Raw genomic sequence first — 175,628 nt, 5'->3', positions numbered from 1 at the left:
TTGGGGCCGGGGGGGGGGGGGGGGGGCGGGGGCCGGGGGCGGGGGGGGGGGGGCGGCCCCGGGGGGCCCGGGGCGGGGGCCCCCGGGGGGGGGGGGGGGGGGGGCCCCACGACGCGCGGGCGACGGAGGGCCTGTGCCGACGGGTCGACGTGAGCGGGAGGGTGTCAGCCGGACACGACGCGGCCGCTGACCTCTCCCAGCCCGACCCGGGACCCGTCCGGTCCCGGAGCCCACGCCGAGAGGGTCACCACGTCGCCGTCCTCCAGGAACGCGCGCTTGCCGTCGGGGAGTTCCAGAGGCTCGCGGCCGTTCCAGGTCAGCTCCAGCAGGGAGCCCCGCTGACGCTCGTCCGGTCCGCTCACCGTGCCCGAGCCGTACAGGTCGCCGGTGCGCAGCGAGGCGCCGTTCACCGTCATATGGGCGAGCTGCTGGGCGGCGGTCCAGTACATGGTCGAGAAGGGCGGTTCCGACACCACATGACCGTTGATCGCGACGGAGATGCGCAGGTCGTAGCCGCCGGGCTCGATACCGGGGGCCGAGTCGTCCAGGTAGGGCAGCAGCGGGTGGGTGCGTTCCGGCGGTGTCACGCGCGCGTGCTCCAGCGCCTCCAGGGGGGTGATCCACGCCGACACCGAGGTGGCGAAGGACTTGCCGAGGAAGGGGCCGAGAGGGACGTACTCCCAGGCCTGGATGTCGCGCGCGGACCAGTCGTTCAGCAGGCACAGCCCGAAGACGTGCTCCCGGAAGCCGTCGAGCGGGACCGGGCCGCCCAGCCGCGAGGGCACGCCCACGACGAAGCCGACCTCCGCCTCGATGTCCAGCCGGACCGACGGGCCGAAGACGGGGGCGGGATCACCGGGGCCCTTGCGCTGCCCGGACGGCCGCCGTACGTCCGTGCCCGAGACGACGACCGTGCCGGACCGGCCGTGATAGCCGATCGGCAGGTGCTTCCAGTTGGGGGTGAGGGAGTCCTCCGCCTCCGGGCGGAAGATCTGGCCGACGTTCCTGGCGTGGTTCTCCGAGGCGTAGAAGTCGACGTAGTCGGCGACCTCGAAGGGCAGGTGGAGGGTGACCGACGACAAGGGGTGGAAGAGCGGTTCGACCTTCGGCCGGTGTGCCGGCTCCGTCACCCACTCGGTCAGCGCCTGCCGCACCTGCGACCAGACCGTGGGCCCGGCCGCCAGCAGGGGGTTGAGGGTGGGCCGCACAAGCAGGGAGCCGTGCGGTGAGCCGAGGGCGGCGGCCGCGGCGCCCGCGTCGAGAACGTGGTCCCCGAGCCGGACACCGACCCTCCGCTCCGTGCTGCCGGAGGGCGAGAACACGCCATAGGGAAGGTTGTGCGGGCCGAAGGGGTCGCCCTCGGGGACGTCGAAGGGGGGCATGGGGTGCTGCCTCGCTCTCATCCAGGCCATGCATGGCTCTGCGTTCCATGTGGTCGGGCCACACGTTACGGCCGGGATGCGTGTCTTGGGCAGTGCCCTCGGGCGTCACCTCGGGGAGCGGCCGAAAGTCATCGGAGGATGATCGGATGACGGCTCCGGCGCACGACCGCGTGAGGTGCCGCCGGGTGAGGCCGCGGAAGCCGGTCCGCCGCCCACCGCACCCCTTCCGAGCGGCGCTCTCCCGGGGCTGGACGGCACGTAAGTGCGCGCGATCACGGGTGAGTCGGCGAGGCGCGGTGTCCGTATTCTCTGATCATGGCACCCACCCCCGCGTACGCACTGATCGCCACCGACCTGGACGGGACGCTGTTGCGTGGCGACGACACGGTCTCCGACCGGTCGCTCGCCGCGCTCGCGCGGGTGGCGCGGGCGGGCGCCCGGCACCTGGTGGTCACGGGCTGGCCGGCCCCGCGGGTTCGGTCCCTGCTGGCGGGCCTCGGCCGCGCCGACCTCGCGGTGTGCGGACAGGGTGCCCAGCTCTACGACGCCGCGTCCGGCCGGCTGGTCTGGTCGGTCCGGCTGGACCGGGAACTGGCCGAGGCCGCGCTCGGCAAGATCGAGGCGGAGGTGGGGCAGGTCCACGCGGCCGTCGACCAGGACGGCGTGGACGGTCTCACGCTCGTCGAGCCCGGGTATCTGATGCCGCGCCCGACCCTGCCCGCGGTCCGGGTCGCCCGGCGCGACGACCTGTGGCGCGCGCCCATCAGCAAGGTGCTGCTGCGCCACGCCACCCTGACCGACGACGAGTTGGCGGCCGTCGCGCGGGCGGCGGTGGGCTCGCTGGCCACCGTCACCATGTCGGGGCCGGGGACCGTGGAGCTCCAGCCGCACGGGGTGACCAAGGCGACCGGTCTCGCGCTGGCCGCCGAACGGCTCGGGGTCGAGCCGGAACAGGCCCTCGCCTTCGGGGACATGCCCAATGACATCCCGATGTTCGACTGGGCGGCCCACGGGGTCGCCATGGCCAACGCGCATCCCGAACTCAAGGCGGTGGCCGATGAGATCACCCGGTCGAACGAGGACGACGGCATCGCCGTCGTCCTCGAAAAGATCTTCCCGACCGGCTGACCGGCTGACCGGTGACCGGCTGACCGGCACCTTCCCTACGTCGGTGCCGGTGCGCCGTCCCTCGGTGCGTGCCGCGTCAGTACGCGCCGAACACGTTGTCGATCGACCCGTAGCGCGCGGCCGCGTAGTTGCAGGCGGCGGTGATGTTCGCGACCGGGTCGTAGATGTTGAACGAGGTTCCGGCCACGTGGTACGCGTTGAAGGTCGGGTCGATGACCTGGAGCAGACCCTTGGACGGGATGCCCTTGGCCGCGTTGGAGTCCCACAGGTTGATGGCCGCCGGGTTGCCGGACGACTCCCGGATGATGTTGCGGTAGATGCCGTTGTAGGTACCCGGGATGTGCTTCTGGGCCATGATCGCGAGCGACTCGCGGATCCAGCCGTCGAGGTTGTTCGGGTAACCGGCGGGCGTGGTGGACGCGGTCTTGGCCGCCGGGGTGGCCGCGGAGGCGCTGGCCGCGCCGATCAGCGGAAGGGCGAGCACGGCGGCGCCGGTGCCGAGGACGGCGAGCTTGCGGACGAGGCGGTTGGAGCGAACGCGGCGGGGCTGAGCGGCAGCAGGCATGGGGAAGTTCCTCTCCGGCGCCTGCGAGGTGAGCTGTCGGGTTCGGGCGGGGAGGTGCCCGGTCGCGCTCCGGTAGAGCGCGACTTAACCCCTAGCCGTTCCGGTGCGACATGTGCCGTCCGGTCCGGCGACTTACCTGGTTCCCCCGCTCCTGCCCTGCGAATGAGTTCGTCGATGGGTATGCGGGTGGCGGCAGGATTAGGCGTCCACCCGATGGCCGGGAACGTATGCGAGAGCACATGTCGGGAACAAGCACCGGATTCATACAACGCACTATTTGACCTTGATCGGGGCCGTATGAGGTACTTGATCCTTTGCGGTTGCCAACCCTCAACTCGCCGATGGCAAACGGGAAAAGGTGTCTCCGGGCGGGTGGGGTGACGCCGGGGGCCACGTGACCCAACTCACGAAATAGCAAAACCCTGCAAATCAGACATGAGGGATTAGGGCGATTCGCTCCGAAAATTGGACAGTGGGGGGATCCGTGACGCGCCGTCGGTCGTTCTCGTCATGACCGGGGGCGCGCGGATGGGATCGGGCGGCGCGGGAAGAGGGGAGAGGAGGGGGGAGGGGGAGGAATGGATCGCGCGGGCGGATCCGGCCGTGGTCGCGCACCCCTCCGGGGGGTCCCGGCGGACGGCCGGCGGGGACGCCGCGCCGCTCCGCTCACCCCCAGGTCGCGACAAACCCCGCCGAGTCATGTTAAGTCGAGAGGTATCCGCCCTTACTATCCGATCAAAACCATACCGGTCATGATCCGATACGGCCCGGGCTGGACCGGTGGGCGCTATCGGTGATCGAAACAGGACCGGATACGCTGACTTGAGTGATGGCAGCGACCTATCGACAAACCGTGTAATCGCCAGCAGACACCAGCAGACAGGAGACCCCTCGTGACCGTCGTCGGGCCGTTCGGGCTGAGCGTGCGGGACCAGGCTCTGGAAGCCGATGTCCAGGTGGGATTGGCGGCTGTCGAGGAGGGGCTGCTCGAGGCCACGAAGAGCGAGGTCCCCTTCATCACGGAGGCCGCCCAGCACCTGGTGCGGGCCGGTGGGAAGCGGTTCCGGCCGCTGCTCGTGATGCTCGCGGCGCAGTTCGGCGATCCCTACGCGCCGGGCATCGTGCCGTCGGCCGTCGTCGTGGAGCTGACGCACCTCGCCACGCTGTATCACGACGACGTCATGGACGAGGCGGCCGTGCGGCGCGGCGTGGACAGCGCCAACACGCGCTGGGGCAACTCGGTCGCGGTCCTCACCGGGGACTTCCTCTTCGCCCGCGCCTCCCAGATCCTCGCCGACCTCGGCCCCGAGGCGGTCCGGGTGCAGGCCCTCGCGTTCGAGCGGCTGGTCACGGGCCAGATCCTGGAGACCGCCGGTCCCTCGGACGGCCGTGACCCCGTCGAGCACTACCTGGACGTGCTCAGCGGCAAGACGGGCTCCCTGGTGGCGGTCGCGTGCCGGTTCGGCGCGATGATGTCCGGCGCCGACGAGCGGGTCGTCGACGTCCTCACCCAGTACGGCGAACGGCTCGGGGTGGCCTTCCAGCTCGCGGACGACGTCCTAGACATCGCCTCCGACTCCCACGAGTCCGGCAAGACCCCGGGCACCGACCTGCGCGAGGGCATCCCGACCCTGCCGGTGCTGCGGCTGCGCGAGCGTGCCGCCCGCCTCGGGAAGCCCGAGGACATCGCCCTGTGCGAGCTGCTGGACTCCGACCTCAGTGACGACGCCCGGCACGCCGAGGCGCTGGCCGCGCTGCGCGCGCACCCCGCGCTGGAGCAGGCCCGCCGGGACACCGTCCGTTACGCGGAGGAGGCGCGGGCCGCGCTGGCCCCGCTGCGGGAGTGCGACGCCAAGACGTCCCTGCTGGAGCTCTGCGACGCCGTGGTGCACCGCGCTGGCTAGCCCCACCACCTGCGGCCTCACCGGGGCAGCGCACACCGGCGCTGCCCCCACCCGGGACGCCCCCACCGGCCACCCCGCAGGCCCAACCGGCCACCCCGCACGCCCCGGCGACCACTCCGCACGCCCCGGCGACCACACGGCATCCCGCACACACCCCGCGCCCGCGCCCCCGCCCCCGTCCTCGACCGCCTCCCCTCCCGCCCCGTCCCCTACGGGTCGGGATACCAGGGGACCCCGCGTGTCATACCCCAGGCGTACACGGAGTTGGCTCCGTGGTCTGACGCTTCGACACGGCGGATTTGGTCAGATGGAAACCACGGACATCACCACTCCTCACCGATTCGGGTGAGAATGGCGGCTTAGGTGGACCAGCGTGAGGACAGCCGCCGCGGACGACGGAGGTAAGGCACACATGGCACCGTACGAATCCGACGACGCACCGGCCGCCGCACGGGACGAGGACGCTCCCTCCGGCCGGCGCAAGGCCGCGCGGTACGCGGTCCCGGTCGCGGTGGTGGGGGTGGCGGCGGCCACGATCGGGCTGGTCCCGGCGCTCGCCGACTCCGGCGACCCCGACCTGCCCAGGATCAGCGCTCAACAGCTCGTGGAGAAGATCGCCAAGTCGGACGTACAGCAGCTGTCCGGCACCGTCCGGGTCAGCACCGACCTGGGACTGCCCGACCTCGGCGGGCTGGGCGGCGGCTTCGCCTCCGGGGCGACCCGGGGCTCCGGCGACGGCTCCTCCGCCGACCCGCGCGCCAAGCTGACCGAACTGGCCACCGGCACGCACACCCTGCGGGTGGCGGAAGACGGCCCGGACCGGCAGAAACTGTCCCTGCTTGAGCAGGGCGCCGAGTACAGCCTCATCCACGACGGCAAGGACGTCTGGGGCTACGACAGCAAGAGCAACCAGGTCTACCACTCCACCGACGCGGGCACCGGCAGGCACCACCAGGCCGAGCCGCCCTCCACGCCCAAGGACCTCGCCGACAAGGCGCTGAAGTCGGTGGACGACACCACGTCCGTCACCGTCGACGGCACCGAGCGGGTCGCCGGCCGCGACGCCTACAAGCTGCTGATCAAGCCCAGGCAGTCCGGCACCACGGTCGGCGCGATCAGCATCGCCGTGGACGCGAAGACGGGGCTGCCGCTGAAGTTCACGCTGACCCCGAGGAGCGGCGGCGCCGCCGTCGTCAACGCGGGCTTCACCCAGGTCTCCTTCGCGAAGCCCGCTGCCTCCACGTTCGACTTCACCCCGCCCAAGGGCGCCAAGGTCACCGAGGGGGACAAGGAGTCCGGGGCGCGGGAGCACGGCCCGAAGGCGGACCACGGCTTCGGCAAGGGCCGAGAGGGGGCCACGGTCCTCGGCAAGGGCTGGACCTCCGTCGTCACCTTCGACACCGGTGCCAAGGGCGGTCTGCCGACCGGCTCGGCGAGCGGTGCCGCCGGCGGCTTCCTCGACTCGCTCGGGGACAAGGTGTCCGGCAAGTTCGGCAAGGGCACCGTCTTCTCCACCCGCCTGGTCAACGCCCTGATCACCGACGACGGCAAGGTCTACGCCGGTGCGGTGACCAAGGACGCCCTGGTGAAGGCGGCCGACGCGGGGAAGTAACCCTTCCGGGCCCGACGAGACGAGGGGGAGCCGATGGACGGACCGTCCGCCGCGCGGCGGGAGGGGCCCGGCCCGGGGGGCGCGCCGGAGCGCGACCTCGGGCAGGCGGGGGCGAGCGTCATCGCCACGCACGGCCTCACCAAGCGCTACCGCGGCGGACAGCTCGCCGTAGACGGTCTCGACCTGACCGTCCCGGCGGGCAGCGTCTTCGGCTTCCTCGGCCCGAACGGCTCCGGCAAGACCACCACCATCCGCATGCTGATGGGCCTGATCGAGCCGACCGCGGGCACCGCCCGGGTGCTGGGCCGCCCCATGCCCGGATCGGCCCGCACGGTCCTGCCGCAGGTCGGCGCGCTGATCGAGGGCCCTGCGCTGTACGGCTTCCTGTCCGGCCGGGACAACCTGCTGCGCTACGACGCCGCCGATCCGACCGCCGACCCCCGCACCCGGCGTGCCCGCGTCGCCGCCGCACTGGACCGGGTGGGACTCGCGGCCGCCGCGGGCAAGAAGGCGAAGGCGTACTCGCTCGGCATGAAACAGCGTCTGGGCCTCGCCGCCGCGCTGCTCCGGTCGCGCAGACTGCTCGTGCTGGACGAGCCGACCAACGGGCTCGACCCGCAGGGGATGCGCGAGATCCGTGCCCTGATCAGGGAACTTGCCGCCGAAGGCACGACCGTCTTCCTCTCCTCCCACCTCCTCGACGAGATCGAGCAGGTGTGCACCCACGCGGCCGTCATGGCACAGGGCCGGCTGATCACCCAGGGCGCGGTGGCCGACCTGGCGGCCGGTGCCCGCGGCCGGCTGGTGGTGACCACTCCGGACGCCGTCGAGGCGGCCCGGGTGCTGAAGGAACAGGGCGTCACGGACGTCATCGCCGAGGGGGACCGGGTCACCGGCGAGCCGCCCGCCCGGGAGCTGTCCGAGGTGAGCGCCGCCCTGTTCGGCGCGGGGGTACGGGTCCGGGGATTCACGCTCGAACGGGCCTCGCTGGAGGACGCGTTCGTGGCCCTGACGGGGGAGGGTTTCGATGTCGCGGGCTGAGCCGGTCCCGGCGTCGGTGGCGCGCCGGCCGAGCCCCCTGTGGGCCTTCGGGCTGCTGCGCAACGAGGTCGTCACCACGCTCCGCCGCTGGCGCACGCTCGCCCTGCTCGCGGTGCTGGCGGCGGTGCCGGTGCTGGTCGGAATCGCGGTGCGGATCGAGACGAGCGGCGGCTCCCGAGCGGGCGGAGACGGCGGACAGGGCCCGGCGTTCATCTCGCAGATCACCAACAACGGCCTGTTCCTGGTGTTCACCTCGCTCGCCGCGACGCTGCCGTTCTTCCTGCCGATGGCCGTCGGCGTCGTCGCGGGCGACGCGATCGCGGGGGAGGCGGGCGCGGGCACCCTGCGCTATCTGCTGGTCGCGCCGGCCGGGCGCACCCGGCTGCTGCTGACCAAGTACGCGACCGTGCTGGCCTTCTGCGTACTGGCCACCCTGGTGGTGGCCGGCTCGGCGCTGATCGTCGGCGCCCTGCTCTTCCCGCTCGGCGATCTGACGACCATCTCCGGAACCCGGATCAGCTACGCCGAGGGACTCGGCCGGGCCCTGCTGATAGCGCTGGTCGTCGCCGCCTCGCTGGTCGGCGTGGCGGCCCTGGGCCTGTTCGTGTCGACGCTCACCAACAGCGGCATCGCGGCCATGGCGACCACCGTCGGCCTGCTCATCACCGTGCAGATCCTCGACCAGATACCCCAGCTGCACGCCATCCAGCCGTACCTCTTCCCGCACTACTGGCTGTCCTTCGCCGACCTGATGCGCGAGCCGGTCTACTGGGACGACCTGGTGCACAACCTCGGCCTACAGGCCCTGTACGCGGGCGTGTTCGGTTCGGCCGCCTGGGCACGGTTCACGGCCAGGGACATCAGCGCCTGACCGCCGGACCGCCGGACCGCCGGAACGCCGGACCGCCGCCCCACGCCGAGCCCGAGCCCCCTCAGGCGGCCTCATGCACCTCGTGCGGGAAGCGCGCGAGCGGCGCGTCCTGCGCGAAGAACGTCTTCGCGCGGGCCAGAGCCGCGGTGTCCCTCAGCACGTCGCCGCGCCCGCTGCCGTTGCCCAGCAGCACACCGCCGAAGCGCATGCCCAGATAGGCGGCGGAGTTGTTCAGGGTGCCCACGTAGGGGTCGGCGACGGACGGTTCGACGGCCGCGAGCGCGGCGACACCCCAGAGGGTGCGGCCGGCCATGGCCGCCCTGAAGTCGATCTCGGGGATGCGCAGCCAGGCGGACCAGTGATCCAGATAGGTCTTGGTGAGGCCGGACACCGAGTACCAGTACAGCGGCGAGGCGATCACGATGTCCGTGGCCGCGAGCGTGGCGTCCAGCGCCCGGCCGGCGGGGGTGTCCGCGGCCGGCCGTACGTGATCGCTGTCGTGCCGCAGGTCCACGAAGTCCGGCAGCGGGTTCTCGGCGAGGTGGATCCAGTCCTGTTCCACGTCACCGGGCAGCTGTTCGGCGGCCTTGCGGGCCAGCGACTCGGTGTTGCCCTCGGCGCGGGCGCTGCCCAGGACGAAGAGAAAGCGGCGGCTCATGGGTCCCCCAGGACGAGAAGTGGTGTCGAACGAAAATAAAGGCGTACGCATCTTATGCACATGCAAGCAAATTTGCCAGGGTGCGGCTGGTGCGATGCTGTGACGTCGTGGTGACGCGGAAGCCAGGGGGTAGACGACACACTGGTCCACAGGACGCGTACGACCGGATCGTGACGCCGGGGGAGTGAGGGAAACCGATGTCTCGACTCAGCTTCGAGAAGAAGCGGGTGCAGCAGCCCGGGACGCACACCTCGGTGGTGGCCGTCCGGGTGTTCGGCGCGGCGGGCGCGTCGGTGGGCGGGGCGCACGTCGTCGCGGCACCGGGTGAGGAGATCCAGCAGGCCGTGCTCAACCATCTCCAGCGCCTGGCCATCAGCCTCGGTGCCCCGATACGCGCCACGATCCACGACGAACGCGCCGGCTGCGTGGTCCCCCTGGAGGTCTCCACCGACGGCTCCAGCCGGATGACCGGGGAACCCGTCCGGGTGAGGGAGGGCGAGACGCCGGGCGCGCCGGCCGTACCCGCCGGGACGGCCGCACCGACCGCTTCCGCGCCGGCCCCGACAGGGCGGTTCGGCCCCCCGCCCGTCATGCCGGAACCCGGCCCCGCGCCGCTCACGGCGGAATCCGGCCCCTCACCCCTGGTGGCAAAACCGCTGCCCGCCGCGCCGCTGCCGGTGGAGCCGAGGCTGCTCTCCGTGCCCCTCCTGGGCCCGGTCGAGCCGGAGCCCGCCCACGTTCCCACCCCCACGCCGCCCCGGGGGTTCGACGCCGTCGCCGAGGAGATGCTCGGGGACGGCCCGGTGACCGAGACCGTGGAAGGGGCCGAGCTGCTCACCGAGCCCATGACGCGGATCAACGAGGCCGTGCGGGCAGGCCGTATCGAGGCGGCGGTGGAACTCGCCGACCGCACGGTCACCGAGGCGTCCGCGGTGCTGGGCCCCCGCCATGCCGAGGTGTTGCACCTGCGCGAGATGGCGGCGTACATCGCCTACCTCGCGGGCGACCCGGTCCGCGCCTTCCGCCTCTCCCTGGAGCTCGCCCGGCTGCGCCGCGCCGCGCTGGACGCGGGGGCGGCCTACGGCAACGTGCAGAGCGCGGCGACCGCGTGGCGCGCGGTGCGCGACCCCGAGGAGGGGCTGCGGATGGGCCGCGATCTGATCGAGCTGTGGGCCGACCTCACCGCCGAGCCGGGCCCCGCGGCCGAGGACCCCCGCCCCCTGGAGTCCGCCCGCGCCCGCATGCTCCGCCTGACCGACCGGGCGGCCCGCACGGCCCAGGCGTAGGAGCGCCACCGGCCGCGCGGCGGACATCCGGGCGTCCGGCGCGTGGTGGGCCCTGTGCACACGGAACTCGTGGTCCTCCGGGTCAGCCCCATCGCCACCCGGCCCGCGCGGCACCCGCGCGCCGAGGCTGCCGGGTCCCGGAGGGCGGGGCGGCCCGTGACCGGCTGCGCCGACCGACCGCGTCGACCTGCTACCGCCTCCCGGCCTCGCCGCTCCCGCCGCTCCCCGCGGCCTCGCCGGTGACGGCCATGGCCCCGTCCGGCCCCTGCGCCGCCCTCGCCCCGCCGCTCTTCGCGGCGAGCGTGCGTCTGGCCCGGCGTGCGGTGCGCAGCGCGTCGCCCGTGAGCAGCACCAGCGCCACCCAGACCAGCGCGAACCCGGCCCAGCGGGCGGGCGGCATGGCCTCGTGGAAGTAGAGGATGCCGAGCAGGAACTGGAAGACGGGGGTCAGGTACTGGAGGAGACCGAGCGTCGACAGGGGGACCCGGATCGCCGACGCGCCGAAGCAGACCAGCGGCAGCGCGGTGACGACGCCCGTGGAGGCGAGGAGGGCGGCGTGCCCGGTCCCGGCGTCGGCGAAGCTGCTCTCGCCGTGCGCGGCGAGCCACAGCAGATAGCCGAGGGCGGGCAGGAACTGGATGGCGGTCTCGGCGGCCAGCGACTCCACACCGCCGAGGTCCACCTTCTTCTTCACCAGACCGTAGGTGGCGAAGGAGAAGGCGAGGCAGAGCGAGATCCACGGCGGGTGGCCGTAGCCGATGGTCAGCACGACGACGGCGACGAGGCCGGTCGCCACCGCCACCCACTGCGCGGGCCGCAGCCGCTCCTTCAGCAGCAGCACACCCATCCCGATGGTGACCAGCGGGTTGATGAAGTACCCGAGCGAGGCCTCGACGACATGGCCGGAGTTCACCGCCCAGATGTAGACGCCCCAGTTCACGGTGATGAAGGCCGCCGCCACGGCGACCAGCCCGAGCCGGCGCGGCCGGCGCAGCAGTTCCCCGGCCCAGGCCCAGCGCCGCAGGAAGAGCAGGGCGATCACGACGAACCCCAGGGACCACACCATGCGGTGAGCGAGGATCTCCGCCGCCCCGGCGGGTTCGAGCAGCGGCCAGTACAGGGGGACCAGCCCCCACATGCCATAGGCGGCGAAGCCGTTCAGCAGGCCTATTCGGTGCTCGGCCTCGGGTGTCCCGGTCACGGGCCCCTCCCTCTCCACGTCGGCTACGCCCGACCGACGGTAGCGCCGAGCACCCTCGCCTGTCATGCCCGTATCGCCATACGGTCATGACAGTCGAGGTGGAGGTGCGGCTCAGTCACCGAGCGCGGCGGCGATCGCCTCGGCGAGGGGAGTGGTGGGGCGGCCGATGAGCCGGGACAGGTCACCGCTCGCGACGACCAGCTCGCCCTTCTCGATCGACGCGTCGACGCCCGCGAAGATCTCGGCGAACGGTGCCGGCATGCCCGCGCCGCTCAGGATGTCCTTGAGCGCGTCGCCGGTGACGGCGCTGTAGACGATCTTCCGGCCGGTCTGCCGGCTCAGCTCGGCCGCGTACTCGGCGAAGCTCCACGCCACGTCGCCGCCCAGCTCGTACGTGGCGTTCTCATGGCCGGTGCCGGTGAGCACCGCCACCGCGGCGGCCGCGTAGTCGGCGCGCGTGGCCGAGGAGACCCGGCCCTCGCCGGCCGCCGCGACGACCGCGTCGTGCTCCAGTACCGGGGCCAGGTTCTCGGTGTAGTTCTCGTGGTACCAGCCGTTGCGCAGCAGCGTGTACGGCAGCCCCGAGGCGAGCAGCACCCGCTCGGTGGCCCGGTGGTCGTCCGCGAGCGCGGCGGTCAGGGTGCCGGGGGCGCTGGTGTACGCGAGCAGCGCCACACCCGCCGCCTTCGCCGCGTCGATGACGACCTGGTGCTGGCGCACCCGGCCCTCGCCGAACTCGTTGCCCGAGATCAGCAGAACCCTGTCGCCGGCCGCGAACAGGCCGTCGAAGGTCTCGGGCGCGTTGTAGTCGGCGACGGCGATCCGCACTCCGCGGGCGGCGAGGCCGGCGGCCTTGTGCTCGTCGCGTACGACCGCGGTGATCTCCTGCGCCGGGACCCTCTCCAGCAACTGCTCCACGACGTGGCGGCCAAGCTGTCCGGTGGCTCCGGTGACGACGATGCTCATGCTGAGGACTCCTCGTGAGGGTGACTGTCGCACTCACTGTAAGAGCCACACTTTCGATCTGAAAGTACCCACTTTGAAGTAAGGTACGGTCATGACGGTAAGTACCCCGCGGGCCCGCACCGGAGCCGGCACCGAGGCCCTGTGCCCCTACCGGCTCGTCCTGGAGCACCTCACCAGCCGCTGGGGCGTGCTGGTCCTGATCGAGCTGCTGGAGGGCTCGCGGCGGTACGGCGAACTGCGCCGGGCCATCGGCGAGGTGGGGCGCGTCAGCGAGAAGATGCTCACCCAGACCCTGCAGACCCTGGAACGCGACGGCCTGGTCCACCGGGACGCCAGGCCGGTCATCCCGCCACGCGTCGACTACTCGCTCACCGCACTCGGCCGCGAGGCGGCGGAACAGGTGCGCTCCCTGGCCCGGTGGACCGAGGACCGCATGGACGAGGTGGAGCGGGCCCGCCGGACGTACGACGAGGCCCGGGAACAGCGGTCCCGGGCCTCCTGAACGGCGCGGCGCCGGCCGAACCGGCGCCGGAGCGTTCAGCCGACGACCGTCCAGGTGTCGCCACCGGCGAGCAGCGCCGCCAGGTCGCCCTTGCCCCGCTGCTCGATCGCGCTGTCGAGCTGATCGGCCATCTCGGTGTCGTACACCGGCCGTTCCACCGAGCGGAAGACACCGATCGGGGTGTGGTGCAGGGTGTCCGGGTCGGCGAGCCGGGACAGGGCGAAGGCGGTCGTCGGGGACGCGTTGTGCGCGTCGTGGACGATGATGTCCGCCTCGTTCTCCGCGGTCACCGCCACCACCTTCAGGTCGCCGCTCCGCCGCTCGCGTACGACACCGTGCGCGCCGTCGGCCCCGAACCGGACCGGCTGCCCGTGCTCCAGCCGGATCAGCGCCTCCTCGGCCCGCTGCTTGTCCTTCAGGGCGTCGAAGGCGCCGTCGTTGAAGATGTTGCAGTTCTGGTAGATCTCGATCAGCGCGGTGCCCGGGTGCTCGGCGGCGGCGCGCAGCACCTCGGTCAGATGCTTGCGGTCGGAGTCGATCGTGCGCGCGACGAAGGACGCCTCCGCGCCGATCGCCAGCGACACCGGGTTGAACGGCGCGTCCAGCGAGCCCATCGGCGTCGACTTGGTGACCTTGCCGACCTCGGACGTCGGCGAGTACTGGCCCTTGGTCAGCCCGTAGATCCGGTTGTTGAACAGCAGGATCTTCAGGTTCACGTTGCGCCGCAGGGCGTGGATCAGATGGTTGCCGCCGATCGACAGCGCGTCGCCGTCACCGGTGACCACCCACACGCTCAGGTCCCGGCGGGAGGAGGCCAGACCGGTCGCGATGGCGGGGGCACGGCCGTGGATCGAGTGCATCCCGTAGGTGTTCATGTAGTACGGGAAGCGGGACGAGCAGCCGATGCCGGAGACGAAGACGATGTTCTCCCTCGCCAGCCCCAGCTCGGGCATGAAGCCCTGCACGGCGGCCAGGATCGCGTAGTCACCGCACCCCGGGCACCAGCGCACCTCCTGGTCCGACTTGAAGTCCTTCATCGACTGCTTGGCCTCGGCCTTGGGGACCAGGTGCAGTAGACCGTTGCCGACGTCAGTCATCGATGGCCTCCTTCAGCGCCTTGGCGAGCTGTTCCGCCTTGAACGGCATGCCGTTGACCTGGTTGTAGGAGTGGGCGTCGACCAGGTATCTCGCGCGGATCAGGGTGGCCAGCTGCCCCAGGTTCATCTCCGGGACGACCACCCGGTCGTACTGCTTCAGCACGTGTCCGAGGTTGCGCGGGAAGGGGTTGAGATGGCGCAGATGCGCCTGGGCGATGGACTCGCCGGCCGTGCGCAGCCGCCGTACCGCCGCGGTGATCGGGCCGTACGTCGAACCCCAGCCGAGGACCAGCGTCCTCGCGCCGTGCGGGTCGTCGACCTCGACGTCCGGCACCTCGATCCCGTCGATCTTGGCCTGGCGGGTACGGACCATGAGGTCGTGGTTGGCCGGGTCGTAGGAGATGTTGCCCGAGCCGTCCTGTTTCTCGATGCCGCCGATGCGATGCTCCAGACCCGGCGTGCCCGGGACCGCCCACGGCCGGGCCAGGGTCAGCGGGTCCCGCTTGTAGGGCCAGAAGACCTCGCTGCCGTCCGCCAGGGTGTGGTTCGGACCGGAGGCGAACCGCACGCGCAGGTCCGGCAGTTCCTCCAGGTCCGGGATCCGCCACGGCTCCGAACCGTTGGCCAGATAGCCGTCGGAGAGCAGGAAGACGGGCGTCCGGTACGTCAGCGCGATCCGGGCCGCCTCCAACGCCGCGTCGAAGCAGTCGGCCGGGGTCCGGGGCGCGACCACCGGGACCGGGGCCTCGCCGTTGCGGCCGTACATCGCCTGCAGCAGGTCGGCCTGCTCCGTCTTGGTCGGCAGCCCGGTCGACGGGCCGCCGCGCTGGATGTCGACCACCAGCAGCGGCAGCTCCAGCGAGACCGCGAGCCCGATCGTCTCCGACTTCAGGGCCACGCCCGGACCGGACGTCGTCGTGACCGCCAGCGAGCCGCCGAACGCCGCGCCCAGCGCCGCGCCGATGCCCGCGATCTCGTCCTCCGCCTGGAAGGTGCGCACACCGAAGTTCTTGTGCCGGCTCAGCTCGTGCAGGATGTCCGAGGCCGGCGTGATCGGGTACGAGCCCAGGTACAGCGGGAGGTCCGCCTGCTGCGAGGCCGCGATCAGACCGTAGGCCAGGGCGAGGTTGCCGGAGATGTTCCGGTAGGTGCCGACCGGGAAGGCCTTGGCGGCCGGGGCGACCTCGTAGGAGACCGCGAAGTCCTCCGTCGTCTCGCCGAAGTTCCAGCCCGCCCGGTACGCGGCGATGTTGGCCTCCGCGATCTCCGGCTTCTTCGCGAACTTCGTCCTCAGGAACTTCTCGGTGCCCTCGGTGGGCCGGTGGTACATCCAGGACAGCAGGCCCAGCGCGAACATGTTCTTGCTGCGCTCGGCCTCCTTGCGGGAGAGGTCGAACTCCTTCAGGGCCTCGACCGTCAGCGTGGTCAGCGGCACCGGGTGCAGGTGGTAGCCGTCGAGCGAACCGTCCTCCAGCGGCGAGCTGTCCCAGCCCACCTTCTGCAGGGCACGCTTGCTGAACTCGTCCGTGTTGACGATGATCTCGGCGCCGCGCGGCACGTCGCCGATGTTGGCCTTCAGAGCGGCCGGGTTCATCGCGACCAGCACGTTCGGCGCGTCGCCCGGGGTGAGGATGTCGTGGTCGGCGAAGTGGAGCTGGAAGCTGGAGACGCCGGGCAGGGTGCCGGCGGGCGCGCGGATCTCGGCGGGGAAGTTCGGCAGGGTCGAGAGGTCGTTGCCGAAGGACGCGGTCTCCGAGGTGAACCGGTCACCGGTGAGCTGCATGCCGTCACCCGAGTCCCCCGCGAACCGGATGATCACCCGGTTCAGGCGCCGCACGCCCTTCGCTCCGCCCGGTTCGCGCTGCTCTCCCACGACACTGTCGTCGGCTTGCTCCATTGGGCTGCTGACCTGGCTGGTCACTGAACTGGACCTCCTTCGAGGCGGCTGTCCGGGGACGTGGTCTGTCCCACGGACCATCCCAGGATCAACCCTACGTCGGTTAGGGTCACCTTCCCGAGGCCATCCGTGGATCGGACGACATTTCGAGACGGCTGTTCGCGCTGACTCCCATGATGTCCCGCGTCGCCCGAGCGCCCCTCGGGACGCGCGCTGCCGACACGGGCCACGTCCGTCATGCGGACGGACACCCCCTGGCCGGTGCGGCCGGTGCGGGCGCCTCCGTCACGAGTTCAGGTACGTGAGAACGGCCAGCACACGCCGGTGGTCACCGTCGCTGGGAGCCAGACCGAGCTTCAGGAAAATGTTGCTCACATGCTTCTCGACGGCACCGTCACTGACCACAAGCTGCCGGGCGACGGCCGAATTCGTACGCCCCTCGGCCATCAGCCCGAGGACCTCGCGCTCGCGCGGGGTGAGCCCGGCCAGCACGTCCTGCTTGCGGCTGCGGCCGAGCAGCTGCGCGACCACCTCCGGATCCAGTGCCGTACCGCCCTCGGCCACCCGCACCACCGCGTCGACGAACTCGCGCACGTCGGCGACCCGGTCCTTGAGCAGATAGCCCACGCCCCGGCTCGAACCGGCCAGCAGCTCGGTCGCGTAGCGCTCCTCCACGTACTGCGACAGCACCAGCACGCCGAGCCCCGGGTGCGCCTTGCGCAGCGCCACCGCCGCGCGCACCCCCTCGTCGGTGTGCGTCGGCGGCATCCGTACATCCGCCACCACCACGTCGGGCAACGCGCCCTGCCCGTCGAGGTCGGCGATGGTCTTCACCAGCGCCTCCGCGTCCCCGACACCGGCCACCACGTCGTGCCCGCGGTCGGTCAGCAACCGGGTCAGGCCCTCTCTGAGCAGCACCGAGTCCTCGGCGATGACCACCCGCACTCTGACCTCCACGATCCTTCGGCCCCCCACACCCCGACGCCGCGACGACGTCCGTCCCCGACGTGTCCGTACGGAGGTCAAGCATTCCAGCATTCGGGGCGCACCGCCGCCGCACCCGGCAATACCGGGCGCGGCGGGGCGGGTTGGGGCCCGTCGAGGCGCCTCGCGGGGCTTCCACCATCACGCGGGCTCGGGACGGGCCCGATCCCACGCGCGCGGCACGATCCGATCACGCGGAGGTGCGCCAGGGCAGTTCCGCGGTCACCCGGGTCGGGCCGCCCGCCGGCGAGTCCACCATGAGGATGCCGTCCACCGCGTCCAGCCGGCCGGCGAGTCCGGCCAGGCCGGTGCCGCGCGAGACGTCCGCGCCGCCCACGCCGTCGTCCGTCACCTGCAGCATCAGCCGGTCCGCCGAGCGCCACACGTCGACGGAGGCGGTCCGGGCGCGGCTGTGCTTGCTGATGTTCTGGAGCAGTTCGGACACGGTGAAGTAGGCGATGCCCTCGATGGCCGGGACGGGACGGGCGGGCAGGTCGACCTCGACCCGCACCGGCACCGTGCAGCGCGAGGCGACCGAGGACAGGGCCGCGTCCAGGCCCCGGTCGGTGAGCACCGCCGGGTGGATGCCCCGGGCGAGATCGCGCAGCTCCTGCAGCGCCGTCTTCACCTCGCCGTGCGCCTCCTCCACCATCCGCGCCGCCGCCCGCGGGTCCTCCTGGAGCTTCTCCCGCGCCAGCCCCAGGTCCATGGCCAGACCGACGAGCCGGGCCTGGGCCCCGTCGTGCAGGTCCCGCTCGATCCGCCGCAGGTCCGCCGCGGCCGTGTCGACCACGACCCCCCGGTCCGACTCCAGCTCCACCACCCGCGCCGACAGCGGCGAAGGCCCGAGCAGCCCCCGCACGAGCAGCCCGTCCACGGTCGTCAGGGCCCGTACCAGCCAGGGGGCGACCAGGATGAACAGCAGGCCGACGAGCGCCGTCCCCGTGATCTCGAACGGGTTGTCGAGATAGACGTCGTGGTGCGCGTCGCCGTACAGCTGGAGACCGCCCGTGCCGGCGTGCGCGGGGGCCGCCCAGAACCACAGCGGATACGTCAGCAGCGTCAGGCCGACGCTCCAAAAGCTCAGGGCGACGGCGAACGAGAACACCGCCCACGGCAGCTGCACCACCGCGTACAACAGGTGCCGCCAGGAGGCGCCGCTCTTGAGGACCGCGCCCATCCAGGCCAGCGCCCCCGGCTTCGTCACCCGCAGCGGCTCCGGGTCGGCCACCTCCAACCGGAGCAGCGCCCGCGCGCGGGTCCGCTCCAGCACGCCGAAGCCCCGGCAGCCGGCCAGCGCCGCCGCCAGCACCGGGACACCGAGGAAGGTCACCAGCAGGCCCGCCCCGAGCGAGGCCATCGTCACCGCCCAGGTGAACAGCATGACGGAGATCGGCAGGCCCAGCAGCACATGGCCGAACTCACGCCACGCGCGCGCCTCGAACGGTGCCCGCAGCGCGGCGGGCAGCCGGTGCCCGGTTCCGGCGGGCCGGCCGGGCTGCCCGTGCGTTCGCCCGTACCCCTGTGCGTAGTCCGTGGCCATCGAATCTCGTCCCGTTCTCGTCGTCCGAGCGGCGGTTCAGCCGTATCTCCAGAGTGGTGCGTCGCGCGTCGCGGAGCCATGACGGCCGTCGGCGTCTTGGGCCGGGGGTTTTCCCCACCCCGGAGGGTGCGGCGGACACGCGGTCACCCGGCCGCCCCGCCACCGCCGGCCGGCCCGGCAGAGCGTGGCGACGAGGCCTTAAGGATCGGTTGGGGCGGTGGCGCGGGGTGCCGTTGTCAGGGGTGTGCCCTTCGGGGCGGTCGGCCGCCGCCGGTGGTGCGGCTACGCCTTCCGGTCCCGCCACGGCAGTTCCGCCGTGACCTGCGTCGGGCCGCCCTCCGGCGAGTCGAGGGCGAACAGGCCGTCCACCGCGCCCAGCCGCTCCGCGAGGCCCCGCATGCCGCTGCCGCCGTCGAGCCGGGCGCCGCCCCGGCCGTCGTCCCGGACCTGGATGAGCAGCCGGTCCGCCGAGCGCCACACGTCCACGGAGGCGCTCCGGGCGCGGCTGTGCTTGCTGATGTTCTGGAGCAGTTCCGACACGGTGAAGTAGGCGATGCCCTCGATGGCCTCCGCGGGCCGGTCCGGCAGGTCCACGGTCACCGTCACGGGAACCGTGCAGCGGGAGGCGACCGAGGACAGGGCCGCGTCCAGGCCCCGGTCGGTGAGCACCGCCGGATGGATGCCCCGGGCCAGATCGCGCAGCTCCTGCAGGGCCAGCTTCACCTCGCCGTGCGCCTCGTCCACCATCGCCGGCGCGGTGTCCGGGTCCTCCAGCAGCTTCTCCTTGGCCAGACCGAGGCCCATCGCCAGATTCACCAGCCGGGCCTGGGCCCCGTCGTGCAGGTCCCGCTCGATCCGGCGCAGGTCCGCCGCGGCCGTGTCGACCACGATCCCGCGGTCGGACTCCAGTTCGGCGATCCGGTGCTCCAGCTCGTCGGAGGGCGACAGCAGCCCCCGCACCATCGCCCGGTCCACGTTGGTCAGCCCCCGCGTGAGGTACGGCAGCACCGGCCACAGCACGAACAGCGACGGCAGGACGAGGCAGAAGGTCAGGATGCCCCAGGGCAGCCGGATGGCGGCGTACAACAGCGTCCGCCAGCCCACCGGGTCCTTCAGCGCCATCCACAGCCGCTGCACCGGGCCGCCGCCCCTGGCGAGCGGCAGCGGGGTGGGCTCCTCCACCCGCACCCCGAGCAGCCTCCGCGCCCGGGCCCGTTCCAGCTTGCCCAGCTGACGGGCGCCCAGCAGGGAGAGCGCGAGCAATGGCAGACCGATCACGGTGAGGGTCAGGACCCCCCCGGCGACCAGTGCCGTGATCGCGTAGGCGAAGCCGAACACCGCCAACGGCAGGTTCAACAGGAGATGCGCGACCTCCTTCCAGGTGAGCGCGTCATAGGCGATCCGCGGCCGGGGCAGGAGGCCGGAGCCGTCGGCGCGTTCGAAACCGCCGGCGCGTTCGAAACCGTCGGCGCGTTCGAAACCGTCGGCGCGGTCGATGCCGCCCGTGCGGTCGATGCGATCGGTGCCGTCGGCGTGGTCGGTGCCGTGGGTGCGGTCGACGCCGTCGATCCGGCCGGCAGCTGGGCTGGGAGGGGTCATACCGGTCAGCCTGCCGTGCCCGGCACCCTGCGCGCCATGCGGCGGGCCGCCCTGCGCCGACGGGGGAAATCCCCACCCCGCGTCTCACGCCGTGACGGGCTGCTTACCGGTTCTTTATCAGGGCCTAGACTCCCGTGCGTACGGATTCCACGAAGCACACCGCTTCACAGGGTTCACTACGGTCACCAGGTCAGGGAGAGGGACGGACGGTGCGGGAGACGTTGGGGGGCTCGCCGGTCGCCGCGACGCACGTCATCGCGGCCGGTTACTTCCGGTCCTATTCGGTCGTCGGACTGCTCGCCCTCATCGGCGTGCTCTTCGTCGCGGTCGCCTTCGGCGCGGGCCGCCTGCTGCGCCCGGTCGTGCCGACACCCGAGAAACTGCTGACCTACGAGTGCGGCGTCGACCCCGTGGGGGAGGGCTGGGCCCACACCCAGGTCCGCTACTACGTCTACGCGTTCCTGTACGTGATCTTCGCCGTCGACTCGATCTTCCTCTTCCCCTGGGCGACGGTCTTCGCCGCCCCCGGCTACGGCGCGACGACCCTGGTGGAGATGTTCGTCTTCCTCGGCTTCCTCGCCGTAGGCCTGCTGTACGCGTACAAGAAGGGCGTCCTGACATGGACGTGAACCCCTCGGCCCCCGGGCCCGTCCCGCTGCCCGAGCCCCAGAAGCTCGGTGCCCTGGCCCGCCTGGCACCCGAGCCGATGAAGGTGGTCCTGAACTGGGGCCGCCGCTACTCGCTGTGGGTCTTCAACTTCGGCCTCGCCTGCTGCGCCATCGAGTTCATCGCGGCGTCGATGGCCCGCCACGACTTCATCCGGCTCGGCGTCATCCCCTTCGCGCCGGGCCCCCGCCAGGCCGACCTGATGGTCGTCTCCGGCACGGTCACGGACAAGATGGCCCCGGCGGTCAAGCGCCTGTACGAGCAGATGCCCGAGCCGAAGTACGTCATCTCCTTCGGCGCCTGCTCCAACTGCGGCGGCCCCTACTGGGACTCCTACTCCGTCACCAAGGGCGTCGACCAGATCATCCCGGTGGACGTGTACGTCCCCGGCTGCCCGCCGCGCCCCGAGGCGCTGCTCCAGGGCATCCTCAAACTCCAGGAGAAGATCGCCCGCGAGTCCCTCGGGGAGCGCTACGGCGCCGGTGCCGCCCGGCCGTCCGCCGCCGCCCTGAAGAGCGACCTGGTCAAGCCCCCGGCCGCCCCGGCCGGCGAGGGAGACGTCCGATGAGCACGGTCGGCTGGCTGCCCGCCCCCGCCGAGGAACTCTTCGGCGCGGACGCCACCGCCGAGGAGTCCTACGACGTCCTGACCGTGGACGTGCCTCCGTCCTCCTGGCTCACCGCCCTGGAGACCGCCCGTACCACCCTGTCCTGCACCTACTTCGACTGGCTGAGCGCGGTCGACGAACCGGGCACCGGCTTCCGCGTCTCCGCCCACCTCGTCGCGCTCGGCCCGGTCCGCCGGCTCCTCGTCCGCACGACCGTCCCGCACGAGACGGCGACCCTGCCGTCGGCCGTCGGCATCTACGCGGGCGCCGCCTGGCACGAGCGCGAGACGCACGAGATGTTCGGCGTCGTCTTCGAGAACCACCCCGGCCTGGAACACCTGCTGCTCCCCGAGAACTTCGAGGGCCACCCGCTCCGCAAGGACTTCGTCCTCGCCGCCCGCGTCGCCAAGGCGTGGCCCGGCGCCAAGGAGCCGGGGGAGTCCGCGGCGGGTGCCGCGCACGGTGGCCCCAAGCGGCGCCAGATGCTGCCCCCGGGCGTCCCCGACCCGAACGAGTGGGGCCCGCTCAAGGGCCAGCTCCCGCCCGCCCCGGCCCGCGCGGCGGGACGGGCGGCGGGCGAGCGGCCCGCACGCGCGGCCGGCGAACGCCCGGTCCGGCGCACCCGCACGGCGGCGGAGGGCTCCGCCGGCCAGACCGAAGCGGCCGCCACGCAAGCCGGCCCGGCGGAGGCCGCGGGCACGGGACCCGCGCCCGCGCGGCCGGAAACCACCGGCGCCCCGGCCGCCCGCCCCCGCCGTACGAGAAGCGCGAGCGAGGGCTCGGCCAGCCAGACCACGCCGAAGCGGCCGTCGTCCGGGGCCGAGGGAGAAGCGGCCCCGCGGGCAGCGGCGGAAGGACCGCCCGCCGAGGCCTCGGTGGCGCGCGAGCCCGGCCCGGCGTCCGCCCCCGCACCGGCACGTCCGCGCCGCGCGCGCTCCGCCTCGCAAGGCTCGGCCTCCCAGCGGCCGCAGCCCGAGGAAGCGGCCCAGACCCCGGAACCGGCCGAGACCCCGGAACCGGCCGAGCCGACGCGAGCGCGATCGGCGGAACCGACACCGGCGGACCCGGCGTCGACGGGACCCGCATCGACGGAACCGGAAGGCACGCAGCCGGACGGCCCCGCCCGCCGGAGCAGGGCCCCGCGCAGTTCGGACGCCCCCTGGCACCACGCCCGCCCGGCCTTCGACGAGGGGGAGCCGGAAGCGGAGCCGGAGCAGCGGTCAGGGACCTCCGAGGACCCGGCATCCCGCGAGACCGCCGACCCCGACCCCGACTCCGCCCCTGGCGCCCCCGACCAGCCCGACCAGCCCGATCACCCCACAGGAGGTCCGCAGTGAACGACGTGCTGGACGTCGCCCTGCGACTCCTGGTCGTGTTCGTCGTGTTCCTCACCTTCCCGCTGATCGTGGGCCAGACCGAGCACAAGGTGATGGCCCATATGCAGGGTCGGCTCGGCCCGATGTACGCGGGCGGTTTCCACGGCTGGGCCCAGCTCGTCGCCGACGGCGTCAAGTTCGCCCAGAAGGAGGACGTGGTCCCGGCGGGCGCCGACCGCCGCGTCTTCCAGCTCGCCCCCGCCGTGGCCCTGTTGCCGTACCTCCTCGTCCTGCTCGCCATCCCGATCGGCCCCGGAGAGGGCGCCGTCGGCCAGGTCCTCGACGCGGGCGTGTTCTTCGTGCTCGCGGTGATGGGTGTCGGGGTGCTCGGTTCGCTGATGGCGGGCTGGGCCAGCGCGAACAAGTTCTCCCTGCTGGGCGGCCTGCGCACGGCCGCCCAACTGCTCGCCTACGAACTCCCCATGCTGCTGACGGCCGCCTCGGTCGCGATGGCCGCGGGCACCGTCTCGCTCCCCGGCATCCTGCACGCCTTCCACTGGTGGTGGGTGCCCTGGCAGATCGTCGGCGCGTTCGTCTTCTTCGTCGCCGGACTCGCCGAACTCCAGCGTCCCCCGTTCGACATGCCCGTCGCCGACTCGGAGATCATCTTCGGCGCCTACACCGAGTACACGGGGCTGCGCTTCGCCCTGTTCCTGCTCGCCGAGTACGCGGGCATCGTCGTCCTGTGCGGGCTGACCACCGTCCTCTTCCTGGGCGGCTGGCACGGCCCGTGGGGCGCCGACGGCCTCGGCTGGCTGTGGACCCTGCTGAAGACCGCGGTCCTCGCGTTCGTCGTCATCTGGCTGCGCGTCACCTACCCCCGGCTGCGCGAGGACCAGCTCCAGAAGTTCTCCTGGACCCTCCTCGTGCCCCTCTCCCTCGCCCAGATCGCCCTCACCGGCATCGTCAAGGTGGTGATCTCGTAATGGCCCCCATTCCCGGCTCCGGTCTCGCCAAGGGCCTGGCCGTCACCCTGCGCACGATGACGAGGAAGACGGTCACCGAGCAGTATCCGGACACCCTGCCCGAGCTGCCGCCCCGCACACGCGGTGTGATCGGCCTGTTCGAGGAGAACTGCACCGTCTGCATGCTGTGCGCCCGCGAGTGCCCGGACTGGTGCATCTACATCGACTCCCACAAGGAGACGGTCCCCGCGGCCGCCCCGGGCGGACGTGAGCGCAGCCGCAACGTCCTCGACCGGTTCGCCATCGACTTCTCCCTGTGCATGTACTGCGGTATCTGTATCGAGGTCTGTCCTTTCGACGCTCTTTTCTGGTCGCCGGAGTTCGAGTACGCCGAGACCGACATCCGCGAACTCACCCACGAGCGGGACAAGCTCCGCGAGTGGATGTGGACCGTCCCGGCCCCGCCCGCCCTGGACCCCGGCGCGGAGGAGCCCAAGGAGGTCGCCGCCGCCCGCAAGTCCGCCGAGAAGCTCGCCGCCGCGCAGGCCGCGCCCGCGGCCCCGCAGGTCCCGCAAAGCTCTCAGGAGCCGCGAGGCCCCCAGGGCCCGCAGGAGCAGGGGGGCCGGTCATGAGCCTCGCAGTAGCCGCGGCGGCCACGGCGGCGACAGCAGCCGGCCCGCTCGCCTCCGGCCCCGGGGGCGCCCTGCGAGCCGTGTCCGAGCGGCACGGCTTCCTGTCCCCGACCGGCGTCGAGATCGCCTTCCTCCTGGTCGGCGTCGTCACCCTCGGCGCCGCGCTCGTCACAGTCACCACGCGCCAGCTGGTGCACGCCGCCCTGTGGCTCGTCGTCGCGCTCGGCGGTCTCGCCGTGGAGTACCTGCTGCTCACGGCCGAGTTCATCGCCTGGGTCCAGGTCCTGATCTACGTCGGTTCCGTCGTCGTCCTCCTCCTGTTCGGCCTGATGCTCACCAGGGCCCCGATCGGCCGCTCCCCGGACGCCGACTCCGGCAACCGCTGGGCCGCCCTCACCGTCGCGGTGGCCGCCGCCGTCGCCCTGGTCTGGGTGGTCGTGGACGCCTTCCGCGCCACCTGGATCGACCTGGACGGACCGGCCGCCGGCACCACCCGCGTCACCGGCGAGAGCCTCTTCCGGCACTGGGTCCTGCCCTTCGAGGCCCTCTCCGTGCTGCTCCTCGCGGCCCTGGTCGGCGCGATCGTCCTGTCCCGCAAGGCGAGGACGGACACGACCACCCCCGACGCCCCCGCTCCCGCAGCCGGCCGCGCCGTCACCCCGGCGCCGCGCCCCGGCGAGCAGGAAGGCGCCCGCTGATGCACCTCGCCTATCCCGCCGTACTCTCCGCCCTCCTCTTCTGCACCGGCCTGTACGGCGTCCTCGCCCGCCGCAACGCGATCCTGGTCCTGATGTCGGTCGAGCTGATGCTCAACGCCGTCAACCTCAATCTGGTCGCCTTCGACGTGTGGCTCAGCCGGGCCGCCGCGGAGACCCTGCACTCCGGCCAGGCGCTGACGCTGTTCACCATCGCCATCGCCGCCGCCGAGATCGGCATCGGCCTGGCGATCGTCCTCGCCGTCCACCGCAACCGCGGCACCTCCGACATCGACAAGCTCCGCGACACCGCCGAGGGCCCCGACACCGAGGGCCCCGGTACCTCCGCGGCCGAGAAGGCTGAGGCCACCTCGTGACCACGACCACCCTCGCCGTCCTCGTCCCCCTCCTGCCGTTCCTGGGCGCCGCCGCGGGCCTGCTCCTGGGCCGCAAGGCCCCCGGGTTCGTGCGCCCCCTCGCCCTGCTGCCCACCCTGGCCGCGCTCGTGGTGGCCGTGCTGGTCGCCGTGCGCCAGGGCGGCGGAGCGGCCGTCGAGGCACACACCGAGCTGACGCCCACCGGATCCGTCCCCGTCGAACTGGCCCTCGACATCGACGGCTTCGCCGCGCTGGTCGCCGTACTGGTCGCCTTCGTCGCCACCTGCGTGCAGATCTACTCGACGGGCTATCTGCGCGACGACCCGCGCTACCCCTCCTACGCCGCTCTCGTCTCCCTGTTCACCTCCGCGATGCTCCTGGTCGTCTACTCGGGTGACCTGATCGTGCTGCTGGTCGGCTGGGAAGTCATGGGCATCTGCTCCTACTTCCTGGTCGGCCACTACTGGGAGACCCCCGAGGCCCGCGCCGCCTCCCTGAAGGCCTTCCTGGTCACCAAGCTCGGTGACGTGCCCTTCCTCATCGGCCTGTTCGCCCTCGCCACCGACGCCGGGTCGTTTCGTGTCACCCGCGTCCTCGCCGCCGTCGCCGACGGCGGCCTCGACCACCCGACGCCGATCGCCCTGCTGCTGCTCGCCGGCGTGGCCGGCAAGTCGGCCCAGTTCCCGTTGCACACCTGGCTGCCGGACGCGATGGCGGGCCCCACACCCGTCTCGGCGCTGATCCACGCGGCCACGATGGTCGCCGCCGGCGTCTACTTCGTCGCCCGTCTCCTCCCCGTCTTCGAGGCCTCCGCGGCCGCCATGGTGGTCCTCGCCGTCATGGCCGCCGTGACCATGACCGGCTCGGGTCTGGCCGCGCTCGCCCAGGACGACATCAAACGCGTCCTCGCCTACTCGACGATCGGCCAGCTCGGTTACATGACCGGCGCCCTCGCCGTCGGTGATCGCGGTGCCGCCGTCTTCCACCTCCTGTCCCACGGCGCCTTCAAGGCGCTGCTCTTCCTCGCCGCCGGCGCGGTCATCCACGCCGCCGGCACCAACTCGCTGGCCGCCATGTCCCGGATGCGCTCCCTGAGCGACCGCGTCCCGGACGCCTACTGGACGATGACCGTGGCGCTCCTCGCTCTCGCCGCGATCCCGCCCTTCAGCGGCTTCTTCTCCAAGGAGTCCGTCCTCGGCGCCGCCGAGCACGTCACCGACGGCCACACGGCGCACGTGCCCGGAGCGGCGGGCTGGATCGTCCTCGTCGCCGGCATGGCCGCCGCGCTGCTCACCGCCGCCTACGCCACCCGGCTGTGGCTGCTGGCCTTCCGCGGCCGGGGCGCCGAGGCCCCCGACCACGGCCGCCAGCCGCTGTCGATGACCGTGGTGCTCTGGGTGCTCGCGATCCCCTCCCTGGCCTTCGGCGGGCTCGCCTACCGCGCTCTGCCCGACTGGTTCGACGGCCGTGCCCTGACCCCCACGCTCCTCACCTCGATCCTCGGCACGGGCCTCGCCCTGGTCGGTGGACTGCTGACCTACGGCGCCTGGCAGCGCACCTCCGCGCTCGCCGACCGCACCCCGCTCGGCGCGGTCGCCGCACACCCCGAGGGCGACGCCGGACTCGTCGAGGCCGAGGCCATCGCCACCCACGAGCCGGCCTACGGCGACATCGCCTACGCCCCCGACCCCGCCGACCCCGCACGGCTGCTGCTCGGCCCGCTGCGGCGGCACGCGGCCGCCGGCTTCCACCTGGACGCGGTGTACGGGGCGCTGTTCGTCCGCCCGGTCCAGGCCGCGGCGAGTCTCGTCCGGTTCCTCGACCGCGAGGTCGTCGACACCTACGTACGCGCCGCCGCCGCACTGCCCCGGCTCCTCGGGGCCGCCGTACGGCGCGCGCAGACCGGCAATGTGCAGACCTATGTGAGCGCGCTGCTCGCCGGCACCGTCGTCCTGGCGGTCGCCGTCGTCCTCGTCGCGACCGGAGCGTGAGCAGGCGTGATCGATATCAACGAGTCCGTGATGCGGTTCCTTCTGGCATTCGTCGTCGTCGGCCCGCTCCTCGGCGCCGTCGCCGCCCTTCTGCCCGCCCCGCCCGGGCTGAAGGGGAAGTCACCCGAGCAGGCCGTGCTCCGGCACGGTGTCACCGTCACCGGCGTGATCCTCATCGCCGCGATCGTCCTCGCGCTCGGCTTCGACCACGACCATCCGTCGAGGATGCAGGCCACGACCGACATCAGCTGGATCCCCGCGCTCGACGTGCGCATCCACCTCGGCATCGACGGCATCTCCCTCCCCCTCGTGGTCCTGACCGCGCTGCTGACCTTCCTCTGCGCGCTCTACTCCTACTTCAACCAGCCCCCGGGCCCGTCCCCGAAGGCGTTCGTCGCCCTGGTGCTCCTGCTGGAGTCCGGCACCCTCGCCACCTTCACCGTCCTCGACCTGCTGCTGTTCTTCCTCGCCTTCGAGACGGTGCTCATCCCCATGTACTTCCTCATCGCCCGCTGGGGCGGCGAGGGCCGCACCCGGGCCGCGTGGAAGTTCATCCTGTTCACGCTGCTCGGATCCGTCGTCATGCTGCTCGGCCTGCTCCTGATCGGGATCAAGGCGGGCACGTTCGACATGGTGGCACTCGCCACTGACAACGGCCGGTCACTGACCGCGTCCGTGCAGGTCATCGCCGTTCTGACGATCGGGATCGGGCTCGCCGTCAAGACGCCGATGTGGCCGTTGCACAGCTGGCTGCCCGACGCCCACACCTCGGCCCCGACCGTCGGCTCCGTCCTGCTGGCCGGTGTCCTGCTCAAGATGGGTACGTACGGTTTCGTACGCATCCTGCTGCCGGTCGCGCCGCACGGTTTCCACACCTTCGCGCCCTACCTCGCCGCGTTCGCCGTCGTCGGGATCATCTACGGGTCCCTCGCCTGTCTGGCCCTCGCCAAGCGCGGCGCCAAGGGGGACCTCAAGCGGCTGATCGCCTACTCCTCCGTCGGACACATGGGCTTCGTCCTGCTCGGCATCGCCACCATGACGCCCACCGGGGTGAACGGCGCCCTGTTCGCCAACATCGCCCACGGCCTCATCACCGGCCTGCTGTTCTTCCTGGTCGGCGCGGTCAAGGACCGCACCGGCAGCACCGACCTGGACACCCTCGCCAAGGGGACGGGCGCCGCCCTGTACGGCCGGGCCCCGCGCCTCGGCGGACTGCTCGCCTTCGGTGCCGTCGCCTCGCTCGGCCTGCCCGGACTCGCCGGGTTCTGGGGCGAGATGCTGTCCCTGTTCGGCGCGTTCAAGCCCGCCGCGGGCCTCAGCCGGCCCGCCTTCCTCACCTTCATGGCCATCGGCGCGTTCGGCACCCTGCTGACGGCCGCGTACATGCTGATCGTGGTCCGCCGCGTCTGCATGGGCGGCCCCGAACGAGAGGTGCCCGAGCTCGCCGACGTACGCGGCTACGAGTTCGCCGCCTGGACCCCGCTCGTCACCCTCACCGTCGTCACCGGACTGTGGCCGAAGGCCCTGCTCGGCCTGACCGACCCGGCCGTGCAGCAGCTCCTCGCAGGAGGCACCCGATGAGCGCCCAGCCGCTCGCCGAGTCGGCGGTCCAGTCCGTCGACTGGCTCGCGATCGCCCCGCCCACCATCGCCGCCGTCGTGGCACTCGTCGTCCTGGTCGCCGACCTGTTCCTGCCCGAACCCCGCAAGGCGGCGCTCGGCTGGGTCTCGGTCGCCGGACTGGCCGCGGCCGCCCTGATGCTCCTGCCCCTGCTGGACGGCGACCGCAGCACCTTCTGTGCGACCGGCCACGCGCGCGTGTGCAGCTACACCGCGGACCGGTTCACGCTCGTCGTCCAGCTCCTGGTCCTCGGCGGCGCCCTGCTGGCGGCCCTGCTGTCCGTCACGAACCTCGCCGACGACCGGCGACGCGTCCCGGCGGGCGAGTTCTGGTTCCTGCTGCTGTCCTCCGCGGCCGGCGCCGCCCTGCTGCCCGCCTCCCGCGACCTGGCCACCCTGATCGTCGCCCTGGAGGTCGCCTCCCTGCCCGCCTTCGCCCTGGTGGGCATCCGGCACGGCGACAAGCGCTCCTCCGAGGCCGCCCTGAAGTTCTTCCTGTCCTCGGTCACCGCCACCGCGGTGAGCCTGATGGGCATCAGCTTCGTCTACGCCACCACCGGCACCCTCTACCTCACCGAGGTCGCCCGGCGCCTGACGCACGTCGACGGCCAGCTGCACACCCTCGCCCAGACCGGTGTCGTCCTCACCCTCGTCGGCTTCGCCTTCAAGACGGCCGCCGTGCCCTTCCACTTCTGGGTGCCCGACACCTACGTGGGCGCGCCGCTGCCCGTCGCCGCCTACCTCTCGGTCGTCGGCAAGGCGGTCGGCTTCTCCGGCCTGATCCTCGTCACCGTCGTCGCGTTCCCCTCGTACGCCGACGTCTGGGGGCCCGCGCTCGCCGCCCTGGCCGCCCTCACCATGACCGTCGGCAACGTGGGCGCGTTGCGCCAGCGGACCACGCGCGCGTACAGCGCCGTACGGCTGCTCGCCTGGTCCTCCGTCGGTCAGGCCGGCTACCTGCTGGTGCCGATCGCCGCCGCCGGATACGCCGCGGACCCCCAAAAGGCGATCGGCTCGACCGTCGCGTACGCCCTGATGTACGCGGCCGTGAACCTCGGCGCCTTCGCCGTGGCAGCCCTGGTCGGGCGCGGCAGGTCCCTCAACCGGATCGCCGACTACCGGGGCCTGTACGCCACCCACCCGCTCGCCGCCCTCCTCCTGGCCTTCTTCCTGCTGTGCCTGGCCGGGCTGCCGCCAGGCGTCATCGGCCTGTTCGCCAAGGTCACCGTGTTCTCGGCGGCCGTCGACGCGGGCCTGGGCTGGCTCGCCGTCGTCATGGCCGTCAACGTCGTGATCGGGCTCTTCTACTACCTGCAGTGGACGGCCCTGCTGTTCCGCGCCCCCGACGGCGAACCCGTCCGGCACCGCGTCCCCGCCCCCCTGACGGCCGCCCTCGCCCTGACCGGAGTCCTCGGCGTCGCCCTGTCCGGCGCACCCCAGCTGGTCCTGCGCTTCGCGGCCACCGGGCTGTTCTGAGCGGTCGGCACGCGCGTGCCGAGGAGTCGGCACGCGCGCGTTGGGCACTCGTGCCGGCACGCGCGCGTAGGCCGAACCCGCACGTCACCCGCACGTCACCCGTACGGCCTAACGCGTGCCGCCGTACCCACCGGGGAACTCCGGACCGCCGCCTGGCGTTGTGACAAGCGGGAGGGTCCACTGGACCAAAGTGTTCCCCAGCTGCACGACTTGGAGGGCGCACCGTGCACCGCCGGCACAACGGGCTCAGGACCGCCGTACTCCTCGGGGGGCTGTCCGCACTCATCATCGTCATCGGCAGCTTCTTCGGCCGCACCGGACTGATCGTCGCGGTGCTGATCGCCCTCGGCACCAACGCGTACGCGTACTGGAACAGCGACAAACTGGCGCTCCGCGCGATGCGCGCCCGCCCGGTCAGCGAGTTCGAGGCCCCGGCGCTCTACCGCATGGTGCGCGACCTGTCCACGCAGGCCCGCCAGCCCATGCCCCGGCTGTACATCTCCCCGACGGAGGCCCCCAACGCCTTCGCCACCGGCCGCAACCCGCGCAACGCGGCCGTGTGCTGCACCGAGGGCATCCTGCGCCTGCTGGACGAGCGCGAGCTGCGCGGCGTGATCGGCCACGAACTGAGCCACGTCTACAACCGGGACATCCTCATCTCCTCGGTCGCCGGCGCGCTCGCCTCGGTGATCATGTTCCTGGTGAACTTCGCCTGGCTGATCCCGATCGGCCGCTCGGACGACGACGAGGGCCCCGGCCTGCTCGGCATGCTCCTGATCATGATCCTGGGCCCGCTCGCCGCCACCCTGATCCAGCTGGCCATCAGCCGCTCCCGGGAGTACGAGGCGGATGCCTCGGGAGCCCAGCTCACCGGCGACCCGCTCGCCCTCGCCGGCGCCCTGCGCAAGCTGGAGGTGAGCACCAAGCAGCTGCCGCTGCCGCCCGAGCCCCGGATCGAGACGGCGAGCCACATGATGATCGCCAACCCCTTCCGGCCGGGCCAGGGGCTGTCCAAGATGTTCTCCACGCACCCGCCGATGGCGGAGCGCATCGCCCGGCTCGAGAGGATGGCGGGCCGCTCCCGCTGAGGACCTGGCGGGAGCGGCAGGAAGACCTAGATCGTCTGGAAGGGCGACGCGGTCGTCTGACAGCCGAAGATGCACGCCCAGAGCTGGAACGGCAGTCCCCGGTGCAGCACTTCACCCAGCATCCGACCGCCCGCGCCCAGCGGACGGGCGCAGATGGCGCAGTCCAGGGCCATCTGCTGGCGCGGCCGGAGCCGGGCGACGTCGGGAAGAAGCAGATGTGCCGTCGAAACTAGGCTTTTCACTCGTGTGATCTTCCTGAGAAAGGCTGGTCGACGGCGTACCGCCCTGTTTCCGCGCGTCGGTGGCTTCGTTGCCGGACGCCTCGGTGGGCTGCAACCGGTGCCGGGGCAGCGTCCGTCGGGGCGGCCTGGTGAGGGTGATCTGACGCACTACCTGCTGAAAGCAGGCCAGTGAGGCGAAACTCGGCAGGGCGGCCGCCGCGGTGTCGACGAGGTCTTTCGGCGCTTGCGCCACGCACAGCGTCATGGCGACGGCGGAGAACAGCAGGAGCACGGACCAGGAATGGAAGGCCCGGCGCTGATGCAGCGCTGCGCGGACAATGGAAAGCGACGCCACGAGCCAGGGGCCGAACACCAGGAACGGCCACCAGGAGACCACATTGCTCTGGGTCCGGGTCTCCGCCACGAACCGAAGGGGATCGTAGGCGATCAGACCGCCGAAAATACTCACGGCGGACGCGATGACGGTCACCAGTGCGGCGATGGTGTAGCTGGCGACGCGCGCCCTGCTCGGGCGCTGTCTCTCCCGGACTTTGCGATGGCCCCGCGAGGCCGACTTGACCGGGGACAGCTCGGCTGTGAGTTCCACCAGGGCATCGCGTGAGGTCTTCGGCCCCGGACTCGCGAAGTGGTCCTCATGGCGTGCGACCGGGATCTTCGGCTGCTGCTCGATGGCGTCCTGCAGCATGAAGGCCAGCTCTTCTGCAGGGTCCCAGCCCGATTCCGGGGGAATCAGGGTGGGGTAGACGTCCTCGGTGGGCAGTCGGTGCCGGCCTCCGGGACTGTAATAATCGTCCGTATTATCGGCAGGGGGATCTGGATAATATTCCATTTGCCCGTCCCACATGGCGGGTCTCATTCCGCCGACGAGGCACAGGACCAGGTTCCCGCGGTCACCCAGCGCCTTGAGACGTCTCTTTCCAGGAAGTGCATTGCGTCCATGAAATCCTGGAGAATCTCTTCGGTCACCTCAAGCGCGACGGGAAGGCCCCCCTTCATCAGAACTCCCGTGGTGGTATTCGTACCGGCCGACGCAGGCAGGTAGGTGTAAGGACCCAGTCTCGATGCCTTCATCACATTTCAAATAACTCCATCGTGCGGTGATGGGTGCGCGGCAAACGGGTGAAGGTTCACCTGGGTGGGCGAATACATGATGCCCGTATGAGGAATGAAAAACGAGCGGGTTTTCCCCGAAAAACCGACGTCACACCACCCCGAGCGCGATCAGGGGGGGACCGCAAGATCTCGGGGTCGAGGATTATCTGAAGCGGGGCCCGTAAAATAGATATTCCGATGTCGGTGGGCGCCCGCGTCGGGTCGGCGCCCATCGAAGAGTCAGCGTCCGCCGAAAGCCTCGTCCGTGGCGACGATCTCCCGCCCCAGGGGCATCAGCGAGATCGGCAGGAGCTTCAGGTTCGCCCAGCCGAACGGGATCCCGATGATCGACAGGAACAGGGGGATGCTCGTGACCAGGTGGGCCAGCGCCAGCCACCATCCCGCGAAGACGACCCAGATCACGTTGCCGACGAAGGACCCCGCACCGGCGCCCGGCCGGTCCACGGTGGTGCGCCCGAACGGCCACAGGACGAAGCCGGCGATGCGCAGCGACGCGATGCCGAACGGGATCGTGATGATCAGGACGAAGCAGATCAGCGCGGCGACGAGGTAGCCGAGCGCCATCCAGAAGCCGCAGAAGACGAGCCAGAGGATGTTGAGCAGCAGGTTGAGCACCTTCATGATCGGCACACCTCTCCAGGTCGCTCCGTCGGCATACCCGCTGCCACCAGTATCAGCTGATCACCTGTCAAGGCGGAAGCGCGGGTGGGCCTCACCGGCCGGCGCAACCGGGCGGCACCCCCGTGACGTCCTCCTCCCCAGAGACGGCACGAACACGCGCGCGACGGTCGGCGGGCCCTCATCGGGACATCCGGGGGCCGACAGTGCGGCCACCGCGCGGAAGGGCAGGTTCACGGCATGAGCATCATCGGTTGGATCATCCTCGGGCTGCTGGCCGGAGCCATCGCCAAGGTCCTGCTCCCGGGCCGCGACCCCGGCGGCTTCATCGGTACGACCCTCATCGGCGTCGCGGGGGCGTTCATAGGCGGGTGGATCTCGGCCCGCTGGCTGGACCACCCGATCAGCAAGAACTTCTACGACGGCGCCACCTGGGCGGCGGCCATCGGCGGCTCCCTGGTGCTGCTGATCGTCTACCGCCTCCTGTTCGGCAACTCGCGCGACTGAACGACAGGGACTGAACGACAGGAGGGTGGGCACCGACCGGGTGCCCACCCTCCCCGCTGTCCGTCCCGGACCTACCGCCTACCGGTAGTTCACGAACTGCAGCGCGAAGTCGAAGTCCTTGCCCTTGAGCAGGGTGATTACGGCCTGGAGGTCGTCGCGGCTCTTGGAGCTGACGCGCAGTTCGTCTCCCTGGACCTGGGCCTTCACGCCCTTGGGGCCCTCGTCGCGGATGATCTTCGCCACCTTCTTGGCGTTCTCCTGGGAGATGCCCTCCTCGATCGAGGAGAAGATCTTGTACTCCTTGCCGGAGAGCTGGGGCTCGCCCGCGTCGAGCGCCTTCAGCGAGATCCCGCGCTTGATCAGCTTGGACTGGAAGACGTCGAGGACAGCCTTCACCCGGTCCTCGGAGTTGGCCTCCATGAGGATCTTGTCACCGGACCACGAGATCGAGGCCCCCACGCCCTTGAAGTCGTAGCGCTGCGAGATCTCCTTGGCGGCCTGGTTGAGGGCGTTGTCGACCTCCTGCCGCTCGACCTTCGAGACGATGTCGAAACTGGAGTCGGCCATGTCCTGTGGCTCCTTGTATCGCGTGCGTGTCGGGTGCGTGCCGGCGTGCGTGGTGGCCGCCGCCGGGCCCGGCATTGTGCCGGGCCGCATCCGCACCAGCCTAAGGGCTGTCCCGTCGTCCCCGGTGGGCGCGCGGCGACAGCCACGGCACCTCGCCGCGTCGCCGGATCGCCCGAACGCACCCGGTACCGGGCGGCCTTCCACCTCGCCGCGCACCGCGTCCGGTGACCGCCGGTGGGTCAGCGCGGCACGGGACGGTCCCGGGCCGTCCCGTGCCCGAGGGGTGGCGATCAATCGGGTGGCGGAGCACCCCTGCCTATCGGGTATTGTTTACGTCGTTGCCAGGGAGCACCGCCCCAAAGGGGGTGTGATCGGCAGCAATCCCTGGCGGTGTGCCCGAGCGGCCAAAGGGAGCAGACTGTAAATCTGCCGGCTTCGCCTTCCCAGGTTCGAATCCTGGCGCCGCCACGCAAGTGGGATACGGCCCCTGACCAGCAAGTCTGGTCAGGGGCCGTTCTCGTTTCCACCCACTACCTCTCCCCATCGCTCCCCGCCGTTCCCCGCTCGTTCTGGCACGGTCGTGGCACGCGGGTGACCTTGATCACGCGGTCGACGGAGCGACTTTGGCCGGGAGCTGCTTTGGCGCGAGTGATCTGGCCCATTACGCTAGCCAGCGGATCGGGCAGGTTTGTGAGCCTGCCCGTTAGTGCCCGATCTTGGGCCATGATCTTCGAGGCTCGCGCCAAAGTGGCTGGCTAAAGTCGTGGAGCCGACCGCCCCCAGCCACGACGTGTTCTGACCTCATGCCGCAGGCCAACCATCACCAGGGCGCGCGTCGGCGCAGCGCGGGCGGAGCGGGCCGGAGGCAGGAGCGGCGCCCGCAGCGGAGCCGGGAGCGCGCCCGGCGGAGCGGAGCGCAGCCGGGGCTTGATGAGGTAGAGAAACCCGTAACTCGGGCCTGCTGGAGGGCCGTTCAAGCGTCCACTGTCACTTTTACTGACAGTGCCAACGGATGGGCGTGGGTACCGTCGTAGTGTCGAAGGGAACCCATGATGAGGGCTGAACTGACTACGGGGCAGCGCGTAGCAAGGGCACGGCGTCGTCTCGGCTGGGATCAAGCGCAACTGGCGGCTGCTGTCGATCGCTCCGTTAGTTGGGTCTCCAAGATCGAAACTGGACGCCTCCCGCTCGATCGCATGAGCGTCCTCGGTCAACTTGCCGAAGTGCTCGGTGTGGAAGTTGTCGAACTGACCGGTCAGCCGTATCGGCACGACACCGCGGAACTCGACTCCGGCCATGCTGCGATTCCCGGCCTCCGCCTCGCCCTCCAACAGGCGACCATGCCCGGCGGGGCGGCTCTCATCACGAGCACGGTTCACCCCGCCCTCCCCGATCTGGCGGTGCGCGTCGAGGCTGCCGAGAGGCTGCGGCAAGATGCGAAGTTCACGGCCCTGGGCGATGTTCTTCCCCAGATCCTTCGTGACCTGGTCGTCCTCTGTGATGCGGCCGAAGGGGAGGACGTATCTCGGGCTGAGGCGCTCATGCTGCGGGCAAGTCACATGGCCCGCGTGTCTTCCAACCTGTTGGGGCACCATGATCTTGGCTGGAGTGCGGTACAGCGGGAGTTGGTGGCTGCGGAGCGTGCCGAGTCGCCGATTCTTCAAGCCGCTGCCCGCTGGGACCTCTGCGGCGTCTGGCTCCATGAGGGTGAACTCGGCGCGGCCCGCGACATGGCGCGCAAGGCTCTTGATGACCTCGAACCTCATCTAGCGACGGATGATCAGACAGTGCGTGCCCTGTGGGGCGCGATGCACCTTCGTGCGGCGGTCGCGTGGTCGCGTCTCTGGGATCGCTCGGAGGCTGAAGCGCACCTGACCGAGGCTCGCCAGGCTGCGGCCGGCGTATCCGAGGACGGCAACGCCTTCCAAACTCAGTTCAATGCCGTGAACGCAGAGATTCACTCGGTGGAGGTGAGCTTGGAGCTGGGGCACCCTCGCGACGTGCTCTCGCGTGCCGAGCTGGTCAACATCGCTCGCATCGCGTCCGGCGAGCGACAGTCGCACTTCTGGGTCTGCACTGCGGCCGGGCAGATGATGAACGGCAAACCGGCGCTTGCGGCTGACGCGATCCTGCGGGCGGACTCGATCGCTCCTCAGCACGTGCGCAACCGGCCGATCGCTCGCAACATCGTTGATGATCTGCGGTCGACTGACAGGCATTCGCACACGGCGGAGATCAGGCGTCTCGCCACAAGCATGAAGCTGGGCTGATCACTACTGACAGGGGGAAGTCTGCCGTGAGGGTCGCGGACCGGGCGCGGTTATTAGTCGAGTTGCACGACGTCAGGAGGAAGCTCATCGAAGTCACCGAGCGCGTTGAGCGGCTGTCTACCTCCATCAAGGACGCTCGCGTACCTGCTCCTCAAGCCGATCGAGTCGCGAGTTGATCAGGTCCAGTGCGGCCTTGATCTCGCCAAGCTCGCCAACCATCTGGGTGGCTTGCTCGGGCGATTCCGCGCTCTCTGGATCGCTGGCTACGAAAGTCCCACGGCCCTGCTGACTGACGATCAGTCGCTCTTTCCTGAGGATGTCTAGGGCATGCCTGATCGTCATCGCCGCAACGCCGTAGCGCTCCGCCATCTTGGCGTTGCCGTCGAGCCGCTGGCCAGCCTTGAGAGCTCCGGAAGCGATCTTCTTCCGTAGATCGTCGGCTACCTGCTCGTAGGCGTTACGGGGGTCGTCAGGGCTCACAGTCACGTCTCCAGGTTACCTAAGTGACCTAAAGAAATCTGCCCCCAGGTCTTGCGCATAGCCATGAGGAAACTAATCTAGGTAACACAAGAGAAGTTAGACAGGTTGACGCCTGGCTAAGCCCGGAGAGCGGCGCCCTACCGCCAAGCAAGTCGCCGCCCTCCTTCGTCCCACGAAGGGAAGCCCCATCATGCCTTCCTCTCCTGTTCGGGTACACGTCTCACTTCGGCGGACCTGCCCGGCGTGCGGTGACGCACAGTGCGCGGACCCTGCAGAGTGCCTGTACTTCCTGACCTCGCGGCCGTGGGCCGACTGCGGTATCTGCGCGGGTTCCGGCTTCGCTGGTGACTACTCGCCGCTGGACGTCTACTGCCCGATCTGCGGCGGCTCCGGTCTGGCCGAGTACGCGTCCGGCGGGATCACCTCGGAGGAGACCAGCGACAACGCCAAGGGTCGGCACGCGGCACAGATTGCCCGCCTGTCGGCGCTCGTGTCTCGGACTCGTCTTGAGGTCGCCGCGTGACGGTGTTCCCCGTCCCCCCGGAGGCCGTAGCTGGTGCTGCGGCCTCTATGGGCACTGATCCCTTGACGCTGGCTGATCTGCTGCGGGTGGCCAACTCGCCCGGCTTCGACCGCTGGCAGGAACAGGTCCGCCGTACCGGTGGCTGCGCCCACCCAATTCGCCTCGCGGGCGAGACGGTCACCCGGGATGCCAAGACCGGTGATGTCCTGTATTCCTACAGCACCGAGCATGAGCCGGGCGGCATGCTCCGCGTCGCCTGTGGCAACCGGCGAGCCTCTCGCTGCCCGGCTTGCGCCTGGACCTACGCCGGGGACACCTACCACCTGATCCGTGCCGGGATCACGGGCGACGAACGCAAGGACGTGCCGGAGACGGTTCGGGATCACCCTCGCGTCTTCGCCACGCTCACCGCGCCCTCGTTCGGCCCGGTCCACAACCGGCCGGACTCCGGGCGCTGCCGCTGCGGTGCCCAGCACGCCGACGACGACCCCGCCCTCGGGACCGCGCTCGACCCGGAGCGCTACGACTATCCGGGTGCGGTCCTGTGGAACAACTTCGCCGGAGACCTCTGGCGGCGCTTCACGATCTACCTGCGCCGGGAGATCGCCGCCCGCGCGGGCCTGACCCAGTCGGCCATGCGGGAGGTGTGCCGAGTCTCCTTCGGCAAGGTCGCCGAGTTCCAGAAGCGCGGCAGCGTGCACTTTCACGCCGTGGTGCGCCTCGACGGCCCGGACGGTCCCGACACCGCGCCCCCGGCCTGGGCCACGGTCGCTCTCCTCGACGGTGCGATCCGCGCCGCTGCCGGTCGGGTCGCCGTGCCGGTGCCTTCCGCCGGCGCTTTCGCCGGACGCGAGTTGCGGTGGGGATCTCAGGTCGACGTGCAGCCCATCGGCGCCCTCGGGCACGAAGAACTGACCGAGCAGGCCGTTGCCTCCTACGTCGCCAAGTACGCCACCAAAGCGGCCGAGACAACGGGCACCGTGGACCGCCGGATCGGGGAGCTCTCCGAACTCGACAAGCTGCCACTGCCCGACCACACCCGGCGCCTGATCGAAGCGTGCTGGACGCTCGACGCGGCCTACCCGGATCGGCTGCTGGCCCGCTGGGCTCACATGCTCGGCTTCCGCGGACACTTCTCGACCAAGTCCCGCCAGTACTCCACCACCCTCGGCGCACTCCGCCAGGTCCGCGCCGACTACCGGGCACGCCAGGAACGCCGAGACCGCGGGCTCTCCGAGGACCTCGACGACTCGGAGGGCTCCACTCTGGTGCTCGCCCACTGGACCTACGCCGGACAGGGCCACACGCCGGGTGAGTCCTGGCTCGCCGCATCGATCGCAAAGGAGATCCAACTGAACCGAGAGACCGCCCGTGAGGCGCTGGCCGACGCGTTGACCGTTGAAGCTGAGGGGGAGTGGTGATTATGGATCGGCTCCTGGACGTTCAGGAAGTCGCCGAAGTGCTCGGGACCGGCGTCCGCTTCCCCCGGCGCCTGATCGAGGAACGCCGGATCACCTTCGTGAAAGTGGGGCGGCATGTCCGCATCCCGCAGAGCGCGGTAGACGAGTACATCGCCGCGAACACGGTGCATCGCGTCGTCCGCCGGTTGAGGACGGTGGCCTGATGCCCAACAGTCGTGGGCGGCGTCGGCGCTTCGGCGCGGTCCGCCAACTTGGGTCCGGCCGCTGGCAAGCCCGGTACCGTGATCCGGCAACGGGCCTCCTGCGGTCCGCGCCGCACACCTTCGAGACGAAGACGGACGCCGATCTGTGGCTCACCACCACTGAGGCGGAGATCATCAAGGGCACGTTCCGTGACCCGAGCGCGGGGAAGATCACCGTAGCCGAGTGGGGCAAGCGGTGGTTCGACTCGGCTTCCCCACACCTGAAGCGACGGACGGTGACGCTCTACGCCGGACTGATCCGTCTGTGGATCAACCCTCGGGTCGGTGGCTACGAACTGTCGGCGGTCCGTCCGATCCACATCAAGGAATGGCTGGCCGGACTCCAGAAAGCCGGGCTGAGTGCCTCGCGTACTCGTACCGCCTACCGGGTGCTGTCCCAGATCTTCGCGTCTGCGGTCGACAACGACCTGATCGCGGTCACGCCGTGCCGGGGGATCAAGCTTCCACGACTGCCCGAGACCGAGCCGCACATCCTGAGCACTCGCGAGGTCGAACGCTTGATCTCGAACCTCAACCGACCGCATGACCTCTTGGTCAAGCTCCTCGCGTATGCCGGGCTGCGGATCGGTGAGGGGTTCGCCCTGCGGCGGAAGGATGTGGACCTGGTCAACGGTCTGATCTGGGTGGATGAAGCTCTGGCGGAGGACGCCGGGCAACTGTTCTTCGACACTCCGAAGTCCCATCAGAAGCGACCTTTGACGCTGCCCGCGTATCTCGTCCGGGAGCTCCAAGAGCACCTCACCGCGCGCGTGGCTGACGATCCCGAAGCGCTGCTGTTCCTCGGTCGTACTGGGCGCCCTCTCCGGTACAACTCATGGCGCCGAACGCACTTCGACAAGGCCGTGGAGTGCGCCGGCCTCAAGGACGTCACCCCGCAGGATCTCCGAGCAACGCATGCCTCCCAGGTGGCCGACCGGCATGGTGTCATGGCTGCGGCCAAGCGACTCGGCCATGCCAATGCGAGTGTCACGACTCGGCACTACGCCCGCTCTCGGGACGGCCAGGATGCGGAGATCGCCAAGGAACTCAATGCCGATCACGAGCGGGCTAAGCGGGCTCGTGTCAGGAAAGCCAAGAGGATCAAGGGCGACGTGGCACGGCCGTTGCACGACGAGAAGGGCGCTGCTCCGGAGGCTGAAGACCAGGACGGCTGACCTGCACAGATCGGCCGGTGTGCCTGATCGTTCACCGGAGTCTGTAAATCTGCCGGTTTTACCTTCCCAGGTTCGAATCCTGGCGCCGCCACGCTGAGGGAAACCCCCTCCGACCAGCCTCACGGCTGGTGGGAGGGGGTTTCTTCGTTGCAGGCTTGGTGCATGAAGTCGCTCTTGCGCTCACCCGCGTGGCCTGGAGCAGTCGGTCATCACCGGGTCATCTTCACGCTGATGCAGTGTGTGCCCTTCTTGATCGCGCTGGCCGTGCTGGTCATCGAGCTCACCCCTGCGCACTTCATCTATACGGGCCCCTTCCTCACCGCGGTCCCGGCCCTGGCGGCGGTGACGTTGGGGCCCAAGGGCACCACCGCGGCGGCGGCCCTCGCGCTGGTGATCAGTGTGACCACCGCGACCTTCAACGGGGCGTGGGGCACCCCGCAGGTCTACAGCAACTTCCTGGCTCTGGCCTTGGTCTCCGTGGCGGGGTTCCTCACCAGCCGCGCCATGCTGGGGCGCAGGGAGAGGGAGCTCGACCAGGTCCGCCGCATCGCGGTGGCGGCCCAAGAGGTCGTGTTGCGGGCCGTGCCCGCGCGCCTGGGCCCGCTGTGGGCCGGCAGCCTGTGTCTTGCGGCCGGGACCGGGGCACGGGTGGGCGGCGATCTGTACGAGGCCGTGCAGACACGCTATGGCGTTCGGATGATCGTCGGGGATGTGCGCGGCAAGGGACTGTCCGCGGTGCGGGCCGTCGCGGCGGCGCTGGGCGCGTTCCGGGAAGCCGTGCACTACGAGGAAGACCTGGTCGAGGTCATGAACCGCTGTGCGGCTGCCCTGCGGCGGGAGGCCTCCGTGCCGGGTGCGTATGGGCCGGAGGTTGTGCTGGAGGGGTTCACCACGGCGCTCATCGCGCAGGTGCCGGACCAGCCCGTGGTGCAGCTGGTCAACCGTGGACATCCCCCACCGCTGCTGCTGCACCAGGGCAGGGCCGCACCCCTGACGCCGAGCTCGGCGTTGCCGCCGCTCGGCCTCGAGGACCTCCTCACCGGCCTCCCCGAGAAGCCCGAGAGCTATGCGTTCCTCCCTGGTGACCGTCTGTTGTTGTACACCGATGGTGTGATCGAGGCGCGCGATCGCGACGGCGAATTCTTCGCCCTGCCAGAGGCACTGGAGGGGCTGGGCGTCGGCCCCGCCCCACCGGAGTTCCTGGAGCGACTGCACCAGGCGTTGATCCGTCACACCGGCGGAGAGCTGGCGGACGACGTGGCGGTGATCGTCGCCGACCGGGCCGACGGCCCGCCACGGACACCTTCCGGAGGGGCAGACGTGGGGTGACCGTCCTTGGCGGCTACCCAAGCGCAGCTCGGGGGTCGGCCTCCGCGCGGACCGCCACGGCTCTCCCTGAAGGCGGCTCCACTCGCATCAAAAATCGAACACATGCTTGAATTCGGCCATGCGACCGATTCCCTACGAGCTCGCGTACGCACCCGGCGCGCCGTGACCCTGCTGCCGCCCGACCCGCGCCGGCTCCGGGCGATCCTCGCGTACCTCGACGAGCTGCTCGCCGAGAACGAGACCGTCGCCCTGTACCTCCGCCTCCAGCGGGAGGCCGTACGCGCCGCACTGGCACGCGCCGAAGGCTCGCCGCGCTGGCGGCCGAGCCGCGGCGGGAAGGCCGCGGGTCCGCTGCCCGGTTTCAACCCGCCCCCGGTCGTGACCGGTTACGTCGTCCAGCGCAAGCGCACACCGGCCGGTCCCGAGCCGGCGGTCATCCACCAGGCCGACTGCACCATGATCGAGGGCACACCGCACCGCGTCAGGGCCGACGAGACGCGGGCCGCGCTCACCGACCCGACCATCGAGCCGTGCGCGTTCTGCCGGCCGGACACCGAGCTGGGCATCGACCTGGGGTGAGCGGCCAAGCCGACGGCCGCCGGGGCGGGTTGCAGGCGGTGAGCCGCGGGCGTTAGCTGGAAGTACCGACGGTGAAGCGAGCCCACAGGCCACGGCACAGGCCGAGGGCCGCGCCTTCGCGTGCGACCACCCGGCAGCCGCCCCTCCTCGCTGCCGTCCCACAACGCTCGCCGCGGAGGTGACTGAGGTGAAAGCCGTTGTCTACGAGAAGCCCTTCAGCGTCACGGTGAGGGACGTCGACGATCCGCAGATCCAGCACCCCAACGACGTCCTCGTACGGGTCACGTCGTCTGCCATCTGCGGTTCCGACCTGCACATGTACGAGGGTCGCACGGCGGCCGAGCCGGGCATCGTCTTCGGGCACGAGAACCTGGGGGTCGTCGAGGAGGTCGGCAGTGGCGTGGCCTCCCTGTCCGTGGGGGACCGCGTCGTGATGCCCTTCAACGTCGCGTGCGGGTTCTGCAAGAACTGCCTCGCCGGGGAGACGGGTTTCTGCCTCACGGTCAATCCCGGATTCGCCGGCGGTGCCTACGGTTACGTCGCCATGGGCCCGTACAAGGGCGGCCAGGCGGAGCGGCTGAGGGTGCCCTTCGCCGACTTCAACTGCCTGAAACTGCCGCCCGGGGAGGAGTTCGAGACCGACTTCGTCCTGCTCGCCGACATCTTCCCGACCGGGTACCACGGCTGCGAGCTCGCCCAGGTGTCACCCGGCGAGACCGTGGCCGTGTACGGCGCCGGACCGGTGGGCCTGATGGCCGCCTACTCGGCCCTGTTGCGGGGCGCCGCGAAGGTGTTCTCGGTGGACCGGGTGCCCGAGCGACTGGCCAAGGCGGAGGAGATCGGGGCCATCCCCATCGACTTCACCAAGGGTGACCCGGCCGAGCAGATCAAGGAGCACACGAACGGAGAGGGAACCGACAAGGGCGTGGACGCCGTCGGGTATCAGGCCCAGTCGCACGACACCAGCCACGAGGAACCCGCCATCGTCCTCAACGAACTGGTGGAGACCGTGCGGGCGACCGGCAGGCTCGGCATTCCGGGGCTGTACGTGCCCTCCGACCCCGGCGGGCCCGACGAGCACGCCAAACACGGCCAGCTCCTGGTCTCGATCGGCAGGATGTTCGAGAAGGGCCAGAAGGTCGGCACCGGCCAGTGCAACGTCAAGCGCTACAACCGCCAGTTGCGCGACATGATCATCGCCAGGCGGGCCAAGCCCAGCTTCGTCGTCTCCCACGAGTTGCCGCTGGAGGATGCCCCGCAGGCGTACGAGAAGTTCGACAAGCGCATCGAGGGCTACACCAAGGTGGTGCTCCACCCAGGCCACGCCCTCGCCGCGTAGGACATGATCCGGGCGCCCACGGCGCCCGGATCACCTTGGTGGCGCCCCCCGGCCTGCCCGGACGCGCGGAACGCGTCGTGCCGGACCGGCAGTTCGCGGTCGCGGCGAGCTGGTTGAAGAAGTGACTCCGCTTCGGTGCGGGGGCCGCTAGAATCGAACATATGAACGGTTGCTGTCGGGTGTCGCCACGCGCGCTCACCGAAGGGGGTGTCGCGGTGTGCCCGCTGGGTCGGCCGGACGTCCCGCTGGGAATCTGCGAATGACCGGCCCGGGTGCGGGTCCGGGCGGTCCGGACGATGCTGGAGCCATGGCCGGGAAACGTCCCATCATCGTGCACCTGCCCTCCCCGACCGGCGGTCGCCGGGTCCGGGTGGACGGCGAGATCCTGGGCCTCGCGCACAACGTGCGGGACCTGGTCGAATTCCTGCGCCGGGCCGGGCTGGAGATCGAGCCCGAGCAGGTCGTCGACTCGCCGCTGATCGACTGGCGCGGGGTCGGTCCGGACCGGTGGGAGACGGAGTCCCGGACGTGACGCGACGGCCCGGCACCCCGGCGTCACCCCTGCCCGCCGGCATCCCTCCCCAGGCACACTGACGGCATGTCCTCCCGACGCAGAACCTGCCCCGTGTGCCGCCGTGAGATCGCCGTCGTCGCCGGCCGCTTCGCACGCCACGACCCGCCCGGGGCGCGGGGGAGCGGGGAACTCGTCTCGTGCGCCGGGTCCCGGCAACAGGCGCAACTCGGGGCCGCACAACCGTCGTTGGACGGGTACGCCGTGCCGGACTTCCCCGGTCAGCTGCCTCTGTTCTGAGGACCGGCGGCCTTACGCGGCCCCCCGGCCCGCGCCGGTGTCAGTTCCCCGCCACCGACTTCACCGCGACCGACACCGGCGTCGACCCGCTGATCAGCTCCAGCGTCAGACCGGCCGTCGCCGACGTGTCCACCAGCTCCGCGAGGACGGCCGCCACGTCGTCCCGCGGGATCTGGCCGCGCCCGGTGTGCGCCTCCAGACGGACCAGCCCGGTGCCCGGGTCGTTCGTCAGCGTCCCGGGGCGCAGGATCGTCCAGTCCAGCGCGTCCTGCCGGGCGATGTACGCGTCGGCCTCACCCTTGGCGCGCAGGTACACGTCGAAGACCTCGTTCCCCTGGTGCGCGGGGTCCGCGCCCATCGAGGACACCACCACGAAACGGCGTACGCCCGTACGCACGGCCGCGTCCGCGAACAGCACCGCCGCGCCCTTGTCCACCGTCTCCTTGCGCCTCGTGCCGCTGCCCGGGCCCGCGCCGGCCGCGAACACCGCCGCGTCCGCGCCCTGCAGATGGGCCGCGACCTCCTCCACCGAAGCGGACTCCAGGTCGAGCAGCACCGGTTCGGCGCCGACCGCCCGCAGAGCGTCGCCCTGCTCGGCCTTGCGGATGATTCCCGCCACCTCGTCCCCGCGCGCGGAGAGCAGACGCTCCAGCCGCAGCGCGATCTGACCATGACCACCAGCGATGACAATGCGCATGATTCCGACCGTACGCCCGAAGAGGCGCATCCGCCGCACGAGTTAACCGGCGTCGCCCGACCGGGTCCGGCTCGTCCGGCCGGGCGAGTACCCGGGGGCGCTCACGACAGCTCCTTGCGCCCCTGCCGAGGCAACCCGAGCTCCGCTGCCGCCGCCGAACTGCAGTACTCGCGCACCGCGCTGGTGCGTGCCACCACCCGGCCCCGGTGCACCACGATCCTGCTGTAGGCCAGCGAGAGCGCGCCGGCCAGGTGGTCGCCCCGCACGGCGAGCAGTTCCGCCGGGAAGCCCGCCTCCACGCGCACGTCCGGCAGGCCCAGCGCCGAGCGGGCCGAGGTGCTCACGGCGTCGTAGGCGTCCTCCGGGCGCAGACCGTGGGCGGAGGCGAGGAGGTAGGCCGCCTCCAGCGGGTCGCCGCGGCCGACGGGGTTGGAGACGTCGCGCAGGGCGCCGCTGCCGGCCGACACCCGCACCCCGGCCGCGCGCAGCAGCCGTACCGGAGCCGTGCCCTGCCGGTCGGCGGCGCCACAGCCGCCCTGCGGCAGGCACACCACCGTCACACCGGCCGCCGCGAGCTGTTCCGCCACCCGGGAGGCGGCGTGAGCGGGCAGGCGCGCGAGACCGGCGCACGGTCCGATCGTCACGCCGGGGCGCAGGCCTCCCGCCATCGCCGCGAGCCGGGACAACCGGGCCGGGTCGGTGGCGTCGGTGTGCAGGTCGACCGGGCAGCCGTGCTCGGAGGCCACCTCCAGGACCGCCTCCACGTAGCCCGTGGGATCGGGGTCCAGGTCCGGGCAGCCCCCCACCACGGAGGCGCCCATCTTCACCGCGTCCCGCAGCATCGCCAGCCCGTCGGCACCGGCCACCCCGGTCAGCAGCCGCGGCATCGCCACCGTCGCCAGCTCGGCGAGCCCGCGCAGCGACCGCCGTGCGTGCAGGACCGCCCCCAGCGCGCCAAGTCCCTGGACGTCGCCCACGCGCACGTGTGCCCGCAGCGCCGTCGCCCCGTGCCCGAGCTGCAGCAGCGCGGCCTCCGTCGCCCGGCGCTGCACCTCCTCGGGGGCGTACGACACCGGCCCGGGGCGCTCGGCGGACAGGGCGGTGTCGGCGTGCGCGTGCGGTTCGGCCGGCGCCGGGAGGAGCAGGTAACCGCTCAGGTCCACGCGCGCGGCGGCCGCCCGGGCCGGACCCGGCGCGAGGCTCCCCGCCGTGCCCACCGCCTCGATGCGCCCGCCGCTCAGCCGTACGTCGACGGTCCGGCCGTCGGTGAGCCGCGCCCCGCACAGCAGCAGGGCGGCCGGGTCGGACGGCCCGGAGGACCCCGACGGGTTCGGCGGCTGGTGGGGCTGCGGCTGGCTGTCGGGCATCGCGCTCCAGAGACGGGGCCGGGGGCTCGGGGCGACCGGCGTGCGGGCTCAGAGGTGTCGAGGGGGCGTAGGGGGGTTGCGGGGCGGAGGGGGCCGGGGGCGTGAGCGGCTCGGCGGCGGGGACCACCTCAAGATCACGCAGAGTGAGTCGAGCCTAGGGTGACGCGCCGCCCGGGTCGCGCAGGAGCGCAATAGTCGTACCGGTGTGGCCCACCCATGGAGGTACGCGTGTCGCCCACGCGCGTGGCACATGTCGCTCCGGTCGACGACCGCCCCGTTCCCGGCGCTCAGCACGCACACGGGAGCGGGACGGTTCGACGCCGCGCCCGCACCGACGGCCCCGGGAACACCCGCGGACACCGCCCGCGCGTGGGGCCGCACATGTCGTCCACGCGCGTGTGCGGCCACGCCGTCGCCGGCACCCTCCGGCGCGCCAACACCCCGGTGCCGTCCGGGACTCGAGGGGTGGCCGAGAGGGCTGGGAAGCGGGTCCTGAGGGGCGGCCGGATACGGATTTGGGTGAACGGCGGCGGACCGTGTAATGTCTTCATCGCTCGCCCCAATAGCTCAGTCGGCAGAGCGTCTCCATGGTAAGGAGAAGGTCAACGGTTCGATTCCGTTTTGGGGCTCTGGTGTGAGAGGTTCCCGTCGCGAGACGGGGCCCGATCGCATCGCAGCGGTGTAGCTCAGTCGGTAGAGCAAGCGGCTCATAATCGCTGTGTCACCGGTTCAAGTCCGGTCACCGCTACTGACAGTAGCCGATTGCGGGGTCGGTCCTTCGATCGGCTACTCTTTCTTGCGTTGTCTTAGTCCAACCGTTCGTCTATAGGAGCACTCACGTGGCTGCCACCGACGTCCGCCCGAAGATCACGCTGGCCTGCGTGGAGTGCAAGGAGCGGAACTACATCACCAAGAAGAACCGGCGTAACAACCCGGATCGACTTGAGATGAAGAAGCACTGCCCGCGTTGCAACGCGCACACCGCGCACCGCGAAACGCGATAAATAGGCTCGTTCGTGAGGCCGTCCCCGTTCAGGGGGCGGCCTCACGGCGTTTCACGGCCCCATGGCGTCTTCGCGGCCCCGGCCCTGGGCGCGGGGCGGACGACCACCCGCCCCGCGACTCGCCCCGTGTGCGATCCACGGCCGATTTCCGGCTAATTTGGGGCCATCACAGCAGACACCAGGAGGTGCCGGGGCCATGGCGCTCGACCAGTCCTTCGTGGGACGGACCTACCCGCCCACCGCTCCCTACGAGGTGGGCCGGGAAAAGATCCGCGAGTTCGCCGAGGCGGTGGGAGAGACCAACCCGGTGTACACGGACGCCGAGGCCGCGAAGGCCTTCGGTCACCCCGATGTGATCGCCCCGCCGACCTTCGTGTTCTCCATCACCTTCCGTGCCGCGGGGCAGGTCGTCCAGGACCCCCAGCTCGGCCTGGACTACAGCCGCGTGGTGCACGGCGACCAGAAGTTCGAGTACAACCGCCCGGTCCGGGCCGGCGACCGGCTCACCGTCACCTCGACCATCGAGGCGATCAAGTCCCTCGCGGGCAACGACATCCTCGACGTCCGCGGCGAAGTGCACGACGAGGCGGGCGAGCACGTCGTGACCGCCTGGACCAAGCTCGTGGCCCGCGCGGCCGAGGAGGCGTGAGGAACCGATGACGGCGAAGATCGCGTACGACGACGTCGAGGTCGGCACCGAGCTGCCGGCGCAGTCCTTCCCCGTGACCCGGGCCACGCTCGTGCGCTACGCGGGCGCCTCGGGGGACTTCAACCCGATCCACTGGAACGAGAAGTTCGCCAAGGAGGTCGGCCTGCCGGACGTCATCGCGCACGGCATGTTCACCATGGCGGAGGCGATCCGGGTGGTCACCGACTGGCTCGGCGACCCCGGCGCGGTCGTCCAGTACGGCGTCCGGTTCACCAAGCCCGTCGTCGTGCCGAACGACGACGAGGGCGCCCTCATCGAGGTCAGCGGCAAGGTGGGCGCCAAGCTGGACGACAACACCGTCCGCATCGACCTCACGGCGATCAGCGCGGGCCAGAAGGTGCTGGGCATGTCCCGGGCGGTCGTCCACCTCGCCTGACACCGGTGGGGCATGGGCAGGGGGCAGGGGGCGCACTCCATGCGAGGCGCCCCCCTCCTTCCGGCTTGCCAAGTTAGTTATTGAGCACTAACTTGGCCGCATGCCCAGAATGAGTGCGGAGGAGCGCCGCGAGAGCGTCGTGCGCGCGGCGACCGCCGAGTTCGCGCGCGGCGGGTACCACGGCACCTCCACCGAGGCGATCGCCCGGCGGGTCGGGGTCTCGCAGCCGTATCTCTTCCGGCTCTTCCCGGGCAAGAAGGCGATCTTCCTCGCGGCGGCGGAGCGGTGCGTGGAAGACACCATCCGGACCTTCGAGGAGGCCGCGGAGGGGCTGCGGGGCGAAGAGGCCCTGCATGCCATGGGGGACGCGTACACCGCGCTCATCACGGAACACCCCGAGCGGCTGATGATGCAGATGCAGATGTACGTCGCCGTGGCCGCCGCGGAGCAGGAGGGCGACCGCGAGTTCGGCGAGGGCGTACGGGACGGCTGGACACGCCTGTGGGACACCGTGCGTCTGGCGCTCGGCGCGGACGACGGCGAGACGACCGACTTCCTGGCCTGCGGGATGCTCATCAACTGTCTGGTGTCCATGGGGTTCCCTCCCGAGCACCGGGTGTGGCGGGGGCTCGATCCGTCGGCCCGGCTGGCGGGGCGCCTCGGCACGTGAGGCAAGCCGGGAAGGCACCTCGCCTTTCTTTTGTCCACGAAAGTTAGTCATCAATAACTAACTGGAATCAACCACTCCTGGGGGAGAGATGTCAGAGCAGACCGCGCAGCACGGCCCGGGGCGCGGGGGCGCCGTGTGGGCCCTCGTCATCACCAGCGTCGCCGGATTCATGGCGGCCCTCGACAACCTCGTCGTCACCACCGCCCTGCCGTCCATCCGCCAGGACCTCGGGGGCGCGCTGGACGACCTGGAATGGACCGTGAGCGCCTACACGCTCACCTTCGCCGTCCTGCTGATGTTCGGCGCCGCACTCGGCGACCGCTTCGGCCGGCGCCGGCTGTTCATAGCCGGGCTCGCGGTCTTCACCGCCGCCTCCGCCGCCGCCGCCATGGCTCCGGGCATCGGCTCCCTGATCGCGGCCCGCGCGGTCCAGGGCGTCGGCGCGGCCGTGATGATGCCGCTCACGCTGACCCTCCTCACCGCGGCCGTGCCCGCCGCCAGGCGCGGCACCGTGTACGGCATCTGGGGTGCCGTCAACGGGCTCGCCGTCGCCTCCGGACCGCTCATCGGTGGCAGTCTCACCGAGCACGTCTCCTGGCACTGGATCTTCTGGCTGAACGTTCCGCTGGGCCTGGCCGTGCTGCCGCTCGCCCGGCTGCGGCTGGCCGAGTCCTACGGCGCCGGCGCCCGGCTCGACGTCCCCGGCACACTGCTCGCCAGCGGCGGCCTCTTCGGGATCGTGTACGGCCTGGTCCGCGGGCCCGCCGACGGCTGGACCGACTCCGTGGTGCTGACCGCGCTGATCGCCGGCGGGGCGCTGCTGGTGGGCTTCGTCCTGTACAGCTCCCGCGCGGCCGCGCCGATGCTTCCGATGCGGTTGTTCCGCTCCCGCGCCTTCTCCGGGATCAACGCGGCAAGCCTGCTGATGTTCGTCGGGATGTTCGGCTCGATCTTCCTGCTCAGCCAGTACATGCAGGGCGTCCTCGGCTACTCGCCCACCGAGGCGGGCCTCAGGATGCTGCCGTGGACCGGCATGCCGATGCTCGTCGCACCGGTCGCCGGGATCCTCTCCGACCGCGTCGGGGGGCGCCCGGTCGTCGCGACGGGCCTGTTCCTCCAGGCGGTCGGCCTCGGTTACATGGCCGTCGTGGCCACCGCCCACGCCTCCTACGCGGTCCAGCTGCCCGCCCTGGTCATCAGCGGCGTCGGCATGGCGCTGTACTTCGCCCCGGCGGCCAACCTGGTCATGTCCAGCGTCCGCCCGCAGGAACAGGGCATCGCCTCCGGCGCGAACAACGCGCTGCGCGAGGTCGGCGGCGCGCTGGGCATCGCGGTCATGTCGTCGATCTTCTCCGCGCAGGGCGGCTACGCGAGCGCCCAGGACTTCGTCGACGGCCTGCGGCCCGCCCTGGTCACGGGCTCGGCGGTGGTCGCCCTCGCGGCGGTGGCGGCCCTGCTGATCCCGGCCGGCCGCGGTACCGCGGGCCGGCTCGCCCCGGCGGGCGAGCAGGTGCCCGCCCCGGTACTGGAGACGACCACCTCCTGATCCGGCCGGCCCCGCCCGGGCCGGCCTTCGGTGACACGACCCGCACGCGCGCGTGGCCCTCGGAACGGATGAGGGTCCGCGCGCGTGTGTGTGCGGCGGGGGCGGTGGAGTCGGGCACCGCGTGTGTGTCCGCCTGACACGGCGTGCGTGCGGGCGTGCCGTGCTGTCGGAGGTGTCTCGTAGTCTTGGCCCGTGCAGGTACTCCACGACGCCCCCCTTGCCCCGCTGACCACCTTCCGGCTGGGCGGTCCCGCCACGCGGCTGGTCACCGCCGGGACCGACGCCGAGGTGATCGCCGCCGTCCGCGAGGCCGACGACACCGGCACCCCGCTGCTGATCATCGGTGGCGGATCGAACCTGGTCATCGGTGACAAGGGCTTCGACGGCACGGCCCTGCGCATCGCCACCCGCGGGGTCGAGCTGCGCGGTACGACGCTGGAGCTCGCGGCCGGCGAGGTGTGGACGGACGCCGTCGCCCGCACCGTCGAGGCCGGGCTCGCCGGGATCGAGTGCCTGGCGGGCATCCCGGGGTCCGCGGGCGCCACGCCGATCCAGAACGTGGGGGCGTACGGCCAGGAGGTCTCGGCCACCATCGCCGAGGTGATCGCCTACGACCGACGGACCGGTGAGACGGCCACGCTGACGAACGAGGAGTGCGCCTTCTCGTACCGCCACAGCCGCTTCAAGGCCGACCCGGAGCGCTTCGTCGTGCTGCGCGTCCGCTTCGAGCTGGAGGACGCGGGCGGGCTGTCCGCGCCGGTCAAGTACGCGGAGACGGCCCGTGCGCTCGGTGTCGAGCCGGGTGACCGGGTGCCGCTCGCCGACGCCCGGCGGACCGTGCTGAAGCTGCGCGCGGGGAAGGGCATGGTCCTCGACCCCGAGGACAACGACACCTGGTCGGCCGGGTCCTTCTTCACCAACCCGATCCTCACCGAGGAGCAGTTCGCCGCGTTCCGCGCGCGCGTGCGCGAGCGGCTGGGGGAGGATGCCGAGCCGCCCGCCTACCCGGCGGGGGAGGGACACAGGAAGACCTCCGCGGCCTGGCTGATCGACAAGGCGGGCTTCACCAAGGGCTACGGCACCGGGCCCGCCCGCATCTCCACCAAGCACACGCTCGCCCTCACCAACCGGGGCGCAGCCACCACCGAGGACCTGCTGGCCCTGGCCCGTGAGGTGGTCGCCGGCGTCCGCGAGACCTTCGGCATCACCCTGGTCAACGAGCCGGTGACGGTGGGCGTCAGCCTCTGATCCCACCGGCCCGCCCCCGAGAACCCGCGACCCACCAACCCCCGCCCAGCCCACAGCCACCGACCCGGCCCCGGCCTTGGCCCTGAGGCGCCGGCCCTGGTTCCGGCTACGGGCCCCGGTCCGGCCCCTGGCCCCCGGGGCCCTGCCCCCGCTCTGGCTCTTGCCCCGGCCCCGGCCCGATCCCTGGCCCTGGCCAGCCCGAAGCCGGCCCGGCGCTTCGGCCCTGGGCCAGTCCAAAGCCCCGGCCCCCGGCCCTTGCCCCGGTCCGTGGCCCCTGGCCTTGGGGCCCCGGCTACTGGCCCCGGTCTGGCCCCTGACCCCTGGCCAGCCCGAAGCCCCGGCCTGGCGCCCCGGCCTTGGGCCGGGCCAAAGCCGCCAGTGCCCCTGGCCACGGGCCCGTGCCCGGCTCCGGCTCTGGCTCTTGCCCCGGCTCCCGGCCCTGGGGCTCTGCCCTGGCCCGGCCCCTGGCCCTGCCCCGGTCCTGGCCCCTGGCCCTGGGGCCCCGCCCCTGGTTCCGGCTACTGGCCCTGGCTCGCTCTGGCCCCCGGCCCCTGGCCCCCTGCCCCCGACCCCTGGCCCCGGCCCCTCGCCGTGGCCCCAATCCCTGGCCCCCCTGGGCCAGCCCGAAGTCCCGGGCCCGTGGCCCCGGCCAGCTCCGAAGCCACCGGTCTCATCGCCCCCAGCCAGGGGCCGGCCCAAAGCCCCGGCCCCGGCTCTGGCCCTGGCCCCGGCTCCTCACCCCCGGCCCCCTGGGCCAGCCCGAAGTCACCGGCCGTGGCCCCGGCCCGTGGCCCCGGCCAGCCCCGAAGCCACCGGTCTCATGGCCCCCCGACCCCCCGGCCCCCAGCCCTAGCCCCCCAGCCCCGCGGTCGGCCACGAGCCGTCTCCCTCCCCCTCCCCTAATACGCCACCCCCACCCCCCGCCTGACCGTCGTCTCGTCGGTGATCATCGACAGCATCGCGTGTGCGACGTCCGCGCGGGCGATGAAGCGGCCGTTGCGCGGGAAGCCGCCGACGACCGTGCGGTAGTGGCCGGTGAGCGGTTTGTTCTGTAGGCGCGGCGGCCGTACCGAGGTCCAGTCGGTGCCGCTGCGGGCCAGCTCGGCCTCCATCTCGCGCAGATCGGTGTAGACGTCCTTGAGGACCGCCGACACCACACCGCGCATGCCGCGGTCCAGGGCACTCTCCCCTTCGGGGGCGGGGCCGACCGGACCGGCGCTGACCACCAGCAGCCGTCGTACGTCCTCGGCCTCCATCGCCCGCAGCACCGTGCCGGTCAGCCGGGTGGCGATCCCGGCGTCCTTGCGGCTGCGCGGGCCCAGGCCGGACAGAACGGCGGCCCGGCCGGAGACCGCGGCACGCAGCCGCCCCGGATCGCTCAGGTCCGCGGTGAACACCTCCAGCGTGTCCCCCGTGACCTGCAGCCGGGCCGGATCGCGGACCACGGCCGTGACCCGGTGGCCGGCGTCGAGCGCCTGGCGGACGAGCTCGCGCCCGATACCGCCGGTGGCGCCGAAAACGGTGAGGTTCATGTCTGCCCCCGTACTCGAAAGGGTGGATGACAGGTGGGTGAGTGCTCACTCACCCGTCTCCCCCTAGAGTGGGTAAGTACTCACCCACCGTCAAGCCCCCTCGGAGATCTCATGGAGACGAAGCCGGCGCGAGCCCGCATCCTCGACGCGGCCCACGAGCTGATGCGCACCGTCGGACTCGCCCGCGCCACCACCAAGGAGATCGCCAAGGCGGCCGACTGCTCCGAAGCGGCCCTCTACAAGTACTTCGACAGCAAGGAAGACCTCTTCGTCCAGGTGCTCATGGAGCGCCTGCCCCGGCTCACGACCCTGCTCGACAGCCTCGCCGCGGAACCCGGGCAGGGCACGCTGCGGGAGAACCTCACCGGCATCGCCCGGCAGGCCGCCCTCTTCTACGAGCAGAGCTTCCCGATCGCGGCGTCCCTGTTCGCCGAGACCCAGCTGAAGCGCCGCCACGACGAGGCCCTGCGCGCGATCGGGGCGGGCCCCCACCTGCCCATCGAGGACCTGGACGCCTACCTCCGCGCCGAACAGGCCACCGGCCGCGTCCGCCCCGACGCCGACACCTTCTCGGCCGCCGCCCTCCTCCTCGGCGCCTGCGCCCATCGCGCGTTCGCCTTCGACGCCACCGAGAGCGGCGAACGGCCTCCCGTGGACGACTTCGCCGCCGGGCTCGTACGGACCCTGCTGGGCGGCATCTCCGTTCCGGAGTCCCCGCGGGGGTAAGCGCGCCTCCTTCAGCCGGCCGGGCGGGCCAGCCAGTCGTCCACGCCTGCCAGCAGCCGCGCCTTGACGTCCTCCGGAGCGGCCGAGCCCCTTACGGACTGCCGGGCCAGCTCCGCGAGTTCGGCGTCGGAGAAACCGTGCGTGTGCCGGGCGATCTCGTACTGGTCGGCCAGCCGGGAGCCGAACAGCAGCGGGTCGTCGGCGCCGAGGGCCAACGGGACGCCCGCTTCGAAGAGCGTGCGCAACGGGACGTCCTCGGCCTTCTCGTACACACCGAGCGCCACGTTGGAGGCCGGGCAGACCTCGCAGGTCACGCCACGGTCGGCCAGCCGCTTCAGCAGCCGCGGATCCTCCGCCGCACGCACCCCGTGCCCGATCCGGGTGGCGTGCAGATCGTCCAGACAGTCCCGGACCGAGGCCGGGCCGGCCAGCTCACCGCCGTGCGGGGCCGACATCAGACCGCCCTCGCGCGCGATGTTGAAGGCCCGGTCGAAGTCCCGCGCCATGCCCCGCCGCTCGTCGTTGGAGAGCCCGAAGCCGACCACGCCCCGGTCCGCGTACCGCACCGCCAGCCGGGCCAGGGTGCGCGCGTCCAGCGGATGCTTCATACGGTTGGCGGCCACCAGGACCCGCATGTCGAGCCCGGTCTCCCGGGACGTGGTGTCCACCGCGTCCAGGATGATCTCCAGCGCCGGGATCAGGCCGCCCAGACGGGGTGCGTACGACGTCGGGTCCACCTGGATCTCCAGCCAGCCCGAGCCGTCCCGCACATCCTCCTCGGCCGCCTCGCGGACCAGCCGCTGGATGTCCTCCGGCTCGCGCAGACACGAGCGCGCCGCGTCGTACAGCCGCTGGAAACGGAACCAGCCCCGCTCGTCGGTGGCCCGCAGCCGGGGCGGTTCACCGCCGGTCAGCGCTTCCGTCAGCGCGTCGGGCAGGCGCACGCCGTGTTTGTCGGCCAGCTCCAGGACGGTCCCCGGCCGCATCGAGCCGGTGAAGTGCAGGTGCAGATGGGCTTTCGGAAGCTCGGAGAGATCACGTACACACGGGGAGTGTCCGCCTGAAGAGTGCAGCATTCCCAGATCCTGCCGTACGTCACCGCCGTCCCGGTAGCCGTTTCCCCGTACGTGGTCTTGCTCGCACACAGAAGCGGGCCGCCTCCCCGCAGGGAAACGGCCCGCACGCGCGTGTGGGGAGGCCGGGAACTAGTCCCGCGCCTCCGCCAGCAGCTTCTGGATCCGGCTGACACCCTCGACGAGGTCCTCGTCACCGAGCGCGTACGACAGCCGCACATAGCCCGGCGTGCCGAAGGCCTCGCCCGGGACGACCGCGACCTCGGCCTCCTCCAGGATCAGCGCGGCCAGCTCGACGCTGTCCTGCGGGCGCTTGCCGCGGATCTCCTTGCCGAGCAGCGCCTTGACCGACGGGTAGGCGTAGAAGGCGCCCTCGGGCTCCGGGCAGACCACGCCGTCGATCTCGTTGAGCATCCGCACGATGGTCCGGCGGCGCCGGTCGAAGGCCTCGCGCATGGTCGCCACGGCGTCCAGGTCGCCGGAGACGGCGGCGAGGGCGGCCGCCTGGGCCACGTTGGAGACGTTCGACGTGGCGTGCGACTGCAGGTTGGTCGCGGCCTTGACGACGTCCTTCGGTCCGATGACCCAGCCCACGCGCCAGCCGGTCATGGCGTACGTCTTCGCGACGCCGTTGACCACGACGCACTTGTCGCGCAGCTCCGGGAACAGGGCCGGCAGGGAGACCGCGGCCGCGTCGCCGTAGACCAGGTGCTCGTAGATCTCGTCGGTGAGCACCCACAGGCCGTGCTCGACGGCCCAGCGGCCGATCGCCTCGGTCTCGGCCTCGGAGTAGACCGCGCCGGTGGGGTTGGAGGGGGAGACGAAGAGGACGACCTTGGTCTTCTCCGTGCGCGCGGCCTCCAGCTGCTCGACGGAGACCCGGTAGCCGGTCGTCTCGTCGGCCACGACGTCCACCGGGACACCGCCGGCCAGGCGGATCGACTCCGGGTACGTCGTCCAGTACGGAGCCGGGACGATGACCTCGTCGCCCGGGTCGAGGATCGCGGCGAACGCCTCGTAGATGGCCTGCTTGCCGCCGTTGGTGACGAGGATCTGCGAGACGTCGGGCTCCCACCCGGAGTCGCGCAGCGTCTTCGCGGCGATCGCGGCCTTCAGCTCGGGCAGGCCGCCGGCCGGGGTGTACCGGTGGTACTTGGGGTTCTTGCAGGCCTCGACGGCCGCCTCGACGATGTAGTCGGGGGTCGGGAAGTCGGGCTCACCGGCGCCAAAGCCGATCACCGGCCGCCCGGCGGCCTTCAGGGCCTTGGCCTTGGCGTCCACGGCGAGGGTGGCGGACTCGGAGATCGCGCCGACTCGGGCGGAGACCCGGCGCTCGGTGGGTGGGGTTGCAGCGCTCATGGGCCCATCGTTCCAGACCGGAAACGCCCCCGGTACACGGGTTTCACAGACTGAACAGCAAGGGGTCGAGGCGTGAACAGGGATCCGAATCCCGCCGTCGGCCAGGACGATCTTTGGCCGGGCGCCCCCGGACGGCCACATTCTGTTCGACGCCGGGGCGCGGACCACGTACACTCTCACCTCGTTGGCCTTCAGCAGCCGCCGCCGTCGATGCACACCGAGCACTCGGTCGGATGCGGTACGTTGGTGGGCAGACAAAGGGTCGTAGCTCAATTGGTAGAGCACCGGTCTCCAAAACCGGCGGTTGGGGGTTCAAGTCCCTCCGGCCCTGCTACACACACCGCCAGGATGTGTGCGCATGTACGTCCAGCAATGCACCGCCGTGCGGCTCAGAAACCGGGCGCGGCACGGCCACGACCCGGGACCAGGTGAGGATCATGACGGACGCCGTGGGCTCCATCGACACGCCTGACGCCCAGGACGAGGTGCCCGAGTCCAAGAAGGCTCGCAAGGGCGGCAAGCGGGCCAAGAAGGGCCCGCTCAAGCGCCTGGCCACCTTCTACCGCCAGATCATCGCGGAACTCCGCAAGGTCGTCTGGCCGACTCGCAACCAGCTGACGTCGTACACCACCGTGGTGATCTTCTTCGTCGCAATCATGATCGCTCTGGTGACCGTGATTGACTATGGGCTCAACCACGCGGCCAAGTACGTCTTCGGCTGAGCCAAGAGCGAAGGGCGCCGTGGTACCGGCGCCCCTTTTCGCATGTTCCACCCCTATGTATCCAGGAAGAAGCAGCCATCGTGTCTGACCCGAACCTGAACGACGCCACCGAGCCTCGCGAAAATGCCGCCGAGACGGTGGACGACGAGCTCGACATCGTCGAGGGCGCGGACGAGCAGGACGAGTTCGAGGCTGCCGAGGCCGAGTCGGGCGTGCCGGCCGAAGAGGCCGCCCTGCACGTCGAGGACGAGGAAGACGACGCCGAGGAGGGCGAGGCGGAAGCCGTCGCCGCCGAGGACGCCGCGAGCGCCGGGGACGCGGAAGCCAACGCCGCCGACGCAGAGGCCGAGGCCGTCGAGGAGGAGCCGGCCGCGCCGGTCGACCCGATCCAGGCCCTGCGCGAGGAACTGCGCACCCTGCCCGGCGAGTGGTACGTCATCCACACCTACGCCGGTTACGAGAACCGCGTGAAGACCAACCTGGAGCAGCGCGCCGTCTCGCTGAACGTCGAGGACTACATCTTCCAGGCCGAGGTGCCGCAGGAAGAGGTCGTCCAGATCAAGAACGGCGACCGCAAGACGATCAAGCAGAACAAGCTGCCGGGTTACGTCCTGGTCCGCATGGACCTGACCAACGAGTCCTGGGGTGTCGTCCGCAACACCCCCGGCGTCACCGGCTTCGTCGGCAACGCCTACGACCCGTACCCGCTGACCCTGGACGAGATCGTCAAGATGCTCGCTCCGGAGGCCGAGGAGAAGGCGGCCCGCGAGGCCGCCGAGGCCGAGGGCAAGCCCGCTCCGCAGCGCAAGGTCGAGGTCCAGGTCCTGGACTTCGAGGTCGGCGACTCGGTCACCGTCACCGACGGCCCGTTCGCCACGCTCCAGGCGACCATCAACGAGATCAACCCCGACTCGAAGAAGGTCAAGGGTCTGGTGGAGATCTTCGGCCGTGAGACGCCGGTCGAGCTGTCCTTCGACCAGATCCAGAAGAACTAGCAGCTTCTGGACGTACGTCTTCCGAACAGGTCAGACGGGCTCTCGCAGCCGGTCTGACCTGCTCGGTTTTTAGCCGCGCATGGATACCCGTTATCGTTGTGCGGTATGCCTCCATCCGGATCATTGGTCCGTCTGGGGGCGGCCGTCCGGGGCGACTCGGACGTAGGAAGGCGAAAACGAAAGAGGACCCGGAATGCCTCCCAAGAAGAAGAAGGTCACGGGGCTCATCAAGCTCCAGATCCAGGCCGGTGCGGCCAACCCGGCTCCGCCGGTCGGTCCCGCGCTGGGCCAGCACGGCGTGAACATCATGGAGTTCTGCAAGGCCTACAACGCCGCGACCGAGTCGCAGCGTGGCTGGGTCATCCCGGTGGAGATCACGGTCTACGAGGACCGTTCCTTCACCTTCGTGACCAAGACGCCGCCGGCCGCGAAGATGATCCTCAAGGCCGCGGGCATCGAGAAGGGCTCCGGCGAGCCGCACAAGACCAAGGTCGCCAAGATCACCGACGCCCAGGTCCGCGAGATCGCCGAGACCAAGATGGCCGACCTCAACGCCAACGACCTGGACGCCGCCGCGAAGATCATCGCCGGCACCGCGCGTTCCATGGGCGTCACCGTCGAGGGCTGACGTCACCCCAGCAGTCATGCGGCCGTAGCCGGTCGCACGTGGCAGGGCCCGCTCGGCCCGCACCACGACTCCTTTCAGAACACACAGGAGCAGTTGTGAGCAAGCGCAGCAAGGCTCTCCGCGCTGCGGACGCCAAGATCGACCGGGACAAGCTCTACGCCCCGCTCGAGGCCGTCCGTCTCGCCAAGGAGACCTCCACCACCAAGTTCGACGGCACCGTCGAGGTCGCCTTCCGCCTGGGTGTCGACCCGCGCAAGGCCGACCAGATGGTCCGTGGCACCGTGAACCTTCCGCACGGCACCGGCAAGACCGCCCGGGTCCTGGTCTTCGCGACCGGTGACCGTGCTGCGGCCGCGGAGGCCGCGGGCGCCGACATCGTCGGCTCCGACGAACTGATCGACGAGGTCGCGAAGGGCCGTCTGGACTTCGACGCCGTCGTCGCCACCCCGGACCTCATGGGCAAGGTCGGCCGCCTCGGCCGCGTCCTCGGCCCGCGTGGTCTGATGCCGAACCCGAAGACCGGCACCGTCACCCCCGACGTGGCCAAGGCCGTCACGGAGATCAAGGGCGGCAAGATCGAGTTCCGCGTCGACAAGCACTCGAACCTGCACTTCATCATCGGCAAGGCGTCCTTCGACGACGCCAAGCTGGTGGAGAACTACGGCGCCGCGCTGGAGGAGATCCTCCGTCTGAAGCCGTCCGCCGCCAAGGGCCGGTACATCAAGAAGGCCGCCATCAGCACCACGATCGGCCCCGGCATCCCGCTCGACCCCAACCGCACCCGCAACCTCCTCGTCGAGGAGGACCCGGCCGCCGTCTGAGCCTCCGCTCACTCCGGCAGCCGCGTCACGGACGCGTAAGCAGAGGACGGGCCCGCAACCAATTCGGTTGCGGGCCCGTCCTTTCTTTGCGCGACCTTTCGCGCGGCTGTCAGTGGCCTGGGCTACGGTGCAGGCACAGGACTCGCATTAGGGGTGGGACTAGATGAAGAGCACGACCGTGCGCCGGATGAGCCTCTCGACAGCGGTGGTCGCCGCGCTGACGGGCGTGGCCGCCTGCGGCTCCTCGGGCACCGACCAGGACGGCAAGGCGGCCGGCGGGGGCGCGATACACGTCAGCCCCATCGCCGCCCTGCGCTCGGTGGAGAAGTCCACGGACAAGGCCGACTCGGCCAAGGTGCGCTCCAGCACGTCCCTGGGCAACCTCATGGCGGTGAAGGCCGACGGCGCCCTCGCCTGGGGCCACGGCCTCAAGGGCACCCTCACCATCACCTACACCGGTGGCCAGATGGCCCAGATGATGCGCAAGGCCGGGTCCACGTCGATGGAGGCCCGCTATCTCCAGGACGCCTACTACGCGCACATGAGCGACGCCTACGCCCAGCAGATGGGCGGCAAGCACTGGCTCAAGTACTCCTACGACGACCTGGCCAAGCTCGGCGGCGCCTCCGGCTCGTACATGAAGGACCAGCTCCAGACGTCCACGCCGAACCAGTCCGTGCAGATGCTGCTGGCCTCCGGCGACGTCAAGAAGGTCGGCTCGGAGACCGTCTCCGGCACCCGCACCACGCACTACTCGGGCACGGTGGACGTCGCCTCCCTCGCCGGCAAGAGCACCAACCTCGGCGCCGACCAGCTGGCGGCCCTGAAGAAGCAGCTCGCCCAGTCGGGCATCACCAACGACACCATCGACATCTGGATCAACGACCAGAATCTGCTGGTGAAGAAGACCGAGAAGGCGGACACCGCCCACGGCGCCATGACCAACACCACGTACTACAGCGACTACGGCGTGCCGGTCACCGCCCAGGCGCCGCCGGCCGCCGACACCAGGGACTTCACGGAGCTGCTCAAGTCCGGCGGCACGGTGGCGGGCGGCGCCGGCACCAGCTCCTGACCCCTGCCGTACCCGGGAACCGGGGCGCCCGTACGACCGGATTTGCCCGTGGCGCCCTGGTCCCGTACTCTCCTACAGAAGCCAAAGACCGCTGGTCGTTGCCGTGCACTCGTACGAGGGCGCGGTGGCCGAAGGATCCGCTGACAAGTGGGCGACCCGCGCAGGTAAATGTGGAAGAACTCCCGGAGTGCACGCCTTGCGTGTGTGCGTCGGTCGAGTCCGCCCCGTGCGCCTGCGCCGGGGCGTTTCGTTTTCCCAGACCTCCTTCGGGTCCGCGCGGTCAGAATCACCCGGAAGGAGGCCGAGGCTCTATGGCGAGGCCCGACAAGGCTGCCGCAGTGGCCGAGTTGACGGAGCAGTTCCGCAACTCCAACGCTGCCGTGCTGACCGAGTACCGCGGTCTCACCGTGGCGCAGCTGAAGACGCTGCGCCGGTCGCTCGGTGAGAACGCCCAGTACGCCGTGGTGAAGAACACGCTGACCAAGATTGCGGCCAACGAGGCCGGGATCTCGACGCTGGACGACCTGTTCAACGGTCCGACGGCTGTCGCCTTCGTCACCGGTGACCCGGTGGAGTCGGCGAAGGGTCTCCGTGACTTCGCCAAGGACAACCCGAATCTCGTCATCAAGGGCGGTGTCCTTGACGGCAAGGCGCTGTCCGCCGACGAGATCAAGAAGCTTGCGGACCTCGAGTCCCGCGAGGTTCTGCTCAGCAAGCTGGCCGGTGCCTTCAAGGCGAAGCAGTCCCAGGCTGCCTCCGTCTTCCAGGCGCTGCCGTCGAAGCTCGTCCGCACCGTGGACGCGCTCCGTGCCAAGCAGGCCGAGCAGGGCGGTGCCGAGTAATTCGGCTCGCTTTCTGATCCTGGCCGCATGAGGCGGCGAGGGTCTCAGCGGGCCGAAGTACGCCCGCCACACCCAGTACATCCGGCACCCGCCGATTGAGTGGAAGGACCCGCCATCATGGCGAAGCTCACCCAGGACGAGCTGCTTGCCCAGTTCGAGGAGATGACCCTCATCGAGCTCTCCGAGTTCGTGAAGGCCTTCGAGGACAAGTTCGACGTCACCGCCGCCGCTGCCGCCCCGGTCGTCGTTGCCGGCGCCGCTGGTGCCGGTGCGGGCGCCGAGGCCGAGGAGGAGAAGGACGAGTTCGACGTCATCCTCACCGGTGCCGGCGACAAGAAGATCCAGGTCATCAAGGTCGTGCGTGAGCTGACCTCGCTCGGCCTGAAGGAGGCCAAGGACCTCGTGGACGGCGCCCCGAAGCCCGTCCTCGAGAAGGTCGCCAAGGACGCCGCCGAGAAGGCCGCCGAGTCCCTCAAGGGCGCCGGCGCCTCCGTCGAGGTCAAGTAAGACCGTCCGGGTTCTGCCGAACCCGACTGCACGCGGCCCGCGGCCCGCGTCGCGCTGAACCGCGCCTCGTAGGGCTGTAACGCGAACGCACCGAAGAGCGATCATCCATCCGGGTGGTCGCTCTTCGGCGTATCCGCGGGGCCGTCCACGGTTACCTTGCACTCGCGACGGCGAGGGGTATGGTGATCTTCGTCGTGTCTCCCGGCAGTCTCGTTTGGACTGAGGGGCCTTGACGAACCGCACGCAGCGCGCAATTCTCAGGACGCGTCGTCACAAGGATCCGAATCCGAGGCATGGATCGACGGCGAAGAGGGCAGTATCAACGTGCGTTGAAGGGCAGCATGCCGAGGGCGTTGACAAGAGCGGTGAGCACAGCGAGGGTCTCGAAACACCCGCACTGGACATCAGTGTGCCAAGTGGCTACACTGACCCTTTGCGCTGCCTGTTAGCTGTCCCCTGCCCGTCACCAGGGGTCTGCCCTCACTCAAGCATCGATGACAAAGCTCCTCTGACCTGGGGTTCCTGTCTCTGTGTGCGAAACGAGGGGCCGGCACGCGCGTAGTGAGTCCGAGCCCTCGGAAGGACCCCCTCTTGGCCGCCTCGCGCAATGCCTCGACCGCGAATACGAACAACGGCGCCAGCACCGCCCCGCTGCGCATCTCCTTTGCAAAGATCAAGGAGCCTCTCGAGGTTCCGAACCTGCTCGCGCTGCAGACCGAGAGCTTTGACTGGCTGCTCGGCAACACCGCCTGGCAGAGTCGGGTCGAGGAGGCTCTGGAGAACGGTCAGGACGTCCCCACCAAGTCCGGTCTGGAGGAGATCTTCGAGGAGATCTCTCCGATCGAGGACTTCTCCGGGTCGATGTCGCTGACGTTCCGGGACCACCGCTTCGAGCCGCCGAAGAACTCCATCGACGAGTGCAAGGAGCGCGACTTCACGTACGCCGCCCCGCTCTTCGTCACCGCCGAGTTCACCAACAACGAGACCGGTGAGATCAAGTCCCAGACGGTCTTCATGGGCGACTTCCCGCTCATGACGAACAAGGGCACTTTCGTCATCAACGGCACCGAGCGTGTCGTGGTGTCGCAGCTGGTCCGTTCCCCCGGTGTCTACTTCGACTCCTCCATCGACAAGACGTCCGACAAGGACATCTTCTCCGCCAAGATCATCCCGTCCCGGGGTGCCTGGCTGGAGATGGAGATCGACAAGCGCGACATGGTCGGTGTGCGTATCGACCGCAAGCGCAAGCAGTCGGTCACCGTACTGCTGAAGGCTCTCGGCTGGACCACCGAGCAGATCCTCGAGGAGTTCGGCGAGTACGAGTCGATGCGCGCCACCCTGGAGAAGGACCACACCCAGGGCCAGGACGACGCGCTGCTCGACATCTACCGCAAGCTGCGTCCGGGCGAGCCCCCCACGCGTGAGGCCGCGCAGACGCTGCTCGAGAACCTCTACTTCAACCCCAAGCGCTACGACCTGGCGAAGGTCGGCCGCTACAAGGTGAACAAGAAGCTCGGTGCGGACGAGCCGCTGGACGCCGGCGTGCTCACCACCGACGACGTCATCGCGACCATCAAGTACCTCGTCAAGCTGCACGCCGGCGAGACCGAGACGATCGGCGAGTCCGGCCGCTCGATCATCGTCGAGACCGACGACATCGACCACTTCGGCAACCGTCGTATCCGCAGCGTCGGCGAGCTGATCCAGAACCAGGTCCGTACGGGTCTCGCCCGTATGGAGCGCGTCGTGCGCGAGCGCATGACCACCCAGGACGTCGAGGCGATCACGCCGCAGACCCTGATCAACATCCGGCCGGTCGTCGCCTCCATCAAGGAGTTCTTCGGCACCAGCCAGCTGTCCCAGTTCATGGACCAGAACAACCCGCTGTCGGGTCTGACGCACAAGCGTCGTCTCAACGCGCTCGGCCCGGGTGGTCTCTCCCGTGAGCGGGCCGGCTTCGAGGTCCGTGACGTCCACCCGTCGCACTACGGCCGCATGTGCCCGATCGAGACGCCCGAAGGCCCGAACATCGGTCTGATCGGCTCGCTCGCCTCCTACGGCCGGGTCAACGCGTTCGGTTTCATCGAGACGCCCTACCGCAAGGTCGTCGACGGCCAGGTCACCGACGAGGTCGACTACCTGACCGCCGACGAGGAGGACCGCTTCGTCATCGCGCAGGCCAACGCGCCGCTCAACGACGACATGCGGTTCGAGGAAGCTCGTGTCCTGGTCCGCCGCCGTGGCGGCGAGGTCGACTACGTCGCGCCCGACGACGTGGACTACATGGACGTCTCGCCGCGCCAGATGGTGTCGGTCGCGACCGCCATGATCCCGTTCCTCGAGCACGACGACGCCAACCGTGCCCTCATGGGCGCGAACATGATGCGGCAGGCCGTGCCGCTGATCAAGTCCGAGGCACCGCTCGTCGGCACCGGCATGGAGTACCGCTCCGCCGTCGACGCCGGCGACGTGGTCAAGGCCGAGAAGGACGGTGTGGTCCAGGAGGTCTCCGCGGACTACGTCACCACCGCCAACGACGACGGCACGTACATCACGTACCGCCTGGCCAAGTTCTCCAGGTCCAACCAGGGCACCTCGGTCAACCAGAAGGTCATCGTCAACGAGGGCGACCGCGTCATCACGGGCCAGGTGCTCTCCGACGGCCCGGCCACCCAGAACGGCGAGATGGCCCTCGGCAAGAACCTGCTCGTGGCGTTCATGCCGTGGGAGGGTCACAACTACGAGGACGCGATCATCCTGTCGCAGCGCCTCGTGCAGGACGACGTCCTCTCCTCGATCCACATCGAGGAGCACGAGGTCGACGCCCGTGACACCAAGCTCGGCCCGGAGGAGATCACCCGGGACATCCCGAACGTCTCCGAGGAGGTCCTCGCCGACCTCGACGAGCGCGGCATCATCCGGATCGGTGCCGAGGTCGTCGCCGGCGACATCCTCGTCGGCAAGGTGACCCCGAAGGGTGAGACCGAGCTGACGCCGGAGGAGCGCCTGCTGCGCGCGATCTTCGGTGAGAAGGCCCGTGAGGTCCGTGACACCTCGCTGAAGGTGCCGCACGGCGAGATCGGCAAGGTCATCGGCGTCCGCGTCTTCGACCGCGAGGAAGGCGACGAGCTGCCGCCGGGCGTGAACCAGCTGGTCCGCGTCTACGTCGCCCAGAAGCGCAAGATCACCGACGGTGACAAGCTCGCCGGCCGGCACGGCAACAAGGGTGTCATCTCCAAGATCCTGCCCATCGAGGACATGCCGTTCCTCGAGGACGGGACCCCGGTCGACATCATCCTCAACCCGCTGGGTGTCCCGTCCCGAATGAACCCGGGACAGGTCCTGGAGATCCACCTCGGCTGGCTCGCCAGCCGCGGCTGGGACGTCTCCGGGCTCGGCGAGGACTGGGCGCAGCGCCTGCAGGCCATCGGCGCCGACCAGGTCGCCCCGGGCACCAACGTCGCCACCCCGGTGTTCGACGGCGCCCGCGAGGACGAGCTCGCGGGTCTGCTGCAGCACACCATCCCGAACCGCGACGGCGAGCGGATGGTGCAGCCGACCGGCAAGGCCCGGCTGTTCGACGGCCGCTCCGGTGAGCCGTTCCCGGACCCGATCTCCATCGGGTACATGTACATCCTGAAGCTCCACCACCTGGTCGACGACAAGCTGCACGCCCGCTCGACCGGCCCGTACTCGATGATCACCCAGCAGCCGCTGGGCGGTAAGGCGCAGTTCGGCGGTCAGCGCTTCGGTGAGATGGAGGTGTGGGCGCTGGAGGCATACGGCGCCGCGTACGCCCTCCAGGAGCTCCTGACCATCAAGTCCGACGACGTCACCGGCCGCGTGAAGGTCTACGAGGCCATCGTCAAGGGCGAGAACATCCCCGAGCCCGGCATCCCCGAGTCCTTCAAGGTGCTCATCAAGGAGATGCAGTCGCTCTGCCTGAACGTGGAGGTGCTGTCCAGCGACGGCATGTCCATCGAGATGCGCGACACCGACGAGGACGTCTTCCGCGCTGCGGAGGAGCTCGGTATCGACCTGTCCCGGCGCGAGCCGAGCAGCGTCGAAGAGGTCTGACGGGAGTCCGGCGGGGCCCCCACCCACAGGGCCCCGCCGACCCCCAGGCCCCCGTTTCAGACCACAGACTTTCGACCCTGAGAGGGATTGACGCATAGTGCTCGACGTCAACTTCTTCGACGAGCTCCGGATCGGCCTGGCCACCGCTGACGACATCCGTCAGTGGAGCCACGGCGAGGTCAAGAAGCCCGAGACGATCAACTACCGCACGCTCAAGCCGGAAAAGGACGGACTCTTCTGCGAGAAGATCTTCGGTCCGACCCGGGACTGGGAGTGCTACTGCGGCAAGTACAAGCGCGTCCGCTTCAAGGGCATCATCTGTGAGCGCTGTGGCGTCGAGGTCACCCGCGCCAAGGTGCGCCGTGAGCGGATGGGCCACATCGAGCTCGCCGCGCCCGTCACTCACATCTGGTACTTCAAGGGTGTCCCCTCGCGCCTCGGCTACCTGTTGGACCTGGCGCCGAAGGACCTCGAGAAGGTCATCTACTTCGCGGCGTACATGATCACGTACGTCGACGAGGAGCGCCGCACCCGCGACCTGCCCTCCCTGGAGGCGCACGTCTCCGTGGAGCGCCAGCAGATCGAGAACCGCCGCGACGCCGACCTCGAGGCCCGCGCCAAGAAGCTCGAGACCGACCTGGCCGAGCTGGAGGCCGAGGGCGCCAAGGCCGACGTGCGCCGCAAGGTGCGCGAGGGTGCCGAGCGCGAGATGAAGCAGCTGCGCGACCGTGCGCAGCGCGAGATCGACCGCCTCGACGAGGTGTGGAACCGGTTCAAGAACCTCAAGGTCCAGGACCTCGAGGGCGACGAGCTGCTCTACCGCGAGCTGCGCGACCGCTTCGGCACGTACTTCGACGGTTCGATGGGTGCCGCGGCGCTGCAGAAGCGCCTGGAGTCCTTCGACCTCGACGAGGAGGCCGAGCGCCTCCGCGAGATCATCCGCACCGGCAAGGGCCAGAAGAAGACCCGTGCGCTCAAGCGGCTGAAGGTCGTCTCCGCGTTCCTGCAGACGTCCAACAGCCCCAAGGGCATGGTGCTGGACTGCGTCCCGGTCATCCCGCCGGACCTGCGTCCGATGGTGCAGCTGGACGGTGGCCGCTTCGCGACCTCCGACCTGAACGACCTGTACCGCCGTGTGATCAACCGCAACAACCGCCTGAAGCGGCTTCTCGACCTCGGCGCGCCCGAGATCATCGTGAACAACGAGAAGCGCATGCTCCAGGAGGCCGTCGACGCGCTCTTCGACAACGGCCGTCGTGGTCGCCCGGTCACGGGCCCCGGCAACCGTCCGCTGAAGTCGCTGTCCGACATGCTCAAGGGCAAGCAGGGCCGCTTCCGTCAGAACCTGCTCGGCAAGCGAGTCGACTACTCGGCGCGTTCCGTCATCGTCGTCGGCCCGCAGCTGAAGCTGCACCAGTGCGGTCTGCCCAAGGCCATGGCGCTGGAGCTCTTCAAGCCGTTCGTGATGAAGCGCCTGGTCGACCTGAACCACGCGCAGAACATCAAGAGCGCCAAGCGCATGGTGGAGCGCGGCCGCACGGTCGTGTACGACGTCCTCGAAGAGGTCATCGCCGAGCACCCGGTGCTGCTGAACCGTGCTCCCACCCTGCACCGCCTCGGCATCCAGGCCTTCGAGCCGCAGCTGGTCGAGGGCAAGGCCATCCAGATCCACCCGCTCGTCTGCACCGCGTTCAACGCGGACTTCGACGGTGACCAGATGGCCGTGCACCTGCCGCTGTCCGCGGAGGCGCAGGCCGAGGCCCGCATCCTGATGCTGTCCTCGAACAACATCCTCAAGCCGGCCGACGGCCGCCCGGTGACGATGCCGACCCAGGACATGGTCCTCGGTCTGTTCTTCCTCACCACCGACGGCGAGCTGCGTGACACCAAGGGCGAGGGCCGCGCGTTCGGCTCCACGGCCGAGGCGATCATGGCGTTCGACGCCGGCGAGCTGGCGCTGCAGTCGCAGATCGACATCCGCTTCCCGGTGGGCACCATCCCGCCGCGTGGCTGGACGCCGCCGGCCCGCGAGGAGGGCGAGCCCGAGTGGCAGCAGGGGGACTCGTTCCGTCTGCGCACCACCCTGGGCCGCGCGCTCTTCAACGAGCTGCTGCCCGAGGACTACCCGTTCGTCGACTACTCGGTGGGCAAGAAGCAGCTCTCCGAGATCGTCAACGACCTGGCCGAGCGCTACCCCAAGGTCATCGTGGCGGCGACGCTCGACAACCTGAAGGCGTCCGGCTTCTACTGGGCGACCCGTTCCGGTGTCACCGTGGCCATCTCCGACGTCGTCGTTCCCGAGGCGAAGAAGGAGATCGTCAAGGGCTACGAGGCGCAGGACGAGAAGGTCCAGAAGCAGTACGAGCGCGGTCTGATCACCAAGGAAGAGCGCACTCAGGAGCTCATCGCGATCTGGACCAAGGCGACCAACGAGGTCGCCGAGGCGATGAACGAGAACTTCCCCAAGACCAACCCCATCTTCATGATGGTCGACTCGGGTGCCCGAGGAAACATGATGCAGATGCGGCAGATCGCGGGTATGCGCGGTCTGGTGTCGAACGCGAAGAACGAGACCATCCCGCGTCCGATCAAGGCGTCCTTCCGTGAGGGCCTGTCCGTGCTGGAGTACTTCATCTCCACCCACGGTGCCCGTAAGGGGCTGGCCGACACCGCCCTGCGTACCGCCGACTCGGGTTACCTCACCCGTCGTCTGGTCGACGTCTCCCAGGACGTCATCATCCGCGAGGAGGACTGCGGCACCGACCGCGGCCTCAAGCTCAAGATCGCGGAGCGGGGCGCGGACGGCGTGCTGCGCAAGACGGAGGACGTCGAGACGTCCGTGTACGCGCGCTGCCTCGCCGAGGACATCGTGGTCGACGGCCAGGTGCTGGCCCCGGCCGGCACCGACCTCGGCGACGTCCTCATCGAGGAGCTCGTCGGCCGCGGCATCGAGGAGGTCAAGACCCGCTCGGTGCTGACCTGCGAGTCCGCCGTCGGTACCTGCGCGATGTGCTACGGCCGTTCGCTCGCCACCGGCAAGCTGGTCGACATCGGTGAGGCGGTCGGCATCATCGCCGCCCAGTCCATCGGTGAGCCCGGTACCCAGCTGACGATGCGTACCTTCCACACCGGTGGTGTGGCCGGTGACGACATCACCCAGGGTCTGCCCCGTGTCGTCGAGCTCTTCGAGGCTCGTACGCCGAAGGGTGTCGCCCCGATCTCCGAGGCCTCCGGCCGCGTGCGGATCGAGGAGACCGAGAAGACCAAGAAGCTCGTCGTCACCCCGGACGACGGCAGCGACGAGACGGCGTTCCCGATCTCCAAGCGTGCCAAGGTCCTGGTCCGCGACGGCGACCACGTCGAGGTGGGCCAGCAGCTCACCGTGGGTGCCACCAACCCGCACGACGTGCTGCGCATCCTGGGTCAGCGGGCCGTCCAGGTCCACCTGGTCGGCGAGGTCCAGAAGGTCTACAACTCGCAGGGTGTGTCGATCCACGACAAGCACATCGAGATCATCATCCGGCAGATGCTCCGCCGTGTGACGATCATCGAGTCGGGCGACGCCGAGCTGCTGCCCGGCGAGCTGGTCGAGCGCTCGAAGTTCGAGACCGAGAACCGTCGTGTGGTCCAGGAGGGCGGTCACCCGGCCTCCGGTCGTCCGCAGCTGATGGGTATCACCAAGGCCTCGCTGGCGACGGAGTCCTGGCTGTCGGCCGCCTCCTTCCAGGAGACGACCCGAGTGCTGACGGACGCGGCGATCAACGCCAAGTCCGACAGCCTCATCGGCCTCAAGGAGAACGTCATCATCGGTAAGCTCATCCCGGCCGGTACGGGCCTGTCCCGCTACCGCAACATCCGGGTGGAGCCGACCGAGGAGGCCAAGGCCGCGATGTACTCGGCCGTCGGCTACGACGACATCGACTACTCGCCGTTCGGCACCGGCTCCGGCCAGGCCGTTCCGCTGGAGGACTACGACTACGGTCCGTACAACCAGTAAGCGAGCAGCATGAGCCGAAGGGCGGCCACTCCCACCGGGGGTGGCCGCCCTTCGGCGTCGCGCCGCCGGCGACATCCGCGTGTGTGCCCTCGCACGGCCCTGGCGGCGACGTGCGTGTATGCGGACGCACGTCGGCGTCGCCGGACGCCATGAGGGCCCGCTGGGCCCCCTCAGGGGGCCGGTGGGCGCGCGGAAGTGGGGGACGGCGCCGCCGCGATCCATGATCGTCCGAGGGTCCCGGGCGCGACGGAGTGTCTGTCGTGATAGGGGCGGGTCCCATTTGTTTTGACCGCAGCGAATGAGGTAGGTACGCTCAGACCTTGTGCCTGGGGTGTGCCCTGGCTCTCGTGCGTGCCTTCGACCGCATGGCGAGCCGTCACCGGCCACCGTAATCTGCGCCCTTCCCGCCTCGCGGGGGGAGTCTGCGGGGTTCGACACACCCGACCGCGTGGGTCGGAGAAGTTCCAGGTTAGCTTTACCTATTCGGCACACAGAAACCGGAGAAGTAGTGCCTACGATCCAGCAGCTGGTCCGTAAGGGCCGGCAGGACAAGGTCGAGAAGAACAAGACGCCCGCACTCGAGGGTTCCCCTCAGCGTCGCGGCGTCTGCACGCGCGTGTTCACGACCACCCCGAAGAAGCCGAACTCGGCCCTGCGTAAGGTCGCGCGTGTGCGTCTGACCAGCGGTATCGAGGTCACTGCTTACATTCCGGGTGAGGGACACAACCTGCAGGAGCACTCCATCGTGCTCGTGCGCGGCGGCCGTGTGAAGGACCTGCCCGGTGTTCGTTACAAGATCATCCGCGGTTCGCTCGACACCCAGGGTGTCAAGAACCGCAAGCAGGCCCGCAGCCGCTACGGCGCCAAGAAGGAGAAGTAAGAATGCCTCGTAAGGGCCCCGCCCCGAAGCGCCCGGTCATCATCGACCCGGTCTACGGTTCTCCTCTGGTGACCTCCCTCATCAACAAGGTGCTGCTGAACGGCAAGCGCTCCACCGCCGAGCGCATCGTGTACGGCGCCATGGAGGGCCTGCGCGAGAAGACCAGCAACGACCCGGTCATCACGCTGAAGCGCGCGCTGGAGAACATCAAGCCGACCCTCGAGGTCAAGTCCCGCCGTGTCGGTGGTGCGACGTACCAGGTTCCGATCGAGGTCAAGCCCGGTCGCGCCAACACGCTCGCGCTGCGCTGGCTGGTCGGTTACTCCCGCGCCCGTCGCGAGAAGACCATGACCGAGCGTCTGCTCAACGAGCTTCTCGACGCCTCCAACGGCCTGGGTGCCGCTGTGAAGAAGCGCGAGGACACGCACAAGATGGCCGAGTCCAACAAGGCCTTCGCGCACTACCGCTGGTAGTCGCTACCCACATCGAGACCGAGAGAAGACTGAAGCCTTATGGCTACCACTTCACTTGACCTGGCCAAGGTCCGCAACATCGGGATCATGGCCCACATCGACGCGGGCAAGACGACCACCACAGAGCGGATCCTGTTCTACACCGGTGTGTCGTACAAGATCGGTGAGGTCCACGACGGCGCTGCCACCATGGACTGGATGGAGCAGGAGCAGGAGCGTGGCATCACGATCACCTCTGCTGCCACCACCTGTCACTGGCCGCTGGAAGACGTCGACCACACCATCAACATCATCGACACCCCGGGTCACGTCGACTTCACCGTCGAGGTGGAGCGTTCCCTGCGTGTGCTCGACGGTGCCGTGACGGTGTTCGACGGCGTCGCCGGCGTCGAGCCCCAGTCCGAGACGGTGTGGCGTCAGGCGGATCGCTACGGCGTCCCGCGTATCTGCTTCGTCAACAAGCTCGACCGCACCGGTGCCGAGTTCCACCGCTGCGTCGACATGATCTCTGACCGCCTCGGCGCTCAGCCGATCGTGATGCAGCTCCCGATCGGTGCCGAGGCCGACTTCAAGGGCGTCATCGACCTCGTGACGATGAAGGCCCTGGTCTGGTCCGCCGAGGCCACCAAGGGCGAGATGTACGACACCGTCGACATCCCGGACACGCACGCCGAGGCTGCCGAGGAGTACCGCGGCAAGCTGCTCGAGGCCGTGGCCGAGAACGACGAAGAGATCATGGAGCTGTACCTGGAGGGCGAGGAGCCTTCCGTGGAGCAGCTGTACGCCGCGATCCGTCGTATCACCATCGCGTCCGGCAAGGGCACCGGCACCACCGTGACCCCGGTGTTCTGTGGCACCGCGTTCAAGAACAAGGGCGTCCAGCCCCTGCTCGACGCGGTCGTGCGCTACCTGCCGTCCCCGGTCGACATCGAGGCCATCGAAGGCCACGACGTCAAGGACCCCGAGGTCGTCGTCAAGCGCAGGCCGTCCGACGACGAGCCCCTCTCGGCGCTGGCGTTCAAGATCATGAGCGACCCGCACCTCGGCAAGCTCACCTTCGTCCGGGTCTACTCGGGCCGCCTGGAGTCCGGCACCTCGGTGCTGAACTCCGTCAAGGGCAAGAAGGAGCGCATCGGCAAGATCTACCGCATGCACGCCAACAAGCGTGAGGAGATCGAGTCGGTGGGCGCCGGTGACATCGTCGCCGTCATGGGCCTGAAGCAGACCACCACCGGTGAGACGCTGTCCGACGACAAGAACCCGGTCATCCTGGAGTCCATGGACTTCCCGGCGCCGGTCATCCAGGTCGCCATCGAGCCCAAGTCGAAGGGTGACCAGGAGAAGCTGGGCGTCGCGATCCAGCGCCTGGCCGAGGAGGACCCGTCCTTCCAGGTCCACTCGGACGAGGAGACCGGCCAGACCATCATCGGTGGCATGGGCGAGCTGCACCTCGAGGTGCTGGTCGACCGTATGCGCCGTGAGTTCAAGGTCGAGGCCAACGTCGGCAAGCCGCAGGTGGCCTACCGTGAGACGATCCGCAAGGCCGTCGAGCGCGTGGACTACACGCACAAGAAGCAGACCGGTGGTACGGGTCAGTTCGCCAAGGTCCAGATCGGCATCGAGCCGATCGAGGCCGGCGAGACCTCGTACGAGTTCGTGAACAAGGTGACCGGTGGTCGCATCCCGAAGGAGTACATCCCTTCGGTCGACGCCGGTGCGCAGGAGGCCATGCAGTTCGGCATCCTCGCCGGTTACGAGATGACCGGTGTCCGTGTGATCCTGCACGACGGTGCCTACCACGAGGTCGACTCCTCCGAGCTCGCCTTCAAGATCGCCGGCTCGCAGGCCTTCAAGGAGGCCGCGCGCAAGGCTTCGCCCGTGCTCCTCGAGCCGATGATGGCCGTCGAGGTCACCACGCCCGAGGACTACATGGGCGAGGTCATCGGCGACATCAACTCCCGCCGTGGCCAGATCCAGGCCATGGAGGAGCGGGCTGGTGCCCGCGTCGTGAAGGGCCTCGTGCCCCTCTCGGAGATGTTCGGCTACGTCGGCGACCTCCGCAGCAAGACGTCGGGTCGCGCAAGCTACTCGATGCAGTTCGACTCCTACGCCGAGGTTCCGCGGAACGTCGCCGAGGAGATCATCGCGAAGGCCAAGGGCGAGTAACGCACCGCGTTCACACGCCGTAGGCTTGACTCCGGAGCCTCCAGGGGCATTCCCTCGCAAACGCGGACGGAATGCCCCCGGGTTCCGGGCCTTTACAGCAAAGATCACCTGGCGCCGATGAAGTAAGGCGTACAGAACCACTCCACAGGAGGACCCCAGTGGCGAAGGCGAAGTTCGAGCGGACTAAGCCGCACGTCAACATCGGCACCATCGGTCACATCGACCACGGTAAGACGACCCTCACGGCCGCCATTACCAAGGTGCTGCACGACGCGTACCCGGACCTGAACGAGGCCACCCCGTTCGACAACATCGACAAGGCGCCCGAGGAGCGCCAGCGCGGTATCACCATCTCGATCGCGCACGTCGAGTACCAGACCGAGGCGCGTCACTACGCCCACGTCGACTGCCCTGGTCACGCGGACTACATCAAGAACATGATCACCGGTGCCGCGCAGATGGACGGCGCGATCCTGGTGGTCGCCGCCACCGACGGCCCGATGCCGCAGACCAAGGAGCACGTGCTCCTGGCCCGCCAGGTCGGCGTTCCGTACATCGTCGTCGCCCTGAACAAGGCCGACATGGTGGACGACGAGGAGATCCTGGAGCTCGTCGAGCTCGAGGTTCGTGAGCTCCTCACCGAGTACGAGTTCCCCGGCGACGACCTTCCGGTCGTCAAGGTCTCCGCGCTCAAGGCCCTCGAGGGCGAGCAGGAGTGGGTGGACTCCGTCCTCAACCTGATGAAGGCCGTCGACGAGTCGATCCCGCAGCCGGAGCGCGACGTCGACAAGCCGTTCCTCATGCCGATCGAGGACGTCTTCACGATCACCGGTCGCGGTACGGTCGTCACCGGCCGTATCGAGCGCGGTGTCCTGAAGGTCAACGAGACCGTGGACATCATCGGTATCAAGACCGAGAAGACCACAACCACGGTCACGGGCATCGAGATGTTCCGCAAGCTGCTCGACGAGGGCCAGGCCGGTGAGAACGTCGGTCTGCTCCTCCGTGGCATCAAGCGCGAGGACGTCGAGCGCGGCCAGGTCATCATCAAGCCGGGCTCGGTCACCCCGCACACCGAGTTCGAGGCGCAGGCCTACATCCTGTCCAAGGACGAGGGTGGCCGTCACACGCCGTTCTTCAACAACTACCGTCCGCAGTTCTACTTCCGCACGACGGACGTGACCGGCGTGGTGACCCTCCCCGAGGGCACCGAGATGGTCATGCCGGGCGACAACACCGAGATGACGGTGGCGCTGATCCAGCCCGTCGCCATGGAGGAGGGCCTGAAGTTCGCCATCCGTGAGGGTGGTCGCACGGTGGGCGCCGGCCAGGTCACCAAGATCGTCAAGTAAGTCCGCTTGCTTGAAGGTCAGCAGTTGACCTGAAGGTCTCCGACCTTCGAGAGGCCCGTACGACTTCGGTCGTACGGGCCTCATTCGCATGCCCGGACGTGTCGTCAACACGGCGCCGTGGCAACGCACCGTGACGAAGACCGGCGTCCACCGGTTGAAGCCGGTGAACGGCGGAGCGTCACGGACGCACCGAGAGCCGGCGGCTGTAGCGGGGGACTGGGGGCGAGGTCTGATGACGAGCGGTCTGTCCGATGGCGGCCAGGGGGCGAGGAGCCTCGTCTCCTCGCCCGCCGAGAAGCGGGCGGCTGCGCGGGCCGTGGAGCACCACATCGAGCCCGGCACCCGCGAGGCCGGGCGGTGGGCCGAGGAGGACACCGCGGCGGCGGTGAGGGCCCTCGGCGCGCGGGACGGGGACGGCTGGCTGACCGCGGGCGCGTTGCGCGCGGCCCACGAGGCCTGGGCCGCACAGGTCGGGAACCTGCTGGACCGGCTGGGCGCCGAGAAGGACGCCCTGCGGGCCACCAACACGGTGCTGACGGGCGCGGACATCGGTACCGGCGGCGCGCTGCGGCGGGTGTCCGCGCTGGACCGGTACTGACGGGGGCGGCCGCCGATGCCGACGTACCACGAGGTCATGACCGCCGACCTGGGCAGCCTGATCACCGCCGCCGAGCGCTGGGAGGGCATGGCGGGGGAGTTCGCCAAGCGGGAGCGGGAGTACCGCCGGGACGTGTATGGCGTCTGCGCCGGTCCCGCCGCGTGGGCGGGCATGAGCGCGGAGGCGGCACACGGGCGCTTCGCCGTCACCCTCAAGGAGTTCGAGTACGCACAGACGGAGGCGAAGGCGATCGCCTCGCTCCTGCGGGACGCGCACAGCCAGTTCGTGGACCTGAAGGGCCGGCTGACGGCGGTGCGGCAGGAGGCGGTGGCCGCGGGGATGCGGGTCTCCGAGCGCGGTCTGGTGGCACCGGCGCGGGAACCCGGCGAGGCGGGGGAGCCGGAGACGCACGAGTCGACCGTCCGCTCCTGGCAGGACCGTGTCGACAAGGCGGTCCGGGACGTGACGGACGCGGACACGGGCGTGCGCATCGCGCTGGCGGCGGCGGTCGTGGACTGCGACCCGCCGGCCGGGGGCCGCGGCTTCAACGGCAGGGCGACGGGGGACGTCGAGACGTACGAGGCGGTGGAGGCGGAGAGGTCCCTGGCCCGGCTGAGCCGCGGGGGACACCTCTCGGGCCGCGAACTCGCCGAGCTGGAAAGGGTGTTCCGGGACAACGCCGACGACGAGGCGTTCTCGCGGACGCTGCTGGACGACCTGGGGCCGCGGGGCACGCTCCGCCTGGGCGACGAACTGAACGACCTCCTGCACGTCCGGGGCGGCCACGACGGGCCGGCGGCCGCGCGGTCCTACGGGCTGATCGAGTCCGGCCTGGCCGACTCCCTGGCCACGGCGACCCGGGACACGCGCTCACCGTGGTACCGGCGGTGGCGGGCGCAGATGCGGCACGCGGGCGTCGAGCACTACAGGACGGCCGCGCAGGGGGCACGGCTGGACCAGGCGGTGGGGTACCAGTCCCTGGTGACGCTGATGCGGCGGGGGCACGGCTGGGCGCCGGCGATGCTGGAGGACCTGACCGACGACATGATCTCCGCCGAGCGCCGCCATCCGGGGATCTGGCAGCTGAAGGGCGAGTACGCGGGCCGGCATGACGGCTGGTTCGCCAACGATCCCGTGGACGGCGCGCTCGGCCTGATGAGCCGGGATCCCGCGACGGCGGCGCACTATCTGTCTTCCGAGCCGCGGATGAGGTACCTGCTGCGCGAGCGGGACTGGGACGTCACATTGCATGTACGACAGGGTCCGACGGCCACCCTGTACGCGGCCGGCCTCGACGCGGACGACCGGGCCGGTCTGGGGGCGGCGCTCCAGGCAGCGGCGACGGGCATCGACCCGGCCTCCGGGCACGCGCACTTCGTGCCGCACTCGCGGTCCAACGAGGCGGTCTTCCGATCGGCCCTGGGCTGTCTGGCCGAGAGCGGGGACGACTTCCCTCCTGCGCTGCGCGCTCCGATGGCCGCGATCCTGGTGAACCATGGCGACACGGTTCACGCGTCCATGAGCGAGATCGACATCGCCCACTCCCCGCTACCCCAAGACCGGCTCTTCGAGGTGGTCAAGCAGATCTCCAAGGACGAGGGCGCGTACGGGACGCTGAACGGGGGCTTGAACCAGGCGATGGTCGCGAAGATCCACGCGGACCCCTCCGCGTCGTCCGAACCTCTCCTGCGCGCCGGACGCACGGTGGGATTCCTCGAGGAGGCCCGTATCCAGGCCCAGGGCGAGCCCAAGACAGCAGAATTCGAAGCAAAGCCCCTCTTCGACAAGGCGATCAGTTACCTACCAGTCGCAAGCGAAGACGTACAGGCCGGGTTCGACTACGTGACGGATCAGTGGTTGGAGGACGAGCAGAAGCGGTTGGATGAGAAGCAGGTCGATGAGAACTTCCAGGCGTATTCCGCACGGAACGGTCAACTGATGGCTCTCGCCGAGGAATGGCGGAAGCATCACTCCGGGAAAGATTCCGTGTATTTCAACCCGAAGGACGAGATCAGTGGGTCTGCAAACGCCGGGATTGCGCATGCGCGTGGCGTTTCCGGGGTGCAGTCGCAATGAAAAGGAACCTGTGCATCGCCGTTGTGGGTCTGTCGCTGATGATCCAGTGCCTCGTCACCGCCTGCGACAGCGCTGCTGACCGGGCTCTGCCGGAGACGATCTGCGGCACTCCCGTCACACGTCGACTCGTCGCCCCGCTTGTGGCGCACCAGGAAAATCTGCACGAGTTCAGCCGGGTCAGCCGCAGGGATGCCGTCACCGGCCCCTGCGTTCTTCTGTCGGGAAACCGTGCGATCCTGGGGTTTCGGTTCTCGTGGGACCACAGTCCGACGGATCTCATGTACTTGGCGACGGGAACCGGGACGGTGTCCCGCGTCACCGGCCCGCGCTATATCGATTCTGTCAACAAGACTATCGTTGGTAGCGACGGAGCTATTTCACAGGCGCCCTGCAAGACCAAAAATGGAAACTACTTCACCCTCACCCTTCAGCTCCCCCTGATCAAGGTGGCGGATCGGTCGCGGCGGGGGGATATTGAGCGGTTTATGCGGGTGTACTTTCCTGCGACCGTGGCGACGCTTGGGTGCTCCTGAGGGGGCCGGGCCTCCGCGGGGGACGCGGTCGTCGGGGCGTGCGCCGGTTTGACCTACGTCACTCTCGGGGTAATCTCTTCGGCCCGATTGGCCATGAGGCTGCCCCCTATGGCAGACTGTCCGAGTTGCTCGGTCGAGTGTTGATGCTGCGCGCCTCCCGCCGGGAGGACCGGAAGCGAGTCCCACAGTACTCGTCGCCCTAACTGCCTTCGGGCAGCACTGGGGCGGACGTACGGGAATCTTTCGGGAAGTGCGGTGCGGCACCGGCCAGGCGCCCGGTGGGCCTTCGCCTCCGGCTTGCGGTACCGGAAGGGCCGTGTGCATTCCCCGCAGGGATGTTCGAACAAGGGACATCTGTGTCAGCGGGAGAGCGACACGCCCGACCGCGTGGGTCGGACAGAAGGATACGGAACCACCCGGGTTCCAGAGCGTTAGAGAGACAGGACTACTGAGTAGCCATGGCGGGACAGAAGATCCGCATTCGGCTCAAGGCCTACGACCACGAGGTCATCGACTCTTCGGCCAAGAAGATCGTCGAGACGGTGACGCGCACTGGTGCGTCGGTCGCGGGCCCGGTGCCGCTGCCCACTGAGAAGAACGTGTACTGCGTCATCAAGTCGCCGCACAAGTACAAGGACTCGCGCGAGCACTTCGAGATGCGCACGCACAAGCGCCTGATCGACATCCTCGACCCGACCCCCAAGACCGTTGACTCTCTGATGCGACTCGACCTCCCGGCCGGTGTCGACATCGAGATCAAGCTCTGAGGGCTGGTGATCTGAGAATGGCTAAGCAGATCAAGGGCATCCTGGGCGAGAAGCTCGGCATGACGCAGGTGTGGGACGAGAACAACCGTGTTGTTCCGGTCACCGTCGTCAAGGCCGGCCCCAACGTCGTCACCCAGGTCCGCACGAACGACGTCGACGGCTACGAGTCCGTCCAGATCGCGTTCGGCGAGATCGACCCGCGCAAGGTGAACAAGCCCCTCAAGGGCCACTTCGCCAAGGCCGACGTCACTCCCCGCCGCCACCTCGTCGAGATCCGTACCGCTGACGCCAGCGAGTACACCCTCGGCCAGGAGATCACCGCCGAGGTGTTCGAGGCCGGCATCAAGGTCGACGTGACCGGCAAGAGCAAGGGCAAGGGCTTCGCCGGTGTCATGAAGCGTCACAACTTCAAGGGCCTCGGCGCCGGACACGGCACCCAGCGCAAGCACCGCTCGCCCGGTTCCATCGGTGGCTGCGCCACCCCGGGCCGCGTGTTCAAGGGCCTCCGCATGGCGGGTCGCATGGGCAACGAGCGGGTCACCACCCAGAACCTGACCGTCCACGCCGTTGACGCGGAGAAGGGTCTGCTGCTCATCAAGGGCGCGGTTCCCGGTCCGAACGGCGGCCTCGTCCTGGTCCGCACCGCGGCCAAGGGGGCCTGAGGTAACCGATGAGCACTGTTGACATCCTTTCGCCGGCGGGCGACAAGGCCGGTTCCGTCGAGCTCCCCGCGGAGATCTTCGACGTGGAGAAGATCAGCATTCCGCTGATCCACCAGGTCGTCGTCGCACAGCTGGCCGCTGCCCGCCAGGGCACCCACAAGACCAAGACGCGTGGCGAGGTCCGCGGCGGTGGCAAGAAGCCGTACCGCCAGAAGGGCACCGGTCGCGCCCGTCAGGGCTCGACCCGCGCACCGCAGTTCGCCGGTGGTGGCGTCGTGCACGGTCCCGTGCCGCGTGACTACTCGCAGCGCACCCCGAAGAAGATGAAGGCCGCGGCCCTGCGCCACGCCCTCACCGACCGGGCGCGTCACAACCGCATCCACGTCGTCTCCGGCGTGATCGAGGGCGCGAACCCCAGCACCAAGGCCGCCAGGAGCCTGTTCGGCAAGATCAGCGAGCGCAAGAACCTGCTCCTGGTCGTCGAGCGCGCCGACGAGGCCGCGTGGCTGTCCGCCCGCAACCTGCCCCAGGTCCACATCCTGGAGCCGGGCCAGCTGAACACGTACGACGTTCTCGTCTCGGACGACGTGGTCTTCACCCAGGCCGCTTTCGAGTCCTTCGTGTCTGGCCCCAAGGCCGCTGACACCGAAGGGAGCGAGGCCTGATGGCTACGCGTCACCCGAGCATTGCCTCGAAGGCCGCCAAGGCCGCCAAGGTCGCGCGCGTCGCCAAGGCGAAGCGCCACGCCACCGAGGGCAAGAACACGGTCGAGACCCCGCTGAGCAAGTCCTTCACGGACCCCCGTGACGTGCTGCTCAAGCCGGTCGTCTCCGAGAAGAGCTACGCGCTTCTCGACGAGAACAAGTACACGTTCATCGTCGCCCCGGGCGCCAACAAGACCCAGATCAAGCAGGCCGTCCAGGCGGTCTTCGACGTCAAGGTCACCGGGGTCAACACGATCAACCGCCAGGGCAAGCGCAAGCGCACCAAGACCGGTTTCGGTCAGCGTGCCGCGACCCGGCGCGCGATCGTGACCCTCGCCGAGGGCGACCGTATCGACATCTTCGGCGGTCCGACCGCGTAAGCGGGTCGGATCGTCCGATATCGGACGAGGACTGAGAAATGGGAATCCGCAAGTACAAGCCGACTACGCCGGGCCGTCGTGGCGCCAGCGTCGCCGACTTCGTCGAGGTCACGCGGTCCACGCCGGAGAAGTCGCTGGTCCGCCCGCTGCACAGCAAGGGCGGCCGTAACAACGCCGGTCGTGTGACCGTTCGCCACCAGGGTGGCGGACACAAGCGCGCCTACCGAGTGATCGACTTCCGTCGTCACGACAAGGACGGCGTGCCGGCGAAGGTCGCGCACATCGAGTACGACCCCAACCGCACCGCGCGCATCGCGCTGCTGCACTACGCGGACGGCGAGAAGCGCTACATCCTCGCCCCGCGCAACCTGCAGCAGGGTGACCGCGTCGAGAACGGCCCCGGGGCAGACATCAAGCCGGGCAACAACCTGGCCCTCCGCAACATCCCGGTCGGTACCACGATCCACGCGATCGAGCTCCGTCCCGGTGGCGGTGCCAAGTTCGCCCGCTCCGCCGGTGCCTCCGTGCAGCTGCTCGCGAAGGAGGGCTCGATGGCCCACCTGCGCATGCCGTCCGGTGAGATCCGCCTGGTCGACGTCCGCTGCCGCGCCACCATCGGCGAGGTCGGCAACGCCGAGCAGAGCAACATCAACTGGGGCAAGGCCGGCCGTAAGCGGTGGCTGGGCGTTCGCCCGACCGTCCGTGGTGTGGTCATGAACCCGGTGGACCACCCGCACGGTGGTGGTGAGGGCCGGACCTCCGGTGGCCGTCACCCCGTGTCCCCCTGGGGCAAGAAGGAAGGCCGTACTCGTTCGCCCAAGAAGGCGTCGAACAAGTACATCGTCCGCCGCCGCAAGACGAACAAGAAGCGCTAAGGACGGGTTGAGATGCCTCGTAGCTTGAAGAAGGGACCCTTCGTCGACGACCACCTGATCAAGAAGGTGGACTCGCAGAACGAAGCCGGTACCAAGAACGTCATCAAGACCTGGTCCCGACGCTCGATGATCATCCCGGCCATGCTGGGCCACACGATCGCGGTGCACAACGGCAAGACCCACATTCCGGTGTTTGTCACCGAGTCGATGGTCGGCCACAAGCTCGGCGAGTTCTCGCCGACGCGCACCTTCCGGGGTCACGTCAAGGACGACCGGAAGTCGAAGCGCCGCTAGTAGCGGGGTGGAATGACCATGACAGACACTGGAAGGACAACCATGGAAGCCAGGGCCCAGGCGCGGTACATCCGCGTTACGCCCATGAAGGCCCGCCGCGTGGTGGACCTTATCCGTGGCATGGATGCCACGGAGGCTCAGGCGGTCCTGCGTTTCGCCCCGCAGGCCGCGAGCGTGCCGGTCGGCAAGGTGCTTGACAGCGCCATCGCCAACGCCGCGCACAACTACGACCACACCGACGCCGACAGCCTCTTCATCTCCGAGGCGTACGTCGACGAGGGTCCGACCCTGAAGCGGTTCCGTCCGCGCGCCCAGGGCCGTGCCTACCGGATCCGCAAGCGGACCAGCCACATCACCGTGGTCGTCAGCAGCAAGGAAGGAACCCGGTAATGGGCCAGAAGGTAAACCCGCACGGGTTCCGGCTCGGTGTCACGACCGACTTCAAGTCGCGTTGGTACGCCGACAAGCTGTACAAGGACTACGTCAAGGAAGACGTCGCCATCCGTCGGATGATGACGTCCGGCATGGAGCGCGCCGGCATCTCGAAGGTGGAGATCGAGCGCACCCGTGACCGTGTGCGTGTGGACATCCACACCGCTCGTCCGGGCATCGTCATCGGCCGCCGTGGCGCCGAGGCCGACCGCATCCGCGGTGACCTCGAGAAGCTCACGGGCAAGCAGGTCCAGCTGAACATCCTCGAGGTCAAGAACCCCGAGACCGACGCTCAGCTGGTTGCCCAGGCCGTCGCCGAGCAGCTCTCCTCCCGCGTCTCCTTCCGTCGCGCCATGCGTAAGAGCATGCAGTCGGCGATGAAGGCCGGCGCCAAGGGCATCAAGATCCAGTGCGGTGGCCGCCTCGGCGGCGCCGAGATGTCCCGCTCGGAGTTCTACCGCGAGGGCCGTGTGCCCCTGCACACGCTCCGCGCGAACGTGGACTACGGCTTCTTCGAGGCCAAGACGACCTTCGGCCGCATCGGCGTGAAGGTCTGGATCTACAAGGGCGATGTCAAGAACATCGCCGAGGTCCGCGCCGAGAACGCTGCGGCCCGTGCGGGTAACCGCCCGGCCCGCGGTGGTGCCGACCGCCCGGCCCGTGGTGGCCGTGGTGGCGAGCGGCGCGGTCGCAAGCCGCAGCAGGCCGCCGGCGCCGAGGCCCCCAAGGCCGAGGCTCCCGCGTCCGCTCCGGCTGAGAGCACCGGAACGGAGGCCTGACCGACATGCTGATCCCCCGTAGGGTCAAGCACCGCAAGCAGCACCACCCGAAGCGCCGCGGTCAGGCCAAGGGTGGTACGACGGTCGCGTTCGGCGAGTACGGCATTCAGGCCCTCACGCCGGCGTATGTGACCAACCGCCAGATCGAGGCGGCACGTATCGCGATGACCCGCCACATCAAGCGTGGCGGCAAGGTCTGGATCAACATCTACCCGGACCGCCCGCTGACCAAGAAGCCCGCCGAGACCCGCATGGGTTCCGGTAAGGGTTCGCCGGAATGGTGGATCGCGAACGTTCACCCCGGTCGGGTCATGTTCGAGCTGTCCTACCCGAACGAGAAGATTGCGCGTGAAGCTCTGACTCGAGCGGCCCACAAGCTGCCGATGAAGTGCCGGATCGTCAAGCGCGAGGCAGGTGAAGCGTGATGTCGGCCGGTACCAAGGCGTCCGAGCTGCGCGAGCTGGGCAACGAGGAGCTTCTGAACAAGCTCCGCGAGGCCAAGGAAGAGCTGTTCAACCTCCGCTTCCAGGCGGCGACGGGTCAGCTCGAGAACCACGGTCGGCTCAAGGCCGTCCGTAAGGACATCGCGCGGATCTACACCCTGATGCGTGAGCGCGAGCTGGGCATCGAGACGGTGGAGAGCGCCTGATGAGTGAGAGCAACGTGACTGAGCAGACTGCAGAGGCCCGCGGCTTCCGCAAGACCCGTGAGGGTCTCGTCGTCAGCGACAAGATGGACAAGACCGTCGTCGTCGCCGTCGAGGACCGCGTCAAGCACGCGCTGTACGGCAAGGTCATCCGCCGTACCAACAAGCTCAAGGCTCACGACGAGCAGAACGCCGCGGGCGTCGGCGACCGTGTCCTCCTCATGGAGACCCGGCCGCTGTCCGCGACGAAGCGCTGGCGCGTCGTCGAGATCCTCGAGAAGGCCAAGTAAATCTCCTGCGAGGCGCCCCTCGCAGGACAGTTCCGCCAGGCTCCGGGAGCCGCTCGCTGAGCGGCTCCCGGGGAACCGGCAGACAAACAGGAGATAGACGTGATCCAGCAGGAGTCGCGACTGCGGGTCGCCGACAACACTGGTGCGAAGGAAATCCTTTGCATCCGTGTGCTCGGTGGCTCCGGTCGCCGCTACGCGGGCATCGGTGACGTCATCGTCGCCACCGTCAAGGACGCGATCCCCGGTGGCAACGTGAAGAAGGGTGACGTCGTCAAGGCGGTCATCGTTCGCACCGTCAAGGAGCGCCGCCGTCCGGACGGCTCGTACATCCGCTTCGACGAGAACGCCGCTGTCATTCTGAAGAACGACGGCGACCCTCGCGGCACCCGTATCTTCGGCCCGGTCGGCCGTGAGCTGCGCGAGAAGAAGTTCATGAAGATCATCTCGCTCGCGCCGGAGGTGCTGTAAGCATGAAGATCAAGAAGGGCGACCTGGTCCAGGTCATCACCGGTAAGGACAAGGGCAAGCAGGGCAAGGTCATCGCGGCCTTCCCCCGTGAGGACCGTGTCCTGGTCGAGGGTGTCAACCGGGTCAAGAAGCACACCAAGGCCGGCCCGACCGCCAGCGGTTCGCAGGCCGGCGGCATCGTCACGACCGAGGCGCCGATCCACGTCTCCAACGTCCAGCTGGTCGTTGAGAAGGACGGCAACAAGGTTGTCACGCGTGTCGGTTACCGCTTCGACGACGAAGGCAACAAGATCCGCGTTGCCAAGCGGACGGGTGAGGACATCTGATGGCTACCACCACTGCCCCGCGTCTGAAGCAGAAGTACCGCGAGGAGATCGCGGGCAAGCTGCGTGACGAGTTCAAGTACGAGAACGTCATGCAGATCCCCGGCCTCGTCAAGATCGTGGTCAACATGGGTGTCGGCGACGCCGCCCGTGACTCGAAGCTGATCGATGGCGCGATCCGCGATCTGACCACCATCACCGGTCAGAAGCCGGCCGTCACCAAGGCCCGCAAGTCCATCGCGCAGTTCAAGCTGCGTGAAGGCCAGCCGATCGGTGCCCACGTCACGCTCCGTGGCGACCGCATGTGGGAGTTCCTGGACCGCACCCTGTCGCTCGCGCTCCCGCGCATCCGCGACTTCCGTGGTCTGTCCCCCAAGCAGTTCGACGGACGTGGCAACTACACCTTCGGTCTCACGGAGCAGGTCATGTTCCACGAGATCGACCAGGACAAGATCGACCGTGTCCGGGGTATGGACATCACCGTGGTCACCACGGCGACCAACGACGCTGAGGGCCGCGCGCTCCTTCGTCACCTCGGCTTCCCGTTCAAGGAGGCGTGAGCGAGATGGCGAAGAAGGCTCTGATCGCTAAGGCTGCTCGCAAGCCCAAGTTCGGTGTGCGTGGCTACACCCGCTGCCAGCGCTGCGGCCGCCCGCACTCCGTGTACCGCAAGTTCGGCCTGTGCCGCGTGTGCCTTCGTGAGATGGCTCACCGTGGCGAGCTGCCGGGCGTGACCAAGAGCTCCTGGTAATCCCCCATTTAGGGATTCCGGAAGCTCTCGGTAAGCATCTGGGTCGGCAGGGGCCCACCTCCGCATGCCGTAGGCTAGCGGGGTTGGGCGTCTGCCGCCCGTACGACTTACTACGCCGTAGGTCCACCGCGCCGCACCCGTCCCGTCTCGGATCGGGGAGAGGGATGGCGCACCAGGAAACCCCGGCGAGAGAGGCCGAAGGCCAATTCATGACCATGACTGATCCGATCGCAGACATGCTTACGCGTCTGCGAAACGCGAACTCGGCATACCACGACTCCGTGACGATGCCGGCATCGAAGATCAAGTCGCACATCGCGGAGATCCTCCAGCAGGAGGGCTTCATCACGGGCTGGAAGGTCGAGGACGCCGAGGTCGGCAAGAACCTCGTCCTGGAGCTGAAGTTCGGCCCCAACCGTGAGCGCTCCATCGCGGGCATCAAGCGCATCTCCAAGCCCGGTCTCCGGGTGTACGCGAAGTCCACCAACCTGCCCAAGGTGCTGGGTGGCCTCGGCGTGGCGATCATCTCCACGTCGCACGGGCTCCTCACCGACAAGCAGGCCGGCAAGAAGGGCGTGGGTGGGGAAGTCCTCGCCTACGTCTGGTAGCAGAAGGGAACGGAGGAAACAGCTATGTCGCGCATCGGCAAGCTCCCCATCGCGGTTCCCGCCGGCGTGGACGTCACCATCGACGGCCGTACGGTCAAGGTCAAGGGCCCCAAGGGCGAGCTGACCCACACCGTCGTGGCACCGATCGAGATCGTCAAGGGTGAGGACGGCGTCCTGAACGTCACCCGCCCCAACGACGAGCGTCAGAACAAGGCCCTCCACGGCCTGTCCCGCACGCTGGTGGCGAACATGATCACCGGCGTGACCCAGGGTTACGTGAAGAAGCTCGAGATCAGTGGTGTCGGTTACCGTGTGACCGCCAAGGGTTCGAACCTCGAGTTCGCGCTCGGCTACAGCCACCCGATCGTTGTCGAGGCCCCCGAGGGCATCACCTTCAAGGTCGAGGCGCCTACGCGTTTCTCGGTCGAGGGCATCGACAAGCAGAAGGTCGGCGAGGTTGCGGCCAACATCCGCAAGCTGCGCAAGCCCGACCCGTACAAGGCCAAGGGCGTCAAGTACGAGGGCGAAGTCATCCGCCGCAAGGTCGGAAAGGCGGGTAAGTAAGCCATGGCATACGGACAGAAGATCCTCAAGGGCGATGCTTACAAGCGCGCCGCGATCAAGCGTCGCCACATCCGGATCCGCAAGCACATCTCGGGTACGGCCGAGCGGCCGCGCCTGGTCGTGACGCGTTCCAACCGCCACATCGTGGCCCAGGTCATCGACGACATCAAGGGTCACACCCTGGCGTCGGCGTCCACCCTGGACGCGTCCGTCCGCGGTGGCGAGGGCGACAAGTCCTCGCAGGCCAAGCAGGTCGGCGCCCTGGTCGCCGAGCGTGCCAAGGCCGCCGGTGTCGAGGCCGTCGTGTTCGACCGTGGTGGTAACCAGTACGCCGGGCGCATCGCCGCTCTGGCGGACGCCGCCCGCGAAGCCGGACTCAAGTTCTGAGTCGGTTCCGTAGCTAGCGGAGACAGAGAGAGGTAATTCCAATGGCTGGACCCCAGCGCCGCGGTGGCGGTGCCGGTGGCGGCGAGCGGCGGGACCGGAAGGGCCGTGACGGCGGCGCAGCTGCCGCCGAGAAGACCGCGTACGTTGAGCGCGTTGTCGCGATCAACCGCGTCGCCAAGGTTGTGAAGGGTGGTCGTCGCTTCAGCTTCACCGCGCTGGTCGTGGTGGGCGATGGTGACGGCACCGTGGGTGTCGGTTACGGCAAGGCCAAGGAGGTGCCGGCCGCCATCGCCAAGGGTGTTGAGGAGGCCAAGAAGCACTTCTTCAAGGTCCCCCGTATCCAGGGCACCATCCCGCACCCGATCACGGGCGAGAAGGCTGCGGGCGTCGTCCTGCTCAAGCCGGCTTCCCCCGGTACCGGCGTTATCGCCGGTGGTCCGGTGCGTGCCGTGCTCGAGTGCGCCGGCGTGCACGACATCCTGTCGAAGTCGCTCGGCTCGTCGAACGCGATCAACATCGTGCACGCCACCGTGGCGGCCCTCAAGGGCCTGCAGCGTCCCGAGGAGATCGCGGCTCGCCGTGGTCTGCCGCTCGAGGACGTCGCTCCCGCGGCTCTGCTGCGTGCGCGTGCCGGGGCGGGGGCCGCGTAATGGCTCAGCTCAAGATCACGCAGACGAAGTCGTACATCGGCAGCAAGCAGAACCACCGTGACACCCTGCGCTCCCTTGGTCTCAAGGGCATCAACACGCAGGTCGTCAAGGAGGACCGCCCCGAGTTCCGCGGCATGGTGCACACCGTCCGCCACCTCGTGACGGTCGAGGAGGTCGACTGATCATGGCGGAGAACAACCCGCTCAAGATCCACAACCTCCGTCCCGCCCCGGGTGCCAAGACCGCCAAGACCCGTGTGGGTCGTGGTGAGGCGTCGAAGGGTAAGACGGCTGGTCGTGGTACCAAGGGCACCAAGGCCCGTTACCAGGTTCCGGAGCGCTTCGAGGGTGGCCAGATGCCCCTCCACATGCGTCTTCCGAAGCTGAAGGGCTTCAAGAACCCGTTCAAGACCGAGTTCCAGGTCGTGAACCTCGACAAGCTGGCCTCGCTCTACCCCGAGGGTGGCGAGGTCACCGTCGAGGGTCTGGTGGCCAAGGGTGCCGTTCGCAAGAACAGCCTCGTCAAGGTCCTCGGCCAGGGCGAGATCTCCGTGGCGCTGCAGGTGACGGTCGACGCCGTCTCCGGCTCCGCCAAGGAGAAGATCACCGCCGCGGGCGGTACGGTCACCGAGCTGGTCTGAGTTCCTCAGGTCCGCCGATGACGTGAACGATCCCGACCGGGGATACTCCACAAAAGGGGTATCCCCGGTTGGTCGTTCCTAGGGTGGTGCTCTCGCCGGTAAGGTGGCTTGCACTGCCCACTTTTACCGGGTGCTCCTCATGGGGCACCCTGAGCGGCAGTCAGCCGTTATTCATGTCGTAGTTCCATTGGACTCTCAAGACCGTCACCCTTGACGCAGTTGCGCGGGGGTCGCAGGAGGCACCGTGCTCACCGCGTTCGCCCGGGCGTTCAGGACGCCCGACCTGCGCAAGAAGCTGCTCTTCACGCTCGGCATCATCGTGGTGTACCGGGTGGGTACCCACATCCCGATCCCGGGTGTCAACTACAAGGCTGTCCAGCAGTGCGTCAGGGAGGCCTCGGGTAACCAGGGCCTCTTCGGGCTGGTCAACATGTTCAGTGGCGGTGCTCTGCTGCAGATCACGATCTTCGCGCTCGGGATCATGCCGTACATCACGGCGAGCATCATCCTGCAGTTGCTGACGGTCGTGATTCCGCGTCTGGAAGCCCTCAAGAAGGAGGGACAGGCGGGGACTGCCAAGATCACGCAGTACACCCGGTACCTGACGGTGGCGCTCGCGATCCTGCAGGGCACCGGCCTGGTCGCCACCGCCCGGAGCGGCGCGCTGTTCGGTACGTGCTCGGTGGCCGGTCAGATCGTTCCGGACCAGGCGATCTTCACCACCATCACCATGGTCATCTGCATGACCGCGGGTACGGCCGTCGTGATGTGGCTCGGCGAGTTGATCACCGACCGCGGTATCGGCAACGGCATGTCGATCCTGATGTTCATCTCGATCGCCGCGACCTTCCCGTCCGCCCTGTGGGCCATCAAGAAGCAGGGCACCCTGGCCGGCGGCTGGATCGAGTTCGGCACCGTGATCCTGGTCGGCCTGGTCATGGTCGCCCTGGTCGTCTTCGTCGAGCAGGCCCAGCGCCGCGTTCCGGTGCAGTACGCCAAGCGCATGATCGGCCGGCGTTCCTACGGTGGTACGTCCACGTACATCCCGCTCAAGGTGAACCAGGCGGGTGTGATTCCCGTCATCTTCGCCTCCTCGCTGCTCTACATCCCGGCACTTGTGGCGCAGTTCGCGGGGGGCAAGTCGGGCTGGAAGACCTGGGTCGAGCAGAACCTCACCAAGGGCGATCACCCGATTTACATCACTGCGTACTTCTTGCTCATCGTTTTCTTCGCGTTCTTCTACGTGGCGATCTCCTTCAACCCCGAGGAAGTCGCCGACAACATGAAGAAGTATGGTGGCTTCATCCCGGGCATCCGGGCTGGCCGACCGACCGCTGAGTACCTCAGCTACGTGCTCAACCGGATCACCTGGCCGGGTTCGCTGTATCTGGGTCTGATCGCTCTCGTACCGACAATGGCGTTGGTGGGCTTCGGGGCAAGCCAGAACTTCCCGTTCGGTGGTACCAGCATCCTGATCATCGTGGGTGTCGGTCTCGAGACGGTGAAGCAGATCGAGAGCCAGCTCCAGCAGCGCAATTACGAAGGGTTCCTCCGCTGATGCGTATCGTCCTCGTCGGGCCGCCGGGTGCCGGTAAGGGAACGCAAGCCGTACGGCTCGCCGAGAAGCTGGCCATCCCGCACATCTCCACGGGCGACCTGTTCCGGGCCAACATCAGCCGGCAGACGGAACTGGGCAAGCTCGCGAAGTCCTACATGGACGCCGGCAACCTCGTTCCCGACGAGGTCACCATCGCGATGGCCAAGGACCGCATGGAGCAGCCCGACGCGGAGAACGGCTTTCTGCTGGACGGCTTCCCGCGCAACGTCTCGCAGGCCGAGGCGCTGGACCGGCTGCTGGAGTCCGAGGGCATCACGCTGGACGCCGTCCTGGACCTGGAGGTCCCCGAGGACGAGGTCGTCAAGCGGATCGCCGGGCGGCGCATCTGCCGCAACGACTCCTCGCACGTCTTCCACGTGACGTACAGCCCGCCGAAGAAGGAAGGCGTCTGCGACGTCTGCGGCGGCGAGCTGTACCAGCGCGACGACGACTCCGAGGACACCGTCCGCAAGCGGCTCGAGGTGTACCACACGCAGACCGAGCCGATCATCGACTACTACAAGTCGCAGGGCCTGGTCCGTACGATCTCCTCGCTGGGTCCGGTGGACGAGGTCACGGAGCGGGCGCTGGAGGCGCTCAAGCGCGAGAAGGCCGAGAACAAGTAGGTCGCGGTTCTTCCGGCCGCGGTGCCCGTCCCCGGATGTCGTCCGTGGGACCCCCAGGGCGCCGCGGCCGTACTGTTGTGTAGGTAACCCAGCCGACGTGAGTGACGGAGAGCGCAGGCCCCCATGGTGCAGATCAAGACCCCCGAGCAGATCGCCAAGATGCGTGCGGCGGGCCTGGTCGTAGCCGCCATCCACGTGGCCACACGCGAGGCGGCGGTGCCCGGCGCGTCCACGCGCGATCTGGACGAGGTCGCGCGCAAGGTGCTGGCCGAGCACGGGGCCAAGTCGAACTTCCTGGGCTACGGCGGCTTCCCGGCGACGATCTGCACCTCGGTCAACGACGTGGTCGTCCACGGCATCCCCTCCGACGAGGTCGTCCTCAAGGACGGCGACATCATCTCCATCGACTGCGGCGCGATCGTCGACGGCTGGCACGGCGACGCCGCCTACACGGCCTTCGTCGGCTCGGGCCACGCGCCGGAGCTGATCGAGCTCTCCCGGGTGACCGAGGAGTCGATGTGGGCCGGCATCGCGGCCATGAAGCTCGGCAGCCGGCTCGTCGACATCTCCCGGGCCATCGAGACGTACATCCGTCGCCAGCCCAAGCCCGGCGGCGGCCGCTACGGCATCATCGAGGACTACGGCGGCCACGGCATCGGCACCGAGATGCACATGGACCCGCACCTGCTGAACTACGTCGAACGCCGCCGCGGCAAGGGTCCCAAGCTGGTGCCCGGCTTCTGCCTCGCGATCGAGCCGATGGTCTCCCTCGGCACCCCCCGAACCGAGGTCCTCGAGGACGACTGGACCGTCATCACCACCGACGGCACCTGGTCCTCGCACTGGGAGCACTCGGTCGCCCTCACCGAAGAGGGCCCCCTGGTCCTGACGGCCCCGGACGCGGGCAGGGCGAAGCTCGCCGAGCACGGCGTGACGGCGGCCCCGGACCCTCTCGCCGGATGACAGCCCGCACCACCACCGCCGCCGCCGGCATCGGCCCGCGGCTTTCGGGCATAGGGATCACCGGCAAGGGGAAGTCTCTCTCGATTCGCCTTTCCGAGGGCTGCGACGTAGACTGACTCGTCGGCTCTCGTGCACCCGCATGTCCGCATGCTCCCGTAAGGGAAACAGGGTAAGCCCGAGAGTCGATCAAGGTAGTCGATTCGAAGGGCGAAGCGTGGCCAAGAAGCAAGGTGCCATCGAGATCGAGGGCACTGTCGTCGAGTCTCTTCCGAACGCCATGTTCAAGGTCGAGCTCCAGAACGGCCACCAGGTCCTGGCACACATCAGCGGCAAGATGCGCATGCACTACATCCGCATCCTCCCTGACGACCGGGTCGTGGTGGAGCTGTCTCCGTACGACCTGACGCGTGGCCGGATCGTCTACCGCTACAAGTAGATCTTGCCCGCGCCCCGGGCCCGCCCGGTGCGATGGCACTGACCCGGAGAACCTCACCAATGAAGGTCAAGCCGAGCGTCAAGAAGATCTGCGACAAGTGCAGGGTGATCCGCCGTCACGGTCGGGTCATGGTCATCTGCGAGAACCCGCGCCACAAGCAGCGCCAGGGCTGACGCAGGACCGATCCCTCTGCACCCTCGCAGAGATTCGCGCGACGCAAGCTGAATATGTTCATACGCAGGACCCGAGCCCTTCGGCTCGACACCCCCGGTTCGGAGGCCGGGGACCCGGTTCGTACCTGGTACGGCGGCCGGGAGCCGGTTCTGCGGAAGACCTCCGAAGATTCACCAGGAGCCATTGAATGGCACGCGTTTCCGGTGTTGACATCCCGCGCGAAAAGCGCGTGGAGGTCGCCCTCACCTACGTGTTCGGCATCGGCCGGACGCTCTCCCAGCTGACGCTGGCGGAGACGGGTATCGACCCGAACACCCGTGTTCGTGACCTGAGCGAAGAGCAGCTGGTCGCGATCCGCGAGTACGTCGACAGCAACATCAAGACCGAGGGTGACCTCCGTCGCGAGATCCAGGCCGACATCCGCCGCAAGGTCGAGATCGGCTGCTACCAGGGTCTCCGTCACCGTCGCGGCCTGCCCGTCCGCGGTCAGCGCACCAGCACCAACGCTCGTACCCGCAAGGGCCCGCGTCGCGCCATCGCCGGCAAGAAGAAGCCGGGCAAGAAGTAGTCCGCAGCGGACCTCTGTCCACGGTCTTCGCTGTAGGACCGACCACCTCCCGTAGGAGTTAGTAGATGCCCCCCAAGGGACGTCAGGGCGCTGCCAAGAAGGTGCGCCGCAAGGAAAAGAAGAACGTCGCTCACGGCCACGCGCACATCAAGAGCACGTTCAACAACACGATCGTGTCCATCACGGACCCGTCGGGCAACGTGATCTCCTGGGCCTCCGCCGGCCACGTCGGCTTCAAGGGCTCCCGGAAGTCCACGCCGTTCGCCGCGCAGATGGCCGCCGAGTCGGCTGCCCGCCGCGCCCAGGAGCACGGCATGCGCAAGGTCGACGTGTTCGTCAAGGGCCCGGGTTCCGGTCGTGAGACCGCCATCCGTTCGCTCCAGGCGACCGGTCTCGAGGTCGGCTCCATCCAGGACGTCACCCCGACCCCGCACAACGGCTGCCGTCCGCCGAAGCGCCGCCGCGTCTGACGCACGGTCGCTTCGAGGATTCGGGCGGTACGACCCCGTAACACGGGCCGTATCGCCCGTACCCTTGCAGTACCCGCACTTCTCACCGGGTGCGGTTTCCGTCGGGCGTCAAATAGCGGGCGTCCACGAAAGAAGGATCTGATCCACACATGCTGATCGCTCAGCGTCCCTCGTTGACCGAAGAGGTCGTCGACGAGTTCCGCTCCCGGTTCGTGATCGAGCCGCTGGAGCCGGGCTTCGGCTACACCCTCGGCAACTCCCTGCGCCGTACCCTGCTGTCCTCGATCCCGGGTGCCGCTGTCACCAGCATCCGCATCGACGGCGTCCTGCACGAGTTCACCACCGTGCCGGGCGTCAAGGAGGACGTCACCGACCTGATCCTCAACATCAAGCAGCTGGTCGTCTCCTCGGAGCACGACGAGCCGGTCGTGATGTACCTGCGCAAGCAGGGCCCGGGTCTGGTCACCGCCGCCGACATCGCGCCCCCGGCCGGTGTCGAGGTGCACAACCCCGACCTGGTCCTCGCCACGCTCAACGGCAAGGGCAAGCTGGAGATGGAGCTGACCGTCGAGCGCGGTCGCGGCTACGTCTCCGCCGTGCAGAACAAGCAGGTGGGCCAGGAGATCGGCCGTATCCCGGTCGACTCCATCTACTCGCCGGTTCTCAAGGTCACGTACAAGGTCGAGGCGACCCGTGTCGAGCAGCGCACCGACTTCGACAAGCTGATCGTCGACGTCGAGACCAAGCAGGCGATGCGTCCCCGTGACGCCATGGCCTCCGCGGGCAAGACCCTGGTCGAGCTGTTCGGTCTGGCTCGCGAGCTCAACATCGACGCCGAGGGCATCGACATGGGCCCGTCCCCCACGGACGCCGCCCTTGCCGCCGATCTCGCGCTGCCGATCGAGGAGCTGGAGCTCACGGTCCGCTCCTACAACTGCCTCAAGCGTGAGGGCATCCACTCCGTGGGTGAGCTCGTCGCGCGTTCCGAGGCCGACCTGCTGGACATCCGCAACTTCGGTGCGAAGTCCATCGACGAGGTCAAGGCGAAGCTGGCCGGCATGGGCCTGGCCCTGAAGGACAGCCCGCCCGGATTCGACCCGACCGCCGCGGCCGACGCCTTCGGTGCCGACGACGACGCGGACGCCGGTTTCGTGGAGACCGAGCAGTACTGAGTGCTCCGCGGGGAGGCCGTACTGCGCGCGATTCCCCGCGCCCCTTCCAGGCCCCCTCGGGGGCCTGGATCTCCGACGGGCGACCGCCCGCTCGGATACTGACTCCGGTACCTGATACGGCCGGGGCAGACACCTAGGAGAAACACCATGCCGAAGCCCACCAAGGGTGCCCGTATGGGCGGCAGCGCCGCGCACGAGAAGCTGCTCCTCGCGAACCTCGCGAAGAGCCTCTTCGAGCACGGCCGCATCACCACCACCGAGGCGAAGGCCCGCCGGCTGCGCCCGTACGCCGAGCGTCTGGTCACCAAGGCGAAGAAGGGCGACCTTCACAACCGCCGTCAGGTGCTCCAGGTCATCACGGACAAGAGCATCGTGCACACGCTCTTCACCGAGATCGGCCCGCGGTACGAGAACCGTCCCGGTGGCTACACCCGCATCACCAAGATCGGTAACCGCCGTGGCGACAACGCGCCCATGGCCGTCATCGAGCTGGTCGAGGCGCTGACGGTGCAGCAGAACGCCGTGGGTGAGGCCGAGGCCGCCACCAAGCGCGCGGTCAAGGAGGCGGACGAGACCAAGGTCGAGGAGACCAAGGCCGAGGACGCCACCGAGGCTCCGGCCGAGGAGTCCAAGGACGCCTGAGGCTCTGCCTGACGCTGTAAAGCGGGCTCGCCCTTCGGGGCGGGCCCGCTTTCGCGTACTGAGAGGATCTGATCTGTGAGTGAAGTACAGCCCGGTCATGTCCGCGTCCGCCTCGACCTGTCCTACGACGGCTCAGGCTTCCACGGCTGGGCCAAGCAGGCCGGCGGCAAGCGGACCGTGCAGGGGGAGATCGAGGACGCCCTGCGTACGGTGACGCGGTCGAAGGAGACGTACGAGCTGACCGTGGCCGGGCGGACGGACGCCGGGGTGCACGCGCGCGGGCAGGTGGCCCACGTCGACCTGCCCGGGGACGTGTGGGCCGAGCACCGCGAGAAGCTGCTCAAGCGGCTCGCCGGGCGGCTGTCCAAGGACGTGCGGGTGTGGCGGCTCACCGAGGCGCCGGAGGGCTTCAACGCCCGGTTCTCCGCCATCTGGCGCCGCTACGCGTACCGGGTCACCGACGACCCCGGGGGAGTGGATCCGCTGCTGCGCGGCCACGTGCTGTGGCACGACTGGCCGCTCGACGTCGACGCCATGAACGAGGCCGCCCGGGCGCTGCTCGGCGAGCACGACTTCGCCGCCTACTGCAAGCGGCGCGAGGGCGCCACCACGATCCGCACGCTGCAGGAGCTGAGCCTTGAGCGGGGCGCGGACGGGGTGATCACCGCGACCGTGCGGGCGGACGCCTTCTGCCACAACATGGTGCGCTCGCTGATCGGGGCGCTGCTGTTCGTCGGGGACGGGCACCGCGGGCCGGAGTGGCCCGGCAAGGTGCTCGCCGCCGGGGTCCGCGACTCCGCGGTGCACGTCGTACGGCCGCACGGGCTGACGCTGGAGGAGGTCGGTTACCCGGCCGACGAGCTGCTGGCCGCCCGGAACAAGGAGGCCCGGAACAAGCGCTCGCTTCCCTCGGCGGGGTGCTGCTGAGCTACCGGTTCGCCGCCGCGGACGCCTGTGCCTGGCCGCGGCGGTGGATCTGGTCGAAGGTGAACTGTCCGAGGTCGTCGCCCATGCCGAAGACCGCGCTGTCCTTCGTCGTGACGCTCTTGCCGTTGGTGAAGCCGGCGATCGTGAAGTAGGCGTAGCGGCCGTAGGCGTTCGTGGTGGTGCGGCAGATCGCGGCGTTGCAGAAGTCCTTGACGCCCTTGCCGGGCAGGGAGTGCACGAGGCTCTTCTTGCTGCCCGCCTGGGACTTGGTCTTCGTGGCCTGTGCCTCGGTGTCGAAGACGGCGACGCCGACGGTGACCGCGATGCCACCCTTGCTGTAGGTCGCGCGCAGCAGGCGGGTGCAGCCGTTGGCCGTGAGGACCTTCGGCAGGTTGCCGCCGGCGGCCGAGGCGCAGTCCTTCGTGTCGGCCGTGGCGCCCTTCTGGTACACCGTGTCGCCCATGGTCAGCCGGGTGCCGGGGAAGAGCGTGGCGGGGCTGAGCGGGGCGGTGTCCTTCTTGGCGCTGGATATGAAGTCCTTCGGGTCCAGCGGTGGCGGGGCGCTGGTGGGCGCGAAGGACGGCGTCGTGGACGCCGAGCCCGGCAGCGAGGCGCCGGCGGGCAGGTTGCCGCCACCGGCCTGCGGGTCGCCGCCGCCGTTCGCGGAGACGACGGCCAGGGCGACGGCCGTGCCGACGGCGGCCGTGGCGAGCGCGCCACCGCCGATGAACAGCAGCCTGCGGCGTTTGTTGCGGGTCTCCGAGGCCTGCGCGAGCGCGGCCCAGTCCGGAGTCCCGTCATCACCGCCACTGCTCCACGGCTGCTGTTGCGATTGCGGTTTCCAGGGATCCCACTGAGACTGGGAGCCCCCCTGCCCGTAACTCATGGGGCGCATCTTAGACGGGGGCCGGGGGATGTCGGACCGCGTCCGGCGGCATGCCTCGTTTGTCCGGCGTGCGCCTGTCGGCATGCCTCGTTTTGACCCGTCCGGGGGCCTCACGGTAACCTGCTTCTTCGTTGTGTATTGGCTTGCTCATTCTCACGGGACGGGCCCTTACACCGGTCCACCGGGCCGATGACCAGCGACCCCACGTACGCGGTATGCGTCGCCGCCGTGCGGTCCAGGCTGTCGTGATCGTTTCGGTGACCTGTTCAGGACCATTCACTCGAAGCGAAGGCTACGAACCGTGCGTACGTACAGCCCCAAGCCCGGCGATGTGACGCGCCAGTGGCACGTCATCGACGCTCAGGACGTTGTCCTGGGCCGTCTCGCCACCACCGCAGCGACCCTCCTCCGGGGTAAGCACAAGCCGATCTACGCGCCGCACGTCGACGCTGGTGACTTCGTCATCATCATCAACGCCGACAAGGTGCACCTGTCGGGCAACAAGCGGACGCAGAAGATGGCCTACCGCCACTCCGGCTACCCGGGTGGTCTGCGTTCCGTCCGTTACGACGAGCTGCTCGACAAGAACCCCGAGAAGGCCGTCGAGAAGGCCGTCAAGGGCATGCTCCCCAAGAACACGCTGGGCCGTCAGATGCTCTCGAAGCTGAAGGTCTACAAGGGTGACCAGCACCCGCACGGCGCGCAGCAGCCGCAGCCGTTCGAGATCACCCAGGTCGCGCAGTAGTACCGGCCACCCCCTAAGACTGAACGGAATCTGAGGAGAATCGTGGCCGAGACCACTGCCGAGCAGCCGCTCGAAGAGCTTGACATCGACAGCTACACCACCGAGTCCGAGGTCCCCGTCGAGGGTGAGTACACCTCGGAGTCGATGGCTTCCCGCTTCGGCGAGCCCCAGCCGGCCGCCGGCCTGGGCCGTCGCAAGAACGCCATCGCCCGCGTCCGGATCGTCCCGGGCACCGGCAAGTGGAAGATCAACGGTCGCACCCTCGAGGACTACTTCCCGAACAAGGTGCACCAGCAGGAAGTCAACGAGCCCTTCAAGGTGCTCGAGCTCGAGGGTCGTTACGACGTCATCGCCCGCATCGCGGGTGGCGGTGTCTCCGGTCAGGCCGGTGCGCTCCGTCTCGGTGTCGCCCGCGCGCTGAACGAGGCCGACGTCGACAACAACCGCGGCCCGCTGAAGAAGGCCGGCTTCCTCAAGCGCGACGACCGTGCGGTCGAGCGCAAGAAGGCCGGTCTGAAGAAGGCCCGCAAGGCCCCGCAGTACAGCAAGCGCTAAACAGCAGCTGCCTGCTCGTACTCCGAACGCCCCGGCGGCACGCCACATGTGCCGTCGGGGCGTTCGTTTATCCCGGCCAAGGGCGTATAACGACACAAGACGCTCAAAGGCTTGTGTGACCGGATCGCATGGCGTCTGCCATCATTCCCGGCAGCATGGACGCTTCCTCAGGAGGACAAGTGGGACGACTCTTCGGCACGGACGGCGTACGCGGTGTCGCCAACGCGGATCTCACGGCCGAGATGGCGCTCGGCCTCTCCGTCGCCGCGGCACACGTGCTGGCCGAGTCGGGCACCTTCGAGGGCCACCGGCCGACGGCCGTGGTCGGACGGGACCCGCGCGCGTCCGGGGAGTTCCTGCAGGCGGCCGTGGTCGCGGGCCTGGCCAGCGCCGGTGTGGACGTGCTGTGCGTGGGTGTGCTGCCGACGCCGGCGGTCGCCCACCTCACCGGCGCGCTCGGCGCCGACCTGGGCGTGATGCTCTCCGCGAGCCACAACGCCATGCCGGACAACGGCATCAAGTTCTTCGCCCGCGGCGGCCACAAGCTGGCCGACGACCTGGAGGACCGGATCGAGGCGGTGTACGACTCGCACCGGCACGGTGAGCCCTGGCAGCGGCCGACGGGGGCCGGCGTCGGCCGGGTGCGGTCGTACGAGGAGGGCTTCGAGCAGTACGTCGCCCATCTGCTGTCGGTGCTGCCCAACCGGCTCGACGGCCTGAAGATCGTCCTGGACGAAGCGCACGGCGCGGCCTCGGGGGTCTCGCCGGCGGTGTTCTCCCGGGCGGGCGCCGAGGTCGTCACGATCGGCGCCGAGCCGGACGGGCTCAACATCAACGACGGCTGCGGCTCCACCCATCTGGACAAGCTGAAGGCCGCCGTCGTCGGACACGGGGCGCACCTCGGCATCGCGCACGACGGTGACGCCGACCGGTGCCTTGCCGTGGACCACACCGGCGAGGAGGTCGACGGCGACCAGATCCTCGCCGTGCTCGCGCTGGCGATGCGCGAGCGCTCCGCACTGCGGTCCGACACGGTCGTCGCCACGGTGATGTCCAATCTCGGCTTCAAGCTGGCGATGGAGCGCGCGGGCATCCGGCTGGTGCAGACGGCCGTCGGTGACCGGTACGTGCTGGAGGAGATGAAGCGGCACGACTTCGCGCTGGGCGGCGAACAGTCCGGGCACGTGATCATCCTGGACCACGCGACGACCGGTGACGGCACCCTGACCGGGCTGCTGCTGGCGGCGCGGGTCGCACAGAGCGGCCGTACGCTGCGCGACCTGGCCGCCGTGATGGAGCGGCTGCCGCAGGTGCTGGTCAACGTCCCGGACGTGGACAAGTCCCGGGTGAGCACGTCGGCCGACCTGGCCGCCGCGGTCGCCGAGGCGGAGCGGGAGCTGGGCGAGACGGGGCGGGTGCTGCTGCGTCCCTCGGGTACCGAGCCGCTGGTCCGGGTCATGGTCGAGGCCGCCGACATCGAGCAGGCCCGCTCGGTCGCCGGCCGGCTGGCGGACGCGGTGAAGTCGGCGCTGGGATAGTTCCGGGCGCCCGGGGCCGGCGCCATGCCGGCCCCGGATGAAGGCCACGTGGGTGACCGGCGGCGTCGGGGTGATCAGGCGCGGATGCGCTGCGTCACAGCTTGCGGAGCCGCAGCCGCTGCACCTTGTGGTCCGGTCCCTTGCGCACGATGAGGGTGGCGCGGCCGCGGGTGGGGGCGATGTTCTCGACCAGATTGGGCTTGTTGATCGTCCGCCACAGGGTGCGGGCGTAGTCGAGGGCCTCCTCCTCGGAGACCTGGGTGTACTTGCGGAAGTAGGAGTTCGGGTTCTGGAACGCCGTCCGCCGCAGCTTGGTGAAGCGGTTGAGGTACCAGCGCTCGATGTCGTCGGCGCCGGCGTCGACGTACACGCTGAAGTCGAAGTAGTCGGCGAGACCCACCCGGGTGCGGCCGTCCTTGCCGGGCAGGGCGGGCTGGAGGACGTTGAGACCCTCGACGATCAGGATGTCCGGGCGGCGGACGGTGAGCCGCTCGTCCCGCACGATGTCGTAGATCAGGTGGGAGTAGACGGGCGCGGTCACCTCGGCCTTGCCGGCCTTGATGTCGGCGACGAAGCGGGTGAGGGCCCGGCGGTCGTAGGACTCGGGGAATCCTTTCCGCGACATCAGGCCGCGGGCCTCCAGCTCCCGGGTGGGCAGCAGGAAGCCGTCCGTGGTGACCAGTTCCACGCGCGGGTGTTCGGGCCAGCGGGAGAGCAGCGCCTGGAGCAGGCGGGCCACCGTGGACTTGCCCACGGCGACGGAGCCGGCGACTCCTATGACGAAGGGGGTGCCGGACTGGGAGCCCTGCTCGCCGAGGAAGGTGTTCAGCGCTCCCCGCAGGCCGTCCGTGGCACCGACGTAGAGGTTGAGGAGCCGGGAGAGCGGGAGGTAGATGTCCCGCACCTCGTCGAGGTCGATGACGTCGCCGAGGCCGCGGAGCTTCTCCACCTCCGCGGCGGTGAGCGGGAGCGGCGTCTTGTCGCGCAGCGCGCTCCACTCGGCGCGGGTGAGGTCGACGTAGGGAGTCGCCTCCGGCCTGTGCCGGTGGGCGCTCCGGGGCATCGGAGAGACCGGTGAGATCACAGTCCATTGTGAACGGAGTTTGAACGGGGTGGCGGGTGGGGTCCGTCACGTGGGCCCGGGGCCCGGAAAATGCCGCGGGGGCGTCCGGTCCCGCCCGCCCCGCGCCCGGGCGTCAGCCGGCTCTTTCCGTGTGCCTGACCCGGTGGTAATTTCCGATTTCGGGCACGCGGCGCCCGTTTTCGGCGGCCAACTGATCGTAGGCTGCCGCTCATGTGCGGAATCGTGGGATACGTAGGGTCGCAGTCGGCGCTCGATGTCGTGATGGCCGGGCTCAAGCGACTGGAGTACCGGGGGTACGACTCGGCGGGTGTCGCCGTGCTCGCGGACGGCGGACTGGCCTCCGCGAAGAAGGCCGGGAAACTGGTCAACCTGGAGAAGGAACTGATCGAGCGTCCGCTGCCGGCGGGTTCGACGGGTATCGGACACACGCGCTGGGCCACGCACGGCGGCCCCACGGACGCCAACGCGCACCCGCACCTGGACAACGCGGGCCGGGTCGCCGTGGTGCACAACGGCATCATCGAGAACTTCGCCGTGCTGCGGGCGGAGTTGGCCGAGCGGGGCCACGAGCTGTCCTCCGAGACGGACACGGAGGTCGTCGCCCATCTGCTCGCCGAGGAGTTCTCCGCGACCGGCGACCTCGCGGCGGCGATGCAGCTGGTGTGCCGGCGGCTGGAGGGCGCGTTCACGCTGGTCGCGGTCCACGCCGACGAGCCGGACGTGGTCGTCGGCGCACGGCGCAACTCCCCGCTGGTGGTGGGCGTCGGCGAGGGCGAGGCGTTCCTGGCCTCCGACGTCGCCGCGTTCATCGCCCACACCCGCTCGGCGATCGAGCTGGGCCAGGACCAGGTGGTGGAGCTGCGCCGCGACGGCGTCACGGTGACCGGCTTCGACGGCCGCCCGGCCGAGACCCGCTCCTACCACGTGGACTGGGACGTCTCCGCGGCGGAGAAGGCCGGCTATGACTACTTCATGCTCAAGGAGATCGCCGAGCAGCCCAAGGCGGTCGCCGACACCCTGCTCGGTCGCATCGACCCCTCCGGCTCGCTGACCCTGGACGAGGTCCGCATCAGGCCCTCCGAGCTGCGCGAGCTGGACAAGGTCGTCATCGTCGCCTGCGGTACGGCCTTCCACGCCGGGATGATCGCCAAGTACGCCATCGAGCACTGGACGCGCATCCCGTGCGAGGTGGAACTGGCGAGCGAGTTCCGCTACCGGGACCCGATCCTGGACGGGCGCTCCCTGGTCATCGCCATCTCCCAGTCCGGCGAGACCATGGACACCCTCATGGCGCTGCGGCACGCCCGTGAGCAGGGCTCCAAGGTGCTGGCGATCTGCAACACCAACGGGTCGACGATCCCCCGCGAGTCGGACGCCGTGCTCTACACGCACGCCGGGCCGGAGGTCGCCGTCGCCTCCACCAAGGCGTTCCTGACCCAGCTGGTCGCCTGCTACCTGGTGGCCCTGTACCTGGGCCAGGTCCGCGGCACCAAGTGGGCCGACGAGATCCAGGCCGTGATCAGGGACCTGTCCCGGATCTCGGAGGAGGTCGAGCGGGTCCTGGCGACGATGGAGCCGGTGCGGGCGCTGGCCCGCACCCTGGCCGACAAGGACACCGTGCTGTTCCTGGGCCGGCACGTGGGCTACCCGGTCGCCCTCGAAGGCGCCCTGAAGCTCAAGGAACTGGCCTATATGCACGCCGAGGGCTTCGCGGCGGGCGAGCTCAAGCACGGGCCGATCGCGCTGATCGAGGAGGACCTGCCGGTGGTGGTGGTCGTACCGTCACCGCGGGGCCGGTCCGTCCTGCACGACAAGGTCGTCTCCAACATCCAGGAGATCCGGGCGCGCGGGGCGCGGACGATCGTGATCGCGGAGGAGGGGGACGAGGCGGTCGTGCCGTACGCCGACCACCTGATCCGGATTCCGGTGACGCCGACCCTGCTCCAGCCGCTGGTGGCCACCGTGCCGTTGCAGGTCTTCGCCTGCGAACTGGCCACCGCCCGGGGCAACGAGGTGGACCAGCCGCGCAACCTGGCCAAGTCCGTGACGGTGGAGTGAGGCCGGCGCCCCGGGTCAGTCGTCCTGGGCGGACCGGCCCCGGCCGGCCAGCAGCCCGGGGTTGAGCCGTACCGCCTGCACCGCGTTCACGCCGACGATGCCGAGCCAGCCGGCCACCATTCCGGTGATACCGGCGAAGGTGCCGGCGATCGCGGACAGCGGGATCGCCAGCACCAGGGTGATCAGCGCGAAACCGTAGCGCTCGGCCCAGGAGCCGACGTCCTTGGGCCGCCGGCTCCCGCGGGCCGCCGCCATCTGCTGCTCGGCCAGGTGCCGCCGCACGCGGCGGTCCGTGATGTCGTCGATCCGCTGCTCGACCCGCTCCAGGAACGAGTCCACCAGCGCGGAGTCGTACTCCTCGCCCAGCTCCCTGCGGGTCTGTACGGTGGCGTCGAGGTCCTTGCGCAGGTCCATGTCCTGTTTCAGCCCGACGTCTCGCGGGTCCGATGCGCTCATGCGGTTCACCCTAGGGAGCGTTCATCCCCTCCGCACTGGGGACAACCCCCCTTTTCGCGTCCTCGGGCGAGAACGCCGCGTTCCGCCGTGCGACCTCTTCGGGGACGACGTCGATCGAACGCAGTTCCACCAGGTCGCTCATCTACTTCACCGGCCGGTGCTGCCGTGCGGGCGTCGGCAGGGTGGTCGTCTCGGACTGGATCATGAGATGCCCCTTGTCCGGCTGTATAACGTCATGCAGAGTTCTTGGTGTCTGAATAGGTTGCCAATGCTCCGGTCCCGATCCGAGGGGAGTTTGGCGTGATGTCGTCTCGCATCATGGACACGCCACAGTCCATGCGGTCCGGGACCGTCGTCCTCGACGGCGCCGGACTCACCGTCGAGGACGTCGTACGCCTCGCCGACGGCGTCGCCGTGCCGCTCCCGGAGGCCGGCGCGGTGAAGCGGGCGGAGGAGTCCTGGGACGCCGCCCGGCGGATCGCGGCCACCGGACGCGTGTACGGCCGCTCCACCGGCGTGGGCGCCAACCGGAACGAGGACGTGCCCACCGAGGCCGCCGCCGGGCACGGACTGCGCCTGCTGCGCAGCCACGCCGGCGCCATAGGCGAGGAACTCCCGGCCCGGCAGGTGCGCGCCATGCTCGCCGTCCGGGCCAACCAAGTGCTGGCCGGCGGCGCCGGACTGCGGCCCAGCGTGGTCACCGCCCTGTGCGAGGCGCTGGAGACGGGCGCCTTTCCCGTCGTCAACGAGTTCGGCTCCGTCGGCACCGGCGACATCGCCGCGCTCGCCCAACTCGGGCTGGCACTGGTCGGCGAGCACCCCTGGCGAGGCGCCGCGGCCCCCGCGCCGCAACCCCTCGACAACAACGACGCCCTCGCCCTGATCAGCAGCAACGCCCTCACCCTCGGCCAGTCCGCCCTCGCCCTGCACGAACTGGACGGGCTGATCGGCGCCACCCAGGTCGTCGCGGCGCTCTCCCTGCTCGCCGTCGACGGCTCCCACGAGGCGTACGCGGCGCCCGTGCACGGCGCCCGTCCGCACCGGGGAAGCACCGAGGCGGCACGGCGGATGCGGGAACTGATCGGCGCCGCCGACCGGCCGACACCGCCGCTGGGCCGGCTCCAGGACCCGTACGGCTTCCGCTGCCTGCCGCAGATACACGGTCCGGCGCACGACGCGGCCGACACCCTCGGGCAGGTCCTGGCCGTGGAGATCAACGCGGCCGCCGAGAACCCGCTCATCGTCCCCGAGGACCAGGCCGCCTACCACCACGGCGGCTTCTACCAGGCCCAACTCGCCCTCGCGCTGGACCATTTCAGGCTGGCGACGACCCAGGTGGCCCGGCTGTCGACGTCCCGCCTGTCCACCCTCAACGAACCCGCCTACACCCGTCTGCGGCCCTTCCTCGCCGACCACGAACCGGCCTCCTCCGGTGTGATGATCCTGGAGTACGCGGCCGGAGCGGCCCTCGGCGATCTGCGGGCCTTCTCGGCCCCCGCCTCGCTCGGCCACGCTGTACTCTCCCGGGGCGTCGAGGAACAGGCGAGTTTCGCCTCGCTCGCCGCGCGGCAGACCCTGCGCGCGTGCGGTGCGTACCGTCTGGTGGTCGGCTGCGAACTCGTCGCCGCCGTCCGGGCGCTGCGCCAGCGCGATCTGCGGCCCGACCCGGAGCTGCCCGTCGGCCAGGCGTTCGCGCTCGCCGAGCCGGTCCTCGGCGCCGACCCGGCCGACCGGCCGCTCACGGACGACGTGACGGCCGCGACCGCACTGCTCGACCGGTTCACGGACATCTGGAGGGGGAGCACGCCATGAGCGTCGAACGGGGTACCGACACGGGTACGGGCGCCGCCGCGGCCACGAGCGGCCACGGGAGCCCGGTCGCCTACGGCGGAACCGGCGGGGCGTCCGGGGTGACGGACAGTCCGGCCGCCCGGCTGCAGGCGCTCTTCGAGGGCCACCGGCTCACCCCCACCCAGCGTCGCATCGCGCACAGCATGGTGCGGCGGGCGGCCGACGTGCCCTTCCTGTCCAGCGTGGAACTGGCCGAGCTGGCCGGGGTCAGCCAGCCGTCGGTGACCCGGTTCGCGGTCGCGCTCGGCTTCGACGGCTACCCCGCCCTGCGCAAGCACCTGCGCGAGGTCGTGCCCGCCGAACCGGCCGCGGAGGCGGGCTCGTACAACGAGTACCAGCAGGCGGTCGAGGCCGAGATCGACAACCTCCGGCATCTCGCCGAAGTGCTCGCCGACCCCCGGCCGGTGCGGAAGGCCGGCCGGATGCTCGCCGCGTCCCGGCCGCTGCCGGTGCTCGGACTGCGCGCCGCCGCCTCCCAGGCCTACGGCTTCGCGTACTTCGCCGCCAAGGTCCACCCGGACGTCCGGCTGCTCCACGAGGGCGGCTCGATGATCCACGACCGCATCGACGCGGCCGTCCGCGCCGGCGCCACGGCCCTGCTGTGCTTCGCGCTGCCCCGGCACCCGCGCGAGGTCGTCGACACCCTCGCCTACGCCAAGGAGGCGGGACTGAGCGTCGTCACGGTCGCCGACTCCGCCTTCGCGCCGGTCGCCAAGTACTCCGACCTGCTGCTGCCGGCCGCCGTCGGCACCGGGCTCGCCTTCGACACCGCGTGCGCGCCGATGCTGCTCGGACGGGTGCTGCTGGAGGCGCTCTGCGACGACCTGCCGCAGGCCCAGGCCCGGCTGGAGGAGTTCGACGCGAAGGCGGCCACCCGCGGACTGTTCGTGGAGTGAGCGTCCGGCGCGCCGGGCCGCCCGCTCTCAGATTCGTCTCACGTTCCGCCGGTAGCTTCCCTGGGGACATCAGGTGTGCGGACGTGACACGGGAGGCGACGTGGCGCGCGGAGGTCAGGGACTGGCTCGGGTGGCCGTCGTCGTACGGGCGGGGGCGGCGCCGATGTGGTGGCTCGGAGTGCTCGCCGCGGGGATCGGCGTTCTGGTGCCCGGGGTGACCGGGCGCCGGATCGGGGTGCTGGCCGGCGCCGCGCTGTTCCTCGTCGGCGCGGCCGCGGTGGCGCTGGCGCGCCGTAAGCGGTACGCGGCCCTTGCCCGCGGGGCGGTCCGCGCGGGCAAGTACGACGTCCTTCAGGACCGGGCGGTGACCGTGCGCGGCTGGCGCCGCGGGCATCGCTGGTGGCTGCTGGCGGCCTTCCTCGGCGCGCTCGGTGTCTCCCTCGCGCTGCCGGCGGCCGGCGGCATGCTGCTCGCCGGCCTCGGCACCGGACTGCGGCTGAAGGCCGCCTGGCTCGGCCGGCGCGAGCGGGCCGGGGGAACCCTGCTGTGGGTACGTGTCGACTGGCTCGACCGGCGGGGCGGGAGCCCGGCGGGCAAGGCCGTGAAGGGCCTGCGCGCTACGGGCATCGCGGCCGGCGACGCGGCCCCTGGCGGGGCCCGCCGCCGTCCCGCCGCCCTCGTCTAGACCTCCAGCTCCTCCTCGATCTTCTTCAGCTGGTGCCGGGCCATCGCCAGGTTGGCGCGGTTCGCGTCGAGGACCAGGTAGAGGAAGAGGCCGTTGCCGCCGCGGCTGTTGAGCAGGCGGATCAGGTGGTACTGGTCGGACAGGGTGATGAGTATGTCCTCGATGCCGCCCTTGAGGCCCAGCATCTCCATCGTGCGCATCTTGGCGCGGATCACGTCGGTGTTGCCGGCGGCGGCCACGTTCAGGTCGAAGGTCTTGCTGCCGCCCATGGTCCCCAGCGCCATCCCGCTGGTGTAGTCGACGAGCGCGACGCCGGTGGCACCCTCGATGGAGGTGAGCGCCTCTTTCAACGCGGTCTCGGTGTTCGCCATGGTGAGTCCTCTCGGATCTTTCAACTGTCGGTTGCGGTGCGCGCTTCGGCGCTGGTGGTGCGAGTCGTACGGGTACGGGTGCGGACCGGTGGTGCGGCGCTGACGGCGCCCAGCGGCCGGCCGGCCGGGCGGGCGGCCCGGGCGGTGGCCTCGGCGGCGTCGAGCAGTTCCCCGACGCGGGCGCCGGCCCGGCGCCCCTCCAGGTGCAGCCGGCCGACGTTCACCCGGTCCTGGGCGAGCAGTGTCAGTACGGCGCTGCGGCCGGCGGCGTAGGTGGCGATGTAGCCGCGCTCGCCGCGCACCAGGAGTTCGCGGAAGCCGCCGTTGCCGGTGGCGTCGGCGACCCGTACGGCGACGCCGAGCGCGGCGGCCGTCAGCGCCGACAGGCCTTCCGGTTCGACGCCGGGGGTGTCGTGGGCGACGACGAGTCCGTCGACGCCGGCCGCGAGGGCGCCGGTGAGCTGGGGCACCCGGGTGCGCAGCCGGTGCAGTTCCTCCAGGACGGTCTGCCGGTCCTGATCGGAGACCATCAGCTCACTCCTTTCGGCGGTGCGGTGCCGTTCAAAGCGCCTCCAGCGCATCCCTGAGCCTCTTCAGCAGCGCGATGTCGGGGTCGTTGACCGGGGGTGTGGGCGGCGGGGCGAGTTCGGTGAACCGGGGTGTGGGTGCCACCGGGGCGACATGGCCGGCCGCCGCGAGCCGGCGCACGTCGACGAGCGTGTGGAAGGCCTGCCGGCCCAGGTTCCGCGCTATCTCGACGGCCGTGCGCAGGCCGTCCACGCGGTCCAGCACCGCCCGCTGCCGGGGGGTGACGGGCGCCGCCGCCGTCGGGTCCGCGCGGATCAGCGGGGTGCCGTCGGCGGCCGGGTCGGGCCACAGCCGGTGCAGCAGCAGCCGGCGGCGCAGCGTCTCGCGTTCCAGCGCGACGACCGGTACCGAGGGCAGCGGGCCGAGCCGGGGCGTGTTGTCGTAGTGGAACCGGCCCGGGGCGCTGCTCGGGGCCAGCGCGAAGTACCCCGCGTCGTACAGCGCGTCCAGATGGCACAGCTCCAGCGCTCCCGCGGGCAACAGGCCCGAGTCCAGCAGGAGTTCCGCGGCCTGCAGCGGGCCGGTGGAGCGGGTGGCGGCCCACTGCCAGGCGGCCCCCGCGAGGGTGCCGTGCGCCGTGAGCAGGACGTCCAGGCCGGGGGCGAAGGGACTCTCGGCGTGCACCACGCGGCCCTCGGCGAGATACAGGGTGCCGTGTTCGCGGAGCAGGACGCCGGTGGCCCGCTCCTCGGCGAGCCGGGTCAGCATCGGCGACAGCGCGCGGGTGACCGTCTTGCTGCGCACCGGCAGGGGTGGTGGAGGGGTCCGGACCATGGTCATCCCAGCACCAGCCGGGCGGCCATCTCGCCGAGCCGGATGCGGGCGAGCGCGAGATTGCCCTCCTCGCGACCGAGCCACAGGTGCAGGAACACGCTGCTGTCGAAGGACGTGTCCACGAAGCGCAGCAGGTGGTAGCTGTCGTGGTTGCTGACGATCACGTCCTCCACGGGCGGTAGGCCGTCCGGCACGCCCCCGGCGGTGAAGGCGCCGTGCTCGGCCGCCATCCGGGCCAGTTCGGCGGCCTCGGCGGCGGTCGTCTCGTGATCGCCACCGGGTGCCTCCCCGACCGTCCCGAGGGCCAGTCCGCTCGTCCAGTCCACCAGCGCGGCTCCCCGAGCACCGGGTAACCGCATCGCTTCCAGCAGGCACTCGTCGATTCCGGGCACCGTGGCTCCCCTCCCGCCTGGGACTCCGGCTGAGTGACAGAGACACTACGCAACGTGTGTGCGGCGGGTGAGGCCTTTGGCATTTTCCGTTGGAACATGCTCCCGGCGTACTAGGGTGTGTCAACTGAGGTGTGCTTCAAGCCGGTTGGCCCCTCGGTCCGGCGGGCGTCCGGAGCGGTTCGGCGGCTCAGTGTGTCCCGGTCGCGAGCAGGGTGGTGAGCGCGGACGCGTGCGCTCCGCCGGATTCGGCCACCACCTCCGCGATGGTCTGCGGCTCCCGTACGGTCGCGAACGCCATGCCGCCCGAGCCGTCCGGCGCGAAGCCGTAGACCCCGGGGCGGGCCAGGGAGTTGTAGGCGTAGTGGTGGGCGAAGTAGTACGCGCCCGTGTCGAGCGCCGCCGCGTAGTCGCCCTGCTCCAGGAGGGGCGCGGCGCGGCCCTCGGCCAGCAGGTCGCCCGCGAAGCAGGCCGGCCCGGCCACGTCCTGCACCACCTCCGGTCCCGTCTTGGGGCGCCCCTCGGCGTCGTAGGCGGCGATCCGCAGCGGCCACGCCTGCGGCGCGTACACCGTCCGCGTCGCCACCTGCACGCCCGCGTGCGTCACCGCGATCCGCCGGCCGCCCGCGCTCTTGGTGTACTCCACCCGCGCCACCACCGTGCCCTGTTCGGCCAGCAGCGACCGCCCGAACTCGGTCACCAGCCCGTACCGTCCGTCGAACAGGCCCGGCACCTCCTCGGCCAGCAGCCGCGCGAAGCCGGCGTAGGTCGGCGCCGTCTCCTCGGAGGCGAAGTTCACCGGCAGGCCGCCCCCGATGTCGAGCGTGTCGATCTGCCGCCGTCCGGCGCGCGCGTTGACCTCCTCCGCGAGCGCGTACGTCTGTGCCACGCCCCGCACCATGAGTGGCAGCGGGATGCCCTGCGAGCCGGTGTGCGCGTGCAGCCGGGTCAGCCACGGCCGCTTCAGACACGCCTCGACGACCCATTCGCGCGCCCCCTCGTCGCGCAGCGCCACCCCGAACTTCGACGTCGGCGTCGCCGTGGACGTCGCCCCGATGGTGCCCCCGCCCACCTGCGGATTGACCCGGATGCCGACGGGCGACCGGCTGGGCGCGGACCGCATCAGGGCGTCCAGCCGGTCCAGCTCCTGCGGGTTGTCGGCGTTCACGGCGACGCCCAGCGCCAGCGCCTCGCGCAGCTCCGCCGGTGTCTTCGCGGGCGAGTCCAGCACCGTCCGGGCGGCCGGCACCCCGGCCGCCCGGGCCAGCGCCAGTTCCCCGGGGCTCGCCACCTCCGCGCCGATGCCCGCCTCGTGCAGCAGCCGCAGCACCGGCACCAGCGGGGTCGCCTTCACCGCGAAGGCGTGCAGGACCGGCGTACCGGGCGCGGTGACCTCGTCGAACGCCGCCCGCAGGGCCGCCGCCGCCGCGCGGATCCCGGTGACGTCCAGCAGTCCCACCACGGCCGCGTCCGGCCCCAGCAGTCCCTGACCGACCGCCGCCCGCACCGCCGCGTCCCGCCGGGCGGCGCGCTGTCGGGCCCGGCTTTCGATGTCGTGCTCCACGGCTTCCCCGTCCTGTCCTCGCTTCCAGTGCTTCCAGCCAAACATCCGCCGCGCGCCGACGGGGCCGTCCCGATGTATTGACTAGGTCTATTCAGGCGGCCAGGATGTGAATAAAGGCAGTAACAGGAGGAGGCAGACGATGTCGGGACCCCGCCCCGTACGAGCACCGCGCGGCACGGAACTGAGCACCCTGGGATGGCAGCAGGAAGCCGCCCTGCGGATGCTGCAGAACAACCTCGACCCCGAGGTCGCCGAGCACCCGGACAAGCTCGTCGTCTACGGCGGCACCGGCAAGGCCGCCCGCGACTGGCGCTCCTTCGACGCGATGGTGCGCACGCTGCGGACCCTCAAGCAGGACGAGACCATGCTGGTCCAGTCCGGCCGTCCGGTCGGCGTCATGCAGACCCACGAGTGGGCCCCGCGCGTCCTGATCGCCAACTCCAACCTCGTCGGCGACTGGGCCAACTGGGAGGAGTTCCGCCGTCTGGAAGCCCTCGGCCTGACCATGTACGGCCAGATGACCGCCGGCTCCTGGATCTACATCGGCACCCAGGGCATCCTCCAGGGCACCTACGAGACCTTCGCCGCCGTCGCCGCGAAGAAGTTCGGCGGCACCCTGGCCGGGACGATCACCCTCACCGCCGGTCTCGGCGGCATGGGCGGCGCCCAGCCCCTCGCGGTGACCATGAACGACGGCGTCGCCCTCTGTATCGACTGCGACCCGCGCGCCATCGAGCGCCGCATCGAGCACCGCTACCTGGACGTCAGGGCCGACTCCCTCGACCACGCCCTCCAGCTGGCCGTGGAGGCCCGCGACCAGCGCAAGCCGCTGTCCATCGGCGTCCTCGGCAACGCGGCCGAGCTGGTCCCGCAGCTCCTCGCGATGAACGCGCCGATCGACATCGTCACCGACCAGACCTCCGCCCACGACCCGCTGGCCTACCTGCCCGTCGGCATCGCCTTCGAGGACATGGCCGACGCCGCCGCCAAGGACCCGGCCGGCTTCACCACCCGCGCCCGCGAGTCCATGGCGAAGCACGTCGAGGCCATGGTCGGCTTCATGGACGCCGGCGCCGAGGTCTTCGACTACGGCAACTCCATCCGCGGCGAGGCCCAGCTCGCCGGATACGGCCGCGCCTTCGCCTTCCCCGGCTTCGTCCCCGCCTACATCCGCCCCCTCTTCTGCGAGGGCAAGGGCCCCTTCCGCTGGGCCGCCCTGTCCGGCGACGCGGCCGACATCGCCAAGACCGACAAGGCGCTCCTGGAGCTGTTCCCGGAGAACGAGTCCCTGGCCCGCTGGATCAAGATGGCCGGCGAGCGCGTCCACTTCCAGGGCCTGCCCGCACGCATCTGCTGGCTCGGCTACGGCGAGCGGGACAAGGCCGGCGAGCGCTTCAACGACATGGTCGCCTCCGGTGAGCTGGCGGCCCCGCTTGCCATCGGCCGCGACCACCTCGACTGCGGTTCCGTCGCCTCCCCGTACCGCGAGACCGAGGCCATGCTCGACGGCTCCGACGCGATCGCCGACTGGCCGCTGCTGAACGCCATGGTCAATGTGGCCTCCGGCGCCTCCTGGGTCTCCCTCCACCACGGTGGCGGCGTCGGCATGGGGCGGTCCATCCACGCCGGCCAGGTCACGGTGGCCGACGGCACGAAGCTCGGCGGCGAGAAGATCCGCCGGGTGCTGACCAACGACCCCGGCATGGGCGTCATCCGGCACGTGGACGCCGGCTACGACATCGCCGAGTCCGTCGCGGGAGAGCGTGGGGTGCGGGTGCCGATGCGCGAGGGCGACGCCGAGGGTGACGAGGCGTGAGCGAACTCGGGACCGGGCACGGCGGCCCCGCGGCGGGGACCGGCCTCCCCACCCCGGACGCGGGTCCGTCCGCGCCCACCGGCCGCGCCCCGCGGCCCGCGCCGGCCGACGGGACACCGGCCGCCGGCGGCGGCTCCTTCCACGCGATGTGGCGCGAGCTGCGCCCCATCGGCCGGCACCCCGACTCCGGCGGTTACCGGCGCTACGCCTGGACCGGTGCCGACGCCGAGTGCCGCGCCTGGTTCAAGGACCAGGCCGAGGCGCGCGGGCTGGCCTACGAGGTCGACCGCAACGGCAACCAGTGGGCGTGGCTCGGGGACCCGGCCGCCGGGGACGCCGTCGTCACCGGGTCGCACCTGGACTCGGTACCGGACGGCGGCGCCTTCGACGGGCCCCTCGGCGTCGTTTCCTCCTTCGCCGCCCTGGACGAACTGCGCGGCAGGAGCGCCCGGTTCACCAAGCCCCTGGCGATCGTGAACTTCGGGGACGAGGAGGGCGCCCGGTTCGGGCTCGCCTGCGTCGGCTCCCGGCTCACCGCCGGACAGTTGACCGTCGAGCAGGCCCACCGGCTCACCGACGGCGACGGGACCAGCCTGCCCCGGGCCATGGAGGCCGCCGGATACGACCCCGACGCCATCGGACCCGACCCCGAACGGCTGGGCCGGATCGGCGCCTTCGTGGAACTCCACGTCGAGCAGGGCCGCGCGCTGGACCTGTCCGGCGACCGCGTCGGTATCGCCAGCGCCATCTGGCCGCACGGACGCTGGCGGTTCGACTTCCGGGGCGAGGCCAACCACGCCGGCACCACCCGGCTGACCGACCGCCGCGACCCGATGCTGTCCTACGCCGAGACGGTGCTCGCCGCCCGGCGCGAGGCCGAACTCGCCGGAGCCGTCGCCACCTTCGGCAAGATCTCCGTCGAGCCGAACGGCGTCAACGCCATTCCCTCCCTGGTGCGCGGCTGGCTCGACTCCCGCGCCGCCGACCAAGGCACCCTGGCCACCGTGGTCGGCGGCATCGAGCGGGCGGCCCGGGATTACGCCGACGCCCACGGCATCGACCTGGCCGTCGTCCGCGAGTCCTTCACGCCCGTCGTGGAGTTCGACCACGCCCTGCGCGACGAACTCGGCCGCATCCTGGGCAAGGACACCGGCCTGACGGTGCCCGTGCTCGGCACGGGCGCCGGACACGACGCCGGAATCCTCTCCGGGACCATCCCGACCGCCATGCTGTTCGTGCGCAACCCCACCGGCGTCTCGCACTCCCCGGCCGAGTCGGCGGCCGAGGACGACTGCGTGGCCGGGGTGAGCGCCCTCGCCGACGTACTGGAAGGGCTGGCCTGCACGTGACCGAACGGACCTACTGGTTGGAACACGCCTGGCTCGGCACGCACGTCGAGCCGGGTGTGGCCGTCACCGTGCGGACCGGCGGCTCCGCCGCGGGAACGGACGGCCGGATCGGCGCCGTCCGCACCGGCGTGGCCACCCCGCCGCCCGGCGCCGAGATCCTGCGCGGGCTCACCCTGCCCGGCCTGGCGAACGCGCACAGCCACGCCTTCCACCGGGCGCTGCGCGGCACCGTCCAGGTCGGCTCCGGGACCTTCTGGACCTGGCGCGAGATGATGTACTCCGTCGCCGACCGCCTGACCCCGGAGACCTACCACGCCCTGGCCCGCGCGGTGTACGCCGAGATGGCGCTGGCCGGCGTCACCTGCGTCGGTGAGTTCCACTACGTGCACCACGCGCACGGCGGCACCCCCTACGCCGACCCCAACGCGATGGGCGAGGCACTGATCGCGGCCGCCGCCGACGCCGGGATCCGGATCACGCTCCTCGACACCTGCTACCTCTCCGCCGGCTTCGGCGAGCCGCCCAACCCCCACCAGCTGCGGTTCTCCGACGGCAGCGCGCAGGCCTGGGCCGAACGCTGCGCGGCTCTCGAGGAACGGGATCACGCACGGATCGGGGCGGCGATCCACTCGGTGCGGGCCGTGCCCGCGGACCAGCTGGCGACCGTGGCGCAGTGGGCGGGGGAGCGGCGGGCCCCGCTGCATGTGCATCTGTCGGAGCAGACCGCCGAGAACGACGCCTGCCTCGCCGCGCACGGCCGCACGCCCACCCGGCTGCTCGCCGACCACGGCGTCCTCGGGCCGCGCACCACCGGCGTGCACAACACCCATCTCACCGACGACGACATCGCCCTGCTCGGCGAGTCGGGCACCGGCACCTGCATGTGCCCGACGACCGAGCGCGACCTGGCCGACGGGATCGGGCCGGCCGTCGCCCTGCAGCGCGCCGGCTCCCCGCTCTCCCTCGGTTCCGACAGCCACGCCGTCATCGACCTGCTCGAAGAGGCGCGCGCCATGGAGCTGAACGAGCGGCTGCGCACCCGCACCCGGGGCCACTGGACGGCCGCGGCCCTGCTGCGCGCCGCCTCGGCGGACGGTCACGCGGCCCTGGGCTGGCAGGACGCGGGCACCCTGGAGCCCGGGGCGCTCGCCGACTTCACCACCGTCGCCCTGGACTCGGTCAGGACAGCGGGACCGGTGCCGCGACTCGGAGCCGAGACCGCCGTATTCGCCGCCTCCGCGGCGGACGTACGCCATACGGTCGTGGGCGGGCGGCATGTCGTACGGGACGGCGCGCACACGCTCGTGCCCGACGTGCCGTCGGCGCTGGCCGACTCGATCGCAGCGCTCCGCGGCTGAGGCCCGCCGACCCCCATCCGGCCACCTTCGAGGACACCATGAGCAGCAGCACCGTCATCACCAACATCGCCACGCTGGTCACCAACGACCCCTCCTCCGGATGGGGAGACTCCCCCCTCGGTCTGATCCACGACGCGGCCGTCGTCATCGACGGCGACCGCGTCGCCTGGACCGGTGAAGCCGGCAAAGCACCCGCCACCGACAATCGGGTCGACGCGGGCGGCCGGGCCGTACTGCCGGGCTTCGTGGACTCCCACTCGCACCTGGTCTTCGCGGGCGACCGCACCCAGGAGTTCAACGCCCGTATGTCCGGCCGCTCCTATACGGCCGGTGGCATCCGCACCACGGTCGCGGCCACCCGCGCCGCGAGCGACGCGGAACTGGAGGCGAACCTCACCCACTACCTGGCGGAGGCGCTCCGCCAGGGCACCACCACCTTCGAGACCAAGTCGGGTTACGGACTCACCGTCGAGGACGAGTCCCGCGCCCTGCGCATCGCGGCGCGGCACACCGAGGAGGTGACGTACCTGGGCGCCCACATCGTCTCCCCGGACCTCGCCGACGACCCCGCCGCCTATGTGGCCCTGGTCACCGGCGAGATGCTGGACGCCTGCGCGCCGCACGCCCGCTGGATCGACGTGTTCTGCGAGAAGGGCGCCTTCGACGGCGACCAGGCGCGCGCCGTTCTCACGGCGGGCAAGGCGAAGGGGCTCCACCCCCGGATCCACGCCAACCAGCTGTCGTACGGCCCGGGTGTCCAGCTCGCGGTGGAGCTCGACGCGGCCAGCGCGGACCACTGCACCCACCTCACGGACGCGGACGTGGACGCCCTGGCGAGCGGCCGTACCGTCGCCACGCTCCTCCCCGGCGCCGAGTTCTCCACCCGCGCCCAGTGGCCGGACGCCCGCCGCCTGCTGGACGCGGGCGTCACGGTGGCCCTGTCCACGGACTGCAACCCCGGCTCGTCCTTCACCTCCTCGGTCCCCTTCTGTATCGCGCTGGCGGTGCGGGACATGGGGATGACCCCGGACGAGGCGGTCTGGTCGGCGACGGCGGGCGGCGCGGCGGCCCTGCGCCGCGACGACATCGGCCGACTCACGCCGGGTGCTCGCGCCGACCTGACCCTCCTCGACGCGCCGAGCCATGTACACCTGGCGTACCGGCCGGGCGTGCCGCTGGTCGCGGGTGTCTGGCGGCGCGGCGCGCGCGTGGTCTGACGCGCCGGTGTCAGGACGGCAGGGGCGGGGTCACTCCGCCCCCGCCCGCCACTGCTGAGCCGTGCCCCCGGTCAGCGGCTCCAGCGACAGCCCGCCGCCCCCGTCCGCGGTGACCGCCGTCTCGATGGCGATCGCCGGGCGGATCACCCCGTCGGCGTCGACCGTGAAGCGCAGGTTGTCGCCGTGGTCGCCGTCGACCGAGTCGCAGTCCCAGATGCCCACGCCCTTGTCGACGGAACCGCGGCTGTCCAGGCAGAAGCCGGGGTCCGCGGACGACTGCACGACACCGCGGCCGGTGTCGACGCGCCAGCGCTGGGTGGGGGCGGCGGTGCAGGGGGCGGTGACGACGTCGGTGCCGTTGTCGAAGTCGCCGGACACGTCCAGGCACCGGCCCGAGGCGACGTTCACGACCTGGGCGTACGTGCCGTTCGGGGCGTGGGCCGTGGGGGAGGGGGACGGGCGGGGGCTGTGGCTCGGGGGCCGCGTCGTCGGGCTCGGGCTCCGCGTGGGAGACGGGGACCGGGAGGTCCGGGACGGCGACGGTGTCGCGGACACCGTCGCCGTGACCGTGACCGGCGGTGCGGTGGTGGGCGTGCCGACGGCGCCCGCCGAGCGGTGGTCCGCGGAGCCGCCCGAGGGCAGCATGAGGATCACCAGGGGGACCAGGGCCACACCGAAGGCCGCGGAGGCCAGCAGTAAGCGGCGGGAGGGAGGGCGCCGCGACCCCGTGCCGCCGGCGGCGACCCGGGGCTCGGGGCCCTGCCGGGTCGTGTACGACGAACCGGACCAGGGCAGCAGGCCCTCCGCCAGGGCTGCGCGCGGGGCGTCCCGCAGGGCCGTCAGGTCCTCGTGGGCGGCCGTGCAGTGCGGGCAGTGCGCCATGTGCGCGTGCAGGTCGGCGCTGTGGCGGGGGGCGTCCGCCCGCGTCGACTCCTCGATCAGGCGGCGGAAGTCCGCGCAGCGCGGGTCGTCGGAGGCGGCCAGGCGGGACCTCAGACAGGCCTGGGACATCGCCTGGAGGGCCTGCGGCGTGCCGTACACCACGTCCTGGGGGGCGAGGTCGAGGAAGGCGGCCGTGCGGTCCTCGGGCTCCTCGTCCACGACGGCGTACCAGAGCAGGCCCTGGGCGCGGGAGGGCAGGGTGTGGAACGCGGCCAGCAGGGGCGGGAGCGGGCCCTCCGGGGTGCCGGTGGTGTTCAGGACCAACAGCAGGCCGGGGTCGAGGCCCGCGGAGCGGTCGTCGCGGGCCCAGGAGGCGGCCAGCCGGGCGGTCAGCAGCAGGAGGTGGTGGCGGAGGGGGACGCGCGGGTCCACACCGTGTGCCGTCTCGCGGGCCGCCGCCGTGAAGGTCTCGGCCGCCAGCCGCCGGGCCGCCGACTCGCTCGCGGTGCACAGCCGGGCGTAGCCGAGGACCGTCGGGCGGTGCCGTCGGTGGAGCTCCCGCAGCGCGGCGTAGGCGGTGGCGGTGTCGCCGCGCAGCAGTACGGTCAGCCGCGCGTCCGGCGCCTCGCCGTACGGCCCGCCACCCGTCTCCCCGGCAGCGTCGCCGCCCTGAGCCATCCTCGCCCCTCCTCGCCGCCGCCCATCCCCTGTCCTGACGTACCGGCCAGTTTGGGGTGCCCATGGTGGCGGAGGCGGCCCTTGAGGAAAAGAGGGTTACCTGTGGTAACTCAAAAGGGTTCGGGCAACCGGGAGGCCGGCCTCCGAAAAGCGAAGCCGACCTCCGGAAAACGAAGCGGTCCGGCGCCATGGGCCGGACCGCATCCGCTCGTGGAGGTCACCCGGGAAAGCCGAAGCCCCGTGTGGAGGCTCACTCCTCCACCGTCAGCCCCTTGCGCAACCGCACCAGCGTGCGCGACAGCAGCCGGGAGACGTGCATCTGGGAGATGCCCAGTTCGTCGCCGATCTCCGACTGGGTCATGTTCGCCACGAACCGCAGCGAGAGGATCTTGCGGTCCCGGGACGGCAGTTCCGCGATCAGCGGCTTGAGCGACTCGATGAACTCGATGCCCTCGAGCCCGTGGTCCTCGTACCCGATCCGGTTCGCCAGGGAACCCTCGGTCTCGTCCTCCTCGGGCTGTGCGTCCAGGGAGGAGGCCGTGTACGCGTTCGACGCGGCCATGCCCTCGACGACCTCTTCCCTGGAGATGCCGAGCCGCTCGCCGAGTTCCGCGACCGTGGGGGAGCGGTCCAGCTTCTGGGCCAGTTCGTCTCCCGCCTTGGCGAGGTCGAGCCGCAGCTCCTGAAGCCGGCGCGGGACGCGCACCGACCAGGAGGTGTCACGGAAGAAACGCTTGATCTCGCCGATGATGGTAGGCATCGCGAAGGTGGGGAACTCCACACCACGGGCGAGCTCGAAGCGGTCGATCGCCTTGATCAGGCCGATGGTGCCGACCTGGACGATGTCCTCCATCGGCTCGCTGCGGGAGCGGAAGCGGGAGGCGGCGAACTTGACCAGCGCGAGGTTGAGCTCGACGAGCGTGTTGCGGACGTACGCGTGCTCGTACGTCCCTTCCTCCAGCGACTCGAGCCGCTCGAAGAGTGTCTTGGACAGGGCCCGTGCGTCGACCGGGCCGATCTCGTCGTACGGGGGGATCTCCGGAAGATCCTCGAAGAGGTCGAGGGGATCGATGGGATGATCCAGTTTTTCCGGTGGGGGTGTCGACGTCGCGATACGGGTATGCGATGCGTCGAGCCGGGGTGACATGGGTGTCCTCCATCGTTCTCGGCATATGGCTGCCGAAGCCGATACGTGCACTGCTGCGTTGTGCGGCGCCTCCGAAGCCGGCGTGTAGGAATGTGTGTCCGTACTAGCCCTACCCGCTTCACCGAGCGGGTTGCAAGTGCGTTCTGTTGCGGTATGTCCGTTTGTGTGCGGTTGTTCGGGTGTCGGAGGGCGCTGGGAAGGCGTAATGTTCGAGGGCATCAGCAGCCACGACCTCGGGAGAGAGACGGCATGGACCACGGGACGGTCGGCAGCGCACAGTCGGGCCGGCTTCTGGTGGAGGTGCGGGAAGAGGGCTCCAGCGCCGTAGTGACACCGGCGGGTGAGCTCGATCACCACACCGCCGATCTTCTGCGTGAGCCCCTCGACGACCTCCTCGCCAAGGGCTTCGCGCGGCTTGTGGTGGACTGCTCACGCCTGGAGTTCTGCGACTCCACCGGCCTGAACGTTCTACTCGGGGCGCGGTTGAAGGCGGAGGCCGCGGGGGGCGGGGTCCACCTGGCCGGCATGCTGCCGGTGGTGGCCCGCGTGTTCGAGATCACAGGGGCCGAGGCGGTCTTCACCGTCCACGACTCCGTGGAGGCGGCGCTGGCCGAAGGGGCCGACTGAGCCCGCATTTCCGGCCCTCGCGTCCCGGTCGCTCCGGGCGTCGCGCCTGTCACGCCGAATACGGGGGTGTTTCGCCGGATCCGTCGGGCAGGAGAGGGCAGAAGAGGGCAGGGAGCCTCCTGCCGACCGCCCGCCACCGGACCCGATCTCGGACCCGGTGAACGACCTGATGGTGTGACCTGGACGGGACCTATGTGCAGCGGACGGGCGAGCGACCGACCCGCACCTGCGGCGGGCGGACGACGTACGGACCGGCCGGCATCGAACGGTGCCGGACTTATGAATCGTGAACTGGTGAATCGGTGAGGTGAAGCGCTGATGAGCACCACCCGGCCTTACTCGCCGGGCGACCGCGGCCCGGAGCCCAGCGGCGCTTCCGGGGAGTCCGAGGGTGCTGTGCCGACCGTCGGCGCGGCCGCGGGGGCAGATGCGAGGGCGGTCGCGCCGTCGCCGCCTGCTCCGCCCGGGCCGTCCGGGGCGTCCGGCGGCACTCCGGAGGCGCGTGGGCGACAGGTCCGCAGACTCGTCCTGGAGGGCGAGAGCGGTGTCGTCCCGCTTGCCCGTGACTTCTCCCGCCAGGCGCTGTACGCGTGGGGCTGGCTGCCCGCCGACGGCGCCGACCGGCGGGCCGCCGCGGAGGACGTCCTGCTCGTCGTGTCCGAACTGGTCACCAACGCCTGTCTGCACGCCGAGGGTCCCGACGAACTGGTCCTCTCCTGCGACAACAAGGTGATCCGGGTCGAGGTCTCCGACCGCGGCACGGGCCAGCCGGCCCCGCGCACCCCGCACCGCGCCGGTCGCCCCGGGGGACACGGCATGTTCATCGTGCAGCGGCTCTGCCTGGACTGGGGCGTCGTGCGCGCCACGGACCGCCCCGGCAAGACGGTGTGGGCGGATCTGGGCGCTCCCGCGTAGCCGCGGGGCCGCCCCTGCCACCTCCCGGCGCCGCCCGCCCGGCGCCACCGCCTCTCCGTCCCCCCGTCTCCACTCCGACACTTGACGCGCGCGCCGGATCGCCACAACTCCGGCCCGCGCCGCGTCTTCCTTCCTCGCGACCCCGGGCGTACCTTGACGGCCGAATCTGATATGCCGTCAGCTATTTCGTCGTGAACGAATGGGGTGGACCGATCGTGTCGTACCCGAAGCGAACCGCCGCGCTCGCGTCCGCCGCGGCGCTGGCCGGCTCGGCGGTGCTGCTGGCCGCTCCGGCGGCCCATGCCGACGTCGTCGACGTCGACTACCGCTGTCAGACGCCGATCGGCGTCAAGAGCGCCGTCTCGCCCATCGACATCAAGGGCGTCCACAGCGGCAGCGGCTACAAGATCACCATGTCCTGGCAGAAGGGTGTCTCCTCCAGCCCCGTCGAGCTGGGCAAGGGGGCGATGACGCCGAGCGCCACCATCAGACTGGGCGGCGCCGACAGCGGGACCCTCGCGGTCGACGGACCGGCCAACGCGGCCGCCATCCCCGCCAACACCCCTATAAAGATCAGCGACTTGAGCGGTACCTACACGCCAAGAAAGAACGGCAAGGTCACCTTCACGGCGGCCGTCCTCACCATCAAGGCGCTCGGTACGACGACGACCTGCACGCCGACCAACAGCCCGAAGCCGTCCCTGACGCTGGACGTGACGGGAGCGGGCGGCTCGTCCACCTCGGGCGGCTCGTCCTCTTCGGGCGGCGCGTCCACGTCCGGCGGCTCGTCCTCTTCGGGCGGCTCGTCCTCGTCTTCCGGCGGCGGCACCGGGGGCTCCGGTGGCACCGGTGGTCGACTGCCGCAGACCGGGCCCGCGGACTCCGCCGTCGCCCTCGGCACGCTCGGCGGCACGGTTCTGCTCGCCGGTGCGGCGGGCGCCCTGTGGCTCAGCCGGCGCGGCCAGACCGCCCGCCGCTGACGCCTCAGCCCCCGACCGACCCCGGCCCGCGACCGCTGGAGGCGCCCATGGCGTCCGTCACCCGCGTCCCGCCCCGCCGCCGACGCCTGCCCCCGGCCGCCACCGTGCCCGCGGCCCTGTGCCTGCTCACTCTGCTGGGCGCGGCGCCCGGCGCCGCCGCCACCGGATCGTGGTCCGTCTCCCCCTCGGGTGGCGGCCGCCCCTCCCTGTACGCCGAGGGACCGCCCGGGGCGGTGCTGCGGGACACGGTGTCCGTCACCAACCCGGGCCGGGCGCCGCTCGACGTACGGCTGTCCGGTACCGGTGCCGGCATCCGGATCGCCTTCGCCGACCGGGGACCGCGCGTCCCCGCCCGGACCCGCGCCGACGTGCCCATCACGGTGACCGTTCCGGCCGGGGCCGAACCCGGCGACCGCTCCGGCGCCGTCGTCGCGCGCGCCGCCGACGGCCGCACGGAGACCGTCCCGCTACGGCTGCGCGTCGTCGGCCCGGCGCTCGCCGCGCTGACCGTCGAGCACCTGTCCGTGCGTGCCGACCGGCTCACCTACGAGCTGGTCAACCGCGGCACCACCGTGCTCGTGCCGAGACTCGCGGTGCGCGTGGACGGTGTCCTCGGCCGCCTCCTCGATCGCCCGGCGCGTGCCCTGCCCGTCCGGCTGCGCCCGGGAGCCCGGGTGGGACTCGCCGAGCCCTGGCCGGACCGGCCCGCCCTGGACGCGGTCGACGTCCGGCTGACGGTCACGGCCCCGGGAGGCGCTCACGACACGGCGACCACGTCCGCCCGGTTCGTGCCGTGGGAGGTACCGGCGGGCGCGGCCGGCACGGCGGTCGTGGGAGCGGGCGTCCTGTTCGCCGTACGACGACGGGGTAGCCGTACGACTAACACGCCCCCGCCCGCGGACGCCAGGCCCGGCGACCCGGGCCCACGTCCTCTCGTAGCGGCCGGCGACCACCGCGCCGGGGCCTCGTCCACGGAGGGCCGGTGACATGGGGAGGAGCGTGAGGACCGTCAGGGCGCTCGCGGGAGCGGCGGTGTCCGTGTTGCTCGTGCTGGGGCTCTCGGGGCCGGTGGCCGCGGCGGACGGGCCGGTCGTGCGGCTGTCGGCCGGGCAGGCCGGCACCGGCGGTTCGGTCACCGTCTCCGGCACCGGCTGGCGGCCGCACGTCCTGCTGATGATGCTGGTCTGCGGGCGGGCCACGCCGTCCCGCGGTGTCGTCGGCGGCACCAACTCCTGTGCCAACGGCGACGGCAGAGCCGTGACGACCGACGGCCAGGGCGCCTTCCACCGCGGACTGCCGGTCTCGGAACCGCCCGTGCCCTGCCCCTGCGTGGTGCACGTGGCCACCGTCACCGGCGCCACGGCCGAGGCGGACGCCGTCCTGCGGGTCGCCGGTCACCCCGTCGCCCCGCTGCCCGCCGAGCGCTCCGGTGGCCGGCTGGCGGTCCTGTCCGACGTCCGGCTGACCGGTTCCGGGGGCCTGCTCACCTGGTTCGGCGCCCCACCCGACCGCACTCTCGTCCTCACCGTCGGCAACACCGGCACGAGCCCGGTCCGCGATCCGGTCTTCCGGGTCGGCACCGCCCACGGCGTCTTCGCACCGCAGTGGGAGGACCGCCAGTGGCGCGGCACGCTCGCCCCCGGCAAGAAGGCGCAGATCAAGCTGCCGGTCGAGCTGTCGGCCGGGGCGCACGGCGACTACACCGTCTCCCTCGACTACGACGGACGGCTCCTCGCCCGGCAGCCGTGGGCCGTGGGCCGGCCCTGGGGGGTGACGCTGTTCTGGCTGCTGCTCTGCCTGGTCGTGCCGGCGGCGCTGTTCCGTGTCGGCATGGCCGTCGTGGACCGGCTACGGCCCGGTGGGCCGGTCGCCGCGAGCCATCGGCGCCCGCCCTGGGCCTCCGTCCTGACCCTGTCCCCGCGCCTGCCGCGCTCCGGGGGACGCGCGCCCGCGCGCCCCTCGCCCCGGACCGGGACCCCCGCCCCGACCCCGGTCCTGCCGTGGTTCAGCCCGGACTCCGCTCCGGGCGCCCCGGCACACCGGCTCTCCGCACCGCACGACGACAGCCCGACGAGCCCGACGAGCCCGGCGGGTCCGACGACTCCCACCCCGAAGGGACCCACGTGAGCATGCGAAGGAGAGGCGCACCGGCCGGCGCGCATCGGCTGACTGCGGTGGGCGCCGCGCTGGCGCTGGGTGGTGCGGGCGTCCTGCTGGGTCTGACGGCGGCGCCCGCGCAGGCGGCGCAGGTGTCGTACGCCACCCACTGTGTGCCGCCCGCCGGCATCGCCCCCGTCGACGGCACCACCAAGGTCGAGATCACCGCGCCCGCCACGGCGAAGGTGGGCGACACCGTGGACATCGTGTGGAAGTTCGTCCAGGCCGCCTCCAGGAACCCGGACATCATCGACCTGCCCGCGAACTCGGTCCAGCCGTCCGGCGTGCTCAAGGCGGCCGGCGCGCAGAGCGGCGACGTCACGCTGAGCGGTCCCCGAAGGAACCCGGCCATCCCCAAGGGCGGCGCCATGGTGCTCTCCGACATGAAGGGCAGCCTGAAGCTGACGGCGGCCGGCACGGTGACGCTGACGCCGGACGCGTACACCGTCAACGCGATGTCCACCGATACCAGGTGCGCGCCGCGCGAGACCGTGCGGCAGGCGGCGACGATCGCGGTGACGGCCGGCGGCGGCACGTCCGGTCCGACCCCCACCGGTTCGCCGACCCCGACGAGGTCGGCGACTCCGACGGGCACCGCGACCGCCACGGCCAGCCCCAGGGCCACCGGTGGTACCGGTCGGAGCGACTTCACCGGCAAGGAGGTGCGGATCGCGTACGCCTGCAAGACCCCGATCGGCGACAGGAACGCGACCTCGCCGGTGCGGATCGACGCCAGGGCGAACGGCGGGAGCTACGACCTCACCGTGCGGTTCGGGAAGTCGGTCATGGACAGTCCCGCCGACATCCCCAAGGACTCCGTGAAACCGTCCATGGAGGTGGTGCTGGGCGGCTCCGACAAGGGCACGGTGCAGGTGGAGGGCCCGGCCAACGCCGGCCCGATCAAGGCCGGCGACCCGATCGCGATCCCCGACCTCACGGGCACGTACAAGCCCGGCGCGAGCGGCTCCTCGACCCTGTCGCCGGGTGTCCTCACGGTCAGGGCCCTCGGTACGACCACGACGTGCACGCCGGCCCGCACGGAGGTCTCGCTCACCCTGGACACCACCGGGCAGCCGGGCGGAGCGGCCGGCGGCACCTCCACCTCCGGGGGCTCGGGGAGCGCGGGCGGCGGCACCGGTGACACCGGCGGCACCTCGGGCGGCGACGGCGGCGCGGGCGGCCTCGCCGAGACCGGCGCGAGCGACCACGGCGGGCTGAAGGCCCTGGGTCTGGTCGCGGGCACCGCGATCCTGCTGGGCGGCGCGGTGTTCACGTTCCTGCCGGGCCGCAGGACCCGCTAGCACCGGACGGGATGCCCGGCGCACGCGAAGAGGGCCACCGCGTCCGATGACACGGTGGCCCTCCCGTCGACCGGGGACCCGGAACCCGGGGTCGGGTCAGTGCACGTCGCCCATCAGGGACTTCACGCTGCGGCGGTACATGTAGACCGCGACACCCGCGAGGGCGGCGAGGATCGCCTCCACCAGGACCGCGCCGGACCCGTTGAGGTCGACGCCGGCGATGGCCGGGTTGGACAGCAGGCTGGTGATCGAGTCGCCCGCGGTGACCGCGAGGAACCAGACACCCATCATCTGGCTGGCGTACTTGGCCGGAGCCATCTTGGTGGTCACCGACAGGCCGACCGGCGACAGGCACAGCTCGCCTACGGTCTGGATCAGGTAGATGCCCACCAGCCACATCGGGCTGACCTTCGTGCCGTCGGAGGCCATGCCCAGCGGCAGCAGGAAGAAGAAGAACGAGACACCGATGAAGAACAGGGCGGCGGCGAACTTCGCGACCGTGCTCGGCTCCTTGCCCTTGCGGGCCAGCCACAGCCAGACCCAGGCGAAGACCGGCGCGAGCGCCATGATGAACACCGGGTTCAGCGACTGGTACCACGAGGACGGGAAGTCGAGGCCGAACAGCGAACCGGCGGCCTTGTTCTCACCGAAGGCCTGGACGGTGGAGCCGCCCTGGTCGTAGATCATCCAGAAGACGGCGGCGGCCACGAAGAACCAGATGTAGCCGGTCATCTTGGACTGCTCGACGTTCGAGAGGTCCTTGTCACGCTTGATGCGCAGCAGCACACCGGCCGGGATGACCAGACCGATCAGGGTCAGCGGGATCATCGCCCAGTTGAGGGTGAAGTGGCCGGTGAAGCCGACGATGCCGTAGAAGACGGCGGCGACGGCCAGCCAGATCAGGCCCTTGCGCAGCCAGGTCGCGCGCTCCTCGGCCGCCAGCGGCTTCGGGACGCGGTTGCTCTGCGGGCTCAGGTTGCGGGTGCCCAGCAGGAACGCGGCGAGACCGATGGCCATGCCGACCGCGGCGAGGCCGAAGCCGAGGTGCCAGTTGACCTCCTGGCCGACCGTGCCGATGATCAGCGGCGCGAAGAAGGCACCCAGGTTGATGCCCATGTAGAAGATCGTGAAGCCACCGTCACGGCGCGGGTCGTCCGGGCCCTGGTAGAGGTGGCCGACCATGGTGGAGATGTTGGCCTTCAGCAGACCCGAGCCGAGCGCCACCAGTCCCAGACCGGCGAAGAAGGGCGCCTGACCGCCGGGCAGCGCCAGCACCAGGTGACCGGCCATGATCGTGACGGCCGCGATGGTGACGGTCTTGCGGGGGCCCCAGACGCGGTCGCCCAGCCAGCCGCCCGGCATCGCGAGCAGGTACACCATCGACAGGTAGACCGAGTAGATCGCCGTCGTCGTGGCCAGGTCCATGCCGAGCCCGCCGCCCATGCTGCCCTTTTTGGCGTCGGGGCCGCCGGAGAGCAGGTAGACAACGAGAAGGGCCCTCATGCCGTAGAAGCTGAAGCGCTCCCACATCTCGGTCATGAAGAGGGTGGCCAGTCCGCGGGGGTGGCCGAAGAAGGTCTTCTCGGAACCGGGGGTGCCCGGGCGGACCGAGTCCTTCGTCAGGCTGGACGCCATGGTCGTTCCTTGCTGGTCGGGACGCGCGGCAGGAGCGTTGCGCGCCCGGTGGGGGTGCGGCCGGCACCGGCGGGTCGGACGTCCACCCCCACGCCCGGGGGGAGTCCGCTCCGGATCGCGAAGCGGTGGACGGCGACCACCGGGATCCACGCTCCAGGACGCTTCACTGCGTCCGGAGCCCGGCCAGAGGTCATTCCTGTCAAGCTGGTCTAGACCAACCCGCACATGAAAGAGACCTTCAGCGTCAAGTGCCGCCAAAGGTCCCCGGTGTGCTAGAGGCGCTCAGGTCACCATACGACAGGACACCGCCGGATATGGAAGGACTTGAGACGCGGATCACAGGTGTCGGGGGAACCATGCGAGGGAATTCGAAGGTCCCTCCTACGATCGCATCCCCAGGTCAATGGTTCGTACCAGTGCGGCCCAAAGGTAAGAACCACTGCAACCGATCACACCCCGACAGCGCTCACCGGCGGTCTACCATCACCTCATGACCCGTGTACTGCTCGCCGAGGACGACGCGTCCATCTCGGAACCGCTGGCCCGCGCCCTGCGCCGGGAAGGTTACGAGGTCGAGGTGCGCGAGGACGGACCCGCCGCGCTCGACGCCGGAATGCAGGGCGGTGTCGACCTGGTCGTGCTGGACCTGGGCCTGCCCGGGATGGACGGCCTGGAGGTCGCCCGCCGGTTGCGCGCCGACGGCCACACCGTCCCGATCCTCATCCTGACCGCGCGGGCCGACGAGGTGGACACCGTCGTCGGTCTGGACGCCGGCGCCGACGACTACGTCACCAAGCCCTTCCGCCTCGCCGAACTGCTCGCCCGGGTGCGGGCCCTGCTGCGGCGCGGCGCCGCCGAGCCGCAGCAGCCGCCGGCCACGCACGGGGTGCGCATCGACGTCGAGTCGCACCGGGCGTGGATGGGCGACGAGGAACTCCAGCTCACCGCGAAGGAATTCGACCTGCTGCGGGTCCTCGTGCGGGACGCGGGCCGGGTCGTCACGCGGGACCAGCTGATGCGGGAGGTCTGGGACACCACGTGGTGGTCGTCGACCAAGACCCTCGACATGCACATCTCCTGGCTGCGCAAGAAGCTCGGCGACGACGCGGCCAACCCCCGCTACATCGCGACGGTCCGCGGTGTGGGCTTCCGCTTCGAGAAGAGCTGAGCCCTCCGGGGCCGGCTCGGTGACGGAACATGCGCCGACGTCTCATCCAGTCCACCCTCGCCGTCGTCCTCGTGGTGATCGCCGTCTTCGGCGTCTCCCTCGTGATCGTCGAGACGCGGACGATCAGCAACAGCGCCCAGGACCGGGTCGAGTCCGAGGCGGTACGGCTGGCCAGCATCGTGGACAGCCGCGTCCTCGCCGCCGAGAACGTCAACGCCGACGTGCTGCGCAACCCGGTCAGCAAGGAGCAGTACGTCCTGATCCGCATGCCCGGCAAGGCGCCGATCGAGATCGGCACCAAGCCGGAGGGTGACGTCATCCACTTCACGCAGCACGGCGAGGAGGGCGAGACGGTCACCGTGCAGGAGCCCCGCTCCTCGGTGACGCGTGAGGTCGGCCGGACCCTGCTGATCATCGCTCTGGTCGCGCTGCTCGCGGTGATCGCGGCCGTGCTGCTCGCGGTGCGGCAGGCCAACCGGCTCGCCTCCCCGCTGACCGACCTCGCCGAGACCGCCGAACGCCTCGGCTCAGGCGACCCGCGCCCCCGCCACAAGCGCTACGGCGTGCCCGAGCTGGACCGGGTCGCCGATGTGCTGGACTCCTCCGCCGAGCGGATCGGGCGCATGCTGACCGCCGAGCGGCGCCTCGCGGCCGACGCCTCCCACCAACTGCGTACGCCGCTGACCGCGCTGTCCATGCGGCTGGAGGAGATCACCCTCACCGACGATCCGGACACGGTGAAGGACGAGGCCACCATCGCCCTGACGCAGGTCGAACGGCTGACGGACGTGGTGGAGCGGCTCCTGACGAACTCGCGCGACCCGCGCACCGGCTCCGCGGTCTCCTTCGATCTGGACGAGGTCATCCAGCAGCAGCTCGCCGAGTGGCGGCCCGCCTACCGCAGCGCCGGCCGGGCCGTAGTCAGCTCGGGCAAGCGGCATCTGCGGGCCGTCGGCACGCCGGGCGCGGTCGCCCAGGTGCTGGCCGCGCTGATCGAGAACTCACTGATGCACGGCGGTGGAACCGTCGCCCTGCGCACCCGGGTCACCGGCAACCAGGCGGTGATCGAGGTCACCGACGAGGGTCCCGGGGTGCCGGCCGACCTCGGGGCGCGGATCTTCGAGCGCACGATCAGCGGACGCAACTCCACCGGCATCGGTCTCGCCGTCGCCCGGGACCTCGCGGAGGCCGACGGCGGACGACTGGAGCTGCTCCAGGCCCAGCCCCCGGTGTTCGGCCTGTTCCTCTCGCGCACACCCCCCGCCCGCAAGCTGGGCGAGGAGCATCCCACGGTCCGCTGACCTCCGCGGACCGCGCCGGGTCCGCTAGATACGCTGGGTCCGCTTCGGGGCGTCCTGCTGTGTCTCGGCTGCCGCGGCGGACACGTCCTGCGTCGACTCGGCCGCGAGGATCGACTCCGCCTCGCGGGCCGGCAGCGCCCGGAAGACCCAGGTGCGGTACGACCAGAACCGGAACAGCGTCGCGACGCCGATGCCGACGAACTTGAAGACGTTGCTCTGCAGCGGGCTGTCCCAGCCGAACTCATAGGTCGCCAGGTACAGCAGACCGTTCTCGATCACCAGGCCGACCACGCTGAACAGCAGGAACAGCGTGAGTTCCCGGGTGCGGCCACCCTTGTCGCGGTCCCGGTACGTCCAGTAGCGGAAACCGACGTAGTTGAACACGATCGCGACGACGGTCGCGATCACACTGGCGCGCACCACCGGCAGGTCGGAGACGTGCCGGACCAGGTTGAACACGCCGAGATTGACAAGGACGCCGGCGGCGCCGACGGCGCCGAACTTGGCCACCTCACGTACGAGCCGTTGCAGCCCCGCGGAACGAGGTTCCATGGCTGGCAGCTCCCGTCGGTAGGTTTCGTCAACCCCGCCATGCTATCCAGACGCGGCGGCCCCCTGCCCGCGGACCGGGCCACGACTGGGAAACGGATCGGAAAGAGCCGGGAAAGCAGCGGGTAAGAGGCCGTGAGCGGGGCACGATCCGGCCACCCCCGGCATGGCCGATACCCTAGGGGTGTGACGTTCCCGGTAGTCGGCATGGTCGGCGGGGGGCAGCTCGCGCGTATGACGCACGAAGCGGGCATCCCGTTGGGCATCAGGTTCAAGCTCCTCAGTGACACCCCTCAGGATTCAGCGGCCCAGGTCGTGAACGAAGTCGTCATCGGCGACTATCGCGATCTGGCGACCCTGCGTGAGTTCGCCCGCGGGTGCGATGTGATCACCTTCGATCACGAACATGTACCCACCGAGCATCTGCGGGCCCTGGAGGCGGACGGCATCCCCGTGCGCCCCGGGCCCGACGCGCTGGTGCACGCCCAGGACAAGGGCGTGATGCGCGCGAGGCTCGACGCGATCGGCATCCCGTGCCCACGGCACCGGATCGTCGCCGATCAGCGCGACGTCGCCGCCTTCGCGGCCGAGGGCGACGGCTTCCCCGTCGTCCTGAAGACGGTCCGCGGCGGCTACGACGGCAAGGGCGTGTGGGTCGTCGACTCCGTCGAGGAGGCCGCCGACCCGTTCCGGGCCGGGGTCCCGGTCCTCGCCGAGGAGAAGGTCGACTACGTCCGCGAGCTGGCCGCCAACGTCGTCCGCTCCCCGCACGGCCAGGCCGTCGCCTACCCGGTGGTGGAGTCGCGGCAGGTCGGCGGGGTCTGCGACACGGTCATAGCCCCGGCCCCCGACCTGGACGAGGAGCTCGCGCTCAGGGCCGAGGAGATGGCCCTGAACATCGCCAAGGAACTCGGCGTCGTCGGACACCTCGCCGTCGAGCTGTTCCAGACCCGCGACGGCCGCATCCTCGTCAACGAGCTGGCGATGCGCCCGCACAACTCGGGCCACTGGACCCAGGACGGCGCGATCACCTCCCAGTTCGCCAACCACGTCCGCGCGGTCCTGGACCTCCCGCTGGGCGACCCGCGCCCGCGCGCGCGGTGGACGGTCATGGTGAACGTCCTGGGCGGCGACTTCCCGGACATGTACTCCGCGTACTTGCACTGCATGGCCCGCGACCCCAAGCTCAAGATCCACATGTACGGCAAGGACGTGAAGCCCGGCCGCAAGGTCGGTCACGTCAACACCTACGGCGACGACCTCGACGACGTGCTGGAGCGCGCCCGTCACGCAGCCGGCTACCTGAGAGGGACGATCACCGAATGAGCCCGGTCGTAGGCATTGTCATGGGGTCGGACTCCGACTGGCCCGTCATGGAAGGGGCCGCCAAGGCCCTCGACGAGTTCGAGATCGCCTACGAGGTCGACGTCGTCTCCGCGCACCGCATGCCCCGCGAGATGATCGCGTACGGCGAGCAGGCCGCCGAACGCGGCCTGAAGGCGATCATCGCCGGCGCGGGCGGCGCCGCCCACCTGCCGGGCATGCTCGCCTCCGTGACCCCGCTGCCGGTGATCGGCGTCCCGGTCCCGCTGAAGTACCTCGACGGCATGGACTCGCTGCTGTCGATCGTGCAGATGCCGGCCGGTGTCCCGGTCGCCACGGTCTCCGTCGCCGGGGCCCGCAACGCCGGTCTGCTCGCCGCCCGGATGCTCGCCGCGCACGACGAGGAACTGCTGCAGAAGATGCGCGACTTCCAGCAGGACCTCAACGACCAGGCCACCGAGAAGGGCAAACGGCTGCGCACCAAGGTCGAGGGCGCCGGCCACTTCGGCTTCGGGAAGTGACACCGTTGACCTCACCGGCCTCGCTGGACACCGCCCGCGCGCTGCTGTGCGACTTCCCGGTCGTCGACGGCCACAACGACCTGCCGTGGGCGCTGCGCGAACAGGTCCGCTACGACCTCGACGCCCGTGACATCGCCGTACGTCAGGACGCCCATCTGCACACCGACATCCCGCGGCTGCGCGAGGGCGGCGTCGGGGCGCAGTACTGGTCGGTGTACGTGCGCGCCGACCTGCCGGACGCGGTGCCGGCCACGCTGGAGCAGATCGACTGCGTCCGGCAGCTCATCGAGCGGCACCCGGGGGAGCTGCGGGCCGCGCTGACGGCCGCCGACATGGAGGCGGCGCGCCGGGAGGGCCGTATCGCCTCCCTGATGGGCGCCGAGGGCGGCCACTCGATCGCCAACTCCCTCGGCACGCTGCGCTCACTGCACGCGCTCGGCGTGCGCTACCTGACGCTCACCCACAACGACAACGTGGACTGGGCGGACTCCGCGACCGACGAGCCCAGGGTGGGCGGCCTGTCCGCCTTCGGCCGGCAGGTCGTACGGGAGATGAACCGGCTCGGCATGCTCGTCGACCTCTCGCACGTGGCGGCGACGACGATGCGCGACGCGCTGGACGCCACGTCCGCGCCGGTGATCTTCTCCCACTCCTCCGCGCGGGCGGTGTGCGACCACCCCCGCAACATCCCCGACGACGTCCTGGAGCGGCTGCCCGCCAACGGCGGCGTGGCCATGGTGACGTTCGTGCCGAAGTTCGTGCTCCAGGCCGCCGTGGACTGGACGGCCGCGGCCGACGACAACATGCGCGCCCACGGCCTGCACCACCTGGACACCAGCCCCGAGGCGATGAAGATCCACCGCGCCTTCGAGGAGCGCAACCCGCGCCCGGTCGCCACGGTGTCCACGGTCGCCGACCACCTGGACCACATGCGCGCGGTGGCCGGCATCGACCACCTCGGCATCGGCGGCGACTACGACGGCACCGCCTTCACCCCGGACGGCCTGGACGACGTCTCGGGCTACCCGAACCTGCTGGCCGAACTGCTGGACCGCGGCTGGTCCAGGGCCGACCTGGCGAAGCTCACCTGGCAGAACGCGGTACGGGTGCTGGGCGCGGCGGAGGACGTCGCCCGTGACCTTCAGGCCACGCGCGGCCCGTCCAACGCCACGATCGAGTCACTCGACACCGGCACCGCCTGATCCGGCGCGTTCAGGGCGGGATAGTCGTTGTAGCCGGCGGCCCCGCCCACGTACATGAAGTAGCGGTCCCGGACCGGGTTGAGCGGCGCGCCCCGGCGCAGCCGCTCGACCAGGTCCGGGTTGGCGAGGAACGGCCGGCCGAGGGCCACCAGGTCGGCGCCGGCCGCCAGCTGCTCCCGGACGGCCCGGGTGACGGTCTCGGTGCCGAGGCCGGCCAGGTCGGGGTTGCCGATCAGGACACCGGGCCAGTCGGCGCGGATCCGCCGGTACCAGCCGCTGCGCGGGGTGGAGCGCACCAGATGCAGATAGGCGAGGTCCAGCCCCTTCAGCCGGTCCAGGAGCGCGGCGTACAGACCGCCCGTGTCCTCCTCCAGGACGCCGTTGACGGTGGAGCCCGGAGAGATCCGTACGCCCACCCGGTCGGCGCCGATCGCGTCGGCCACCGCCTCGGTCACCTCCGCCGCGAACCGCACCCGCCGTGCGGCGGGGCCGCCGTAGCCGTCCGTGCGGCGGTTGGTGTTGTCCGCGAGGAACTGGTGCAGCAGCATCCCGTTGGCCGAGTGCACCTCCACCCCCTCGAAGCCCGCCTCGACCGCCCGGCGGGCGGCGGCGGCGAAGTCGGCGATGGTGGCCCGGATGTCCTGCGCCGTCATCGCACGGGGCACCGCGGCCGGCCGGTGGCCGCGCGGGGTGAAGATCGTCTCCGGTAGCGCGAGAGCGGAGGGCGCCAGCGGGGTCAGACCCGTGGTCTCCGGATGGCTGACCCGTCCGCCGTGCTGGAGCTGCAGGAACATCCGCCCGCCGGCCGCCCGGACCGCTTCGGTGACCCGACGCCAGCCGGCCACGTGCCGGTCGGTGTGGATCGCGCTGATGTCGGGATAGGTCTGCCCGACCGGGTTCGGTGTCGACCCCTCGCCGATGAGCAGACCGGCCGAGGCGCGCTGCGCGTAGTGGGTGACCATCAGCGCCCCGGGGGTGCCGTCGGCCTCCGCGCGGTTGCGGGTGAGCGGGGCCATCACGAGATGGTGCGGGAGCGCCAGCCGGCCGAGCCGGGCGGGGGCCAGGAAGTCCGTTGTCTGCGTCATGGCCGCACGGTAGAACTTGACACCGGTGTCAGATTCAAGCCCTCTCTCCCCGCGGAGGCGGACATGCGGATCGGTGAACTCGCCCGGCGCACGGGCGTCAGCGAACGGTCGCTGCGCTACTACGAGACCCAGGGGCTGCTCGCGGCCGACCGCACCCCGGGCGGCCACCGCGACTACCCGGAGACGGCCGTCGACCGGGTCATCCGCATCCAGGAGCTGTACGCGGCCGGACTGCACAGCGCGAAGGTCCGCCGACTGCTGCCCTGCATGCGCGACCGCGACGGCGGCCCCTCCGCCGTCGCCACCCCCGCACTGGTCGCCGACCTCACCGCCGAACGCGACCGCATCGACCGCATGATCGCCGATCTCCGACGGTCCCGGGACACCTTGGACGAGGTGATCCGAACGGCTCGCGAAGCCTGACCGGTCTACCCGTCGCGCACGACCGACGTGGCCCACGACGTACGGAGCCCGCCCATGGCCGACCTCCAGGACGACATCCACACCACGACCGAGGTCGGCGCGGACGACGCTCTGCCGGACGACCCGCCCCCCGAGGCGCCGTACGCTCCCGCCGACGCGGACCTGCCACGGGCACACGCCCTGCTCGCCGCCCACCCCGTCGCCGACGGCTACAGCGGTCTGCCCTGGGCCCTGCGCCATCTGCCCCGGTTCGATCTGGAGCTGGGCGAGGCCGCCATCGACACGGACGTGCCCCGGATGCGCGAGGGCCACGTGGCCGCGCTGTTCTGGTCGCTGCACCTGCCCGACGACCGCGGCGGCGGCCGCGCGACCGCCGCCACCCTGGAACAGCTCGACCAGGTGCGCACGGTGATCGACGCCCACCCCGATGGCCTGCGCCTGGTGCGTACCGCCGGTCAGATCATCGACGCCCGCCACCGCGGCCGGGTCGCCGTGGTCCTCGGCCCCGCGCACGCCGCCGCCCTCGACGACTCCCTCGGCATCCTGCGCGTCCTGCACGCCCTCGGCCTGCGCGTGCTCACCCTCGCCGGCACCGCCTGGGCCGGCGAGAAGGGGCTGACCCGGTTCGGGGAGGAGGTGGTGCGGGAGATGAACCGGCTCGGTGTGCTCGCCGACATCTCCGGCGCCCCCGCCGCCACCGCCGAACGGGTCGTGGCCCTGTCCAGGACACCGGTGCTGTGCACCCGCTCCGCCGCCCGCGCCCTGCGCCCGCACCCGGCCAACCTGCCCGACGACCTGCTCGCCCGGCTGGGCGAGGCCAAGGGCCTGTGCATGGTGCCGCTCACCGCCGAGCAGGTCGGCCCCACGGTCGAGGACGTCGCCGACCACCTCGACCACGTACGCCGCGTGGCGGGCCCGGAATGCGTCGGCCTGTCCGGCACCTACGACTCCGAAAGTCACCCACCCCCGCGAACTCGCCGACGCCTCCCGCTATCCGCACCTGATCACCGAGCTGCTCAGGCGCGGCTGGCCCGAGGCCGAACTGGCCCTGCTGACCTGGGCCAACGTACAACGCGCCCTGCGCACCGCCGACTTCACGGCCCGGGCCGCACAACAGCGCCGGGCGGCGTCGACGGCACGCATCACCGACCTCGACGGCTGACCCGGCGGCGGTTCACGGGTGCTCGATCCGGCACAGGCAGAACGGATGCCCGGCCGGATCCGCGTACATCTGGAAGTCCTTCTTCTCGCGGTCCTCCAGGTCCAGCGGGCGCGCGCCCAGCGCCAGCACCCGCTCGTGCGCCGCGTCGACCTCCGCCCAGGTCTTCCCGGCGTCGAAGTCCAGGTGGAACTGCTGGCCGTTGCGGTCCGCCCGCGGCCACTCCGGCGCGGCGTACCCCTCGGCCCGCTGGAACGCCAGCCGCGGCCCGTCCGGAACCCGCAGGACCACCCAGTCGTCGTCCGCCGCCTCGGGCGTACCGCCGGCCACCGCCGCGTAGAAAGCGGCCAGCGCGTGCGGGTCGGGGCAGTCGAGCACGACGGAACGGAAACGCGCGACGGACGCCATGGGCTTCTCCTCCACTCGGCAGGCAGCACAGGCAGAACGGGTGCCCGGCCGGATCCGCGTGAACCCCGGGGCCCTGGTCGCGGACACCCGGACCCCCCTCAAAGCCTGCGAGGCCGCCCGAGGCGGGTGCGAAGATGCGCCGGTACCGGGCGAAGAACCCGTAAAGCCCCGGGACTTCACCGGCCACCTGTGTGTCCCATGGGGCAGAATACGAAAAGACGCCGGTTCGGCCGACTGAGCCTCGGCCGAACCGGCGTCGTGCGCCCGGCTGTTACGCGGTGGGGCGGCCCATCGCCCGGTAGGTCCAGCCGGCCCGCCGCCACAGCTCCGGGTCGAGGGCGTTGCGCCCGTCCAGGATCAACCGGGCCGAGGCGGCCTCGCCCAGCTCCGCCGGGTCCAGCTCGCGGAACTCGCGCCACTCGGTCAGATGCAGCACGATGTCGGCGCCCCGGACCGCCTCCCGCGCCGAGTCGGCGTACCCCAGGGTCGGGAAGACCTTGCGGGCGTTGTCCATGCCCTTCGGGTCGTACACCGTGACCTGGCCGCCCTGCAGATGGATCTGACCGGCCACGTTCAGCGCCGGCGAGTCGCGGACGTCGTCCGAGTCCGGCTTGAAGGTGGCCCCCAGCACGGCGACCCGCCGGCCGAGGAAGGAGCCACCGCCCAGCGCCTCCCGGGCCATCTCCACCATCTGGCCGCGCCGGCGCATGTTGATCGAGTCGATCTCCCGCAGGAAGGTCAGCGCCTGGTCCGCCCCCAGCTCACCCGCCCGCGCCATGAACGCCCGGATGTCCTTCGGCAGACAGCCGCCGCCGAAGCCGATCCCGGCCCGCAGGAACTTCTTCCCGATCCGGTCGTCGTGCCCGATGGCCTCCGCCAGCCTCGCCACGTCACCGCCCGCCGTCTCGCACACCTCCGCCATCGCGTTGATGAACGAGATCTTGGTCGCGAGGAAGGAGTTCGCGGCCGTCTTCACCAGCTCCGCGGTCGGGAAGTCGGTCACCACGAACGGCGTACCCTCGCCGACCGGGGTGGCGTACACCTCCCGCAGCAGCTTCTCGGCCCGCTCGCTGCGCACCCCGGCCACGATGCGGTCCGGGTGCAGGGTGTCCTCGACGGCGAAGCCCTCGCGCAGGAACTCCGGGTTCCAGGCCAGCTCGGCGTCCGCGCCGGCCGGCGCGTGCTCGGCGAGGTAGGCGGCCAGCCGCTCGGCCGAGCCCACCGGCACCGTCGACTTGCCGACCACCAGGGCGGGACCGTGCAGATGGGGAGCGAGCGAGGCGAAGGCGGAGTCGACGTACGACATGTCACAGGCGTACTCGCCGTGCTTCTGCGGAGTGTTCACGCACACGAAGTGCACATCGCCGAACGCCCCGGCCTCCGCCCAGTCCATGGTGAACCGCAGCCGCCCGCTGGACCCCTCGATACCCGCCACATGCCGGCGCAGCAGCTCCTGCAGACCCGGCTCGAACATCGGGGTCTCGCCGCGCTCCAGCAGGGCGATCTTCTCGGGGACGACATCGAGTCCCAGCACCTCGAAGCCCAGCTCGGCCATGGCCGCGGCGTGTGTGGCGCCGAGGTAGCCGGTGCCGATCACGGTGATCTTCAGGCTCATGGGTGCGCTCCAGCTCGGGGACTCTCTTCCATGCGGTGCATGAGCATAGTCGGGCCCCGCGCCGGGCACTTTTCCCGCTGTCGCCAAGCTCACGTAGGCGGGTTCGGGCCAGCCGCCTAAAATTCGAGTTACTTAACGGTAATTAGCGTCAGAATCACTGTGTCTTTGGAGCGTGAGAGACCGTGGCCGGAACGGCTGACTTCGACCTGTACCGCCCGTCCGAGGAGCACGACATGCTCCGCGACGTCGTCCGCTCGCTGGTCGAGGCGAAGATCGCGCCGTACGCCGCCGCGGTGGACGAGGAGGCGCGCTTCCCGCAGGAGGCGCTGGACGCCCTGGTGGCCAACGACCTGCACGCCGTGCACGTCCCCGAGGAGTACGGCGGCCCCGGCGCCGACGCGCTCGCCACGGTCATCGTGATCGAGGAGGTGGCCCGCGCCTGCGTCTCCTCCTCGCTCATCCCCGCGGTGAACAAGCTCGGCTCCCTCCCGGTGATCCTCTCCGGCTCCGAGGACCTGAAGAAGAAGTACCTGGCGCCGCTGGCCAAGGGCGACGGCATGTTCTCGTACTGCCTGTCCGAGCCGGAGGCCGGCTCGGACGCGGCCGGCATGAAGACCAAGGCGGTCCGCGACGGCGACCACTGGATCCTCAACGGCGTGAAGCGCTGGATCACCAACGCCGGTGTCAGCGAGTACTACACGGTGATGGCCGTGACCGACCCCTCGAAGCGTTCGAAGGGCATCTCCGCCTTCGTCGTCGAGAAGTCCGACCCGGGTGTCTCCTTCGGCGCCCCGGAGAAGAAGCTCGGCATCAAGGGCTCCCCGACCCGCGAGGTCTACTTCGACAACGTCCGCATCCCCGCCGACCGCATGATCGGCGCGGAGGGCACCGGCTTCGCCACCGCCATGAAGACCCTGGACCACACCCGCATCACCATCGCCGCCCAGGCGCTCGGTGTCGCCCAGGGCGCCCTCGACTACGCCAAGGGCTACGTCCAGGAGCGCAAGCAGTTCGGCAAGCCGATCGCCGACTTCCAGGGCATCCAGTTCATGCTCGCCGACATGGCCATGAAGATCGCCGCGGCTCGCGCCCTGACGTACCAGGCGGCGGCGGCCTCCGAGCGCGGCGACGCCGACCTCACCTTCCAGGGCGCGGCCGCCAAGTGCTTCGCCTCGGACACGGCGATGGAGGTCACCACGGACGCCGTCCAACTCCTCGGCGGCTACGGCTACACCCGCGACTACCCGGTCGAACGCATGATGCGCGATGCCAAGATCACCCAGATCTACGAGGGCACGAACCAGGTCCAGCGGATCGTGATGGCAAGGAACCTGCCGTAACCGTTAGGTCGCTCGCCGACGTGCGGGACGGGCCTCGGGGACGTAGGACGGAAGCACACGGGGCCCGGATCGGGCCCCCGCCTCCGAGGAGGAGCCATGACCCAGCCCGGAACGATGTCCCCCATGACCCGCCAGATGCAGGACTGCGTCGAGGCCTGCATGACCGCGCACACGATGTGCGAGGAGACCATGAGCTCCTGCATGCAGATGGGCGGCCAGGCCCAGATGCAGATCATGCGCGCGCTCATGGACTGCTCCGAGACGACCCGCATGTGTGCCGACATGATGATGCGCCGCTCGCCCATGGCGGGCGAGATGTGCGCGATGTGTGCCAAGGCGTGCGACATGTGCGCCCAGGCGTGTATGGCGATGCCGGACGATCCGCAGATGGCGCGCTGCGCGGAGGCGTGTCGCCGCTGTGCCGAGATGTGCCGTGCCATGGTCGGCGCCGCCATGTGAGTCCCGCCTGACCGCGCCTCCAGGGCACCCCGAGTGCCCTGGAGGCGCGTACCCGCCGCCGGCCGAGGCCGCCGTACCGCGGGACGGCCCGTCCCCCGTATGACGCTGCTCGCCCTCCGCGTCCGCTAGTTACCGGAGACGGTGACCTTCTCGTCGTTGTTCAGCTGGTTCACCAGCGTCTTCACCTTCGCCTTGTCCCAGACGAGGTTGCCGCCGATGGAGCCGGAGATCGGCATGTTCATGGAGGTGCCGTCACCGCCGTTGACGCCCTTCATCGCCCAGAACATCGAGGCCAGGTCCCACAGGCCCATGTCCTTGTCGACGATCAGCGAGTCCAGGCCCGCGCCCATGGTGGGGTAGAACCGGAACGGGTTCAGCACCGTCGAGGGGGTGGCCACCTGGTGGGCCAGGGCGGCGAGGAACTTCTGCTGGTTCTTGGTGCGCTGCAGGTCCGAGGCGGCGAACGCGTGCCGGGTACGGACGAAGGCGAGCGCCTGCTGCCCGTTCAGGGTCTGCTTGCCGGCCTTGAAGTCGGCGCCGGACCACTTGTCCTTGAAGCCCTTGTCGATGTCTATGTCGACACCGCCCACCGCGTCCACGATGTTCGCGAAGCCCTGGAAACCGATCTCCACATAGTGGTCGATGTGCAGGCCGGTGTTGTACTCGATCGCGCGGACCAGCAGCGTCGGCCCGTCCTCGGCGTAGGCCGCGTTCAGCTTCTCGTGCCGCCCCCGCGCGGGATAGGTCTTCCCGGACGTCGATCCCTTGTACGACGGGATCACCACGTCGGAGTCGCGCGGCAGCGAGACCAGCGTGTCGCCGTTGTCGCCGACGTGCAGGATCATCATCGAGTCGGTGCGCTTGCCCTCGGCGCCGCCGGTGTGCAGCTTCTTCTCGTCCGCCTTGGACATGCCCTCGCGGCTGTCCGAACCGACGATCAGGTAGTTGGTGCCGCTGCCCGTCCCGGGCCGGTCGATGACCGTCGACAGGTCGACCTCGCGGCGCAGCTTGGAGTCGGCCCAGAAGTACGTGGCCACCGATGTGACGACCACCACGGTCGCCACCGTGATCGTCGTCCACTTGATCCGGCGCCGCCAGTTCGGCGCCGGCCGCGGTGCCCGGCCGGTCGTGCCCGCCGGACCGCCCGGCCCGCCGCCCCCGGGGCTGCCGTAGACGTGGCCGGTGTTGTAGCCGGAGTCGTACTGGTCGTAACCGCCGCCTGTGTCGTGTCCCTGGCCGTCGACGTACGACGGCTGCTGCGGGACACCGCCGCCGTACGGCGGCGCCGACGGCCCGGGGTCGCCGTAACCGGAGCGTCGGCCGGGCGGTACCGCCGGGCCGCGCCGCACCTGACGCATCACGCGGGCACCCTCAGGCTGCGCACCGGCGCTGCCGTGTCCGTAGCGGGGGCCGCGGTTGTCGTCGGACCATCCCTCGGGCCAGTCATTCATGCGCCCCAGTGTGCAGGGCACCGCCGTGTGCCTTACAAGGCCTGTCGGAAAATAGGGGCGGCGCTGTTGCGAAGCTGACACAAAATTCCGTGAATGTCGCTTCGGCTTAAGGTGGGGGGCATGACAGATCAGGCCGCGGACGGGGACCCGGACATCCCGGGCAAGCCCACGTCCGCCTCGCGCACCACGCTCAGCCACATCATGACCCACAACGACACCAACCTGCTGGGTACGGTGCACGGCGGTGTGATCATGAAGCTCGTCGACGACGCGGCGGGCGCGGTGGCCGGCCGGCACTCCGGCGGTCCCGCCGTCACCGCGTCCATGGACGAGATGGTGTTCCTCGAGCCCGTGCGCGTGGGCGACCTGGTCCATGTGAAGGCCCAGGTGAACTGGACCGGCCGGACCTCCATGGAGATCGGTGTCCGGGTCCTCGCCGAACGCTGGAACGAGTCGGACCCGGCCACCCAGGTCGGCTCGGCCTATCTGGTCTTCGCGGCCGTCGACGCCGACGGCAAGCCGCGCCGGGTGCCGCCGGTGGAGCCGGAGACCGACCGGGACCGCCGCCGCAACCAGGAGGCCCAGATCCGCCGCACCCACCGGCTGGCCCGCCGCCGCGCGATCCGTGAGCTGCGGGAGCGGCGCGCCGCCGAGGGCTTCCAGGACTGACCGGCCCGGACCCGCGAGAAGCCGCGAGGCCCTCACCCGGTCAAGAGTCCGGCACCGGTCTCGACGGTCTCGCCGGTCGCGCGGGTCGTCTCAGCGGCCCCACCGGCGTTCCGGGCCGCGCGTCTAGACGTCTCCGGAGCACACGACCTCGTCGCCCCGCACCACGCTCTGCTCCGGCCGCCCGGGGTCCTCGAACCGCACGGTACGCACCGCCTTGAAGTCGGCCCCGACGGTCACCTTCATCAGCGGCCCCTGACCGGGCGCCGCGCGCAGCTCGCTGCCGGGCAGGGCCGCGGCCAGGGAGCGGGCGGAACGGTCCCAGCGGGGGTCGTAGGAGATCATCGTGCGCGGCACGTGGGCGGGCGCGGTCACCGGCTGGTGGGTGGTGGCGAAGCCGGTCGCGGCGAGCGCCGAGTCGACCCGCTTGGCGAGCCCCATGGTGGCGGTGCCGTTGGCCACCAGGACCCGGATCTGCCGTGGGTCCGCCTCCACCGGCGTGGTGGTGGACGTCCGGTGCGGGCGGTCGGCGGTGAGCGGCTGGTCGTCGCGCACCGACCGGAAGAGCCTGTCCGCCCCGGCCGGGTCCCACTTCAGGGTCGAGCCGATGCCCTTGACCTGGAAGTTCAGCTGCCCGATGGGGACGGTGGTGAACTCCGAGGAGGAGGGGGAGAAGCTGCGCATCGCCCGGCCCAGGTCGAGCAGCTCGTCGGTGCCGAAGCCGGCGTCGGCGCGGACCGAGCCGAGCACCGCCCGGGTCACGTCCCGGAACCTGATCGGGTTCAGCAGCACCCCGGAGGTGGTGGCCTTCTCGATCAGCGCGGCCAGGAACCGCTGCTGCCGTTTCATCCGGCCCAGGTCGCTCGCCCCGTCGAGGTGCCGGGCCCGCACGTACTGCAGGGCCTGTCCGCCCTTGAGGGTGTGGATGCCGGGCGCGAGGTCGAGGCCGGTGTAGGAGTCCTTCAGCGGTGTCGGCGTGCAGACCCGCACCCCGCCGAGGACGTCCACCGTCCGCATGAAGCTGGTGAAGTCGACCTCCAGATAGTGGTCGATCTTCACATGGGTCATGTTCTCCACCGTGCGGATGGTCAGCTGCGGGCCGCCCTCGGCGTAGGCCGCGTTGAGCTTGATCGGGTGGGGGCCGTGCCGGTGCCCGGAGTTCTGGTCGACGTGCGCGGGGGCGTCGGCGTAGGAGTCCCGCGGCAGGCTCACCACGGTGGCCCGCTCCCGGTCCTCCGAGATGTGCACGATCATCATCGTGTCGGTGCAGTGGCAGGGCTGTCCGCCCAGATGGAAGGCGCGCCGCTGCTGTTCGCTGATCTTGTCGCGGCCGTCGGTGCCGACCAGCAGGACGTTCATGCCGTGGCCCGCGCGGGGCCGGTTCTTCATGTCCTTGAAGGCGTCGACGCGGGCGATGCCCGCGTCGAGGCTGGCGACGACGGCGTGCCCGATGCCGGCGGAGGCGAGCACCACCACGGACAGCGTGGTGATCGCCCGCATGGCCCAGCGCGGCCGTCTGGGCGGCCGGACGGCTCTCTCGGGCCGCTCGGGTGGGCGCGGCACCCGGCGGGGCGGCCGCGGACGGCGCGGCGGCCTGGGGGTGCCTCTCCCGCTTTCGGCGGAGGGGGAGGAGGACCGGGGCGGGCTGGACAAGGAGGACACCTCCGGGCGAGGCCGTACGCGGGAGCCGTGAGCACAGTAGGCCGATACGATCTCCAGCCCGCGTCCCGGCCCCGGCGGCGCGCACCGGTGTCCCCCGTTCGCGGTAACGTGAGCGTCCTATGAACGCCAAGCCCGACGTGCGGCTCCCCGCTGTTTCCGTGATCATGCCCGTCCTCAACGAGGAGCGGCATCTGCGCGGGGCCGTCCAAGCGATCCTCGCGCAGGAGTACGCCGGCGAGATGGAGGTCGTGATCGCCCTCGGTCCGTCCACGGACCGCACGGACGAGATCGCCGCCGAGCTGGTCCGTGACGATCCGCGCGTGCACACCGTCCCCAACCCGACCGGCCGCACGCCCGCGGCGCTGAACGCGGCGATCAAGGCCTCCCGGCACCCGATCGTGGTCCGTGTCGACGGCCACGGCATGCTCTCGCCGAACTACATCGCCACCGCGGTCCGGCTCCTGGCGGAGACCGGCGCGCAGAACGTCGGCGGCATCATGCACGCCGAGGGCGAGAACGACTGGGAGCACGCGGTCGCCGCCGCGATGACCTCCAGGATCGGCGTCGGCAACGCCGCCTTCCACACCGGCGGCCAGGCCGGCCCCGCCGAGACGGTCTACCTCGGTGTCTTCCGCCGCGAGGCCCTGGAGCAACAGGGCGGCTACAACGAGGAGTTCATCCGCGCCCAGGACTGGGAGCTGAACTTCCGCATCCGCGAGGCGGGCGGCCTGATCTGGTTCTCGCCGGAGCTGAAGGTGTCCTACCGGCCGCGCCCCTCGGTGCGGGCGCTGGCCAAGCAGTACAAGGACTACGGCCGCTGGCGGCACGTCGTCGCCCGCTACCACTCCGGTTCCATCAACCTGCGCTACCTCGCCCCGCCGACCGCGGTGTGCGCGGTGGCGGCGGGTCTGGTGGCCGGTGTGGCGCTGACGCCGTGGGCCCTGGTGATACCGGCCGGCTACCTGGCGGCGATCGCCGCGGGCTCCGTCCCGGCCGGCAAGGGCCTGCCGTTGAAGGCCCGCGTGCGGATCCCGGTGGCCCTGGCCACCATGCACATGTCGTGGGGCTGGGGCTTTCTGACCAGCCCGAAGGCGTTGGCGCGCAAGGTCATCGCCTCCCGCCGGCCGGCGGTGACGACCGCCGTCTGAGCGCACGGCGGCCCCGCACGCCACGCGGCCCCGAGCGCACGACGGGATTCCTCCCGCCGACCGGGCCCCTTCTCCTTCGGGAAGGGGCCCTCGCGCGTGTGTCCTACCACCGGTAGACGTCGTAGACGTCCATGCACTTGGTGGTGTCCGAGCCGTTGACGGCGTCGCTGCCCTCGGGCAGGTCCCCCGCCTTCGGGGCGGACTGCTTCGGATAGGCCGTACCGGTGCGCCAGTCCGCGCCGACGACGACCGTGACCCCCGACACGTCGGTCGACTTGCGCACCGAACCCATCGGGATGCCGAGCGCCTTGGCCACCGCCTGGGCGTCACCCTCCAGGTCCGCGCTCGGGTACCGCACGACCGTCTTGTCCTCGGACAGGGACCCCGTGGTGTCGGCGCTCGCCCTGACGTAGCCCTGCTGTGCGAGCGCCTGGCCGATGGCCCTCGCCCGCTGCGGCACCGGTCCCTCGGCGGAGGTGCGGGTGGCGTTCTGCACCAGCACGCCCAGCCGGCTCGCGTCGACCGACGGCTTCCGCGTCGGCTCCGCCTTGTCGGCGGCCGGCTTCGACGCCGACTTCTCGCCGTTCTTGTCGAACGGGACGTCGTCCTGGAGCATCTGCCAGACCTTGGCGGCGTTGGCCTGGTCCGGCAGGACGTGGTTGCCGTCCTGTGGGTCCCGCACGTTGGGCATGGTCAGCGACGTGATGCGGTTCGACGGCACCGCCTTCATCTGCATGCCCAGGTCGTAGAGCTTCTTGACCGTGCCGATCTCCTCGGAGACCTTCAGGGACTTGGTGGCCGCCTCGGCGAGGTCCATCAGCCGGCCGGTGTCGGTGAACACGTTCTGCTTCTTCAGCGTGCGGATCATCGAGTTGAGGTACATGTGCTGGGCGCGGGCCCGCATCAGGTCACTGCCCCAGGCGTGCCGGGTCCGCAGCCACTGCAGGGCCTGCTCGCCCTTCACCTTGTGCTCGCCCGCCCGCATCTTCAGCCCGGAGCCGCCGGACACCCGGGGCGTGGGATGGTCCCACACGTTCTGCCTCACACAGACGTCGACGCCACCGATGGCGTCCGCCATCCGCACCACGCCCGCGAAGTCGATCGTCATCCAGTGGTCGATGTAGACCCCGGTGAGGTTCTCCCAGGTGGCGAGCGTGCAGCCGGCCCCGCCCCGGGCCAGGCTGACGTTGATGATGTCGTTGGTCGGCGGATACACCTTGCCGGTGTCCGGATCCGTGCACTTGGGGATGTCGACCCGGGTGTCGCGCGGGATACTGACCATCGCCGCGCTCTTGCGGTCCGCGGAGAGGTGGATGAGCATCTGCACGTCCGCCAGCGGCGGATCACCCCGGTGGTCCCGGCTGCCGCCGAGCTTCACGTTCTCGTCGGAGTTACGGCTGTCGGAGCCGATCAGCAGGATGTTCAGCGGTGTCTGGCCGGCCGCGTTGGGCTGGGTCCGGTGTGCCTTGGAGTCGTCGGCGCTGCTGCGCCGGCCCTTTTGGATGTTGCCGTTGAGGTGCTCGTAGTACAGATAGCCGGCGGCCGCCGTGCCGAGTATCACCATCGTCAGCACACTCGCCGACCAGCGCAGGACACGTCGTCTGCGCCGCCGCCGCTCGGTCTTCGCCCCGCCGGCCCGCCGCCCGCCCCCGCGCCGCCCGGAGCCTCCCGACGCGGCCGAGGTCTGCGGCTTCAGCGCCATCGTGTCCTCGACCGCAGGAACCTTTCCGCGCACCTCGCTCTGCGCCAACCTCCCCGCCCTCCCCACCCTCGCGCCATGCAACGGGCCCGTCCCGCGCCTCGTTAGACGCACGACGGGCCCAATGGGTTACCTACGAAACGCTGCTCATCCGCAAGTCATCGCACAGAATACGCATCCATGTGAAAGGCACCCGATCAAAGACAGCGCACCGAACCGGCTATGAAGCGCATCGCACCTTGTCGGCGGTGGACTTGTCGACGTCCGGCGCCGTGGTCGCGGGGGTGAGTGATACGCCCGCTCCCTTGAAGTCCTTGCCCAGGGTCAGTGTCATCGCCGGCAGCCCCTGGGAGTTGGTGACGCTCTTGCCGGGCTTCAGCGCGGAACCGGACAGGCCCATGATGTCGGCCAACCGGCGCGCCTGGGCGGCCTGGTCGGGCGCGTACTCGAGCGTGGTCTTGCCCAGCAGGGCGGGGGCGTTGCCCACGTTCTCGGACTTGGTGACGTCCTCGTCGTTCTGCAGCCAGCTGAGCACCGACTGGGCGCTGCCCGCCGGGGCACCGCCGTTGAGGATGCGCACCCGCACGTCGGCGGCGGGGGCCTTGGAGCCCTTCAGCCGGGCGGCCTGGGCGTCCTTGGCCTTCTGCTTCTTCTTCTTCACGTCGCTGAAGGACACGTCGTCCCGGATGGCCGCGAAGACCGCGGGCGCCTTGGACTCGTTGAGGACGACCGTCGCCTTGACCTTCTCCGTCGGGTTGTCGACCACCGGCACCGTGGTGAAGGTGAGGTTCTTCGGGTTGAGCTTGCCTAGCTCCATCCCGAGATCCTTCAGCTTGCCGATGTCGTCCAGCTGGCTGTCGACGGTGAGCGCCTTGGTGCCCGCCTCGGCCAGCTTCAGCATCTTCGTCGGGCTGGTGAGCGTGGAGTTGCCGCTCAGCTTGCGCATCAGCGCGCTCAGGAACTGCTGCTGGAGGCCGATCCGGCTCAGGTCGCCGCCGAAGCCGACGGAGTGCCGGGTGCGTACGAACGCCAGCGCCTGGTCGCCGGAGAGGTTGTGCGTGCCCTTGCCGAGCTTGAGGTGCGAGTCCTTGTCGTCGATGTCCTTGCCCAGACAGACCTCGACACCGCCGACCGCCTCGGTCAGCGTCTTGACCGCGTTGAAGTCGGCGACCATGAAGTCGTCCGGCTTGATGCCGGTCAGCTCGTTCACCGTGCGCATGGTGCAGCTCGCCGTACGGCCGTCCTGGCCGAGGCTCTTGTTGAAGCGGGTGCTCGCCGTGCCCGGGATGACCTTCTTGGTGCCGTCCTCCTGCTCCGTCGGGCAGTCCGGGATGTCGGTGATCAGGTCACGGGGGATGCTGAGCGCGGTGGCGTTGGAGCGGTCCTTGGAGACGTGCAGCAGGATGGTGGTGTCGGCGTGGCCGACGCTGCCGGCGTCGCCGTAGCCCTCGTTGCCCTTGCCGGTCCGCTTGTCGGTGCCGATCAGCAGGATGTTGATCGCCTCGTCCTTGCGGAAACCGCCGGTGCCCGCGCCGTCGTCGGAGACGGACGTGATGTTGCCGTTGAGGTGCCGGATGTAGAGGTAGCCGGCGGCCGACACGGCGACCAGCACGAACGCCATGGACCCACCGGTCCACAGCAGTGCCTTCTTCGCCTTCGACTTCTTCTTCACCGGCCGCCGGGCCGCGCGCCGCCCCTGCGGCGCCTCCGGCTCGGGGCCCCGGCGCCGGGAACGCGGCGGCGGGACGTCCCCGGGGCGCACCCGGCGAGGCTCCCGGTTCCCGTCGGGCGCCGGCTCGTCACGACGACGCGGCGCGCCGCCGTCGCCCTGCGCCGGTCTCCGGGGTCCGGGAACCGGTGACTGCGCTCCGGAAGGGCTCAGTCGCAGTTCGTATTCGCCGGTGTTCGGATTGAGTACCCACTGGTCTGCGGGGTCGATGTTGTCCGCCCGCCCACGGCCTTGCGCGTCCACGGTTGTCCGAATCCTCCGTCGGGGCCACGCGGCGCCTTCCCCCTGCGAGGCGCTCGGGTCTCGGTGAATCGGTGCACGACCCCAGGACGGACCTCGCGGCCGGGTGCACCGGATCGCTCACACTATCCGCCCAGTTCAACGTGGAGCGACGCTGGTGACAAATTCCACCTTCATACAACTGGGCAATCCGCCTCATTTTCTTGGCGGAGGTCCCCGACTTGGCGATCGCCTTACTCGCAGCCGTGCTCGGCGGCGGTGTTCCCGGAGAAGGTCGGGGTGGGGGAAGTGGTCTTCCCGCCGCCTTTCCCGGCGGACTTCCTGGGAATCTCCTGTGAATGATCCGGGGCCGGAGCTCGGTCCTCGGACACGGCCACCGGCTCGTCCGCCCGCAGACGCGCGAACAGCTTCTCGGCCTCAGGCTCCACGAGCTGATCACGGTTGGCGTCGTAGACGTACGACTTCCTCGGCACCGTCAGGAACTGCACCCGCCCGGTGGGGATGTCGCGCAGTCCGCGCACCAACTGGTACAAGCCACGCAGACTGGCCAGTTCCGGATCGGTGGTCAGCGCGGAGGTCGCCGCGTCGAGCAGGGGATACAGCTTCGCCGGATGCAGCAGCACGTCCTCGCCCCGCACCTTGTCGAAGAGCGCGCCGAGGAACCGCTGCTGCCGCTCCATCCGCTCGGTGTCGCTGCCGTCGCCGAGCGACTTGCGCATCCGCACGTATCCCAGTGCCTGTTCCCCGTCGAGGGTGACCCGGCCCGCGGGCAGCCTCAGCTTGGCCGCCTTGTCGTCGACGGGTTCCTTCAGGCACACCTCCACCCCGTCGACCGCGTCCACCATCTCCTTGAACCCGCTGAAGTCGGCGACCATGTGATGGTCGACCCGAATGTCCGTCAGCTTCTCGACGGTACGGATCGTGCACGCCGAACCGCCCACCTGGAAGGCGTGGTTGAACATCGCGAACACCGGCTCGCCGCGGCTGCCGTCCGCCCGCAGGCAGCCGGGGATGTCCACCATCAGGTCCCTGGGCAGCGACACGGCGGTCGCGCTCGTCCGGTCGGCGGCCAGGTGCAGCAGGATCGTCGTGTCGGAACGCTCCGTGCCGTGGTCCCGCCCGTACGCGTCGTTTCCCTCCCCGGACCGGGTGTCCGACCCGATCACCAGGATGTTCAGCGCCCCCCGCACCAGCGCGGTGGGCCGCTCACGCTCGTACCGGGTCAGCTCGGCGGCGGCCGCCTCGTCGGCGGTGATGTTGCCGTTGAGCTTGGCGTAGACGGCCCAGCCGGCCCCGGCGGCCGCCACGAGAAGCCCGGCCGCACCCAGCGCCGAGCCGCGCACCCAACGTCGCCGGCGCCGCCGCGCGAGCCCGTCGCCGGTGGCCAAGGCCCCTGGCCCGGGACCGAGGGGCCTGCCTGCGGTGTCGGTCACGGCCGGGGCCCCCTCGAAGGCGTACGAGCGTCACGTGCTGCTCCTACGACCATGGCGGCAGGGGTGGGGGGAGGCTCCCGGTACTGCTCCGAACGGGGGACCCCCGGAGTGTCACGGTCATCCGGGGCCACCGGGGATCCGGGGGCGCCACGGGGTTGGGGGCGCCCCGGGGTCGCGGGGTCACCCGCTCTCGCTCGCCGTGGCGGCTGCCGTCACCGCCGGACCGCGGTCACCCGCTCGCTCTCGATCCGCTTGGCGAGAGCCCCCTCGTCCAGCCGGTCGAGGTGCCGGCACAGCACCACGGACCCGCCGGCGGCCAGCGGTGCGTACAGGCCCGCGCAGAGCCCCTCCCAGGTGTCGTACGGCAGCCCCGACAGCAACCGCGAGCCGGGCCCCGTCAGATCCAGCGAAGGCGCCTCGGCCGTGGCCAGTTCCACGACCTCCGCCCCGCTGAACTCCCGGCCGGCCACGACCAGCGCCGGGTCCCGCGGATCCACCGGGGCGAACGGCGTGAACCGGTCGCCCTGGCCCGGCACTTCGACGGCGTAGTCGAGGAAGCCCTCGGGCGGCTGCGGGAATCGGCCCCCGAGCGGACGCAGCGCCAGCGCGACCCGCTCGCCGCGGCAAGCCCGCGCTTCCGCCAGGGAGTCGGGCCCGCCGACCACCACGTCGGCCACCGCCGGATCGCCGGCGACGTCCGCGATCGCGCCCACCGAGGAGCAGGCCAGCAGCCACACCGCCGTCTGCCAGTGCGCGGGCAACAGCAGCGCGACGCGGTCGCCGGGACCGGCCAAGAGGTCGCCCTGCAGCAGATTGGCTGTCTTGGCCACCCAATTGGCGAACGTGGCAACGGAGAGTTCGACGCGCTCGCCCGTGGCGTCGTCGTAGAAGGTCACCAGGGGACGGCCCGGGTCCGCCGCGAGCGCGGAAGTCAGCAGGTCGGCAGGGGTGCGATCGGTGGCGTTCACCCGGCACAGGGTACGCGCGGGCGGACGCGGGCACCGAACGCCGGGGCCACCGGTTCGACGGAACGTTTCCCCACGGCCCGCCAGTTCGGCTATGAAGACATTTGTCCGAGTACGCTCAAGATCATGTCCGGCGCGGCCCGCTATCAGGGGCGTTGAGCCTGGTCGGCGGGCGCCCGGGACGGGTGCCGGACGGGGGAAACCCCACGCCCATCCCGGGCGCCACCGTGCCGCCGTCGGGGATGTCGTCTCCGGTCTGCATACACTGACCGGCCGAAACGAGTACGACGATGTAGCCCGGCCGGTCCCGGCAGGAAGCGGAGACGACAGGTGACAGAAGCGATCCTCCTGGTCGGCGGCAAAGGAACCCGGCTGCGCCCTCTCACGGTGCACACTCCCAAGCCCATGGTCCCGGCCGCCGGTGTGCCGTTCCTCACCCACCAGCTGGCCAGAGCGAGAGCGGCGGGCGTCGAGCACATCGTCCTCGCCACGAGCTACCTCGCCGAGGTCTTCGAGCCCTACTTCGGCGACGGCGCCTCCCTCGGCCTGCACATCGAGTACGTCACCGAGGAGGAGCCCCTCGGCACGGGCGGCGCGATCCGCAACGTCGCCTCGCGCCTCCACTCCGGCCCCGACGACCCGGTGCTGATCTTCAACGGCGACATCCTGACGGGCCTGGACATCAGAGCGCTGATCGACACCCACGAGTCGACGGGCGCGGACGTCTCCCTGCACCTGACGAAGGTGGCCGACCCACGCGCGTACGGCCTCGTCCCGACGGACGGGAACGGCCGGGTCCTCGCCTTCCTGGAGAAGCCGCAGACGCCGGAGGAGATCGTCACCGACCAGATCAACGCGGGGGCGTACGTCTTCCGCCGCTCGGTCATCGACACGATCCCGGCGGGGCGCCCGGTGTCCGTGGAGCGGGAGACCTTCCCCGGGCTGCTCTCCGCGGGGGCCCACCTCCAGGGCATGGTCGACTCCACCTACTGGCTGGACCTCGGCACCCCGGCCGCCTTCGTGCGCGGTTCGGCCGACCTGGTCCTCGGCCGGGCACCCTCCCCGGCGGTCCCCGGCCGCTGCGGCGACCGGCTCGTGCTGCCGACGGCGAGGGTGGCCCCCGACGCCAAGCTGACGGGCGGCACGGTGGTCGGTGAGGGCGCGGTCGTGGCCGAGGGCGCCCATGTCTGCGGCTCCACGATCATGCCCGGCGCCGTCATCGAACCGGGTGCCGTCGTCACCGACTCGCTCGTCGGCTCCCGGGCCCGCGTCGGGGAACGCTCCGTGCTCACCGGCGCGGTGATCGGCGACGGCGCGGTCGTGGGTGCCGACAACGAGCTGCGTGAGGGGGTGCGGGTGTGGTGCGACGCCCGCATCCCGGCGGGGGCGGTGCGGTTCTCCTCGGACCAGTAGCCGCGACGCTTCCCGGGGCGCCGTCCATGGGGGCCGCGCCCCCGGGAGTGCTCGGACGGTGCCACGTCGGGCGGGCCGTGAACGGCGGCCCGTGGTCAAAAGGCGTGGCGGCGGTCGGCTCAGAGCAGGCCGATGTCCACCCGGGGCATCTTCGGGACCCGGCGTGCCGGGGCGTGTCCGCTCAGGAGGATCAGCCGGGCGGCCCGGTGCCGTTGTCCCGCGTACGGCTCCAGCAACCGCAGCATGAGGGCGTCGTCGGCGTGCCGGTCGCCCGCGAGTGCCCAGCCCACGATCCCCGGCAGATGCAGATCCCCGACGGTCACCGCGTCCGGTGCCCCGTGGCTGCGCTGCACGACCTCGGCCGATGTCCACGGCCCGATGCCCGGGACGACCCGCAGGCGCGCCTGGGCCTCGGCCGCCGGCATGTCCACCGCCTGCTCCAGCCGCGCGGCGACCCGCACGGCCCGCAGGATCGTCGACGCCCGCTTGTCGTCGACCCCGGCCCGGTGCCACTCCCAGGAGGGGATCAGCGCCCAGGTGCGCGGCGCGGGCATCACCCACATCGGCCGTTCGCCCACGCCCGCGGGCCCGGGCGCCGGTTCCCCGAAACCCCGGACGAGCAGCCGCCACGCCCGGTACGCCTCGTCGGTCGTCACCTTCTGCTCCAGCACCGACGGGATCAGCGACTCCAGTACCAGCCCGGTCCGTGTCAGCCGCAGCCCGGGCCTGCGGTGCCGGGCCAGCGCCACCAGCCGGTGCCGGGGTACGAACGCCTCCGGATCGTCGGCCGCGCCGAGCCACTCGGGCAGCCGGTCCAGCAGCCACTCGGCACCGGGTCCCCACGCCTCTCCGAGCACCTCGCCGCCGTACGCCCGCACCCGCAGCGTGCCCGGCCCGGCGGGGGTGCGGGCGGTCCGCCACACGGACCCGTCCGCCGTGGCCCGGAAGGTGGGGTCGGCGGGGCCGCGCCGCAGCGGCCCGAGCACCAGCCCGAGGTCGAGCGGCCCCGGTGGCACCCAGCGCCGCGCCCGTGCCCGCGCCGGGACCGCCGCCTGCCGCGGTATCCCCCCGCCCGCTGCGCCGGGCACGCCGACCTGCCCGCCGCGCACTGACGTACGCGTCGGGCGCGGGGCGAATCGTCCTGACACTGGTGAGGTCCTAGGGGTGCGGTGAGCCGGCCGGGGGAGACGGGCCGTCCTATGAGACTAGGCGGTGCGACCCGCGGCCGTGCCGGTACGCGTGCCGGGAGATTCCGCCGCGTGCGTCACGTCACCGCACCTCGATGAACCCGGCCGCGTCCCGCTCCGGCCGCGGTCTCGGCTCCTCGGCCGGGTGACCGACCGCCACCGCGCCCATGGGGTCCCATTCCTCGGGCAGCCCGAGGACCTCGCGCACCACGTCCCGGCAGAACATCGTGGACGACACCCACGCCGAGCCCAGCCGCTCCGCGGCCAGCGCGACCAGCAGGTTCTGCACGCCCGCGCCCGTCGCGACGACGAACATCTCCCGCTCGGCGCCGTCCCGCCGGGCGTCCCCGTACCGGTGGGAGCCGTCCATGACGAGGCAGGGCACGACGAGATACGGGGCGTGGCGCAGCACGTCACCGCGGCGGACCCGCTTGGCGATCGACTCCTCGCTCTTGCCGTCGCGGCGCAGGTCGGCGATCCAGGCGTCGCGCATCGCGTCCAGCAGCCGGGTCCGGGACCGCGCGGACTCCAGCAGCACGAACCGCCATGGTGTGGTGTGGTGCGGGGCCGGCGCGGTGACCGCCGCCGCCACCGCGCGGCGTACCGCGCCGGGGTCCACCGGCTCGTCGGTGAAGGCCCGCACCGTACGCCGCTGGGTCACCGCCTCGCGGACCGCCTCGGAGGTGCCGAGCCGGAACATGTCGTCGCGCGCGGAGCGCACCAGCGCCCGCGCGCCCTCGCCGTCCACGGCCTCCGCGTCGTCCACGACGTGCGGCAGCCCGCGCACGACGGCCACCGGCCGCCCGGTCGCCTTGCCCTTGACCAGGTCACCGGCCGCGGCCAGTTCGTCCGCCGTGGCCACGACGGTCGCGCTGAGCGGATTGCCGTAGGAGTCCGTGCCACCGCGCAGATCGTCCAGCACGCGCACCCCGGCGGCGCCGATCGCCACGTCCGTGAGCCCCGCGCGCCAGGGTCGCCCGAAAGTGTCGGTGACGACGACACCGACGTTGACGCCGAGGGTGTCGCGCAGCCCGTCGCGGATCGCCCGCGCGGACGCGTCCGGGTCCTCGGGCAGCAACAGCACGGTGCCGGCGGGGGTGTTGGAGGCGTCGACCCCGGCGGCGGCCATGACCAGGCCCTGCCGGTTCTCCACGATGCGCAGGGTGCCGCGCCGGGCCACGACCCGGACCGTCTCGGCGTCGATGGCCGCCTCCCGGTCGTCGGCCCGCACGATCCTGCCCTCGGCCTTGGAGACGATCTTGGAGGTGACGAGCAGCACGTCCCCGTCCGCCAGCCCGGGGCCGGCGGCGGCGATCAGCTTGGCCAGATCGTCGCCCGGCTGCACCTCGGGGATGCCCGTCAGGGCCCGGACCGTGTACTCCGGGCGTTCCGCGCTCACGCTTCCCGCACCTCCTCGGCCAGTGCCAGCGCCTCCCGCGCCATCTGCGCGGCCGCGTCCACGTCCATCATCATCAGCGGTACCGCGCGGCAGCGGATGCCGTCCGTCTCGACCCGCTCGACCATGGCCGCGTCCACGGTGTCGACCAGCCAGCCGTCCAGCAGCCCGGAGCCGTAGTGCTCGGCGACCGCGGCGGCCGTCGACTCCACGCCGACCGCGGCGAGCACCTTGTCGGCCATCCCGCGCACGGGCGCGTCCCCGACGATGGGGGACAGGCCGATCACCGGTACGCCCGCGTCCGCGATGGCCTCGCGGATGCCGGGCACCGCGAGGATCGTGCCGATGGAGACGACCGGGTTGGACGGCGGGAAGAGGATGACGTCGGCCGCGGCGATGGCCTCCAGGACACCCGGCGCGGGCTTGGACCGCTCGGCGCCGACCGGGACCACGGCCTCGGCCGGGACGGACGCCCGCAGCCGCACCCAGTACTCCTGGAAGTGGACGGCCTTGCGCTCGCCGTCGACGTCGACGGCGACATGCGTCTCCACGCGGTCGTCGGTCATCGGGATCAGCCGCACGCCCGGCTTCCAGCGGTCGCACAGCGCCTCGGTGACCGCGCTCAGCGGATAGCCGGCGCTCAGCATCTGCGTCCGCACGATGTGCGTGGCGAAGTCGCGGTCGCCGAGCCCGAACCAGTCCGGGCCGACGCCGTATGCCGCCAGTTCCTCCTTCAGGTGGAAGGTCTCGTCGGTCCGCCCCCAGCCCTGCTCCTCGTTGATGCCGCCGCCGAGCGTGTACATCACCGTGTCCAGGTCCGGGCTCACCTTCAGCCCGAAGAGATGGATGTCGTCGCCGGTGTTGCCGATCACCGTGATGTCCGCGTCCGGCGCGGCCTGCTTCAGACCGCGCAGGAAACGGGCACCACCGATGCCGCCTGCCAGAACCACAATGCGCATGCGCCAAGTCTGTCAGGCGGGTCCGACAACGCGTCAGGCAGTCACCGGACGCGCCTCGCAGTGCGGGGAGGTGTGCATCGGCATCTCGGTCAGGCCCGGGTGGTAGACGTGCAGGCTGACGGCCGGCTCCAGGGCGTCGTTGAGGACCTCGTGCACATAGCCCGGCGCGAACACCCGCTGGGCGCCCGCCGCCAGCGCGCGCGTGCCCCGCTCGGTGCGCTCGGTCAGCGTCCCCTCCAGCACGGTCAGCACCCCGGAGGAGCGGCCGTGGTCGTGCGGTCCGCTGCCCTGCCCCGGCACCCAGGACAGCAGCCACACCTCGTAGCCGGGGCCGGTGCGCAGCCGGTGGTACCAGCGGCTGGTGGCGTCGTAGCGCACCAGGTGCTCCCACTGGGAGCGGTCGGCGGCGATCGAGCGGGCGAGCCCCGCGAACTCGGCGACGGTGGCCGGATGCTCGCGCGGCGGCTGGAGCAGGTGGGGGACCTCGAGGATGTCGCCGGCGATCTGGAGGTCGTTGTCGCTGTTCATGGGATGCGGTGGTCCTCGGCGAATCAGTGGGGGGCTGAAGCTGGGGTGACGCGTACGGCCTGCCCGGGTCACGGGCGGGCGGGGTGCCCTGGATGAGGGATCACGAGGGGAAACGCGACCGGGTCGGGGTGGACCCGGAACAGCCGGAGCGGCCTTGGCTCAACAGCTGGAACAGCGACAACAGCTACAGCGCGCGCGGGCAGCACCGTGGGACCCGGCGGTGCGGGTCGAGGTGAGTGCCAAGTTCGCGAACATGCCCACTAGGACATCGGTTCACACTCGCAGTGTCAACTCGACGCCCGGTATGTGGGACATGTTTCACCTCATCCGGTTCATCTGTCAGGTGAAAGGTTTGTTCACCCGGGCACCGGGACACATGGGGCACATCCGAGTGCTCGAGCCTCGAGGAACGCGATCGAACAAGAGGGCGTCCTTCTCCGTACAGGGATCTGTACGCGGTTCGGCCGTTCCCTCGGGTCCTGTCTGCGTGTCAAGGTTTATGGCGATTTGAACACTTTCTGCACTGCCTTGGTTCCGCAGAGTGAATAACGGGCCCAATAGCAGATCTCGGCTTGACTCGCCCGGAGCAGCACACTTGTAATTTCACTCGTGTCGTTCGGCCGAAAACGACTACGGCGACGCACGGGGACGCGAAAGACGGACGAGGGGCGCACATGACCGAGCTGGTGCAGCAACTGCTGGTCGACGACGCGGACGAGGAGCTCGGCTGGCAGGAGCGCGCGCTGTGCGCCCAGACCGATCCCGAGTCCTTCTTCCCCGAGAAGGGCGGCTCCACCAGAGAGGCGAAGAAGGTCTGCCTCGCCTGCGAGGTCCGCTCCGAGTGCCTCGAGTACGCCCTGGCCAACGACGAGCGCTTCGGTATCTGGGGCGGCCTGTCCGAGCGCGAACGCCGCAGGCTCAAGAAGGCCGCGGTCTGACGCGACGGCCCGGCGGCGGGTCCGACCCAACGGCCCGACCCAACGGCCCGACCCAACGGCCCGACGGAGCGGCCCGACGGAGCGGCCCGGCAGCAGGGCCCGGCCGCGCGGCCCGGCTCGGTTCGCCATGAGCGCCCGGTCCGAGCGCGAGGCCCGGGGCGGCGGTCCGGGACACACGCGCCGGTACGCGCGCACCCGTACCCGCTTACCTCCACTTACCTCCACGAAAACGTCACGAACGGCCCGGCGCCGGTGGGTTATCCACAGGCGGCGGGCCGTCGTCATGGCCAGCCGATAGTGTGGTCGCTCGTCCGAGACGCCCCGCCGTCCCCTCGCCGCACGAGGAGCCGCGGGTGTCCACCGCAGTCCATCGAACCGGGGCCCGTACCTCGATGTCCGTGCACAGCCATGCGGCAGCCCAAACCGACGCTGCCACCCCTGACTTCCCGCGCCATGTGGTGACCGCGGTCCTCGTCTCCCACGACGGCGCCCGCTGGCTGCCCGACGCGCTCGCCGGCCTGCTCGGCCAGGACCGCCCCGTCCAGAACGCGGTGGCCGCCGACACCGGCAGCGCGGACGCCTCCGCCCAGCTGCTCACCGACGCCCTCGGCGACGGGAACGTGCTGCACCTCGCCCGCCGCACCGGCTTCGGCCAGGCCGTGGAGGAAGCGAGCCGCAACGCCCCGCTCCTCACCCCCGAGGAACTGCCGTACCTCAAGCGCCCCAGCGGCTGGGATCCGGTCACGCGCAGCTGGCGCGACGACGCCTACGACCTGCCCGAACTGCCGCACGGCGAACCCGTCCAATGGCTCTGGCTGCTGCACGACGACTGCGCCCCCGAACCGGACGCCCTCGCCCAGCTCCTTCGGGTCGTCGACAACGAACTCGAACTCGGCCGGGACGACGTCGCGATCGTCGGCCCCAAGCTGCGCGGCTGGTACGACCGCCGGCAGCTGCTGGAGGTCGGCGTCTCCATCGCCCACTCCGGCCGCCGCTGGACCGGCCTGGACCGCCGCGAACAGGACCAGGGACAGCACGACCACGTCCGCACCGTGCTGTCCGTCTCCACCGCCGGCATGCTCATCCGCCGCGACGTCTTCGAACAGCTCGGCGGCTTCGACCGCCGGCTGCCCCTGATGCGCGACGACGTCGACCTGTGCTGGCGCGCCCACACCGCCGGCCACCGCGTCCTGATCGCCCCCGAGGCGGTCGTCCGGCACGCCGAGGCCGCCTCCCGCGAGCGCCGCGCCGTCGACTGCGCGGGCCGCACCACCGCCTCCCCGCACAAGGTCGACAAGGCGGGCGCCGTCTACACCCTGCTCGCCAACACCCGCACCGCCGCCCTGCCCTGGGTGCTGGTGCGGCTCGTCCTCGGCACCCTCCTGCGGACCGTCGCCTACCTGGTCGGCAAGGTCCCGGGCCAGGCGGTCGACGAGATCCGCGGCCTGCTGAGCACGCTGCTGCGCCCCGAGCGGATCATCGCCGCCCGGCGCCGCCGCGGCCCCGCGCGGATCGACAAGGCGGAACTGGGCCGGCTCTTCCCGCCGCCCGGCGCCACCATCCGGGCCACCGTGGAACAGGTCGCGGGCAACTTCTCCAGCGGCTCCGACACCGACACCACCTCGGCCGGCCGGCACGGCGGCGCCGTGGAGTCCGGACCCGGCGGCGACGACGCCGACTTCCTGGAGATCGAGCAGTTCGCCCGGCTCAAGCGGATCGCCCGCAAACCCGGCCCGGTGCTCTTCCTCGCCCTGCTCCTGGTCTCCCTCGTCGCCTGCCGCGCCCTGCTCGGCGGCGGCGCGCTCGCGGGCGGCGCCCTGCTGCCCGCCCCGGCCGGCGCCGGCGACCTGTGGTCGCGCTACCTGGACGCCTGGCACCCGGTCGGCGCCGGCGGTACCCCGTCCGCACCGCCCTACCTCGCCATCGTCGCGACCCTCGCCTCCCTGCTGTTCGGCTCCACCGGACTCGCCGTCACCCTCCTGCTGGTCTGCTCGGTGCCGCTCGCCGGATGCACCGCCTACTTCGCCTCCCGCCCGCTCGTCACCTCTCGTCTCCTGCGCGCCTGGGCGGCCATCGCCTACGCCTTCCTGCCCGCCACCACCGGAGCGCTGGCCGGCGGCCGCGTGGGCACGGCCGTGCTCGCCGTGCTGCTCCCGCTCATCGCGCGTGCGGGCGTCGCGGCGAGCGGTCTCACCAGCCGCACCGGCGCGCGCGGCAGCTGGCGCGCCACCTGGGCGTACGCGCTGCTGCTGACCATCACCACCGCCTTCACGCCGATCATCTGGCCGATCGCGCTGATCCTCGGCCTCGGCGTGCTCGTCCTGCGCCGCGGCGACGTCCTCGCCCACGGTCTGCGCTTCCTCGCGCAGCTCGGCACCCCGCTGCTGGTCCTCGCCCCCTGGTCGCTCACCCTGCTTCCGACCGGGTTCTTCCGGGAGGCCGGCCTGGAGTACGGCTCCTCGGCCGCCTCCGCCGTGGACCTGCTCGGCTCCAGCCCCGGCGGCCCCGGCACCGTGCACGGCCTGATGCTCATCGGCGTCGTGCTCGCCGCCCTCGCCGCCCTGCTGCGCTCCGAACGGCAGCTGGGCATCCGTACGGCATGGGTGGTGGCCCTGCTGGGCCTCGTCTTCGCGGTGCTGTCCAACCGCTCCGTCTGGGCCGGCCCGGCCACCCTCGTCTACGGCATCGCCCTGCTGGCCGCCGCGGCCCTCGGCGCCGACGGCGCACGCGCACGCGTGGCGGAGCAGAGCTTCGGCTGGCGCCAGCCCGTCGCCGCCCTGATCGCCTTCGCCTGCGCCGCCGGACCGCTGCTCGTCGGTGCGGGCTGGATGATCCGCGGTGCCGACGGCCCCGTGGAGCGCCACGACCCCGCCCAGGTGCCCGCGTTCGTCGCCGAGGACTCCTCCGGCAGCGACCAGGCGCGCACCCTCGTCCTCGACAGCGACTCCACCGCGCGCGTGCGCTACACCCTGGTCCGCGGCTCCGGCGCGCGCCTGGGAGACGCCGAACTGGCCGCGGCCGACGGCGAGAACGCACGCCTGGACAAGGTCGTCGCCAACCTGGTCGCCGGCTCCGGCGCCGACCAGGCCGACGAGCTGGGCGGCTTCGCGGTGCGCTACGTCCTCGTCCACAAGGGCGCGCCGCGCGACATCACCCGCGTCCTCGACACCACCCCCGGGCTGGCCCGGCTCAGCCAGCAGGCCGACAGCGCCCTGTGGCGCGTCGACCAGGAGGTCTCCCGCGCGGCCATCGTGTCCGCCGACGGCTCGGGCACGGCCCAGCCGGTCGCCGCGGGACCGGTGGAGATCCACACGACGATCCCGGCCGGCTCCGGCGACCGCGTGCTGCGCCTCGCCGACAGCGCCTCCGACGGCTGGACGGCCACCCTCGACGGCAAGCCGCTCGCCCGCACCACGGTCGACGGCTGGGCCCAGGGCTTCCGGCTGCCCTCCGGCGGCGGCAGGATGGACGTCGTCCACGACGACCCCCTCGGCCACACGGCCTGGCTGTGGGCCCAGGGCGCGCTCGCCCTCGTCCTGGTGGTGCTGGCCCTGCCCGGCCGCCGCCGCGACGTCGACGACGACCTGCCCGAGGAGCAGCCGCCACCCGCCGAGGCGGGCACGGGCGAGGGCCGCCGCGCCCGCCGTCTGCGCGCCCAGGCCGAGGAGGCGGCCGCCGAGGAACAGGCCGCCGACGAGCAGGCCGCCGACGAGCACCCCGGCACCCCGGCGCCCCCGCAGGGGCCCCCGGCCGCCGTACCGCACCAGCAGTCCTACGAGCAGTGGGACCCGGCCACCTACGCGAACGCCGGATACGCCGGTTACGGCAACGACGGATACCAGGACGGCGTGCCCTACCAGAGCACCGGCTACGACCAGCAGTCCTACCCGCCCGACCCGTACCAGGCCGCCCCGTACGACCCCTACGCCTACGGCGAGACGGCCGACCGGACGCCATACGACCCGACGGCCTACCAGCAGGGCTACGACCCGGCGTACGACCCGTCCCGGCAGGGCTACGACCCCGCTCGGCAGGCGTACGACCCGGCCCGGCAGGACTACGACCCGGGCGAGCACCCCCACGGCACCGGCAGCGAGCGCCCCGACGGGAGCCAGCAGTGAACCGCACCACCCTGTCCCTGATCGCCGGTACGACCGCCCTGGCCGCCGTCACCGCGTTCGCCGCGTTCGACACCCCCTCCGCGTCCGGCGCGGCCGCCCCGACGGCGGCCGCCCGGCTGCCCGTGGAACGCAGCGGGCTGCTGTGCCCGGCGCCGAGCGTCTCGGACATCGCCGACACCTCGTACACGTCGTTCACGCCCGTCACCCAGGGCACCGCGCACAGCGGCAAGGCCGAACTCCGGGCCGCCGACGAGCAGTCGACGGACGCCACGGGCGGCAAGGGCAAGGGCGACCGCAAGAAGGCGGACCAGCCGGTGCTCACGCCGAAGGAACCGGGCACACCGGTCACCGGCGACACCTCCGGCGCCGACGGGCCCGCGCTGATCGGCACCGCCGACGGCAAGTTCGCGCCGGGCTGGACCGTCCAGGAGACCACCGAGGTCGCCGCGGGCACCGGCCGCGGACTACTGGGCGTCAACTGCACCGCCGCGGACACCGAGTTCTGGTTCCCGGGCGCCAGCACGGCCGACGGCCGCACCGACTACGTGCACCTGACCAACCCGGACGACTCCGCGGCCGTCGTCGACATCGAGCTGTACGGCAAGGACGGAGCGATCAAGTCCCCGCTGGGGGAGAACCTCACCGTCAAGCCGCACACGAGCGAGCCCATCCTGCTCTCCACGCTCACCGACCAGCGCCAGGGCGACCTGACCGCACACGTCAGCGTGCGCAGCGGACGGATCGGCGCGACCGTGCAGGCCCTGGACGACAAGACGGGCGGCGACTGGCTGGCCGCCGCGACCGACCCGGCCGGCACCCTGGTCCTGCCCGGCATCCCCAAGGACGCCACCGACGTCCGTCTGATCGCCTTCACACCGGGCGGCGACGATGCCGACCTGAAGGTCCGCCTGGCCTCGCCCGACGGTCTGATCACCCCGGCCGGCAACGAGACCCTGCACGTCAAGTCCGGCATGTCCACCGCGGCCGACCTCGGTGACGTCACCCGCGGCGAGGCGGGCTCCCTGGTCCTCACCGCCACCGACCAAGCGGTCCCGGTGGTCGCCGCCCTGCGGATCGTGCGCGGCAAGGGCGACAAACAGGAGACGGCCTACATCCCGGCCACGGCCCCCGTCGGCACCCGCGCGACCGTCGCCGACAACAGCGCCAAGGGCACGACCCTCGCCCTCACGGCGCCCACGGCCACGGCCACCGTGAAGGTCACGGCCTCGTCGGGCAGCGAGGGCGGCACCCCGGTGACCAAGACCTGCACGATCAAGTCCGGAACCACCCAGGACGTCGCCGCCCCCACTCCCTCCGGTCTGAAGGGCACCTACGCCCTGACCGTGGAACCGGTCTCCGGCGGCCCCGTCTACGCCTCGCGCACCCTCGCGGCCACCGAGGCCGGCGTCCCCGGCTTCACCATCCAGACCCTGGCGAACGACCGCGGGATGGTGGCCGTGCCCAGAACGGACGAGGACCTGTCGGTCCTTCAGAAGTAGCCGGAGCCTGGCCCGTCGCGGGCGTCCCGCCGGCCCCGCGACCCCGGCAAGAACCGACGGGGAGGACTAGGTCGGACAGGACCTAGTCCTCGCCGTACCGCGGATCGACCGTCTCCGGGGTCAGTCCGAGGAGTTCCGCCACCTGCTCCACGACCACCTCGTGGACCAGCGCGGCCCGCTCGTCGCGGCCCTTGGTCCGGATCTCCACCGGCCGCCGGTACACCACCACCCGCGCGTGACGGCCGTCATGCGCGGGGATGGTCCCGCCGAGCGGCACGGTCTCCTCCCCCCACACCACCTGGTCGCCCGGGCCTTCCAGCCGGGGCACCTCCAGCACGAGGAAGTCGATCTCCGCCAGCTGCGGCCACCGCCGCTCCAGGCGCTCCACGGAGTCCTGCACCAGGTCCGCGAACACCTCGGCACGGCTGGCCGCCAGCGGCACCTGAGGCGGTGCGATCGGCCCCCGCATGCCCCGCCCGTGGCGATCACGGCGACGGGGCCCGGGGCCGGCGGCACGGGGCGGTACACGGTTGTCCATCACCGGTGAAGCGTAGTCCCCGCGCGCTCCGCCCGCCCGGCCCCACGCGGCAACCGGCCACGGGCCCGCCCCTGTCACCGGATGACCATTCCGGCCAAGGTCTGGCTCGTTTCCGTAACCCTCCAAGACCGTCGAACACAAGGCAATTGACGGTGTTTGTATTGAATCGTGACTGATTGGAGTAAACCCCCGAACCCGACGAGACCCTGTCCATGCAGGTCAGAAGGGTTGTCCAAGAGAGGCGTGTGGGGCGTTTCACAGCCCGACACGGTGGAGTGACCTGGGGGAGAGTCGTCGCGGCCCGCTCAAGAGTGCGGTACCGTCCAACGTCGTGAGCCCTGTACGTCGCTGTTCGCGCACCGCCTGCGGCCGACCCGCCGTCGCGACGCTGACGTACGTCTACGCCGACTCGACCGCGGTCCTCGGCCCGCTCGCCACCTACGCCGAACCCCACTGCTACGACCTGTGCGCCGAGCACTCCGAGCGCCTCACCGCCCCGCGCGGCTGGGAGGTCGTCCGCCTCCTGGACGGTTCGGCCCCCGCGCGCCCCAGCGGAGACGACCTGGAAGCGCTCGCCAACGCCGTGCGCGAAGCGGCCCGTCCTCAGGAGCGAGCGGCCGGAGCGGGCGGCGGACCTCGCACGGCGGACCCCATGGAGGTCGCCCGCCGCGGCCATCTGCGGGTCCTGCGCTCCCCGGACAACTGAGCCGGCCCAGCCGGCCCCTTCCCGCACCGAACCGGGCCGCTCCGACCACCTGAGCCGGCTTGTCCGGAGCGCCCACCTGGTGTCCGCGCACCGGCCGCCTCCCCCGGGCGGGTAGTTTGTGGGCACCCATAGGACTTTCAGGAGGGTTGGCCGTGACTGCTGATCTGTCGCAGATCGTGAAGGCGTACGACGTACGCGGAGTGGTCCCGGACCAGTGGGACGCGTCACTGGCGACACTCTTCGGCGCCGCCTTCGCGGAGGTGACGGGTGCGTCGGCGATCGTCGTGGGCCACGACATGCGGCCGTCGTCCCCCGGCCTTTCCCGCGCCTTCGCGCGCGGCGCGGCGGACCGCGGCGCGGACGTCACCGAGATCGGACTGTGCTCCACGGACCAGCTGTACCACGCCTCGGGCGCGTTGAACCTGCCCGGCGCGATGTTCACGGCCTCCCACAACCCGGCCCAGTACAACGGCATCAAGCTGTGCCGCGCCGGCGCCGCCCCGGTCGGCCAGGACACCGGCCTCGCGCAGATCCGCGAACTGGTCGAGAAGTGGCTGGAGTCGGGCGCTCCCGAGCCGGTCGCCGAGCCGGGAACCCTCGACGCCCGCGAGACGTTGGAGGAGTACGCGGCCTACCTCCGCTCCCTGGTCGACCTGTCCTCCATCCGCCCCCTGAAGGTCGTGGTCGACGCGGGCAACGGCATGGGCGGACACACGGTGCCCACGGTCTTCGCAGGCCTGCCCCTGACCCTCGTCCCGATGTACTTCGAGCTGGACGGCACCTTCCCGAACCACGAGGCCAACCCGCTCGACCCGGCCAACCTCGTGGACCTGCAAAAGCGGGTCCCGGCGGAGGGCGCCGACCTCGGCATCGCCTTCGACGGCGACGCCGACCGCTGCTTCGTCGTCGACGAACACGGCGACCCGGTCTCCCCCTCCGCGGTCACCGCTCTGGTCGCCGCCCGCGAACTGGCCCGCAACGGCGGCAGCGGCACGATCATCCACAACCTCATCACCTCCCGCACGGTCCCCGAGGTCGTCGGCGAGAACGGCGGCACCCCGGTCCGCACCCGCGTGGGCCACTCCTTCATCAAGGCCGAGATGGCCCGCACCGGCGCGATCTTCGGCGGCGAGCACTCCGCCCACTACTACTTCAAGGACTTCTGGAACGCCGACACGGGCATGCTGGCCGCCCTCCACGTCCTCGCGGCCCTCGGCGGCCAGGAAGGCCCCCTGTCCGCCCTCGTCGCCCAGTACGACCGCTACACGGGCTCCGGCGAGATCAACTCCACGGTCGCCGACCAGCGCGCCCGCCTCGCCGCGATCCGCACCGCCTACGAGGGCCGCGCCGACGTCACCCTCGACGACCTCGACGGCCTCACGGTCGCCGCCGACGACTGGTGGTTCAACGTCCGCCCCTCCAACACCGAGCCGCTGCTGCGCCTGAACGCGGAGGCGAAGGACGAGGCCACCATGACCAAGGTCAGGGACGAGGCCCTCGCCATCATCCGCGCCTGACCCCACTTGCCGCGACATCGGCGCCGACCGGGACGGAAGTAGCCCGAACCCCCCGGGAAAGCCCTGCCGGCGGTACCCTGACCAGCACATCCACAGAGCCCTACCCGCCTTTCGAAGGGACATCCCATGCCGCTCGAAGCCGGTCTCCTGGAGATCCTCGCCTGCCCGGCCTGCCACGCCCCCCTGAAGGAGCAGGACACCGAGCTGATCTGCACGGGCCAGGACTGCGGCCTCGCCTACCCCGTCCGCGACGAGATCCCGGTCCTGCTCGTGGACGAGGCCCGCCGCCCCGGGTGAGGAGGCGGTGAGCAGGCGGTCCACCGCGTAGCGAGACGAGACCGGGACCCGTCGTGGCCGGTCGACCGTTCGCCTCGCCGCGACGAGACCGCTGCCCCCGTGGCGGACGAGACCCCTGCCGCGTAACGGACGAGACTGCTGCCCCGTGGCGGACGATCCGTGGTCCTTCCCCGCGGGAGGCGCCCCCACGGGACGCGGTGCCGCCCTCCCGGGGACGCGTCGCCGCCACCCGCCACGGGACGCTCCACCCCACTCGCAACGCTGACCCCCCCGGCCCGCGGGCGCCGAGGCAACCCTCGCGCCCGTACAGGACACATGGCGATCGGAAGAGGCTGCCGCCCATGCTGGACGAATCGCTGCTCGACACCCCCGACGGCCTCGCGGAGGCCGACCGCAGAGGCCTGCTGCGCGGCGCGGCGGAGGCCGGCGCCCGCGTCCGCACCGCCGTCCGGCACGCCACCGAGGCCGGCATCGGCGAGCTCAAGCCCGACGGCCGCCCACGCGCCGTACTGATCGCCGGCCCCGGGGCCGCCGCCACCCACACCGCCGACCTGCTGGGCACCCTGGCCGGCCCCGGCAGCCCCGTGGTCCGCCTGGCCCCCAACGGCGTCGCACCGGCCGCGGGCGCCCTGCGCTGGGAACTCCCGGGCTGGGCCGGCTCCGTCGACCTGCTGCTGATCGCCACCCCGGACGGCAGCGAACCCAGCCTCTCCCTCCTCGCCGACCAGGCCTACCGCCGCGGCTGCTCGGTCGCCGCCGTCGCACCGCCCGGCACCCCGCTCGCCGAGGCGGTCACCGGCGCGCACGGCTTGTTCGTACCGATGGCGACCACACCGTACGACCAGGCCGAACCGCTCGCCGCGTCCTCCCCGGGCGTCTTCTGGGCCCTGCTGACCCCGCTCCTCGCGCTGCTGGACCGCGTCGGACTGATCGACGCGCCCCCGGAGGCCCTGGAGAAGGTCGCCGACCGTCTGGACCGTGTCGCGGAGCGCTGCGGCCCCGCCATCGCGACCTACAGCAACGCGGCCAAGACCCTCGCCGCCGAACTCGCCGACGCGCTCCCCCTGGTGTGGACCGAAGGGGTCTCCGCGGGCCCGGCGGGCCGCCGGTTCGCCGCCGCCCTCGCCGAACTCTCCGGCCGCCCCGCCCTCGTCGCCGAACTGCCCGAGGCGCTCGCCGCGCACAACGCCCTGCTGGCCGGCCCGCTCGCCGCCAGCGCCGACCCGGACGACTTCTTCCGCGACCGAGTGGAAGAGGCGCCCGCCCTGCACGCGCGCGTGGTGCTGCTTCGCGACCGCCCGATCGGCGGCCTGACCGCCGCGACCGCCGCCCGGGACGTCGCCCTCAGCCACGACACCCCGATCAGCGAACTCGAACCGGAGGAGGGCGGCGCGCTGGAGACCCTCGCGGAACTGATCGCCGTCACCGATTTCGCCGCCGTTTACCTGGCGCTCGCCTCCAGGGCCTGACCTTGCTCCGGGGCGGGCTACGACCGGCCCCACGCAGGCCGAGCAGCGTACGTACGGAGACAGAGAAGACACATGGATCGCCTCGACAACACCATCCGCCCCTACGCCTGGGGTTCCCGCACCGCCATCCCGCACCTCCTCGGCGTCGAGCCGACCGGCGAACCCCAGGCGGAGATGTGGATGGGCGCCCACCCGGGCGCCCCGTCGCGCAGTGAGCGCGGCACGCTCGTCGAGGTCATCGACGCCGACCCGGAACGGGAACTCGGCGCCCGCGCGGTGGCCAGGTTCGGCCCCCGACTGCCGTTCCTGCTCAAGATCCTCGCCGCCGGCGCGCCCCTCTCCCTCCAGGTCCACCCCGACCTGGAGCAGGCCAAGGCGGGTTACGCCGACGAGGAGCGCCGCGGCATCCCGGTCGACGCCCCGCACCGCAACTACAGGGACGCCAACCACAAGCCCGAACTGATCTGTGCGCTCACCGAGTTCGACGGCCTGTGCGGCTTCCGCGACCCGCTCAAGGCCGCCGGTCTCCTCGACGGCCTGGGCGTCGACTCCCTCAAGCCGTACGTCGACCTGCTGCACGCCCGCCCCGAGGACGCCGCCCTGCGCGAGGTCCTCACCGCGATCCTCACCGCCGATCCGCGGGAGATGGCCCACACGGTGAGCGAGACCGCCGTCGCCTGCGCCCGCCTCGGCGGCGACCACGCCCCGTACGCCGACATCGCCCACCACTACCCGGGCGACCCCGGTGTCATCGCGGCCATGCTCCTCAACCACGTCCGGCTCCAGCCCGGCGAGGCCCTGTTCCTCGGCGCCGGTATCCCGCACGCCTACCTCAGCGGCCTCGGCGTCGAGATCATGGCCAACTCCGACAACGTCCTGCGCTGCGGCCTGACCCCCAAGCACGTCGACGTCCCCGAACTCCTGCGGATCGTCCGCTTCGAGGCGGCCGACCCGGGCGTGCTGCGCCCCGAGGCCGGCGCGGACGGCGAGGAGGTCTACGAGACGCCGATCGACGAGTTCCGGCTCTCCCGGTTCGCTCTGCCCGAAGGCGGCGGCGCCCACGACGTCACCCGTGACGCCCCGCAGATCCTGCTGTGCACGGCGGGCTCGATCCGAGCCGGCGACCACGAGCTGAGCCCTGGCCGGTCGGTGTTCGTCCCGGCGGGTGAGAAGACGGAGATCTCCGGCGCCGGCACGGTCTTCCGCGCCACTGTGATCGTATGACCGGGGTTGTGGATACCTGACGGACCGATGCCCGGCCGGGCTGCAAGAATGACCCACCGGCAAAGACCGGGCAAAGCCGGGTACACGCCTGGACGGTGTGGATGGACGAGGGCGACTGTCGCCAGAGGCGAAGGGACAACGCGGAAACATGAGCGCGTCAGGCGGTACCAGGGCGATCGTGGCGGCACTCGGCGCCAATCTCGCGATCGCGGCATCGAAGTTCGTGGCGTTCGCGTTCAGCGGCTCCTCGTCGATGCTCGCCGAGGGCGTCCACTCGCTCGCCGACTCCGGCAACCAGTTCCTGCTGCTCGTCGGCGGCAAGAAGGCCCAGCGCGAGGCCACCCCGCAGCACCCCTTCGGTTACGGCCGCGAGCGGTACATCTACGCCTTCCTCGTCTCGATCGTGCTCTTCTCCGTCGGCGGCATGTTCGCGATCTACGAGGGCTACGAGAAGGTCCGCCACCCGCACCAACTGGAGCACTGGTACTGGCCGGTCGGTGTCCTCGCCTTCGCGATCCTCGCCGAGGGCTTCTCCTTCCGCACGGCCATCAAGGAGTCGAACCAGCTGCGCGGAAAGCTGTCCTGGTCGCAGTTCATCCGCCGGGCCAAGGCCCCTGAGCTGCCCGTCGTCCTCCTGGAGGACTTCGGCGCGCTCATCGGCCTGGTCCTCGCCTTCGGCGGAGTCGGCCTCTCCCTGCTGACCGGCGACGGCGTCTGGGACGGCGTCGGCACGGTCTGCATCGGTGTCCTCCTCGTCCTCATCGCCCTCGTCCTGGCCGCCGAGACCAAGTCGCTGCTGCTCGGCGAGGCCGCCGGCATCGAGGACGTCAGGAAGATCGAGGCCGCGACCGTCGACGGTGAGACCGTCACCGGCCTCATCCACATGCGCACCCTGCACCTGGGCCCCGAGGAACTGCTGGTCGCCGCCAAGATCGCCGTGCGGCACGACGACACGGCCGCCGACGTCGCGCGAGCCATCAACGCCGCCGAGGCCCGCATCCGCGCCGCCGTCCCCATCGCCCGGGTCATCTACCTCGAACCGGACATCTACAGCGCTGCCGAGGCCACCAAGGGCCCGGACCCGAAGGCCACCCCGGGCGGCCCCAACCCGCACGCCACCGACCACTGAGCGACGACGCGCGGGCGCCGCACCGCGCCGGACCTCATCCCCCGGCCGGCTGAACAGGCCAGGGCGCCGGCGGCACCGGCGGCGCCTTCCGCCGCCGGACGGCCAGGGCGCCGATACCCAGCCCGACGCCGACGACCACCAGCACCGCGCCGAGGAGCAGAGCCGACCCCAGCAGTACCGGGCCCGTACGGTCGCCATCCAGCACCCGGCCCCGTACGGCGTCCACGGACACGGTCCCTTCGTGATCGGCGGCGAAGAAGCGCGAGTCCACCGAGTCGGCCCGGTCGTCGCCGAGCAGGAACAACCGGCCCCGCGGCACCGTCACGTCGTACGGGCGGTGCACCCCGTCGGCGTCGCCCCCGCCGACGTAGGGCTCCTTCAGCGGTTTCCCGTCGACGGTGACCCGCTCGTCGCTTCCCACGAGCGTGCAGCAGGCCACGCGATCGCCGCCCACGCCGATGACCCGCTGCGCCACGACCCCGCCCGAGCGGTACCGATCCGGCGCCGAGAACACGACAACGTCACCACGCCGCACCTCGCTTCCGTCCAGCCGCTCCCACACGATCCGCTCACCCGGCCCGTACGTGGGCGCCATACCCCGGCCGGGCAGCGTCCCGACGCCGTACGCACCGCGCCCGTAGCCGAAGGCGCCGATCGCCAGCGCCAGCCCCAGCAGCCCCACCACCAGCGCCGAGATCCCCAGACCCCGTCCCCGCCCCTTGCCCGCCATGACCCACTCTCCCCACGCGGCCCGTCCGCGCGGCGGAGGATAGCGGCCCCGAATGAACACCGCCTACGGACATCGAGGACCGCTGGTGGCTCCGAACGGCCTCGTACCAGGGCTTGCGCACCATCGCCGGCGCCCCTCCCGTCCAAGCCCCGCGCCCCGGGACCGCCGTCCGAACGGCTCGAAGCACGCGAAGGCGGACTGGGGGCGACGGGGTTCACCGGTGTAGCTTGGGACGGAGCCAGACGTCGCTGCTGATGGCGGTCGGTCGGTCCCCGAGGGACCGGCCGAGGGAGAGAGGGCCTCCGACGGACTGTGCTGCGCATACGCGGGCATGCCTGTGTCCTCCTTCGGGCACCCCTGTTGTCCGCCGCCGCGCAGACCAGCCGTACCCACCTCGCCCCTACACCAAGGAGCAGCTCGCAATGACGACTGTCGACAACCGACAGGACTTCAAGGTCGCCGATCTCTCGCTGGCCGTGTTCGGCCGTAAGGAGATCACCCTCGCCGAGCATGAGATGCCGGGCCTGATGGCGATCCGCAGGGAGTACGCCGAGGCGCAGCCGCTGGCCGGCGCCCGCGTCACCGGGTCGCTGCACATGACCGTGCAGACCGCCGTGCTCATCGAGACCCTGGTCGCTCTCGGCGCCCGCGTCCGCTGGGCGTCCTGCAACATCTTCTCCACCCAGGACCACGCGGCCGCCGCCATCGCCGTCGGCCCGAACGGCACGCCCGACAACCCGCAGGGCATTCCGGTCTTCGCCTGGAAGGGCGAGACGCTGGAGGAGTACTGGTGGTGCACCGAGCAGGCGCTGACCTGGCCGGACAGCCCCACCGGTGGCCCGAACATGATCCTGGACGACGGCGGCGACGCCACGCTCCTGGTCCACAAGGGCGTCGAGTACGAGAAGGACGGCAAGGTCCCCGGCCTGGAGACCGCCGAGTCCGACGAGCACCGCGTCATCCTCGAACTCCTGCACCGCACCATCACGGACGGCTCGCAGAAGTGGACCCAGCTCGCCTCCGAGATCCGTGGTGTCACCGAGGAGACGACGACGGGGGTGCACCGGCTGTATGAGATGCAGCGTGATGGTGTGCTGTTGTTCCCGGCGATCAATGTGAACGACGCGGTCACGAAGTCGAAGTTCGACAACAAGTACGGTTGCCGGCATTCGCTGATCGACGGCATCAACCGGGCCACCGATGTCCTGATCGGTGGCAAGACGGCGGTCGTCTGCGGTTATGGCGATGTGGGCAAGGGGTGTGCGGAGTCCCTGCGTGGGCAGGGTGCTCGGGTGATCGTCACGGAGATCGACCCGATCTGCGCGTTGCAGGCGGCGATGGACGGTTATCAGGTCACGACGCTGGACGAGGTCGTCGACCAGGCCGACATCTTCGTCACGACGACCGGTAACAAGGACATCATCATGGCTTCGGACATGGCCAGGATGAAGCACCAGGCGATCGTGGGGAACATCGGTCACTTCGACAACGAGATCGACATGGCGGGTCTCGCCGCGATCCCGGGCATCGTGAAGGACGAGGTCAAGCCCCAGGTCCACACCTGGACGTTTCCCGACGGCAAGGTGATCATCGTGCTGTCGGAGGGGCGGTTGCTGAACCTGGGCAATGCCACGGGTCATCCGTCGTTCGTGATGTCGAACTCGTTCGCGGATCAGACGCTGGCCCAGATCGAGTTGTTCACGAAGCCGGACGAGTATCCGGTGGGTGTGTACACGTTGCCCAAGCATCTGGACGAGAAGGTGGCGCGGCTGCATCTGGACGCGTTGGGTGTGAAGCTGACGACGCTGCGTCCGGAGCAGGCGGCGTACATCGGTGTCGAGGTCGAGGGTCCGTACAAGCCCGACCACTACCGCTACTGACCCACCCCGGCGCCCCCGCGGTGAGCGCGTCGGTGCACCGACGCGCTCCTCAGCGGCAGTACCTCCGAGGCAGGCCCCCGCACCCCCGTGCCGGGGGCCTGCCCCTTTGGCCGCTGTGGCCCGCCCAGCCCGTCACGACCCAGGACCCCCATGCCACGCGGCCGCTATTCGCTCCACGACCCGCACGATCACACCCCCCTCGCCGAAGAACACTTCCAGTGCGCCCCCGGCCCGTCCGGCTGGCGTTACGTCTCCCGGCTGACGACCCCCGCCGGCGATGACCGAGGCTCGGTCGACCTCGCCCTGGACGACCTCGGCCGCCCCATCCGCCTCGAACTCCACGCAGGCGGCTGGCAGGTGCGCGGCGCCGCCCTGGACGGCGTCACCTGGGTCCGCACCGACCCCACCGGAACCGACGCCGCCGAAGGCCATGTGCGCGCCCACGCCTTCACCGGTACGTCCCCCGCGTTCCTCGTCGCCACCGCTCGTCTGCTGCGCCTCACCCCCTCTGCCGCCGCGACCCGCGTACGCCTGGTGGCGTTCACGGATCCGGTCCTCGCCCCCCGCACCGTGGACCAGTCCTGGGCTCTGGTGAACAGCGAAGCACACGCCACTGACAACGGCCCCCTGATCGTGGACGAATACCAGGTCACAGCCCTGGACACCGGCGAACGGCACTCCGTCCACCTCGCCGGCGACGTCGTCCTGGCCGCACCCGGGATCGAGCTGGAAGACCTCCGGTCACCGCCGACGCGCTTCGACTGACCGACGCGCGTCGGACCCGACCGAACCGGACTCCCTACGCCGGCGGCACGAACCCGGTGGCAGGGCGGCCGGGAGGCGACTCGTCCCCCGACGGTGTCCCCGAGGACGTGGGCGGGGCGGGTGCCTCGGCCGACGGGGTGACGGGGGCCCACGCCGGGGAGGCGGACGGGCCGGAGGACGGCTGGGTCCCCGAGGCGGTCTGCGACTGCCGTGCCCGGTCCTGCTCCTGGGCGACCTCGACGGAACTCCGCGGCCAGGCTCCCGCGGCCCCGTACCCGAACGGCGCACCCGGCTGCGCCCCGGGCGGAGCGAACGCACCGCCCCCGAACGCACCGGCGCCGAAGGCCCGTCTGGCCTCGCGGGACTGCCGCTCGTGCACCACGGCCGCCAGGTAGGCGACCGGAGGAACCCCCTGCGGCACCGCAGCCCCCGTCCGCGCCGCGAGGTCGTCCGCGAGCCGCTGGGCCATCCCGTCGGAGAACTGCGGATCAAGCTGCGGCAACCGCGTCAGGTACTGCCGGACCGCGAGCCACAGCCCGTCCGGAACAGCCGAGAGATCCAGCTCGCCGAACCGGCCCGCCAGCCAGGGAGGCGGAGGCGGCAGGAAGCCGGCCGGTCCGACGGGTATCCGCTCACGCACGACCAAGGTGCCCGCGAACACGTCCCCGAGCCGTCGCCCGCGTGCCGAAACCAGCGAGGCGATGCAGGCCACCACCCCGAACGTCATCAGGATCTCGACGACACCGATCGCACCCCGCACCAGGGCGTGCCGGAACCGGATCGGCCCGCCGTCGTCCCGCACCACGCGCAGCCCGAACGCCAGCTTCCCGAGCGAACGCCCATGGCTGAGCGTCTCCACCGCGATGGGCGCGCCGACCAGCACCAGGAGAAACGTCGCGATCGACAGCGCCGCCATCGCGGCCTCGTCCAGGGAAGACGTCGCCGCCACCAGCGCCAAGGTCACCAGGACGTAGACGACCATGGCGACCGCCAGGTCGAGCAGCACGGCCAACGCCCTGCTCGGCAGCTTCGCGGGCCGTAGCTCCAGCGCCACCGCCTCGCCTGTCACCAGCTCGCTCACAGCCTGCCGCCCTTCCCTGGTCCACCCCGTGAACCGCAAGTCTGCCAAGCTGTGGGCGCATCGCGTCGCAGTACGACAAGCTGACAGCGGATACGAGCATTCACGACGAGCGGCCGACGATCGGCCGAGGAGCAGGCAGACCCGATGGACCTGGACGTCTTCGTCTCCGCACACCGTGCCGAATGGGACCGCCTCGACACCCTGCTCAGTCGTCGGCGCCGTCTCGACGGTGCGGAAGTCGACGAACTGGTCACCCTTTATCAGCGCACCGCCACCCACCTCTCCCTGATCCAGTCCAGCGCTCCGGACCCACAGCTCACGGGGCGGCTCAGCCGGCTGGTGGCCCGCGCGCGGAGTACCGTCACCGGAACCCGCCGCGCTTCCTGGCGTGACGTCGTCCGCTTCCTCGGCCGGGGCTTCCCCGCCGCCGTCTATCGCGCGCGCCATTGGTGGGTACCCACCGCGCTCGTCTCCACTGCCGTCGCGATCCTCCTGGGCTGGTGGATCGGTGGCCACCCTGAGGTGCAGTCGTCCATCGCCGCCCCCAGCCAGCTCCGTGAGCTGACCCGTCCGGGCGGCCAGTACGAGACGTACTACTCGAGCCACCCCGCGAGCGCCTTCGCCGCCCAGGTGTGGACGAACAACGCCCAGGCCGCCGCGATGTGCCTGGTCCTGGGCATCTTCCTGGGGGTGCCGGTCCTCTTCATCCTCTTCGAGAACATGCTCAACCTGGGTGTCGGGTTCGGCCTCATGTCCTCGGCCGGCCGCCTCGACACCTTCCTTGGCCTGGTCCTCCCGCACGGCCTGCTGGAACTGACCGCGGTCTTCGTCGCGGCCGGCACGGGCCTGCGTCTGGGCTGGACGCTGATCGATCCCGGCCCGCGCACCAGGCGCACCGCCCTGGCGGAAGAGGGACGGGCGGCGATCGCCATGGCCATCGGTCTCGCCCTGGTCCTCGCCGTATCCGGCGCCATCGAAGGCTTCGTCACCCCCTCCGGCCTGCCCACCTGGGCCCGCGTCGGCATCGGAGTCGCGGCCGAGCTGGCCTTCCTGACATACGTCTACGTCCTCGGCGGCCGGGCGGCGCGCGCGGGTGAGACGGGCGACCTCGAAGCCCGGGAGCGCAGCGCGGCCGTGCCCACCGCCGCCTGATGTGCATCCGGCCGCCGTGAGCTGCTAGTGTCCTCCTCGCCCCGCAAAAGCTGTTGACACGGCAGACGTGGGGAGGTAGATTCAAACAGTTGCCTAGAACTGGACAGGTTCGAAGGCAGCCGCTAGACTCTACTTCGCTTCAGGAAAGTCGCCAAGACATTCCGGAGAAGCATCCTCCCGATTACTCAGAATGAGCAGCCGGTAAGACCGGCCAAGAAGTTCTGATAAAGTCGGAACCGCCGGAAAGGGAAACGCGAAAGCGGGAACCTGGAAAGCACCGAGGAAATCGGATCGAGAAAAGATCTGATAGAGTCGGAAACACC

General features: G+C 70.7%; 171 protein-coding genes, 4 tRNA genes, 1 pseudogene and 1 riboswitch. Of the genes and pseudogenes, 128 read left to right on the top strand and 48 right to left on the bottom strand.

Features of this window, described 5'->3' with window-relative positions; all coding sequences use genetic code 11:
- Positions 1–164 precede the first annotated feature (164 nt).
- Positions 165–1,382, bottom strand: coding sequence for a fumarylacetoacetase (gene fahA / locus ACIBA9_RS24945; RefSeq protein WP_399366263.1), 1,218 nt, complete (start codon positions 1,380–1,382; stop codon positions 165–167).
- Between the two features lie 315 nt (positions 1,383–1,697).
- On the opposite strand from fahA, the gene ACIBA9_RS24940 reads away from it, so the two are divergent.
- The gene (locus ACIBA9_RS24940; protein WP_399366261.1) at positions 1,698–2,510 is read left to right on the top strand and encodes an HAD family hydrolase; all 813 of its coding nucleotides are present in this window, start codon (positions 1,698–1,700) and stop codon (positions 2,508–2,510) included.
- 76 nt (positions 2,511–2,586) lie between these two features.
- On the opposite strand, the gene ACIBA9_RS24935 is transcribed toward ACIBA9_RS24940, so the two are convergent.
- Complete coding sequence (locus ACIBA9_RS24935) at positions 2,587–3,075, bottom strand: transglycosylase SLT domain-containing protein (RefSeq protein ID WP_399366259.1); 489 nt, start codon at positions 3,073–3,075, stop codon at positions 2,587–2,589.
- Positions 3,076–3,078: 3 nt separating this feature from the next.
- Positions 3,079–3,259: riboswitch (cyclic di-AMP (ydaO/yuaA leader) on the bottom strand.
- A gap of 709 nt (positions 3,260–3,968) precedes the next feature.
- Here ACIBA9_RS24935 and ACIBA9_RS24930 point away from each other — a divergent pair.
- The 4 genes from ACIBA9_RS24930 (at position 3,969) to ACIBA9_RS24915 (ending at position 8,503) form a co-directional block, all read left to right on the top strand.
- Positions 3,969–4,979 (top strand): polyprenyl synthetase family protein, encoded by a 1,011-nt coding sequence (locus tag ACIBA9_RS24930; RefSeq protein ID WP_362154969.1) that lies wholly within the window; start codon positions 3,969–3,971, stop codon positions 4,977–4,979.
- 412 nt (positions 4,980–5,391) lie between these two features.
- Positions 5,392–6,591, top strand: a complete 1,200-nt coding sequence (locus ACIBA9_RS24925) for an outer membrane lipoprotein carrier protein LolA (protein ID WP_399366257.1) — start codon at positions 5,392–5,394, stop codon at positions 6,589–6,591.
- A 33-nt stretch (positions 6,592–6,624) separates the two neighbouring features.
- Positions 6,625–7,632, top strand: a complete 1,008-nt coding sequence (locus ACIBA9_RS24920) for an ABC transporter ATP-binding protein (RefSeq protein WP_399366255.1) — start codon at positions 6,625–6,627, stop codon at positions 7,630–7,632.
- Positions 7,619–8,503, top strand: coding sequence for an ABC transporter permease (locus tag ACIBA9_RS24915; RefSeq protein ID WP_399366253.1), 885 nt, complete (start codon positions 7,619–7,621; stop codon positions 8,501–8,503). Before ACIBA9_RS24920 ends, ACIBA9_RS24915 begins: the two co-directional genes overlap by 14 nt.
- 61 nt (positions 8,504–8,564) lie before the next feature.
- Here the strand turns inward: ACIBA9_RS24915 and ACIBA9_RS24910 are convergent, their stop codons facing one another.
- A complete protein-coding gene (locus tag ACIBA9_RS24910; RefSeq protein ID WP_399366251.1) occupies positions 8,565–9,161 on the bottom strand; it encodes a flavodoxin family protein in 597 nt (198 codons plus the stop codon).
- Positions 9,162–9,358: 197 nt separating this feature from the next.
- Between ACIBA9_RS24910 and ACIBA9_RS24905 the strand changes: the two genes are divergently transcribed.
- Positions 9,359–10,447: a hypothetical protein gene (locus ACIBA9_RS24905; protein ID WP_399366249.1), complete on the top strand. Its 1,089-nt coding sequence runs from the start codon at positions 9,359–9,361 to the stop codon at positions 10,445–10,447.
- 190 nt (positions 10,448–10,637) lie between these two features.
- Here ACIBA9_RS24905 and rarD read toward each other — a convergent pair whose 3' ends face one another.
- Together rarD and ACIBA9_RS24895 are read right to left on the bottom strand one after the other, a co-directional pair.
- Entirely contained in the window at positions 10,638–11,648 is a 1,011-nt protein-coding gene (rarD, locus tag ACIBA9_RS24900; protein ID WP_399366247.1) for an EamA family transporter RarD, read from the bottom strand.
- Between the two features lie 111 nt (positions 11,649–11,759).
- Positions 11,760–12,614, bottom strand: a complete 855-nt coding sequence (locus tag ACIBA9_RS24895) for an SDR family oxidoreductase (protein ID WP_399366245.1) — start codon at positions 12,612–12,614, stop codon at positions 11,760–11,762.
- A gap of 91 nt (positions 12,615–12,705) precedes the next feature.
- On the opposite strand from ACIBA9_RS24895, the gene ACIBA9_RS24890 reads away from it, so the two are divergent.
- Positions 12,706–13,116: a winged helix-turn-helix transcriptional regulator gene (locus ACIBA9_RS24890; RefSeq protein WP_393899597.1), complete on the top strand. Its 411-nt coding sequence runs from the start codon at positions 12,706–12,708 to the stop codon at positions 13,114–13,116.
- Positions 13,117–13,151: 35 nt separating this feature from the next.
- Here the strand turns inward: ACIBA9_RS24890 and ACIBA9_RS24885 are convergent, their stop codons facing one another.
- The 5 genes from ACIBA9_RS24885 to ACIBA9_RS24865 all read right to left on the bottom strand — a co-directional run bounded on the left by ACIBA9_RS24885 (position 13,152) and on the right by ACIBA9_RS24865 (position 20,236).
- Positions 13,152–14,213, bottom strand: coding sequence for a 2-oxoacid:ferredoxin oxidoreductase subunit beta (locus tag ACIBA9_RS24885; RefSeq protein WP_399366243.1), 1,062 nt, complete (start codon positions 14,211–14,213; stop codon positions 13,152–13,154).
- Positions 14,206–16,134 (bottom strand): 2-oxoacid:acceptor oxidoreductase subunit alpha, encoded by a 1,929-nt coding sequence (locus ACIBA9_RS24880; RefSeq protein WP_399366241.1) that lies wholly within the window; start codon positions 16,132–16,134, stop codon positions 14,206–14,208. The genes ACIBA9_RS24885 and ACIBA9_RS24880 overlap by 8 nt, the downstream gene beginning before the upstream one ends.
- 261 nt (positions 16,135–16,395) lie before the next feature.
- A complete protein-coding gene (locus ACIBA9_RS24875) occupies positions 16,396–17,055 on the bottom strand; it encodes a LuxR C-terminal-related transcriptional regulator (RefSeq protein WP_393899645.1) in 660 nt (219 codons plus the stop codon).
- Positions 17,056–17,284: 229 nt separating this feature from the next.
- Positions 17,285–18,637, bottom strand: a complete 1,353-nt coding sequence (locus ACIBA9_RS24870) for a sensor histidine kinase (protein ID WP_399366239.1) — start codon at positions 18,635–18,637, stop codon at positions 17,285–17,287.
- 282 nt (positions 18,638–18,919) lie between these two features.
- Entirely contained in the window at positions 18,920–20,236 is a 1,317-nt protein-coding gene (locus ACIBA9_RS24865) for a sensor histidine kinase (RefSeq protein ID WP_399366237.1), read from the bottom strand.
- 209 nt (positions 20,237–20,445) lie between these two features.
- Between ACIBA9_RS24865 and ACIBA9_RS24860 the strand changes: the two genes are divergently transcribed.
- The 11 genes from ACIBA9_RS24860 (at position 20,446) to htpX (ending at position 31,668) form a co-directional block, all read left to right on the top strand.
- On the top strand, positions 20,446–20,865 hold the full coding sequence (locus ACIBA9_RS24860; RefSeq protein ID WP_399366235.1) for an NADH-quinone oxidoreductase subunit A: 420 nt from the start codon (positions 20,446–20,448) through the stop codon (positions 20,863–20,865).
- The gene (locus ACIBA9_RS24855) at positions 20,856–21,470 is read left to right on the top strand and encodes an NADH-quinone oxidoreductase subunit B (protein WP_393899592.1); all 615 of its coding nucleotides are present in this window, start codon (positions 20,856–20,858) and stop codon (positions 21,468–21,470) included. Before ACIBA9_RS24860 ends, ACIBA9_RS24855 begins: the two co-directional genes overlap by 10 nt.
- Complete coding sequence (locus ACIBA9_RS24850) at positions 21,467–22,846, top strand: NADH-quinone oxidoreductase subunit C (RefSeq protein WP_399366232.1); 1,380 nt, start codon at positions 21,467–21,469, stop codon at positions 22,844–22,846. The genes ACIBA9_RS24855 and ACIBA9_RS24850 overlap by 4 nt, the downstream gene beginning before the upstream one ends.
- On the top strand, positions 22,843–23,811 hold the full coding sequence (locus tag ACIBA9_RS24845) for a complex I subunit 1 family protein (protein WP_362155009.1): 969 nt from the start codon (positions 22,843–22,845) through the stop codon (positions 23,809–23,811). Before ACIBA9_RS24850 ends, ACIBA9_RS24845 begins: the two co-directional genes overlap by 4 nt.
- Positions 23,811–24,422, top strand: a complete 612-nt coding sequence (locus ACIBA9_RS24840) for a NuoI/complex I 23 kDa subunit family protein (RefSeq protein WP_399366230.1) — start codon at positions 23,811–23,813, stop codon at positions 24,420–24,422. Before ACIBA9_RS24845 ends, ACIBA9_RS24840 begins: the two co-directional genes overlap by 1 nt.
- Entirely contained in the window at positions 24,419–25,120 is a 702-nt protein-coding gene (locus ACIBA9_RS24835; RefSeq protein WP_399366228.1) for an NADH-quinone oxidoreductase subunit J, read from the top strand. The genes ACIBA9_RS24840 and ACIBA9_RS24835 overlap by 4 nt, the downstream gene beginning before the upstream one ends.
- Positions 25,120–25,494, top strand: coding sequence for an NADH-quinone oxidoreductase subunit NuoK (nuoK, locus tag ACIBA9_RS24830; protein WP_399366226.1), 375 nt, complete (start codon positions 25,120–25,122; stop codon positions 25,492–25,494). Before ACIBA9_RS24835 ends, nuoK begins: the two co-directional genes overlap by 1 nt.
- A complete protein-coding gene (locus ACIBA9_RS24825) occupies positions 25,491–27,485 on the top strand; it encodes an NADH-quinone oxidoreductase subunit L (protein WP_399366224.1) in 1,995 nt (664 codons plus the stop codon). Before nuoK ends, ACIBA9_RS24825 begins: the two co-directional genes overlap by 4 nt.
- Positions 27,486–27,491: 6 nt before the next feature.
- Positions 27,492–29,066, top strand: a complete 1,575-nt coding sequence (locus ACIBA9_RS24820; RefSeq protein WP_399366222.1) for a NuoM family protein — start codon at positions 27,492–27,494, stop codon at positions 29,064–29,066.
- Entirely contained in the window at positions 29,063–30,580 is a 1,518-nt protein-coding gene (locus tag ACIBA9_RS24815; RefSeq protein ID WP_399366220.1) for an NADH-quinone oxidoreductase subunit N, read from the top strand. Before ACIBA9_RS24820 ends, ACIBA9_RS24815 begins: the two co-directional genes overlap by 4 nt.
- Before the next feature lie 224 nt (positions 30,581–30,804).
- On the top strand, positions 30,805–31,668 hold the full coding sequence (gene htpX / locus ACIBA9_RS24810; RefSeq protein WP_399366218.1) for a zinc metalloprotease HtpX: 864 nt from the start codon (positions 30,805–30,807) through the stop codon (positions 31,666–31,668).
- A 111-nt stretch (positions 31,669–31,779) separates the two neighbouring features.
- On the opposite strand, the gene ACIBA9_RS24805 is transcribed toward htpX, so the two are convergent.
- Complete coding sequence (locus ACIBA9_RS24805; RefSeq protein ID WP_399366216.1) at positions 31,780–32,754, bottom strand: DUF2637 domain-containing protein; 975 nt, start codon at positions 32,752–32,754, stop codon at positions 31,780–31,782.
- 488 nt (positions 32,755–33,242) lie between these two features.
- Positions 33,243–33,644, bottom strand: coding sequence for a YccF domain-containing protein (locus ACIBA9_RS24800; RefSeq protein ID WP_362155032.1), 402 nt, complete (start codon positions 33,642–33,644; stop codon positions 33,243–33,245).
- A gap of 237 nt (positions 33,645–33,881) precedes the next feature.
- On the opposite strand from ACIBA9_RS24800, the gene ACIBA9_RS24795 reads away from it, so the two are divergent.
- On the top strand, positions 33,882–34,148 hold the full coding sequence (locus ACIBA9_RS24795) for a GlsB/YeaQ/YmgE family stress response membrane protein (RefSeq protein ID WP_362155034.1): 267 nt from the start codon (positions 33,882–33,884) through the stop codon (positions 34,146–34,148).
- Between the two features lie 78 nt (positions 34,149–34,226).
- On the opposite strand, the gene ACIBA9_RS24790 is transcribed toward ACIBA9_RS24795, so the two are convergent.
- The gene (locus ACIBA9_RS24790; RefSeq protein ID WP_362155037.1) at positions 34,227–34,715 is read right to left on the bottom strand and encodes a YajQ family cyclic di-GMP-binding protein; all 489 of its coding nucleotides are present in this window, start codon (positions 34,713–34,715) and stop codon (positions 34,227–34,229) included.
- Positions 34,716–35,101: 386 nt separating this feature from the next.
- Between ACIBA9_RS24790 and ACIBA9_RS24785 the strand changes: the two genes are divergently transcribed.
- A tRNA-Tyr gene (locus ACIBA9_RS24785) sits at positions 35,102–35,183 on the top strand.
- A gap of 581 nt (positions 35,184–35,764) precedes the next feature.
- Positions 35,765–36,985 carry a multiprotein-bridging factor 1 family protein gene (locus ACIBA9_RS24780; RefSeq protein ID WP_399366213.1) on the top strand — a complete coding sequence of 407 codons (1,221 nt, stop codon included), beginning with the start codon at positions 35,765–35,767 and terminating at the stop codon, positions 36,983–36,985.
- 126 nt (positions 36,986–37,111) lie between these two features.
- On the opposite strand, the gene ACIBA9_RS24775 is transcribed toward ACIBA9_RS24780, so the two are convergent.
- On the bottom strand, positions 37,112–37,465 hold the full coding sequence (locus ACIBA9_RS24775) for a GntR family transcriptional regulator (RefSeq protein ID WP_399366211.1): 354 nt from the start codon (positions 37,463–37,465) through the stop codon (positions 37,112–37,114).
- A 190-nt stretch (positions 37,466–37,655) separates the two neighbouring features.
- On the opposite strand from ACIBA9_RS24775, the gene ACIBA9_RS24770 reads away from it, so the two are divergent.
- From ACIBA9_RS24770 to ACIBA9_RS24730, 9 genes are all read left to right on the top strand, one after another.
- On the top strand, positions 37,656–37,988 hold the full coding sequence (locus ACIBA9_RS24770) for a hypothetical protein (protein ID WP_399366208.1): 333 nt from the start codon (positions 37,656–37,658) through the stop codon (positions 37,986–37,988).
- A gap of 47 nt (positions 37,989–38,035) precedes the next feature.
- Entirely contained in the window at positions 38,036–39,409 is a 1,374-nt protein-coding gene (gene repSA / locus ACIBA9_RS24765) for a replication initiator protein RepSA (RefSeq protein WP_399366206.1), read from the top strand.
- Between the two features lie 2 nt (positions 39,410–39,411).
- Complete coding sequence (locus ACIBA9_RS24760) at positions 39,412–39,612, top strand: helix-turn-helix domain-containing protein (RefSeq protein ID WP_399366204.1); 201 nt, start codon at positions 39,412–39,414, stop codon at positions 39,610–39,612.
- A complete protein-coding gene (locus ACIBA9_RS24755; RefSeq protein ID WP_399366202.1) occupies positions 39,612–40,826 on the top strand; it encodes a tyrosine-type recombinase/integrase in 1,215 nt (404 codons plus the stop codon). The genes ACIBA9_RS24760 and ACIBA9_RS24755 overlap by 1 nt, the downstream gene beginning before the upstream one ends.
- A 231-nt stretch (positions 40,827–41,057) precedes the next feature.
- Positions 41,058–42,155, top strand: coding sequence for a PP2C family protein-serine/threonine phosphatase (locus ACIBA9_RS24750; RefSeq protein WP_399366200.1), 1,098 nt, complete (start codon positions 41,058–41,060; stop codon positions 42,153–42,155).
- A 102-nt stretch (positions 42,156–42,257) separates the two neighbouring features.
- Positions 42,258–42,734, top strand: a complete 477-nt coding sequence (locus ACIBA9_RS24745) for a DUF6233 domain-containing protein (RefSeq protein ID WP_399366198.1) — start codon at positions 42,258–42,260, stop codon at positions 42,732–42,734.
- A gap of 187 nt (positions 42,735–42,921) precedes the next feature.
- The gene (locus ACIBA9_RS24740) at positions 42,922–44,073 is read left to right on the top strand and encodes a glutathione-independent formaldehyde dehydrogenase (protein WP_399366196.1); all 1,152 of its coding nucleotides are present in this window, start codon (positions 42,922–42,924) and stop codon (positions 44,071–44,073) included.
- Between the two features lie 307 nt (positions 44,074–44,380).
- On the top strand, positions 44,381–44,605 hold the full coding sequence (locus tag ACIBA9_RS24735; RefSeq protein WP_362155079.1) for a hypothetical protein: 225 nt from the start codon (positions 44,381–44,383) through the stop codon (positions 44,603–44,605).
- A gap of 66 nt (positions 44,606–44,671) precedes the next feature.
- A complete protein-coding gene (locus tag ACIBA9_RS24730) occupies positions 44,672–44,884 on the top strand; it encodes a hypothetical protein (protein WP_393900165.1) in 213 nt (70 codons plus the stop codon).
- Between the two features lie 40 nt (positions 44,885–44,924).
- On the opposite strand, the gene ACIBA9_RS24725 is transcribed toward ACIBA9_RS24730, so the two are convergent.
- Together ACIBA9_RS24725 and ACIBA9_RS24720 are read right to left on the bottom strand one after the other, a co-directional pair.
- Complete coding sequence (locus ACIBA9_RS24725) at positions 44,925–45,581, bottom strand: SDR family oxidoreductase (RefSeq protein WP_399366193.1); 657 nt, start codon at positions 45,579–45,581, stop codon at positions 44,925–44,927.
- Positions 45,582–45,682: 101 nt separating this feature from the next.
- Complete coding sequence (locus ACIBA9_RS24720; protein WP_399366191.1) at positions 45,683–46,948, bottom strand: amidohydrolase family protein; 1,266 nt, start codon at positions 46,946–46,948, stop codon at positions 45,683–45,685.
- 556 nt (positions 46,949–47,504) lie between these two features.
- On the opposite strand from ACIBA9_RS24720, the gene ACIBA9_RS24715 reads away from it, so the two are divergent.
- From ACIBA9_RS24715 to ACIBA9_RS24680, 8 genes are all read left to right on the top strand, one after another.
- A tRNA-Thr gene (locus tag ACIBA9_RS24715) sits at positions 47,505–47,577 on the top strand.
- A 46-nt stretch (positions 47,578–47,623) separates the two neighbouring features.
- A tRNA-Met gene (locus ACIBA9_RS24710) sits at positions 47,624–47,696 on the top strand.
- 91 nt (positions 47,697–47,787) lie between these two features.
- On the top strand, positions 47,788–47,952 hold the full coding sequence (gene rpmG / locus ACIBA9_RS24705; RefSeq protein WP_003948671.1) for a 50S ribosomal protein L33: 165 nt from the start codon (positions 47,788–47,790) through the stop codon (positions 47,950–47,952).
- 196 nt (positions 47,953–48,148) lie between these two features.
- Positions 48,149–48,601: a MaoC family dehydratase N-terminal domain-containing protein gene (locus tag ACIBA9_RS24700; RefSeq protein ID WP_399366189.1), complete on the top strand. Its 453-nt coding sequence runs from the start codon at positions 48,149–48,151 to the stop codon at positions 48,599–48,601.
- Positions 48,602–48,608: 7 nt separating this feature from the next.
- On the top strand, positions 48,609–49,037 hold the full coding sequence (locus tag ACIBA9_RS24695; RefSeq protein ID WP_399366187.1) for a MaoC family dehydratase: 429 nt from the start codon (positions 48,609–48,611) through the stop codon (positions 49,035–49,037).
- 100 nt (positions 49,038–49,137) lie between these two features.
- On the top strand, positions 49,138–49,707 hold the full coding sequence (locus ACIBA9_RS24690; protein ID WP_399366185.1) for a TetR/AcrR family transcriptional regulator: 570 nt from the start codon (positions 49,138–49,140) through the stop codon (positions 49,705–49,707).
- Between the two features lie 88 nt (positions 49,708–49,795).
- Entirely contained in the window at positions 49,796–51,253 is a 1,458-nt protein-coding gene (locus ACIBA9_RS24685) for a DHA2 family efflux MFS transporter permease subunit (protein WP_399366183.1), read from the top strand.
- A 192-nt stretch (positions 51,254–51,445) separates the two neighbouring features.
- A complete protein-coding gene (locus tag ACIBA9_RS24680; protein ID WP_399366181.1) occupies positions 51,446–52,501 on the top strand; it encodes a UDP-N-acetylmuramate dehydrogenase in 1,056 nt (351 codons plus the stop codon).
- 899 nt (positions 52,502–53,400) lie between these two features.
- Here the strand turns inward: ACIBA9_RS24680 and ACIBA9_RS24675 are convergent.
- On the bottom strand, positions 53,401–54,033 hold the full coding sequence (locus tag ACIBA9_RS24675) for an NAD(P)-dependent oxidoreductase (protein ID WP_399366179.1): 633 nt from the start codon (positions 54,031–54,033) through the stop codon (positions 53,401–53,403).
- Between the two features lie 111 nt (positions 54,034–54,144).
- On the opposite strand from ACIBA9_RS24675, the gene ACIBA9_RS24670 reads away from it, so the two are divergent.
- The gene (locus tag ACIBA9_RS24670) at positions 54,145–54,759 is read left to right on the top strand and encodes a helix-turn-helix domain-containing protein (RefSeq protein WP_362155106.1); all 615 of its coding nucleotides are present in this window, start codon (positions 54,145–54,147) and stop codon (positions 54,757–54,759) included.
- Between the two features lie 11 nt (positions 54,760–54,770).
- Here ACIBA9_RS24670 and ACIBA9_RS24665 read toward each other — a convergent pair whose 3' ends face one another.
- Together ACIBA9_RS24665 and ACIBA9_RS24660 are read right to left on the bottom strand one after the other, a co-directional pair.
- Positions 54,771–55,835, bottom strand: a complete 1,065-nt coding sequence (locus ACIBA9_RS24665; RefSeq protein WP_399366176.1) for an adenosine deaminase — start codon at positions 55,833–55,835, stop codon at positions 54,771–54,773.
- A gap of 129 nt (positions 55,836–55,964) precedes the next feature.
- Positions 55,965–57,191, bottom strand: a complete 1,227-nt coding sequence (locus ACIBA9_RS24660) for a pyridoxal phosphate-dependent aminotransferase (RefSeq protein ID WP_362155110.1) — start codon at positions 57,189–57,191, stop codon at positions 55,965–55,967.
- 258 nt (positions 57,192–57,449) lie between these two features.
- Here ACIBA9_RS24660 and ACIBA9_RS24655 point away from each other — a divergent pair.
- The 48 genes from ACIBA9_RS24655 to truA all read left to right on the top strand — a co-directional run bounded on the left by ACIBA9_RS24655 (position 57,450) and on the right by truA (position 96,728).
- Positions 57,450–57,522 (top strand) — tRNA-Trp (locus ACIBA9_RS24655).
- A gap of 106 nt (positions 57,523–57,628) precedes the next feature.
- Positions 57,629–57,913, top strand: coding sequence for a preprotein translocase subunit SecE (gene secE, locus ACIBA9_RS24650; RefSeq protein WP_362155113.1), 285 nt, complete (start codon positions 57,629–57,631; stop codon positions 57,911–57,913).
- A gap of 80 nt (positions 57,914–57,993) precedes the next feature.
- Positions 57,994–58,908, top strand: coding sequence for a transcription termination/antitermination protein NusG (gene nusG, locus ACIBA9_RS24645; RefSeq protein WP_399366174.1), 915 nt, complete (start codon positions 57,994–57,996; stop codon positions 58,906–58,908).
- Positions 58,909–59,101: 193 nt separating this feature from the next.
- Positions 59,102–59,536, top strand: a complete 435-nt coding sequence (gene rplK, locus ACIBA9_RS24640; RefSeq protein WP_399366172.1) for a 50S ribosomal protein L11 — start codon at positions 59,102–59,104, stop codon at positions 59,534–59,536.
- Between the two features lie 95 nt (positions 59,537–59,631).
- Positions 59,632–60,357 carry a 50S ribosomal protein L1 gene (gene rplA / locus ACIBA9_RS24635; protein WP_362155120.1) on the top strand — a complete coding sequence of 242 codons (726 nt, stop codon included), beginning with the start codon at positions 59,632–59,634 and terminating at the stop codon, positions 60,355–60,357.
- Positions 60,358–60,520: 163 nt separating this feature from the next.
- Positions 60,521–61,432 (top strand): hypothetical protein, encoded by a 912-nt coding sequence (locus ACIBA9_RS24630; protein ID WP_399366169.1) that lies wholly within the window; start codon positions 60,521–60,523, stop codon positions 61,430–61,432.
- A gap of 311 nt (positions 61,433–61,743) precedes the next feature.
- On the top strand, positions 61,744–62,274 hold the full coding sequence (rplJ, locus tag ACIBA9_RS24625; RefSeq protein ID WP_353600341.1) for a 50S ribosomal protein L10: 531 nt from the start codon (positions 61,744–61,746) through the stop codon (positions 62,272–62,274).
- 117 nt (positions 62,275–62,391) lie between these two features.
- On the top strand, positions 62,392–62,781 hold the full coding sequence (gene rplL / locus ACIBA9_RS24620; RefSeq protein ID WP_362155126.1) for a 50S ribosomal protein L7/L12: 390 nt from the start codon (positions 62,392–62,394) through the stop codon (positions 62,779–62,781).
- 591 nt (positions 62,782–63,372) lie between these two features.
- Positions 63,373–66,858, top strand: coding sequence for a DNA-directed RNA polymerase subunit beta (rpoB, locus tag ACIBA9_RS24615; protein WP_362155129.1), 3,486 nt, complete (start codon positions 63,373–63,375; stop codon positions 66,856–66,858).
- Between the two features lie 97 nt (positions 66,859–66,955).
- Complete coding sequence (locus tag ACIBA9_RS24610) at positions 66,956–70,855, top strand: DNA-directed RNA polymerase subunit beta' (RefSeq protein WP_362155131.1); 3,900 nt, start codon at positions 66,956–66,958, stop codon at positions 70,853–70,855.
- A 508-nt stretch (positions 70,856–71,363) separates the two neighbouring features.
- Positions 71,364–71,735, top strand: a complete 372-nt coding sequence (gene rpsL / locus ACIBA9_RS24605) for a 30S ribosomal protein S12 (protein ID WP_003948652.1) — start codon at positions 71,364–71,366, stop codon at positions 71,733–71,735.
- Between the two features lie 2 nt (positions 71,736–71,737).
- Positions 71,738–72,208 (top strand): 30S ribosomal protein S7, encoded by a 471-nt coding sequence (rpsG, locus tag ACIBA9_RS24600; RefSeq protein WP_005481264.1) that lies wholly within the window; start codon positions 71,738–71,740, stop codon positions 72,206–72,208.
- Positions 72,209–72,247: 39 nt separating this feature from the next.
- Positions 72,248–74,374, top strand: coding sequence for an elongation factor G (fusA, locus tag ACIBA9_RS24595; protein ID WP_399366165.1), 2,127 nt, complete (start codon positions 72,248–72,250; stop codon positions 74,372–74,374).
- 158 nt (positions 74,375–74,532) lie between these two features.
- Positions 74,533–75,726 (top strand): elongation factor Tu, encoded by a 1,194-nt coding sequence (tuf, locus tag ACIBA9_RS24590; protein ID WP_362155137.1) that lies wholly within the window; start codon positions 74,533–74,535, stop codon positions 75,724–75,726.
- A gap of 232 nt (positions 75,727–75,958) precedes the next feature.
- The gene (locus ACIBA9_RS24585) at positions 75,959–76,324 is read left to right on the top strand and encodes a hypothetical protein (RefSeq protein ID WP_399366163.1); all 366 of its coding nucleotides are present in this window, start codon (positions 75,959–75,961) and stop codon (positions 76,322–76,324) included.
- A 36-nt stretch (positions 76,325–76,360) separates the two neighbouring features.
- Positions 76,361–78,400, top strand: a complete 2,040-nt coding sequence (locus ACIBA9_RS24580; protein WP_399366161.1) for a hypothetical protein — start codon at positions 76,361–76,363, stop codon at positions 78,398–78,400.
- On the top strand, positions 78,397–78,933 hold the full coding sequence (locus tag ACIBA9_RS24575; protein WP_399366158.1) for a hypothetical protein: 537 nt from the start codon (positions 78,397–78,399) through the stop codon (positions 78,931–78,933). Before ACIBA9_RS24580 ends, ACIBA9_RS24575 begins: the two co-directional genes overlap by 4 nt.
- Before the next feature lie 458 nt (positions 78,934–79,391).
- A complete protein-coding gene (rpsJ, locus tag ACIBA9_RS24570) occupies positions 79,392–79,700 on the top strand; it encodes a 30S ribosomal protein S10 (RefSeq protein ID WP_003948644.1) in 309 nt (102 codons plus the stop codon).
- 17 nt (positions 79,701–79,717) lie between these two features.
- Positions 79,718–80,362 carry a 50S ribosomal protein L3 gene (gene rplC, locus ACIBA9_RS24565; protein WP_020135811.1) on the top strand — a complete coding sequence of 215 codons (645 nt, stop codon included), beginning with the start codon at positions 79,718–79,720 and terminating at the stop codon, positions 80,360–80,362.
- A gap of 8 nt (positions 80,363–80,370) precedes the next feature.
- Complete coding sequence (gene rplD / locus ACIBA9_RS24560; RefSeq protein ID WP_362155147.1) at positions 80,371–81,027, top strand: 50S ribosomal protein L4; 657 nt, start codon at positions 80,371–80,373, stop codon at positions 81,025–81,027.
- On the top strand, positions 81,027–81,446 hold the full coding sequence (gene rplW, locus ACIBA9_RS24555; RefSeq protein ID WP_362155149.1) for a 50S ribosomal protein L23: 420 nt from the start codon (positions 81,027–81,029) through the stop codon (positions 81,444–81,446). The genes rplD and rplW overlap by 1 nt, the downstream gene beginning before the upstream one ends.
- Before the next feature lie 38 nt (positions 81,447–81,484).
- The gene (rplB, locus tag ACIBA9_RS24550) at positions 81,485–82,321 is read left to right on the top strand and encodes a 50S ribosomal protein L2 (RefSeq protein ID WP_031167077.1); all 837 of its coding nucleotides are present in this window, start codon (positions 81,485–81,487) and stop codon (positions 82,319–82,321) included.
- Positions 82,322–82,333: 12 nt separating this feature from the next.
- Entirely contained in the window at positions 82,334–82,615 is a 282-nt protein-coding gene (rpsS, locus tag ACIBA9_RS24545; protein ID WP_361628157.1) for a 30S ribosomal protein S19, read from the top strand.
- A 42-nt stretch (positions 82,616–82,657) separates the two neighbouring features.
- Positions 82,658–83,005 carry a 50S ribosomal protein L22 gene (gene rplV, locus ACIBA9_RS24540; protein WP_003974262.1) on the top strand — a complete coding sequence of 116 codons (348 nt, stop codon included), beginning with the start codon at positions 82,658–82,660 and terminating at the stop codon, positions 83,003–83,005.
- The gene (gene rpsC / locus ACIBA9_RS24535) at positions 83,005–83,826 is read left to right on the top strand and encodes a 30S ribosomal protein S3 (RefSeq protein ID WP_003998826.1); all 822 of its coding nucleotides are present in this window, start codon (positions 83,005–83,007) and stop codon (positions 83,824–83,826) included. Before rplV ends, rpsC begins: the two co-directional genes overlap by 1 nt.
- 5 nt (positions 83,827–83,831) lie before the next feature.
- Positions 83,832–84,251, top strand: a complete 420-nt coding sequence (gene rplP, locus ACIBA9_RS24530) for a 50S ribosomal protein L16 (protein ID WP_004927269.1) — start codon at positions 83,832–83,834, stop codon at positions 84,249–84,251.
- On the top strand, positions 84,251–84,475 hold the full coding sequence (gene rpmC, locus ACIBA9_RS24525) for a 50S ribosomal protein L29 (RefSeq protein ID WP_010036720.1): 225 nt from the start codon (positions 84,251–84,253) through the stop codon (positions 84,473–84,475). The genes rplP and rpmC overlap by 1 nt, the downstream gene beginning before the upstream one ends.
- Complete coding sequence (gene rpsQ / locus ACIBA9_RS24520; RefSeq protein WP_003992363.1) at positions 84,475–84,762, top strand: 30S ribosomal protein S17; 288 nt, start codon at positions 84,475–84,477, stop codon at positions 84,760–84,762. Before rpmC ends, rpsQ begins: the two co-directional genes overlap by 1 nt.
- Before the next feature lie 99 nt (positions 84,763–84,861).
- On the top strand, positions 84,862–85,230 hold the full coding sequence (gene rplN / locus ACIBA9_RS24515) for a 50S ribosomal protein L14 (RefSeq protein WP_003998823.1): 369 nt from the start codon (positions 84,862–84,864) through the stop codon (positions 85,228–85,230).
- A 2-nt stretch (positions 85,231–85,232) separates the two neighbouring features.
- Positions 85,233–85,556: a 50S ribosomal protein L24 gene (gene rplX / locus ACIBA9_RS24510; protein ID WP_033272457.1), complete on the top strand. Its 324-nt coding sequence runs from the start codon at positions 85,233–85,235 to the stop codon at positions 85,554–85,556.
- On the top strand, positions 85,556–86,113 hold the full coding sequence (gene rplE / locus ACIBA9_RS24505) for a 50S ribosomal protein L5 (protein ID WP_362155154.1): 558 nt from the start codon (positions 85,556–85,558) through the stop codon (positions 86,111–86,113). Before rplX ends, rplE begins: the two co-directional genes overlap by 1 nt.
- A gap of 5 nt (positions 86,114–86,118) precedes the next feature.
- Positions 86,119–86,304, top strand: coding sequence for a type Z 30S ribosomal protein S14 (locus tag ACIBA9_RS24500; protein WP_003948630.1), 186 nt, complete (start codon positions 86,119–86,121; stop codon positions 86,302–86,304).
- A 209-nt stretch (positions 86,305–86,513) separates the two neighbouring features.
- On the top strand, positions 86,514–86,912 hold the full coding sequence (rpsH, locus tag ACIBA9_RS24495; RefSeq protein ID WP_007384075.1) for a 30S ribosomal protein S8: 399 nt from the start codon (positions 86,514–86,516) through the stop codon (positions 86,910–86,912).
- Positions 86,913–86,936: 24 nt separating this feature from the next.
- Positions 86,937–87,476: a 50S ribosomal protein L6 gene (gene rplF / locus ACIBA9_RS24490; RefSeq protein WP_399366154.1), complete on the top strand. Its 540-nt coding sequence runs from the start codon at positions 86,937–86,939 to the stop codon at positions 87,474–87,476.
- 3 nt (positions 87,477–87,479) lie between these two features.
- Positions 87,480–87,863, top strand: a complete 384-nt coding sequence (gene rplR, locus ACIBA9_RS24485; protein ID WP_362155159.1) for a 50S ribosomal protein L18 — start codon at positions 87,480–87,482, stop codon at positions 87,861–87,863.
- Between the two features lie 41 nt (positions 87,864–87,904).
- A complete protein-coding gene (gene rpsE, locus ACIBA9_RS24480) occupies positions 87,905–88,513 on the top strand; it encodes a 30S ribosomal protein S5 (protein ID WP_007384078.1) in 609 nt (202 codons plus the stop codon).
- A complete protein-coding gene (rpmD, locus tag ACIBA9_RS24475; protein WP_005481207.1) occupies positions 88,513–88,695 on the top strand; it encodes a 50S ribosomal protein L30 in 183 nt (60 codons plus the stop codon). The genes rpsE and rpmD overlap by 1 nt, the downstream gene beginning before the upstream one ends.
- A 2-nt stretch (positions 88,696–88,697) precedes the next feature.
- Entirely contained in the window at positions 88,698–89,153 is a 456-nt protein-coding gene (gene rplO, locus ACIBA9_RS24470) for a 50S ribosomal protein L15 (protein WP_093824865.1), read from the top strand.
- A gap of 244 nt (positions 89,154–89,397) precedes the next feature.
- Positions 89,398–90,711 carry a preprotein translocase subunit SecY gene (gene secY / locus ACIBA9_RS24465; protein ID WP_362155162.1) on the top strand — a complete coding sequence of 438 codons (1,314 nt, stop codon included), beginning with the start codon at positions 89,398–89,400 and terminating at the stop codon, positions 90,709–90,711.
- Positions 90,711–91,376, top strand: coding sequence for an adenylate kinase (locus ACIBA9_RS24460; protein WP_399366151.1), 666 nt, complete (start codon positions 90,711–90,713; stop codon positions 91,374–91,376). The genes secY and ACIBA9_RS24460 overlap by 1 nt, the downstream gene beginning before the upstream one ends.
- Positions 91,377–91,499: 123 nt before the next feature.
- A complete protein-coding gene (gene map / locus ACIBA9_RS24455) occupies positions 91,500–92,339 on the top strand; it encodes a type I methionyl aminopeptidase (protein ID WP_399366149.1) in 840 nt (279 codons plus the stop codon).
- 214 nt (positions 92,340–92,553) lie between these two features.
- The gene (gene infA / locus ACIBA9_RS24450) at positions 92,554–92,775 is read left to right on the top strand and encodes a translation initiation factor IF-1 (RefSeq protein ID WP_003948620.1); all 222 of its coding nucleotides are present in this window, start codon (positions 92,554–92,556) and stop codon (positions 92,773–92,775) included.
- A gap of 59 nt (positions 92,776–92,834) precedes the next feature.
- Entirely contained in the window at positions 92,835–92,948 is a 114-nt protein-coding gene (gene rpmJ / locus ACIBA9_RS24445) for a 50S ribosomal protein L36 (protein WP_003998809.1), read from the top strand.
- Between the two features lie 188 nt (positions 92,949–93,136).
- Positions 93,137–93,517: a 30S ribosomal protein S13 gene (gene rpsM / locus ACIBA9_RS24440; RefSeq protein WP_362155169.1), complete on the top strand. Its 381-nt coding sequence runs from the start codon at positions 93,137–93,139 to the stop codon at positions 93,515–93,517.
- 65 nt (positions 93,518–93,582) lie between these two features.
- Complete coding sequence (gene rpsK, locus ACIBA9_RS24435) at positions 93,583–93,987, top strand: 30S ribosomal protein S11 (RefSeq protein WP_003956432.1); 405 nt, start codon at positions 93,583–93,585, stop codon at positions 93,985–93,987.
- Between the two features lie 149 nt (positions 93,988–94,136).
- Complete coding sequence (locus tag ACIBA9_RS24430; RefSeq protein ID WP_003966937.1) at positions 94,137–95,159, top strand: DNA-directed RNA polymerase subunit alpha; 1,023 nt, start codon at positions 94,137–94,139, stop codon at positions 95,157–95,159.
- 147 nt (positions 95,160–95,306) lie between these two features.
- Complete coding sequence (gene rplQ / locus ACIBA9_RS24425; RefSeq protein WP_399366146.1) at positions 95,307–95,801, top strand: 50S ribosomal protein L17; 495 nt, start codon at positions 95,307–95,309, stop codon at positions 95,799–95,801.
- Positions 95,802–95,876: 75 nt separating this feature from the next.
- The gene (gene truA, locus ACIBA9_RS24420) at positions 95,877–96,728 is read left to right on the top strand and encodes a tRNA pseudouridine(38-40) synthase TruA (RefSeq protein WP_399366144.1); all 852 of its coding nucleotides are present in this window, start codon (positions 95,877–95,879) and stop codon (positions 96,726–96,728) included.
- Position 96,729: 1 nt separating this feature from the next.
- Here truA and ACIBA9_RS24415 read toward each other — a convergent pair whose 3' ends face one another.
- Complete coding sequence (locus ACIBA9_RS24415; RefSeq protein WP_399366142.1) at positions 96,730–97,614, bottom strand: hypothetical protein; 885 nt, start codon at positions 97,612–97,614, stop codon at positions 96,730–96,732.
- 301 nt (positions 97,615–97,915) lie between these two features.
- Here ACIBA9_RS24415 and rplM point away from each other — a divergent pair, with 301 nt between their 5' ends.
- The 3 genes from rplM to glmM all read left to right on the top strand — a co-directional run bounded on the left by rplM (position 97,916) and on the right by glmM (position 100,452).
- Positions 97,916–98,359 (top strand): 50S ribosomal protein L13, encoded by a 444-nt coding sequence (gene rplM, locus ACIBA9_RS24410; RefSeq protein ID WP_353600321.1) that lies wholly within the window; start codon positions 97,916–97,918, stop codon positions 98,357–98,359.
- 42 nt (positions 98,360–98,401) lie between these two features.
- A complete protein-coding gene (gene rpsI, locus ACIBA9_RS24405) occupies positions 98,402–98,914 on the top strand; it encodes a 30S ribosomal protein S9 (protein ID WP_004927169.1) in 513 nt (170 codons plus the stop codon).
- A 179-nt stretch (positions 98,915–99,093) separates the two neighbouring features.
- The gene (glmM, locus tag ACIBA9_RS24400) at positions 99,094–100,452 is read left to right on the top strand and encodes a phosphoglucosamine mutase (RefSeq protein WP_362155180.1); all 1,359 of its coding nucleotides are present in this window, start codon (positions 99,094–99,096) and stop codon (positions 100,450–100,452) included.
- Positions 100,453–100,546: 94 nt separating this feature from the next.
- On the opposite strand, the gene coaA is transcribed toward glmM, so the two are convergent.
- Positions 100,547–101,515, bottom strand: a complete 969-nt coding sequence (coaA, locus tag ACIBA9_RS24395; RefSeq protein ID WP_399366139.1) for a type I pantothenate kinase — start codon at positions 101,513–101,515, stop codon at positions 100,547–100,549.
- Between the two features lie 231 nt (positions 101,516–101,746).
- Here coaA and glmS point away from each other — a divergent pair, with 231 nt between their 5' ends.
- Positions 101,747–103,594 (top strand): glutamine--fructose-6-phosphate transaminase (isomerizing), encoded by a 1,848-nt coding sequence (gene glmS, locus ACIBA9_RS24390; protein ID WP_399366137.1) that lies wholly within the window; start codon positions 101,747–101,749, stop codon positions 103,592–103,594.
- A gap of 15 nt (positions 103,595–103,609) precedes the next feature.
- On the opposite strand, the gene ACIBA9_RS24385 is transcribed toward glmS, so the two are convergent.
- Positions 103,610–104,050 (bottom strand): hypothetical protein, encoded by a 441-nt coding sequence (locus ACIBA9_RS24385; protein ID WP_399366135.1) that lies wholly within the window; start codon positions 104,048–104,050, stop codon positions 103,610–103,612.
- Between the two features lie 303 nt (positions 104,051–104,353).
- Here ACIBA9_RS24385 and ACIBA9_RS24380 point away from each other — a divergent pair, with 303 nt between their 5' ends.
- From ACIBA9_RS24380 to ACIBA9_RS24370, 3 genes are all read left to right on the top strand, one after another.
- Entirely contained in the window at positions 104,354–105,862 is a 1,509-nt protein-coding gene (locus ACIBA9_RS24380; protein ID WP_399366133.1) for an aromatic amino acid ammonia-lyase, read from the top strand.
- A complete protein-coding gene (locus ACIBA9_RS24375) occupies positions 105,859–106,797 on the top strand; it encodes a MurR/RpiR family transcriptional regulator (protein ID WP_399366131.1) in 939 nt (312 codons plus the stop codon). Before ACIBA9_RS24380 ends, ACIBA9_RS24375 begins: the two co-directional genes overlap by 4 nt.
- A gap of 100 nt (positions 106,798–106,897) precedes the next feature.
- The gene (locus ACIBA9_RS24370) at positions 106,898–107,482 is read left to right on the top strand and encodes a hypothetical protein (protein WP_399366129.1); all 585 of its coding nucleotides are present in this window, start codon (positions 106,898–106,900) and stop codon (positions 107,480–107,482) included.
- Here the strand turns inward: ACIBA9_RS24370 and ACIBA9_RS24365 are convergent.
- From ACIBA9_RS24365 to ACIBA9_RS24345, 5 genes are all read right to left on the bottom strand, one after another.
- Positions 107,479–107,853: a hypothetical protein gene (locus ACIBA9_RS24365; RefSeq protein ID WP_399366127.1), complete on the bottom strand. Its 375-nt coding sequence runs from the start codon at positions 107,851–107,853 to the stop codon at positions 107,479–107,481. The two genes, ACIBA9_RS24370 and ACIBA9_RS24365, sit on opposite strands and share 4 nt — an antisense overlap.
- A gap of 20 nt (positions 107,854–107,873) precedes the next feature.
- A complete protein-coding gene (locus ACIBA9_RS24360) occupies positions 107,874–108,383 on the bottom strand; it encodes a roadblock/LC7 domain-containing protein (RefSeq protein WP_362155200.1) in 510 nt (169 codons plus the stop codon).
- A 31-nt stretch (positions 108,384–108,414) separates the two neighbouring features.
- Positions 108,415–109,221 (bottom strand): transcriptional regulator, encoded by an 807-nt coding sequence (locus ACIBA9_RS24355; protein ID WP_362155202.1) that lies wholly within the window; start codon positions 109,219–109,221, stop codon positions 108,415–108,417.
- On the bottom strand, positions 109,218–109,607 hold the full coding sequence (locus ACIBA9_RS24350; protein WP_362155204.1) for a hypothetical protein: 390 nt from the start codon (positions 109,605–109,607) through the stop codon (positions 109,218–109,220). Before ACIBA9_RS24350 ends, ACIBA9_RS24355 begins: the two co-directional genes overlap by 4 nt.
- 187 nt (positions 109,608–109,794) lie before the next feature.
- Positions 109,795–111,213, bottom strand: coding sequence for a diaminopimelate decarboxylase (locus tag ACIBA9_RS24345; protein ID WP_399366124.1), 1,419 nt, complete (start codon positions 111,211–111,213; stop codon positions 109,795–109,797).
- Between the two features lie 94 nt (positions 111,214–111,307).
- On the opposite strand from ACIBA9_RS24345, the gene hutU reads away from it, so the two are divergent.
- The 4 genes from hutU (at position 111,308) to hutI (ending at position 116,908) form a co-directional block, all read left to right on the top strand.
- A complete protein-coding gene (gene hutU / locus ACIBA9_RS24340; RefSeq protein WP_399366122.1) occupies positions 111,308–112,984 on the top strand; it encodes a urocanate hydratase in 1,677 nt (558 codons plus the stop codon).
- A 146-nt stretch (positions 112,985–113,130) separates the two neighbouring features.
- Complete coding sequence (locus ACIBA9_RS24335) at positions 113,131–114,333, top strand: allantoate amidohydrolase (protein ID WP_399366428.1); 1,203 nt, start codon at positions 113,131–113,133, stop codon at positions 114,331–114,333.
- Positions 114,330–115,691 carry a formimidoylglutamate deiminase gene (locus tag ACIBA9_RS24330; RefSeq protein WP_399366120.1) on the top strand — a complete coding sequence of 454 codons (1,362 nt, stop codon included), beginning with the start codon at positions 114,330–114,332 and terminating at the stop codon, positions 115,689–115,691. Before ACIBA9_RS24335 ends, ACIBA9_RS24330 begins: the two co-directional genes overlap by 4 nt.
- Positions 115,692–115,729: 38 nt before the next feature.
- Entirely contained in the window at positions 115,730–116,908 is a 1,179-nt protein-coding gene (gene hutI / locus ACIBA9_RS24325; RefSeq protein WP_399366118.1) for an imidazolonepropionase, read from the top strand.
- Between the two features lie 30 nt (positions 116,909–116,938).
- On the opposite strand, the gene ACIBA9_RS24320 is transcribed toward hutI, so the two are convergent.
- Both ACIBA9_RS24320 and ACIBA9_RS24315 read right to left on the bottom strand, forming a co-directional pair.
- Entirely contained in the window at positions 116,939–118,468 is a 1,530-nt protein-coding gene (locus ACIBA9_RS24320; RefSeq protein ID WP_399366116.1) for a ricin-type beta-trefoil lectin domain protein, read from the bottom strand.
- A gap of 250 nt (positions 118,469–118,718) precedes the next feature.
- Positions 118,719–119,615, bottom strand: a complete 897-nt coding sequence (locus ACIBA9_RS24315; RefSeq protein WP_399366114.1) for an RNA polymerase sigma factor SigF — start codon at positions 119,613–119,615, stop codon at positions 118,719–118,721.
- Positions 119,616–119,864: 249 nt separating this feature from the next.
- Here ACIBA9_RS24315 and ACIBA9_RS24310 point away from each other — a divergent pair, with 249 nt between their 5' ends.
- The 6 genes from ACIBA9_RS24310 to ACIBA9_RS24285 all read left to right on the top strand — a co-directional run bounded on the left by ACIBA9_RS24310 (position 119,865) and on the right by ACIBA9_RS24285 (position 125,595).
- On the top strand, positions 119,865–120,242 hold the full coding sequence (locus ACIBA9_RS24310; protein WP_399366112.1) for an STAS domain-containing protein: 378 nt from the start codon (positions 119,865–119,867) through the stop codon (positions 120,240–120,242).
- A 318-nt stretch (positions 120,243–120,560) separates the two neighbouring features.
- Complete coding sequence (locus ACIBA9_RS24305; RefSeq protein WP_399366110.1) at positions 120,561–121,157, top strand: ATP-binding protein; 597 nt, start codon at positions 120,561–120,563, stop codon at positions 121,155–121,157.
- Between the two features lie 215 nt (positions 121,158–121,372).
- On the top strand, positions 121,373–122,137 hold the full coding sequence (locus ACIBA9_RS24300) for an LPXTG cell wall anchor domain-containing protein (protein ID WP_399366108.1): 765 nt from the start codon (positions 121,373–121,375) through the stop codon (positions 122,135–122,137).
- 47 nt (positions 122,138–122,184) lie between these two features.
- A complete protein-coding gene (locus ACIBA9_RS24295) occupies positions 122,185–123,123 on the top strand; it encodes a hypothetical protein (RefSeq protein ID WP_399366106.1) in 939 nt (312 codons plus the stop codon).
- Position 123,124: 1 nt separating this feature from the next.
- On the top strand, positions 123,125–124,264 hold the full coding sequence (locus tag ACIBA9_RS24290; protein WP_399366104.1) for a hypothetical protein: 1,140 nt from the start codon (positions 123,125–123,127) through the stop codon (positions 124,262–124,264).
- Positions 124,265–124,266: 2 nt separating this feature from the next.
- Complete coding sequence (locus ACIBA9_RS24285) at positions 124,267–125,595, top strand: hypothetical protein (protein ID WP_399366102.1); 1,329 nt, start codon at positions 124,267–124,269, stop codon at positions 125,593–125,595.
- 96 nt (positions 125,596–125,691) lie between these two features.
- Here the strand turns inward: ACIBA9_RS24285 and ACIBA9_RS24280 are convergent, their stop codons facing one another.
- Positions 125,692–127,230, bottom strand: a complete 1,539-nt coding sequence (locus tag ACIBA9_RS24280) for a peptide MFS transporter (protein WP_399366100.1) — start codon at positions 127,228–127,230, stop codon at positions 125,692–125,694.
- Positions 127,231–127,720: 490 nt separating this feature from the next.
- Between ACIBA9_RS24280 and ACIBA9_RS24275 the strand changes: the two genes are divergently transcribed.
- Complete coding sequence (locus ACIBA9_RS24275; RefSeq protein WP_030653180.1) at positions 127,721–128,398, top strand: response regulator transcription factor; 678 nt, start codon at positions 127,721–127,723, stop codon at positions 128,396–128,398.
- A gap of 29 nt (positions 128,399–128,427) precedes the next feature.
- On the top strand, positions 128,428–129,699 hold the full coding sequence (locus ACIBA9_RS24270) for an ATP-binding protein (protein WP_399366097.1): 1,272 nt from the start codon (positions 128,428–128,430) through the stop codon (positions 129,697–129,699).
- A gap of 24 nt (positions 129,700–129,723) precedes the next feature.
- Here ACIBA9_RS24270 and ACIBA9_RS24265 read toward each other — a convergent pair whose 3' ends face one another.
- Positions 129,724–130,251 carry a GtrA family protein gene (locus ACIBA9_RS24265; RefSeq protein WP_399366095.1) on the bottom strand — a complete coding sequence of 176 codons (528 nt, stop codon included), beginning with the start codon at positions 130,249–130,251 and terminating at the stop codon, positions 129,724–129,726.
- 183 nt (positions 130,252–130,434) lie between these two features.
- On the opposite strand from ACIBA9_RS24265, the gene ACIBA9_RS24260 reads away from it, so the two are divergent.
- Genes ACIBA9_RS24260 through ACIBA9_RS24250 form a run of 3 tightly spaced genes read left to right on the top strand, consistent with a single transcriptional unit; the run spans position 130,435 to position 133,294 of the window.
- Positions 130,435–131,574, top strand: coding sequence for a 5-(carboxyamino)imidazole ribonucleotide synthase (locus tag ACIBA9_RS24260; RefSeq protein WP_399366093.1), 1,140 nt, complete (start codon positions 130,435–130,437; stop codon positions 131,572–131,574).
- A complete protein-coding gene (gene purE, locus ACIBA9_RS24255; protein ID WP_362155246.1) occupies positions 131,571–132,092 on the top strand; it encodes a 5-(carboxyamino)imidazole ribonucleotide mutase in 522 nt (173 codons plus the stop codon). The genes ACIBA9_RS24260 and purE overlap by 4 nt, the downstream gene beginning before the upstream one ends.
- Positions 132,093–132,097: 5 nt before the next feature.
- Positions 132,098–133,294 carry a dipeptidase gene (locus ACIBA9_RS24250; RefSeq protein WP_399366091.1) on the top strand — a complete coding sequence of 399 codons (1,197 nt, stop codon included), beginning with the start codon at positions 132,098–132,100 and terminating at the stop codon, positions 133,292–133,294.
- Here ACIBA9_RS24250 and ACIBA9_RS24245 read toward each other — a convergent pair.
- Positions 133,234–134,379 carry an alkene reductase gene (locus ACIBA9_RS24245; RefSeq protein ID WP_399366089.1) on the bottom strand — a complete coding sequence of 382 codons (1,146 nt, stop codon included), beginning with the start codon at positions 134,377–134,379 and terminating at the stop codon, positions 133,234–133,236. The genes ACIBA9_RS24250 and ACIBA9_RS24245 overlap by 61 nt on opposite strands.
- Positions 134,380–134,442: 63 nt before the next feature.
- On the opposite strand from ACIBA9_RS24245, the gene ACIBA9_RS24240 reads away from it, so the two are divergent.
- The gene (locus tag ACIBA9_RS24240; RefSeq protein WP_362155253.1) at positions 134,443–134,802 is read left to right on the top strand and encodes a MerR family transcriptional regulator; all 360 of its coding nucleotides are present in this window, start codon (positions 134,443–134,445) and stop codon (positions 134,800–134,802) included.
- A 54-nt stretch (positions 134,803–134,856) separates the two neighbouring features.
- Positions 134,857–135,964, top strand: a pseudogene (locus ACIBA9_RS24235) (dipeptidase).
- A 12-nt stretch (positions 135,965–135,976) separates the two neighbouring features.
- Here the strand turns inward: ACIBA9_RS24235 and ACIBA9_RS24230 are convergent.
- Complete coding sequence (locus ACIBA9_RS24230) at positions 135,977–136,369, bottom strand: VOC family protein (protein ID WP_399366087.1); 393 nt, start codon at positions 136,367–136,369, stop codon at positions 135,977–135,979.
- A gap of 271 nt (positions 136,370–136,640) precedes the next feature.
- On the bottom strand, positions 136,641–137,984 hold the full coding sequence (locus tag ACIBA9_RS24225) for a UDP-glucose/GDP-mannose dehydrogenase family protein (protein WP_362155260.1): 1,344 nt from the start codon (positions 137,982–137,984) through the stop codon (positions 136,641–136,643).
- Positions 137,985–138,166: 182 nt separating this feature from the next.
- Between ACIBA9_RS24225 and ACIBA9_RS24220 the strand changes: the two genes are divergently transcribed.
- Positions 138,167–139,324, top strand: coding sequence for an acyl-CoA dehydrogenase (locus tag ACIBA9_RS24220; RefSeq protein ID WP_362155262.1), 1,158 nt, complete (start codon positions 138,167–138,169; stop codon positions 139,322–139,324).
- 96 nt (positions 139,325–139,420) lie between these two features.
- A complete protein-coding gene (locus ACIBA9_RS24215; protein WP_362155264.1) occupies positions 139,421–139,783 on the top strand; it encodes a four-helix bundle copper-binding protein in 363 nt (120 codons plus the stop codon).
- A gap of 125 nt (positions 139,784–139,908) precedes the next feature.
- On the opposite strand, the gene ACIBA9_RS24210 is transcribed toward ACIBA9_RS24215, so the two are convergent.
- Positions 139,909–141,234 carry an LCP family protein gene (locus ACIBA9_RS24210; RefSeq protein WP_399366084.1) on the bottom strand — a complete coding sequence of 442 codons (1,326 nt, stop codon included), beginning with the start codon at positions 141,232–141,234 and terminating at the stop codon, positions 139,909–139,911.
- A 120-nt stretch (positions 141,235–141,354) separates the two neighbouring features.
- On the opposite strand from ACIBA9_RS24210, the gene ACIBA9_RS24205 reads away from it, so the two are divergent.
- Complete coding sequence (locus ACIBA9_RS24205) at positions 141,355–141,903, top strand: acyl-CoA thioesterase (protein WP_362155268.1); 549 nt, start codon at positions 141,355–141,357, stop codon at positions 141,901–141,903.
- A gap of 123 nt (positions 141,904–142,026) precedes the next feature.
- On the opposite strand, the gene ACIBA9_RS24200 is transcribed toward ACIBA9_RS24205, so the two are convergent.
- Entirely contained in the window at positions 142,027–143,400 is a 1,374-nt protein-coding gene (locus tag ACIBA9_RS24200; protein ID WP_399366082.1) for an LCP family protein, read from the bottom strand.
- A gap of 281 nt (positions 143,401–143,681) precedes the next feature.
- Between ACIBA9_RS24200 and ACIBA9_RS24195 the strand changes: the two genes are divergently transcribed.
- Positions 143,682–144,710 (top strand): glycosyltransferase family 2 protein, encoded by a 1,029-nt coding sequence (locus ACIBA9_RS24195; RefSeq protein ID WP_399366080.1) that lies wholly within the window; start codon positions 143,682–143,684, stop codon positions 144,708–144,710.
- Between the two features lie 103 nt (positions 144,711–144,813).
- On the opposite strand, the gene ACIBA9_RS24190 is transcribed toward ACIBA9_RS24195, so the two are convergent.
- The 4 genes from ACIBA9_RS24190 to ACIBA9_RS24175 all read right to left on the bottom strand — a co-directional run bounded on the left by ACIBA9_RS24190 (position 144,814) and on the right by ACIBA9_RS24175 (position 150,779).
- A complete protein-coding gene (locus tag ACIBA9_RS24190) occupies positions 144,814–146,460 on the bottom strand; it encodes an LCP family protein (RefSeq protein WP_399366078.1) in 1,647 nt (548 codons plus the stop codon).
- 169 nt (positions 146,461–146,629) lie between these two features.
- Positions 146,630–148,381 (bottom strand): LCP family protein, encoded by a 1,752-nt coding sequence (locus ACIBA9_RS24185; RefSeq protein ID WP_399366076.1) that lies wholly within the window; start codon positions 148,379–148,381, stop codon positions 146,630–146,632.
- A 230-nt stretch (positions 148,382–148,611) separates the two neighbouring features.
- Positions 148,612–149,811 carry an LCP family protein gene (locus ACIBA9_RS24180; protein WP_399366074.1) on the bottom strand — a complete coding sequence of 400 codons (1,200 nt, stop codon included), beginning with the start codon at positions 149,809–149,811 and terminating at the stop codon, positions 148,612–148,614.
- Positions 149,812–150,023: 212 nt separating this feature from the next.
- Positions 150,024–150,779: a TIGR03089 family protein gene (locus ACIBA9_RS24175; protein WP_399366072.1), complete on the bottom strand. Its 756-nt coding sequence runs from the start codon at positions 150,777–150,779 to the stop codon at positions 150,024–150,026.
- 327 nt (positions 150,780–151,106) lie between these two features.
- On the opposite strand from ACIBA9_RS24175, the gene ACIBA9_RS24170 reads away from it, so the two are divergent.
- Positions 151,107–152,189, top strand: coding sequence for a sugar phosphate nucleotidyltransferase (locus ACIBA9_RS24170; RefSeq protein ID WP_399366070.1), 1,083 nt, complete (start codon positions 151,107–151,109; stop codon positions 152,187–152,189).
- 119 nt (positions 152,190–152,308) lie between these two features.
- Here the strand turns inward: ACIBA9_RS24170 and ACIBA9_RS24165 are convergent, their stop codons facing one another.
- From ACIBA9_RS24165 to ACIBA9_RS24150, 4 genes are all read right to left on the bottom strand, one after another.
- Positions 152,309–153,337, bottom strand: coding sequence for a DNA-3-methyladenine glycosylase family protein (locus ACIBA9_RS24165; RefSeq protein ID WP_399366068.1), 1,029 nt, complete (start codon positions 153,335–153,337; stop codon positions 152,309–152,311).
- A 121-nt stretch (positions 153,338–153,458) separates the two neighbouring features.
- On the bottom strand, positions 153,459–154,775 hold the full coding sequence (locus ACIBA9_RS24160) for a coenzyme F420-0:L-glutamate ligase (RefSeq protein WP_399366066.1): 1,317 nt from the start codon (positions 154,773–154,775) through the stop codon (positions 153,459–153,461).
- Positions 154,772–155,731: a 2-phospho-L-lactate transferase gene (gene cofD, locus ACIBA9_RS24155; protein WP_399366064.1), complete on the bottom strand. Its 960-nt coding sequence runs from the start codon at positions 155,729–155,731 to the stop codon at positions 154,772–154,774. The genes ACIBA9_RS24160 and cofD overlap by 4 nt, the downstream gene beginning before the upstream one ends.
- A gap of 33 nt (positions 155,732–155,764) precedes the next feature.
- Entirely contained in the window at positions 155,765–156,259 is a 495-nt protein-coding gene (locus ACIBA9_RS24150) for a cysteine dioxygenase (protein WP_399366062.1), read from the bottom strand.
- A 674-nt stretch (positions 156,260–156,933) separates the two neighbouring features.
- On the opposite strand from ACIBA9_RS24150, the gene ACIBA9_RS24145 reads away from it, so the two are divergent.
- The 3 genes from ACIBA9_RS24145 (at position 156,934) to ACIBA9_RS24135 (ending at position 162,817) form a co-directional block, all read left to right on the top strand.
- The gene (locus ACIBA9_RS24145) at positions 156,934–157,197 is read left to right on the top strand and encodes a WhiB family transcriptional regulator (protein ID WP_003975777.1); all 264 of its coding nucleotides are present in this window, start codon (positions 156,934–156,936) and stop codon (positions 157,195–157,197) included.
- A 392-nt stretch (positions 157,198–157,589) separates the two neighbouring features.
- The gene (locus ACIBA9_RS24140; RefSeq protein WP_399366426.1) at positions 157,590–161,318 is read left to right on the top strand and encodes a glycosyltransferase; all 3,729 of its coding nucleotides are present in this window, start codon (positions 157,590–157,592) and stop codon (positions 161,316–161,318) included.
- Positions 161,315–162,817: a DUF5719 family protein gene (locus ACIBA9_RS24135; RefSeq protein ID WP_399366060.1), complete on the top strand. Its 1,503-nt coding sequence runs from the start codon at positions 161,315–161,317 to the stop codon at positions 162,815–162,817. Before ACIBA9_RS24140 ends, ACIBA9_RS24135 begins: the two co-directional genes overlap by 4 nt.
- Before the next feature lie 82 nt (positions 162,818–162,899).
- Here ACIBA9_RS24135 and ACIBA9_RS24130 read toward each other — a convergent pair whose 3' ends face one another.
- The gene (locus tag ACIBA9_RS24130) at positions 162,900–163,355 is read right to left on the bottom strand and encodes a metallopeptidase family protein (protein WP_362155343.1); all 456 of its coding nucleotides are present in this window, start codon (positions 163,353–163,355) and stop codon (positions 162,900–162,902) included.
- Between the two features lie 331 nt (positions 163,356–163,686).
- On the opposite strand from ACIBA9_RS24130, the gene ACIBA9_RS24125 reads away from it, so the two are divergent.
- From ACIBA9_RS24125 to ACIBA9_RS24100, 6 genes are all read left to right on the top strand, one after another.
- Entirely contained in the window at positions 163,687–164,061 is a 375-nt protein-coding gene (locus ACIBA9_RS24125) for a DUF3499 domain-containing protein (RefSeq protein WP_263278123.1), read from the top strand.
- Between the two features lie 152 nt (positions 164,062–164,213).
- A complete protein-coding gene (locus tag ACIBA9_RS24120) occupies positions 164,214–165,578 on the top strand; it encodes a phosphomannomutase/phosphoglucomutase (RefSeq protein WP_399366058.1) in 1,365 nt (454 codons plus the stop codon).
- A gap of 126 nt (positions 165,579–165,704) precedes the next feature.
- Positions 165,705–165,875 (top strand): Trm112 family protein, encoded by a 171-nt coding sequence (locus ACIBA9_RS24115; RefSeq protein WP_362155307.1) that lies wholly within the window; start codon positions 165,705–165,707, stop codon positions 165,873–165,875.
- Positions 165,876–166,216: 341 nt separating this feature from the next.
- Positions 166,217–167,344 (top strand): SIS domain-containing protein, encoded by a 1,128-nt coding sequence (locus tag ACIBA9_RS24110; protein ID WP_399366056.1) that lies wholly within the window; start codon positions 166,217–166,219, stop codon positions 167,342–167,344.
- A gap of 72 nt (positions 167,345–167,416) precedes the next feature.
- Entirely contained in the window at positions 167,417–168,568 is a 1,152-nt protein-coding gene (gene manA / locus ACIBA9_RS24105) for a mannose-6-phosphate isomerase, class I (protein WP_399366054.1), read from the top strand.
- A gap of 148 nt (positions 168,569–168,716) precedes the next feature.
- A complete protein-coding gene (locus ACIBA9_RS24100) occupies positions 168,717–169,697 on the top strand; it encodes a cation diffusion facilitator family transporter (RefSeq protein WP_399366052.1) in 981 nt (326 codons plus the stop codon).
- A gap of 34 nt (positions 169,698–169,731) precedes the next feature.
- Here ACIBA9_RS24100 and lepB read toward each other — a convergent pair whose 3' ends face one another.
- Positions 169,732–170,427, bottom strand: coding sequence for a signal peptidase I (lepB, locus tag ACIBA9_RS24095; protein ID WP_399366050.1), 696 nt, complete (start codon positions 170,425–170,427; stop codon positions 169,732–169,734).
- A 422-nt stretch (positions 170,428–170,849) separates the two neighbouring features.
- Here lepB and ahcY point away from each other — a divergent pair, with 422 nt between their 5' ends.
- Entirely contained in the window at positions 170,850–172,307 is a 1,458-nt protein-coding gene (gene ahcY / locus ACIBA9_RS24090; protein WP_399366048.1) for an adenosylhomocysteinase, read from the top strand.
- Positions 172,308–172,457: 150 nt separating this feature from the next.
- Entirely contained in the window at positions 172,458–173,072 is a 615-nt protein-coding gene (locus ACIBA9_RS24085; protein ID WP_399366046.1) for a hypothetical protein, read from the top strand.
- Positions 173,073–173,106: 34 nt separating this feature from the next.
- Here ACIBA9_RS24085 and ACIBA9_RS24080 read toward each other — a convergent pair whose 3' ends face one another.
- Positions 173,107–174,153 (bottom strand): RDD family protein, encoded by a 1,047-nt coding sequence (locus ACIBA9_RS24080; RefSeq protein WP_399366044.1) that lies wholly within the window; start codon positions 174,151–174,153, stop codon positions 173,107–173,109.
- Positions 174,154–174,297: 144 nt separating this feature from the next.
- On the opposite strand from ACIBA9_RS24080, the gene ACIBA9_RS24075 reads away from it, so the two are divergent.
- The gene (locus ACIBA9_RS24075) at positions 174,298–175,305 is read left to right on the top strand and encodes a stage II sporulation protein M (RefSeq protein ID WP_399366042.1); all 1,008 of its coding nucleotides are present in this window, start codon (positions 174,298–174,300) and stop codon (positions 175,303–175,305) included.
- A 129-nt stretch (positions 175,306–175,434) separates the two neighbouring features.
- On the opposite strand, the gene ACIBA9_RS24070 is transcribed toward ACIBA9_RS24075, so the two are convergent.
- On the bottom strand, positions 175,435–175,628 hold a 194-nt coding region (locus tag ACIBA9_RS24070; RefSeq protein ID WP_399366040.1), incomplete at its 5' end, for a hypothetical protein.

This window comes from Streptomyces sp. NPDC051452, from assembly GCF_044454765.1.
GTDB lineage: Bacteria > Actinomycetota > Actinomycetes > Streptomycetales > Streptomycetaceae > Streptomyces.
This window is presented reverse-complemented; position numbering and strand designations above follow the sequence as displayed.

Coding starts and splice junctions, on each gene's coding strand:
- ACIBA9_RS24355 (WP_362155202.1), bottom strand. CDS start 109,221: ATGACCATGGTCCGGACCCCTCCACCACCCCTGCCGGTGCGCAGCAAG.
- rpsC (WP_003998826.1), top strand. CDS start 83,005: ATGGGCCAGAAGGTAAACCCGCACGGGTTCCGGCTCGGTGTCACGACC.
- ACIBA9_RS24110 (WP_399366056.1), top strand. CDS start 166,217: ATGCTGGACGAATCGCTGCTCGACACCCCCGACGGCCTCGCGGAGGCC.
- ACIBA9_RS24345 (WP_399366124.1), bottom strand. CDS start 111,213: ATGTTTGGCTGGAAGCACTGGAAGCGAGGACAGGACGGGGAAGCCGTG.
- rpmD (WP_005481207.1), top strand. CDS start 88,513: ATGGCTCAGCTCAAGATCACGCAGACGAAGTCGTACATCGGCAGCAAG.
- ACIBA9_RS24150 (WP_399366062.1), bottom strand. CDS start 156,259: ATGAACAGCGACAACGACCTCCAGATCGCCGGCGACATCCTCGAGGTC.
- ACIBA9_RS24665 (WP_399366176.1), bottom strand. CDS start 55,835: ATGCTGCACTCTTCAGGCGGACACTCCCCGTGTGTACGTGATCTCTCC.
- ACIBA9_RS24735 (WP_362155079.1), top strand. CDS start 44,381: ATGGCCGGGAAACGTCCCATCATCGTGCACCTGCCCTCCCCGACCGGC.
- ACIBA9_RS24085 (WP_399366046.1), top strand. CDS start 172,458: ATGCCACGCGGCCGCTATTCGCTCCACGACCCGCACGATCACACCCCC.
- ACIBA9_RS24585 (WP_399366163.1), top strand. CDS start 75,959: ATGACGAGCGGTCTGTCCGATGGCGGCCAGGGGGCGAGGAGCCTCGTC.
- ACIBA9_RS24305 (WP_399366110.1), top strand. CDS start 120,561: ATGAGCACCACCCGGCCTTACTCGCCGGGCGACCGCGGCCCGGAGCCC.
- ACIBA9_RS24385 (WP_399366135.1), bottom strand. CDS start 104,050: ATGAGCGCATCGGACCCGCGAGACGTCGGGCTGAAACAGGACATGGAC.
- rpsM (WP_362155169.1), top strand. CDS start 93,137: ATGGCACGCGTTTCCGGTGTTGACATCCCGCGCGAAAAGCGCGTGGAG.
- manA (WP_399366054.1), top strand. CDS start 167,417: ATGGATCGCCTCGACAACACCATCCGCCCCTACGCCTGGGGTTCCCGC.
- ACIBA9_RS24430 (WP_003966937.1), top strand. CDS start 94,137: ATGCTGATCGCTCAGCGTCCCTCGTTGACCGAAGAGGTCGTCGACGAG.
- rplP (WP_004927269.1), top strand. CDS start 83,832: ATGCTGATCCCCCGTAGGGTCAAGCACCGCAAGCAGCACCACCCGAAG.
- ACIBA9_RS24215 (WP_362155264.1), top strand. CDS start 139,421: ATGACCCAGCCCGGAACGATGTCCCCCATGACCCGCCAGATGCAGGAC.
- lepB (WP_399366050.1), bottom strand. CDS start 170,427: ATGGCGGGCAAGGGGCGGGGACGGGGTCTGGGGATCTCGGCGCTGGTG.
- coaA (WP_399366139.1), bottom strand. CDS start 101,515: ATGCCCCGGAGCGCCCACCGGCACAGGCCGGAGGCGACTCCCTACGTC.
- ACIBA9_RS24730 (WP_393900165.1), top strand. CDS start 44,672: ATGTCCTCCCGACGCAGAACCTGCCCCGTGTGCCGCCGTGAGATCGCC.
- rplQ (WP_399366146.1), top strand. CDS start 95,307: ATGCCGAAGCCCACCAAGGGTGCCCGTATGGGCGGCAGCGCCGCGCAC.
- rpsQ (WP_003992363.1), top strand. CDS start 84,475: ATGAGTGAGAGCAACGTGACTGAGCAGACTGCAGAGGCCCGCGGCTTC.
- rplD (WP_362155147.1), top strand. CDS start 80,371: ATGAGCACTGTTGACATCCTTTCGCCGGCGGGCGACAAGGCCGGTTCC.
- ACIBA9_RS24935 (WP_399366259.1), bottom strand. CDS start 3,075: ATGCCTGCTGCCGCTCAGCCCCGCCGCGTTCGCTCCAACCGCCTCGTC.
- ACIBA9_RS24750 (WP_399366200.1), top strand. CDS start 41,058: ATGCAGTGTGTGCCCTTCTTGATCGCGCTGGCCGTGCTGGTCATCGAG.
- ACIBA9_RS24210 (WP_399366084.1), bottom strand. CDS start 141,234: ATGAATGACTGGCCCGAGGGATGGTCCGACGACAACCGCGGCCCCCGC.
- rplR (WP_362155159.1), top strand. CDS start 87,480: ATGGCATACGGACAGAAGATCCTCAAGGGCGATGCTTACAAGCGCGCC.
- ACIBA9_RS24245 (WP_399366089.1), bottom strand. CDS start 134,379: ATGACGCAGACAACGGACTTCCTGGCCCCCGCCCGGCTCGGCCGGCTG.
- ACIBA9_RS24895 (WP_399366245.1), bottom strand. CDS start 12,614: ATGAGCATCGTCGTCACCGGAGCCACCGGACAGCTTGGCCGCCACGTC.
- ACIBA9_RS24275 (WP_030653180.1), top strand. CDS start 127,721: ATGACCCGTGTACTGCTCGCCGAGGACGACGCGTCCATCTCGGAACCG.
- ACIBA9_RS24925 (WP_399366257.1), top strand. CDS start 5,392: ATGGCACCGTACGAATCCGACGACGCACCGGCCGCCGCACGGGACGAG.
- glmS (WP_399366137.1), top strand. CDS start 101,747: ATGTGCGGAATCGTGGGATACGTAGGGTCGCAGTCGGCGCTCGATGTC.
- ACIBA9_RS24800 (WP_362155032.1), bottom strand. CDS start 33,644: ATGAAGGTGCTCAACCTGCTGCTCAACATCCTCTGGCTCGTCTTCTGC.
- rplK (WP_399366172.1), top strand. CDS start 59,102: ATGCCTCCCAAGAAGAAGAAGGTCACGGGGCTCATCAAGCTCCAGATC.
- ahcY (WP_399366048.1), top strand. CDS start 170,850: ATGACGACTGTCGACAACCGACAGGACTTCAAGGTCGCCGATCTCTCG.
- rplC (WP_020135811.1), top strand. CDS start 79,718: ATGGCTAAGCAGATCAAGGGCATCCTGGGCGAGAAGCTCGGCATGACG.
- ACIBA9_RS24910 (WP_399366251.1), bottom strand. CDS start 9,161: ATGAGCCGCCGCTTTCTCTTCGTCCTGGGCAGCGCCCGCGCCGAGGGC.
- fusA (WP_399366165.1), top strand. CDS start 72,248: ATGGCTACCACTTCACTTGACCTGGCCAAGGTCCGCAACATCGGGATC.
- rplO (WP_093824865.1), top strand. CDS start 88,698: ATGGCGGAGAACAACCCGCTCAAGATCCACAACCTCCGTCCCGCCCCG.
- ACIBA9_RS24320 (WP_399366116.1), bottom strand. CDS start 118,468: ATGGCTCAGGGCGGCGACGCTGCCGGGGAGACGGGTGGCGGGCCGTAC.
- ACIBA9_RS24905 (WP_399366249.1), top strand. CDS start 9,359: ATGTCTCGACTCAGCTTCGAGAAGAAGCGGGTGCAGCAGCCCGGGACG.
- ACIBA9_RS24840 (WP_399366230.1), top strand. CDS start 23,811: ATGGCCCCCATTCCCGGCTCCGGTCTCGCCAAGGGCCTGGCCGTCACC.
- rpsG (WP_005481264.1), top strand. CDS start 71,738: ATGCCTCGTAAGGGCCCCGCCCCGAAGCGCCCGGTCATCATCGACCCG.
- ACIBA9_RS24130 (WP_362155343.1), bottom strand. CDS start 163,355: ATGGACAACCGTGTACCGCCCCGTGCCGCCGGCCCCGGGCCCCGTCGC.
- ACIBA9_RS24205 (WP_362155268.1), top strand. CDS start 141,355: ATGACAGATCAGGCCGCGGACGGGGACCCGGACATCCCGGGCAAGCCC.
- ACIBA9_RS24805 (WP_399366216.1), bottom strand. CDS start 32,754: ATGTGGGACGGGCAAATGGAATATTATCCAGATCCCCCTGCCGATAAT.
- ACIBA9_RS24835 (WP_399366228.1), top strand. CDS start 24,419: ATGAGCCTCGCAGTAGCCGCGGCGGCCACGGCGGCGACAGCAGCCGGC.
- rpmC (WP_010036720.1), top strand. CDS start 84,251: ATGTCGGCCGGTACCAAGGCGTCCGAGCTGCGCGAGCTGGGCAACGAG.
- ACIBA9_RS24760 (WP_399366204.1), top strand. CDS start 39,412: ATGGATCGGCTCCTGGACGTTCAGGAAGTCGCCGAAGTGCTCGGGACC.
- rpmJ (WP_003998809.1), top strand. CDS start 92,835: ATGAAGGTCAAGCCGAGCGTCAAGAAGATCTGCGACAAGTGCAGGGTG.
- ACIBA9_RS24720 (WP_399366191.1), bottom strand. CDS start 46,948: ATGCCCGACAGCCAGCCGCAGCCCCACCAGCCGCCGAACCCGTCGGGG.
- secE (WP_362155113.1), top strand. CDS start 57,629: ATGACGGACGCCGTGGGCTCCATCGACACGCCTGACGCCCAGGACGAG.
- ACIBA9_RS24855 (WP_393899592.1), top strand. CDS start 20,856: ATGGACGTGAACCCCTCGGCCCCCGGGCCCGTCCCGCTGCCCGAGCCC.
- cofD (WP_399366064.1), bottom strand. CDS start 155,731: ATGCGCATTGTGGTTCTGGCAGGCGGCATCGGTGGTGCCCGTTTCCTG.
- hutU (WP_399366122.1), top strand. CDS start 111,308: ATGTCGGGACCCCGCCCCGTACGAGCACCGCGCGGCACGGAACTGAGC.
- ACIBA9_RS24280 (WP_399366100.1), bottom strand. CDS start 127,230: ATGGCGTCCAGCCTGACGAAGGACTCGGTCCGCCCGGGCACCCCCGGT.
- ACIBA9_RS24290 (WP_399366104.1), top strand. CDS start 123,125: ATGGGGAGGAGCGTGAGGACCGTCAGGGCGCTCGCGGGAGCGGCGGTG.
- ACIBA9_RS24265 (WP_399366095.1), bottom strand. CDS start 130,251: ATGGAACCTCGTTCCGCGGGGCTGCAACGGCTCGTACGTGAGGTGGCC.
- ACIBA9_RS24850 (WP_399366232.1), top strand. CDS start 21,467: ATGAGCACGGTCGGCTGGCTGCCCGCCCCCGCCGAGGAACTCTTCGGC.
- rplB (WP_031167077.1), top strand. CDS start 81,485: ATGGGAATCCGCAAGTACAAGCCGACTACGCCGGGCCGTCGTGGCGCC.
- ACIBA9_RS24285 (WP_399366102.1), top strand. CDS start 124,267: ATGCGAAGGAGAGGCGCACCGGCCGGCGCGCATCGGCTGACTGCGGTG.
- rpsH (WP_007384075.1), top strand. CDS start 86,514: ATGACCATGACTGATCCGATCGCAGACATGCTTACGCGTCTGCGAAAC.
- rplL (WP_362155126.1), top strand. CDS start 62,392: ATGGCGAAGCTCACCCAGGACGAGCTGCTTGCCCAGTTCGAGGAGATG.
- rplV (WP_003974262.1), top strand. CDS start 82,658: ATGGAAGCCAGGGCCCAGGCGCGGTACATCCGCGTTACGCCCATGAAG.
- ACIBA9_RS24660 (WP_362155110.1), bottom strand. CDS start 57,191: ATGAGCGCTGCAACCCCACCCACCGAGCGCCGGGTCTCCGCCCGAGTC.
- ACIBA9_RS24335 (WP_399366428.1), top strand. CDS start 113,131: ATGTGGCGCGAGCTGCGCCCCATCGGCCGGCACCCCGACTCCGGCGGT.
- ACIBA9_RS24380 (WP_399366133.1), top strand. CDS start 104,354: ATGTCGTCTCGCATCATGGACACGCCACAGTCCATGCGGTCCGGGACC.
- ACIBA9_RS24770 (WP_399366208.1), top strand. CDS start 37,656: ATGCCTTCCTCTCCTGTTCGGGTACACGTCTCACTTCGGCGGACCTGC.
- rplE (WP_362155154.1), top strand. CDS start 85,556: ATGGCTACCACCACTGCCCCGCGTCTGAAGCAGAAGTACCGCGAGGAG.
- ACIBA9_RS24915 (WP_399366253.1), top strand. CDS start 7,619: ATGTCGCGGGCTGAGCCGGTCCCGGCGTCGGTGGCGCGCCGGCCGAGC.
- ACIBA9_RS24790 (WP_362155037.1), bottom strand. CDS start 34,715: ATGGCCGACTCCAGTTTCGACATCGTCTCGAAGGTCGAGCGGCAGGAG.
- ACIBA9_RS24795 (WP_362155034.1), top strand. CDS start 33,882: ATGAGCATCATCGGTTGGATCATCCTCGGGCTGCTGGCCGGAGCCATC.
- rplW (WP_362155149.1), top strand. CDS start 81,027: ATGGCTACGCGTCACCCGAGCATTGCCTCGAAGGCCGCCAAGGCCGCC.
- purE (WP_362155246.1), top strand. CDS start 131,571: ATGAGCCCGGTCGTAGGCATTGTCATGGGGTCGGACTCCGACTGGCCC.
- ACIBA9_RS24115 (WP_362155307.1), top strand. CDS start 165,705: ATGCCGCTCGAAGCCGGTCTCCTGGAGATCCTCGCCTGCCCGGCCTGC.
- ACIBA9_RS24230 (WP_399366087.1), bottom strand. CDS start 136,369: ATGGCGTCCGTCGCGCGTTTCCGTTCCGTCGTGCTCGACTGCCCCGAC.
- ACIBA9_RS24725 (WP_399366193.1), bottom strand. CDS start 45,581: ATGCGCATTGTCATCGCTGGTGGTCATGGTCAGATCGCGCTGCGGCTG.
- rplJ (WP_353600341.1), top strand. CDS start 61,744: ATGGCGAGGCCCGACAAGGCTGCCGCAGTGGCCGAGTTGACGGAGCAG.
- fahA (WP_399366263.1), bottom strand. CDS start 1,382: ATGCCCCCCTTCGACGTCCCCGAGGGCGACCCCTTCGGCCCGCACAAC.
- repSA (WP_399366206.1), top strand. CDS start 38,036: ATGGGCACTGATCCCTTGACGCTGGCTGATCTGCTGCGGGTGGCCAAC.
- ACIBA9_RS24270 (WP_399366097.1), top strand. CDS start 128,428: ATGCGCCGACGTCTCATCCAGTCCACCCTCGCCGTCGTCCTCGTGGTG.
- rpsJ (WP_003948644.1), top strand. CDS start 79,392: ATGGCGGGACAGAAGATCCGCATTCGGCTCAAGGCCTACGACCACGAG.
- rpsK (WP_003956432.1), top strand. CDS start 93,583: ATGCCCCCCAAGGGACGTCAGGGCGCTGCCAAGAAGGTGCGCCGCAAG.
- ACIBA9_RS24145 (WP_003975777.1), top strand. CDS start 156,934: ATGACCGAGCTGGTGCAGCAACTGCTGGTCGACGACGCGGACGAGGAG.
- rpsS (WP_361628157.1), top strand. CDS start 82,334: ATGCCTCGTAGCTTGAAGAAGGGACCCTTCGTCGACGACCACCTGATC.
- ACIBA9_RS24360 (WP_362155200.1), bottom strand. CDS start 108,383: ATGGTCTCCGATCAGGACCGGCAGACCGTCCTGGAGGAACTGCACCGG.
- rplF (WP_399366154.1), top strand. CDS start 86,937: ATGTCGCGCATCGGCAAGCTCCCCATCGCGGTTCCCGCCGGCGTGGAC.
- ACIBA9_RS24630 (WP_399366169.1), top strand. CDS start 60,521: ATGAAGAGCACGACCGTGCGCCGGATGAGCCTCTCGACAGCGGTGGTC.
- ACIBA9_RS24075 (WP_399366042.1), top strand. CDS start 174,298: ATGGACCTGGACGTCTTCGTCTCCGCACACCGTGCCGAATGGGACCGC.
- ACIBA9_RS24870 (WP_399366239.1), bottom strand. CDS start 18,637: ATGGCCACGGACTACGCACAGGGGTACGGGCGAACGCACGGGCAGCCC.
- ACIBA9_RS24500 (WP_003948630.1), top strand. CDS start 86,119: ATGGCGAAGAAGGCTCTGATCGCTAAGGCTGCTCGCAAGCCCAAGTTC.
- ACIBA9_RS24575 (WP_399366158.1), top strand. CDS start 78,397: ATGAAAAGGAACCTGTGCATCGCCGTTGTGGGTCTGTCGCTGATGATC.
- ACIBA9_RS24780 (WP_399366213.1), top strand. CDS start 35,765: ATGATGAGGGCTGAACTGACTACGGGGCAGCGCGTAGCAAGGGCACGG.
- map (WP_399366149.1), top strand. CDS start 91,500: ATGGTGCAGATCAAGACCCCCGAGCAGATCGCCAAGATGCGTGCGGCG.
- ACIBA9_RS24415 (WP_399366142.1), bottom strand. CDS start 97,614: ATGAGTTACGGGCAGGGGGGCTCCCAGTCTCAGTGGGATCCCTGGAAA.
- ACIBA9_RS24580 (WP_399366161.1), top strand. CDS start 76,361: ATGACCGCCGACCTGGGCAGCCTGATCACCGCCGCCGAGCGCTGGGAG.
- ACIBA9_RS24745 (WP_399366198.1), top strand. CDS start 42,258: ATGCTTGAATTCGGCCATGCGACCGATTCCCTACGAGCTCGCGTACGC.
- ACIBA9_RS24700 (WP_399366189.1), top strand. CDS start 48,149: ATGGCGCTCGACCAGTCCTTCGTGGGACGGACCTACCCGCCCACCGCT.
- ACIBA9_RS24815 (WP_399366220.1), top strand. CDS start 29,063: ATGAGCGCCCAGCCGCTCGCCGAGTCGGCGGTCCAGTCCGTCGACTGG.
- ACIBA9_RS24315 (WP_399366114.1), bottom strand. CDS start 119,615: ATGTCACCCCGGCTCGACGCATCGCATACCCGTATCGCGACGTCGACA.
- ACIBA9_RS24295 (WP_399366106.1), top strand. CDS start 122,185: ATGGCGTCCGTCACCCGCGTCCCGCCCCGCCGCCGACGCCTGCCCCCG.
- ACIBA9_RS24225 (WP_362155260.1), bottom strand. CDS start 137,984: ATGAGCCTGAAGATCACCGTGATCGGCACCGGCTACCTCGGCGCCACA.
- ACIBA9_RS24365 (WP_399366127.1), bottom strand. CDS start 107,853: ATGGCGAACACCGAGACCGCGTTGAAAGAGGCGCTCACCTCCATCGAG.
- ACIBA9_RS24310 (WP_399366112.1), top strand. CDS start 119,865: ATGGACCACGGGACGGTCGGCAGCGCACAGTCGGGCCGGCTTCTGGTG.
- ACIBA9_RS24890 (WP_393899597.1), top strand. CDS start 12,706: ATGACGGTAAGTACCCCGCGGGCCCGCACCGGAGCCGGCACCGAGGCC.
- ACIBA9_RS24685 (WP_399366183.1), top strand. CDS start 49,796: ATGTCAGAGCAGACCGCGCAGCACGGCCCGGGGCGCGGGGGCGCCGTG.
- ACIBA9_RS24940 (WP_399366261.1), top strand. CDS start 1,698: ATGGCACCCACCCCCGCGTACGCACTGATCGCCACCGACCTGGACGGG.
- rplX (WP_033272457.1), top strand. CDS start 85,233: ATGAAGATCAAGAAGGGCGACCTGGTCCAGGTCATCACCGGTAAGGAC.
- ACIBA9_RS24375 (WP_399366131.1), top strand. CDS start 105,859: ATGAGCGTCGAACGGGGTACCGACACGGGTACGGGCGCCGCCGCGGCC.
- rpsE (WP_007384078.1), top strand. CDS start 87,905: ATGGCTGGACCCCAGCGCCGCGGTGGCGGTGCCGGTGGCGGCGAGCGG.
- ACIBA9_RS24460 (WP_399366151.1), top strand. CDS start 90,711: ATGCGTATCGTCCTCGTCGGGCCGCCGGGTGCCGGTAAGGGAACGCAA.
- ACIBA9_RS24195 (WP_399366080.1), top strand. CDS start 143,682: ATGAACGCCAAGCCCGACGTGCGGCTCCCCGCTGTTTCCGTGATCATG.
- ACIBA9_RS24865 (WP_399366237.1), bottom strand. CDS start 20,236: ATGACCCCTCCCAGCCCAGCTGCCGGCCGGATCGACGGCGTCGACCGC.
- ACIBA9_RS24100 (WP_399366052.1), top strand. CDS start 168,717: ATGAGCGCGTCAGGCGGTACCAGGGCGATCGTGGCGGCACTCGGCGCC.
- ACIBA9_RS24690 (WP_399366185.1), top strand. CDS start 49,138: ATGCCCAGAATGAGTGCGGAGGAGCGCCGCGAGAGCGTCGTGCGCGCG.
- ACIBA9_RS24200 (WP_399366082.1), bottom strand. CDS start 143,400: ATGCGGGCGATCACCACGCTGTCCGTGGTGGTGCTCGCCTCCGCCGGC.
- hutI (WP_399366118.1), top strand. CDS start 115,730: ATGAGCAGCAGCACCGTCATCACCAACATCGCCACGCTGGTCACCAAC.
- nuoK (WP_399366226.1), top strand. CDS start 25,120: ATGCACCTCGCCTATCCCGCCGTACTCTCCGCCCTCCTCTTCTGCACC.
- ACIBA9_RS24670 (WP_362155106.1), top strand. CDS start 54,145: ATGGAGACGAAGCCGGCGCGAGCCCGCATCCTCGACGCGGCCCACGAG.
- ACIBA9_RS24755 (WP_399366202.1), top strand. CDS start 39,612: ATGCCCAACAGTCGTGGGCGGCGTCGGCGCTTCGGCGCGGTCCGCCAA.
- ACIBA9_RS24695 (WP_399366187.1), top strand. CDS start 48,609: ATGACGGCGAAGATCGCGTACGACGACGTCGAGGTCGGCACCGAGCTG.
- ACIBA9_RS24240 (WP_362155253.1), top strand. CDS start 134,443: ATGCGGATCGGTGAACTCGCCCGGCGCACGGGCGTCAGCGAACGGTCG.
- ACIBA9_RS24920 (WP_399366255.1), top strand. CDS start 6,625: ATGGACGGACCGTCCGCCGCGCGGCGGGAGGGGCCCGGCCCGGGGGGC.
- ACIBA9_RS24140 (WP_399366426.1), top strand. CDS start 157,590: ATGTCCGTGCACAGCCATGCGGCAGCCCAAACCGACGCTGCCACCCCT.
- ACIBA9_RS24885 (WP_399366243.1), bottom strand. CDS start 14,213: ATGACTGACGTCGGCAACGGTCTACTGCACCTGGTCCCCAAGGCCGAG.
- ACIBA9_RS24675 (WP_399366179.1), bottom strand. CDS start 54,033: ATGAACCTCACCGTTTTCGGCGCCACCGGCGGTATCGGGCGCGAGCTC.